Source organism: Halomonas sp. S3-1-1, assembly GCF_023757625.1.
Taxonomy (GTDB): Bacteria; Pseudomonadota; Gammaproteobacteria; order Pseudomonadales; family Halomonadaceae; genus Vreelandella.
Genome location: NZ_JALGBZ010000001.1, coordinates 55,317 through 279,321 on the forward strand (window position 1 = coordinate 55,317; position 224,005 = coordinate 279,321).

Sequence of the window (224,005 nt, forward strand, 5' to 3'; positions counted from 1 at the left end):
GGCGATGATCCGCCCGCCGCCCGAGCCGCCTTCCGGGCCCAAATCGACGATCCAGTCCGCGGTCTTGATTACGTCGAGGTTGTGCTCGATCACCACGATCGTGTTGCCGTGATCGCGCAGGCGGTGGAGCACCGTCAGAAGCTGGCGGATATCCTCGAAATGCAGGCCCGTGGTCGGCTCGTCCAGAATGTAGAGCGTCTGGCCGGTGTCGCGCTTGGCAAGCTCCCGGGCGAGTTTGACCCGCTGCGCCTCGCCGCCGGAGAGCGTGGTCGCGCTCTGGCCCAGGCGAATGTAGGAAAGCCCGACGTCCAAAAGCGTCTGCAGGCGCCGCGCGATGGCCGGCACCGGGCTGAAGAACTCGAGGCCCTCTTCGACGGTCATTTCCAGCACGTCGTGGATGTTCTTGCCCTTGTAGTGGATGTCCAGGGTTTCGCGGTTGTAGCGCTTGCCCTTGCAGACGTCGCAGGGCACGTAGATGTCCGGCAGAAAGTGCATCTCCACCTTGATCATGCCCTCGCCCTGGCACGCCTCGCAGCGCCCGCCCTTGACGTTGAAGCTGAATCGGCCGGGCTTATAGCCGCGCGAGCGCGCCTCCTGGGTGCCGGCGAACAGCTCGCGAATTGGGGTGAAAATGCCGGTGTAGGTCGCCGGGTTCGAGCGCGGCGTACGCCCGATCGGGCTCTGGTCGATATCGATGACCTTGTCGAGCTGGTCGAGCCCTTCGATGGCGGCGTAAGGCGCCGGCGTCAGCGTCGAGGCGCGGTTCAGGTCGCGGGCGGCAATCGGCATCAGGGTGCCGTTGATCAGCGTCGACTTGCCTGAGCCGGACACGCCAGTGATGGCGATGAACAGCCCCAGCGGCAGTTTGAGCGTGACGTTTTGCAGGTTATTGCCCGTCGCTCCGCGCACCACCAGTTCCTTCTCCGGGTTGCCGGGAATGCGGTACGGCGGCACGGCGATTTCGCGGGTGCCGCACAGGTACTGCCCAGTCAGGGAGTCCGGGTTGTCCATGATGTCCTGGGGCGTGCCCTGGGCGACGATTTCGCCGCCGTGAACACCGGCGCCGGGGCCGATATCGAGCACGTGGTCGGCGGCGCGGATCGCATCCTCGTCGTGCTCGACGACGATCACGGTATTGCCCAGGTCGCGCAGCCGCTCCAGCGTTTTCAAAAGCCGATCGTTGTCGCGCTGGTGCAGGCCGATCGAGGGCTCGTCGAGAATGTACATCACCCCGACCAGCCCGGCACCGATCTGGCTCGCCAAACGGATACGCTGGGCCTCGCCGCCGGAGAGCGTATCGGCGCTGCGCTCCAGATTGAGGTAGTCGAGCCCGACATTGACTAGAAACTCCAGGCGCGAGTGGATTTCGTTGACGATCTTGTCGGCGATCTCGCCCTTGCGCCCGGGCAGCGCCAGCTTGGCAAAGTAGTCCCAGGCCTCGCCGATTGGCGTGCGCACGATATCGGCGATATTGCGATCGTCGACGAACACGTGGCGCGACTCCTTACGCAGGCGCGTGCCGTTACACGAGGTGCAGGGCTTCATGGCGATGTACTTGGCCAAGTCGTCGCGCACCATGTTCGATTCGGTTTCGCGGTAGCGGCGCTGCATGTTGGGCAACACGCCTTCGAACGCGTGCTCGCGGGTCACCTTGCGGCCGCGGTCGCTGACGTAGCTAAACGGCACCGGTTCGCTTCCGCTGCCGTTGAGAATGACGTCGCGCTGGTGTTTGGAGAGTTCATTCCAGGGCGTTTCGAGGGCGAAATCGAAGTGGCTAGCCAGCGCCTGAAGCTGGGTGAAATAGTAGATATTGCGCCGGTCCCAGCCCTTGATCACGCCTTCGGCCAAGGAGAGCTCGTCGTGGCTGATCAGCTTCTCCGGGTCGAAGTACTGCTGAATGCCGAGACCGTCGCAGGTGGGGCAGGCGCCGGCGGGGTTGTTGAAGGAGAACATGCGTGGCTCGAGCTCGGAGAGCGAGTAGCCGCACACCGGGCAGGCGAAGCGCGAGGAGAACGCCAGGTCTTCCCGGTCGCCGTCCATAAAGTGGATCATCGCCGTGCCGTCGGCCAGGTTCAGCGCGGTCTCGAAGGACTCTGCCAGACGCTGGGCGATATCATCGCGCACCTTGAAGCGGTCCACGACCACGCTGATGTCGTGCTTTTTACGCTTGTCGAGCGGGGCGATGTCGTCGAGCTCGAGAATCTGGCCGTCGATCTGCACGCGCACGAAACCCTGGGCGCGAAGCTCGGCCAGAAGCTGCAGATGCTCGCCCTTGCGGCCCTTCACCACCGGGGCGAGCAGCATCAGTTTGGTGCCTTCCTCCAGGTTCATCACCTGGTCGACCATCTGCGAGATGGTCTGCGCTTCCAGGTCTTCGCCGTGCTCCGGGCAGCGCGGCGTGCCGGCGCGGGCGAACAGCAGGCGCAGATAGTCGTAGATCTCGGTGATCGTGCCGACGGTGGAGCGCGGGTTGTGAGAGGTCGACTTCTGCTCGATGGAAATGGCCGGGGAGAGCCCCTCAATGTGGTCGACATCGGGCTTTTCCATCATGGAAAGAAACTGGCGCGCGTAGGTAGAGAGCGACTCCACGTAGCGGCGCTGCCCTTCGGCGTACAGCGTATCGAATGCAAGCGAGGATTTTCCCGAACCGGAAAGGCCGGTAATCACGATCAGCTTGTCGCGCGGCAGCTCCACATCGATCTGCTTGAGGTTGTGAGTGCGTGCACCTCTGACCAGAATGCTGTCCATCAACACCTCGAATCGCGTGGCAAAAGCGTAATTATACGTTTGCCTGGCCCATTACGGCAAAGCGGGGGAGGTGGTTTGTCGCAAGGCGAGCGTTTCCAGCGCCGACGCGAAGCGCTAGAATGGAGGGCTTTTCCAAACCGGCATTTCGCCGCCGGTCGTCTCGAAGGCGCGCGTTTTCAAGGCGCCTCGCCGGGCACGCCTCGTTCACCTGGTACTACTTCAAAGGGCACTATGCGCAACCTCTCCACACTGCTGCTGGCTTCCGAGCGCCGCGCAATCAGTGGGCTGGCCGGGCTCTATGCGTCCCGCATGCTCGGGCTTTTCATGGTGCTGCCGGTGCTGGCGCTCTATGCCGACACGCTGTCCGGCGCCACGCCGTTTCTGGTCGGCGTGGCGCTGGGGGTCTACGGGCTCACCCAGGCCACGCTGCAAATCCCTTTCGGGCTGCTGTCGGACCGCTTCGGGCGCAAGCGCATCATCGCCCTCGGGCTTTTGATCTTTGCGCTCGGCAGTATGGTGGCGGCCAGCGCCGACTCCATCGGTGGCATCATCGCCGGCCGGGCGCTGCAGGGTGCCGGCGCCGTGGCGGCGGCGATCATGGCGCTGTTGGCGGATCAAACCCGCGAGCAGGTGCGCACCGCCGCCATGGCCACGATCGGGCTATCGATCGGGGTGTCGTTTGCCATCGCCATGGTGCTCGGCCCCTGGCTTGCAAGCCAGGCCGGGCTTGCCGGGGTATTCTGGGTCACGGCGGCGCTGACGCTGCTCGGGCTATTCGTGCTATGGCGCTGGGTGCCGCCGGCGCCGCGCCGACTGCGCCACAAGGACGTGGGCATGGACCGCGCCCAGTTCAAGAGCGTGGCGACCCGGTGGGATTTGTGGCGCTTGAACGCGTCGATCTTCTCGCTGCACCTGATCCTGATGGCGATATTCGTCGCGATCCCGTTTCGCCTCGTCGAGGCGGGTGTGGCCATCGAGTACCACGGGCTGGCGTACCTGTCGATCATGGCGCTATCGTTCGTGGCCATGGTGCCGCTGATGATCCTGGCCGAGAAGCGCCAGCAGATCAAAGCGGTGTGCCTGGTGGCGATCGGCGCGATCGGGCTGAGCCTGGTGGCGCTTGCGCTGCCGGTCTCCCACGGCCATGCGCTGTTCGCCGGGCTCTTCGTCTATTTCACCGGCTTCAATTTGCTCGAGGCAACGCTGCCGTCGATGCTAAGCAAGCTCGCCCCGGCCGGCGCCAAGGGCACCGCCATGGGCGTGTACTCCACCAGCCAGTTTCTCGGCGCCTTTCTGGGCGGCACCCTGGGCGGGGCGCTCTCCAGCGCCTTTGGTCTGGACGCGGTGTTCGTGGGCTGCGCGGTGCTGGCGCTTGGCTGGTGGCTGTTCATGTGGCGCCTGCCCTCGCCGCCGCCGCTTTCAAGCGAAGTGGTGGCGCTGGGCGACACCCATCCGGACACGCTGGAGCTTTTGATGCAGCGCCTCGCCGATGTGGTCGGCGTAGAGGACGTGATGGTGGTGCCGGAGGAGCGATTGATGTATCTCAAGGTCAACCGCAAGGCGCTCGATCGCGGGGCGCTGGACAAGCTGATTCCCACGGACAAACCCTGATCGGCACGCACAAACAGTGACATCGTCGCGGCGGGATTGGTGATACCCTTAACGCCTGCGAGTACAACGCGCGATCGCCGACGGGCGGTCGACGGATACGAGAAGCGATTTACCAGTACGGACTTACCAGCACAGACTTATCAGATAGGAGCGAGCCATGGCGCGCGGGATTAACAAAGTCATTTTGATCGGTAACCTGGGCCAAGACCCGGAAGTACGTTTTACGCCGTCAGGCACGGCGGTGGCGAACCTGAATCTGGCGACCTCGGACACCTGGACCGACCGTCAAAGCGGCCAGCGCCAGGAGCGCACCGAATGGCACCGCATCGTGCTGTTCAATAAGACCGCCGAGATCGCTCAGCAGTACCTGAAAAAAGGCTCCAAGGTGTACGTCGAAGGGCGTCTGCAAACTCGCAAGTGGCAGGACCAGAACGGCCAGGACCGCTACAGCACCGAGATCGTGGCCAACGACATGCAGATGCTCGATAGCCGCGGCGGCGATTTCCAAGGCGGCGGTGCGCCGCAGCAGAACTATCAAAATAGCGCCCCGCAGGGTGGCCAGAGCTATCCCGGCAATCAGCCCAACAACCAGCCCAGCCATCAGAGCGCGCCGCCCCAAGGCAATCAGTATGGCGGCGGTCAGCAGAGTGCTCCCCAGCAGGGCGGGCAGGGCGCCCCCAACCGCGGTCAAAGCGCGCCGAACGATCAAAATGGCCGTTTCGGCGCGCCGGACCCGGGTAACTTCGACGATTTCGACGACGAAATCCCGTTCTGAACCCCGGCGATCGGATGATCCGCGTTTGGCGCAGTGAGAGAGGAGAGCGTCTGCCTTGAAGCTTTTGATACTGGATGCCGGGCACTGCTTGAGCCTGGCGCTGGCCCGTGAGGCCAGCCGCCGGGCGGATACCGAGCTGGTCATCGAGCAGGGCATGGGCGTGGACGCCCAGGAGCTGGGGGCGATTGCGCCCCATGCGGTGATCATTCCGCCGCTGGCCGAGCCTCACACCATGCCACCGGCCGATGTGAAGGCCTACGCCGATGCGGTCGATGCGTGTATGGAGGCGTGCAAGGCGCACGGCGTGGCGCTGGTCTGGTGCGTCTCGGATCAGCTCTACGACGAGGGCTTCGAGATTCCGATCGACGAGCACGTGGTGCCCGCGCCGCGGGACGAAAGCCTGCGGCGGCTGGTCGCTACCGGCAATCGGATTCGCGCCGAGTATCACCGTCATTTGATCGTGCGGCTGGGGCCGCTGTTCGCGCTCGACGGCAGCCACGCCTGGCTTGGCGACATCATCGATAGACTGGTGGCGGGCCAAAGCGTGCGCGCCGCCGAAGACGTGATTTGCTGCCCGACCTCGGCGGACTCCGTCGCCATGGCGCTAATCGGCATGCTCGCTCAGCAGGGCTGCGGCGCCGAGGCCTGGGGGGCGTACCACCTAGCGGGGATCGAGCCGGTCAGCGCGTTCACCTTTACCTCGATGGTGCGCACGCAGCTCGTCACGCACCTGGAAGGGCGCGGCGAGGCGGTGGCGCTGGGCGAGGTCACGGCGCTGAATCATCACCACGACGCCAAGCTTAGACGTGTGCTCAACTGCCGCCGGGTGCTGGACGTGTTCGGCGTTCATCAAAAGCCCTGGCGGCTGGAAGTCGGTCGAATGCTGGACGCCTGGTGTCTGACCCGCGACCAGAGCCGCCCGGAGCAGGGCGCTGAACAAGGCCCCGAACAAGGAGAGTCGGCTTGACCAACGTGTTGCGCAGCCTGGTCTTTTATCTGGGCTACTTTACGGTGATGCTCGCCTGCGGCGTGCTGTTTTTACCGCTCACCCCGTTTCTGCCGCTTTCCTGGCGCTACCGGCTGCTCAATCTGTACAACTACTTCGTCATCTTCTGGTTTCAGTTTGTGTGCGATGTGCGCTATGACATCCAAGGGCGCGAACATATTCCCGACGGGCCCTGCGTCATTCAGGCCAACCACCAGAGCGAATGGGAAACCGTGTTTCTGCAGGTGATGAAGCCGCCGGTCTGCACCGTGCTCAAGCAGGAGCTTTTGCGTATCCCGATATTTGGCTGGGCGCTGCGCCTGTTACGCCCGATCGGGCTCGACCGCTCCAAACCCGCGCGGGCGATGAAGCAGGTGCTGACCCAAGGCGTGGCGCGGCTGCAGGGCGGGCTGTCGGTATTGATCTTCCCCGAGGGTACCCGGGTCGACCCGGGGCGGCGCAAGCGCTACAACAAAAGCGGCACGGTGGTGGCGTGCCGGGCCGGCGTGCCGGTGCTGCCGGTGGCGCACAACGCCGGCGAGCGCTGGCCCGGGCGCCACTGGGTCAAACAGCCCGGCGAGCTGCGGGTACGCATCGGCGAGCCGATCGAAACCGCTGGCCGCACCCCGGACGAGGTGCTCGTCGAGGTGGAGCGCTGGATCGAGTCCACCCTCGAGGAAATTTCTGACGTGCCCCGCGGCGAACCCGTGGCCATGAGCGTCGCGCCTCGGGCTCGGTAAACGCCGGCGATGGGGGCGCGTCGGATAGCCCGTCGCGAGGGCGCTGTGAATACTTCTCTGTACGCTACTTTCGCCTTCCCTGGCGAAAGACCCTCGCGACGGGCTACCCGCCGCCTTACTCGCAAGCTATCCCAATAAAAAAAACGGCGCCCGAGGGCGCCGTTTTTCATTACTGCGTATCACTACTAGTCGGCGTAGCGCTGGAACACCAGACAGGCGTTGGTGCCGCCAAAGCCGAAGCTGTTGGAGAGCGCCCGCTCGATGGTGACGTTATCGCGCCGCTGGGTGACGATGTCGAAGCCGTCGGCCTGCTCGTCGAGCTTGGTGACGTTGGCGGAGGCGGCGACGAAGCCGTGCTGCATCATCAAAAGCGAGTAGATCGCTTCCTGCACGCCGGTCGCGCCCAGCGAGTGGCCGGTCAGCGACTTGGTCGAGCTCATCGCCGGCGTCGAGTCGCCGAAAACTTCGCGAATCGCTTTCAGCTCGGCGACATCGCCGACCGGCGTCGAGGTGCCGTGGGTATTGATGTAGTCGATATCGCCATCCACCGTGGCCATCGCTTGGCGCATGCAGCGCGTGGCGCCTTCACCGGAAGGGGCGACCATATCGACGCCGTCGGACGTGGCGCCGTAGCCCACGACTTCACCGTAGATCTTCGCGCCGCGCGCCTTGGCGTGCTCGAGCTCCTCGAGCACCACCATGCCGCCGCCGCCGGCGATGACGAAGCCGTCGCGGGTCTGGTCATAGGGCCGCGAGGCGGTTTCCGGGGTGTCGTTGTAGTGGGTCGAGAGTGCCCCCATGGCGTCGAACAGGCACGACAGCGTCCAGTGCTCCTCTTCACCGCCGCCGGCGAACACGACATCCTGCTTGCCCAGCTGGATCTGCTCCATGGCGCTGCCGATGCAGTGCGCCGAAGTCGCACAGGCCGAGGAGATCGAGTAGTTCACGCCCTTGATCTGAAAGGGCGTGGCCAGGCACGCGGAGACGGTGCTGCCCATGGTGCGGGTGACACGGTACGGCCCGACGCGGCGCAGCCCCTTGTCGCGCAGCACATCGGCGGCTTCGACCTGGTTGGCGCTGGAGGCGCCGCCGGAGCCGGCGATCAGCCCGGTACGCTCGTTGGAGACCTGCTCCGGCGTGAGCCCCGCGTCCTCGATGGCCTGCGCCATCGACACGTAGGCGTAGGCCGCGGCATCGCCCATGAAGCGCAGAAGCTTACGGTCGATCAGCGCTTCGAGATCGATATGTACGCTTCCGGCCACGTGGCTACGAAAACCGCGCTCGGCATACTCCTCTTTAAAGCGAATGCCGCTGCGCCCGTTTTTTAGCGCGTCCAGAACCTGGTGCTGGTCATTGCCCAAACAAGATACGATGCCCAGGCCGGTGACTACCACTCGTCGCATGGGAGCCTCCTGTTAAAAATTCGCAGTGGAGGTGAATAGGCCAACGCGCAAGTCGTTCGCCTGGTAGATGTCGCGTCCGTCCACGGACACCGTGCCATCGGCGATGCCGAGAATCAGCCTGCGCGTGATGACCCGCTTGATATTGATACGGTACGTGACCAGTTTCGCATCGGGCAGGATCTGCCCACTAAACTTCACTTCGCCGCAGCCCAGCGCCCGACCGCGCCCGGGATGACCCAGCCAGCCCAGATGAAAGCCGACCAGCTGCCACATGGCGTCGAGCCCCAGACAGCCCGGCATGACCGGATCACCCGGGAAGTGGCAGTCGAAAAACCAGAGATCCGGGGTGATGTCGAGCTCGGCGATCAGCTCGCCCTTGCCATGCTCACCGCCTTCTTCGTGAATGTGCGTGATGCGGTCGAGCATCAGCATGTTGGGTGCCGGCAACTGCGCATTGCCGGGGCCGAACAGCTCGCCGCGCGAGCACGCCAGCAGTTCTTCGCGATCAAAGGAATGTTGCTTGGTCACTGAATCGTTCCGAGGTTCAAGGTGGACGTTGGCCGTCCGTCGCACCGGCGTTACGCGCCGGGGTCGCCACGAACGGCTGGCAAGGCCACGCCTAGTCTACTTCCGGAAACCGCTGAATGCACGCCATCGTCGATCTATCGTTGAGTTGGCGCGGGGTTAGCGCGCGCTCAAAGCGCCTTGAACGCCTCCAGTGCCCGCTGGCGCGCCGCCTTGTGATCGACGATCGGCTCGGGGTAGTCGAGCTTCGTCAGCATGTCGTTTGGCGGGGCGTGACGCGCCTTGGCGGGCAGCTCGGAAAGTTCCGGTAGCCACTCGGCGATGAACTCGCCGTCCGGGTCGAAGCGTGTGGATTGGGTGGTGGGGTTGAAGATACGAAAGTAGGGCGCGGCGTCGGTGCCGGTGGAGGCCGCCCACTGCCAGCCGCCGTTGTTGGAGCAGAACTCGCCATCCACCAGGTGTTCGAGGAAAAACCGCTCGCCCCGGCGCCAGTCAATCAATAGATGCTTGCTCAGAAACATCGCGGTGACCATGCGCAGGCGGTTGTGCATCCAGCCGGTATTGACCAGTTGGCGCATGGCGGCATCGACGATCGGGTAGCCGGTGCGCCCTTCACACCAGGCCTTGAAGCCCTCGTCATCGTCACGCCACTCAAGCGCTTTGGTGTGTTCCTGAAACGGCTCGTGGCGCGACACCCGGGGGAAGCCGAAGGCCACGTGCTGGTAGAACTCGCGCCACACCAGCTCGTTGACCCAAGTGGTCAGGCCCTTGTCGCCGTCGGCGAGGTGGCCGCTGTTGTGGCTCATGACCGCCTGCATGCACTGACGGTACGACAGCACGCCGAGGGCGAGGTAGGGCGAGAGCTCGCTGGTGCCGGCGACGGCGGGGAAGTCGCGCTGCTCGTTGTAGCGCTTGGCGCGCTTTTGCAAAAAGCGCGCGAGCGCGTCGCTCGCCGCGTCTTCGCCGGCAGGCCATGCCTTCTGGTTCACCGGCGTTTGGTCGAGCTCGGGCAGCGCCGCAATGGCGTTGTTGCCAATCGAAAGTTCGGCCTGCTTTTTCGGCGCGTCCAGCACGTGCAGCTGCGAATCCTTTAAATGCTTGTGCCAAGCCTTCGAGAACGGTGTGAACACGCTGTAGTACTCGTTCTTGCCGGTCAACAGCGTGCCCGGCGCAAACGCGACGGCGTCGTGATAGCCGTGGGCGGGAATGCCTTCGTGCTTGAACGCCTCGAGCACCTGGGCGTCGCGGCGATGCTCGTTGAGCGGGTACTGGCGATTGAAGTGCAGCCGCTCGATACCGTGCTCGCGCGCGATCTCCAAAAGCGCCTCGGCCGCTTGGTCGTAGCGGCCGATATCGCGGTGCAGAAGCGGAATGTTGAGTGCGTTCAGGCTCTCTTTCAGCGCGCGAACGCTTCTGTGCCAAAAGTCGATCTTGTTGGCGCCGTGGCCGTGTTCGCGCCACTGCTCGACGCTGCGCAAAAACACGGCCACCACCGGGCCCTTTTCGGCGGCGGCCGCTAGTGCCGAGTGATCGAAGGTGCGAAGGTCGGTTCGAAACCAGACAAGCTGAAGCGCCATGACTCCCTCCCTGGAGTGTCAAAAACGCCGGCGATAAGAAGCCGGCGTCGATAGAGTAGTGAACCCCTTAAATGAGTGAACCCGGCGCCGGCGCGTTACAGGATGCCGGATTCGCGCAGCAACGGGCGCAGCCGGGCGATCGCCTGGGGCAGGTCGTCGCCGAGCATGTGGACATCGCTGTCGCGCAGATCGGCATCGCGCTGGCGGGCGACTTCGCCGCACACGCCAATCGGTACGCCAAGCGCCGTCGCGGCGCGCGGCAGTGCCTGGCGAATGAAGTCATCGCTTTCGCGCTGGCCGCTGGTCAGAAGCACCATCGAACAGTGCAACCGTGCCACTGCCTGGGGCAGGTCCTCGAGCGCAAGCGAGTGGTCGAGAAGCTGGACACGGTAGCCCTGTTCGCTCGCCATCAGGGCCGTCATCAACACCCACAGCGGGCCCGGGTCGTCGGGCATGGCATTGAGCAGAATCAGCGGGCCGCGGGTGGCCTGGTTGGCGTAGTGCAGGCGAATGCCAACCTGGCTGCGCAAAAACGCCTCCAGCGAGCGGCGCACCAGATCATCGGGTTCGATTGCCCACTTCGCTTCCAGCGTCGAGATTACCGGCTGCCACAGCTCGTTGACCGCAGTGCTCAGCGGATAGAGCGCCAGGCTCTGCTGATAGAGCGACTCGAGCTTGGTCAGGTCGATCGCCTCAATGGTGGCCAGAAGCTGCTGGCGTTGACTCGCCCAGTCGCCGGCGTCCGGCGCCGGGGCCTCGACGGTTTCCGGCTGGTCGAGCAGATCCGCCACCTGGCTGACCGGCACCCCGCGATTGAGCCACTGCAAGATCCGCTCGATGCGGATGATGTCATCCTGGGCGTAAAGCCTGTGGCCCTTGGGCGTGCGCTGCGGGCAGATCAGTCCGTAGCGGCGCTCCCAGGCGCGCAGGGTGACCGAGTTCACCCCCGTCAATCGGGAAACTTCCCGAATCGGGTAAAGTGGCGTATCGGGTGGGTGGGTCGCCTTCTTGCTCATGGGCGCCATTGCCTCTTGGTTGCCTCGGGCCAGTGCCCCAGGGATCTTTCATGAATGGCGGCGGCGCGCAGCCATCATTACGCTGCTCGCCGTCTGGTATAACGTTCAAAGCTTTTTTTGGTAGCGTACTTTGTACAACTTTTTGACGTTGGGTACAACCTTGCGCAGGCTAACGTTATACGGCCGTTTGATTTTGGTAACTCTCTGGTAGCTCTAACAATGCATTTCCAAGCTCCCGCCCGGAGAGCCAGGCATCCTCGACGCGGCTGCCGCGAAAGCTTTCGCCACACAGGGCAAGGCCCTGTTCGCTGTACAAGTATGACTCGCTGCCGGGTGCGTTTGCCTGGGCGTAGCGCCAGCGGTGGGCGCCCAGCTCGACGATGTCTGGCAGCAGGAGGTTACGCGGCAGCAGCGAACGAAAGGCGGCGTAAAGCGCACAGGCGACTTCGTCCGCCGGGCGCTCGAGCATTTGCTCGCTCCAGTCGAGCTGGGCGAGCAGGCTAAGGCTTTCCGGCTGGTGCCCGCGGCCGGGCTTGGTGTGATTGCGCGATACCAGCCGAAGCGCCGGGTGACGCGCGTGCAGCGTGTCCCAGCGAGTAACGTTTTCGATTGGCGGCAGCGGCGTTTCAAATACCACGTAGCCGGCCCAGCAGCTTCGCTGGGCGCGCGCGCTGCACGCCCTGGCAAGCGTCAAATCCCACTCGCCCATCAGCGCCTCGGCCTGGGGCGGCGGGGCAGTGATCACGACCGTATCGAAGGCGCCAAGCGGCTGATGTTGATCGCCGCAAAGCGCCCAGTCGCGCTCGCCGCCGGTTAGCTTTGTCAGCGTCTGAACGCGGGTGTCGAAGCGGGTCTTTACGTGTTCAAAGCGAGTAAGGCGGTTGGTGAGTTCGCGGGTAATCGCGCTCATGCGTGGGGCGCCGGCGTAGCGGCGCTGGTCGTCGTCGAGCTTCGCCCAGCCGGCGTCGCTGACCTCGAAACTGGCGCCGGGCCAGCGGGCGACCACGCCCTGGTTTTCGAGTGATTCGATCAACTGCGAAAACCGCGAGTCGCGCACGGTGAAACTCTGAGCGCCGAGATCCAGCGTGGCGGTGGGGCGGCGTTTGCTTGCCATGCGCCCGCCCGGGCCGCGTGCCTTATCGAATAGGGTCACGTGAATACCCTGTTCGGCCAGCGTTTGAGCGCAGGCGAGACCTGACATGCCGGCGCCGATTACGGCAACGCGTTCAGGGCGAGCAGCTCGGCGCGCTTTTTCGGGCATAAGTCCTCGCGTGAATGGATGACACTCAATATACTTATCGTACCATTTTAGTACAGCATTTGTGCAACTAATCGCCTGCGGGCTGAAGGAGGTTCTCGATGCGAATACTCGTAACCGGCGGCACGGGCTTTGTCGGCAAGCGTCTGTGTGAAAAGCTGATCGACGGTGGCCACCAGGTCGACGTCGTTTCACGCTCGCCCTCCCAAGCGGCTCGCGGGCTGCCCCGGGCGTGCAACACTGGAAAGAGCGCCATGGCGTTCATCGACACCCCGCCGGACGCCATCGTCAATCTGGCCGGCGAGCCGATTGCCGGTAAGCGCTGGAGCGATGCGCAGAAAAAACGTCTGATCAGCTCGCGGGTCGAGGCCACTACGGCGCTGGTCGAGTTCTGCAAGGCGCTGAAAAAAGCCGGCAAGCCGCTGCCTGCGGTGATGGTCAGCGGCTCGGCCATGGGGTATTACGGCGATCAGGGCCAGAAAAAGGTAGACGAAGAGACTCCGCCTCACCCCGAGTTCGCCCATCGACTGTGCGCCCAGTGGGAGGCCGCCGCCGAGCCCATCAAGGCGCTCGGCGTGCGGCTGGCGATTGTGCGCATCGGTTTGGTGCTCGGTGAAGGCGGCGGTACGCTCGCTAAAATGCTGCCGCCGTTCAAGCTGGGTCTGGGCGGGCGCTTTGGCGACGGGCGTCAGTTCATGCCCTGGGTGCACCGGGAAGACCTCGTCGAGGCGATCCTGTACCTGATCAACAAGTCCGGGCTAGAAGGGCCGTTCAACGCCGGCGCTCCGCACCCGGTCACCAATAGGGAGTTCACCCAAACCCTGGCGCGGCACCTCCACCGCCCGGCGATTTTCCCGGTGCCCGCCTTCGTGCTGAAAGCGGGGCTCGGAGAGATGTCGCGGCTCTTGCTCACCGGGGCCGATATGCGCCCGGAGCGCCTGCACGCGGCGGGCTTCAACTTCGGCTATCCGACCCTCGACAAGGCGCTTGACGACATTCTTGGCGACGACTGATCGACCTCACCTTCACTTTTCACTCCTTGCCTGTGGCGCCTGGCATCAACGTTAAGCGTTGGGGTCGACGGTGATCACCACCCGCACCGCGTCCAGGCGCAGGCGGGTGGCGTCGATCGCCTCCATTAGCGCGCCGCGCTCGCGCTCGAGCGCCGCTAGCTCCTCGTCACGCACCGCCGGGTTGTGCTTTGCAAGCGAGCGCAGTCGGTCGAGCTCACCGTCGAGCTGAGCGCGCATCTTTTCGCGCGCCTGCTCTAGTAGCCCCGGCAACGCTTTTTCCGCTTCCTCCTCGCCTTGACTCAACAGCGTGCGCAGCTCGCTCACCCGGCTCTTGATCAGGTCGCGGGCCATCGACTTGTTGACCTTCTGGACGTTTTTTGAGAGCCCGGTGAAGGAGATGTTGGCGGTCAGATTGGCGCCGGATTCGTCCATCAGCACGCGCACCGCCGTGGGCGGCAAAAAGCGGTTGAGGTGCAGCGCTTTCGGCGCCGGGCAGTGGGTGCAGAACACCAGCTCCGCCATCAGCCGCCCGCTCGGAATAGACGGGTGGCGCAGCAGCGCAAGCGCGGTGTTGCCCATGGTGCCGTCGATCACCCGGCCCATCATTTCGCGCACCAGGGGGTGCTCCCAGCCAAGCCGGTGCACGTCGTCGCGGGCCAGCGCCACGTCGCGGCGGTAGGTGGCGGAAAAGCCCTCCTCGCCTTTCACCAGCCCCGGCAGGCCGTCGAGCATGTGTGAACCCGGCGCGAGATAGATCAGGTCGTTACCGATCTCCTGGCTGTCGACACCGAACACGTCCAGCGCCCGCTCGACATAGCGCGGCAGGGCGGTATCCTCGTCGAGCTCGCGCACCGCCTCGACCACCTGCTCGGCGCGCTCACTCCGGCAGGCGTTGAGCTCCAGTAAGCGATTACGCCCGGCTTCGCGCTCGGCCATTTTCTCGGTGAAGAAGGCGCGCGTGTCAGCGATGATCTCGTCGAGCGCTTCGTCGTCCAAAAGCGCGTCGGCCAGCGCGTCGCCGAAGGTCTCGAACAGCTCGCTTCCGACGCCGTGGGGGGCAGCGAAGGCGCTCATGCCTTCGTGGTACCAGCGCAAAAGCCGCTCGCCGGGCGAGGCGCTAAAGGCGGGTACGTGCAGCTCGATGGCGTGGCGCTGGCCGATCCGGTCGAGGCGCCCGATACGCTGTTCGAGCTGGTCCGGGTGCTGGGGCATGTCGAACATCACCAGATGCCGGCAGAACTGGAAGTTGCGCCCCTCGGAGCCGATCTCCGAGCACACCAGCACTTGGCAGCCCTCTTCTTCATCGGCGAAGGCCGCTGCGGCGCGGTCGCGCTCGATCAGCGAGAGATCCTCGTGGAACACCGGTGCCTGGTAGCCGCCAAGCACGCGCAGCGCCTCGGAAAGGCCTTCGGCAGTTTCGCGGTGGTGCGCGATCACCAGCACCTTGTCGCCGGCAAGGCCGTCATCATTGGTATCGGCGAGCTTCTCGAGTAGCCAGTTCACCCGCGGGTCGATCTGCCACCAGGGCTCGCCGTTGAGCGGATCATCCGAGAGCGCGCGGTAGGTGGCGTCCGGGTAGATCAGCACGTCCGGGTGATCCATTCCGGTTTCGATCAAAAGCTCGTCGAAGTAGTCCTCGTCGCGCTCGACCCGGCGCAGCACGCGTCGATAGGCCGAGGGCAGCTCCAGCGTGCTCTGGTGCAGGCGCCGCTCGGGAAAGCCGCCCACGTGGCGGCGGCTGTTGCGAAACATCACCCGGCCGGTGCCGTGACGATCGAGTAGCGCGTCGCGAAGCCGGGTTTTGGCCTTCGCCTTATCGTCGTCGCTGGCGCTTTCGCTGCACAGCGTGTCCAGCAGCGCTTGGCCGTCGGCGTCATCGACCACCGCCGCCACCCGCTCGCGCTCAGACGGCAGCGCGTCGAGCGCTTCGATGGCACCGGCCACCTCGACGTAGTGCTCCTCCTCCTGCTTGAAGCGCGCGATATCGTGATAGCGCTCCGGGTCCAACAGGCGCAGGCGGGCGAAGTGGCTCTCCAGACCCATCTGCTCGGGCGTTGCGGTCAACAGTAGAAGGCCGGGGATTTGGCCAGCGAGCTGCTCGACGCAGCGATAACCCGGGCCGCTTTCGCCGTCGGCGTGCCAATCCAGGTGGTGCGCTTCATCGACGATCAACAGATCGAAGTCGCTCTCGAGCGCCTGGGCCTGGCGCGCTTCGTTGGCGAATAGCCACCCCTGGCTTGCCAGAATCAGCTGGGCGCTCTCGAACGGGTTGGCGCCGGCCTGGGCCTGGCTTTGGGTTTCATCGAGCAGCGTGACGCTTAACGAGAAGCGGCGCAGAAGCTCCACCAGCCACTGGTGGGTGAGGCTATCGGGCACCAGCACCAGTGCGCGGGAAACGCGCCCGGCCAATAGTAGCCGGTGCAGAATCAACCCGGCCTCGATGGTCTTGCCAAGGCCCACCTCGTCGGCGAGCAGTACCCGCGGGGCGTGGCGGCGCGCGACTTCGTCGGCGATATAGAGCTGGTGAGGGATCAGGTCGATGCGCGGACCGCTAAAGCCGAGCGCTTCGTGCTGCTCGATGCGCTGGTGGTGGTGCAGCGTGCGAAAGCGCAGGTCGAACCAGTCGTTGCGATCCACCTGGCCGGTCAAAAGACGGTCGCGGGCCTGGTTGAACTGCATGGTGTCGGCCAGGCGCGTTTCGGGAAGCTCGCGGGCGACGCCGTCGTCGTCCAGGCCCTGGTAGATGATCAACCCCTGACGCTCGCTGCTTTCGCTGACGGTGATCTGCCAGCCGTCGGCGGCGATCACCCGGTCACCGCTGCCGAACACCACGCGGGTCAGCGGTGCCTGACGGGTGTTGTAGGTGCGGGTTTCCTGACTGGCACTGAACAAGATGGTCACGCTGCGGGCGTCGCAGTTGAGTACGGTGCCCAGCCCAAGCTCGGCCTCACCGTCGCTGATAAAGCGCTGGCCGGGGGTAAAATCGCTCATGATGCCTCAAGGAAGTTCAAAACGGGGCGAGCCGCCTGCGTTCAGGCGGCGATAGGGCGGGGGATTCTAACGCAAAGGCGGGGCGGTATTAAGCGCCGAGTCGCTTAATTATCGAGCCAGCGTTCGAGCTGCGAGCGGGTCAGCTCGCCGACGTGGACTTCCTGAGTGCGGCCATCGGCGTCGAACAGCACGGTGGTGGGTAGGCCCGGGGCGTCAAAACGCGCCATCAGGGTCTGGCTCGGGTCGCGCAGCGCCACCTCGAAGGAGAGCGCCTGATCATCGAGATAGCGCACCACCGGCAGCAGGTCCTCGCCCTGATTGACGATGACGACGCTCACTCCCTCCAGGCCGTCGGCCTGCTCGAGAAGCGGCATTTCGCGCCGGCACGGCGGGCACCAGGTCGCCCACAGGTTGACGATCAGTCGGTCGCCGCGCGCGGCCAGGTCCGGCAGGTAAACCGGTTCGCCGTCGAGGTTTTCAAGCGTCACCTCCGGCAGCGCGCTCACCGCAAAGCGCTGCTCGTCCACGCTCACCATGACCGCGACCAGCCAAAGCGCCGAGCTGAGAATCAGCAGGATAACGGCGATGCCTAGCGCCTTCAGGTTTTTACGCAGCGACCAGGCGCACCACAAAAGCCCGACCATCAAACCGCCCAGCGGATGATAGCCCGGCTGCCAGAGCTTGAGCGCTTCGAATGGGGTATCGGCGAAGCTTCCCATATTGAGCAGCACGTAGCCCACCCGCGCGCCCACCAGCCAGCAAAGGATTAGCCCGCTGAACCAGCGGCTTTTTTGCCGCGCATTAAGCGGCAGGCAGTAGTGGCTCGTCAGCAGCAGCAGAAGCGCGGCGCCCAGGGCGAACAGGCGAGGCAGCGAAAGAAGGAGCGGGCCGAGGGCAATCGCGTTCATGGTTTTTCCGTTGAGCAGTTACACTGGGGCACCATATCATGCACGCCACTGTTTACGGAGAACTCCATGACCTCGTCCGGCATCGACGTACTGCGAGCGCTGGCGATCGGCTCCCAGGCGCTGGGGCTTGCGCTGATCATCGCGCTGGAAACTGTGATGGGCAATGCCGCCCGTCCTTGGCAGGGCGTGGTGCTCGCCATCATGCTCGTCACCGCGCTGCTGATTGCGCTGGCCAGGCTCTACCGGCGCAACCGCCAGCGCAAGGAGGCGGATGCGCGCCGCGCGCGCCTTGAGGCGGGCACCGACGATGGCTAGCCGCCGGCCGTGGCTGGCCGCGCTGTTGGTGGCGACGCTGGCGCTTGCCGGCTGCGTCGACGAGGACGTTCCCCGCGAGGCGCAGGTAGCGATCGACCGCGCCCAGGTTGAGGATACCTGGCTTGGCGAGCGGGTCGCCCGCGCGCTGGAGGGGCAGAGCGCGCCGGACGGCTTTGCGCTTCTGGCCAACGGCCAGCAGGCGTTCGAGACCCGGATGGAACTCATCCACCGCGCCGAGCGCTCGCTGGATATCCAGACCTACCTGTTCGGCGACGGCCAGACCACGCGGCTGGTCATGGAGGAGTTGATCGAGGCCGCCGAGCGCGGCGTGCGGGTGCGCCTGCTGCTCGACGACATGGGCGCCATCGGCCAGGGCGAGCGGCTGGCGGCGCTGTCGAGCCACCCTGGTATCGAGGTGCGGGTATTCAACCCGGTGGCCTTTGGCCGCGGCCATCTCGCCACCCGCGTGCTGGCCTCGTTCACCGCGCCCAAAACCCAGCACCGGCGCATGCACAACAAGCTCTGGCTCGCCGACAACACCGTTGGCATCGTCGGCGGGCGCAATCTGGGCGATGAATACTTCGATGCCAACGAGTCGCTCAATTTCGCCGACCTGGACCTGGTCACGATCGGTGAGGTCGTGCCCGAGCTTTCGCAAAGCTTCGACGACTACTGGAATCACGATCTCGCCCAGCCGATCGCCCGCTACCATTCGGTCGAGGCGAACGCCTGGCAGCCCTTCGCTGATGAGCTCGACCGCTGGCTCGACGATAACGCCGAGGCCGACTACCTCGTTCGGCTGCGCGAGTCGCCTTCCGAGGCGCCGCCCTGGCGTACGCTTTTCTGGGGCAGCGCCCAGGCGTTTTGGGACAGTCCGGACAAGATCCACTCCGACGGCGCACCCCACTGGCAGGCCACGCTTCTAGGCGAGCTTTTACGCAACGCCGAGAGCCGAGAGCGGCTGGTGATGATCTCGGCCTACTTCGTCCCCACTCAAGCCGGCGTCGAGCGGCTGGAGGCGCTGGCAGCCCAGGGCGTGGCCATCGACATCATCACCAACTCGCTCGAATCCACCGACGCGGCGGTGGTGCACGGCGCCTATATGCCTTGGCGGGCGCGGCTCATCGAGAGTGGCGTGCGCCTTTATGAGCTGCGCCCGGAGCAGGAGGCGAGCGATGACGACGCCATCGAGGAGATGCGCGTACCCGGCGCCTCCACCTCGGCGCTGCACATCAAGGCGCTGGGCTTCGATGATCAGGTGTTCATCGGCTCGTTCAACGTCGACCCGCGCTCGGTGTTCTGGAATACCGAGGTGGGCGTGCTGGTCGAAAGCGACGGGCTACGCGAGGCGTTTGAGGCGCTGGTCGAAGTCGGCCAGCGGCCAACGATCAGCTACCACGTTACCCTCGAAGACGGCGTGCTGGGGTGGGAGTATGAGCACGAAAGCGAACGCCGGCGCGTGGTCGAGGAGCCCGGCAGCTGGTGGCGTCATGTCAACGCCTGGTTTAGCCAAACCGTTCATCTGGAACCCTTGCTGTAGCGCGCGCTGCGTTAAGAAGCGTTAGAAAAGAGGCTTGTATTTTCGTCCCGGCAGTTTCAAATTGATACCAGCGCTAGCGACAGCCTGCGCGACTCAAATACCGGGAGCGACGAATAACATGATCAAAAAACGCACACTCGTGGCCGCCATCGCGGCTTCCTCTCTTGCCTTGACCGCCACCGCCCAGGCCGAAGTTAAAATCGGCTTTCTGGGGGGCTTTACCGGCGGTATCGAAAGCCTGACGCCGCCGATCTTCGAAGGCGCACAGCTGGCCGTGGCCCAGATCAACGAGCAGGGCGGCATTCTGGACGGTGAAACGCTCTCCATGCCGTCTGGCGACACCACCTGTTCTGACGCCTCGGCGGCCTCCAACGCCGCCGACCGCATGGTCAACTCCGAAAACGTCACGGCGATCGTCGGCGCGCTTTGCACCGGCGCGACCATTGCCGCGGCCAACAACGCCGCGATTCCCGGCGGCGTGGTGATGGTGTCACCGGCCTCCACCGCGCCGGCGGTCACCGAGCTCGACGACAACGACCTGGTCTTCCGTACCGTGCCTTCGGACGCCTTCCAGGGCGAAATGCTCGCCAAGCTGCTGCTCGAAAAGGGCATCGACGTCGTGGCGGTCACCTTCGTCAATAACGACTACGGCCAAGGGCTGTCCGACGCTTTCAGCGCGGCGTTCGAAGCCGGCGGCGGCGAGATCACCGACAACCTCGCCCACGAGGACAACCGCGCCGACTACCGTTCGGAACTCGGTTCACTCTCCGCCGGTGGTGCCGAGACGCTGGTCGTGCTGGCCTACGCCGACACCTCTGGTCAGACCGTACTGCGCCAGGCTTATGAAAGCGGCATGTTCACCCAGTACGTGGGCGCCGACGGCATGGTCGGCGATAGCCTGGTCGAGGCGATCGGCGCCGACGTGCTCGACGGCATGATCGCCACGCGCCCGGGCAGCCCGGACCTCCCCGGCACCGACATCTTCGAAAGCGCCGCGAATGATGCCGGCTTCGACCCCAGCGCCGTGTTTGCCGCTCAAGCCTATGACGCCGCCTTCCTGCTGGCGCTGGCCATCGAGCAAAACGGCAGTGCCGAGCGCGAAGGCCTGGCTGAGGCGCTGCGCAGCGTGTCGAGCGAGCCCGGCGAGGTGATTCTGCCCGGCGAGTGGGAGAAGGCCGTGGCGCTGATTGCCGAGGGCACCGAGATCAACTACGAAGGCGCCTCCGGCTCGCATGAGTTCGACGACAACGGCGACGTGCCCGGCGTGGTCGTCGAGATGGCGGTAGAAGACGGCAGCTTCGTAACCAAGGGCCAGCTCGATTTGTAAGCCGTAAAGCGTAGAACCCGCGTAAAAAAACGCCCCGGGCCGAAAGCCCGGGGCGTTTTTCGTAGTGACCGGCGTTTAGCCGTGGATCTTGATGTTCTCCGGTAACAGCCCCTTGGGCGCGAAGCGCAGCACGATCGTAATCAGCATGCCGATCACCAGTACACGGGCCTGCAGCGCGCGGCTGTCCAGGTTGTTGGGCATCTCCCAGCCGGCGCCTTCGCCGATGCTCGTCACCAGATCCATGACGTAAAGCGCCAGTGGCTCGGACATGATCCAGATAATGTACACCGCCACGGCGCCGAAGATCGTGCCCAGGTTGTTGCCGGGCCCGCCGAGAATCACCATCACCAGCACCAGAAAGGTGTGATTGAGCGGCAGATACCCCTGGGGGTCGAAGAGGCTGTTGAAGGTGCCCAGCACGCCGCCGCCCAGGCCCATCAAAATGCACCCCAGCACGAAGATCTCGAGGCGTCGCCGATTGATATCCTTGCCCATGGCCGCCGCCGAGACTTCGTTGTCGCGAATGGCACGGATCATCCGCCCCCAGGGGGCGTGGTAGGCGCGGTGCAGCAAAAAGAAGATGGCCGCGATGATTACCGCGGTTAGCGACAGGTAGATCGCCCGCGACAGCGTAAAGCCGAGCTCGGCAGGCCCGGGCGTCGGCCAGGGCAGCGGCGACACCGTGGCGGTGCCGCGGGTCAGCCAGTCGGAGTTTTTCAGAAACGCCTTGATGATCTCGGCGATACCGAGGGTGGCGATCGCCAGGTAGTCGCTTCGAAGCCCCAAACAAATATGGCCAATGAAGTAGCCCACGCCGCCGGCCAGCGCCCCGCCGACGATCCAGCCGACCCAGGGCGGCAGCCCAAAGCCGCCGACGAAGCCCGCGCGGCTTTGAATCTCGCCGGTCACCTCGCGAAGCAGGCTGATCACGGTGAGATAGAGCACCACCGCCAGCACCACGGTGACCACGGTGCGCAGCCGTTTGGGCATGCCGAAGCGGTCGAGCCGGCTCACGCCGACCACCACCAGCACCGCGGCGATGCCATAAAGCAGCACGCGGCCGAGCTCCAAGGGAAGCTCCGTGCCCCAGAAGGCGTCGTTGACCGGCACGCTAAAGAGCATGGCGCTAAAGCCGCCAAGGGCCACGAAGCCCATGACGCCGGCGTTGAACTGCCCGGCGTAGCCCCACTGAATGGTCAGGCCGAGGGCCAGAATGGCGTAGCAGGCCGCCTCGACCAGCATGCGCGTGCTGTAGGCCGCGCCCATCAGCGCGTAGACGCCGAGCACCGCAACCAAAAGCGCGGCGAACAGCACCACCTCGCGCAGCGGGAAGCGCCGCGTGACGGTGGCATCGCGGGGCGTATAGGAAGAGGTTTTATCGTTCATTAGATCACCTTGCCCTTGAAGAGCCCCGTGGGGCGCCAGATCAGAATCGCCACGAGAATGAAAAACGGCACCACGATCTTGTACTCGGTACCCACGAAGGCCAGATTCGACGGAAGCTCGAGCCACTCGGGCAAGTGCTCCTGGAACGGGCGCAGCAGCACGTTCCAGTTGAACACTGCCAGGGTCTCGGCGAAGCCCACCACGAAGCCGCCGGCGATCGCCCCGTAGGGGTGGCCGACGCCGCCGACGATGGCGGCGGCAAAGATCGGCAGCAGCAGAAAGAAGCTCAGATCCGGCTTGAAGGTGACGTCAAGCGACAACAGCGTGCCGGCAATGGCGGCGAGCCCGCCGGCGATCACCCAGGTGACGGCGACGATGGTGTTGGTGTTGATGCCCGAGGCCTGGGCGAGCTCCGGGTTGTCCGACATGGCGCGCATCGCCTTGCCCAGCCGCGAGCGGTTCAAGAACACCGCCAGCGCCACGACCGCCACCACCGTAATCACGAACAGATAGAGCTGCGGCTCGGTCACCACGATCGGCGCTCGGGCGCCCTCGAAAGGTAGCCCCAGGCGGAAGATCTCCTTGCGGTCATCGACGTAGAGGCTCTGGCCGCCGGTGCCGGCGAACAGGCGAATCAACCCCTGCAGCATCAGCGTCACCCCGAGTGAGCCGATGACCATGACGATGGGCTTGACCCCGTGAGCGCGCAGCGGCTTGTAGAACGCCTTGTCGATGCCGACGGCGAGCAGGGCGGTCAGCGCCATGGCCAGCGGCAGCATGATCAGCGCGGTAGGCACGCCGATGCTGGCGCCCGCGGCGGGAAAGGCCGACGCGAGCAGCAGCACCATGAAGGCGCCGAAGGTCATCATGTCGGCGTGGGCGAAATGGGCGAAGCGCATGATGCTGAAAATCAGCGTCACGCCGATCGCCCCGATGGCGTAGATCGAGCCGGTAACGCTGCCGGCGATCAGGACGTTATTGATGAAAAAGACCAGTTCGTTCACGAGTATCTCCCCCGGGCTAGCCGCCCAAAAAGCTCTTGGCGACATCCGGGTCGGCGAGCAGCGCCGCTCCCGTATCGGTAAAGCGGTTCTGGCCGGCGGCCAGCACGAAGCCCTTGTCGGCGATGGCGAGCGCCTGCTTGGCGTTCTGCTCGACCATCAAAATGCCGACGCCGGCGGCGTTGATCTTCTTCACCCGGTCGAAGATCTCGTTCATGTAGAGCGGCGAGAGCCCGGCGGTGGGTTCATCGAGCAGCAAAAGCGTCGGCTCGGCCATCAGCGCGCGGCCCATGGCGACCATCTGGCGCTGACCGCCGGAGAGCTCGCCGGCACTCTGGCGGCGCTTCTCCTTGAGCGGCGGAAAGAACTCATACACCTGCTCGAGCATGCGCTTGACGTTGTGCGGCTTCAAATACGCGCCCATCTCCAGGTTCTCCTGCACCGAGAGGCTCGGGAAGACGTTCTTCTCCTGGGGGACGAAACCCATGCCGCGCTTGACCAACTGGTTCGGTGCCAGGTTCTGAATCGGCTCGCCGCCCAGCAGGATCTCGCCCTGATTGACGTTCAAAAGGCCGAACACCGCCTTCAGCATGGTGGACTTGCCGGCACCGTTGGGGCCGACGATCACGCCGACCTCATCGGCGTAGAGGGTCATGTCGACCCCGTTCAAAATGTTCATGCTGCCGTAGCCGCCGTGCACGTCGCGCGCGTCCAGAAGCGGCGCGGCGCTGACAGCCGGCGAGGGGGGTGACGCATCGTTGGACATGATCGAAAAGTCTCGAAAGAGTGTGTTGTTGTTGGCACCGCGCTAAGCGGCATCGCTGCCGAAATAGGCCTCGATCACCTCGGGGTTTTGCTGGATCTCCTCGATCGAACCCTCGACCATGACGCTGCCCTGGGCCAGCACGATGACCGGGTCGCACAGGCGGCTGATCATTTCCATGTCGTGCTCGATGACCAAAAAGGTGTAGCCCATTTCGCGATTCAGCCGCTCGATATTGCCCATCAGATCGCCCAGCAGCGTGCGGTTGACCCCGGCGGCGATTTCGTCGAGCAGCACCACTTTCGCGTCGGTCATCATGGTGCGACCAAGCTCCAGAAGCTTCTTCTGCCCGCCGGAAAGATTGCCCGCCAGCTCGTTTCGCACGTGGTGCAGGCCCACGAACTCGATCACCTCCAGCGCGCGGCGGCGCACCTCGTCCTCCTCGCGGCGTACGAGCCCCGGCTTGAACCAGGTATTGAACAGGCGCTCGCCGGCCTGGCGCGGCGGCACCATCATCAGGTTCTCGAGCGCGCTCATCTGGCTGAACTCGTGGGCGATCTGGAAGGTGCGCAGTAATCCCTTGTGAAAGCGGGCATCGGCGGGAAGCCGGGTGATCTCTTCGCCGTCGAGCAGGATATGGCCGCTGTCCGGGACGAGAGAGCCGGCGATCAGGTTGAAAAGCGTCGATTTGCCTGCCCCGTTGGGGCCGATCATGCCGGTGATGGAGCCTTTCTCGACCTTGATCGAGCAGTCGTTAATGACGTGTAGCCCGCCGAAGGCCTTGTTGACGTGTTGTACTTCGATAATCGGGGTCATGGTGTCCTCTTGCCAGGGAAGGCAGCTGCCCGGCCATCGCCCGGCCCTCAAAAGGGCGGCGCCGGCGCGGCGACACGGCTCATGTGCGGGAGCGTCCCTGTGGGTGTCGGCTCGGATCACGATCCAAACACCTGTATGAATTGTAGGATAGCCGCGTTCTTGGGCGCGGTTCGAGATCTACTTTGCGACAGAACGGAGCCGCTTTCCAGCCCCCTTGCGTTTAGGCTGCGTTAACCAGCGCGTTAAATGCGCGCGAGCATAAGCGCCGGGCACAAAAAAGCCCGCGCGGTGGCGGGCTTTCGGGGCGAGCGGCGGGCTTATTTCTTGCCGGCGCGCTTACGCTCGTTTTCGGTCAGGTGCTTCTTGCGTAGACGAATGTGCGACGGGGTCACTTCCACCAGCTCGTCGGAGTCGAGGAATTCGATCGCCTGCTCCAGAGTGAACTTGATCGGCGGCGTCAGCACGATGTTTTCATCGTTACCGGTGGAGCGCATGTTGTCGAGCTTCTTACCCTTGGTCGGGTTCACGACCATGTCGTTGGCACGGTTGTTGATACCGATCAGCATGCCTTCGTACACTTCGGTGGCGTGATCGATGATCAGCTTGCCGCGCTCCTGCAGGGTGTAAAGCGCATAGGAAAGCGCCTTACCGCCGACCATGGAAACCAGCACGCCGTTGCGACGCTCGATAGAGGCGTCGGGCTTGAGCGGGCCATAGTGATCGAAGCGGCTGGTCAGGATGCCGGTGCCGGAAGTCAGCGTGAGGAACTGGCCACGGAAACCGATCAAGCCGCGCGCTGGGATGATGAAGTCCAGGCGCACGCGGCCCTTGCCATCCGGGTTCATGTTGGAGAGCTCGCCCTTGCGGTAGCCGAGCTCTTCCATGATCGCGCCCTGGTGCTGCTCTTCGCAGTCGATGATGACTTCTTCGTAGGGCTCCTGCTTCTCGCCGTCGATCTCCTTGATGATGACCTCGGGGCGGCCAACGGCCAGCTCGAAGCCTTCACGGCGCATGGACTCGATCAGTACCGACAGGTGCAGCTCACCACGACCGGAGACCTTGAACTTCTCCGGGGTTTCGCCCTGCTCGACACGCAGCGCCACGTTGTGGATCAGCTCCTGCTCGAGGCGGTCACGAATGTTACGGCTGGTGACGTACTTGCCATCTTTACCCGCAAACGGCGAGTCGTTGACCTGGAAGGTCATGGAGACGGTCGGCTCGTCGACGGTCAGCGGCGGCAGCGCTTCGACGGTGTTGACGTCGCACAGCGTATCGGAGATCGCCAGATTTTCGATACCGGTGACACAAACGATGTCGCCGGCGGTGGCTTCGTCGGTCTGCACGCGCTCGAGACCCATGTGGGTCATCACCTGGCCGATCTTGCCCTTACGGGTATTGCCTTCCTTGGTGATCACGCTGATCTGCTGGCCTGGCTTGACGCTACCACGCTTGATGCGGCCAAGACCGATGACGCCGACGTAGCTGTTGTAGTCGAGTGCGGAGATCTGCATCTGGAACGGGCCGTCGATTTCGACTTTGGGCGGCTCGACGATGTTGACGATCGACTTGAACATCGGGTCCATGCTCTCTTCGAGCGCGTCCGGTTCCATGCCAGCGATGCCGTTGAGCGCTGAGCAGTAGATGATCGGGAAGTCGAGCTGCTCGTCAGAAGCGCCGAGGTTGTCGAACAGATCGAAGATCTGGTCGATGACCCAGTCCGGGCGCGCGCCGGGGCGGTCGATCTTGTTGACCACGACGATCGGCTTCAGGCCCTGGGCGAAGGCCTTCTGAGTCACGAAGCGGGTTTGCGGCATTGGGCCGTCGACGGCGTCGACCAGCAGCAAGACCGAGTCCACCATCGACATGACGCGCTCGACTTCGCCACCGAAGTCGGCGTGCCCGGGGGTGTCGACGATGTTGATGTGGTAGTCCGTACCCTTGTCATCCTGCCACTTGATAGCGGTGTTCTTGGCCAGGATGGTGATACCGCGCTCCTTCTCCTGGTCGTTCGAATCCATGATACGCTCCTGGCCTTCGGCCTTACGATCAAGCGTACCGGATTGACTCAACAGCTTGTCGACCAGGGTAGTCTTACCGTGGTCAACGTGGGCGATAATGGCAATGTTACGAAGATTCTCGATCACGACGCGATCCTGCTGGAAAAATAGGGCGGCATTATAGGGTCTGGGGTGGGGCGACTACCAGCGCTGTCTTAAATAAAGAAGCAAGTCAATAACCCAATGGCGGCAGTTTTCGCCGCTTGGGCGCATCCGGTAAGATAGGCGTTTTCCCAACTGGGGCAAGGACATGACCATCGGCAACCTGATGCGTTTGTTAAGCGATGGCGACGTCCATTCCGGCGAGGCGCTCGGCCAGGCGCTGGGCGTTTCCCGCGCCGCGGTGTGGAAACAGCTCAAAAAGCTCGATGCCATGGGTGTGGAGCTGGTCGCGGTGAAAGGCCGCGGGTACCGCCTGGCCCAGCCGCTTGAGCCGCTGGACGGCAAGCGGGTCGTATCGGAGCTTCCCGCCGAGGCGCGCCATCTGCTGACGCGGCTGTTCGTGGAGGACCAACTCCCCTCGAGCAACGAGTATCTGCGCGCGCGCTTCGATCAGGGCGCCGGCCACGGCGAGGTGTGCCTGGTCGAGCTGCAAACCGCCGGGCGCGGGCGGCGTGGGCGGGTGTGGTCCACGCCCTGGGGGCAGAGCCTGATGCTCTCGCTCGGCTGGCGCTTCGAGGCCGGCGTGGCCTCTCTCGAAGGGCTGAGCCTGGCGGTGGGCGTGGTGGTGGCCCAGGTGCTCGAGCGCCATGGGGTGGCGCCAAAGCTCAAGTGGCCCAACGACGTGTTGCTTTCTGACAAGAACGGCGAGCTCGGTAAGCTCGCCGGTATCCTGATCGAGGTGACCGGCGACGCCGCCGGCCCCTGCGAGGCAGTAATCGGTATGGGCATGAATCTCTTTTTGCCCCAGAGCCTGCGTGAGTCGATCGACCAGCCGGTGGCCGCCCTTTTCGATGAGGTGGCCGCGCTTTCGCGCAATCAGCTCGCCGCCGAGGTGATCGCAGAGCTTCTGGCCATGCTCGCCGGCTTCGAGGAGCGCGGCTTTGGCGTCTGGCGCGACGAGTGGAACGCGCGCCACGCCTACAAGGGGCTCAATGTGCGCGTCATTCAGGGCGCCCGGGAAAGCGAAGCGGTCGCCGGCGACGTCGACGGCAGCGGCAATCTCTGGGTGAGCGAAAACGGCCAGACGCGACGTTTGTCCGGCGGTGAGATCAGCGTACGCAGGCGCTTATGATTCTGGATCTTGATATCGGTAATACGCTCTCCAAGTGGCGCCTGAAAGATGCCGCGAGCAGCGAGATACGCTCGCGCGGGGCGGTATGGACGCGGGAAGAGTGGCGCCCTGGCGCTGACATCCCGGATCTCGACGTGGTCGAGGCGGTGCGTATTTCAAGCGTCGCCCGCGCCGCGGTACTCGACGACACGGTCAAGCTGTTGCGCCGCCAGGTGCGCCACGTCTTCGTCGCCAAATCGCTGCCCGAATCGCTTGGGGTGATCAACGGCTACGACGAGCCGGGCAAGCTCGGGGTGGACCGCTGGATGGGGGCGCTGGCGGGCTACCAGCTCGCCGGCGGCTGCTGCGCGGTGGACTGCGGTAGCGCCATTACCGTCGACTTCGTGCTTCCCGGCGGCACGCACTTGGGCGGCTTCATCATTCCCGGACTCAGGCTGATGAAGGAGAGTCTGCAGCTTGGCACGCGCAACGTGGCGATCGACCCGGACAGCGAAGCCGAGGCGCTGCTGGAGCCTGGCCGGCGCACGGTGGACGCGGTTAATCACGGCATCTATATGGCGGCGGTCAGCGCGATCAACCGGGTGTACAGCGAGGTGTGCGACCAGCAGGGCGTCACGCTGCCGATGCTATTGACCGGCGGCGACGCGCGGGTGATCTCCCGCGGAGTGCGTGTACCCCACGCGGTGTGGCCGGATATGGTATATGGCGGGCTGGAGGCGAGTTTTCCGCTCACCTTTGCCGAGCGCGCGGGGCGCATGGCAGGCGCCCCGCGAGTGCCCGAGCCGGTGGCGCTGGAAAAAATTCGCGCAGCGCTTGCTTTTTCCATGCTGCTTTGACAGAATGCAGCGCGTTCCAAGGCAGTGCGGCCCGTGAAAGCGGTGTGCGCTGAGTCAAAAGCTTTGATAAATTAAGTAACTATCTGGCTTGACACTGTTTTGGAGGCTGGCATAATGTGCCGCCACAGCTGGAGAGGTTCCCGAGTGGCCAAAGGGAGCAGACTGTAAATCTGCCGCGAAAGCTTCGAAGGTTCGAATCCTTCCCTCTCCACCAGTTTTACGGCAGCGTTGGTTTTTGCTGCTGGAGTTGAAAGCCGCAAGGCGTGTTTTTCGGTTGAGCTTGCCGGTTTTTGATTCATGTTTGATCAAGCGGGCGTAGTTCAATGGTAGAACCTCAGCCTTCCAAGCTGATGGTGCGGGTTCGATTCCCGCCGCCCGCTCCAGTCAAGCGTTTGTGGATTTGTAGCGTAAGTTAAGCTCATGTAGCTCAGGGGTAGAGCACACCCTTGGTAAGGGTGAGGTCGACGGTTCAATTCCGTCCATGAGCTCCATATTTCGAAAAAAGCGGGCATTGCTCGCTTTTTTTGTCTTGTCGCCGCGCGATGCGGTAGACGATGTGTAAGGGTTGTCAAGATGGCGGTTCTTCGCTATCATGTCGCCCGCTGTAGCGCAGGTGTGCAAACGCACACGATGATACAGGCCAGTGGCTCAATTGGCAGAGCAGCGGTCTCCAAAACCGCAGGTTGGGGGTTCGAGTCCCTCCTGGCCTGCCAACCTTCCCCAGGTTGGTATGTCTTTTTCAAGAATTCCAAGTCGCTTGCTGCACCCTGAGGAGTCTCGTTTTCATGAAGCCTAGTTCCGTAAAACCTGGCGCCGAGGTGCAACAATCACGTCACGATGGCCTCAAGTGGGTAGCCGTCGCGGCGCTGCTTGTCGTTGCCGTTGTGGGTAACACGTATTTTGCCGATGTCGCCTTGCTCTACCGGGTGTTAGGCGTTGTGCTTTTGTGTGTCGGTGCCGGTCTCATCGCGCTGACCACGACCAAGGGTCGCGCTCTGGTCGAGCTTGCGGTTAGCGCCAAGAAAGAGATTCAACGGGTCGTTTGGCCCACGCGCGCCGAAACCATTCAGACCACCGCCATCGTGCTGGTGGCCGTCATGGTGGTCGGCCTGATGCTCTGGTTGATCGACACGCTTCTTGGCTGGGCAATGTCCGGCGTCATTGGTTAGGAGTTTTCATGTCCAAACGTTGGTATGTCGTCCACGCCTATTCCGGCTTTGAAAAGCACGTGATGCGCTCGCTCATCGAGCGAGTGAAGATGTATGGCATGGAAGACCGCTTCGGCGAAATTTTAGTGCCAACGGAAGAAGTGGTCGAAATGCGCGACGGCAAGCGCCGCAAGAGTGAGCGTAAATTCTATCCGGGCTACGTGCTGGTCGAGATGGAAATGGTCGACGAAACCTGGCACCTGGTCAACGAGACGCCCCGCGTAATGGGCTTCATCGGTGGCACCAAGGAGAAACCGGCGCCGATCACCACCCGCGAAGCGGACGCTATTCTTCATCGCGTCAAGGATGGCACCGACAAACCGCGGCCTAAGACCATGTTCGAGCCGGGCCAGTCAGTGCGTGTCACCGACGGGCCGTTCGCCGACTTCAACGGTGTCGTCGAAGAAGTAAACTACGAAAAGAGCCGCTTGCAGGTCAGCGTGCTGATCTTTGGCCGTGCCACGCCGGTAGAGCTTGAGTTCTCCCAGGTCGAGAAGGACTGAGTCAAGAAAGACCCGGTCGAGAGCGAGCGAGCCGGAAAAGAGCAGGGCAGGATAGGCCGTTCGAACGAAACCGCGCAGTAAAACGATTTTCATGTAAAGCGGCATTGGCCGTTTTACGTACACCGGGGAGCCGTCAGGCGTTATCACCCAACTGGAGTAATCACCATGGCCAAGAAAGTACAGGCTTATATCAAACTGCAGGTCGCTGCAGGTAAAGCCAATCCGAGTCCGCCCGTCGGCCCCGCGCTGGGTCAGCACGGCGTCAATATCATGGAATTCTGCAAGGCGTTCAACGCTGCAACCCAGGATATTGAAGCCGGTCTGCCGACGCCTGTCGTGATCACCGTTTATTCCGACCGTAGCTTCACGTTCGTCACCAAAACCGCGCCTGCTGCCGTGCTGCTGAAAAAAGCCGCTGGCATCAAGTCCGGTTCTGGCGTACCGAACAAGCAAAAAGTCGGTACCGTGACCCGCGAGCAGCTCGAAGAGATCGCCCGCACTAAAGAGCCGGACATGACGGCCGCCGATCTTGACGCCGCCGTACGCACGATCGCTGGTAGCGCTCGTAGCATGGGCCTAAACGTGGAGGGTCTCTGATCATGGCTAAACTGTCCAAGCGCGCGCAGAACATTCGCGCCAAAGTAGACACCAAGAAAGCGTACTCTCTGGAAGAAGCGGTCAACCTGCTCTCCGAGCTCTCCACCGTGAAGTTCAAGGAGTCCGTGGACGTGGCGATCAACCTGGGCGTTGATCCGCGTAAATCCGACCAGGTCGTTCGTGGCGCTACCGTCATGCCTAACGGTACTGGCAAGGACGTACGCGTTGCTGTCTTCACCCAGGGTGCCAACGCCGACGCCGCTAAAGAAGCCGGCGCCGACATCGTGGGCATGGACGAGCTGGCTGAGCAGGTCAAAAAGGGCGTGATGGACTTTGACGTCGTCATCGCCTCGCCGGACGCCATGCGCGTTGTGGGCCAGCTGGGTCAGATCCTCGGCCCGCGCGGCCTGATGCCGAACCCGAAAGTCGGTACCGTGACGCCGGACGTCGCTACCGCGGTGAAAAACGCCAAGGCCGGTCAGGTACGTTTCCGTACCGACAAAAACGGTATTATCCACACCACGCTGGGTAAAATCGATTTTGAAGCGAGCGCCGTTGCCGGCAACCTGGAAGCGCTAGTCGCTGACCTGAAGCGTCTCAAGCCGAGCACGTCCAAGGGTATCTACTTTAAGAAAATGACACTGTCCACTACCATGGGCCCGGGTATCACCATCGACCACTCCGCCTACGTCTAAACGTCGTCGGAACTCGATGGAGGCGCGCCGGGCACTGCCCGGCGCGCCTGACAGAAGTAAGGCAAGAACTTTGCGGTCCTCCACGCATGCGTGGAGCGCCGTCAAAGACCGCAGGTGCCAGCCGAGGCAACGTCTCGATGGCTTAATCGCTCAAAGCGCCTGCGCAGATGGTGTGGCCGCCAGTTGGTTGATGCTTTTAAGCAGCGCTTGTCTGGTGAGCACCATCCCTACGGCTTTCGGGGAGCGGTTGGCTCCGAAAGAGATGGTAACCACCGGGCCTTGAAGGTCCGGCACGAAGGAGTGATCACTGTGCCACTAGCACTTGAAGGCAAGAAAGCGATTGTTGCCGAGGTGAGTGAAGCGGCCAAGGACGCACTCTCCGTCGTAGTTGCCGATTCTCGCGGCGTGACGGTTGGCAAAATGACCGACCTGCGCAAGCAAGCGCGCGAGAATGGCGTCCAGATTCGTGTTGTCCGCAACACCCTGGCACGCCGCGCCCTCGAGGGCACTCAGTGGGAGTGTCTGACCGAGAGCTTCGTTGGCCCGACTCTGTTGGCTTTCTCCACCGATCATCCGGGCGCTGCCGCTCGTTTGTTCAAGGAGTTTGCCAAGGCCGAGCAGAACTTCGAAGTAAAAGCGCTGGCCTACGAAGGTGAGCTGATTCCGGCTGCCGACATCGACCGTCTGGCAACCCTGCCGACTTACGACGAGGCTATCGCCAAGTTGATGTCGGTCATGAAAGAAGCCTCCGCTGGCAAGCTGGTTCGTACCCTGGCCGCCCTGCGCGACCAGAAGCAGGAAGCCGAAGCGGCGTAAACCGCTTCCCCTGCTGGCAGCGTGAAAGCGCTGTTAGAGCCGAGCAACGAATCCCGAGTCGCAAGACTCCCGCAAAGTTAGGAATGAAACAATGGCACTGTCCAAAGACGATATCATCAATGCTGTAGCCGACATGTCCGTAATGGAAGTTGTCGAGCTGATCGAAGCAATGGAAGAGAAATTCGGCGTATCTGCAGCCGCTGCTGTTGTCGCTGGCCCGGGCGCTGGTGGCGACGCCGCTGCCGCTGAAGAGCAGACCGAGTTCGACCTAGTTCTGACTTCTGCTGGCGACAAGAAAGTCAACGTCATCAAGGCCGTTCGCGAAATCACCGGTCTTGGCCTGAAAGAAGCCAAGGGTGCCGTCGACGGCGCGCCGGCTACGCTGAAAGAAGGCATGTCCAAGGACGACGCAGAAGCTGCGAAGACCAAGCTGGAAGAAGCAGGCGCATCCGTCGAGCTCAAGTAATTCTTGTGCCGGTGGCTTTACGCGCGGCGTAAGCTTCCACGGCTGGCGGCGGGCCCTCCCGCTGCCGGCCTTTTTCTGTTGTAACTGGCATCAAACGCGTTGCCGTGTTATGCAGAAAGGCTGCCAATAGGGCAGCCACACAGTAAGACCGGTGTTTGGTATCGTCGTTAAAGGGTTTTATACCCGAATGAGCGTCGGATAACACTGTTATCTATCAAGATTTTTGACGGCGAGCTACCGATTTAGGAGCTTGCTGTCTGCGTCTGAAACGCCCGCGGGGCAGATGACCACGCATCGGCCACCCATGGTGAACAAGCTGGGGAATACAGATGGCTTACTCATATACTGAGAAAAAACGCATCCGCAAGGATTTCGGCAAACTGCCCCAAGTGATGGATGTGCCTTACTTGCTGGCGATCCAGCTTGATTCCTACTACGACTTTCTCCAGCAGGACCGTTCGCCTGACGAGCGTCACGAGGTCGGTCTGCATGCGGCGTTTAAGTCCGTCTTTCCGATCGAGAGCTTTTCCGGCAACGCCGCGCTCGAGTATGTCAGCTACCGCTTCGGCACGCCGGCGTTCGACGTAAAAGAGTGCCAGCTGCGCGGTGTCACCTACTCGGCACCGCTGCGCGTGAAGGTTCGCTTGATCATTTATGATCGCGACTCTTCCAATAAAGCCATTAAAGATATCAAAGAGCAAGAAGTCTACATGGGGGAAATTCCCCTGATGACTGAGAACGGTACCTTCGTCATCAACGGTACCGAGCGGGTAATCGTTTCCCAGCTCCACCGCTCACCCGGTGTGTTCTTCGATCACGACAAGGGCAAGAGCCACTCGTCCGGCAAGCTTTTGTACTCTGCTCGCGTGATTCCTTACCGCGGCTCTTGGCTCGACTTCGAATTCGACCCGAAAGACAACGTGTTCGTGCGTATCGACCGTCGCCGCAAACTGCCGGCCTCGGTGCTGATGCGTGCGCTGGGTATGAGCACCGAAGAGATCCTCGACGAATTCTTCGAGACCAGCAAGTTCCACATCGAGAAGTCCGGCTTCTCTGTGGAGCTCGTGCCGTCGCGCCTGCGCGGTGACACCGCCACCTTCGACATCAAGGATGGCAACGGCGAGCTGATCGTCGAGGAAGGCCGTCGTATCACCCAGAAGCACATCCGCCAGCTGGAAAAGGCCGGACTCGAGCGTCTGGAAGTGCCGATGGAGTACCTGTTCGGCAAGACTCTGGCCAAGGATCAGATCGACGCCAAGACCGGCGAGTTGATCGTCAACTGCAACACCGAGATCACCCCGGAAGTGCTCGAGCGCATGGCCCAAGGCGGCATCACGCAAATCGAGACGCTTTACACCAACGATCTCGACTGCGGTTCGTTCATCTCCGACACCCTGAAGCTCGACACCACCGGGTCGCAGCTCGAGGCGCTCGTCGAGATCTATCGTATGATGCGCCCCGGCGAGCCGCCCACCAAGGAAGCCGCCGAGACGCTGTTCCACAACCTGTTCTTCACCGAAGATCGCTACGATCTCTCCGGTGTGGGCCGGATGAAGTTCAACCGTCGCCTGCGTCGTGAATCCGACACTGGCTCCGGCGTGCTGGATCGCACCGACATCCTCGACGTGCTGCGCGAGCTGATCAACATACGTAACGGCTTCGGCGACGTCGATGACATCGACCACTTGGGTAACCGCCGTATTCGCTGCGTCGGCGAAATGGCCGAGAACCAGTTCCGTGTAGGCCTGGTGCGCGTTGAGCGCGCGGTGAAAGAGCGTCTGTCCATGGCCGAAAGCGAAGGCCTGATGCCGCAGGATCTTATCAACGCCAAGCCGGTCGCGGCGGCGGTGAAAGAGTTCTTCGGTTCCAGCCAGCTTTCCCAGTTCATGGACCAGAACAACCCGCTGTCCGAGGTCACGCACAAGCGTCGTGTCTCCGCGCTAGGCCCGGGCGGTCTGACCCGCGAGCGCGCCGGCTTCGAGGTGCGCGACGTACACGCCACGCACTACGGCCGTCTGTGCCCGATCGAAACGCCGGAAGGCCCGAACATCGGTCTGATCAACTCGCTGGCGACCTACAGCCACACCAACAGCTACGGTTTCCTCGAGACGCCGTACCGCAAGGTGAACGCGGGTCAGGTCACCGACGATATCGTTCACCTCTCGGCGATCGAAGAGGGTGACTTCGTCATCGCTCAGGCCTCGGCGGCGGTCAACGAAGCCGGCCAGCTCTCTGATGATCTGGTGCAGGTGCGTCACCGTGGCGAGACCACGTTCATGCGTCCCGAGCAGGTCACGCTGATGGACGTGTCGCCGCGTCAGGTCGTCTCCGTGGCTGCGGCGCTGATTCCGTTCCTCGAGCACGATGACGCCAACCGCGCATTGATGGGCGCGAACATGCAGCGTCAGGCGGTGCCGACGCTGCGCGCCGACAAGCCGCTCGTGGGTACCGGTATGGAGCGTTTCGTGGCGCGCGACTCCGGCGTGTGCGCCGTGGCGCGCCGCGGCGGCGTAATCGACTCCGTCGACGCGCGTCGCGTGGTAGTACGGGTCAACGAAGATGAGATCATCGGCGGTGAAGCCGGGGTCGACATCTACAACCTGACCAAGTACACCCGTTCGAACCAGAACACCTGCATGAACCAGCGCCCGATCGTGCGCCCCGGCGACAACGTCGCCCGCGGCGACATCCTCGCCGACGGCCCGTCCGTCGACATGGGTGATCTGGCACTCGGTCAGAACATGCGCATCGCGTTCATGCCCTGGAACGGTTACAACTTCGAGGACTCCATCCTGCTCTCCGAGCGGGCGGTTCAGGAAGACCGTTTCACTACGATCCACATCCAGGAGCTGACCTGCGTGTCCCGCGACACCAAGCTCGGCCCGGAAGAGATCACCTCGGACATTCCCAACGTCGGCGAGTCGGCGCTGGGCAAACTGGACGAGGCGGGTGTCGTCTACATCGGTGCCGAAGTCGGCCCCGGCGACATTCTGGTCGGTAAGGTCACGCCGAAGGGCGAAACCCAGCTGACGCCGGAAGAGAAGCTCTTGCGTGCCATCTTCGGTGAGAAGGCAAGCGACGTTAAAGATACGTCGCTGCGTGCGCCGACCGGCATGAAGGGTACGGTCATCGACGTGCAGGTCTTCACCCGCGACGGTGTCGAGAAGGACTCCCGCGCGCTCTCCATCGAGCAGATGCAGCTCGACGAAGTCCGCAAGGATCTTCAGGAGACCTACCGGATCGCCGAAGACGCCACGTTCGAGCGTCTCAAGCGCACCCTGGACGGTCAGGCGGTCAACGGCGGCCCGCAGCTCAAGAAGGGCGACGTGCTCGACGAAGCCTACCTGGAAGAGCTTCCGCGTCAGCAGTGGTTCAAGCTGCGCATGCAGGACGAGTCGTTCAACGAACTGCTCGCCCAAGCTGACGAACAGCTCGAAAACCGTCGTAAAGAGATGGACGAGCGTTTCGAAGACAAGAAGCGCAAGCTCACTCAGGGCGACGACCTCGCACCGGGCGTGCTTAAAATCGTCAAGGTCTACATGGCGGTCAAGCGTCGCATCCAGCCGGGCGACAAGATGGCCGGCCGTCACGGTAACAAGGGTGTCATCTCGGCGATCATGCCGATCGAGGACATGCCGTTCGACGATAAGGGCGAGCCGGTCGACGTGGTGCTCAACCCCTTGGGTGTTCCGTCGCGTATGAACGTGGGTCAGATCCTCGAAACCCACTTGGGCATGGCCGCTCGTGGTTTGGGTGTGAAGATCGACGCCATGCTGCGCGACGCCCGTGGCCAGCAGCTGGCGGAAATCCGCGACTTCCTCGGTCAGGTGTACAACACCCCGGGTACGCGCCTTGAAGACATCGATTCGCTCAGCGACGACGAAGTCATTGCGCTGGCGAAGAACCTCAAGGGCGGTGTGCCGATGGCCACGCCGGTGTTCGACGGTGCCAAGGAGCACGAGATCAAGCACCTGCTGAAGCTTGCGGACATTCCCGAGTCCGGCCAGATGAAGCTGTACGACGGGCGTACCGGCGACATGTTCGATCGCCCGGTAACCGTGGGCTACATGTACATGCTGAAGCTCAACCACCTGGTCGACGACAAGATGCACGCCCGTTCTACCGGCTCGTACTCGCTGGTGACCCAGCAGCCGCTGGGCGGTAAGGCGCAGTTCGGTGGCCAGCGCTTCGGTGAAATGGAAGTGTGGGCGCTGGAAGCCTACGGCGCGGCGTACACGCTACAAGAGATGCTCACCGTCAAGTCGGACGACGTCGAAGGCCGCACCAAGATGTACAAGAACATCGTGGATGGCGACCACACCATGCAGGCAGGCATGCCGGAGTCCTTCAACGTACTGGTGAAGGAAATCCGCTCGCTGGGCATCGATATCGAGTTAGAGAGCTAGGAGCTGTCCAATGAAAGATTTGGTGAAAGTACTCAAATCGCAGTCTCAGTCCGAAGAGTTTGATGCGATCAAGATTACCCTTGCGTCGCCGGACATGATTCGCTCCTGGTCGTTTGGCGAGGTGAAAAAGCCCGAGACCATCAACTACCGGACGTTCAAGCCCGAGCGTGATGGTCTGTTCTGCGCCAAGATCTTTGGCCCAGTGAAGGACTACGAGTGCCTGTGCGGCAAGTACAAGCGCATGAAGCACCGCGGCATCATCTGCGAGAAGTGCGGTGTCGAAGTGACCAAGGCCGCCGTGCGCCGTGAGCGCATGGGCCACATCGAGCTTGCGAGCCCGGTGGCCCACATCTGGTTCTTGAAATCGCTGCCTTCACGCATCGGCATGTTCCTGGACATGACGCTGCGTGACATCGAGCGCGTGCTCTACTTCGAATCGTTTGTGGTGATCGACCCGGGCATGACTACGCTCGAGCGTGGTCAGCTCTTGAACGACGAGCAGTATTTTGAGGCCCTTGAAGAGTTCGGCGACGACTTCGATGCCCGCATGGGCGCCGAAGCAGTGCAGGAGCTTCTGAAAGACATCGATCTGGAAGAAGAGATCAACACGCTGCGCGAAGAGATTCCGCAGACCAACTCCGAAACCAAGATCAAGAAGCTCTCCAAGCGCTTGAAGCTTCTGGAAGCGTTCTACCACTCCGGCAACGCGCCGGCGTGGATGGTCATGGAAGTGCTGCCAGTGCTGCCGCCGGATTTGCGCCCGCTCGTCCCGCTGGACGGCGGCCGCTTCGCGACGTCGGATTTGAACGACCTGTATCGCCGCGTGATCAACCGCAACAACCGCCTGAAGCGTCTGCTCGATCTGAACGCGCCGGACATCATCGTGCGCAACGAAAAGCGTATGCTTCAGGAGGCGGTCGACGCGCTGCTGGATAACGGCCGCCGCGGCCGTGCGATCACCGGCTCCAACAAGCGCCCGCTGAAATCCCTGGCTGACATGATCAAGGGTAAGCAGGGCCGTTTCCGTCAGAACTTGCTGGGCAAACGCGTCGACTACTCCGGTCGTTCGGTCATCACCGTCGGCCCGACCCTGCGTCTGCACCAGTGCGGTCTGCCGAAGAAAATGGCGCTCGAACTGTTCAAGCCGTTCATCTACTCGAAGCTTCAGTCGCTGGGGCACGCCTCCACGATCAAGGCCGCGAAGAAGATGGTCGAGCGCGAGCTACCGGAAGTGTGGGATATCCTTGCCGACGTCATCCGCGAGCACCCGGTACTCTTGAACCGCGCACCGACCCTGCACCGCCTCGGTATCCAGGCGTTCGAGCCGCTGTTGATCGAAGGTAAAGCGATCCAGCTGCACCCGCTGGTGTGTGCGGCCTACAACGCCGACTTCGACGGCGACCAGATGGCGGTCCACGTACCGCTGACCCTGGAAGCCCAGCTCGAAGCCCGTGCGCTGATGATGGCCACCAACAACGTGCTGTCACCGGCCAACGGCGAGCCGATCATCGTACCGTCTCAGGACGTGGTACTGGGTCTTTACTACATGACCCGCGAGAAGATCAACGCCAAGGGCGAGGGCATGGTGTTCTCTGGCCTGAACGAGGTCGAGCGCGCCTTCGGTACGCAAACCGTTTCCTTGCATGCCCGCATCAAGGTGCGACTCGATGAAGTCGTGATCGACGAAGAGACCGGCGAGCGCAGCGACAAGCGCTCCATTTACGACACCACCGTCGGTCGTGCGCTGCTGTTCCGCATTCTGCCGGAAGGCGTGCCGTTTGAGCTCATCGACAAGCCGATGAAGAAGAAGGCGATCTCCGGGCTGATCAACGAGGTGTATCGCCGCTCCGGGCTCAAGCCCACGGTGATCTTCGCTGACCAGCTGATGTACACCGGTTTCCGCCTGGCGACCTGGTCCGGCGCCTCCATCGGCGTCAACGACTTCGTCATTCCGGACGCCAAGACCGAGATCGTCGACGCGGCGGAAGCCGAAGTCAAAGAGATCGAAGACCAGTTCTCCTCCGGTCTTGTGACCGCGGGTGAAAAGTACAACAAGGTCATCGACATCTGGTCCAAGGCCAACGATAAAGTGGCCAAGGCGATGATGACCGGTATCTCGAAAGAGACCGTGATCGACCGTGATGGCAACGAAGTCGAGCAGGACTCGTTCAACAGCGTCTTCATCATGGCCGACTCCGGCGCCCGAGGTAGTGCGGCCCAGATCCGTCAGCTCGCCGGTATGCGCGGACTGATGGCCAAGCCGGACGGCTCGATCATCGAAACGCCGATCGTCGCCAACTTCCGTGAAGGTCTGAACGTACTTCAGTACTTCATCTCGACCCACGGTGCACGTAAAGGTCTGGCGGATACGGCCCTGAAAACGGCCAACTCCGGTTACCTGACGCGTCGTCTGGTCGACGTGGCCCAGGATCTGGTCATCACCGAGACCGATTGCGGCACCGAGAACGGCCTGACGCTGCACCCGATCATCGAGGGTGGCGACATCATCGTACCGCTGTCTCAGCGTGTACTCGGCCGCGTCGTGGCGCTGGACGTCATCGACCCGAGCACCGAGGAAGTGTTGATCGCGCGTAACACGCTGCTCGACGAGAAGTGGTGCGCGGCGCTTGACACCATGGGCGTCGACGAAATCGTGGTGCGCTCGACCATTACCTGTGACACGCCGCACGGTGTTTGCTCGTCCTGCTACGGGCGCGATCTGGCCCGCGGTCACCAGGTCAACATCGGTGAGTCCGTGGGCGTCATCGCCGCGCAGTCCATCGGTGAGCCGGGTACCCAGCTGACCATGCGTACGTTCCACATCGGCGGCGCGGCCTCGCGCTCCTCGGCGGTGGACAGCGTTCAGGTCAAGCACGGCGGTAAGGTACGTCTGCACAACATCAAGCACGTCGAGCGCGCCGACGGCAAACTGGTCGTGGTGTCACGCTCCAGCGCCCTGGCCGTCGCCGACGACCACGGCCGTGAGCGCGAGTACTACAAGCTGCCCTACGGTGCCGAACTGTCGGTACGCGACGGCGACGTCGTCGATGCCGGTGCGACCGTGGCCAAGTGGGACCCGCACACGCATCCGATCGTGGCCGAGGTGGAAGGTAAAGCGCAGTTCATCGACCTTGACGAGGGTGTCACCATGCACCGCTCCGTCGATGAGATGACCGGCCTCTCTTCCATCGAGGTAATCGAGTCCGCGGCGCGCCCGATGGCTGGCCGCGACAAGCGCCCAATGGTCATGCTGCAGGACGCCGCCGGTGAGTACGTGTCGGTCTCCGGTTCCAACACGCCGGTACAGTACCTGCTGCCGGGTAACTCGATCATCTCCGTCGACGATGGTACCGCCATCGGCGTGGGTGAGGTCGTCGCCCGTATTCCGGTCGAGGCGTCCGGTAACAAGGACATCACCGGTGGTCTGCCGCGCGTGGCGGATCTGTTCGAGGCGCGCAAACCCAAGGAATCGTCGATTCTTGCCGAGATCAGCGGCGTGGTGAGCTTCGGTAAGGAGACCAAGGGCAAGCGTCGTCTGACGATCACCCCGGAATCTGGCGATCCCTTCGAGGCGCTGATTCCCAAGTGGCGCCAGATCGCTGTGTTCGAAGGCGAGACCGTCGAGAAGGGCGAGGTCATCTCCGATGGCCCGAGCAACCCGCACGACATTCTGCGTCTTCTGGGCGTGGCGGAGCTGGCCAAGTACATCACCGCCGAGGTGCAGGACGTTTACCGTCTGCAAGGCGTTGGCATCAACGACAAGCACATTGAAGTCATCGTGCGTCAGATGCTGCGCAAGGTCGAAATCACCGATTCCGGTGACTCCGACTTCATCACCGGTGACCAGGCAGAGCTTGTGCGCGTACTCGAGCAGAACGAGCGTCTCGAGAAAGAAGGCAAGTTCCCGGCCAAGTACACGCGTCTGCTGTTGGGTATCACCAAGGCGAGCCTGGCGACCGAGTCGTTCATTTCGGCGGCCTCGTTCCAGGAGACCACGCGGGTACTGACCGAAGCGGCAGTCACCGGCAAGCGTGACTACTTGCGCGGTTTGAAAGAAAACGTCGTGGTGGGACGTCTGATTCCGGCTGGTACCGGTTTGACTCACCACGCCGAGCGTCGTCGCAAGCGCGAAGACGTCGAGCGTCTGTTCAACCCCTCGGCGACCGAGGTCGAACAGGAGCTGGGTGCTCAGCTCACCGCTCTCGACACCGACGACGAGCTGTAATCAGCTCGAAGGTTTCGAGTCACGCGGTTGAGTGATTCACCAGGCGGCTGGTCCCAGGGGCGCGGTTCCGCCGGCAAAACGCCGGCGGGGCTTGACGAAACCCGGGGTGAGCCATTAGAATGCGCAGCCTTTAACAGTGGGGTGGGTGCGCCCGCACCGCTAAAAAGGCCAAGGCAACCATTGGAGTCAGCTAAACACCATGGCAACGATTAATCAGCTAGTGCGCAAGCCGCGCAAGCGCCCCGTCACGAAAAGTGACGTGCCCGCGCTTCAGGCCTGCCCGCAAAAGCGCGGCGTTTGTACCCGCGTTTACACCACCACCCCGAAGAAGCCGAACTCGGCCCTGCGTAAGGTTTGCCGTGTGCGCCTGACCAACGGGTTCGAAGTCTCTTCCTACATCGGTGGTGAAGGTCACAACCTGCAGGAACACTCCGTTGTTCTGATCCGTGGCGGTCGTGTAAAAGACTTGCCCGGTGTGCGTTATCACACCGTTCGCGGCGCGCTCGACACCTCCGGCGTACAGAACCGTCGTCAGGGTCGTTCCAAATACGGTACCAAGAAGCCGAAGTCCTAAGACTCACGGTCTCTTTAATACGAATTTGCTGGTCTGATAAGAGTAAGGTCGGGCAACGCCATAAGGCGACCGTAAGCCCCGGGTTTACCTGAAGGATCCTTAATTGAGGGCTTATCATGCCTAGAAGAAGAGTTGTAGCCAAACGCGAAATCCTGCCGGATCCGAAGTTCGGAAGTGACCGCTTGGCGAAGTTCATGAACCACCTGATGGTCAGCGGCAAAAAGTCCGTAGCTGAGCGCATCGTATACGGTGCGTTGGACAGGGTTGCCGAGCGTAGTAATGAAGAGCCGCTGGAAATCTTCGACAAAGCGCTGGAAACCATTCAGCCGATGGTCGAAGTGAAATCGCGCCGCGTTGGCGGTGCGACCTATCAGGTGCCGGTTGAAGTTCGTCCGTCTCGCCGCCAGGCGCTGGCTATGCGCTGGCTGGTAGACGCTGCGCGTCGCCGCGGTGAAAAAACGATGGTTCAGCGCCTTGCAGGCGAAATGCTGGACGCCGCCGAAGGCAAGGGCTCCGCTGTCAAGAAGCGTGAAGACGTGCATCGTATGGCTGAAGCCAACAAGGCCTTCTCTCACTATCGTTTCTAAGCTCGGCGTTGCTGAGTGGGTTTCTTTTAACCCGTTGCGTGCGTCGCGCTCGAGCCTCGCCGCAACCCACCGCCGCTATCCGCTGATGGCGGCGGTGGCATAAAAGAAGTCGCAGGATCCAATAGCATCGCCAACTAACGGGAGTTTCACCGTGGCACGCAAGACTCCACTAAAGCGTTATCGCAATATCGGTATCGTCGCTCACGTTGACGCGGGTAAAACCACGACAACTGAGCGCGTACTGTTTTACACCGGCCTTTCCCACAAAGTGGGCGAAGTGCACGACGGTGCGGCGACCATGGACTGGATGGAGCAGGAGCAGGAGCGTGGTATCACTATCACCTCAGCTGCGACCACCTGTTTCTGGCAGGGCATGAACAAGCAGTTCGACGAGCACCGCATTAACATCATCGACACCCCCGGACACGTTGACTTCACCATCGAAGTCGAGCGTTCTCTGCGTGTTCTCGATGGTGCGGTCGTCGTTCTGTGTGGCTCCTCCGGTGTTCAGCCGCAGACCGAAACCGTATGGCGTCAGGCCAATAAGTACGAAGTTCCGCGCATGGTGTTCGTCAACAAGATGGACCGTACCGGCGCTGACTTCTTCATGGTCGTCGACCAGTTGAAAGATCGTCTGGGCGCCAACGCCGTGCCGATCCAGATCAACTGGGGCACCGAGGAAGACTTCAAGGGCGTTATCGACCTGCTGCAGATGAAAGCGATTCTGTGGGACGAGGCGAGCCTTGGCATGAACTACGACCTCGTGGACATTCCGGACGAGCTCAAGGAGACCGCCGAGAAGTACCGCGAAGAGATGGTCGAGTGTGCTGCGGAAGCGTCTGAAGAGCTGATGGATAAGTACCTCGAAGAGGGTGACTTGACCATCGAAGAGATCAAGGCCGGCCTTCGTGCGCGTACCCTCGCCAACGAAGTCGTCCTGGTCACCTGTGGCTCTGCGTTCAAGAACAAGGGCGTACAGGCGGTTCTCGACGGCGTTATCGAATACATGCCGTCTCCGACCGAAGTTAAAGCGATCGAAGGTGAGCTGGACGATAAAGACGGTACCATCGCCACTCGCGAAGCCGACGACAACCAGCCCTTCGCGGCGCTGGCGTTCAAGATCGCGACCGACCCCTTCGTCGGTACCCTGACCTTCATCCGCGTCTACTCGGGCGTTCTGAAGTCTGGCGATGGTGTGTACAACTCCGTCAAGGGCAAGAAAGAGCGTGTGGGTCGTATCGTTCAGATGCACTCCAACTCGCGTGAAGAGATCAAGGAAATCCTGGCTGGCGATATCGCCGCCTGTATCGGTCTGAAGGACGTCACCACCGGTGACACCCTGTGCGACATCGATAACAAGATTATCCTTGAGCGCATGGAGTTCCCGGATCCGGTTATCTCGGTCGCGGTCGAGCCGAAGTCGAAAGCCGACCAGGAAAAAATGGGCGTGGCACTGGGCAAACTGGCCCAGGAAGATCCCTCTTTCCAGGTGAAAACCGACGAAGAGACCGGCCAGACCATCATTTCCGGTATGGGTGAGCTTCACCTGGACATCATCGTTGACCGCATGCGTCGCGAGTTCAAGGTTGATGCCAATATCGGTAAGCCGCAGGTCGCCTACCGCGAAACCATTCGCGGCAGCGTCGAGCAGGAAGGCAAGTTCGTACGTCAGTCCGGTGGTCGTGGTCAGTTCGGTCACGTTTACCTGCGTATCGAGCCGCTGACCGCTGAAGAGAAGGGTGAAGGCGAAGACGAAATCTTCTTCAAGTTCAACTCTGAAATCGTGGGCGGCGTGGTTCCGAAGGAATACGTGCCGGCGGTAGAAAAGGGTGCTTACGAGCAGCTGAAAAACGGTGTCATCGCGGGTTACCCGATGATCGACGTTAAAGTAACGCTGTACGATGGTTCCTACCACGACGTGGACTCGAACGAGACCGCGTTCAAGATTGCTTCTTCCATGGCCGTGAAAGAAGGTGCCAGGAAGGCCAAGGCCGTGCTGCTGGAGCCGGTGATGAAGGTCGAGGTCGTGACTCCCGAAGACTTTATGGGTGACGTCATGGGCGACCTGAACCGTCGTCGCGGCTTGGTGCAGGGCATGGATGACTCCTCTGCAGGTAAGGTCATCCGTGCAACGGTGCCGCTGGGTGAGATGTTCGGTTATGCAACCGATCTACGCTCTCAGACCCAGGGCCGTGCGAGCTACTCCATGGAGTTCGCGAAGTACGATGAGGCGCCCTCCAGCGTCGTTGAAGCCGTCATCAACCAAAACGGTTAACCGTTAGCTAACGTAAAGAGGTTATAGCAGTGGCTAAGGAAAAATTCGAACGTTCCAAACCGCATATCAACGTCGGCACCATCGGTCACGTCGACCACGGTAAAACGACTCTGACCGCGGCCCTGACTCGCGTGTCTGCCGAAGTATTCGGTGGCGACTGGCGTGAATTCGATACCATCGATAACGCTCCGGAAGAGCGCGAGCGCGGTATCACCATCGCAACGTCTCACGTTGAGTACCAGTCTGAAGTGCGTCACTACGCACACGTTGACTGCCCGGGACACGCTGACTACGTCAAGAACATGATCACCGGTGCTGCGCAGATGGACGGCGCGATCCTGGTATGTTCTGCCGCTGACGGCCCGATGCCGCAAACCCGCGAGCACATCCTGCTGTCTCGTCAGGTTGGCGTTCCGTTCATCGTTGTCTTCCTGAACAAGGCAGACATGGTCGATGACGAAGAGCTCCTCGAGCTGGTCGAAATGGAAGTTCGTGAACTTCTGTCTCAGTACGACTTCCCGGGCGACGACACGCCGATCATCACTGGCTCCGCTCTGATGGCGCTGGAAGGCAAGGACGACAACGGCATGGGTACTACCGCCGTTGCCAACCTGATCAAGGCGCTGGATGACTACATCCCTGAGCCGGAGCGTGCGATCGACCAGCCGTTCCTGATGCCGATCGAAGACGTATTCTCTATCTCTGGCCGCGGTACTGTTGTTACCGGTCGTGTAGAGCGCGGTATCGTTAAAGCTGGCGAAGAAGTTGAAATCGTCGGTATGAAGGACACCACCAAGACCACCGTTACCGGTGTCGAAATGTTCCGTAAGCTGCTCGACGAAGGTCGTGCAGGTGAGAACGTTGGTGCCCTTCTGCGTGGTACCAAGCGTGATGACGTCGAGCGTGGTCAGGTTCTGGCCAAGCCGGGCACCATCAAGCCGCACACCGTCTTCGAAGCCGAAGTCTACGTTCTGTCCAAGGAAGAGGGTGGTCGTCACACGCCGTTCTTCAAGGGCTACCGTCCGCAGTTCTACTTCCGTACCACCGACGTAACCGGTACTTGTGAACTGCCGGAAGGCGTTGAAATGGTTATGCCGGGCGACAACATCCAAATGGTTGTTACCCTGATCGCGCCGATCGCCATGGAAGACGGCCTGCGCTTCGCGATTCGCGAAGGCGGCCGTACCGTTGGTGCTGGCGTTGTAGCCAAAATCGTTCAGTAAGTTAGTCGCTGAATGACGAAGGGGGCTCCAAGGAGCCCCCTTTTCTGCGCATCATGAGCAAATGTTTGACACGTGCTTTTGACGTGCATATAATGCGCATCCTTTGAATGCGTGGGTAGACGGCTCGCGCCGTCGACATCCATTGGAGTTTAGGGCAAATGCAGAACCAAAAGATTCGCATTCGGTTGAAAGCGTTCGACCATCGCCTGATCGATCAGTCCACAGCGGAAATCGTTGAAACCGCTAAGCGTACTGGTGCTCAGGTTCGTGGACCGATCCCGCTGCCGACCAACCGCGAGCGCTACACCATCCTGATTTCTCCGCACGTCAATAAGGACGCGCGCGATCAGTATGAGATTCGTACGCACAAGCGTGTGCTCGATATCGTCGAGCCGACCGAGAAAACCGTTGATGCGCTGATGAAGCTCGACCTCGCCGCTGGCGTAGACGTGCAAATCAAGCTCGACTAATCACACTAGACACTTGCGGCCCAGCGTTCATTAACGTTTTTTGATCAGCAGCCGCCGCGTCGTGAGACGCCACACAATGTGCTAGTGGAATGCTCTGGAAAGGGCAGCCATAGCGGGTGATAGCCCCGTACACTATAGGAGACTGAGTATGACTATCGGTTTAGTCGGTAAAAAGGCCGGGATGACCCGTGTCTTTACCGAAGACGGCTCGTCCGTTCCCGTAACCGTTATTGAAGTGGATCCTAACCGTGTCACGCGCGTTAAAACCGTCGAATCCGACGGCTACGCAGCGGTACAGGTCACCACAGGCTCTCGCAAAGCCAAGCACCTAACCAAAGCGCAAGCTGGACAGTTTGCCAAGGCGGGTGTTGAGGCTGGTCGTTCACTGATGGAATTCCGTCTTGCAGAAGGCGAAGAAGCTCCTGAAGTGGGTGGCGAACTCACCGTATCCCTCTTCGAAGCTGGTCAAATGATCGACGTGACCGGCACCTCCAAGGGTAAAGGCTTCCAGGGTGCTGTTAAGCGCTGGAACTTCCGTACCCAAGACAACAGCCATGGTAACTCCCTGTCGCACCGCGCGCCGGGTTCTATCGGCATGTGTCAGACCCCGGGTCGCGTATTCAAAGGCAAGAAAATGGCCGGTCAGATGGGCAACGTCCGCTGCACCGTGCAAAGCCTTGAAATCGTCCGTGTCGATGCCGAGCGTAACCTGCTGCTAATCAAGGGTGCTGTTCCGGGTGCAACCGGTAGCGACGTCATCGTTCGCAGCGCCGTGAAAGCTGGCTGAAGGGGATAATTACCAATGAATCTGAATCTTGCTGCAGGCACGGGTACCGTTGAAGTAGCCGACGCCACTTTTGGCAAAGAATTCAACGAAGCGCTCGTTCACCAGGTCGTCACCGCCTATTTGGCCGGTGCGCGCCAGGGTACTCGCGCTCAAAAGAACCGTTCTGAAGTTCGCGGTGGTGGTAAGAAGCCGTGGCGTCAGAAGGGCACTGGTCGCGCACGTGCCGGAACCATCCGCTCGCCGCTATGGCGCAGCGGCGGCGTAACCTTCGCGGCTCGCCCGCAGGATCACTCCCAGAAGGTTAACCGCAAGATGTACCGTGCGGCGATGCGCTCCATTCTGTCCGAGCTCGTTCGTCAGGAACGTCTGGTGGCGGTTGAAGAGTTCACCGTGGACGCGCCCAAGACCAAGCAGGTCGCTGCCAAGCTGAAAGAGCTCAACCTTGAGAAAGTGTTGATCGTCACCGAAGAGATCGACGAGACGCTCTATCTGGCCGCTCGCAACCTTCCCCACGTCAACGTGGTGGATGTCGCGGCAGCCGATCCGGTGAGCCTGGTGGCCTTCGATAAGGTCCTGATCACCGTCTCCGCCCTGCGTAAATTCGAGGAGAAGCTGGCATGAACCAGGAACGCGTATTCAAGGTTCTGCTTGGACCGCACGTGACCGAAAAGGCCGCGATGGCCGCCGAGCGCAACCAGTACGTCTTCAAGGTAGCGAGTGACGCTACCAAGCCCGAGATCAAGAAAGCCGTCGAAGCACTGTTCGGCAAGAAGGTCGGCAGCGTTCAGACACTGAACGTCAAGGGCAAGACCAAGCGTACTGCTCATGGCGTTGGCCTGCGTAAGGGTTACCGCAAAGCGTATGTGACCCTGGCTGCGGGTGAAACGCTCGAAGACTTCTCTGGCGCCGAATAAGGGCAGGAGTACGGATAATGGCAATCGTCAAGACCAAACCCACATCCGCCGGTCGTCGCCACGTCGTCAAGATCGTTGGTGAGGAACTGTACAAGGGCCGTGCTTACGCGCCGCTTTTGGAAAAACAGTCCAAGTCCGGTGGCCGTAACAACTACGGTCGCATCACCACCCGCCACGTGGGCGGTGGTCACCGTCAGCACTACCGTCTGATCGACTTCAAGCGCACCAAGGATGGCATTCCGGCCACCGTTGAGCGCCTCGAGCACGATCCGAACCGCAGCGCGCACATTGCGCTGCTGAAGTACGCCGATGGCGAACGTCGTTACATCATCGCACCGAAAGGTGTCAGCGCGGGTGACGTGCTGGAATCCGGTGTCAACGCCGCCATCAAGAAAGGCAATGCCTTGCCGCTGCGCAACATCCCGCTGGGTTCGACCGTTCACGCGATCGAGCTGAAGCCGGGTAAAGGCGCGCAGATTGCTCGCAGTGCCGGTACTAGCGCACAGCTGGTTGCGCGTGAAGGCAACTACGCCACCTTGCGTCTTCGCTCTGGCGAAATGCGCAAGATCCTGGCCGAGTGCCGCGCGACTCTGGGCGAAGTGAGCAACTCCGAGCACAGCCTGCGTCAACTTGGCAAGGCCGGTGCGAAGCGCTGGAGAGGCGTGCGCCCGACTGTTCGCGGTGTCGCGATGAACCCGGTGGATCACCCGCACGGTGGTGGTGAAGGCCGCACCAGCGGTGGCCGTCATCCGGTATCCCCGTGGGGTATGCCGACCAAGGGTCATAAGACGCGTAAGAACAAGCGCACCGACAAGCTGATCATCCGTCGTCGTAACAAGACGCGTTGATCGAAATTGCCAAGACATTAAGAGGTAACGGCTGTGCCACGTTCACTAAAGAAAGGTCCCTTCATTGACCTTCATCTTTTGAAGAAGGTTGAGGCTGCAGTGGAAAAGAACGACCGCAAACCGATCAAGACCTGGTCGCGTCGTTCGATGATTCTGCCCAACATGGTAGGTCTCACCATCGCAGTCCATAACGGACGCCAGCATGTCCCGGTGCACGTCTCCGAGGAAATGGTGGGTCATAAACTGGGCGAATTCGCTGCCACTCGCACGTATCGCGGGCATGTGGCGGACAAGAAAGCCAAACGGTAAGCCAGAGAGGATTGAGAGATGGAAGTCACAGCTAAGCTGCGTGGCGCTCGTTTATCCGCCCAGAAGGCCCGTTTGGTGGCTGACCAGGTGCGCGGTAAACCGGTCGCCGAAGCTATTGACCTGCTGACCTTCTCACCGAAGAAGGCTGCCAAACTGGTCAAGAAAACGCTTCAGTCCGCCATCGCGAATGCGGAAGAAAATAACGGCATGGACATCGACGAGCTGCGTGTCTCGACCATCTGCGTCGATGAGGGCATGACGCTCAAGCGTATCAAGCCGCGCGCCAAAGGCCGCGCAGATCGTATCTTGAAGCGCACCTGCCACATCACCGTCAAGGTAGCCGAGAAGTAGGAGTCGACCAGATGGGTCAGAAAGTCAATCCAATAGGCATTCGACTGGGCATTGTCAAAGACCATGCTTCTGTCTGGTATGCCGAGCGCGGCGCTTACGCCGATAAGCTCAACAACGATCTCGCAGTGCGCAGCTTCCTGGAAGAGCGCCTGAAAAACGCCTCCGTGAGCCATATTCACATCGAGCGCCCTGCGAACAATGCCCGCATTACCATTCACACTGCCCGTCCGGGTATCGTGATTGGCAAGAAAGGTGAAGACGTCGACCGCCTGCGTCGCGACCTCACCGAGATGATGGGCGTTCCGGTTCACGTGAACATCGAAGAAGTTCGCAAGCCGGAACTCGACGCCAAGCTCGTCGCCGCGAACGTTGCGGGTCAGCTGGAGCGTCGCGTGATGTTCCGTCGTGCGATGAAGCGCGCGGTACAAAACGCAATGCGTTTGGGCGCTGGCGGTATCAAGATCCAGCTGTCCGGTCGTCTGGGTGGCGCCGAAATCGCCCGTACCGAATGGTACCGTGAAGGTCGCGTTCCGCTGCATACCCTGCGTGCGGACATTGACTACGCCACCTTCGAAGCTCACACCACCTACGGCGTCATCGGCGTCAAAGTGTGGATCTTCAAGGGCGAAATCCTCGGCGGTATCGAGGAAGTACGTGCCAAGGCTAAGCAGCAACAGCCTTCCGGCAACGCGCCCAAGAAGAAAGGTTCCAGGTAAGGGGAGAGCGAGTCGATGTTACAGCCCAAGCGTATGAAATTCCGCAAGATGCAGAAAGGCCGCAACCGTGGTCTGGCGCATCGCGGAAGCAAGATCAGCTTCGGGGAGTACGGCCTGAAAGCTACCGGTCGCGGCCGCATCACGGCCCGTCAGATCGAAGCTGGCCGTCGTGCGATCACACGTCACGTCAAGCGTGGCGGTAAGATCTGGATCCGCGTATTCCCGGACAAGCCGATCTCCAAGAAACCACTCGAAGTTCGTATGGGTAAAGGTAAGGGTTCCGTTGAGTACTGGGTAGCCCAGATCCAGCCGGGTCGGGTCCTGTATGAAATTGAAGGCGTATCTGAAGAGCTGGCCCGTGAAGCGTTTGACCTGGCCGCACAGAAGATGCCCTTGTCCACCACCTTTGCAAAACGGACGGTGATGTGATGAAAGCCCAAGAAATTCGTGAAAAGTCCGCAGGAGAGCTCCAAGAGCAGCTCCTCGAGCTCCTCCGCGAGCAGTTTAACCTGCGCATGCAGAAGGCCTCCGGCCAACTGAGCCAGACTCATCTGCTCAAGCAGGTCCGTCGGGATATCGCCCGCGTGAAGACTTTGCTCAACGAGAAGGCAGGTGATTGAGATGGCCGAAGAGAAAAAAGCCCGTACGCTCACCGGTAAGGTGGTGAGCGACAAGATGGAGAAATCCATCGTCGTCATGATCGAGCGTCGTGAGCGTCACCCGATCTACGGAAAATACGTTAAGCGCTCCACCAAGCTGCACGCCCATGATGAGGCGAACCAGGCGAAGGCAGGCGACACGGTTTCCATTCAGGAGTGCCGTCCGCTTTCCAAGAAGAAAGCCTGGACGCTGGTCGAGGTGGTCGAGCAGGCCAAGGGTTAATTCCCTCGGTCTTCCAACCAGTGCAGTCAGATTAGGTTTGGAGAAAACCGATGATTCAGACTCAGACAATGCTGGATGTCGCCGACAACAGCGGAGCGCGCCGGGTGCAGTGCATCAAGGTGCTAGGCGGTTCACACCGTCGCTACGCTCGCGTAGGTGATGTCATCAAGGTAACGGTGAAAGAAGCCATTCCGCGGGGCAAGGTCAAAAAAGGCCAGGTCCTGAAAGCGGTGGTCGTTCGCACCCGTAGCGGTGTCCGTCGTAACGACGGGTCGCTTATTCGTTTCGATGGAAATGCGGCGGTTTTGTTGAACAACACCAACGAACAGCCGATCGGCACCCGTATTTTCGGTCCGGTCACTCGTGAGCTGCGTAATGAGCGGTTCATGAAGATCATTTCCTTAGCGCCTGAAGTGCTGTAAGGAGCGAGGCGAATATGCAAAAGATCAAACGTGACGATGAAGTCATCGTCATCGCCGGGAAGGATAAAGGCAAGCGCGGCACTGTTAAGCGGGTAATGGAAAACCGCTTCGTGGTGTCCGGTGTGAACATGATTAAGCGTCACACCAAAGCCAATCCCATGGCGGGAAATCAGGGCGGTATCGTCGAGCGTGAGGCTCCGATTCACGCGTCCAACGTAGCCATCTTCAATTCGGAGACCGGTAAGGCGGATCGCGTCGGCTTCCAGGTGAAGGAAGACGGTACCAAGGTACGTATCTACAAGTCGACGCAGACGCAGATCGACGCCTAACGCGAGTCGGGTAGCACAATGGCGAACTTGAAAGAACGTTATCAAAACGAGGTGGTGGCTCAACTCAAAGAGCAGTTTAGCTACGCCAACGTAATGCAGGTACCCCGGATCACGAAAGTGACTCTGAACATGGGTATCGGCGAAGCGGTCAGCGATAAAAAGCTGATCGACAATGCCGTCGGCGATCTGGAGAAGCTTTCCGGTCAAAAGCCGCTGGTGACCAAGGCACGTAAGTCCATCGCGGGCTTCAAGGTGCGCGAAGGCTGGCCAATCGGTATCAAGGTAACGCTGCGCGCTGAGCGCATGTGGGACTTTTTGGACCGTCTGGTGAACATCGCGATTCCTCGCGTGCGTGACTTCCGTGGTCTCAACCCGAAGTCCTTCGACGGTCGTGGCAACTACTCCATGGGTGTGCGTGAGCAGATCATCTTCCCGGAGATCGAGTATGATAAAATCGATCGTATCCGCGGGTTGGACGTCACCATCACCACTACCGCCAACACCGACGAGGAAGGTCGTGCGCTGCTAGCTGCACTGAACTTCCCGTTCAAGAAATAAGGGTTGGATCATGGCTAAGAAAAGCATGGTAGAGCGTGAACAAAAGCGTGCAGAGCTGGTCGAGAAGTACGCGGCCAAGCGCGCTGAGCTCAAGAAGATCATCTCGGACGTGAACACGACCGATGAAGACCGCTTCGAGGCGACGCTGAAACTGCAGCAACTGCCGCGTGACTCGAGCCCGGTGCGTCGGACAAACCGCTGCCGCATCACTGGCCGTCCGCACGGTTTTTACAACAAGTTCGGCCTTGGCCGTAACAAGCTGCGTGAAGCCGCCATGCGTGGCGACGTCCCTGGACTCAAAAAGTCCAGCTGGTAACGCCACGTAGATTCATCAGGAGCGCACATTAAATGAGCATGCAAGATACTCTGGCGGATATGTTTACCCGTATCCGTAATGCGCAGATGGCCACCAAGGAGACGGCAGTCATGCCGTCTTCCAAGTTGAAAGTGGAAGTGGCCCGCGTGCTAAAAGAAGAAGGCTACATCGCCGACTTCACGGTTGCTGAAGGCGTCAAGCCCGAGCTCACCGTTACCCTGAAATACTTCGAGGGTAAGCCGGTCATCGAGCACATTCAGCGGGTTTCCAAGCCGTCTCTGCGTCAATACAAGGGTAAGAGCAATCTGCCCAAGGTCGCCGATGGTCTGGGTATCGCGATTGTCACCACCTCTAATGGTGTCATGACCGATCGTGCCGCGCGCCAGGCTGGCGTCGGTGGCGAAGTCATCTGCACCGTATTCTAGGAGGCTGGAATGTCCCGCATAGCGAAATATCCGGTTAAAGTGCCTGCCGGCGTTGACGTTAAAATCAACGACGATCAGCTGACCGCCAAAGGTGGTTTGGGCACGCTGTCCATGCCGATTCACCAGGACGTGGTGGTCGGTCAGGAAGACGGCCAGCTGACCTTCGCCCCGAGCGAATCTGCCAAGAGCTGGGCAATGGCCGGTACTACCCGCGCCTTGGTTCAGAACCTGGTCACGGGCGTATCCGAGGGTTTTACACGAACTCTCGAAATTGTTGGCGTCGGTTATCGCGCGCAAGCGAAAGGCCAGACGCTCAATCTTTCACTGGGCTTCTCGCACCCGGTCGACTACGAACTGCCTGAAGGTGTTACAGCGGAAACGCCGAAAAACACCACTATCGTGCTGAAAAGCGCGGACAAGCAGAAGCTCGGTCAGTGCGCCGCGGAAATCCGCGCCTTCCGTCCGCCCGAGCCGTACAAAGGCAAGGGTGTTCGTTATGGCGACGAGCAGGTCCGCCGTAAAGAAGCCAAGAAGAAGTAAGGCAGGGTTATGAACGCGAAGAAAGAATCTCGTCTCCGTCGTGCCCGCCGCGCTCGCGCCAAGATCCGCGAGCTGGGCGTGTATCGCCTGTGCGTCAACCGTACCCCGCGTCACATCTATGCGCAGATTATCTCGCCGGATGGTGGCAAAGTGTTGGCCAGCGCTTCCACGCTGGACAAGGCTCTGCGCGAGGGTGCGACCGGTAACTCGGACGCCGCCTCCAAGGTGGGCGCTCTGATCGCCGAACGCGCTAAAGAAGCAGGCATCACCCAGGTGGCCTTCGATCGTGCTGGCTTTAAATATCACGGTCGCGTCAAGGCTCTGGCCGACGCCGCTCGTGAAGGCGGCCTGGAATTCTAAAGGGTTTTTACGATGGCGAAGAACGAACAGCAAAGCGGTGATCTGCAAGAGAAATTGGTGCAGGTCAACCGCGTCGCCAAGGTGGTCAAGGGTGGTCGTATTTTCGGCTTCACCGCGCTGACCGTCGTTGGTGATGGTAAAGGTCGTGTCGGTTTCGGTCGTGGCAAGGCGCGTGAAGTGCCGGTCGCGATTCAGAAGGCGATGGATCAGGCGCGTCGCAACATGGTCAAGGTCAACCTGGCAGGCCAAACGCTGCAGTACCCGGTCAAGGCCCGTCACGGTGCCTCCAAGGTGTACATGCAGCCGGCTTCCGAAGGTACCGGCATCATCGCCGGTGGCGCCATGCGCTCCGTACTGGAGCTTGCCGGTGTCCACGACGTACTGGCCAAGTGCTACGGTTCCACCAACCCGGTAAACGTGGTGCGTGCGACCGTTAACGGTCTCGCCTCCATGCAATCACCGGACGACGTGGCCGCCAAGCGCGGTCTGTCTGTCGAAGCGATTACGGGGTAAGACACCATGGCAGCTTTGATCAAGGTTACCCAGGTCCGCAGCACCATCGGCGTTTTGCCCAAGCATAAGGCGACCATGAAAGGTCTGGGCCTGCGTCGCATCGGTCATACGGTTGAACTGGAAGACACCCCGGCCGTACGCGGCATGATCCACAAGGTGACCTACCTTGTGCGCGTTGAGGGAGAGTAATCCATGAAACTTAATACCTTAAGCCCGGCTCCGGGCTCAAAACACGCTGAAAAGCGCGTGGGTCGTGGTATCGGTTCCGGTCTGGGTAAGACCGGTGGCCGTGGCCACAAAGGTCAGAAATCGCGCAGTGGCGGCAGCGTCAAGCCCGGTTTCGAAGGCGGTCAGATGCCGCTGCAGCGCCGTCTGCCGAAGTTCGGCTTCACGTCGGCGAAGTCGCTGGTCTCTGAAGAAGTACGCCTGGCCGAGCTTGCCAAGGTCGCGGGTGACGAAGTCACTCTCGAGACTTTGAAGCAGGCCAACGTGCTGAAGGACTCGACGCAGTTTGCGAAGATCATCCTTTCCGGCGATTTGAACAAGGCGGTTACCGTTCGCGGTCTCAAGGTCACCAAGGGTGCCCGTGACGCGATCGCAGCCGCTGGCGGCAAGGTAGAGGACTAAATGGCCAAGTCAGGAAACATGCCGGCGACGGGCAGCGGTCTGAGTGAACTGTGGGCGCGTTTGCGCTTCGTGCTCCTCGCCATCGTGGTGTACCGTATCGGTGCCCATATCCCCGTTCCCGGTATCAATCCTGACCAGCTTGCTGCCTTGTTTAGGGAGCAGCAGGGCACCATCCTGGGCATGTTCAACATGTTCTCGGGTGGTGCGCTGGAGCGCATGAGTGTTCTCGCCTTGGGCATCATGCCCTACATCTCGGCGTCGATCATCATGCAGCTCATGACCGCGGTCTCCCCTCAGCTTGAGCAGCTCAAGAAAGAGGGCGAGTCCGGCCGCCGAAAGATCAGTCAGTACACCCGCTACGGCACGGTGATACTGGCGTTTGTCCAGGCCACCGGTATGTCCGTGGGCCTGGCTAGCCAAGGCATCGCTTACAGCGCTGACTTTAGCTTCTACTTCACCGCCGTGGTGACCTTCGTCTCCGGTGCGGTGTTTATGATGTGGCTAGGTGAGCAGATCACCGAGAAGGGGATCGGCAACGGTATTTCGCTGCTGATCTTCGCCGGGATCGTCGCCGGGCTACCCAGCGCCGTGGGTCAGGCTTTCGAGCTTGCCCGCAACGAAGGGGCCTGGAATGTTCTTCCGCTGTTAGCGCTGTCAGTGCTAGGGATCGCCACCGTGGCGTTCGTGGTGTTCATTGAGCGCGGTCAACGCCGCCTCAAGGTGAACTACCCGCGGCGTCAGGTTGGTAACAAGATGTATGCGGGTCAAAGCAGCTATCTGCCCCTGAAGGTGAACATGGCCGGGGTCATCCCGGCGATCTTCGCCTCCAGTATCCTCCTCTTTCCGGCGTCGATCGGTCAGTGGGTGGGTGCTGGAGAAGGGATGGAGTGGCTGCAGCGAGCCTCGCAGGCGCTCGGCCCCGGCCAGCCGCTCTACATCTTGCTTTTTGCGGCGGCAGTGGTATTCTTCTGCTTCTTTTACACAGCGCTGGTCTTCAACCCCAAGGATGTGGCTGACAATCTGAAAAAGTCAGGCGCGTTTTTGCCGGGTATTCGCCCCGGCGAGCAGACCGCTCGCTATATCGACAAGGTGATGACACGTCTCACGTTGTTCGGTGCCCTGTATATCACTGCAGTTTCCCTGATGCCCCAGTTCCTGATCGTTGCATGGAACGTTCCGTTCTTCTTTGGCGGTACGTCTCTTCTGATCGTGGTAGTGGTCATCATGGACTTCATGGCCCAGGTGCAGTCGCATCTCATGTCGCATCAATATGACTCGGTGATGAAGAAGTCCAACCTGAAAGGCTACGGTAGCGGCGGTATAGCGCGTTAAGCGCTGCCTCCCAAATGTCTGGCCAACACGTGTGTGGGCCAGGCGCCGGGCGTGCCGCGAGCCGTTTTTGGAGAAAGAACGATGAAAGTTCGAGCTTCCGTAAAGAAGATGTGCCGTAACTGCAAAATCATTCGTCGCAATGGCGCCGTGCGCGTTATTTGCACCGAACCGCGGCACAAGCAGCGTCAGGGCTAATACCCCCGCGCTGTATTAAAGCGGGCGCCGGCATACCCCTTGCCTTCGGGCAATGAAAGGGGTATGCTGTTGCGCCTTTTAAAGATGAACAAACGAGCAAGCCGCTCAAATTTCGGAGTAAGCTGATGGCCCGTATTGCAGGCGTCAATATCCCGGACAACAAGCATGCGGCGATCTCGCTGACCTATATCTTCGGGATTGGCCGTACCCGCGCCGCTCACATCTGTGACGCTGCCGGCATCGCCCATAATGCCAAGATCCAGGACCTGTCTGCTGAAGAAGTCGACACCCTGCGTTCTGAAGTTGGCAAATACACCGTAGAAGGCGACCTTCGTCGTGATGTCACGCTTAACATTAAGCGTCTCATGGACTTGGGTTGCTACCGTGGTCTGCGTCATCGTCGTAGTCTTCCGCTGCGTGGTCAGCGGACCAAGACTAATGCGCGTACCCGTAAGGGCCCGCGTAAGCCGATCCGCAAATAACACGCAGGCTCTCTTATAGATAGAGAGTCAGCGTTAAGACAGGAATAGACATCAACATGGCTAACCCGCGTAGTAACCGTAAAAAGGTTAAAAAGCAGGTAGTGGATGCGGTTGCGCATATCCACGCTTCTTTTAACAACACGATCGTGACGATCACAGACCGCCAGGGCAATGCTCTTTCCTGGGCAACTGCCGGTGGTTCGGGTTTTCGTGGTTCTCGCAAGAGCACCCCGTTCGCTGCTCAAGTGGCAAGTGAACGTGCAGCAACTGCTGCAGCCGAGTATGGTGTGAAAAACGTAGACGTGCTGGTCAAGGGCCCCGGTCCCGGCCGTGAATCCGCCGTGCGTGCACTCAACGCCGCCGGCTTCCGCGTGCAAAGCATCGTAGACGCGACGCCCATTCCCCATAATGGCTGCCGTCCGCCTAAGAAACGCCGCGTTTAAGGAGAAAGATTCATGGCTCGTTATATTGGACCGAAGTGCAAACTTTCTCGTCGTGAAGGTACCGACCTCTTTCTGAAGAGCGGCGTTACCCCCTTCGAGAAAAAGTGTAAATCCGAGCAGATCCCGGGTGTACACGGCCAGCGTCGTCAGCGTCTTTCCGACTACGGCTTGCAGCTTCGCGAGAAGCAGAAAGTACGCCGTATGTATGGCGTACTCGAAAAGCAGTTCCGCAACTACTACAAGGAAGCCGCTCGCCTGAAAGGCGCGACCGGTGAAGTCCTTCTGCAGTTGCTCGAATCCCGACTGGACAACGTCGTCTACCGCATGGGCTTTGGCTCGACTCGCTCTGAAGCGCGTCAGCTGGTGAGCCACAAGGCGATCGCCGTTAACGGTCGTAGCGTCAACGTGGCTTCCTACAAAGTGAAGCCGGGTGACGTCATCACCGTCCGTGAAAAGGCGAAGAACCAGGCCCGTATTCAAAACGCGTTGACCATTGCGGCCAACCGTGGCGACATCGCCTGGATCGATATCGACGCCAAGAAGATGGAAGGCACTTTCAAGGCTCTGCCTGAACGCGGTGACCTGACTGCCGACATCAACGAAAACCTGATCGTCGAGCTGTACTCCAAGTAAGCCGTTTGCTTGGCAAATCTGCTTCTTGAAGCCCGGGCGGGCGGTTATCCGCTTCGCCCGGATGCTCTTGAGTACACGCTCTAGAGTACTCAGTATCCGTTTGGCAGCCTGAAAGGTGTTCATATGCAGCGTTCAGTGACAGAGTTTCTTCGCCCGCGCGATATCAAGGTCGAAGAAATCAGCGCACATCATGCCAGAATCGTTCTCGAACCGTTCGAGCGCGGCTTTGGCCACACCCTGGGGAATGCACTGCGTCGCATTCTGCTTTCGTCCATGCCCGGCGCCGCCGTGGTAGAGGCAGAGATCGCAGGTGTCGAGCACGAATACAGTGCCCTCGAAGGGGTGCAGGAAGATGTCATTGAGATCCTCCTGAACTTGAAAGATGTTGCGATCAAGATGCACAGCCGCGATGAGGCGGTGCTCTCGCTGAACAAGCAGGGCCCGGCCGTCGTCACCGCTGGCGACATTGCGCTTGATCATAGCGTCGAAATCGTCAACCCGGATCACGTCATTGCTCACGTCAATGAAGGTGCCGAGCTGAAAATTCAGCTCAAGGTGGCGCTGGGTCGTGGTTACGAACCGGCTGACGCTCGTGGCTCCGATGAAGAGACCCGCGCGATCGGTCGCCTGCAGCTGGATGCCACCTTCAGCCCTGTCCGCCGCGTTTCCTACTCGGTCGAAGCCGCTCGTGTCGAGCAGCGCACCGACCTCGATAAGCTGATTATCGATCTGGAAACCGACGGTACTCTGGATCCGGAAGAGGCTATCCGCCGCAGTGCGACCATCCTGCAAGAGCAGCTGGCCGCCTTCGTCGACCTGGAAGCCGATAAGGAACAGGAAGTCGAAGAGGAAGAGGATCATATTGATCCAATCCTGTTGCGCCCCGTAGACGATCTTGAGTTGACCGTTCGCAGCGCGAACTGCCTGAAAGCCGAGAATATTTACTACATCGGTGATCTGATTCAGCGCACGGAAGTGGAGCTGTTGAAGACCCCGAACCTCGGTAAGAAGTCCTTGAATGAAATCAAGGATGTTTTGGCAGCGCGCGGTCTTTCCCTTGGCATGCGGCTGGAGAACTGGCCACCCGCGAGCCTGAAGGACGACAAGGCCTCCGCGTAAGCGTCGACTTGAGTCCCAGTTTGGTAAGGAATCACAACCATGCGTCATCGTAAGAGTGGTCGTCAATTAAACCGCAATAGCTCGCACCGCCATGCCATGTTCAAGAACATGTCCGTGTCGCTGGTCGAGCACGAAGTAATCAAGACAACCCTGCCCAAGGCCAAAGAGCTGCGTCGCGTCATCGAGCCGCTGATCACTCTGGCCAAGCAGGATAGCGTCGCGAACCGTCGTCTGGCGTTTGCCCGCACCCGTTCCAAGGACGCGGTCGGCAAACTGTTCAACGAACTGGGCCCGCGTTACGCCGAGCGTCCGGGTGGCTACATCCGTATTCTCAAGTGTGGCTTCCGTCCCGGTGACAACGCGCCCATGGCGTACGTTGAGCTGGTCGACCGCCCGGCGATCGAAGACGCCGCCGCGGAAGAGTAAGACGCCCATACAGGCAACGCCGCGTTTGAGAGCCGGACGTCAAGGCAATCCTTGACGCACTGGCTTTCAAGACACAGCGAAAACCGACCCTCCGGGGTCGGTTTTTTTATGTCTGCACGTGGGAAAACGTGTTTTTCCGGCTTTAGAAGGCGTTTACTGCGGCCCCCGACGTGCTAACCTGAGCGCCTGGGGCGAAGGCCGCGTAAGGTGGTTTCTGGACAACTCAAGGCGATTGAAAGGGGCAAGTATGGCAGCGAGGGACGTGACTTCACACACCGCCCTGCGGTGGTGGCTTGTGTGCGCCGTGACCATCATGGTGCTGGTACTGGGAAGCAGTGCACAGGCCGACGGCAATCCCCGCTACGCGGGCATCGTGGTCGATCTGGAAAACGGCGAAGTGCTTTACTCGGAAAATGCCGATGCCCCGCGCTATCCCGCCTCACTCACCAAGATGATGACCATTTACCTGGCGCTGGAAGCGGTCGAACGCGGTGAGCTGAGCTTCAGCCAGCCGCTGGCGGTTTCCGCCCAGGCCTCCGCCATGCCCGCCACCAAGCTTTGGCTCTCGGCCGGCAGCACCATCGACCTGGACACGGCCATTCGTGCTCTGACCGTGCGCTCGGCCAATGACGTGGCCGTAGTGGTGGCCGAGGCGCTCGGCGGCAGCGAGCAGCGCTTTGCCAGCCTGATGACGGCCAAGGCGCGCGAGCTTGGCATGAATAACACCACCTTTCGTAACGCCTCGGGCCTGCCGGACAGCGGCCAGATCACGACCGCCCGCGATATGTTGATCCTTTCGACCCGCGTGATGCAGGACTTTCCCCAGTACTACCACTATTTCGGCCTGCAGGAGTTCAGCTACAAGGGGACACGCCATACCAGCCATAACCGGCTGGTGCGCGACTACCCCGGCGCCGACGGGCTGAAAACCGGCTTCATTCGCGCTTCCGGCTTTAACGTGGCGACCACCGCCGTGCACGATGGCCGCCGGATGATCGCCGTGGTGATGGGCGGTTTCAGCTCCTCGTCTCGCGATGAGCACATGGCGGATCTGCTCGATCGCAGCTTCGCCCGCGCCCGGCTGCGCGACAATACCAGCTGGATGGCCGATACCAATTTCTCGCGCGAGTTCATGACCTTTGGCCAGGCGCCGGTGCCCTTGAGTTCCCCGCCGCCGAGCACGCCGCCTTCGCCGATTCTGGCCAACATCGATACCACCACGATGTCACCTTCGGCTACCGCTGGGGCCAACAGGGCGCCTACCGCGGCACCGGTTGCCCAACCCGCCCGTCCCTCGCCGGAAGCCGCACCGCGCGACCCGCTACGCGCGCTGATCAACGAGCAGCAGGGCATCAGCGCCCCGGCACTGGCCGTGGCGGGAAGCGGCGGCTGGGGTATCCAGGTCGGCGCGTTCAGCCAGGCAAGCCATGCCGAGCAGCTCGCTCGTCAGGCCGCCCAACATCTGCCTAATAACGTCGGCGGGCGCGTCGCGGTGGATACCATCGACGGCCAAACGCCGGTGTTTCGCGCTCGCGTGGTCGCGCTCGACGAAGCGCGCGCCATCGCTGCTTGCCAGACGCTCCACGCCCGCGGCATGGACTGCATGGTGGTCAACGCGAGCCTTTAGAACGGTTAGAAAAGTGGCCCCGCTGACGTTGGTCGGCGGGGCCTTTTTTGTTGGCGCGGCCAGAACCGCGTGGGAGGGGAAATCGCCGTGTCGACGTCGCTGAAAGGGATATTGAGCATGTGTCTCGGGGTGCTATTTCTGGCACTCGGCGACGCCGTCTCCAAATGGCTGGGCGAGACCCACTCACCGTTTCAGATCATCTTTTTTCGCACGCTGGTATCACTGCCGCTCATCGCGCTGCTCGCCCATTTCGCCGGCGGGCTAAGAAAGCTCGCCACGCGCCGCCCGGGGGTGCATCTGCTGCGCGGGCTGTTCCACACCGCCACCATGACCTGTTTCATCATCGGCCTGATTCTCATGCCGCTGGCGGAAGCCACGGCGATTGCTTTTGTCGCGCCGCTGTTCGTCACGCTCTTGTCGGTGCCACTGTTGGGCGAGCGCATCGACCTCCCGGTGCTCGCCGCATCGCTACTGGGCTTTGCCGGCGTGCTGGTCGTGGTGCGTCCTGGCGGCGACGCCTTCCACCTCGGCGCGTTGGTATTGATCGGTGCCGCGCTGTTCTACGCTCTGACGATGATCACCGCGCGGCGCTATGGCTCGCGGGAGTCCTTTTGGGCGCTGGTGTTCTACATGACGCTGGTACCGATGGTGCTCACCGGCGCCACGGTGCCCTTTGTATGGACGACGCCGGAGCCGCTTCACTGGCTGGGCTTTTTGGCCTCCGGCGTGTTGGGGGTCGCGGCGACCGCGTTCATTACGCTGGCGTTTCGGAGTGCCCCGGCGGCGATTGCCGCCCCCTTCGACTATACGGCGCTTTTGTGGGCGGTGCTGCTGGGGTGGTGGTTCTGGGGCGAGCTTCCGGATCGCTGGGTATGGATCGGCAGCGCGCTGATCATGGCGAGCGGGCTCTGGATCGCTTATCACGACCGTCGGACGACGCTTAAGCGCCGTCCGACGGCGTGAGCCCTATCATGAAATGGGACGAAGAAGGTTTGCTCAAAACCTGACGGCGATTGGGGCGAGCGTTTAGTCGAAGGCGTAAACGTCCATCGCTAGCACGCCGTGCTCCACGCTGTGGTGAAGCTGCTTGGCATCGCCGCCGGCCCCCATGGCCACCAGCAGGGGAAGGAAATGTTCCGGTGTGGGGTGATTGCGCTGCGCTTGCGGGGCGCTTTGCCACGCCAGCAGCGCGTCGCGATTGTTCGCTTCGAACTGGGTGTTCACCCAGTCGGAAAACTCGCCCACCCAAGGCGGCATCTTGCTGCCCATCGGCAGAGTTTCGTACAGATTGTGAGTCAGACTGCCCGAGCCCACGATCAATACGCCCTCGTCGCGCAGCGGGGCGAGCTGTTCACCCAGCGATGTCAGCTTTTCGCTCGACCAGCGAAGCGGCAGCGACATCGAGACGACCGGAACGTCGGCGTTGGGGAACATCAGTGACAGCGGCACCCAGGCGCCGTGATCCAAGCCCCGATCGACGATATCCGCACCCAGTAGGTCACCCAGCCGCCTGGCCAGTGCCGGCTCGCCCGGGGCAGGATACTGGCAATCGAACAGCTCGCGAGGAAAGCCGCCGAAGTCGTGAATGGTTTCCGGCCAGGCACTCTGGCTGACCTTGAGCGTTAGACTTTCCCAGTGGGCGGAGATGACGATGACCGCTTTGGGCGTCAGGGTTTGCCCTAGCCCGCGCAGAAAGCGGTGCGCGGGCGTGGCGTTAAGCGCAAGCATCGGAGAGCCGTGGGAAATAAACAGGCTAGGTAGCATGGTCGATCTCCTTTAAAAGGCCCCATCAACGTTGGGGCCTAACACATGGACGTCGTGAAATGACATGGACGTCGTGAAGTGATTAGCGAGTGCTTTCGGTCAGGCTGAAGCGTCCGCCCCCCAGCCCTGCCTGTACCAGCAGCGCGACGGCCCAGAAGACCGGGAATTCCCAGCCGCCGCTGGCGTTGGAGAACATCCAGCCGTTACCCAGGTGAACCGAGGCCGCCCCCAGCAGCAGCGGAATCATTGCCAGGCTCACCCAGCGGGTATAAACGCCGAGGATCAGCGCCAGGCCGCCGCCGATTTCACCAGCGATGGTGAGGTAGGCCAGAAAGCCGGGCAGCCCCAGCGATTCGAAGTAGGCCACCGTGCCGGGAAGGGTGAATACCAGCACTTTCAAAAGGCCGTGGGCCAGCGCCATGACGCCGAGCGATACGCGCAGCAGCGTCGTGGCGTAGGGTTGGAAGGTATTGGTGGCTGTCGGTTGAGCGGTGTTCATGAGTGTCTCTCCAAAGGGGCAGGAAGTTGCCGATGGAGATACTTTAGCGCGGTCGAAATAGAAGATAATCTGCGCGTTTTTCACTTCACTGTTGCGTCATTCGCGATAATCCCATGGCCTCTTCCCAGCAGGGCGGGTCGCCCCAGGCCTGCTGCAGCCGGGCGACGAAGCGCTCGACCTTGGCCGGCAGATAGCGCCTTGCCATATAAAGGGCGTGAATATCGAGCGTGACCGGCGGTTGGTCGGTCAGAAGCGGTACCAGCCGGCCCGCCAGAATGCTCTCGGTGACCAGAAAGCTTGGCTGCTGGGCGATACCGAGCCCGGCCTCTGCCATGTGGGTCAGGACGTCGCCGTTGTTGCTTTCAAGCGGGCCCTGCGGGGTCAGCGTGGTCGCGTTACCCAGTACCCAGTCGGCGCTGGCCTGGCCGCTTCGATAGCGAAGGCAGTGGTGATTTGCCAGATCTGCTAGGCTTTCAGGCGTGCCCCAGCGCTCGATATAGTCCGGCGAGGCGCAAAACAGCATCCGACACCGGGTGAGGCGCCGCGCGATCAGGTTCGAATCCGCCAGCTGGCCGATGCGGATCGCCACGTCGTACCCCTCTTCGATGAGATCCACCCGGCGGTCGTTGAGATCCAGACGCACCTCGAGCTCGGGATGTTCGGTCATGAAGTTCGCCACCAGCGGCGCCAGATAGCGCACGCCGAAGCTCATCGGCGCGTTGATGCGCATTTCACCGCGCACTGCTTGGGTGGTGCTGCCCACGTCGCTTGCCGCGTCATCCAGCGCGCGCAGTATCGATTGGGCGTGGGCCAGGTAGCGCTCGCCTTCCGGCGTCAGGTGAATGCGGCGGGTGGTGCGCTGCAGAAGCCGTACGCCGAGCGTCTCTTCCAGCGCCATCACCTGACGCGAGAGCCGGGTACGGGAGAGATCCAGCGCCTCGGCGGCGCGGGTGTAGCTGCCAAGCTCCGCCACCTTCACAAAGGCGCTGATATGCTCGAGCTGATGCTTCACCGCTTGAACGCCGTCGCGGCAAGGCAAGGGTCCTGCGTGCCGCAAATCGCGGAGATCACCGCCAATCCGTTGGCGCCGGCGGCGAGCACGTCGTCAACGTGTTCCGCCTTGAGCCCGCCGATCGCCACCGTCGGCAGGCGGCTGGCGCGGGCAAGTTCTGCCAGCCCATTCCAGCCCAGCGGCGCGGCGTGATCGCTCTTGCTGGCGGTGGCAAACACTGGGCCGAGGCCGAAGTAGCTTAGCGCTTCGAGCGGCGCGCGCTCGAGCTCCGCGAGGGTGTTGATCGAAAGCCCGATGATCGCCTCAGGGCCCAGCATCTGGCGGGCCTCTAGCGCGGCGGCGTCGCTTTGGCCCACGTGCAGGCCGTCGGCGCCGCTTTCGAGCGCTACGGTAAGTCGGTCGTTGATGATCAGCGGCACGCCGGTGCCGGCCAGCAGCGCCTTCAGGCGCTTGGCCTCATCGATCATGGCGGCGTCACTGGCGTGCTTGTCGCGAAGCTGCACCACGCTCACCCCGCCACGCACCGCGGCCTCGACGGTACGCTCGAGCCCGTAGTCACGACAAAGCACGGCGTCGGTCACCAGATAAAGCGAAAGATCGAGCGTCACGGTTGGCCTCCTCCGCTGTCCTTGAGCGTCACGCACATCGATGTCGCTTGGGAGAGCGCCTCTGGCGTGAGCCGGTAGAGCGCGTCGATCAGCTCGACCTGAAAGCTGCCCGGACCTCGAGCCCGCTCGCCGGCCTCTCGCCCGGCCTCGGCGAAGGCGGCAAGGGCTGCCGTGCTCGCCTCGAACGCGGCGTTTGGGCTGGCCGCGAGGAAACCTGCCACGATGGCGCTCAGCCCGCAGCCCAGGGTGGTAACGCGCGGCATCAGGGCGTGGCCGCCATCGACATGGAGCAGGCGCGACCCGTCGGTGACCACATCACGCTCGCCGGTCATCGCCACCACGCAGCGCTGGCGTTTGGCGAGCGCCACGGCGGCCGCCTCAGTGTCGTGAGCAGTGGGGGCGGCGTCCACGCCGCGCCCCTGGCTTTCGAGCCCGGCAAGCGCCAGTACTTCCGAGGCGTTGGCGCGAATCACCGTGGGCTCGAGTGCCAGCAACTGCTCGCAAAGCGCGCGGCGGTAGGCGGTCGCGCCCACCGCGACCGGGTCCAGCACCCAAGGGATGGAACGGCGTCTCGCCACGTCGGCGCAGGCCAGCATCGCCTCGGCCCAGCTCGGTGAAATGGTGCCGATGTTGATCGACAGCGCCCCGGCAAGTTCGGTGAACGCTGGCGCCTCTTCGATCGCGTGTAGCATCGCCGGCGACGCGCCAACGGCCAGCACCAGGTTCGCGCTGGAGTTCATGGCGACAAAGTTGGTCATGCAGTGAACGAGCGGGGTACTTTCGCGCAGCGCGCCAAGGTAGTTACCAAGAGGGGGTAGGGTCATCACATCCTCCCGGCGAGAGAGGTGGTGCGGGCACCACGACTCCCTACGCCGGTACTATCCGGTTCAGGTTCAAAGGGTGCATCTCAGCCCAAACGGGCGCCCCTGTCGTGAGTGCTACTATCCGGATACGGCGGCGGCTTGTAAAGCCACCGAGTTTGGTTAGAGCGGTTAGTGTACCGCGTCCATGGCGTGCTGCTGGAGTGTGACCAGCGGAATGATATCGAGCGTCTTCTGGTTGGTGCCGGAAAGAATCACCGGCGGCGCCAGGCCCACTTCCGATGCCTCCAGCCAGCGCTTAGCGCACAGGCACCAGCGATCACCGGGTGCGAGTCCTGGAAAGCCGAACTCCGGGCGCGGCGTCACCAGGTCGTTACCCTGGGCCTGGGAAAAAGCGAGAAACTCTTCGGTGACGATGGCGCACACGGAGTGCACGCCGGCATCGTCAGGGCCGACACGGCAAAAACCGTCGCGATAGAAACCGGTTTTAGGGCTGTGGCAGCAGGGCGTCAAAGGCTCACCTAAAACGTTACGGTCACGAGACATGATGCCTCCGGAAGCCGGGGCTGGAATTATCGAGCCACCGACCTCATTGTTAAGTATGGATGTGGTTGATAGGGGTGAATGCGCGTCATACCTGTATCAAGTAGAGTACATACTTGTACACGGCATCGGTTTCGTCAAAGTTTATCGGCCCTCAAGGAGCATTTCATGAGTTTTAAAGGTGAGCAGCATCCCGGCGTGGTCGCCGCCCCGGCCAACACCCAGGGGTTTCGTTTGAACCACACCATGCTGCGCGTCAAGGACCCGGAAACGGCGCTGGCGTTCTACTCACGCGTGTTCGGCATGCGCGTGCTGCGCCGGCTCGATTTCGAGGAGATGCAGTTTTCGCTCTACTTTCTCGCCAACGTTGAGCAGGGCGAGCAGATCCCGGAGGATACCCGCGAGCGCACCGCCTGGACCTTCGCGCAAAAAGGGTTGCTGGAGCTGACCCACAACTGGGGCACAGAAGAGCAGGCGGATTTCGCCTACCACGACGGCAACGCCGAGCCCCAAGGGTTCGGGCATATCTGCTTTAGCGTGCCGGATCTCAACGCCGCCCAGGCCTGGTTCGATGTGTGCGAGGTCACCTTCGTCAAGCGCGCCGATCAGGGCAAAATGAAGGACGTAATCTTCGTCAAGGACCCGGACGGCTACTGGATCGAGGTGGTACAGGCCGATCTGATGGCCGGTATGGGCGACTAAGGTGGCGCACCTGCTGTTTCGCCTGCGCCACGTCACCGATGAAGAGGCGCTGGAGGTGCGAGAGCTGCTACAAAAGCACGGCTTCGACGTTTACGAGACCAATGCCGGCTTTTTCCGCCTCGGGGTCGATGCGATCTGGCTGCGCGATGCGAGCCAGCGCAAGGCCGCCGAGGCGACACTGGCCGAGTATCAGCAACAGTGCCAGCAGCGCGAGCGCGAGGCATTCGAGCGTGCCAAAGCCCGAGGCGAGGCGCCCACGCTCTGGCGGCGCTTTCTGGCCCACCCGATTCAGGTGGTGCTGACTATCGTCGCAGTGCTGCTGATTGCGCTGCTGACCCTGCTGCCGTTTGTAGGGCTTGGTGCGCCTTGAGCACTACGCCGCGGAGAGATGCCCGCGCTTGAGATAGAGCCGAACGCCGCTGGCGCCGGCTTCGAGCGTGGGCAGGGCGCCATAAGGGTAGCGACACCAGCTCCCCGTCGGGTACTCGGTGTCGCCTTCCCACAGCGAGCCTTCCAGCACGAAAATCTCGAGCCCCTTGCTGAGCTGCGGGTAGCGGGACACGACGCCCGCGTCCCACTTCTCCAGGCTCACCCGCTCCTGGCCGTGGGTGTGCAGCATCTTGTAGGCCACGCCTTCGCGCTGGTCCGGCTGCCAGGGCAGGCGGTGAGCGGGCACCGCGATCTTGAGCGTATCGGTATGCTCGAACTGGTGGAGCTTGACCAGAATCAGCGCGCCCTCTTCGCCGATTTTCGGCGCGTGGTCGGTACCGATCGGGTTGCGCAGGTAGCTGCCCGCCGGGTAGCGGCCATGTTCGTCGCCAAACACGCCTTCCAGCACCAGAATTTCCTCACCGCCGCCGTGCACGTGGCGCTCGAACTGGCTATGAGGTGCGTAGCGCACCAGGCTCGTGGCCCGGGCGACCTCATCACCGATACGATCCAGCATCATGCGCTGTACCCCGGCGCTGGGGGAGTCGACCCAGGCATACGCCGTAGGTGTCACACAGGCAAATTGAGAGAAATCGGCGTTCAGACGCATGGAAAAACTCTTTACAGGGGCAGGAGGCGTCAGTCTCCTCATACCCCGGCCAAAATGCAACGCCCCAGCGCATGGACGAGCGTGCAGGGGGCGACAATCCGGCTGCTGGGAGGGGATCACGAAAAGACCGCCATAAGGCGGTCGAAAGGGGGCAACTGGCGCGAGAGATTAAGCGATGGCTTTTTCTTCATGGTTTTGCAAACGGTAGGTGCATGCATTGAAGTGCACCATCGGCTCTTTTTCCTTCACGGTCGATTTGCGAATCTTGCCAACGAATAGGCGATGGGTGCCCAAAATAGTTGTGTTGACGATGTCGCACTCGATACTGGCCAAGGCGTCGGTCAGCACCGGCGGGCGTTCGCTTCCCAACTGCCAGTCGCCGTGTTTAAAGCGCGCCGGACCCTGCTGTTCGGACAGGAAGGAGGCCATCAATGAGGTGTGACAAGACCCCAATACATTAGCAACGAAGGTGCCGTTGGCCAGCAGGTGCTCCATCATCGAGGAGTTCTCGTGGACGAAGAAGCCGATCAGCGGGGGCTCGGCAGAGATCGACGTCAGACTCGAGACGATCATGCCTGCTACGTCATCACCACGGCCGGTCGAGATGGCGCTAACGCCGGCCGGAAGTGCACGCATGGCCGCCTTGAACTCGTCCTGGGTCACGACCTCGTCAGAATCGCTGTAAACCAGGTGGGCGCGGACGTTGCCTTCCGCGTTGACCCAGTCGTGCTCGTCGGCGTAGGCCAGCATTTTAGCAAAGCCGGCTTCCCAAGCGGGTTCGCCCCCGTGGTCGGACATAAACCGCATGACGGAAGGGGAGAGCCAGATGTGATCGTCTTCCCCCCAAGTGCCGATTCGAGCCACCGCCTGATGGAGCTGCTCTTCTGGCTGCGGGTCGATGAGCACGTCGAGCTGGCGAAAATTATTAGGCTCCAGCAGGGTAACGGCACCGAGATTGGTAAGGTGAATACGCATGATCTAGCCCTCCGCAAGGATGCTTAAGCGACGGTTGTCTGTTCGTTTCGTTCCAGCTCTTTGCGCACTGCGGGAATGATGTGCTCGCCCCACACCTCGATCTGCTTGAGCATGGTCTTCTGATCGCAGTCACCCAGCTGGGTTTGCAGCGCGAAGTGCTTGGGCTTGAGAATGGTCACTTCCTCGAGCAGTTTGTCGATGACCTGATTGACCGAGCCGACGGGCAGGTTTTTGCGCATCTGGTCGAAGCTCAGATCGGTTTCCGACGGTACTTCCTTGATCATGTAGCCGTCATCGGATTGGGCGCGGCGGTATTTCAGGCTCTCGGAAATACGGCGCTGGAAACGCGCGTTGCTCAGGTAGGCTTCGATGTCGGCGTTGTTGTCGGAGGCGAAGCCGCAGCGCAGAAAGCCGAACTTGACGTCGTCGTCCAGATCCTTGTTCTCTTTTTCGGCGATGCCCTCGAGCTTGCTGCGCAATCCCTGGATGGCGTCGGTGCCGTTGAGCAGCGACGTCGTGAACAGGTTATGACCTTCTCGTACCGCGCGGCCCAGGGTGTTGGGGTTGCCCGAGGTGATCCACAGCGGCGGCATCGGATCCTGCTTACAGCGTACTGCAATCGAGCTCGGCGGAATCTTCAAAAATTCGCCTTCGTACTCGAAGATATCCTGCGTCAGACCCTTGGGAATGATGTCCAGGAATTCGTTGTAGATCTTGCCGGCATCCTCGAGCTCGACATCGAAACGCTCGAACTCGAACTGCTGATACCCGGAGCCGATGCCCAGTTCCAGCCGGCCGTTGGAAACCGAGTCAACGAAGCCTACCTCGGCCAGAAAGCGCGACGGATGATAAAGCGGGAGGATGCAGACGGCAGAGCCCAACCGAATCCGCTCGGTCTTCGCCGCGCAGTGGGCGATAGTCATCAGCGGCGAGGGTGAAAGTGAGTAGTTGTTGAAATGGTGCTCTGCATACCAGGCCGTGTTGAAGCCGGCCTGTTCCGCGGCGACCGTCTGCTCAACGGAGTTCTGAATCACCTCATGGGAGGTCTGGTGATAGCCACGCTGTTGTGCGAGTAGAAAAACGCCAAATTCCATGGTGTGTTAACCTATTTGTTATATGCATGAACCTGGAATCGTAAGGGCTCTCGCCGGTACTTTAGAATATCGATAAAGATTGTTTCTGTTTTGCGTTTTTTGGAGTAATCATGGATCGTTTGCGAGCGATGGAGCTTTTCCTTTCAATTTCTCGAACGCACAGCTTCACAGAAACTGCCCGTCTTTTCGGGGTGTCGGCCACCTCGGTCTCGCGCATGATCACCAATTTCGAGAGCAGTCTGGGCGTGACGCTTCTGCAGCGCTCTACTCGGCAAGTCGTGCTGACGGAAGCCGGCAAGGAGTACGCTCAGCAGCTCGACGGGCTGCTCTGGATGCTGGAGGAGGCGCAAAACAGTATCACCGCCATCAGCTCGTCACCTCGCGGGGTACTGAAGGTGCATTCCCGCACGATGTTCGGCATCGGCGTACTGACGCCATTGATCGCCAGGTTTCGAAGTGAATACCCGGACATCACGGTCGAGCTGACGTTGGGCGAGGCTAAAATCGATCTTCGCGAGCAGCAGATCGATATCGATTTTCGGGTCTCGCCGCCAGCGGAGGCCAGCGTCAAGCGGCGAATCCTGTTCATCAGTCAGCAGCATCTGGTGGCCTCACCCGCCTATCTCGAAAGTCGCCATCTCGACCACAAGGCGCCTCTGGAAAGGCCCGAGCAGATAACGGACCATCAGTGTCTGGTCTATCGTTTGCCTGGGCATCGCCACACCTGGCACTTCAAAAAAGGCGATTACAACGAAGAGATCGAGATATCGCCGCGCTACCTGATCAACAACGGTATCGCCCTGCGCGAGCTGGCGGTGAGAGGAGAGGGGGTGGCGCTACTCGAGGACTATACGGTCTATAACGATATCGAGAGCGGCAGGCTCGTGCGCCTGCTGCCCGATTATCAGGTCACGAACACGGATTTCGACAAGGGCATCTACGCCACGATTCTGGATACGCCGGTCATTCCCAAGAAAACACGCTTGTTTCTCGATTTCGTCGCTTCGAAGGTTTCCACCAAGGATGGCCGCTTTTCGCTGATTCGCCGCGAAAAGCAGTAGCGCGTCAAAGATCGATGCGACACCTCGGGCGCGGAAGGCCGGTAAAACCTACTCCTTTTATCTGCAGTACCTTGCCATCCAGCGGGCCATCGGCCGTTATACGTTCGCTGTTGCGGATGGAGGTCACGAACAGATCATCGCCATCGGGCCCGCCGAAACAGAGTGAAGAGGGGTGTGACACGGGCAGGTCGATTCGGTGGCTGACGTCGCCTCGGTGATCGAAGCGCACGACCGACCCGGCACGTACCAGGGCGCTCCAGAGCCCGCCTTGGCTATCGAAGCAGCAGCCGTCGGGCGCTGAGCCCAGCGTATCGGTGTCAACGAACAGGCGCTGATCAGTCAATTCAAACCGGTCGCTGACGGCAAAGCTATCGATGCGTCGACAGGCGCTGTCAGCGATGTAAAGACGCTGATCGAACGGGCCAAGGTTCGGGCCGTTGGCAACGCCACAGGCGTGACCGACCTTCGAGAACGTGCCATCGCAGTCAAGACGGAAGATCCCGCCTTTGGGAGGTTCGTGTTCTTTACGATGAATGTGCATCGTGCCCACCAGAAAACCGCCGTCGTCCAAGGCAACGCCATCGTTGAACCGCAGGTGTTCATGGCTTTCGGGTAGCTTTGCCAACGTTTTCAAACCACCCGACGCTCGTTCGAGAAGCACAAGCTGCTCCTTCAGCGCCACCAGAAGCTTGCCGTCTTCATTGATCGCGAAGGCGCCCGCGGGTGCGGGAACCGACCAGGACGTGCACGTGTCCGCGCATGTGTCGATTTCGAAGATGCGCCCCTTTCGGCAGTCCATCATCCACAGATGCTGCGATCGGGCGTCCCAGATCGGGCACTCGCCCAGATCCGCCGATACACATTCGAAAGCTTTAATCTCAAGCGTGTGGGTCATGTTGTTCATCTGGCAATAAAGTGGCGCCCCTCTGAGTCGTGGCGCCACACCCCCGATCGCTTGGCTTAATTGAGAACGATGTTGTTCGTTTCGATGATGCTGCCCCAGGTCTGACGATCCGTTTCCAGCTGATTCGCCATGCCTTCCGAGCCCTCTGCGCTAAGGTTATTGCCCTGGTTTTCGATGAGCGTTGCGAACTCTTCGGAATGGGCCGCCTCGACGGCCGCCTCGGCCAGCTCGTCGACGACATCCTGCGGCGTGCCGCTGGGTGCTAAAAAGCCGCCCCAGTAAGAGAGCACTAGCTCAGGATAGCCAAGCTCCACAACGCTTGGCGTATCCGGAAAACGCTCGTCGCGCTCGCTGGTGCTCAACGCCAACATTTTCACCTCACCGCTCTTTTCGTACTCCTGAATACCTTGAGGCGCCGAGAACGTCAGCTCGGCCTGGCCTGCGATCAGATCGATGATCGAAGCAGGCATACCGTTATAGGCCACTCCTACTCCTTCGATACCGAGTTCTTCCATCAGCAGGCGCCCGTACAGGTCGGTCGCACTACCCGGCCCCATCGTGCCGTAGCGAATGGGCGAATTTGACGCGTTGGCGTACTCCACTAGCTCATCAATGCTCTCGATACCCGCAACGGTCGGCACCGTTATACTCATGGGGCCACTGAAGAGCAGCGATACGGGTTCGAAACTATCGAAGCTGTAGGGCAGCGCAGGGCGCAGCATGATGTTGAGCGATATCGGGCCCGTGCCGCCCATCAGTAGGGTGGTGCCGTCAGGGTCGGCGTTGGCGACGTAAGTGGCGGCAATGATGCCGTTGCCACCGGGCTTGTTCTCGACGAGCACTTGGCGATCAAGGCTTTCGGACATCCCGGTGGCCAGTGTGCGGGCGTACGCATCATAAGATCCGCCGGCTGTGTAGGGCACGATGATGCGAATGGAGTCGTCGTCGGCGTGAGCGGTAGATACGAATAGGGCTGGCAGTGTGGCGATCGTCATCGTGGCGGCGATGCTACCCAAAAACGTTTTGCCGATGGTTTTTATCATGAAAATTCTCCTGGCATTGGCGTCTTGTTTTTTTTGGAAAAGGGGGCCTCCGCGCCCGGTCGAGGCGGTGACGTTTGCAGTGTAACGTACTGAATCGAGCTGGATTGCTGGCGCCGCATGCAGAACTGTATTAACCAAATCGTTCACTATCAGGCGCTTAGTGCACTATTTTGATGCCCAGCCAATATTTAAAAAATAATTTTAATATCAATATCTTGATATTTGTAACTTAATTTTAACTCGCGCAATTTTCGAAAAATCGATCACTTCCACGACGGTCGTGCACGCTGCTGGTGCGGTTGTACCGGTACCAAAGAAACGTACTAGTATCCGGAGCTATTAGAGACGGGTAAGCAGCCTCTATCCGACAAATATAAAAAGCTGGCCTCTGTCAAAGCTGTGTAGCCCTTACCGTCACGATGCGATATCTGACCCGCGGTTTATCCAGCGCTTTGACCTCAGGTGGCCAGTGTCATCAGGAGGAAATGCCATGGTGGAAGAAGTAGTTAAATTAGAGGTGGTTGATCGCGTCGCAGTGGTGACGATGGACCGTCAACCGGTCAATGCCCTCAGCCGCGAAATGCGCCGACAGATCGTTGCCACCTTTGATGAAATATCGGCTCGTGACGACATTCGGTGTGCGGTTCTCACCGGCGCCGGCCGCGTATTCTGTGCCGGCGCCGACCTCAAGGAGCGTCCGGACCAGGACATTCCCGGCGACTTTCTCGAGCACAACCGCATCACTCGCGAAACGACCAATGCCATCCGCGAATGCTCAAAGCCCGTCGTTGCTGCCGTCAACGGCACCGCCCTGGGTGCTGGCATGGGGTTGATGGCGGCCTGCGATATCCTTTACGCCTCCGATAACGCCACCTTCGGTATGCCCGAGATCAACGTTGGGCTTGCCGGCGGCGCGGCCATGCTGCGCACGCTGTTCGGACGCTCGACCATGCGACGTATGTTCTTTACCGGCCAGCGACTGACCGCTCAAGAGCTGATGCGTAAGGGTGTCATCGAAGACGCTCTGCCCGCTGACGAGCTGTTACCAGTGGTCATGGAACTTGCCAAAGAGATCGCCTCCAAGGCGCCGCTGGCCACTATCTACGCCAAGCGCGCCGCCAATATGGTGGAGCTCATGCCGCAACGGGATGCGTATCGCTTCGAGCAGGACTTCACCATGGCGCTGGCCAGGACCGACGATGCCCGTGAAGCGCGCATGGCCTTTCTGGAAAAGCGTGAACCCGTCTTCAAAGGACGCTGATCGCCATGTCGAATACTTCCCTGCAAACGCCCGGCATGGGCATCGAATCGTTTTTCAACGCGCGCGGCATCGCCATCGTCGGTGCCAGTAACGATATCAACAAGATCGGCGGGCGCCCCGTCCATCTGCTCAGCAAGTACGGCTATGACGGGGCCATTTACCCGGTCAACCCCGGGCGCAGCCAGGTTCAGGGGCTGCCCGCCTATCCCTCTTTAAAAGAACTGCCCGGTGTGCCGGAGCTTGCCGTTCTCGCCGTTTCCTCGGAGCACACGCTGGCGGCGCTCGAGGAGTGTGCCGCTGTCGGCGTGCGCGCCGTCGTGGTGCTGTCCGCGGGGTTCGCGGAAAAGGACGACGCAGGGGCGGCGCTGCAGGAAAGGCTCACTACCCTTGCTCGTGAAAACGGCATCCGTTTGCTGGGGCCTAACTGTCTGGGGGTGGTCAACGTGGTCGACCGGGTCATCGGCTCGTTCACCATCGTACTGGAAGAGAACATGCCGCTGCCGGGCAATGTGGGCATCGTTTCCCAATCCGGAAACGTCGGCAGCTTTCTCATGCAGAACGTGTCGCGCCGGGGGTTGGGCGTCAGCCGTTTCATGGCCACCGGCAACGAGGCGGACGTCGACGTGGCCGACGGCATCGCGGCGCTTGCCCAGGACGACGTCACTCAGATCATCCTCTGCTGCATGGAGACCTGCCGCGATGCCGGCCGGCTAACCGAGGCGCTGGACATGGCTCGCCGTCAAGGCAAGCCCGTCATCGTCTTGAAGATCGGCTCGACCGATGTCGGCCAAGCCGCCGCCGCCTCGCATACCGGAGCGCTGGCCGGCTCGGACAGCGTCATCGACGCCGTTTTTCGCCGTCACGGCGTCGTCAGGGTGCACTCGATCGAGGCGCTGCTCGACATGGGCCAATCGGCGTCGCTGCTGGGTACCGCGCGCTTGCCCAAGGGGCCGCGAGTAACGCTGGTCGCTGCCTCGGGCGGCTTTGGCATCATGATGGCGGATGCGGCGACGAAGGCGGGCTTGGCCTTGCCGGCGCTGAGCGAGACCACTCGGGCGCGCATCCAGGAGGCCGTACCCATGGCCGGCACCCATAACCCCGTGGATGCTTCGGCCCAGATGTCGAGCGACCCCGCCATTCTCTTCAAGATGCTCTCGGCGCTGCTTGAAGAACCCAATACCGACGCCACGCTGCTGTTTTTATCGCTGTCGCTCTACAACCGCCGGCTACGTGGCATCTACATGGACGCGCTCAAGCAGATCCGCGAGGCCCACCCCGACAAGCTGCTGATGGTGGTAAGTGAAGGTCCGAGCGACGCGGTGGCCGAGGTCAACGCGCTGGGCATTCCGGTCTTTGGCACGATCGATGCGGCGGCAAGCGGCATCGACGGCCTGGTGCGCTTGTCTCGGGTGGCCGAACTGTCGGCGCCGCCGGTCTATGACGGCCCCATCGAGCCTGTCGATCCGGCCGTGTTCAGAAACGAGGCAGAAGCGAAGAAAGCGCTGAGCCAGCTGGGTATCCCGGTGCTCGAGGAGAAGATAGCGACTTCCTGTGAGCAAGCAGTGGAGCTTGCCCGTGGTATGGGCCTGCCCGTAGTGCTCAAGATCATATCGCCGGACATTACCCACAAGACCGAGGCCGGCGGCGTGGCGCTCGATCTTGCCTCCGAGCAGGCGGTACGCGATGCGTATGCCCAGATGCTCGAGAGCGCGCGCGCTTACGCCCCTTCCGCGCAGATCGACGGCGTGCTGGTGACACCCATGGCCAAACCGGGCATGGAGTTGATCATGGGTGTGTCGAAAGACCCCGTTTTCGGCCCGGTGGTGATGGTCGGAACCGGCGGCGTGTTCGCTGAAATCCTCCAGGATGTCGCGGTTCAGGTGGCCCCGGTCTCGTTCGATGAGGCCCGGAGTATGATTCGCTCTCTCAAGCTCTATCCCATCCTGGATGGAGCGCGCGGCAAGCCCAAGGCCGATGTCGATGCTGTCGCCCAAGCGCTTGTGGTGTTGTCGGAGTTTGCCTGCCGGCACGAAGAAACGGTTGCCGAAATCGATATCAATCCTGTCCTCGTGTATCCCCAAGGCGCCGGCATCATCGCGCTGGATACGCTGATGGTACCGGCACAATCACAACGTTAGCCATCTGGAGTCAGTGATGAGTTTCAATACGGATGTGGTCATTCCCGACCCCGCTACCGGGCAGGGAGTCTATCGCCAGCACGCCCGCGAATGGTTGCAGGCGAACCTGCCCGATCACATGCGCAGCGATAGCCTGAACTATCGCACGCCGACCCTTCAGGAAAGTGTCGATTGGGAAACCGCGCTCTACAAGGCAGGGCTTGCGGGGATGACCTGGCCCAAGGAGTACGGTGGCTACGGCTTGAGCCTGCGCGAGCATCTAGCCGTCAACAAGGAGATCGGGGCGCTGCCCATGCCCGAAAGCGTGGGATCGATCGGCAAGGAACTGGCCGGCCCGATCATCATGGCGGTAGGCACCGAAGAGCAGAAGCGCGAGTTTTTGCCGGCAATACTCTCCATGCGCGAACACTGGTGCCAAGGGTTCTCGGAGCCTGAAGCGGGATCGGACCTTGCCAGCCTTCGTACCCGCGCGGTTCAGGAGGGTGATCGCTGGGTCATCAACGGTCAGAAGATATGGACCAGCGGCGCCGCCAAGGCACGCTACTGCCTGCTGCTGACGCGCACCGGCACCGTCGCCGATCGGCATCGCGGCCTGTTGATGTTTGCCGTACCGATGGATACGCCGGGAATCCGGGTCGTGCCGATCAAGTCGATCGACGGTAAGGAATCCTTTGCCGAAGTGTTTTTCGACAACGTCACCGTGCCCGACACCGCCCGGCTCGGAGCGCCGAATGAAGGCTGGAACGCGGCGATCCGCGTGCTCTCCATCGAGCGGGCCACCAACCGCATGTACCGGCCCTGGCGTTTCGAAGGCGAGCTCAAGCAACTGGTTCGCGCCTGCAAGTCCGATCCCGAACTCTCGAAGCTTCTTCAGGAGAGCTACTACCAAAGGCGGATTGGCCAAATCGCCTGCGAAGTTGATGGTTTAAAAGGACTTATTGAAAAAGTCGTCGATCAACTGATGGCGGGCGAAACCATCGGGGCGCAAGGGTCGCTTAATAAACTGTACTGGTCGGAATGCCACCAGGCATTCGCCGGCCTGGCGATGGAGATGGTCTCCCTCGTGCACGAAGGATCCAGCGAGCTTGCAAAAAGAGCCAAGGCGCATTTCACCAACGCTTATCTTTTCGCCCGGGCGGAAACACTCTACGCCGGCGTTACCGAAGTGCAGCTGGACATCATCGCGCAGCGAATCATGAACTTGCCCAAGGAGTCCCAGTCATGAGCATGGACGAGGATCTACGCCCGGAAGAGTTTGCTGAAGCGGCTTCTGCCGCCGTGGGCGATGTCATCGGCCGCGAGTTTGCCGAGGTGGCCAGCACGCTTGGTGGGGCGGGTTTGTTGGGCGTTTGCGCCGCTGAAGAGGATGGCGGCATGGGGCTGCCCATCGCCTTCGCTGTGCCCATCTGCCAGGTCGCGGGCCGTTTGCGCCTGCGCTTTCCCGTCGTCGAGCAGGCGCTGGTGGCCAAGGCACTGGCCGGCACCCCGCAGGCGGCAGAGCTGATCAATGGCGAGCGCACGGCCACCATCGCGTGGCACGCGGAGCACCAGGGCATGGCTGGTCACGCGCCTTACGCGGCAGACTGTGATTGGATCCTGGTGCCGGATGGCGACGGCGCGGCCCTGGTGGCGCGTGACGCGGTAACGCTGACACCGCACGCCGAACTCGACCCGGAATCGCCCTATTACAGCGTGTCGCTCGAGAGCGCACCGATTCTCCAGCGCATCTCGGTACAGCGCTATCAGGCGCTTCGCGAAGAGGCCTATCTGCTGACCGGCGCTTATCTCAACGGCGCCGCCCAAGGGGCGCTCGAGTATACCGCCGACTACCTGGCCGGGCGGGTCCAGTTCGGCCGACCGCTGACCGCGAAACAGGCGGTACGCCACCATCTGGCGCGGATGAAGCTGCTCAACGAAGTCTCGTTGTGCGCCATTGCCCGAGCGGTCGAGACCGATGAGTTCGACGCGACTCGCAGCTACAAGACGGCCTGGGCCGGGGCGCTTACCAATGCCCTGTTCGTCATCGAAAAGGCGATTCATCTCAACGGCGGCATGGGCTTCACCTGGGAGGTGCCGTTGCATTATGCCCTGCGTGACGCGCGGCGCATCGAGGCGGCGCTGCAAGGTAGCGCCACCATTAATGCGATCGGCCAGAATTTCATCGACGCCGCTTGAAGGAGAACAACATGGACATGAACATGGATAACCGCGCAGTGCTGGTAACCGGCGCCGGCAACGGTATCGGTCGCGAAACCGCGCTGCAGATGGCGGCGCTGGGGGCGGTCGTGGGTGTTAACGACCTGAAGGAAGAGTTTGTCGAAGCCACCGTCAAAGCGATCACCGAGGCCGGCGGTCGCGCCTTTGGCGTTGTCGAGAACGTTTCGACCCAGGAGGGTATCCAGGCCGCCGTGCAGCGAGTCAAGGCGCATTGCGGGCGCTTCGACGTGCTGGTCAATAACGCCGCGTGGGTGCGCTATCAGGCCATTCCCGACATTCGCCCGGACACCGTCGATCGCATGGTCGATGTGGGTTTCAAGGGGGTGATTTGGGGCATCCAGGCTGCCTCCGAGGCCATGGACACCGAACGAGGCGGTGCCATCATCAACGTCGCCTCCACTGCGGCGCTGCGCTCGACCCTCAACTCGGTAGTTTACTCGGGCATCAAATCGGGGGTGCTCGGTATCACGCGGGCGGCCGCAGCGGAGCTCGGCAGTCAGAACATTCGCGTTAATGCCGTCTGCCCCTCGGCGGTGCCCACGGAAGGCACTCAGCGCAACCGCAACGCCGAGCGCGATGCCGCGCGTGCCGCCAAAACCCCTCTCGGCCGGCTAGGGACGGTGACCGACATCGCCAACACGATCTGCTTTCTGGCCAGCGACAGGGCGGGCTTCATGTCCGCACAGGCGCTGGTTGTGGACGGCGGCGTGACCTTCACAAACCTTTGACGTCTACGGGGACTTCGATGACGACTGTCTTGATCACAGGCGCCGCGGCGGGTATCGGTGAAGCGACTGCCCGCCTTTTCGCGGCGAAGGGCTGGCGCTGCTTGCTGGTCGATCGGGCGGGTGATCGGCTTGAGCAACTAATCCGTGAACTGCCTGCAGGCAGCACGGGTGCGCACCAGGCCCTCGTCATCGATCTTACCGACAAGGCCGACATCGGGCGTCTGGCCGACCTCGATCTTACTCTCGACGTGGTCATCAACAACGCTGGGATATCAAGCGACCGACCGGATGCCCTGGTCCACCAGCCGTGGGAGGCGCTGCGCCCAGTCGAGGAGTTGAACCTGCTCGCTCCGATGAGCGTCGTCGAGGCGCTGGATGCCTCGCTGGCCGCCGATGCCCGCGTTATTCACATCGCCTCGGGGGCCGGGCTTCGGGCGCTGCCCCAGCGTGGCCTCTACAGCGCCAGCAAGGCGGGCGTCATTGCGCTAGCCAACGCCCAGGCACACGAGGCGCCAAGGCGGTCAACCTACGCGCTGTGCCCCGGCTTCGTGCGTACGGCACTGGTAGAGGGGCTGCTCGAGCAGGGACGTCTCAAGCTTGAGGACGCCATCGGCAAGATCCCTATGGCTTACATGGGGCGCCCCGAAGATATCGCACAGGGGCTGTTTTTTCTGGCCACGCTGACGAAAGCTCGTCTGGAAGCTCCGGCGCTGGTGATCGACGGAGGCTCGTCGGTGTTTGGTGGCGGCCAACGCCTCAACGACACGGCGGCCACGCCGGTGGACATGGATGCCGAGTGCGATTTTCGGCTCGTCGGCGAGAGCGAAGCGACGGGGGCGCTCGGGCCCACCCCGTCGGCGCCGGTGGGCTACACCGCGGTGATCGACTTCACCGCCCGGCACGTTGCTGCAGAGCACCTGCTGGAAAGCCTTCACCGCATTGCGCGGGCGTTCACCGCCGCGCACACGGCGCCTGCCAGCCTCACGGTGGTCCTGCCGTTCGTCGACGCCGAGCGCTCCGCCCCCGAGCAGGCCTTCGCGGCGGCGGCATCGATGCTCGTTGCCACGCTCGCCTGCGAGCTGGGGCCTGTCGGCTATCGGGTCAATGCCGTGACATGTGCACCGGATATGGATCCGGACGCTCTTTGTCAGATCTTGCGCTATGTCTCGGGCCCCACGGGACGGTTTCTCGCCGGCCAGACCCTGCGCTTCACGAACCGACACTAGATCCAAAATGACTTCATACAACGACAATAAGGCCCCCGCTGACATCAAGGCGATGTTTATCCAGCGACGTGGCTACTGGCGCCCCTGGACCCAGACCCTGCTGGAAGAGCATCCAGCGTTTCTGGAGGCCTATGCACGCTATGCAAGCTATCCCGCCAGTGCTGGCCCGCTCGACGCGCGCATGGTCGAGCTGATCTACGTCGCGCTGGACGCCTCGGCGACCCATCTGTTCGAAGCTGGCGTCCAGACGCACCTCGAACTGGCTCGCCAAGCTGGTGCCACTACCGGCGACGTTCTGGATGTGCTGCATCTGGTGGCACTTCAAGGCGTGAACCGCGTCTATGAAGCCATCGCGATTCTGGAAAGCGAGCTCGGTCAAGGGGCATCGTTTGAGCGCGGCGCGACGAGCCGTAATGCCGAATTGCCCGAAGCGTTGAGGCTTGAAGTGGAACGGCATTTTCCCGGCAGTGCCGAGGAGCTTGGCGCGCTGGCGCGCTTCGATGCCGACTACTTGCGCCAGGTAATAGCGTTCATGGATGTTAGCGCGCCAGGCAGCCGGCTGGTTGAAAAAGACAAGCGTCTTGTCGAGGCCGCCTTGCACTCGAGTTTCACGGGCTTCGACGAAAAGGCATTGCGGCGCTCCATCCGCGCGGCAGTGAGGGCTGACGCCACGGCCGATGAAATCGCCCAGGCTATTCAGCTCGGGTCTCACCTGTCCGTCCATGGAACAGCACTAGGGGTGAAGTGCCTCGGTGCCGACAAGAACAATCGAACGCACGCCACTTGATGAGGTGTAAAATGCTATCAAGAGCTTTAACCAAAAACGTCCCCGACATGATAGGCGCCTTGTTCACGATCGCCGTGGGTGTCTTTGTGCTGTCCGAATCATCGAACTATCGATTTGGCAGTCTCAGCAGCATGGGGCCTGGCTACTTTCCCCAGATTCTCGCGTGGCTACTGGTGGCGATGGGTGTCTTCCTGTTCGTCATCACCTTTATAAGTAAACCTTCGGATTCCAGGCTTCATCTTCCTGATGTCATCCCCGTTTTGGTCATCGGCGCCTCGATTCTATCCTTCGGGCTTTTGATCGAAGCGGCAGGCATGGGGCCGGCCATTTTTGCATCGGTCTTCATCTCGACCTTCGCCTCGACGAACATCAATATTCTTCGTTCGCTGCTGCTGGCGTTACTGACCACGCTCGCCTGTGTCGTGGTCTTTGTTTATCTGCTGGGGCTGCCCGTTGAGGTGTTAGCACTATGAATACGTCACAACTGGATAACATTCTGCTGGGGTTTTCTGTTGCCCTTTCCGTAGAAGGAATTTTCTACTGTGCAGCCGGTGTGCTGCTTGGCACGATCGTAGGCGTGCTTCCGGGCTTGGGTACCATGGCGACGCTGGCCGTGCTGATGCCGATCACGTTTCATATCGAGCCCTCCTACTCTATCATCATGCTCGCGGGCATTTACTACGGCGCCGCCTATGGCGGCTCGACCGCGTCGATTCTCATGAATCTGCCGGGTACCGTCACGAGCGTGGTGACCGGGCTCGACGGCTTCCCCATGGCGCAGAACGGCAAGGCGGGGCTGGCGCTGTTCATCACCGCGATCGCCTCCTTCATGGGCTCCATGATCGGCGCCTTGCTGCTGGCGCTGTTTACCATTCCTCTGGCGGCGGTGGCGAAGAGTTTCGGCCCGCAAGAGTATTTCATGCTCATGGTATTCGGTCTGATCGCCGCGTCCCTGTTCTCGACCGGGCGTCCCGTCAAGTCGTTGATCACCGTAACGCTCGGCGTGGCGTTTGGTCTGGTCGGGTTGGATTTGAATAGTGGGGCGGCCAGGTTCACGTTTGGTATGCCGGAGCTTTACGACGGCCTTTCTCTAGTGGCCGTAGCGCTGGGGCTCTTTGGTTTGCCGGAGATCATCGCTACCGCAAAACGCGGGCCACTGGGCAACATGCGTGACAACGATGTCTCGTTCAAGGCGATGATGCCGACGCGTTCGGAGCTCAAGGAAGCGACCTTCCCCTCGCTTAGGGGGACCGGGGTCGGCGCCTTTTTCGGCGCGCTTCCCGGCACTGGCGGCACCATTGCCACCTTCCTCTCCTACGCGCTCGAAAAGCGCCTTTCCAAAACGCCGGAGAAGTTCGGAAAAGGGGCGATCGCGGGCGTTGCCGCGCCGGAAAGCGCTAACAACGCGGCGATCCAGACCGCCTTCATTCCCACCATGAGCTTAGGCATTCCTGGGGATGCGGTGATGGCACTGATGCTGGGGGTGCTGATGGTGCACGGCGTCATTCCAGGGCCTGGCGTGATCAACGATCACCCCGACATCTTTTGGGGGCTGGTGGCCTCGTTCATCGTGGGCAATATCCTGCTGGTGATCCTCAATATCCCGCTGGTCGGGCTGTGGGTTCGGCTGCTGCGTATACCGTATCACCTCCTCTTTCCCGTCATGGTGGCCTGCGTTTGCATCGGCGTGTACTCGGTCCAGAACTCGGTGCTCGATATTTATGTCCTGATGGGCTTCGGTGCGCTGGGCATCATCCTGAAGTCGCTGAAGTTCGACAGTGCACCGCTGCTACTGGGTTTCATTCTGGGGCCGATGATGGAAGAGCACTTCCGGCGCGCGATGGTGATAACCCAGGGCGATTTCTCGACGTTCATCAACCGTCCAGTATCAGCCTCCTTAATGGCCATTTTGATGCTACTGCTGGTCGGGGCAGCCCTGAAGCTTGCCTATCTCAGCGCAAAGAGAAAAGGGTTCTTCAAAGCGGCAACAGGCAAGGTACGTAGTTGATACGTATGCGGTGCTGTAGACGCTATGTTTGAACAATCGCGGCCTTCTTTGGTCCGCCATAAAGCATCTGGATTTTGGCCGCCGTGTTATGGGTTTTAACCGTGAGCTGGACAGGATCATCCTCCAGCTCACCGGGCTCATGCCAACTTTTGCGTTGATGATAAATAACGAGAGGTAGGTGCGCTGTCATTGACAAGTCTCAATGACTCTACCGTGACGCGCACACTGTTTTGAATTTACGTTAAATAAAAAAAAGGCTCATAAGCAACGTATGCTTAATTACATCTCATTAAATAATAGTGTCTTTATAAAGCATATGAAGATCGCTGCGAATGAATATGTAGAACGATTCTTGAATGCCTGGTTTGAGTTTTTAAGATATGAGTTCGTTAAAAGACATCATATTTCTGCACGGTGGCAACCTAAATATCTTGGTTCATAACGTTAAGTATAAAGATATTCCTTGATCAAATATTTTTTTGAACGTTCTGGTTAAAATCAGAGCCTGTTGGCGCCTGCAATAAATTCAACTGCCTAATAACAACGGACCAATGTGTCCTGCAAGTTTCAGCGCACGCTGGAAATGAGTGCCACTCATTAGTGGCGAATGTAGATCTAATGCAAACGGCATGAGTCAAGACGAGCTTTTAACGTCCTGGCTATGGGTCAACCGTGCATTAAACAAGGGTGCTACTTCGGAGCATAAAAACGACAATGAAAAATAGTCTTAAAACTGCAGTGCTGGTTTCAGCGACGGCTCTCTCCTCTTATTCCGCCAGTCAGACTTACGCGTATGAATTCGAAGTGGGTGAAACGACAGCCAGCATATATGGTTATGCCAAGCTGGATATCATCTATGACGTAGACGATGAGTTGGGGCTTACCTCTTTAAGAGGCAAAGCCGCGCGTCTGGATATCGACAAGGATGAAGGCTCGGATGGCCATTTCTCCATGCAGGCTATCGAAAGCCGGATCGGTTTCAAGACGTCGTCTCCGGTACAAGGCAGCGATTTGATTACGGTGGTTGAAGGCGATTTTTATGGGGACAATGGTAATGGAGGGTTCAGGCTCCGGCACGCTTACGGTGAATGGAACGATATTCTGGCAGGCCAAACCTGGACGAACTTTGGTAGTGGATTATCGGCCACTCCTCTTATCGATTTTGCAGGTACCTCCGGCCGTGCGCTTACACACCGCCAGCCTCAGTTGAGATATACGCAGGATAATTTTTCCTTTTCCATCGAAGACCCTGATGACAAGGGGGGAGTGGTAGATGACGCTGGAGCAAAAAGCAGCCTCCCTGACATGATCGTTCGATATACGGATCGCTCGGAGTTCTTCAACTATTCATTGGCGGCCGTTGGACGTTACCTCGAGTACGATAACGCTGGTTTAACAACGCCTGCTTCAAGCGACAGTGCTTTTGGCTGGGGAACCACCTTTGAAACGGCCGTGAATTTTACGCCAGATTTGACGGTCAGGGCGGGTGTCACCTATGGCGATGGTATCGGTGGTTATACCAGTGGAAACACCTCGCCTATCCCCGGATATGTCGACGAAAATGGCTCTCTCCAGACGGTTCGCACGGTAGGCGCAAGCCTTGGGGCGAGTCTGACAGTCGGCCCGGGCGCCATCAATGCGGCCTATTCGCGCGTGGAAAACGACTTCGAAGACAACCCGGACTATGTCGTAACCAACGAAAATACGACCGAGGCTTGGCTCAACTATATTTGGGCGCCGGCTGGGCGTATTCAATACGGTGTCGAAGCCGGTTGGCACCAGCGTGAGCAGGTGGATGGCAATAAGGGAGACGCGTTACGCCTTCAGGGCATGGTCAAATATAGCTTTTGATTCATAGTTACGCCTATTACGACAAGGTCTTAACAGCCTGATAAACATGACCTGATGAAACTCGATCATTGCCTTGTTCATTAACAAGGCTTTTTTTATTTTTAGGCGTGAGAACAACAAGGCTGGGAATGTCGGCGTATCGATCCGGGGGGGTAAACGTTACAAGACGCGGTAGAAAATACATCCGTTTCATGTATCTCACGAGCTCGCAACCATCGACTTTTGTATGAAGCAGCTGTGTAGATGCGTCAGAAAAAAGCGATACCCTCATCACCTGGCGGTAAAGGTCATGAGGGTATTTTCGAATCGGGCTTAAGCCAGTGCCGTTGGTTTAACCGGCGAGCTTAATGGCTCGCCGGTTTGCGTTTTCAAAACACGGGTATGGTCAGCGGCATTCGTTTTTAGTGGCTGTGCTCGTGCTCGTGCTCGTGCTCGTGCTCGTGCTCGTGCTCGTGCTCATGAGCATGGTCGTGGCTGTGATCATGGGCCTGCTCGGCATCACCCGCTTGAGCCAAAGCGTCGTGCAGCAGCTCGGCGTTGTGGCGCATCATGCCAAGGTAGGTGCTGGCCGGGCCCTCGCTTGCCAGCGCGTCGGCGTAGAGCGTGCCCTTGATCTCAAGGCCGGTCTCTTCGGCGAGCTGCTCGATGACCGAGGGGTTGGTCATGTTCTCGTGAAACAGCGCCTGCACGTTTTCGTCGTTGATCACGTCGACCAGTGACGCCATGCTGGCGCCGCTCGGTTCGACTTCCGTCGACAGCCCATAGGGCGACAAAAAGCGTACGCCGTAGGCGTTGGCGAAGTAGCCAAAGGAGTCGTGGCCAGTGATCACGGTGGCGGATCTGGGCACGTTCTCGAGCAGCGTACGAAGCTCACCGTCGAGCTCGGCCATCTCTTCCAGGTAGCGCTCGGCGTTGGCGCGGTAGTCATCGGCGTTCGCTTCGTCGGCGTCGATCAGGCCATCACGAATGTTGGTGACATAGACCTCGGCCTGGGTCATGTCCTGCCACGCGTGCGGGTCCTGATCGCCGTGTACGTGGTCATGCTCGCGGGCCTCGTCGCTGTCGCTATCGTTGGCGTGTTCGTGGCTGTGATCGTGGGCCTCGTCGCTGCCGTGAGCGTGTTCGTGCCTGTGATCGTGAGCCTCGTCGCTGTCGTGAGCATGCTCGTCGCTATGACCGTGGTCATGGCCGTGATCGTGCGGGTGGTAATCCAGCGCTTCGATACCGTCGGTGGCGGTGACCAGTTGGCCCTGGTAGTCGCTGGCGTCCAGCAGGCGATCCATCCAGCCTTCGAGCAGCAGGCCGTTGAACACGACCAGATCCGCCTCGGCCAGCGCCCGGGCATCGCCCGGGCGCGGCGAGTAAACGTGGGTATCACCGTCCGGGCCGACCAGCGAGTTCACCTCGACGTGCTCGCCGCCGACGTTTTCGACCATGTCGGCCAGAATGGAGAAGCTCGTGACCACCTGAACGCGCTCGGCGGCCATGGCGGCGGGCAGTGCCAGCAGCGTGGATACGCCGACCAGCAGCGGGGTGAAACGTAGTGACATGACGACTCCAGATGCGTGATTGATGAAGTGACGAATCCTGGCGCTAAGGCAGCTCGGACGCCGCCTCGAGCGGCGCCGTTTTACGCCGCAGCCTGGCGGCCAGGCTGTGGTAGCGGCCAAACAGTGCCGAGAAGAAGTACGCTGAGCCTGCCAGCAAAATGATGCTCGGTCCCGATGGAATATCCAGGTGATAGGAGAGCAAAAGCCCGCCGGTACTGGCGAGCATGGCCAGCACCACCGCGATGCCCATCAGCCCTTCCAGCCGCTTGCTCCAAAAGCGCGCGGCGGTGGCAGGCAGCATCATTAGGCCCACCGCCATCAGCGTGCCCAGGGTCTGAAAACCGGCGGTGAGGTTGAGCACCAAAAGCCCCAGAAATACGCTGTGCACCCAGCCGTTTCGTCGGCTTTGGCCGCGCAGAAAGAGCGGGTCCAGGCACTCGACCACCAGCGCGCGAAAAATCCAGGCCAGCGTTACAACGATCAGCGTGCTGATACCGGCGATCAGCAGAAGGGCCGTCGAGTTGATCGCCAGAATCGAGCCGAACAGCACGTGGGTAAGATCCACGCTGCTGCCGCCAATCGAGATCAGCATGACCCCGGCGGCCAGCGAAATAATGAAGAAGCTCGCCATGGCGGCGTCCTCGCGCTGGCCGCCCATTTTCGATACCGCCCCGGCCAACAGCGCCACCATTAGCCCAAACAGCACGCCACCGATGCTCATCACCGGCAGCGAAAAACCGGCCAGCAGAAAGCCGAGTGCCACGCCGGGCAGAATGGCGTGGGCCATGGCGTCGCCGATTAGGCTCATGCCGCGCAGCACCAGAAACACGCCTAGCGGCGGCGCGGCGATCGAAAGTGCCAGCCCGCCCACGACCGCGCGGCGCATGAAGCCGTAGTCGAATGGGGCGATCAGCCAGGCATTAAGCAGTTCCAGCATGCTGACCTCCTGCAACGAAGGGCACGATATGAGCGGGCAGGGGCGGCTCGCCAAGCGCTTCCGGCGCCACCCAGCGGCCGTGCCCTTGGCTGATGATCAGCACTTCGTCGGCCAAGCGCTTGAGGTGATCCATATCGTGCAGTACGACGATCAGCGTGACGCCGCTTTCTGCCATTTGACGGAAAATCGTGATCAGAATATCGACCGTCTCGCGGTCCACGTTGGCAAACGGTTCGTCGAGCAGCAAAAGCTCCGCTTCCTGCATTAGCGTGCGGCCAATCAACGCGCGCTGGCGCTGGCCGCCGGAAAGCTCCCCCAGCGGCCGGTGAGCCAGGTGTGAAATACCGAGCCGCCCCATGATGTCGCGCCCCTTGCGGTAGTGGGCCGCGCAGTAGCCCTTGAGCGCACCGTGACTCGGCCAGGTGCCGGTCATCACCAGCTCCTCGACGCTCATCGGAAAGGTCAGATCGAGCGCCAGCTGCTGAGGGAGCCAGGCGCGCCGCTCGGGAGCGATATCGCACTGCACGTGGCCGGACACCGGGCGCAGCTCGCCCATGATGGCCTGAATCAGCGTGCTCTTGCCCGCCCCGTTAGCGCCGACCAGCGCGGTGATCGCGCCGGGCAGAAAATCGCCGTGTAAATTCTCGAGCACCATGCGCCGGCCCTGGGCCAGGTGCAGGTCGTCAAGCTTTAACCGCGTGTGATCGCGATGGCTCATTGCGCCCACCCGCCGGCCCAGAAAACCAGCAGCCACAGCGCCAACAGCGGTACGGCGACCAGCAACAGGCGTTTAGTGGCGGATAACGACATCAGTGAGAAGTGGCAGGGCCCTTCGCGATTGTGGCGGTGCGGGTGGTGGCTCAACGTCTCTCTCCTCGGCGACAAATTAGGTTATAACATAACATTAAGAAATGCCAAAAAATTGCCGAGTATTTTACTCGCTTGCCGGGGCGTGGCAATCACTGCGTGCTTCAAACGATAGTCGAGCGACGGTGCGTTATAGACCGCACAGATGGGGGCTAGCGGGGGCGCGTCAGACGAACGAGATAATAGCGCTTTAGGACCCTCACCATCGAAAAGCCGATCGGCACTGCGCCACAGACGCTTTACAGGCAGTGGCGCTGCGCTAATAGCAACAAGTGCAGATCCTGGGCGTCCCCTTTCAGCGAGGCGACAGTGGATGAGGTGGGCCGACGCCGTTTATCCAGGCGCTCGAAAATCTAGTAGCGCCAGGTCGCGCCGACCTGATTCGGCGCCAGCGTAATGGCGTACTCGCCTTCCAACGTGATCGGGCCCATCGACACCCGCGCCGGCTGAAAGCGATTGATTGCGGAAGACGCCTGGTTCGGCTGGGTCCAGATCTGCAGCTCGTTGACCAGCATGCCGGTGGCAAAGTTGAGTGCGGCATCGTCACCGCGCCCATCGGCGGCAATGACCCCGGCCGCTATCCCGTTGACCACCAGCGACCCCGTCCGCGCATGCCAGCCGCGTCGCTCACGTTCGGCCTGGGCAAGCTCCAGCCCCAGCGCCTGCACGCCGCTCAAGTCACCGCTCGCCTTCAAGCGCTCGTAGCGCTCAAGCGCCGCCGGGTGCGGCTGGCGATCGGTGAACATGCCGCCCAGCGCCAGCGCAGATTTCACCGCCCCCACCCGCGCATCGAACCGGTCGTCGGAATCGCTCGCCTCGCTCGACTGGTAAACGTTCACCGCCAGGCTCGTGGCGTAGATGCCGCTCCACCCCCACTGCCACAGGTTGGCTTGACGCGCACCGTTTTCGAACACGTCGTCATAGGCCGACCAATCACCGGAAGACTGCGCAAAAGCGGGAAGAGTGAACGCGCACGCAAACGCGCAGAGCCAGAGACGTAGCCGCATGATCGAAAACCTTTAGGAAGGAAAAGTCACGCTAAGCGTAGCACGCCCTACCCAATGCGAAGGTTGAAACGCCTCTTTTCCAGGTTCGATCTCAGGTCGATTAGAAAAGTGTGCCGATGTTTACATCGTTGGGAGAGCATTCGCGGTTCGTCAGGGTTACTCAAGAGATCGAAGCGAAGCAGATGGGGAGACTCGAAGTTACACAACGAATGTGGAAGAGGAGGGAAGGTCGGTGGGCAATCGCTCCATCGCTTGGCGCATCGGGCCAAGGCGATGGAGCGTATCAATCGTTTAGTGACGCAGTGATCTTATTTCTCGTCTTCGTCCCAGTGCTCCATCGCGCGCTTGTCATCCGGCAGGCGGACGATGTCGTCGATGTTGAGTTTGCCGTGGGCTTTGGTGCGGTGGCCGTGGGCGTCGAGGATGGCGGCGACGCTGCCAACGCTGACCCCTTCGTCCTCCCGGTAGGTTTCCACTTTCACCCGCACTATGCGGTTTTGGTAGCGGGCAGAGAGGATGTCGCCGCGGCGGGGGGCGTCATGGTCCGGGTCGTTCTTGAAGTACTCCGATACGCTGGCGCGGCCGGGATCGTCCCATTCGATGTGTTGATGCATTCTGCGTGTCCTTTTGCCGAGTGAATGATGAGCTTAGTGTAGTTTGTAATGTCGGCAATCGGCCACCTGCGGCCTTTTTCATGAGAGGCCGGGTGGAATCGCGGTATCCAAAGATGGCGGAACGCATCATTTTTAAGCGTCAAAGCTTTTGATGGTTCCAATCTGGCTATTGCTGCAATGCTAGCGCACCATTTTGGTTCAGTTTTTAGCCGATTGATCGTTTGTGGTGCGTTTTTCAGCGTGTGGGCGTAGGTTGGAAACGATACAAACACATTATGAATGGCAGGTGCACGGCGAATAAATTGAAAATACTTTTCAAAACAGTGTCTTGTTAAAGGGCATGCCATATTGGTGCAAAGTTGGCACGCTACATGCTTATTAAATGGCAACGGCTGGCGTCGTAGGCAAACGCTTTAGGGCGTGCTACAACGAGAGCCGGTTTACCTTGAATCGCTGGTGACAGGGCGGGAGTCAACGCCGCCCTCATGCGAACAAACAACGAAGGCGTGGCTTACGCACGTTGCGTACGACGGCTTTGTTCAACAATACGTTTAATCGATCGCTTACAGTACACGCTTTAAGCCACGCTCATACCGGAGACGGAGAACAGTATGTCAGCCAAGACGCTCGCGCTAATCGAAGAAAATGAAGTCAAGTGGGTAGACCTGCGTTTCACCGATACGCGCGGTAAAGAGCAGCACGTCACCGTACCGGCACGGGACGTCGACGAAGAGTTTTTCGAAAACGGCCAAATGTTCGATGGCTCCTCCATCGAAGGCTGGAAGGGCATCAACGAATCCGACATGATTCTGCGTCCCGAAGACGGCACTGCCTTCCTCGACCCCTTCACCGAAGACGCGACCATCATCCTGCGTTGCGACATCATCGAGCCGGCCACCATGCAGGGCTACGATCGCGACCCGCGCTCCATCGCCAAGCGCGCTGAAGCCTACCTCGAGTCCACTGGCCTGGGCGACACTGCCTTCTTCGGCCCGGAACCCGAGTTCTTCATCTTCGATCAGGTGCACTGGAAAACCGATATCCAGGGCTCCATGTTCAAGATCAGCTCTGAAGAGGGCGCCTGGGCGACCGATAGCGACGTCGAAGGCGGCAACCTTGGCCACCGTCCGCGCGTTAAAGGCGGCTATTTCCCGGTGCCCCCGGTCGACAGCTTCCACGACATTCGTGGCGCGATGTGTAACACCCTGGAAGCGATCGGCCAGTCCGTCGAAGTGCATCACCACGAAGTAGCGAACGCCGGCCAGAACGAAATCGGCGTGAAGTTCAACACGCTGGTGAAGAAGGCCGACGAAGTTCAGGAAATGAAGTACGTGATCCACAACGTGGCGCACGCCTACGGCAAGACCGCCACCTTCATGCCGAAGCCGCTGGTTGGCGATAACGGTTCGGGCATGCACGTGCACCAGTCGTTCTGGAAAGATGGTGAAAACCAGTTCGCCGGCGACGAGTACGCGGGTCTTTCTGAAATGGCGCTTTACTACATCGGCGGTGTGATCAAGCACGCTCGCGCCCTGAACGCCTTCACCAACGCCTCGACCAACTCCTACAAGCGTCTGGTGCCGGGTTTCGAAGCGCCGGTCATGCTCGCCTACAGCGCGCGTAACCGCTCCGCCTCTATCCGCATTCCGTACACCGCGAGCCCGAAAGGCAAGCGTGTCGAAACCCGCTTCCCCGACCCGACCGCCAACCCGTACCTGGCGTTCGCGGCGATGCTGATGGCGGGTATCGACGGCATCAAGAACAAGATCCACCCGGGCGATGCGATGGACAAGAACCTGTACGACCTGCCGCCGGAAGAAGGTAAGGCCGTACCGACCGTCGCCTCCAGCCTGGATCAGGCGCTGGAAGCGCTCGACGCCGACCGCGCGTTCCTGACCGAAGGTGGCGTGTTCACCGACGATATGATCGATGCCTACATCGAGCTCAAGATGGAAGAAGTCACGCGCATGCGCATGGCGACCCACCCGATCGAGTTCGACATGTACTACAGCTGCTAAGCAGCGGCCTACCTCACCTTCGAGGTGTATTGGCTCCAAACCCCGCCTCGGCGGGGTTTTTTTATGGGGAATCGCCATGCAAGCGATAATCAATCGGTATGGACGTCGGGCCAAAGCGCCGCTGCTCTGCGCCTTGGCAGGGAGCCTGGCGCTGTGGCTGGCGCACAGCCCCGCCCAAGCGCAAACGGTGTATCGCGTGGTCGACGAGAGCGGCCGGGTGACCTACACCGACAACCCGGACAGCGGCGGCGAAGCCGTGACGCTGGCGCCGCTGCCGAGCGTGCAAGCCGCGCCGCCGCCCACAGCGCCACGCAGTCAGGCGCGGCCCGGCCAGCCCTTCATGCCTTACGATCGGTTCGCGATCGAAAGCCCGGCGCCCGGTACACGCCTCGATGACACGATGACGCCGGTAGACGTGCGCGTTCAGCCGCCGCTGCGCGAGGATCACCAGATCCGGCTGCTGGTGAACGGCGAGATCAGCCAGTCGGCGCTGCACAGCGATGCCTTCTGGCTGACTGGGCTCACTCAGGGCTCGCATCGGCTGGAAGCCGAGCTGCTCGACAGCCAGGGGCGGGTACAGCACCGCACCGAAGCGGTGAGTATCCTGGTTGCTCCGCGATAATATGAACTAAAATAGTGCATCGTCGGCGTACGCATTTCGCACCGCGTTGCAATGGCGCATGGTTTTGCGCCGCCTTGATGCGATAAACCCGTTAGGGGCGCGCTCAATGTGCGATTGGCGCGCTTTTTGCAGTTTCTCTGCATGCGCTTGCGACCCAACGATCGAACCTCGCAGCGTCACGCGACTTACCCAAGGCCCTTCAGGACACGCCATGTATCAGCGTTTACTCGAACATCTCACCACCGCCGTGCTGCTGCTGGATGGTGAACTGCGCGTTGGCTGGATGAATCCCGCCGCCGAAGCGCTTCTGGCCGTGAGTATCAGCCGCGTGAAGGGCATGAGTCTGGATACCCTTTTAGGCTGCGGTGAAAGCGTCGATAGCGTGCTGGCCAAGGCGCGCGATGCCTTTCATCCCTATACCCAGCGCGAGGCGCGCATTACGCCGCTCAACGGCGAGCCGCTCACGGTGGACTATACGGTCACGCCGCTTTCGGCGGATGAGCTACTGCTGGAAGTCGAACCCCGCGATCGCCTGATGCAGATTTCCCGCGAGGAGGCGCTGACCACCCGCCAAGAGACCATCAAGGTGCTGGCACGCGGCCTGGCCCACGAGGTGAAAAACCCGCTGGGCGGGATTCGCGGCGCCGCCCAGTTGCTGGAGCGCGACCTGGATGATCCGGCGCTTCGTGAGTACACCCGTATCATCGTCGAAGAGGTCGACCGCCTAAAAGACCTGGTGGATTCGATGCTCGGCCCGAACCGTATGCCTCGCCACGAGCCGGTCAATATCCACAAGATTCTGGAGCGCGTGCGGGCGTTGCTGCTGGCCGAACACCCCACGATTACCATTACCCGCGACTACGACCCGAGCCTGCCTGAGCTTTCCGGCGACGAGTCGCAGATGATTCAGGCGGTGCTGAACGTGGCGCGCAACGCCGTGCAGGCGATGACCGAAGCCCAGGTCGAGGCGCCGGAGCTGGTGCTGCGCACCCGCGCCAAGCGCCAGTTCACTCTGGGCGCTGAGCGCCACCGGCTGGTCAGCGAGGTCGGCCTGATCGACAACGGCCCCGGCATCCCCGACGCCCTGCGCGCCACGCTGTTCTACCCCATGGTCTCCGGGCGCGCCGAAGGCAGCGGCCTGGGCCTCTCGATCGCTCAGTCGATTCTGCATCAGCATCACGGATTGATCGAATGCGACTCACACCCGGGACGGACTGAATTTCGTCTTTTAATTCCGCTGGTTAATCATCTTACCGGAGACGCGTCATGACTGAGACGACACACGCCGATGTTTCACGGGTCATCATCGTCGACGACGACCGCGCCATTCGCTGGGTGCTGGAGCGCGCCCTAGCGCAGCCGGACCTGGACGTTGAGTGTATCGAACGCGCCGACACCGCCCTTGAGCGGCTTTTAAGCGACCCGCCGGACGTGCTGGTCACCGATATCCGCATGCCGGGCATCGACGGGCTGGATTTGATGTCGCGCGTACGTGAGGCCCATCCGGATTTGCCGGTCATCGTCATGACCGCCCACTCGGATCTCGATAGCGCCGTGGCCTCCTACCAGGGCGGGGCGTTCGAGTACCTGCCCAAGCCTTTCGATGTGGACGAGGCGCTGGCGCTGGTGCGCCGCGCCGTGGCCCACGCTCGTGAGCGCCAGCGCCCGGTGAGCGTGCCGGAGGGCCTCAACGCCGAGATCATCGGCGAAGCGCCCGCCATGCAGGAGGTGTTTCGCGCCATCGGCCGGCTATCGCACTCGCATATTACCGTGCTTATCAACGGCGAATCCGGCACCGGCAAGGAGCGGGTCGCCCAGGCGCTTCACCAGCACAGCCCGCGCGCCGGCAAGCCGTTCATCGCGCTGAACATGGCGGCGATTCCCAAGGACCTGATCGAATCCGAGCTGTTCGGTCACGAAAAGGGCGCCTTTACTGGCGCCGGCGCCCAGCGTCAGGGGCGCTTCGAGCAGGCCAACGGCGGCACGCTGTTTCTCGACGAGATCGGCGACATGCCGGCGGAGACCCAGACGCGGCTTCTGCGCGTGCTGGCCGACGGTGAGTTCTACCGCGTGGGCGGCCACACCTCGGTGAAGGTGGATGTGCGCATCATCGCCGCGACGCACCAGAACCTGGAGTCGCTGGTCGACGAAGGGCGCTTTCGCGAGGATCTGTTTCACCGCCTGAACGTCATCCGCGTGCACCTGCCAAGGCTCGCCGAGCGCCGCGAAGACATCCCCAGGCTTACGCGGCACTTTCTCGCCGAGGCTGCCAAGGAACTCTCCACGGATATCAAGGTGCTGACCACGGACGCCGAAACGCACCTGACCAAACTGGATTGGCCGGGTAACGTGCGCCAGCTCGAGAATATCTGCCGGTGGCTAACGGTCATGGCCTCGGGCCGCGAAATCCTGATCGAGGATTTACCGCCGGAACTTCGCACCGTGGGCGCGTCATCGGCCGGTGCGCAGGGCGACTGGCGCAGCGCGTTTCGCGGCTGGGCGGATCACGCGCTGGCCGAAGGTCATACGCACCTGCTGGAGGAGGCGGTGCCGGATTTCGAGCGGATCCTGATCGAAACCGCGCTCAAGCATACCGGCGGGCGCAAGGGCGAAGCCGCCGAGCTTTTGGGGTGGGGGCGCAATACGCTTACTCGCAAGCTGAAAACGCTGCTGCCGGCGCTGGCCGACGAGGCCTGAAGCGAGCCATTGGGCACGCCGTCAGGCTAGGCAACGAGTGCGATGGGGCGGGCTTACGCTGTTTGGCAAAGCGCCAAAAACTGCTCGAAATCGCGCAGAATCAGCGGAAGGCTCGCGTGCAGGCGGTGGTCGTCGTCCACCATGCGCAGCGACAGCCGCTGGCGGCGTGCGTGCTCGATGACCGGCTCGCAAGGCACCACGTCATCACGCCAGCCGTGAATGATGTGGGTGTGGCGGGCGCCAAGCGTTAGCGTGGTTTCTGGGTAGTCCGGCATGCCGAGCGCCGGCGCCAGTAAAAAGCACCCAAGCACCGGATGGCGCTGGCTGACGGCAGCGCTCAAAAAACCGCCCAAACTCGACCCGGCCATGATGCAGTGAGCCGGATCGTCGCCGCGGGTTTCAAGTGTTGCCAGCAGGTGGGCGAAGCGCGCCTGATGGCTTGGCTGGTCGCGGTAGTCCATCACGACCGCCTCGCAATCCTCACAGGCTTCTACCACGCGCTTGAGCGCCTGCACCTTCAGTGCCTCGGGCCCGCTTTCGAGCCCGTGGGACAGATAGACATGAGTCAGCATCACTCTTCCGCCGCGTCCTGAACGACCTTGCCTCCCTGCTCGATATCGCGGCCCATTCCCTGGAACGTATTGCAGCCGCTTACCATCAGAAGCGTCATCAATAGCGCAAGACCCGAAGCGATAGAGCGTTTCATTGGCGTATACCCGTGGTGAGAGATCATCGTTGAGTGAGAAACCGTCGTTGAGTAAGAAGCCCTTGTTGGCAGGCGCGAAACCCAGGGCGATGACAGCCGCATGTGTTGGCTGCCTTGGCTAACTTTAACCAGCAATGTGTCCTTTGGTAAGCAAAATTTGCCGCGTCAATGCCTCGAAAAGCGCCGTTAAAAGTGGTGCTTTTCGGGTCTCGCCAGTGAAGCCAAGGGATGACTCGTGAGCGTACTGGCGACGTTAAGATCACGTCAGAACCCGAATAAATTGTGCTGACCCCGAATAAAGTGAAAAGCGCCGCGCGGCACTGAGCCAACTTGTCGTATCAAATCGTCGTTATTGTCGCATGTGTCACATCGACACAGATTAAAAGCCGTAATAGACACTATCGAATCGGAAAATGAAGTGTCGTTATATATTTCAATTATTTGATATATAGGGATTTTAGTGTCTGCCAAGCATTGTTGGCCCGCTCCCTGCAGTATTAGGGCAAGAGCCACCGCAATGAGTTCGTGAAGCTTAATCGGTTTGAGCAGGCTACAGAAGAGACAGGATGGCATGGAGCCAAAGGGAAATGGATTTTTACGGACACTAGCCTGCTCACTCTTATCGGCGCAAGGTGGCGCCGACATCACGGCCAGGGAGCGGCGGCGATGCAAACTGGCCATTTCGTTTTTACGAGATGGCTTTTTTGCGTCTTTAGGAAAGTGCTAATGACCTGATACTTAAGCGTATTTGTTCATCGAGTGGCGGTAGTGAAGCCTCTGTATAAAATTTTATACGGATGCATATCCCGTTTTGGTCTATCCTCAGGGATAAACCAACCTAGCGGCTAGAAAACGTCAACGTTCAGCTGCCTACTCAGGGACAAGCGTCATGGCAATGGCTCTCATGTTCGTCATGTTTATATTGTTTTTAGGGTTTTCCGGAGTGGGTGTTTACGTCATGGTCAAGACCTCTTCCAGAACTGCCCAGGAAAAGCTCGACGACCTTCCGCCAGATCTCAAGTAAGCCTGCATTCTCTTTTATTCTTAACTACCCGCTTTCAACGACCGGCGCCCGCTATTGCGGGCGCCGGTCGTTTCGTTGGGCGCGTTTCAGCGCTGATCGCCTTGCCAGCGGCCCTTGCCGCGATCGGGCACCATGCGCCCGAAGTACAAGAGCCCAAACGCCAGCCAGCCAAGCGTTAGCACGGTAGTGAGAATCAAAACGGCGAGCGCGCCAAACTCGGCGATCAACGGCAGGGCGGCGGCGGTGAAAAGCCCGCCACCGACGATTGGCTCGAACATCAGCTGCTTGTAGCCAAAGCTTTCGAAGGCGCCGGACTCGTTTTTCGGATCGGCCATGCGCATGAGCAGAAGCCCCGTCACCGTGACCCCCATGGACTGGCCGAAGTCGCCGATGCCACGCTCGAACCAGTGATGGGGAATGATGCGCGGCGCCAGCACGATCAGTACGAAAAGCCCCCAGGCGATGCCGGCAAAGGCCAGCAGCAAAAAGGGAATCAGGTACTCGCTGAGCGTGGTCAGCGAAAGCGTGGCGAGCGCGGCCACGATGGTGAAATCAAGCGCGGTACCCGCGATGCGCGACATGGTGCGGGTAGAAACATGGCGCTCCAGATTAAAGCGCATGACGATCAGCTGTACGATCACCCCGCCGATCATGGCGATGGGAAACAGCGGTACGTGGGCGAGAATTTCGAGTCCGCCGTTTCGCGCCCAGGTCACCTGCTCGATCCATTGAAGCCCGGACAGCAGCAGCCAGCCGATCACGATCGCTACACCGACCAGCCCGATATGCAGGCTCAGTGGGTCAGTGGTGCCGGCTTCCTGAGTCAGGTCCTTTTTGAATTCGCTGAACTCACCGGCCGACGGGCGCTCCTCGTCGCGCAGGGTTTCGTCCGGCGCTCCCTCTTCTTGCTGCTTTTCCGGCGTCACGACCCCGCGGCGCGCGGCGATGTTGATCATGAGCGTGCCGATCAGCACGCCGGAGACGATCCCGACCGTGGCAAGTCCGAGCGCGAGATCCGCGCCCTCTTCGAAACCCAGCTCCGCGAAGGTGTCGCCCATGCCGGCGGCGGTGCCGTGGCCGCCCTCGAAGCCGATTTCGATCAGCGCTCCGGCCATGGGGTTCATGCCAAACACCGGCGCCAGTACCAAAAGCGCAAGCGACAGCCCCACCACGTACTGCCCCCAGGCCATGGTCTGGCCCACCACGACCTGCGGGCCGGCGCGCATCCAGATCGTTTTAATGCCGGGAATGGTCTTGCCGATGAACAGCGCCGCGAACACCACGTTGATCAAAAGCCCGGGCAGCGATGCCCAACTCTCCTGCACGTAGGCGGGAAAAAGCCCCGCGCTCTCGTCGAACACCTCGGGCATGAAACGGCCGAGCACGTCCGGGCCCATCAGCAGTAGCAGCAGGCCAGCGATCACGGAGCTTGGCAGGAAAAGGCGTCTGAGCCAGCCGATTTTCAGACGAAGGGCATTGCTGAGTAGAAGGGCCAGGCCAATGAGGACCAGCGCAACGAAGAGGTCACCGACGGTCATGGTCATGTCATCACTCCCTGATGAGCAGGATAGGCGCCGACGTCGCTAAAGAATACGTAGGCACCCCGAGTGAGTTAACCGTAGTGGTTTTTTAATCAAAGCGCTATCAAGGCACCAGATAAAGGCTGAGCAGCGCAAAGCCGTAGCCGATCAGCGCCCCCGCCAGCACATCGCTTGCGTAGTGAAGCCCAAGCCCTACCCGCGAAATCGCGATCAGCGCGCTTAGCGGCAGCACGATGACCAAAAGCCAAGGCGTATGGGCGGCGACCATCACGCTGAACATCACCGCGTGCATGGTGTGCCCGCTTGGAAAACTGTAGCGGTCGCGGGCAGGCTCGCCGCAGTGAACGCCGCCCAGATAGGTAATGAACGGGCGCTCGCGGCAAAGCCGAGTCTTGATCAGCCGGTAGACCGTCAGCGCCAGCAGCGCGATGGCGCTGTACTGCAGCATCCGCCGGCTGCCGTTCGGAGTGAGCCATGGCTGGGCGGCAATGAGCGCCACCCATACCGGCCAGTCACCCAGCCGGCTAGCGGTTTGCAGTACGCGCCGCCACACCGGATTCAGCGAAAGCCGGGTGACGCGCTGGCAAAAGCGCCACTCCCACGTATCAAGACGATCGAATGCGACAAGCGGGCGAGAGCGCATGATGGGCCTCCTGGGCGGTATGCAGATAACGCTTGAACTGTTCGGCGATGCCGCTCCAGCCGTGCTCCAGTACGCTGAGCCGGGCCGCTCGGCCAAGGCGCGCGTAGTCCGCCGGATGCTGGCAGAGTTCGGCGGCGGCCTGATGAAACCCCTTGGGGTCGTCGGGGGCAATGCTCAGGCCGTTATGGCCGTGCTGAATCAGCTCGGCGCTGGCGGCGTGGTCGAAGGCCACCACCGCCAGGCCGCTGGCCATTGCCTCGGTGATGACGTTGCCCCAGGTTTCGGAAAGCGAGGGAAACACGAAGATATCGGCGCTGGCGTAGTGGCGGGCAAGACTCGGCTGATCAAGAAAACCGGTGAAGTGGGCCTGGGGCAGCGCTTTTTGCAATTGCGCTCTGGCCGGGCCGTCGCCAACGATCACCTGCGCCATGTCCGGGCGCACCTCGCGCATGGCCTGGAAGGTCTCGACCAGCTGCGTCAGGTTTTTCTCCGCCGCCAGCCGCCCGGCGTAGAGCGCCACGCTCTGGTGCTCGGTTACGCCCCACTGATCGCGCAGGGCGTCGTCGCGGTGGGACGGCGAGAAGTGCTCACCGTCGATCCCGCGGGAGAGCACGCTGACATCGCGAATGCCCGCCCCGCGCAGGGTGCGGGCCTGGGCGTGAGTAGGCACCAGCGTCAGCGCGCAGCCGTTGTGGAAGTGGCGCAAATAGCGAAGGGTCGCCGCACTCAGCCAGCCGATGCCGTAGTCGTGGCAGTAGTGGTCGAAGTTGGTGTGCCAGCCCGCCACGCAAACGATACCGAGCTTGCGCGCCGCCCGGCGTGCGGCCAGCCCTAGCGGGCCTTGGGTTGCAAGGTAAACGGCATCCGGCGGATTCGTTTGCCAAAAGCGCGTGAGCATCCCAGGCGTTGCCAGGCCCACCTGAACCTCGGCGTAACCGGGTAGCGGCAGCCGGTAGACCTGAAGCTCTTCCCCGGGTGTCGAGCGCGGCTTATGGGAGCGCGGGGCGGGTCGCACTACATCGACCTGAACGTCCAAGCGGTCGAGCTCGCAGGCCAGGCGGTTGAGCGTATGGGCCACGCCGTTGATATCCGGTGCCCAGGTTTCACTCACTATACAAAGCCGCATCGCCATCGTCCCTTGCCCAAGGTGTGAGCCAAGTGTGGCAAGAGACGATGACAGCGGCAGGACAATCGAGTGAACAACTCGTGACAGACAGGCGCTGCGTGCCTAAAGCGCCATTAAAGCGCGGGTGTTGGTGCGGCGCCGAAGACGGTCATGAAGTGCAGAACGGTGATGACAACGCCGAAGACCCCGACCAGCCAGACCCCGGCGACTCCCCCCGGGGCGATAAATCCTGCCTTGGCGTCAGGGCGCTGGCGCGATTTCCAGATCAGCAGGGCCGGGATGATGCACGTCCAGAAGGCGGCGGCGGCGCCGGCATAGCCGATCGCCAGTACGAAGCCGAAGGGCACGAAAAGCGAGGCGAGCAGTGGCGGCACAAAGGTCACGATCGAGGTTTTGGCGCGCCCGGATCGATCATCGGAGAAGCCGAGCAGGTCGGCCATGAAATCGAAAAGCCCCAGCCCGACCCCGATGAAGGAGGAGAAGATGGCCGCCGCCGAGAAGACGCTGAGCATCTTCAGCGCCAGAGGCGTCGTGCCGATGTCGGCAAGGGTGGCGAGCAGCACATCCACATTGCCGCCTTCGGCCAGCACCGGGGCGAACGCCGGGCGGGGAACGTTGCCGAAGACGCTGGCCATCCAGATCAGATAGAAGACCAGCGCGACCAGCGTGCCGCCGAGAATTGCCTTCTGGGCCTGGGTCTCGCCGCCGTAGTATTTGCGCAGTGAGAAGACCGACATGTGGTAGCCGAAGGAGGTCAGCGCCACCGGCAGTAGGGCGAGGGCGTAGGGAAACCAGCCGAGCTGGCGGTCGATATCCACGAAGGCTAGCGACAGGTCGATATGCGAGAAGAGGCTGAAAATGCCGCCTGCGAAGCTTGCGATCATAAAGACGACCAGCACGACCGAGACCCGGTCGACGGCCCGCGTGGAGTGGAAGACGGCGTAGGCGAAAATCGCCACGAACGCGATCGAGGCCGAGTGACGGCCAAGGGGCGTGATCCCGGCAAGGATCAGCCCGGCACTGGTGATGTAGGCGTAAAGAAGGATCGCGCCCACGAAGTAAACGGCCAGGTTATTGATGCCATTGACGTGTTTTCCCAGAAGGTCCCGGGTGATGGTGCTGAAGGAGGCCTCTATATCGTAGTGCTTGAGCACTTCCAACAGCAGCCAGCCGGACATCGTCATGACCAGCATGGTCAGCAGCAAGGCCAGCGTGGACCAGAGCAGCCAACCGCCGGCGCCCGCGGTTGGAAGCCCCAGTATGCCCGCGCCAACACAGACACCGGCGATGATGCTAATGCCGCCCAGCAGGGTAGGCTTTTTTGTCATTGGAGTCGTCCTTAAGAGGGCCGACGAGCCCCCGGTGCGTCGGGGGCATGGCCAGTCCGTTGTATTGCCGCCCTGGTGTCATCGAGTACTAATGTCATCGAGTACAAGCGTCATCGAACGCCAGGGCGTTGTCTATGGCGATGAAAGTGGTTAGAGATCGGCTCTCACCGACCACAGCTCCGGGAAGAACTGCAGCTCCAGCGCTTTCTTGAGATAACCCACGCCCGAGGTGCCGCCGGTGCCGGTGCGCTGGCCGATGATGCGCTCCACCGTTTTCATGTGGCTGAAGCGCCACTTGTGGAAATTGTATTCGGTATCGATCAGCTTCTCGGCGAGTTCGTAGAGATCCCAGTGCCGCTCCGAGTGGCGGTAGATGGTCGACCAGGCGGCCTCGACTTCGGGCGAGGCGACATAAGGCGTCGACCAGTCGCGCGCAAGCGTTGACGCCGGCAGCTCGAAGCCGCGCCGCGCCAGCAACTGCAGGCAGACATCATAGAGGCTGGGAGCCGCCAGCACGTCTTGCAGGCGCTGGTAGTGGGTAGGGTGGCGGCGGTGCGCCTCGGCCAAACGGGGGTGCTTGTTGCCGAGCAGAAACTCAAGCTCGCGGTACTGGTACGACTGAAATCCCGAACTCTGACCGAGGCTATCGCGAAAGGCGAGATAGTCCGAAGGCGTCATGGTGGCGAGCACTTCCCAGGCGTTGATCATCTGCGCCTGGATACGCGCTACCCGGGTGAGCATCTTGAATGCCGGGCGCAGCTCATCGGTCTCGATCGCCCGGGCCGCCGCGTGGGCCTCGTGCAGGCACTGCTTCAGCCACAGCTCCGAGACCTGGTGAATGATCACGAACAGCATCTCGTCGTGCTGATCGCTGATCGGGTTCTGACAGGTGAGCAGCGGCGCCAGATCCAGGTATTCGCCGTAGCTCATGGGCTGATCCCAATGCACCTGCTGCTCGTTGTCCAGATCGACGGCGCCGCGATCAGAAGGGGTCGGAGTGTCGTCATGCATGGGGGGTATCTCCCGTGTCTTGATCGAGCGTCGCCTCGGCGTGCTCGAGAATGTCGAAATGATCGCGCTGCGCCAACAGGGTGACCGTGGCCGGTACGCCATCGTGGCGGGCCTTCGTCGCCAGCGCCTCGCCCTGCTGCTGAAACACCGGCGGGTCCTGCTCGCCGTGGATCAGCTCCAGCGCCGGTAGCCCGGTCAGCGGCTGGCACAAGGGGCTCAGTTGAGCCGCGCGGGCGTCGTCCAGGTCGAGCGGCTGGGCGATCGAGGTGCCGAGCAGCGGGCGCAGGTCGTAGACGCCGCTGATCAGCCACAAGCCTTTGATCGCCTGGCGGCACGCTGGCGCAAGGCAGCTCATTAGCGCCAGGTGCGCACCGGCGCTGTGGCCGCCCAGGCGTACCCGGTCGCCCAGATCGAGCGTCTCGCGCTGATCGAGCAGGTAGCGCACCCCGTTGATGCACTCTTCGATCTGCGTCTCCAGGGAGGCGTTTGGGGCCAGCGGGTAGTTCAGCGAGGCAAAGGCCCAGCCGCGCGCCAGCCAGCGCTCTGCCATGAAGTCGGTGGCGGTGGCGTCGAGCGCCTGCCAGTAGCCGCCGTGGAGAAAGATCATCAGCGGCCAGGGGCCGTCGCCCGTTGGCCGATGCAGGTGCAGCCAGGCGTGGTCAGCGTCGCCATAGGTCAGGCGCAGCGGCGGGCGCATCTCGCGAAGCGCTCGGCCCTGTTCCGCCTGGTGCGCCAAGCTCGCATCGGCATCGCGCGCCCACTGGCTGGGCGAGTGGGCATGTTCGCGCGCGTCGAGATCCTGCCCTTCAAGAGCCTGTCCTTCAAGGCCCTGCCCGTCGAAACCCTGCCCGTCCGGCATCAGGTCACCTCCGTGCGGGTCTGAAAGCGCGGGTCGCGATACTCGCCGCCCTCGACGACCTCGCGGAACTGCTCGGCCGCGTGCCAGACATCGGCATGGCTGAGATAGAGCGGCGTGAAACCGAAACGCATCAACCCAGGCTCGCGGTAGTCGCCGATCACACCGCGTTTGATCAAGGCCTGCACGATGGCGTAGCCGTGCTCACGCTGCACCAGGCCCACCTGGCTGCCGCGCTGTTCCGGGGCGGGCGTGATGTCCTCGATGCCGTTGGCATCAAAAAGGTCGGCGAGGCAGGCGCGGAAGAGGTCGGTCAGCGCCAGACTCTTGGCGCGCAGCGCCGTCATGTCCACGCCTTGCCATAGCGTCAGCGAGGCTTCGAGCGGGGCGTAGGCCAGTGCCGAATGAGTACCGGTACGAAAACGCGTCATCCCCGAGGCGGGCGCGTAGTCGGCCTCAAACGCGAAGGGCTTGGCATGGCCGTGCCAGCCCGACAGCGGCTGCCATCCGGCCTGCTGGCAATCGCTGCGCACATAGAGAAACCCCGGCGCGCCCGGGCCGCCGTTGAGGTACTTGTAGGTGCAGCCGACGGCGTAACGAGCGCCGCTGCCGGCGAGATCGACCGCTAAAGCGCCCGCCGAGTGGGCCAGGTCCCAGATCACTTCGGCACCCTTTGCGTGAACGCGACGAGTGACATCCGCCATGTCGCGCAGCTGGCCGGTGCGGTAGTTGACCTGGCTCAGCACCACCACTGCCACCTGATCGTTCAGGTGCTCCTCAAGCGGCGCGCCTTCGGGCAGCACGCCATGCTCGAAGCCGGCGCTGCGGCAGAATCCCTCGGCGATGTAGCCATCGGCGGGAAAGTTGCCGCCTTCGCTGAGGATGACCGGCCGAGCGCGCCCCTGGCGTTCGGTGATGTAGCCAAGCAGCTTGAACAGGTTGAGGGTGATGGTGTCGCTGACCAGCACCTCACCCTTGCCGGCGCCGATCAGCGGTGCCAGCAGATCGCCCAGGCGCTCGGGGGCATCGAACCAGCCCTCGTTCCAGCCACCGACCAGCGAGTCGCGCCACTGGTCCCGCGCCTTGTCGAGTGCCTGGCGGGCAGCTTGCGGCTGCGCTCCCAGCGAGTTGCCGTCGAGATAGAGCATGCCCTCGGGCAAAGCGAAGTGGGCCTTGAAATCGGCGAGCGTGTCCTGGTCGTCCAGCTTTTGAGCGTCGGTGAGCGTCGGGCGCATCGGCTTATCCTGTCGTGTCGAAAATTCACCCCTAGTGTAAGACGACCGGAGCGCTGCCGATTTGCGTTGTTTTGCGTAATATTGGCAAATAGTGAAAGGCAGACGAGTTTTAACGTGGAGATATGCAAAATGTATGCACTGGACGCCTTCGATCGCCGTTTGCTGCACACTCTGCAGCGTGCGCCCCGCCAGACGCTGACGGAGCTGGCCGAGCGCGTCAACCTCTCCCCCAGCCAGTGCTCGCGACGCATTGCCCGGCTGGAGGCGAACGGGATCATTCAGGGCCACGCCTTGCGGCTGGCGCCACAGGCGCTGGGGCTCATGGTGACGGCGTTCATCACGGTATCGATGGAGAAGTCACGGCTGGAAGCACCGCGTGAGACGATCGCCTCGCTGCTGGCCTGCGACGAAGTGATCGATTGCCACTCGACCACCGGTAGCCATGATTTCATCCTCAAGGTGAAGGTGGCGGATCTCGCCGAGCTTTCCCACTTTCTGTCGTCGGTGGTGAGCCCGATTCCGGGGGTGCGCGACGTGGCCACTCAGGTGGCGCTGGAGTGCTTCAAGGAAGCCGGCCCGCTCAAGGTCATGTACTGAACATGGCCGACACGCAACAGCGTGCAAGACACGCCTTACGCGTTAAATATTTAATTCGTATTAAAAAAATAACATATTAGATAATTTTGATTTTTATTCTCTCATCCATGAAACGTTAAGATTTATGTCATAAAACCTGGTTAGGGTTTCCATCGCCAAGGGACAGGCCGTTGATCGAGTGGCGGATTCACTGCGCTGGCCACGCGCTTATTTTTAAAAGATCAGGCAGCACGACGGCTGCTCACTGCAATGGGAACCTTCATGTTTAAGAAAACGCTACTGGCCCTGACGCTGGGTGGTTTGTTCGCAGGCGCCACCGCCCAGGCCGCCACGGTTTACGACGAAGACGGAACGAAGGTCGATCTGTACGGCCGCATCGCCATGGGGTTCGAAGGCGGTGGTGTAGGTGACGGCGTGGACAACGGCGCGGAGTTTCGTGATTACAGCTCGCGCCTTGGCTTCAAGCTGAGCCAGCAAATCACCCGCGACTTGACCGCCTTTGGCCGCCTGGAGTGGCGCTTCAACGGTGACGAGCGCAGCCGCCCCGGCTTCAAGGAAGTACGCAAGAGCTACATCGGTATCGAGAGCGACACCTTCGGTACGTTTACCGCGGGTAACTTCGACAGCTTCTACGACAACTTCGTCATGGGCGTCTTCGATGTTTACGTCGCCGAAGGCTATGAGTTCGCTGGCGGCGGCCTGCAAGCCCGCGGCGACTCCATCGGCTACCAGTCGCCGGATATCAACGGCTTCCAGGCCGTACTCGCGGTCAAGCACTTTTCTGAGCGCGGCCTGACCGTCGACGAGCAAACCGATGTAGGCAGCGGCTTCTCGTCTCAAGGCGGCATCGGCTATCAGGCAGGCCCCCTGGGCCTAGCGTTGGGCTTCGTGGATGACGACGTTCGCGGTGGCGGCAACAACCAGATGCGTTTCGGCGCCACGGCGGCGTTCGATGCGACTGAAGAGTTCCAACTGCGCGCAGGCTTCGAAACCCGCGACGATAGCGATGTTTACGGCGGTGGGTTCGACCGCTACGGCCTCGGGGCCACCTACGCCGTCGGTGCGACCGCCTTCTACGGCGATGTCTACCATATCGATTCCGACGATGTCGACGACACGCGCAATGCCTGGGCGCTGGGCACGCTGCACAACCTGACCGACAATTTCGACCTCTTCGCCGAGCTCTACGACGGCGACCGCGATTCGCTCGGCAATGTCGACGACGAGGACCTCTACTACGCCCTGGGCGCCCGCTACTACTTCTAACCTGCGTTTAAACCAGAGACGGCTCTTTTAACGACGGCGCCATCCAGCGCCGTCTCCGAGCCGTACTGCGTCGCCCGCCGGGCGTTTTCACGCGAGGTAGCGTGCCGGTCTTGCTGGCACTGCGCTGATCGATCCTTTTGGCCGGTACGAGACGTTCGTACCGGCCTTTTTGGCTCAGCGCTCGTCGTCGCGCTGATCGATGGTCTTTCGATAGCCGTCGATAAACGGCTGCTCGGCCTTGTCGATTCTATCCATGTTGGCGACCACGCGGTGCCAGTAGGGGTACTGCGGCGCCGGGCGGGTCGCCGCCTCAATGCGCTCGATCTCCTCCTGCGTCAGCGTCATTTCGGCGGCGGCCAGGTCGTCCTTCAGGTGCTCTTCGCTGCGCGCGCCGACGATCAAGGAGGTCACGCCGGGGCGGTCCTTCAGCCAGGCCAGGCACGTGCGCGGAATCGAGGCGTTATGCGATTGGCTGATCTCGGCGAGCAGCTCGATGATGTCGTAGGCGCGCTCCATGTCGTGGACGTAGGGCTCCGGCCAGCCGTTGCCCTGGCGGGTACCTTCCGGTGCCTTCTGGCCGCGGCGCACCTTGCCGTTGAACAGCCCCTCGCCCAGCGGCCCCCACACCAGCGTGCCGACGTTCTGGTCGATGGCCAGCGGCATCAGCTCATACTCCGCCTCGCGGGATTCCGGCGTGTAGTAGATCTGCTGGCTGATTGGGCCGGGCACGCGGTTGAGCTCGGCCTTACCGAGGGTCTTCATCATCTGCCAGCCGGTGAAGTTCGAGGTGCCGTGGTAGCGGATCTTGCCGCTCTGAATCAGATGATCCAGCGCGTAGAGCATCTCCTCGACCGGCGTTACGCCGTCCCAGTTGTGGATCTGGTAAAGGTCGATGTGGTCAGTCCCCAGGCGCTTCAAACTCGCCTCGCAGGCCTGAATCAGGTGATAGCGCGAAAAGCCGCTGTGATTGGGGTTATCCCCTAGCGGGCTTCGCGCCTTGGAGGCGAGGATAACGTCCTGGCGCTTGTCGCCCAGCGCCTTGCCGACGATCTCCTCGGTCTCGCCCATTGAGTAGAGATCGGCGGTATCGATCATGTTCACACCGGCATCGAGGGCCAGGTCGATCTGACGTTTGGCGCCGGCGACATCGACGCTCGCCGCCTTCTCGAAGCCGCCGCTGCCGCCAAAGGGCACGGTACCAAGCACGATTTCCGACACCAGCAGGCCGGAGTTTCCCAACGGGCGATATTTCATTTCGCAGCATCCTTGTTGAACGAAAGTGTGAGCCTCTACCGTGAGGCCAAGCCGTAAGCCTGGGAGATGCGCGGGCGTTGTCAAGGTGATGCCTGGTTCGATGACCGCGTTGGCGGCCAGAGCATCGCTCGATAAACGCTCGACAGCGTGTCGACAAGAGGGCTCATAAAAGTGTTATTACTGGTCAAGGCGACTTCAAGACAACATCGATAAACGCTTCCAATGAAAACACCTACAACCTTACAAGGAGTTGGCATGCTCGTTTCCCGCACTGCGTTACCCGCTGGCGTCGTCCTGCTTGCGCTGGCGCCCGCTGCCCTGGCCGCCCCCTTTACGCTGACGATCTACCACACCAACGACCTGCACGGGCGCACCGACCAGTACCCGCAGCTGGTCAGCGCCCTGGAGCAGGCGCGCAGCGAGTACGGCGAAGGGCTGTTGCTCGACGCCGGCGATATTTTCTCCGGCACGCTCTACTTCAACGCGTTCAAGGGGCTGGACGCCGTCGAGTTCATGAATGCGATGGGAGTGGACGCCTTCGTTCCCGGCAACCACGAGTTCGACCTGAACGACCCGGAAAACGGCCACCAGGCGCTGGCGGCGCTGTTCGAGGCCGCGGAGTTTCCCATTCTGGGTGCCAACCTTAACTTCACCGGCGCGCCGGAGTTTAGCGAGCTGCTGGGTGAATCGATCAGCGCCGAGCCGCAGCCGGGGCATCTTTATGACGGCGTGATCCTCGAGCAGGGCGGTGAGCGCATTGGCGTGTTCGGGCTGAGCACTCAGTCGAGCGAGAGCGTCTCGAGCCCGGGTAACGTCACTATTGGCGACTACCGCGCGGCGGCCGAGGCGATGGTCGAGGCGTTCGAAACCCAGGGCGTGAACAAGGTCGTCGCGCTAACGCATCTGGGGTATGACAGCGACCCGGCGGTGGGCAACGACCGGCTGCTCGCCCAGCACGTCGAGGGGATCGACGTGATCATCGGCGGGCACAGTCACACCCGGCTCGAGTCGCCCGTGACCGTGGCCGAGAACGACCGGGGCGAGGTGAAAGCGCCTACGGTCATCGGTCAGGCGAACGAGTACGGCCAGTACCTGGGCGTGATGCAGGTCACCTTCGATGATGACGGCGTGGTGACGGAGGCCAGCGGCGAGCTGCTGGCGGCAGAGGACTTCGAGCCGGACCCGGATGCCGACGCGATGCTCGCGCCTTATACCGCTCAAATCGAGGAGCTGCGCGACGCCGAGGTGGGCGTCACGCTCGACGAGACCTTGCCCAACCCACGCCACGGAAACGGCGACGAACAGAGCGTGCGTGCCAATGAAACCGCGCTGGGTAACCTAATCGCGGATGGCCAGCTTGCCGCCGCGCGCCGGGTGAACCCGGAGACCGTGCTGGCGTTGCAAAACGGCGGCGGCGTGCGCGAGCCGATTCCACAAGGCCCCGTGACCGTGGGTGAGCTGATCGCCGTGCAGCCCTTCGGCAATCGCCTGACGCTGATGGACCTGACCGGCGCCGAGCTTTTGGACACTTTCGAGATCGCTCTGGCCGGCGCTCCGGAGGAGAGCGGTGCGTTTTTGCAAATCTCCCAGGGCACCGAGGTGGTGTATGACAGCTCCGAGCCTGCCGGCGAGCGCGTGGTGAGCCTGAAGGTGACCGAGAACGGCGCGCTCACCGATATCGACCCGGCGCGCACCTACGTGGTCGCCACCAACAACTTCACCGCCGCCGGTGGCGATAGCCACACCGCGCTTGAAGGCGCGCATGAGGATGATCGTAGCCACATCGTCGGCAATACCGACTGGGAAATGCTGCGCGACTACCTGGTGGAGCAGGGTGAGATCGCGCCCCGAGTGGAAGGGCGCATCGTCGATGTGGCAGGGGAGTGAGAGTGAGTGAGCGAGTAAGCGCTTACTTGCTCGTCAGCCGGTGCGCTGACCGCTTTCACGGTTGAACGGGTGTAGAGCGCTGCGGGCGATATAAAAGCGCAGCGTCTCGCCCTCGTTTACCGGTGGCTCTCCGCCGCCGGTGCGGATCACCGTGGGCTGCTCGCTGCCCGCCAAGCGCACGTACAGGTGGCTTTCGGCACCGGCGGCCTCGAAAAGCTCCAGGGTGGAATCGACCACCAGGTGCGGGGCGCTGGGCGCACTCAGGTGCATGTCGTCCGGGCGGATGCCGACGATATCGGTGCCGGCGGGCAGGTCGTCGAGCAGGTTGTCGGCGCTTCGCGTGGCCAGATACTCGACGGGCAGCATGTTCATCGCCGGCGAGCCGATGAAGCCGGCCACGAACATGCTCGCCGGGCGATTGAAGATCTCCATCGGCGTGCCCACCTGTTCGATCTTTCCGGCGTTCAAAACGACCAGCCGGTCGCCCAGGGTCATGGCTTCCAGCTGGTCGTGGGTGACGTAGAGGCTGGTGGTCTTGAGTCGGCGCTGTAACTGTTTGATCTCGACGCGCATCTGTACGCGTAGCTTGGCGTCCAGATTCGATAGCGGCTCGTCGAACAAAAACGCCGCCGGCTCACGCACCAGTGCCCGGCCCATGGCCACCCGCTGGCGCTGGCCGCCGGAGAGGTTGCGCGGCTTGCGCTGAAGGTACTCCTCTATCTCGAGCATCTTCGCGGCCTTGCGCACCCGCTCCTCGATCGCGGGCTTTTTGAAGCCGCGGTTTTTCAGCCCGTAGGCGAGGTTGTTGTACACCGTCATGTGCGGGTAGAGCGCGTAGTTTTGAAACACCATGGCGATGTCGCGTTCGGCGGGCTCTAGCTTGTTGACCACCCGGTCACCGATCTTGAGTGTGCCTTCAGAAATCGTCTCGAGCCCCGCTACCATGCGTAAAAGCGTGGATTTACCGCAGCCCGACGGACCCACCAGCACCACGAACTCGCCGTCTTCGATGGCAAGGTCGATGCCTTTGACGGCCTGCACGCCGCCGGCGTAGGTCTTCTTGATTCCTTCCAGGGTGATACTGGCCATGCTATTTCTCCGTCTCGGTCAGGCCTTTCACGAACAGTTTCTGCATCAACAGCACCACCATCACCGGCGGCACCATGGCCAGCATCACGGTGGCCATGATCAAATTCCACGCCGGTACCCGATCGGACGAGGCCATCAGGCGTTTGATCCCCAGCACGACGGTATAGAAATCCTCGTCGGTGGTGACCAGCAGCGGCCACAGGTACTGCACCCAGCCGTAGATGAACATGATCACGAACAGCGCGGCGATATTGGTGATCGATACCGGCAGCAGAATGTCCTTGAAGAACTTCATCGGCCCGGCGCCGTCGACACGGCTCGCCTCCATCAGCTCCTCGGGCACGGTCATGAAGAACTGGCGAAACAGAAACGTCGCCGTGGCCGAGGCGATCAGCGGCAGCGTCAGCCCGGCGTAAGAGTTGAGCATGCCAAGATTTGCGACCACCGCGTAGGTGGGGATGATGCGTACCTCCACCGGCAGCATCAGCGTGATGAAGATGATCCAGAACGCCAGCAGGCGAAAGCGAAAGCGAAAGTAGACGATGGCGAACGCCGAGAGAATCGAGATCGCGATCTTGCCGATGGCAATCGTCAGCGCCATGATCGTCGAGTTGCTCAGCATCAGCCAAAGCGGCGGGGCGCCGGCGACCTGCCAGCCGGAGCCGAGCATCTGTGAGTAGGTGTCCCACAGATTGTCGCCGGGCGTGAGCGGCAGCACCCCGCGCACGAAGGCGCCGGGTTCGTGGGTCGAGGCGATGAACGCCACGTACACCGGAAACGCCACGACCAGCACGCCGAGAATCAACACCGCGTGGGTCAGAATATTCAGGAAGGGTCTGTTTTCGACCATTGTTAAGACCTTTGCGCTAGTAGTTGACCCGGCGTTCCACGTAACGGAACTGGATGAAGGTCAGAAGAATCACGATGCCCATCAACAGCACCGACTGGGCCGACGACGAGCCAATGTTGAGCCCCGCCACGCCGTCGGTATAGACCTTGTAGACCAGCGTCATGGTCGCCTGGCCCGGCCCGCCGCCGGTGGTGGCGTCGATCACCCCGAAGGTGTCGAACATCACGTAGTTGATGTTGATGATCAGCAAAAAGAAGGTGGTCGGCGACAGCAGCGGAAAGACGATGCTCCAAAAGCGCTTGAAGGGCGTGGCGCCGTCGATGGCGGCAGCCTCGATCAGCGATTTGGGCACCGACTGAAGCCCGGCCAGAAAGAACAGGAAGTTGTAGGAGATCTGCTTCCAAGCCGCCGCGATGGTGATCAGTATCATCGCCTGGCTGCCGGAGACCCGGTGATTCCAGTTAATGTCGAACCAGTCGAGCACGTGGGGCAGAAGCCCAATGGTCGGGTTGAACAGAAACCACCACAGCACCCCGGCCACCACCGGCGCCACCGCGTAGGGCCAGACCAGCAGCGTGGTGTAGAACTTCGCGCTTCTCAGCACCCGGTTGACACACACCGCCAGCAACAGCGCCAACCCCATGGAGAGCACCGTGACCGAGACGGCAAAGATCGCCGTGCGCCCCAGAGCGTTCAAGTAGCTTGGATCACTCAGAATGCGTGCGTAGTTCGAAAGGCCCACGAAGGTGGTCTTGAAGCCGAAGGCGTCGGTGCGCTCGAAGCTCGACTTCACCGCCTGGCTCGCCGGCCAGATGAAGAACACCAGCGTGATAATGAGCTGCGGCGCCAACAGGCAGTAGGGAAGCCACCGGTTCTGATAGGTGGAGCGTTTGGTCTGCATGATGAATCCTGTATTACGAGCGCCCGGAAAAGCCGTCCCGTGAGCCCCACCTTGAAAGTGAAAGGCAGGCCCAGGGGAAGGCTCTCACGACGAACCCCGGCGTAAGGGCCGGGGTTCGTGAGACGATCAAGCGTTAGTTATTGGCCGACTCGAAATCGCGCAGGATCTGGTTGCCGCGCTCTACCGCGTCATCCAGCGCTTCCTGGCCGGTCTTGTCGCCCGCCAGCACCGCCTGGAACTCTTCGTCGAGCACCATGCGCACCTGCGGGTAGTTGCCAAAGCGCAGGCCTTTGGAGTTCTCGGTGGGCTCGTTCAGGTTGATCTGCTCGATGGCGAGATCCGCACCCGGGTTCTCCTCGTAGTAGCCCTGCTCCTGGCTCAGCTCATAAGCGGCGGTGGTGATCGGCAGATAGCCGGTGCCCTGGTGCCACTCGGCCTGTACTTCAGGAAGCGACAGGTACTCCAAAAACTCCGCGACGCCGGCGTACTCGTCGTCTTCATGACCGGAGAGCACCCACAGCGTCGCGCCGCCGATGATCGAGTTCTGCGGGGCGCCCTCGACGTCATCGTAATAGGGCAGCATGCCGAAACCGACTTCGAAATCGGAGTTGGCCAGCACGTCGGCGCGCGAGGCCGAGGAGTTCATGTACATCGCGCAGTCGCCGGCGTAGAACGAGGGCGCAGCGTCCGGGCCGTTGGCGGGGCCGGCGTAGCTGTAGACGCCGCTGTCGCTCCACTCCTTCAGCTGGTCCCAGAAGCGCGCCTGCACCTCGCCGTTGAAGACGAACTCGGTGTCCATGCCGCCAAAGCCGTTCTCTTTGGTGCCGATCGGCTGGTTGTGCAGCGCCGAGAAGTTCTCGAGGCCGATCCAGTTGGCCGCGTAAGCCATGGTGAAACCACACGATGCCGCGCCTTCGTCGACGATCTGTTGACCCATCTCGCCCATTTCCGCCCAAGTGGTCGGCGGGGTTTCCGGATCGAGTCCGGCGGCCTCGAAGGCGTCCTTGTTGTAGTAGAGGATCGGCGTCGAGGAGTTGAACGGCATCGAGAGCATGTTGCCGTCGGTGTCGGTGTAGTAGCCGGTCACCACGGGCAGATAGTTGTCCGCATCGAAGTCGTTGCCGTGCGCTTCCATCAGCTCGAAGACGGGGTAGATGGCGCCCTGGGCGGCCATCATGGTGCCGGTGCCGACTTCATAGATCTGTACCAGGTGCGGCTGTTCGCCGGCGCGGAAGGCGGCGATGGTGTTGACCATGGTCGCTTCGTACTCGCCCCGGTAGGAGGGCGTGACCTGGTACTCATCCTGTGTGGCGTTGAAGTCCTCGGCCAGCGCGCTTAGGCGCTCGCCGAGCTCGCCGCCCATGGAGTGCCACCATGTGATCTCGGTGGCGGCCTGGGCGGACATGCTCAGGGTGGCCGCGGCGATACCGACGGATAACGCGCGTAACGTGAAACGAGACATACATCACTCCTTGTAGGCCCGGGCAGGGCCGGGCGGCGCAGTACGTTTATTGAGCTTGTGGGGTGCACTGAACAGTAGTGAGTCTATATGACAAATTGATGAACGATAACCGGACAAAGGTTCAAGGCTCATGCCACTTTGGCAGTAGGCGAGCGCGGTGGGCAGTGCTAGGGTGGGGCAACGCGCTTAACCCGAGACACGTCATGACGAATGCAGAATCGCTTCTTTCCCAACTCATCGCCTTTGATACCACCTCCCGCGGCTCCAACCTGGCGCTGATCGAATTCGTCGAAGGTTATCTGGCCGAGTACGGCGTCGCCTCCGAGCGGGTGATGAGCCCCTGTTATACCAAGGCGAATCTGATCGCGCGCATCGGCCCGGACGCGCCGGGTGGGGTGATGCTGTCGGGCCATACCGACGTAGTGCCGGTCGAGGGCCAGCCTTGGTCGACGGATCCGTTCACGCTTCACGACGGCGGCGACGGCCGGCTTTACGGTCGCGGAAGCTGTGACATGAAGGGCTTTATCGCCTGCGCGCTGGCCATGGTGCCCGCGTGGGTAAAAGCACCGCTTGCTCAGCCCATCTACTTTGGCTTCTCTTATGACGAGGAGATCGGCTGCGTCGGCGCGCCGGACCTGATCAAGCGCTTTTACGAGCACTACTCCACCACCGCCCATGTCATCGTCGGTGAGCCGACCCTGATGCAGCCGGTGGTTGCACAAAAAGGCGCGACCAACCTGCGCACCACCGTGACCGGGGTCGAGGCGCACAGCAGTCAGGTCAGTCAGGGCACCTCGGCGATCCACGTGGCCGCGCGGCTGGTGAGTTTCATCGAGGACACCATGGCGGCACTGGTGGAAGAGGGCCGGGTGGACGACGCCTTCAACGTACCCCACACCAGCCTGCACGTGGGCAGAATAAAGGGCGGCACGGCGATCAACATCATGGCTCGCGAATGCACCTTCGAGTGGGAGATCCGCCACCTGCCGACCGAGACTTTCGACGAGGTGTTTGCCCGGTTCACGCAGTACGCCGATTCGCTCAAGGCAGAGCTCGCCGCGCGCGGCAAGCAGGTTGTGATCGACACCGAGGCGCTCAACGTCACCGTGCCGGGACTTGCCGATCGCGACAACGCCGCCGTGCTGCGTTTGGCCAAGGATCACCTGCCCGATGAGTGCTGTAACCACGCGGTGGCCTACGCCACCGAGGCCGGGCAGTTCCAGGGCCAGGGGCTTCAAACGATCATCCTCGGCCCCGGCAGCATCGCCCAGGCCCACCAGCCCGACGAGTACATCGAGAAAAGCGAGCTTGAGGCGTGCGTCGAATTCATGACCAGAATGGGGCAGGCGTTAGAGGCGCCATTCGAGGGGTAGATGAAAGTGGTTTTGATGGGGAGGCAGACAGGCCGGTGCTGTGCCGGGCAGCCCTACACGAGGGCGCTGTGAATACCTCCCTGTACGCTACTTTCGCCATCCTTGGCGAAAGACCCTCGTTACGGGCTGCCCGGCACGGCTGACAAGGTGGATTGGCCATGGGCCACCAACGAAAACACCCGCCATGAGCGGGTGTTTTGGGTATCGCCAAACGTTTCTGTCAGGGCGAGGAGTGCTCTTCGAAAAGCTCTGCCTTGGCGTCGCGCATGACCTCCTCGCAGGCCTGCTGATGGGCAAGCTGGGTAATCAGACCCTGGGTGACTTCGAAGCCTTTCATCAGGCAGGTATCCACCTCGGCGAGGCTAATGGCCGGCGTTACGTGACAGTCGATTCTGACCGTACGGCCTCCGCCCTGAAGGCGGTCGGCGAAGCGCCGCAGTCGCCAGGCAAGTCGTTCTTTCCATCGGGCCGCGTCTACCGCGCCCTCGTTTACGCTAAACGTGCACTGCCATTCCGGTCTGTATACCTTCATGCGAACCTCCGCTGCGTCTGGAAAGATAGTTGGGTCGTGTGTCGTACTCCGTCTTTTTGGCAATGTGACTCTGCTACTATACCCACATTGACCGCGACCGATACAGGAAAAAGGCCCGATGCACCTGCGTTAATGGGGCCACCGTTATGACTTCCAGTTTGATGACACCCTGCCCCTGTGGCAGTGGCGCTGTGTACCAAACGTGCTGCGGCGTCTACCACCAGGGCGTGGCCGCCCCCACGCCCGAAGCGCTGATGCGCTCGCGCTATAGCGCCTTCGCACTCGATCTTGTCGATTATCTGAAAGCCACCTGGCACTCCAGCACCCGGCCTAAAACGCTTGCGCCGGACCCGGCCACGCAGTGGAAGCGCCTTTCTATCGAGTGCGCGCCCACACCTGAAGGCGAGCAGGGCACCGTTCACTTCAAGGCGTTCTTTTGGGAAGGCGGCTGGCACGTGCTGGAGGAGGTCTCGCGCTTCGTATTCGAGGCCGGGCGCTGGTACTACGTCGACGGCGACCCTCGCCTCGAGACACTCAAGCCCGGGCGCAACGAGCGTTGCCCGTGTGGGAGCGGGCGCAAACTCAAGGCGTGCTGCGGTGGCTAACGGCGAAGGCGCACGGGCGCCGTGGTATCTTTACCTGCTGGAGTGCCGGCGCGGCACCTACGCCGGCATCACCAACGACCTAACCAAACGCTACCGGGCCCACTGCCAGGGCAAGGGGGCGCGCTATACCCGCGCCAACCCGCCCCAGGCGCTGCTGGGCGCTCAGCCGTTTGAGAGCCGCGCCGAGGCCAGCCGCGCCGAGTACCGCCTGAAGCAGCAAACGCCCACCGAGAAGCGCCGCTGGGCGGCCCGCTGGCCCTGCTGCGCGCCCGACGACTGCCCATGACTTTCAAGGAGCCACCGCCATGAAGACGTTTTTCTCCGATCAGAGCTTTCGCCGCCAGGCGGCCACCGAGCTTCACGGCAGCACGCTGGTAGCGCCCTATGAGACGCCCCGACGCATGGAGATCGTACTCGAGGCGCTCGCGCGCGCCGGGCTCGAGGTGCAGACGCCCGGCGAGTACGGCCTGGCGCCGGTGGAGGCGGTACACGACGCGGGCTATATCGACTTCATCACCCACTTCTGGCCGCGCTGGCAGGCCGAAGGTCACCCGGGAGAGGCCATCCCCAGCATCTGGCCAGCGCGCACGCTGCGCGCCGACCGTATCCCCCGCTCGCTGGAAGGCCAGCTTGGCTACTACGCCCTGGCCGCGGAAACCTCGCTGTGCGAAGGCACTTTCGAGGCCGCGCTTGCCAGCAAGGACACGGCGCTGGCGGCGCTGGAATACACCCTTGAAACCGGTGAGCCGAGCTTTGGGCTGTGCCGTCCGCCGGGCCACCACGCGGCGACGGATCAGTTCGGCGGCTATTGCTTTTTCAACAACGCCGCCATCGCTGCCCAGCGCGCGCTGGATAACGGCCATCAGCGCGTGGCGGTGCTCGATGTCGACTTCCACCACGGCAACGGCACCCAGCAGATCTTCTATCGCCGCTCGGACGTCTTTTTCGCCTCGCTGCACGGCGACCCGGACGTCACCTTTCCCTACTACTCGGGCTACGCGGACGAAACCGGCGAAGGCGAGGGCGAGGGCTTTACCGCCAACTACCCGATGGCGCCGGGCACGGCGGTCAGCACCTGGATGACGGCGCTCGACGACGCGCTTGCAAGGATCATTCGCGCCGAGTGCGAGCTGTTGGTCGTCTCGCTCGGGGTAGATATCTTCGAGAACGACCCCATCAGCACCTTCACCTTCAAGCGCGACGACTTCGCAGCGCTTGGCAAGCGCTTGGCCCAGGCGGGGCTGCCCTGCGTTTTATTGATGGAAGGGGGCTACGCGGTGGACGACATCGGGGCCAATGTGGTAAGCGTACTGCAGGGTTTCGAGTCATAAGCCTCGAAACGCGGCGCGATGGATGACAGCGCGCGCCAATTCGGGCAGTCTAGCGCCCTTTTCAGCCCGTTTGGTGGCAAGGAGTTAACGCGTGGCAGTGTATGGCGGCATTCAGGCACACGAGGTGGAGCGCTGGCTCAACGCCCTGGTCAATGCTGCCTTCGACCGGCGCTGCCCGCTTTCCAAAGTGCACGGCGGCACGGCGCGGGCTCGTACCGCCCGCCAGGATCTGCTGTGCCTGGCCCAAACCTTTCGCGGTGAACAGGGCTCGAGCGACGCCGTCGCCGATAGCCTCAGCCGCTGGTGCCAGCACTATCTAACCGAAACCGAGTGGTACGTGCTGGTCAGCGGCAAAAAGCCCCGCGCGGCTGCCCCGGCTCCTGCCGTACCGGCTCAAGACGAAAGCGCCTCCGCCGAGGCCATCGAGGCGCTGCTGCAGCACAAGGTCGGCTAAGCGAGCGCTTAACGACGCCGCCGGCGCGCTGCTACAATGGATGAATGAACAGTGCCCTCTCCGTGCCCGCCACGGCCTCCCTGGATGATCCCCTCTACTACCTGACGAACTTTCGTTATGTGCTCGCGTGGGTGAACGATTGCCACCACGATCTGCTGGGCGAACCCGAACGCGTATTTCTGAGCGCTTTCGAGACGCTGCCGCAACCCTCTCAGGCGCTGCTGGCGCGCATGGTGATGCGCAAGGGCGAACTCTTTAGAACCGGCAAGCTCGTCTATGGCGAAATTGGTGACACCCATCAGGCGTTGGCGCCGCTGGTGGAGGCCGGACTGGTCGAGTTCGATCCGGCGCTCACCGCCGCCGAGCTTTGCCATCACCTGCGTTTGGTCGAGCTCAAAAAGGCCCTGGCGTTTGAGATCCGCGCCGCGGGCCTGGGCGCCTCGCCGGCCAAAAAAGCGCTGCTGGAGCACCTCGTGCCAACGCTTTCGGCGGTCAAGCCCTTGAGCGAGTGGTGGCCGGAGGCACCGGATACGCTGGTGCGTCTAAGCGTCATGGAAACCTGCGACCGGCTGCGGCTGATGTTCTTTGGCAACTTGCGCCAGGACTGGGCGGAGTTCGTGCTCACCGAGCTTGGCCGGCAGCGCTTCGAGCCGGTGGCGCTCTCGCCCGACGCCCGCGCGTTTGCCCACCGCGACGAGGTCACCACCTATTTACACCTTCACCGGCTGCGCGAGCGCCTGAGTGACGGCGAGCCGCCGGCCGCGCTTTTCGAAGAGGTGCCGGAGGCCGGCGACAGCCGCTGGCTTGGTGCCCGACGAAGCCGGCTGCTGGTGAGCATGGGCCGCGAGGCCGAGCGCGGCGGCGACGAGGCGCTTTCACTCACGCTTTATCAGGCGGCCACCGGCAGCGACGCCCGCATTCGACAGCTTCGCCTGCTGGAGCGGCGCGGCGAAGACCGCCGCGCGTTGGAGCTCGCCCGCGCCGCGCTCGAAGACGGCCCGCGCGAAAGCGAGCGCCAAGCGCTGGAGCGCCTGATTCCGCGGCTGGAAAGACGCTTGGGCGGCCCGCCGGTCAAGCGCGGGCAGGATGCCTCGGTGGCCATAAAAACCCTGACGCTTTTGGGACCGCGGCCCGTCGAGCGCGCGGTGGCCGAGCACCTGGCCACGCCTAGGGCGCCGGTGTTTTATGTCGAGAACAGCCTGATCACCGGGCTTTTTGGTCTGCTGCTGTGGCCGGCGCTCTTTAAGCCGCTGCCCGGCGCCTTCTTCCACCCGTTTCACAGCGCCCCGGCGGATCTTTACCGCGAGGACTTCGTCGAGGCGCGCCGCGAGGAGATCGACGCCTGCTTGGCGCGCCTGGACGATGGCCGCCACGTTCAAGGCATTCGCGACGTTTTCGCCGACAAGCACGGCACCGCCTCGGCGTTCATCCACTGGCCGGCGCTCGACGAGACGCTGCTGGAAACGGCGCTGGCGTGTATTCCCGGCCACCATCTGCGCGCGCTGTTCGAGCGGCTGCTGGAGGATCTCAAGCACAATCGGGCGGGTTTTCCCGATTTGATCCAGTTCTTCCCCGAGGCCGAAGGCGACGTACGCTATCGCATGATCGAGGTGAAAGGGCCCGGCGACCGGCTGCAGGATAACCAGCGCCGCTGGCTCGCCCATTTCGAGCGCCACGGTATCCCCGTCGAGGTGTGCCACGTGCGCTGGCAGGCCACCTCTTGAGCGAGTACAGGGTCGCGGCGCGCGCGCTTTGTGAATTCACCGCGCGCCGGGGCGATCTCGACTACCGCTTCACCCCGGCGCCCAGCGCCCAGGAGGGCATCGCCGGCCATACGCTGGTCGCAAGCCGCCGCGGCGAGGGCTACATTGCCGAGCTTCCACTTGCCGCCACCGTCGAAGGCCTGCGCGTGTCCGGCCGGGCGGACGGCTATGACCCGAACGCCAACTGCCTGGAAGAGGTGAAGACTCACCGCGGCGATCTTTCGCGCATGGCGGACAACCAGCGCGCGCTGCATTGGGCCCAGGTGAAGGTGTACGGGGCGCTTTTGTGCGCCGAGCGTGAGCTTTCCCGGGTGACACTGGCGCTGGTGTATTTCGAGATCAGTAGCCAGCGTGAGACCCGGCTGAGCCAGGAATTCGACGCCTTTGAGCTCCAGACGTTCTTTCGTGATCAGTGCCGGCGCTTTCTCGCTTGGGCGAAGCAGGAAGCCGCCCACGTCGAGGTTCGAGACGAACGCCTGGGCGCGCTTACCTTTCCCCACGCGAACTTTCGCCCGGGCCAGCGCGCGCTGGCCGAAAATGTGTTCAAGGCAGTGAGCACCGAGCGCTGCCTGCTCGCCCAGGCGCCTACCGGCATCGGTAAGACGCTGGCCACGCTCTTTCCCATGCTCACCGCCATGCCGCGAAAGCGCTTGGACCGGGTGGCGTTTCTGACCATGAAAACCCCCGGCCGGCGGCTGGCGCTGGACGCCCTTCAGACCCTACAGGGCGCAGGCGCAACGCCGCTTCGCGTGGTCGAACTGGTCGCGCGCACCAAGGCCTGCGAGTTCCCGGAGCGCGCTTGCCACGGCGAAGCGTGCCCGCTGGCGGCGGGCTTTTATGATCGCTTACCAGAGGCGCGCGCGGCCTGCGTCGAGCGCGGCTTTCTCGACCGCGAAGGGCTCAGGCAGGTAGCGCTTGCACACGACGTCTGCCCCTATTATCTGGGCCAGGAGATGGCGCGCTGGGCAGATGTGGTGGTGGGCGATGTGAACCACTGGTTCGACACCCACGCGCTGCTCCACGGCCTGGCGGCGGCGGGCGACTGGCGAGTGGGGGTACTGGTTGACGAAGCGCACAATCTGGTCGAGCGCGCCCGGGGCATGTACAGCGCCGAGGTGTCGCAACAGCGCTTCAACCAGGCGAAAAAGGGCGCTCCGGCGGCGCTGAAAAAGCCGCTGGACCAGTTGGGTCGCCAGTGGAAGGCGCTGTCAGACGGCGGTGAGGCCGTGACTGAGCGCTATCGGCTGCTGGAGGAGCTGCCCGGCAAGCTCGTCGGCGCGCTCTACAAGGTGGCAAGCGCCATCACCGAGTATCTGGGCGAGCACCCGGAGGCGGCAAGCCTCGCGCTTCAGGAGCTTCTGTTCGAGGCGCTGGGGTTTTGCCGGTTGGCGGAGTCCTTTGGTAAGCACTCGCTTTGCGACGTCACCCGTCTGGGGCGCGGGCGCGCGGTGCTCGGCATTCGCAACGTCATTCCGGCAGACTTTCTCGCCCCGCGCATCGAGCGCGCCCAGAGCCTGGTGCTCTTTTCCGCGACGCTCACGCCGCCGCGCTACTACCGCGACCTGCTGGGCCTGCCTTTGGACAGCGTCTGGCGCGAGATCGACTCACCTTTCGCCGCGCACCAGCTCAGCGTCAGGCTCGCGCGCCACATCTCGACGCGCTACCGCGACCGGGAAGCCTCTGTTACGCCCATCGTTGCCACCATCGCCGAGCAGTATCGGGAGATGCCCGGCCACTATCTGGCGTTTTTCAGCAGCTTCGCCTATCTCGACGCGGTGTTCGAGCGCTTTACCCGCGACTGGCCGGAAATTCCCGCCTTTGCCCAGACCCGCGGCATGGCGGAAGACGCGCGCGAAGCGTTTCTGGCACGCTTCACTCCCGGCGGGCGCGGCGTGGGCTTTGCGGTGCTGGGCGGCGCCTTCGGCGAAGGCGTGGATTTGCCCGGCGACCGGCTGATCGGCGCATTTATCGCAACGCTTGGCCTACCCCCGTTCAACGCCTACAACGAAGCGCTGAAGGCGCGCCTGCACGAGCGCTTCGGCGAAGGCGAGGCCTACACCTACCGCATTCCCGGCATGATCAAGGTGGTACAGGCCGCCGGCCGAGTGATCCGCGGCCCCGACGATGAAGGCGTGGTGGTGCTGATGGACGACCGCTTCGACCAGAGCGCCGTGCGCGGGCTGCTACCGAGCTGGTGGGCGCTGTAGTCTCGGCACAAAGCTCACGTCGCCAGCGCCGAGAACGCCAGCCCCATCACGCTGACCGCAATCAGCACCACCCCCAGCACGCGAAAGAAGAGCACCGTGTCAGCCTTTTGCAGGTAGCGGTGGGCGCGCTGGCCGAGCAGGTGGCCGGCAAAGGCGCAGGGCAGAAGCCAGAGCTGGTGAATGAGCTGAAGATCGACGCCGGCGACGATGAACGACACCATCTTGATCACCACGAGGATGAACCAGAGCACGAACATGGTATCGCGCAGCTGCTCCTTCGCCACGTGGGCGGCGAATACGGCCACGATCAAGGGCGCCCCGATCAGCGAGGTGCCGCTGACGTAGCCGCCCAGGCCCAGCAGCACGACATCGACGTAGCGGTGCTGGCTCTTGAACGGTTTGTTCAGCACGTAACCGATGGCGTAGATGAGCACGATGGCGAAGATGATATTGGTCATGATCATGGGGGGCAGCGTCAAAAGCCCGACCACGCCGACCAGCTTCGGCACGATCATGATCTTCAGCGCCTTTTTGAGATAGCGCCAGTCGATGTTGCTTTGAACGGCGCTCTTTGTGTCCGCCTTGATCTGGCGATTGCCTTGCCAGGCGATCCAGCTCGAGAAGATCAAAAGATGAATGGCGATGATCGGCAGAAACACCAGCGGGTCGTTATGCACCAGCAGCAGAAACGGCAGGGCGAGCACCGCGCCGCCAAAGCCCAGGCTCGTACGCACGAAGCCGCTCCAGGCAAAAATCAGCCCGATGAGCGCGTACTGGTACCACAAAAGATCCGCCATTCGTCGGCTTCCCTGATCGAACAAACGTTAAAGAGCGCCGCCGCCGGGTCCTTTTTCCCCGGCGGCGGCTATGCTGAATTCAAGCCTACCAGGAAATGGCCCCCAAGCGGCACTCCCAAGCACTCTTTCAACACAACGGAACGTGTTTCCCCATGCCAACATCGAAAAAACCGATCAGCTTTTTCGTGCACCATCAGGGGCGCGGTCACGCCCGCCGCGCCATGGCGATCATCCGCCACTTCGCGCTTGATCGCCCGGTCAGCGTCCTGACCGCCGACCCCAGCCTGTTCGACGGCTTCGAGCGCGACATCGACGTGGTGGCGCTGCCGGACATGATCGGCGCCGCGGTGCCGACCCAAGCGCTTTACGAGCAGCCGACGCCGTCGGTGATGCACTGCGTGCCGATGGGCGTGGTCGAAATGCGCCAGACCATGCGGGCCGTGCTCGATCATCTCGATGACATCGATGCGGGGCTGTTCGTCATCGACGTCTCCGCCGAGCTGGCGCTTTTATCGCGCATTGCCAGCGTCCCGGCGGTGAGTATTCGTATGCACGGCGACCGTAACGACCCGGGCCATTTGGGCGCTTACGAGGCGAGCGTGGCCATGCTCGCGCCGTTCGATGAGCGCCTGGAACAGGCCGATTACCCCGCGCACCTGCGCGCGAAAACCTTTTACAGCGGCGGCCTGTGTACTACCACGGCCCGCGTACCCAGCCGCGAAGAGGCGCGCGCGCGGCTAGGGCTCGACCCGGACCGCGAGATCGTCGTTGCGTTGACCGGCGGCGGCGGGGCGGGCACGCCCTACGCGCCGCTCACCGTGGCCGCCCGCGCCGCGCCGGAAACACTCTTTATCACCATCGGCCCGCTGCACCTGGAAGGGCATGAAACCGACTTCGCCAATTTGATCAACGTCGGCTGGGTCGAGAACGTGGTGGAGTATCTCGCCGCCAGCGACATCGTGCTCGCCTCCGCCGGCGACAACACGGTGCATGAAATCGCGATGCTCAGGCGGCCTTACATAGTGGCCCCAGAGTGGCGCTACTTCGGCGAGCAGGTGCGCAAGGCCGAGCGGCTGGCGGCGCTGGGCGCGGCGGTGAACATGCCGGTATGGCCCGGCGATTTCGCTGGCTGGCAGGCGGTGCTCGCAAAGGCGAGGGGCCTAGACGTCGAGCGCCTTGCTCCGCTGTTTGACGAAACCGCCGCCCGCCGCGCCGCCGAGTGGCTGGAGGCGTGCGTTGACCGGCTCTGGGAAGGCGCACCGACGGTGCCGACGCTCGAACGGGTTCGCGCCTGACGCGCGTTTAGCCCGCGCTAGCCAAAGCGCGCACTTTCGGGCAGGCGCGCGCGCTCGATATCATCGACGCTTGGGTAGCGCACCACGTCGATGTCAGACGCATCGGGCGACCAGCGAATCGCGCCGGCCTCACGAAACTGGTTCAGCCAGTACTCCATGCACCAGCGCCCCCAGCGGGCGTGAAAGCGCCGGGCGTTGTCGATGATCGCCTCGAAATGCGGCCAGGGCGGCGCGTATACGGCGTGGTGCTGGTGCCAGGCCATCGCCCCGCCGACCCAGTAAAGCGCCACGCCGGCGCTTTCGAGCCGCCAGGCGTAGTCGGTCTCCTCGCCGCCGTAGCCCACATACCCTTCGTCCATGCCGCCGGCGCGCAGGTGATCCGCCTTCATCAGTGCAAACGAGAGCCCCCATAAATGGCCGTGATCCGGCTCCGGGCGTATCTCGTGCTCGTCGATAGTTGGCCGCGCCGGGTGGCGCTCGCCCCGGGCGGCAAGCGCCGTAAAATCGAGCGCGCCGTTTGGGCGGCGCACCACCGCGCCGGCGGCCAGGTAGTGCACCTCGCCGATATAGAGCGCGGCGCGCTCCACCAACGCCTGGCGATAGCGCGCGACGAGCGTGGGCGAGGCGATGCAGTCCACGTCGAGAAACACCAGGGCCTCATTGGAGGCCGCCTCGACCGCGGCGTTGCGGGCGCGGGCAAGCGGCAGCGCCTCGCCCTCGACGAACACGTGGCGCACGGGAAAGCCGACCTCGGGCAGGAGCGCGTGCGCCTCTGGCTGCATCCAGGCGATGATCAGCTCGTCCGGCGGGCGGGTCTGGGCGTCGAGACTTAGCATCAGGTTGATCAGATGCTCGCGGCGCCCGCGCACCAGCGTCAGGGCGCTAATGTTCAAGATGCTAACGTTCATGAAGCGATACCGCTGAGCGGCCTGAACCGCGGGCGGCTTTGAAAGTGCTTTACGCCTTCGATCACGCCCTGGGCATGGGGCGCGCGGGCGATGTAGACGTGGCCCATGCCCGGCGCTTGGGCGAGGCCGTCGCTGTAGTTGGCCACCAGGATCGAACAGGGGGAGGCGCGCAGCATGTCCAGGTCGTTGCCGGAGTCGCCGGCGACATAAAGCGCCGCCTCGTCGACGCCCAGGTGCGCGCGCACGTGGGCGACCGCCCGCCCCTTGGAGGCGGCCTCGGGCAGGATATCGACGTAGCGGCCGTGGCTGTGGATCACGGTGCAGCGAAGCCCTTGCTGCTGCAGATGTTGGGTCAGGCGCTGGGCGATATCGGCGCTGTCGTCGCTTAAAAAGCTCAGCTTGTGGCGGCGCTGCTCGAGCGGGCCTTGGGGCATGAGGTCTTTGACGTCCTCGAGTGCTTTGATCAGCGCCTCGCGCTGCCAGTGGCGGTCGATCGCCTCGCGCCAGGTCGTGTCTTCGCGGTAGGTGACGCCATTGGCTTCCAGGTAGTGGATCTCGGTGCCCACCGAGGAGATGATCAACTGCGGGTAAGGGATGCCCGCCTGGGCGAGGATCATGAGCGCGCTGTGAAAGCTTCGCCCGGTGGCAACGCCAAAGCCGAGCGTTGGCTGGCCCGCGAACCAGCGGTTGAAGGCGCTCACGCCGGCGATCGAGCCGGTCAGGGTGTTGTCGATATCGCAGATCAAAAGCGCGTCGATGGCGTCGAGCGCCGGGCGCGCGGCCGGTGCGGTCAGGCGCGTTAACAGGTCGTGGTAGCGCTCGGTGTGGCGCTGCCAGTCGAAGGCCTTGACCGCCTGGCGGCCGTTGTCCGCCATTTGGCGCCAGCGCGCCGGGTCGTTGAACAGCGCCAGCGCCTCGCGGCCGATATCCTCGGCCCGGCGCGGGTTGACCAGCACGCCGTTGCCGCACTGCTCGATGATATCGTTTGGCCCGCCGCTGTCGGTGGCGATCAGCGGAAGTCCCGCGGCGGCGGCTTCCAGCAGGGTAAGCCCGAAGGGCTCGTTGAGCGCCGGGTTGACGAAAATGCCGCCGCGCTCGCGGGCCCAGGCGTAGAGTGCTTTGATGTCGTCCGGGGCGTGGTGCTTGGGGTAGGCGACGTGGCCGTACAGGTCGAAATCGTCGATCAGCGTCAACAGGTCGTGCAGGTTGCCGGCGATCTCCGGCTCCAGGGTGTCGATGTGATCGCGCACGCCGGCGACGATCACCAAATTCGCCTTTTCCCTGAGCGCGGCGTTGTCGCCGAAGGCGCGCACCAGGGTGGCAAGATTCTTGCGCGTGACCGGCCGGGCGATGGCGATCAGCGCCGGCTTGTCCGGGTCGATCAGAAAGGGCGCGAGCATCGCCTCCACCGCCGGGGTCGAACGGGCGCTTTCGAAATCGCCCAGGTGGCTGCCCGGGGCGATCACGCGGATGTTGCCCGGCGCGTAGCCGTCGTAGTCGGCGTACTGGTTTTCGGCCTCGTCGCGGGAGCTTGCAACAATCAGCGTCGCCTCTCGAATCGCGCGCTCCTCAAAAGCGATACGCCGCGAAAGCGCTTGCAGGGTCTCATCGTCAAGCGTCTCGCCTTCGTACTCCAAGCACTTTCGCTTGCTGCGCCCAAGCGAGTGAGCGGTGAATACAAACGCAATGCCGCGACGCGCCTGCACTTCGGCGGCGACCTCGCCGGCGTCGGCGTAGTGGGCGTGAAGGATCGCGGGCTTTTGGGGCAGCGCATCGAGCCAGGTAACGAAGGCGTCGGTAAAGGAGGGCAGCTCCTGCCAGAGCGCCTCCTTGGAAAGATAGTCGGGGCATGCACTTGGCAGGCGAATCAGCTCGATGTTAGGGCCGACCTGCTCCGCGCCGGGGCCGTAGTCGATGTCGCTAAACTGGCATTGAAAGGCGCGGGTGACTAACGTTAGTCGCGTAACGGCTGGATCCAGCGCCGAGGCTTCGACCAGTTCCAGCAGGTAGCGAATGTGCCCACCGGTGTCTGCGGTAATGCCGTATTCGACATCGTGACCGCGAAGGCAGCCCTGCAAGGCAATATGTACGATATGCATGTCGTGAATTCCCTTTCACTCAAGGCCTCACCGCGCCATGACCATTGAAAAGCGTATACGCATTGCCCAAGTCGCTCCAGTGATCTTTCCCTCGCCGCCCCCAGGCAGCGGCGGGACTGAACGCATTGTGGCGGACTTGACCGAGGCGCTCTTTAACCTTGGTTACGATGTCGCCTTAATTGGCCCGTCGGACTGCCAAACCCCGGCGCGCTCGAGGCGCGGGTGTTGGAAGCGCTGCGCGTGCATCTCGACGAGTTCGACGTGATCCACTGCCACGGCGAGTTTGCCCACGCCGCGCTTTTGGGCCGCCGCCGCGCCCACAGCGTGACCACCGTGCACTGGCGGGTGGACGAGCTCGACCGGCAGCTGTTCTTCGATGGTTTTCCGGATCTGCCGGTAGCGGCGATCTCCCACGCTCAGGCGCGTGCCGTCCCTCGGTCGAACCTGGCCGGCGTCGTTCACCACGGCTTGAACGCCGAGCGCTTCACGCTGGGGGCGGGCGACGGCGGGTATCTGGCGTTCATCGGCCGCATGACCGACCAGAAACGCCCGGACCGCGCCATCGAAGTGGCACGCAAAACCGGCTACCCCTTGAAACTTGCCGGCGGCGTGGACGTGGGCAACCCGGGCTGGTTCGACGCCCACGTGGCTGGCCACCTCGATGAATCCATCGTTCATGTGGGCACGGTCGACGATACGCAAAAGCAGGCGCTTTTGGGCGGTGCGGCGGCGCTACTATTTCCCATCGACTGGCCAGAGCCCTTTGGGCTGGTGATGATCGAGGCGATGGCCTGCGGCACCCCGGTCATCGCTTGGCGCAACGGCAGTGTGGAGGAGGTGGTCGAGCATGGCGTGACCGGTTTTATCGTGGAGACGATCGGTGAGGCGGCGGCCGCAGTGGCGCGGCTGGCCGAGCTCGATCGTGCCCGCATCCGCGAGCGCTTTCTGGCGCGCTTCACCGCCGAGCGCATGGCGCGCGACTACGTCGCGCTCTATGAGCGGCTGCTGGCGCTAGAGGGAGGCGTCGGCTTTCAGAAGCGTTCTGCCCAGCACCGCCACAATGAGGGCCAGGCTCAGACATAAAAGCCCCATCGCGATATACACGTCGCGCAGCGACTCGAGCCCCTGCAGCACCCAGGAAACCACGATGGGCGAGATGAACTGGCCAAAGAAGAACGCCGAGGTGAACCCGCCGAACACGCGAGCGCGCGCCCGCTCCGGCGCAATGCGCATCAGCCAGGTCGTGGTGTTGGGCATGAACAAGCCAAGGCCGAGCCCCGCCACCGCCGCGCCCACCACCGCCATGGCGTACCCTTGGGCGGCGCCGGTGATGAATAGCCCGAGCGCGGCGATGAAAAAGCCCAGCACGTAGATCGTCATCACCGAGAAAAACATCTTCACGCGGCCGTAGTAAAAGCTCACCAGGCTTGCGCTCAGCGCCGCCATGGAGAGCGCCGCGCCGATGGCCAGGCCGCTGTCGATGCCCTGGCTTGTGAGCAGAAACGGCAGCTGCGCGGGGAACATGTAGAACATCATCATGCTGATCATGGCGATCAGATAGGCAAGCCCGGTACGCCAAAGATCCAGCCGTACCGCCGGCGCCTGAGACGCGGCGCTGTCGCTCGTCGTCCGGTGCGGCTCGCGCAGCACCATCAGCGCGTAGGGCAGCAGCAGCACGCCGGTGAGATACAACAAAAACGGCCCCCGCCAGCTCCAGTCCGACAATAGCCCGCCCAGGTTGATGAAGATCACCCCGCCCAGCGCCATGGAGCTACTTTGAAGCCCGAGAAAGCGCACCCGCTCGGCGCCGCTGAAGTAATCGCCCACCAGCGTCGTGCTGATGCTCAAGATACCCGCCACCGCCACGCCCATTAGTGCTCTAGATGCCAGCAGCAGGTTCACGCTATCGATTAAAAAGCCCGAGGCGCCGGCCAGCCCGTAAATCGAGAGCATCAGTATGAGCAGCGGCTTACGCCCGAAGCGGTCGGCCAGATAGCCCATCAGCGGGCTGAACAGCGTGATCATCAGTGCCGGCAGCGTCAAAATCAGCTGGATCAGTACCTGGGGGGCGTCGGCGTAGAAGCGGCCGATGCCGGGTAGCGCCGGTGAGATGATCGCGCCGGACATCACGGTCATGGTGCTGGCGAACAGTAGTACCGCCTTGGTATGTGTCGCGTGGTGAATGATGGCTCTCCGTTTTCGATCGATAGCGATCGACTAGAGTAGCACATCTGTTAGCAGGCTATTTTTACAGCGTGGCTCTTTTAAAACCTCGCCTCTTTCAAAACCCAGCCCCGAGGATCAGTTGGAGGGCGACCGTGATCATCATCAGCGCCACCCCTACATCGATCAGCCGCCATACGACGGGGCGGGTGAGCCAGGGCGCGAGTTTTGCGCCCGCCAGCGCCAAGGCGGCGAACCAGAGCGTCGAGGCGCACATCGCCCCCAGCGTAAAGGCGCCGGGCACGCTTTGCTGCGCGCCGAGCGAGCCCAGCAGTACGACGGTATCGAGATAGACGTGTGGGTTGAGCAGCGTGATCGCAAGCGTCATCGCCAGCACCTGGGCCCGGGAGCGGCGGGCGCCGCGCTCGAGTCGCAGCGCGTCGTTACCGGCGGCGCGTTTGAGCGCAAGCAGGGCGTAGCCAAGTAAAAACGCCGCCCCGCCCCAGCGCGCGACCGCCAATAGCAGCGGGCTTTGGGACAGCAGCGCGCTCAGGCCGAACACCCCCGCCGCGATCAACAGCGCATCGCACAGAATGCACACCAGCGCCACGCTCAGGTGGTGTTCGCGGCGCAGGCTTTGCGACAGCACGAACGCGTTTTGCGAGCCGATGGCCACGATCAGCCCCAGCCCGATCAATACACCGTTGGCATAGCTCTGCCCCATGATGACTATCCTCGTAAGCTATTGAAGTTACCGCGCCATGTGCAGGCGAGCGAAAGGTGAAAGCAGTGTGCGGCGACTTCGGGTATAAATAAAACGCATAATAGTAATGACGCATTAGGAGAACTGATTGCTCGACTACAAGCTGTTAGCCGCGCTCGCCGCGGTGGTGGAGCAGGGCGGCTTCGAGCGCGGCGCCCGGGCACTTGGGTTGACCCAGTCGGCGGTTTCACAGCGCATCAAGCTGATGGAGGCGCGCCTGGGCCAACCGGTATTGATGCGCGTAACGCCGCCGATGCCGACGGCAACGGGCCGGCGGCTTCTCAACCACATGCAGCAGGTGCGCCTGCTCGAGCGCGACCTGCAGGCCCGCGTACCCGCCGTTCATGACGGCGCGCCCCAGCGGCTTCGCATCGCGCTCAACGCCGACAGCCTAGCGACCTGGTGGGCCGAGGCGGCCGGTGACTTCTTCATCCGCCGCGAGGTGCTGATGGAGCTGATCATCGAGGACCAGGACGTGGGCCTCAAGCGCATGCGTGATGGCGAGGTGGCGGGCTGCGTGTGCGCCGCCGAGCGCCCGGTCGCCGGCGCGAAAAGTATCGCCCTCGGGGCGATGCGCTACTGCGGCGTGGCAGCACCCTCGTTTATCGAGCGCCACTTCGCCGATGGTTTCGACGGTAAGCGGCTAAGCCAAACCCCGGCCATCGTGTTCGGCACCGACGACCGCCTGCAGCACCGCTTCGCTCAGCAGTTGGGCGCTCGCGACCCGCTCATCCATCATCTTTGCCCTTCGGCGGAGGGCTTCGTGAAACTGCTCGAAAGCGGGCTTGGTTGGGGGCTCGTGCCGCGCCTTCAGGTCGAGGCCGCGCTCGAGCAGGGCACGCTTTTGGAGCTTGCCCCCGCGCACCCGGTCGACGTAGCGCTTTACTGGCACTACTGGCGCCAGGGCGGTGAGCTTCTTGGTGATCTGACACGTCATCTTCGCCAGCGTGCGGGCGGCTGGCTGGTGGCGCCGGCGGGCGCGTGACGGGGTTGGTCCAGGCGTTGACTGGCCGAGCCGGGCCGCGGGTCTTATCATAAGCGTTTGAACGCTGACCGATCCTTTGACTGCGAGTACCCATGACCCCCTCCAAAACGCCCTTTATCGTGGTACTGAGCCTGGCCATGACGATCATGCTGGCCCCGTTCTCCATGGATACCTACCTGCCGGCGTTTCCGGCGATCGGCGAGTCGCTCGGCGTATCCCAGCAGGCGGTGTCGCTGAGCGTTTCGGTGTACGTGTTCATGATGGCGGTAGGCCAACTGATCGGCGGGGCGCTGTCGGATCGTTTCGGGCGTCAGCGGGTGCTGATGAGCGGGCTGGCGATCTTTGCCGTGGCGAGCGTGGTCATCGGCACCGCTGAATCGCTCGACGTGCTGCTGGGCGGGCGGGCCGTGCAGGCTTTTGGTGCCGGCTGGACGCTGGTCTCGGTGCCGGCGCTGGTGCGCGACCGGGTGGCCGGGCGCGACGCCGCCAAGCTTTTCTCGATGATGGGCTTCATCATCGTGCTGGCGCCGGGCATCGCGCCGAGCGTGGGCAGCGCGATCCTGGCGCTCGGCTCCTGGCACTACATCTTTTTCGCCTTGGCGCTCTATGCGGTGGCGCTGGTGCCGCTGTTGATCAAGGTGCTGTTCACCGGCACCGGCAAGGTGTCGCGAATGAAAGGCGCCGAAATGAGCTTGCTGGCGCGCTACAAGCTGGTGCTGTCGACCAAGCCGGCGCTGCCGTTCATCGCCTGGCAGGCCGGCTCGTTCTCGGTGATGATGATGTTCATCACCTACGCCTCCTACATCTATCAGGGCTATTTCGAGCTCGATGCCTCGACGTTCTCGCTGCTGTTCGGTGCCAATATCGTCGCCATGTTCGTGTTCAACGTGCTCAACCGGGTGCTCTTGTCGCGCCTTCCGTCGCTGCGCATTCTGCAGCTGGCCACCACCTGTCAGGCGGTGGGCATGGTGGCGCTGCTGGTGGTGACGTTTATGGGTGCGCCGATTTACGCCTTCGTGCCGGCGATGATGCTGACTATCGGCGCCGTGGGCGCGATCTCGCCGAACATTCAGGCCTGCTATCTGGAGTTTTTCCCCACCAGCGGCGGCACCGCCGCCGCGCTTTTGGGCGCGGCCCAGTTCGGCATCGCCGGTATTTTGAGCGGGCTGTCGACGGTGCTGCCCCACACACTGGGGGCGGTAGTGCTCGCCATGGCCGGCTGCGGCGCGGTGGCCTACGCGATGCTCGCACGCTCGCTGATCAAGGGGCGCGCGGCGGTCGAAGCGAGGTGAGGGAGCGGCACGATTAACGCAATAAAAAAGCGCCGTGGCGATCGCCACGGCGCTTTGTTTTGCAGCCGTTACCGGCTGGATCAGAACAGCGCGCGTACGCAGAAGTACAAAAGCGACGGGGCGAGCAGGGCGCCAAGGCCGGTGTAGAAGGTCGCGGTCATCGCCCCATAAGGCACCAGTTTCGGGTCGGTGGCGGCCAGGCCCGCGGCCACGCCGCTGGTGGTGCCCATCAGCCCGCCGAAAATCATCGCCGAGCGCGGGTTATCAAGGCCGATATGGCGCGCGGCGATCGGCGTGAGCACCATCACCAGAATCGACTTGAACAGGCCCGCGGCGATGGAGAGCGCGATGACTTCCGACGAAGCGCCAATGGAAGCTCCGGCGATCGGGCCGACGATGTAGGTCACCGTGCCGGCGCCGATGGTGGTCAGGTTGGCCGGGTCGCGGTAGCCAAAGGCGTAGGCGATGGCCACCCCGGCGATGAACGACACGATCACGCCGAGAAAGAGCGCCAGAATGCCGCTGATGCCGGCCTGGCGAATCTCCTGAAAGCGCACGCCGTAAGCGGTGGCGATGATCGCCAGATCGCGCAGCATGCCGCCGCCCATCAGGCCAAGACCGGCGAACAGGCTGATATCCGCTAGGCCCTTGCTGCCGCCGGTGTAAATGCCGCCGACGTAGGCGAGTGCCAGGCCCACCATGATCGCGATGGCGGAGCCGTGAACCCGGCCTTTGGTCAGCTTGTCGCTAACCAGGTACGACACGTACATGGCCGCGCCTACCAGGGCAAAGGCGGCGATCAGGTGCTGCTTTTCGAGCTGCGTGAGTAGTGAATCGAGCATGAGGGCAACTCCTTAGCGGGCGTGGTGGGAGCGCGAGGTGGTTTTCGAGCGCGTGTCGTCAGTGGCGCGCGAGGCGACCTGATTGACCGGCGTCTCGTCGACCGGGGCCTCGGGGCTCGGTTTTGGCTGGCCCAGACGCGTCAGCGCCGGGACCAGCGCAAAGCTTGCGCCTACCGCCACAAGGGCTGCCAGCAGGGCGATCAGGCCGCCATCGATGGCCGCGGCCACGTTTTGGCTAGCCGCCATCGCGACCACGATGGGGATGTACATCCCGTTCCAGAAGGTGATGCCGCTTTCGGTGCTGGGAGGCATCTTCTTCTTGTCGATCAGATAGCCGCCCAGAAAGATCAGCAGCAGCATGGCGATACCCACGCCGCCCACGTTGGATTCCACGCCGAGCAGCATGCCCAGCACGTCACCCGCCCACAGGCCGAACAGCATGCAGCCGGCCAGTAGCGCGACTCCGTAAATGACCATGGCGATGTCCTTTTAATTGTCGTTGTTGTTTGAGGGGCGCGTTGAGTAGGTGGTGGGCGCCCCGTCGATGGATTTAGTCAGGGAATGAATGGAATCAGGCGCTGGTGGCGGTGCGTCCGGCGCTGAAGGTGTTGGCGTGGGCGTCGCGCAGCTGGTTTTTCTGCACCTTGCCCATTACGTTGCGCGGGAGTGCCTCCGCGAAAAATACCCGCTTGGGCTGCTTGTAGCGGGCGAGCTCGCCCTTGAGCGCCTCGAGCACCTGCTCCTCGCTCACCGCACCGGGTGCTTTCGGTACCACCACGGCCACCACGCCTTCGCCTAGATCCGCATGGTGCACGCCGATCACGGCGGACTCCTCGACGCCTTCCATATCGTCGATGATCTGTTCTATCTCCTTGGGGTAGACGTTGTAGCCGCCGGAGATCACCAGATCCTTGTCGCGGCCGACGATATTGAGATAGCCCTTGTCGTCGATCAGGCCCAGATCGCCGGTGATGAAGTAGCCGTCTTCACGAAACTCTGCCTTGGTCTTCTCCGGCATGCGCCAGTAGCCCTGGAACACGTTGGGCCCGGTCAGTTCGACCAGACCGGTCTCGCCCTGGGCCAGCTCGGCGCCGGTTTCGCGGTCGGTGATGCGCACGGTGACGCCGGGCAGCGGCATACCCACCGTACCCGGACGGCGCTCGCCGTCGTACGGGTTGGAGGTGTTCATGTTGGTTTCGGTCATGCCGTAGCGCTCGAGAATGGCGTGGCCGGTGCGCGCGCTGAAATCCTCATGGGTTTCGGCCAAAAGCGGCGCCGAGCCCGAGATGAACAGGCGCATGTTGGCGACCACGTCGCGATTCAAACGCGGGCTCGCCAGTAGGCGCGTGTAGAAGGTCGGCACGCCCATCAGGACCGTCGAGTCCGGCATCAAATCGAGCAGTTCGTCGACATCGAGCTTGGGCAAAAATGTCATCGAGGCGCCGTTGATCAGCGTCACGTTGCAGGCCACGAACAGCCCGTGGGTGTGAAAGATCGGCAGCGCGTGGATCAGGTGATCGTTTTCGCTGTAGTGCCAGGCCTTCGTCAGCGCCTGGCTGTTGGAGGCCAGGTTCTGGTGGCTCAGCATCGCGCCCTTGGAGCGCCCGGTGGTGCCGGAGGTGTAGAGAATCGCCGCCAGATCATCGGCGCCGACTTCGCTGACCGTGGTGGTTTCTCCCGCATTGGCGGCCTGGTCCATCAGCGTGCCATCGGCTTTGGTACCCAAGCTCTCGACGCGGCCCACGCCGGCTTTTTCGGCGATCTCGCGGGCGTTTTCCAGCACCTCGGGGCGGCAGACGAACAGGCGCGGCTCGGCGTCACCCAAAAAGTAGTCGATCTCGCTGTCGGTGTAGGCCACGTTGAGCGGCAGATAGACCGCGCCGACCTGCAGGCAGGCGAGATAGAGCATGACGATTTCCGGGCTCTTGTCGACCTGAACGGCGACCCGGTCGCCGGGCTCGACGCCGAGCTCCAGCAGCACGCTCGCCAAGCGCCGGCTCAGGCTCAGAACGTCCTTGTAGTGGTAGCGCTGGCCGTCGAGCGTGTCCATCAGCACCTTGTCCGGGGCGCGCTCGAAGTGCGGGTAAAAGTGCAGATAAAGATTGTGATTCATAAAGGACTCCATGTTTTTGTCGTCAGCCGTGATCGGGGGCGTTACGCCTTGGCCGGTGTTTTCGTCTCGAAATACTGGCTCGCCTGATTGGCCTGACGGCGAATGTCGCTGGCGCACACCACCGTGTGGTTGACGCTGTACGCCTCGTGGTTCTGTTCGATACGGTTGAGTTGGTAGAGATAGTTCACCATTAAACCGTGGGCCTGCTTGAGGCCTTTTGATGACGTATCCGCCCGCCAGTTCAGCCGATGCAGGCTTGCGCCATTGCCCAGGTGAAAGCGCGCCACCGGGTTCAGGGGCTGGCCGCTTTTGTGCTTCACGTCGACCAGGTAGTGCGAGGCCAGACGCATGAACTCCTTGTGGGCGGCGGAGGAGAGCTCCTCGCTTTCGTGGGTGTCGAGGTAGGCGGTGAGCTCCTCGGACAGCGCCGCTTCCTTGCGCGCCTCGTCGAGCCAGTCGGCGAAACCCGGCACCGGCGAGAGGGTGACGAAGTTCTTGATCTGCGGAAGCTCGCGGCTCAGCTCCTGAACCACCTGCTTGATCAGGAAGTTGCCGAAGGACACGCCCTTGAGGCCGGCCTGGCAGTTGCTGATGCTGTAGAACACCGCGGTGTCGGCGTCTTCCAGCGGTAGCTCCTCGCCGTGCTCGAGAATGCGCTGGACGTTGCCGGGAATGCCGTCGCAAAGTGCCACTTCCACGAAGATCAGCGGCTCGTCGCCGGTGGCCGGGTGGAAAAAGGCGTAGCAGCGGCGATCGTCCGGGTCGAGCCGGCGGCGCAGGTCGTGCCAATCGCCGATTTCGTGCACCGCTTCGTAGCGGATGATCTTCTCCAGCACCGCCGCCGGGGTATTCCAGTCGATGCTTTCGAGCATCAAAAAGCCGCGGTTGAACCAGGAGTTGAACAGGTGCGCGAAGTCGCTATCGAGTGCCGAGAGTTCCGGCGATTGGCGCAGGAACTTGAGCAGATCCGCGCGCATGTTGACCAGATCGAACGTGCCACCGGGGCACAGATTCAAGCGGCGCAACAGCGTTTGGCGGCGGGGTTCGCAGGCGTTGAACAGCTTCTCGAGCGAGGCGTTATCTTCGCGCTCGCGGTACACCGCGTAAGCCGTATGAATATCGGCGGGCTCGGCGGCGTAGTCGTCGGCCAGAAGCTGGAAAAATGCCAGCTTCTCCTCGTCGTCGAGCGCGCGATAGTGGGCCAGCGCCTGCTGGGCCATCAGAATTTGCGAGGCTTCACCGGTGCGACCCATTAGGCCCTTGCAGGCCGCTTTCAGGGCAGTAAAGTGATTTTCACTGTCCTTGTCGGTGCCCAGAGCGCTACTGAGCTGCCGGGTACGCGAGCTGATATTGGTGAGCAGCCCCTGAAGAAACGTCATATTCATGTTCATGCGCATCAGCCTTTGAGTTTGTCGGGTGGGCAGTCTGCCGGTGACGATGCCAACGCTTTATCATTGTCTCTTAGCGTGGTAAGTATTAAACAGCGCGTCATGTTGTATATAACAAATATAGGTAAAGAATTTATGAGTCAAGGAAGCGGGGGGTAGACTTATGGCGAAGGTATCCCAGGCGCAGCGGCTGCGTGATCTTCTCGAGGACGCGATCATCGCCGGGCGATTTACTCCGGGTGAGCGGCTCGACCCGGACGCGTTGGCGCTGGAGTACGCGTGTTCGCGCACGCCAATCCGCGAGGCGATCCAGCAGCTTGCGATGTCCGGCATGGTGCAGGTAGTGCCCAAGCGCGGCACCTTCGTGACGCGGTTGGGCATTTCCGATCTGGTCGAGCGCTTCGAGGTGATGGCGGAGCTGGAGGGGCTTTGCGGGCGCCTGGCCGCCCGGCGCATTAACGACGACGAACGCGCCGCGCTGATTGATGCGCTAAAGGCGTGCCGTGCCCGCGCCGAGGAGCACGATGCCAACGGCTACTACTACGACAACAGCGTCTTTCACCACTGCATTTACGCGGCGAGCCATAACCACTTCCTCGCCCAGGAAGCCGCTCGCCTGCACGCGCTGCTGCAGCCCTACCGGCGGCTGCAGCTTCAGGTGCGAATGCGCGTCGAAAGCTCGCTGGCCGAGCACGAAGCGATCGTTGCCGCCATCGAGGCCGGGGATGGCCCCCGCGCCGAGCAGCTTCTGCGCGAGCACGTCATGGTGCAGGGCGAGCGCTTCAACGACCTGGTGGCGTCGATGCACGCGCTGGAAGGTGGTTGATCGCCAAACGCCGCCCATCAAAAAGGGCCACCCGCCTTGATGCCGGGTGGCCCTTGTCGGTGAGCGCTGCTTCTTAGCTGCTCACGCCCTGCTCGCTGGCATCGTCGGCGCCTTCCTCGATCAGTTCGTCGGCGTCCTCTTGAGCCTCTTGTGGGGCATCCGGCGGTGCCTGATCCTTGGCGGCGGCAGTCAATGTCGTCGTGATGGCGAAGTGATCCGACCCTTCGATGGTGACGCGGTCGAGCTCGACGAGCTCAAAGCCGTCGGAGACGAACATGTGGTCGATCGGGTAGCGCCACAACGGGTACTCGGTGTGGTACGTGCTCAAAAGCCCTCTTCCCCGGCGCGGATCCTCGAGTTCACTCAGGCTCTTGAACAGCTTCGTCGTATTGGACCAGGCGGCATCGTTGAAGTCTCCGGTAACGATCCAGCGGTTGTCCGCGTCCTCGGCCACGCGTTCGGCCACCAGCATCAGCTCGGCATCGCGCTCCCGGCTGTCCCGGCGCTCCGTTTCACCGCCGTCGTTGGGTGTGCGCTCTTTAAGCCCCGGCGGCACCGGGTGAATGCCCGCGTAGCGCACGGGCCCGATGCCCGGCACCGCGAGCGTTGCAAAGATCGACGCACGGCGCTCGGACACCAAATGCTCGACCCGGGCGTCCTGGAGAGGGATGCGCGACCAGACCACGATGCCGAGCCCCTCGCCGCGCACGTCTCCCTCACGGTATTCGTAAATCTCATCCAGCGGTGCCAGGCCCGCCTCCCAGCCGCTATCGACTTCGATGAGCAGCACGACGTCCGGGTCCTCGCGCTTTATCACCTCCAGCGCCTCGGCGTAACGGTCATTGGTGAAGTCGAGGTTGGCGGTCATGATTTTGAGCGTGGACTGATTCGCCAGCGTTTGCGCATCGGCCTCGGCCACCTCATCAGGCCACACCGGCGTAAAGGGCAGAATATGGGAGCCCTGCCATGCCCCCGTTGCCAATAGCGCCACCAGCAGTAGTGCGTGCTCTTTTCGCGCTCGGCCGATCCAGGCGTGCAGCGTCAACAGCAAAAGCGTGACTGCAATGACCAGGCTCAACTGCAGCCGGGGAAACTCCCACAGTCGGATGGCCCAGTGGCCGCTGGGAATTTCGGGAAGCAGGCTGACTACGATCAAGGCGAGGGTCAGTAGACGAACGGTCCAGAGAAGAAGTTTTGATAACATCGCGTGCTCGAACAGGGCGTGGCGGCGTATGGGGTGTCCCCGGCGAAGAGCAATCGTACAGTATTTGAAAGTCAGTCGCGTGACAGGCAGGCAAAAAAAAGGCCACATGCTTTTAAAGCTATGTGGCCATTTTTTTAACAATTTCTGGTCGGAATAGCAGGATTCGAACCTACGACCTCTGCCTCCCGAAGGCAGCGCTCTACCAAGCTGAGCTATATTCCGGCGCTCAATAACGGGGATGAATCTTACGCCTGCGCCCCGGGTTTTTCAAGAGGTAATTCAAAAATAGTCGTCACTGTCCGGCGCGAATCAGGACTGGCGCTCGATCGCCATGCGGGCGAGCTTGGCCATGCTGTCGCGATACGCGCTTTCGGGCAGTTTTTCGAGCTCGGCGAGCGCGCGCTCGACCATCTCCACCGCGCGCTCACGGGTGTACTCGAGCGCGCCGGTGCGGTGCACGATCGCCAGCACGTCGTCGAGCTGCTCGAGCCCGCCCTTGCGGATCGCCTGGCGAATCAGCTTGGCCTCTTCGGGCGTGCCGCGCTCCATGGCGTTGATCAGCGGCAGCGTCGGCTTGCCTTCGGCCAGGTCGTCGCCGACGTTTTTGCCCATTTCATCGGCATCGCCCTGGTAGTCGAGCAGGTCGTCGATCAGCTGGAAGGCGAGCCCCAGGTAGCGGCCGTAGTGCTGAAGCGCGCGCTCCTGCTCCGGGGTGGCCTCGGCGAGCACCGCGCCGCTGTGGGAGGCCGCCTCGAACAGCATCGCGGTCTTGCCCTGGATGGTTTCGAAGTAGGCTTCTTCGGACAGGCTCGGGTTGCCGATGTTGGTGAGCTGCAATACTTCGCCTTCGGCGATGATGCAGGTTGCGCTCGACAGGATCGCCATGATGCGCATCGAGCCGACGCTAACCATCATCTGAAACGAGCGCGAGTAGAGAAAGTCTCCCACCAATACCGACGGCGCGTTGCCCCAAGCGTCGTTGGCGGTTTTCTTGCCGCGGCGCAGGTGCGAGTCGTCGACCACATCGTCGTGCAGCAGGGTCGAGGTGTGCATGAACTCGATCAGGGTGGCGAGCGTTACGTGCTTGTCGCCTTCATAGCCCAGCGCGCGGGCGGCCAGCAGCACCAGTAATGGGCGCATGCGCTTGCCGCCGCTTTCGATGATGTACTGGCCGATGGTTTCGACCAACGGGACGTTGGAGTTGAGCTGCTCGACAATGGTTCGGTTAACGGCCTCGAAATCGCCCGCCACCACGGCGTGCAGCGGTGAAGGCGTGGGGCTGACAGGCGTTTGGGGAGAGACGTTAGTCATGAAATTAGGGTCATCGCGGCAGGTGAAAAGCGGCTATTACCGCCCTGAGTGGGGATTATGCTATGGGGCCGCCTGTAAGGCGTCAAGGCGAAGCCGCCGGCGAGCCGCTGGCGAGCCGCGCCGCGCCAATTGACACGCCCCTGGGGGCTTGTGGTAAAGCTCGATCATCGCTATAATCCGCGACCCACTCATCATGCTCCCTGTCAGATGGCTGCCGAAAGGGGCGCCACTCGCCGCAGGTCTTAAGAGCACGACGCGAAAGCGCGTAGGTGATGAGCGCTGGCTTAAAGGTGCCAGCTTCAACGACGAGTCCGGAGAGCGACATGTACGCAATTATCAAAAGCGGTGGCAAACAGTACCGCGTTCAGGAAGGCCAGACCCTCAAGCTCGAGAAAATCGAAGTCGCTACCGGCGAATCGATCGATTTCGAAGAAGTGCTGATGGTCGCAGACGGCGACGATTTCAACATCGGTGCACCGATGATCAGCGGCGCGAAAGTCTCCGCTGAAATCGTTTCCCACGGCCGTGGTGAAAAAGTGAACATCATCAAGTTCCGTCGCCGTAAGCACAGCATGAAGCGTCAGGGCCACCGTCAGTGGTTCACCGAAGTTAAAATTACCGGAATTTCCGTTTAACACGGTCTATTCCCCTAATTAGGAGGCTATTTCGATGGCACATAAAAAGGCAGCCGGCTCCACGCGTAACGGTCGTGATTCCGAATCCAAACGCCTTGGTGTAAAACTCTTCGGTGGCCAAGCGGCGACCGCGGGTAACATCATCGTTCGTCAGCGCGGCACCCGCTTTCACGCCGGCACCGGCGTTGGCATCGGTCGTGACCACACGCTGTTCGCTCTGAACGACGGTAAAGTGCAGTTCCAGACCAAGGGCCCGCACAACCGTAAATTCGTGAGCATCGTTTCCGAGTAAGCGCTTAGCCGCTTGGACGAGTGAACGAAAGAAAAGCCCCGCATTGGCGGGGCTTTTTTGTCTGTTAACCCCCAGGCCTGCGGGCGGGGGAGAAAAGGGCGGCGAAAGCGGCCGGGAGAATTCAATGCAGTTCGTCGATGAGGCCTCGATCATTGTCGAGGCAGGCAAGGGCGGCAACGGCTGTCTGAGCTTTCGCCGCGAAAAATACGTGCCCAAGGGCGGCCCCGACGGCGGCGACGGCGGCCACGGCGGCAGCGTCTACCTGATCGGTGACGATGCCCTGAACACCTTGATCGACTTCAAATACCAGCGCTTTTACAAGGCCGAAAACGGCCAGGGCGGCATGGGCCGCCAGATGAGCGGCAAGGCCGGTGAAGATCTGCACGTCAAGGTGCCGGTCGGCACCACGGTGATCGACGAGGACACCCTCGAGGTGATCGCCGACGTCACCGAGATTGGCGAAGTCGTGCTGGTCGCCGAGGGCGGGCGCCGGGGGCTGGGTAATATCCACTTCAAATCCTCGACCAACCGCGCGCCGCGGCGCACCACCCCGGGCACCGAAGGCGACCGGCGCAACCTGCGCCTGGAAATGAAGGTGATGGCGGACGTAGGTCTGCTCGGCATGCCCAACGCGGGTAAATCCACGCTGATCCGTTCGGTGTCGGCGGCCAAGCCGAAGGTGGCGAACTACCCCTTCACTACCCTGGTGCCGAACCTGGGCGTGGTGAAGCTCGGCATGCACGAGCACTTCGTGATGGCGGACGTGCCCGGGCTGATTGAAGGCGCCTCCGACGGCGCTGGACTTGGGCTGCGCTTTTTGAAGCACCTGACCCGGACCCGGCTCTTGTTCCACGTCGTGGATATCGCGCCGTTTGATGAGTCCGACCCGGTCGATGCGGCGAAGGCGATCGTGCGCGAGCTTGGCGAGTTTTCGCCGGCGCTCTCCGAGCGCCCGCGCTGGCTGGTGCTCAACAAGTTCGATCTGCTGCCCGAAGAGGAGCGCGAAGCGCGCGCCCAGGCCGTGATCGAGGCGCTCGATTGGGACGGCCCGGTGTTTCAGATCTCGGCGATTTCGAGTGAAGGCACCGAGAAGCTGGTGCAGGCGGCGCATCGCTGGCTTACTGACCAGCAGCGCTTGGAGAACGAGGACGAAGAGGCCTTCGAGCGCGAGCAAGAGATGCGCCGGCGCATGGAGGAAGAGTCCGTCGCCCGCACCGAGGCGCGCCTGAGCCATAACCGCAAGAAGCGCGACGCCGACGATGACGACGACTTCGACGACGATGATTACGATGTCGACGTCGAGTACGCGCCCTGAACCGGTGAGGCGAGTAGCGCCCGCGGGCTCGGAGCAGCCCGCGGTGTTGGCATCGGCGTTGAACGCGTTATCGGCATTGAGATTATTGAGCTTATAAAGTGGCGGGCAGGAGAGAGGCGGCATGGAACATCGTGAGCAGTGGCCGGGCCGGGAGGTACTGACGGGCGCGCGCCGCGTGGTGGTGAAAATCGGCAGCGCTCTGATCACCGACGACGGGCGGGGCCTCGATGACGTGGCCATCGGCGCTTGGGTCGATCAGATCGCCGCGCTCCACGCTCGCGGCATCGAGGTCGTGCTGGTCTCTTCCGGCGCGGTGGCGGCGGGCATGGTGCGCCTTGGCTGGCAGGCTCGGCCGAGCGCGGTGCACGAACTCCAGGCCGCCGCCGCCGTGGGCCAGAACGGCCTGACCCAGTGCTACGAGCAGCACTTCGCCCGCCACGCCATGCTCACCGCCCAGATTCTACTGACCCACGACGATCTCTCCGATCGCAAGCGCTATCTTAATGCGCTGTCGGCGCTGCGCACGCTGGTCGAAATGCGCGTGGTGCCGGTGGTCAACGAAAACGACACCGTGGTCACCGACGAGATCCGCTTTGGCGACAACGACACCTTGGGCGCTTTAGTGGCAAACCTGCTGGAGGCCGACGCGCTAGTGCTGCTCACCGACCAGGAAGGGCTGTTCGACGCGGATCCGCGCCACGACCCTAGCGCCACCCTGATCAGCGAAGGCCGGGCCGACGATCCGAAGCTTGCCGCCGTGGCGGGCAGCGGCGGGGCGCTTGGGCGGGGCGGCATGAGCACCAAGGTACGCGCTGCCAAGCTCGCCGCGCGCTCCGGGGCGCTGACGATCATCGCCAGCGGCCGCCAGCCCGAGGTGATTACGCGCATCATGGCCGGCGAAGCGCTGGGCACGCTGCTCAAACCCGACCAGGCGCCGATGGCGGCGCGCAAGCGCTGGCTCGCTGGCCAGCTCCAGGTGCGCGGCACGCTCACCCTCGATGCCGGCGCGGTGAACGTGCTGCGCGAAAAGGGCTCGAGCCTTCTGCCGGTAGGCGTGCGTCAGGTGCAGGGCAGCTTCAAGCGCGGCGATATGGTGCTCTGCGTGGACGAGCAGGGTGAGCGCGTCGCCAAGGGCCTGATCAACTACGGCGCCGACGAAGCGCGCCGGCTGGCCGGCAAGCCAAGCCACCAGATCGAGGCGATCCTCGGCTTCGTCGAAGCTCACGAGCTGATACACCGCGATAACCTGGTCATCGTCTAGCCTCAAGCGCGCGTTTCGATCGGCAGCGGCACCTCCCGCGGCCAGGCGTCGGGCACGATGAACACGCGCTCGCTCGCGCCGTCGTTGGCTTTTAACATCACCTGCTGGGGGCCGAAGCGCTCGATACACGCCTCGATCTGCGGCCACAGCGCCGCCGGCGGGTGAAACGCCGTCTCGACCGGCGGCGCCATCCAGAACGGCTTGGAAAGCCAAGCCAGCCGCACTTCTCCCGCGCTCTCCAAAAGCGCCGCCCACTCCTTTCGATGACACCACCGCCCACGCTCGTGCTGCGCGGTGGCGCCTCGTGGCGGGGGAAGCGCCCCGTGAAACGGGTAGAACAGCACCCCGGGCATGGCCACCTGATGAGTGATCTCGCCGATCTCGCCCGGGCAGTCGCGCGGGGTGAGCCAATGGCGCAGCGTATTGCGCGCAAGCGGGGTGACGGAAAGCGGCAGCTGGTGGGCGTGCAGGTGCGCGCACTTGCGCGCCAGGCTGTCGAGCCCGCCGGTGCCGATCCAGCGGTTGGGGCTTTCCGGCGCGTCCGGGCCTTCATCAAGCCCTAGATAGAACTTGATCGCCACTTCCAAGTGTATGGGGGCGGGGTTGGCTTGCGTGCGGTAGAGCATGTCCAGCTCGCCCAGGGTCTGGCGGCGCTCGCGAATGGCAACGTTGTGCGCCAAAAGCCGGGTATTAGGGCTTTGGCCGAGCAGCAGATGCCAAAGCGCCTCGTGGTAGTGGCCCATCCGCCTCACCCGCTTTTTCGACAGCGCCTGAATCGCCGGCCGCTGGCGCAAAAGCCAGCCCTGCTCGCCGTGCGCAAGCCCCAGCGCCGCGCGGCTCGGCCGGCCCGGGTAGCCCTTGAGCTCGACGATGTCCTGGGCGTCCAGAAGCCACGCCAGATCGCGCGCAATGGCGTCTTCGAGCGGGGCACTGAGCGCATCGAGAGGGCTTTGTGGCGGCATGTCGGCGTTCCGGCGGCGTCTGCACGTTAGCGGTGAAATCGAAAAACGGCTGCTACGCTTAAGGGCGGTTAGCGATCTCAACGGTCCATCGATGCAAAGGAGTGTATTTATGGCTCATTCGAAAAATAGCGGTAAAAGCAGCGCCAAGCGTAGCCGCAAGGGTAAAAAGCAGGCGCCGTCCAAAAGTGCCGAGTCCAAAAACGCGGCCTCTGCCCACTCTGATGTTGAAGCCCAGGCACTGACGCCGCAAACCGGCGCGGCGCTTTTCGACGACGCCCGCTCGCGCCTGGAAGAGGTGTTCGAGGCGCTGGATATTCACCACGACGCCCGCGCACGGCTGATGCAGCCGGCGATGTCGCTGCAGGTCAGTATTCCGGTGCGCATGGACGACGGCCGCCTGCAAGCGTTTCCCGCCTGGAGGGTGCAGTACGATATCTCCCTGGGGCCGGCCAAGGGCGGGGTGCGCTTTCACCCAAAGGCCAACCAGCACGAGGTCACCACGCTCAGCTTCTGGATGGCGGTGAAGTGCGCGGTGGCCGGGCTTCCGTTTGGTGGCGGCAAGGGCGGCGTTCAGGTCGATGCCAAGGCGCTTTCGTCGCTTGAGCGCGAGCGCCTGGCGCGGGGCTACATTCGCGCGATCGCCGATGTGGTGGGTCCGGATCGCGACATTCCCGCGCCGGACATGAACACCGACGCCGAAGTGATGGGCTGGATGATCGACGAGTACGAGAACATCGTGCGCCGCCGGGCGCCGTCGGCGATCACGGGCAAGCCGCTGTCGCTTGGTGGCTCGCCGGGCCGGGTCGAGGCCACCGGCCGCGGCGCGCTGAAGGTGCTGGATCTCTGGGCGCAGCAAGCATCGCGCAAGCCCGAGGACACCACCGTGGCGGTGCAAGGCTTTGGCAACGCGGCGTACCACTTCGCCCGCTTGGCCAGCGAGCGCGGCTATCAGGTGGTGGCGGTCTCCGACTCCAGCGGCGGCATCTACAAACAAAAAGGGCTCGATATCGACGCGGCCAAAAAGGCCAAGGAGAAGCATGGCGAGCTCGCCAAGTGCCGCCAGGGTGAGAGCCTCAAGGGTGAGGAGCTGTTGGCGCTCGAGGTCGACGTGCTGGCGCTGGCCGCCATGGAAAACCAGGTCACTGGCGATAACGTCGGCGACATTCGCGCCGGGATGATTCTCGAGATCGCCAACGGCCCGGTCACCAGCGACGCCGACCGCGCGCTGGAAAGCCGCGGAGTAGACGTGCTGCCGGACGTGCTGGCCAACACCGGGGGGGTGATCGTGAGCTACTTCGAGTGGCTACAAAACCGCGCGGGCCAGGCTTGGAGCGAAGAGGAGGTCAACCAGCGGTTGGACGAGATCCTCGACGATCAGGCCAATCGGGTACTCAAGCGCGCCCGCGACGAAAAGATCACCTACCGTCAGGCCGCGTATCGTCAGGGCGTCGAGCGCATCGCCGAGGCGATCATGGCGCGCGGCAACTGCCAGGACTGCCGCTAACCTGCGTCAGGGGCGGGCTTTTGCTTGCCCCTGGCAGGCGTTAGTTATTAGTCGCGGTCGATCTCGACCACATCAAAAGAGCCCTGACGCACGCTGATCTCGATGTCGCGGCCGTCGTCGGACTCGCCTTCGATATCGATGATGCCGCTGCGGCTGATATCGATTTCCTCGAACGCGGTCATGCCTTCCTGGCGGGCCATCTCGAACGCCTGGCGGATATCGTCCTCGCTCATGCCCCAGGCGCCGCTGACCAGCCGCTCGCGCTCTTCACTCAGGCTTTCGCCGCTATCGAGCGAGAACTCGACGTCGGCGAACCACTCCTCGTCGAGCCAGCCTTCGGCTTCGATACGGCGGCCGTCATCGACGCTAAGCTCTTCGAGATGGGTGAAGCCGTAGTTGGCGGTATAGTTCAGCACCTCATCCAGCCGCTCGAGTGGCAGGCGGTCGGCTTGGGCGGCGGTGGTGGCAACGAGCAGCAGGGCAGAGGCTGGCAATAGCACTGCTTTTTTCATCGGTGTCATGTCACACTCCCTTTCCAGTATAAAAACCTCGCAGGCTAGAAACCTCGCGGGACGAGCATTCAGCGTTCTCGCCAAGCCTTGCGAGGTGAGACAGGCCCTTTATAGCAGCGGCGCTCTTTCGCTAACCTGAAGGCGGCGTTCATGAAGCGTTCATCTCGAGTTTGGCATCCTGAGCCCATGAAACGATGTTCGTGGTTCTATCCAGCCTCCTTTTGCGCCGCGCTGCTGGTCGTGGCGACGTTTGCGTGGGCGAGCGCGGCCGACGCCGAGCCGCAATGGCGAGCGCTTCACGGCCAAGTACAGCGCGGCGAAACGGTGGGGCTGGAGTCGCTTCTGGACTGGCTGGAGGCGCGCTTCGAGGGTGAGGTGATCGAAATCGAAATGGAGCGCGACGACGGCGAGATCGAGTACGAAATCAAGATGCTCGGCCCCCAAGGCCAGGTGGTTGAGTTCGAGTTCGACGGCAGAAGCGGCCAGCTAATGAAAATCGAAGGCGTGCGGATCAACGAGATGCGCCGCGACGACGTCAAGGATGACCTGCGATGAAGTGTTTATTGGTGGAAGACGACCAGGCGCTGGCCAGTGAGTTGGCCCAGGCGCTCAAGGATGGCGATTGGCTGGTGGAAGTCGCCGATACCGGTCAACAGGCGGATTTCCTGGTGCGCACCGAAGCTTATGACGCGCTGATTCTCGATGTCGGCCTGCCCGACGGCGACGGCACGCGCTGGCTAGGCGCTTGGCGCGACGACGGCATCGACCTGCCGGTGCTGATCCTCACCGCCCGCGAGCGCTGGGCGGACAAGGCCGCGGGCTTCTCCGCCGGCGCCGACGATTACGTCACCAAGCCTTTTGAGTCCGCCGAGGTGCTCTTTCGCCTGCGCGCGATCTTGCGCCGCACCCACGGCCATGCCCACCCGGTGATTCGCTTGGGCGAGCTGAGTCTGGACACCCACACCCAGCACGTGAGCCTCGCCGGGCGCCCGGTCAGTCTCACCGCTCAGGAGACGCGGCTTCTAAGCTATTTGATGCACGCCGCCCCGCGCGTGGTCAGCCGCGCCGAGCTCGCCGAGCACGTGTACGATCGCGACCAGGAGCCGGACTCCAACGTGATCGACGTGCAGATCAGCCGGCTGCGCCGCAAGCTCGGCGCCTGGCGCTTCGTTACCCTGAGAGGCCAAGGGTATCGCCTGCTGGCCGAGGCGCCGGATGCCTAACCGCCGCGCGCGCCTTCAAGCCAGGCTAAGCCAGCGCTGGGCGCGCCGCTCGATCGCCACCCGGCTGCTGCTCGCCGCACTCTTGCTCGTGGGCCTGGCGCTGCCGCTGGCCGGGGCCTGGCTTGCGCACTACTACAAACGCGCCGCGGTCGACGCCTTTGACGAGCGGCTGGAGGCAACGCTGAACGTGGTGATCGCCGGCGTCACCTTCGACGCCGTCGCCAATACGCTTGATTACCCCAGCGCGCTGGGCGATGCGCGCTTCGATCAGGTCTTTTCCGGCTGGTACTGGCAGATCACCGACCAGAGCGAGCACCGCCTCGCCTCGCGCTCGCTGTGGGATCAGCGCCTGCCGGTCACCGATAGTCGGCGGGCCAGCGCGCGCAGCCTGAAAGGCCCGCGTGGCCAGCCGCTTCGCGTGGTCGAGCGCGACATCTACCTCGCACCGCTCGAGGCGCCGCTGCACGTCAGCGTCGCCGCCGATGAAAGCGCTCTTCAGGCGGAGATTCTCGGTTTTCAGCGGCTTCTGTGGCTGGGCGTGCTGGCGCTGTCGGTGCTGCTGCTGGGCGTGCTGGCGCTGCAGGTGCGTTTCGGACTGGCGCCACTTCGGCGTATGAACGCCAACCTGCGCGAGGTCGAAAAGGGCGCGGCGAGCCGCATGAATACCCGACTGCCCGAGGAGCTTGCCACGCTGGCCACGTCGATGAACGCGGTGCTCGCCCGCGACCAGCGTCTGATCGAGCGCGGCCGCCACACCGCCGGCAATCTCGCCCACGCGCTGAAAACGCCGCTGAGCGTCATGCGCCTTCAGCTTAGCCAGCTGCCCGAGGCGCAGCGCGAGCGCTTCGACGTCGAGCTTTCCCGCATCGACAGCGCCGTGCGCCACCACCTGGCCCGGGCGAGCGCCGCCGGCGACGGCCTGCACCTGGCGCCGATCGCGCTGGAAGAGGCGCTGGCCGGGCTGATCGAGGGGCTTGGCCGGCTGGCGGGGCGGCGCCAGGTCGTGCTGGAAACCCGCTGGCAGGCGCGCCCTCATGTGCGTATGGACCGGCAGGACGTGCAGGAAGTGGTGGGCAATCTATTGGATAACGCCCTGCGCTGGGCCGAAAGCCGCGTGACGCTGCGTGTTCAGAGCCAGGGCGAGACCCTTCATCTGAGCGTGGACGACGACGGCCCGGGCATGGACGAAGCGCAGTGCCGAGCGGCGCTCGAGCGCGGCAAGCGCCTCGACGAGCAGCGTTCGAACAGCGGCCTCGGGCTCTCCATCGTGGCGGATCTGGTGGCGCTCTATCAGGGCACGCTGGCGCTCACCCGCGCCCAGGCCGGCGGGCTGCAGGTGGCCGTGACGCTGCCGGTGGTGGCCCGTGGCTGAGCGTACCGAGCACGATATTTCTGACGTGCTGGTCGGCCCGCTGCTGCGCCGGCTGAGCCCCACGCGGCTGACGCTGTGGCTGGTGAGCTCGCGCCCGCTCGAGATGACCCTGATGCTTTTCCCTGACCAGCCGCGCGAGCGCGCTTTGGATGTGAGCGCGGCGCACACGCGCCTGCCCATCGGCCGCCACGCGCACATCTGCCTGATCGATGTAACGCTCGAGTCGCCGCTGCCGTGTGACGAGCGCATCGACTACGACCTTCGCGTAAAAACGCCGAATGGTACGGAGCGCGGCATTGCCGAGTGGGCGCCCTGGCTTTGCCATGACGGCCAGGCGTTTCCCGCCTTCGTGCTCGCCTCGCGCCACCACCGCTTGATGCATGGCTCGTGCCGCAAGCCCCACCACGAAAGCCCGGATGGGCTGGTGCGCGGCGACGCTTGGCTTGCCAAGCGCCAGGGCGAGGCCGAAGAGTGGCCGGCGTGGCTTTTGATGACCGGCGACCAGGTATACGTCGACGACGTGGCGGGGCCGACGCTGCGCGCTATTCACGCGCTGATCGACCGGCTCGGGCTTTTCGACGAGCGCCTCGAGGGCGCCACGGTCGAGGATAGCCAAGCACTCTACGCCGCACCGCAAACCTACTACCAGCGCGATCAGTTGCTGCCGGACGTGACCAGCAACGCCGCGCTTCGCGAGCGCTTTTTCGGCGGGGTGAAAAAGCCGGTGTTCACCTCGGCGAACGCCTCGAACCACCTGATGACGCTGGCCGAAATGCTCGCCATGTACTGCTTGGCGTGGTCGCCGACCCCCTGGACGCTGATCGACCCGACCGAGCCCGCCCTCGAGCCGAAGGATCAGGCCACCTACCGTCAGGAGCAGGCGACGATGAGGGACTTCGTCGAAGGCCTACCGCAGTGTGCGCGGCTGTTGGCGCATCTGCCGAGCCTGATGATCTTCGACGATCATGACGTGACCGACGACTGGAATCTAACGGCGGACTGGGAGCGCTGCGCCTACGGGCACCCGTTCTCGAAGCGCATCATCGGCAACGCCCTGATCGCCTACCTGCTCTGCCAAGGGTGGGGGAACGACCCGGACAAGCTCGCCCCGCTGATCAGTGAGGCCGGCGCGCTGCTGGCATCCGCCGATGACACGCTCGAGGCGCCGCGTCAGGATCGCTTCATTGCCACGCTTTTGCGCTTTCAGGGCTGGGAGTTTAACGTGCCCGGTAAGCCTGCGCTGCTCGTGCTCGATACCCGCACTCGGCGCTGGCGCAGCGAGCGAAGCCCCAGGCGCCCCTCCGGGCTGATGGACTGGGAGGCGCTGATGGAGATGCAGCAGCAGCTTCTCGAGTGCCAAAGCGCAGTGATCGTCTCGCCCGCGCCGATGTTCGGGGTCAAGCTGATCGAAGGCGTGCAGAAGCTTTTCACCTTGGCAGGCAAGCCGCTGGTGGTTGACGCCGAAAACTGGATGGCCCACCGCGGGGCGGCCAACGTGCTGCTGCAGATCTGGCGCCACTCGAAAACGCCGGGCAACTACGTGATTTTGTCCGGCGACGTGCACTATTCTTTCGCCTATGACGTTTTCGTGCGCCGCCGCGAGCGCCCTCCGCACCTGTGGCAAATCACTTCCAGCGGCATCAAGAACACCTTCCCCAAACAGCTTTTGAACGTGTTCGATCGGCTCAATCGCTGGCTCTACGCGCCCTGGTCGCCGCTGAACTGGTTCACCAAACGGCGCAAGTTCGACGTCGTTCCGCGTGACCCGGTCGGCGCCAGTGCCGGCGAGCGTCTCTACAACGCTAGCGGGCTGGGGCTGGTGACGCTGGACCGCCAAGGCCGGCCGATGGATATTCGCCAGCTCGACGCCCGCGGTGGGGAAGTGCGCTTTCCGCCGCCCAAAAAGCCGACCTGACCACCGAGCTGTCATAAAAATGTCACCGCCATGACGCAGGATTTTGCGGATCGAATCTCATCCAAAAGGACCAGGGCTCAATGAGGTTTATCCGTACATCCCGTTCATAAGGCCTTTGGCATGACCGCGCAAGACGCTCAGTGGCTACATCTCATTCTCGAACGCGAAGACCTGAGCGTTCTTTTTCAACCCATCATGGACGCGAGCCAGCAGGCGATCTTTGGCTATGAGGCGCTGGTGCGCGGGCCAGAAGCGTCGCCGTTGCACTCGCCGCTGCGCCTGTTCGACGTGGCGACCCAGGCCGGGCTTCTGGTCGAACTCGATCTCTTGTGCCGACGTTTGGCGATTACCCGCTTTGCCGAGCTCGAACTTCCAGGCTTTCTGTTTCTCAACGTCATGCCGCTGACCATCGTCGAGCGTGACTTCCAGGAGGGGCTGACCCTTGGGTTCGTGCGCGAAAGCGCGCTGCCGCCGGAGCGGGTGGTGATCGAGCTCACCGAGCACGTGCCGATCCACGACTACGAGCTGATGCGCCAGGCGGTGGATCACTACCGCGACATGGGCTTTCAGGTGGCCCTCGACGACCTGGGCGCCGGGCACTCGAGCCTTCGCCACTGGGCGGAGCTGCGCCCGGATTTCGTCAAGCTTGACCGCCACTTCATCGCCGGAATCGACCAGGAGCCGGCCAAGCGCGAGTTTCTGCGCTCGATTCTGGACGTGGCGCGAAGCCTCGACTGCAAGTTGATCGCCGAGGGTATCGAAACCGCCGCCGAGCATCTGTGTCTTTGGGAGCTCGACCGCGGGCTCTCGCTCTTGCAGGGATTTTACTTTGCACGACCCAGCGCCACGCCGCCGCTTTCCCTTCATATGCAGCTACCCGCTGCCGGGCAGGCCAGTAGCGCCGGGCGTACCGCTCGCGCCATTTCGCGCCCGATCGATACCGTCGCGCCGCAGGATTCGGTGCTGGCGCTGGCCGAGCGTTTTCGTAACGTTCCCACGCTTCGCTGCGTGGCGGTGATCGACGGTGACCGACCGGTGGCGGTGGTGCGGCGAAGCGCCTTTTTGACCCTGTTTACCAACCCGTACAGCCACGCGCTCTACGCCAAGCGCCGGGTGATGGACGTGGCCGATACCCGTGCGCTGATCAGCGAGGCGGATACGCCGCTCGAGACGCTGAGCCAGGCGCTGACCGACCGTCACGACATCGACCAGGAAGATTTCGTGATCGTCGACCAGGGACGCTATCTGGGGATGGGCAGCATCGTCGATCTGCTGCGCGAGATCACCGCTATCCAGGTGCGCCAGGCGCGCCACGCCAACCCGCTCACCGGGCTCCCCGGCAACATTCTGATCAACGAGACGTTGAGTCAGGCGCTCGAGGCGCAAACGCCCTTCGCCGCCGCCTACGTCGATCTGGACAACTTCAAGGCATTCAACGACGCCTACGGCTATGCCCGGGGCGATCAGGTGATCATTGCGCTGTCCCGGCTTTTGCAGGCGCAGGTGGACAGCGCTGGCGGCTTCATCGGCCATATCGGCGGCGATGACTTCATGATGCTGCTGCCCATCGAGCACTGGGAGAGCGTGTGCCGCCAGATTCTCGACTCCTTTGGCGTGATGGCGCCGCAGTTCTATACCGAGAGCGATCGACAGCAGGGCGGGGTGCGGGTCGAAAACCGGCGGGGGGAGGCGGATTTTTTTCCCTGCGTGAGCGTGTCGATCGCCGTTCAGCCGGTGCTGGAGTCGACGCGCTATAAGGCGCTCGAAATCGCAGCCAGGCTTTCCGAGCTCAAGCACCAGGCGAAGAAGATTCCCGGTAACAGCCTGTTCGTCGAACGCCGTGAGACCCACGGCTAAGTGTCATTTTGGTGTCATGTCAGTGTCGCGGGGCTGTCATCCGGCGCTGCCATGATAACGGCACTTCGAATAACGCTTAGGGGTTCACGATGACGCTCTCTTTTACCCGCACGCTTCTCAGCGCCGCTATCACGGGTGCTTTCGCGCTGACCACGCTTGGCGCCGCCGCCGATCTCTCCTCGCGCTACACTGATGACGATGGCGACATGGTCGCTGACGTGCCAAGCGACGAGTCCCAGTGGGTGGATCCGGACACGCTGGTCTTCGCCTATACGCCGGTGGAAGACCCGGCGGTGTACGCCGAGGTGTGGGCGGACTTTCTCGAGCACTTGAGCGAGGCCACTGGTAAGCAGGTGCAGTTCTTCCCGGTGCAGTCCAACGCCGCCCAGCAGGAGGCGCTGCGCGCCGGGCGTTTGCATATCGCCGGCTTCAACACCGGCGGCGTGCCGGTGGCGGTGAACTGCGGCGGGTTCCGTCCGTTCGCCATGATGGCCGCCGACGACGGCAGCTTCGGCTACGAGATGGAGATCATCACCTACCCGGGCAGCGGCATCGACTCCGTCGAGGATTTGGAAGGGCGCCAGCTGGCGTTCACTTCGGAAACCTCCAACTCCGGTTTCCGCGCACCCTCGGCGCTTCTGCGCTCCGAGTACGGGATGGAGGCGGGCGAGGACTTCGAAACCGCCTTCTCCGGCTCCCACGACAACTCGATTCTGGGCGTGGTCAACCAGGATTACGACGCCGCGGCGATCGCCAACTCGGTGGCTACGCGCATGATCGCCCGGGGCGTGGTCAACGAAGGCGATTTCGACGTCATCTATACCTCGCAAACCTTCCCGACCACCGGCTATGGCCTGGCGCACAACCTCAAACCCGAGCTTGCCCAGCAGATTCAGGACGCCTTTTTCAGCTATGACTGGGAAGGCACGCCGCTTGCGGCGGAGTTCGAAAACTCCGGCGAGGCGCAGTTCATCCCCATCACCTACGCCGATCACTGGTCGGTGATTCGCACCATCGCTGACGCCAACGACGTCACCTACGACTGCGACTGACCCCCGCGTTTTTCGAGACTTTTCGGCCGGAAGCAGCGCTTCCGGCCGACCGCCGTATTGACGAGGTACTTCCATGCTCACACTCGCAGGCGTTGGCAAACGCTACCCCACCGGCGATCGCGCGCTAAGCGATATCGAGCTGACCCTTCCCAAAGGGCAGGTGCTGGCGCTGATCGGCCCGTCGGGCGCGGGCAAGAGCACGTTGATTCGCTGCGTGAACCGGCTAGTGGAGCCGACTCAGGGCAGTATCCGATTGGGGGATCACGAACTGACCACGCTTTCCGGCGCCGGGCTCAGGCGGGCGCGGCGCTCGATGGGCATGATCTTTCAGGAGTACGCGCTGGTCGACCGGCTCACGGTAATGGAGAACGTGCTCTCCGGGCGGCTGGGTTACGTCGGCTTCTGGCGAAGCTTTCTGCGCCGCTACCCTACGGATGCGGTACGTGAAGCGTTTCGCCTGCTCGAGCGGGTGGGACTCGCGCATGCCATCGACAAGCGCGCCGATGCGCTTTCCGGTGGCCAGCGCCAGCGGGTGGGCATCGCCCGGGCGCTGCTGCAGAGCCCAAGGCTTTTACTGGTCGACGAGCCCACGGCGAGCCTCGACCCGAAAACTTCGCGCCAGATCATGCGCCTGATTCGCGAGCTCTGCGCCGAGCGCGAGCTGGCCGCGATCATCAATATTCACGATGTGGCACTGGCTCAGCAGTTCGCCGACCGCATCGTTGGGCTCAACGCCGGGCGCATCGTCTTCGATGGCGCCCCGGGGGAGCTCACCGCCGAGACGCTCACCACCATCTACGGCGAGGAGGAGTGGGATACCCGTGACGGTGAACCGGAGGAGCATGAAGCGCCAGGCGCCGCGCCGCGGGCTGAGTCACCGACCCTGCGCGTGGCTACCTCATGAGGGCGGATAACCAGGCGCGGCTGAGCGCGGCGCGGCGCGGGCAGTGGCGAAAACCCGTCTTCATCGAGCGTCAATGGCTTCGCGTGGCGCTTGGCGTCGGCGCGCTAGCGTATCTCGCGCTGGCGCTCGGCTCCGTAGAGGTGAACTGGGCGCGGGTCGCCGAAGGGGCCGGGCGCGGGCTCAACTTTTTGGCGGCCTTTACTCACCCGGATTTTGTAAGCCGCCAGGGCGACATCCTCGCCGGTCTTTTGGAAAGTTTGACCATGACGCTCACCTCCACGGTGATCGGCGTGCTGCTCGCCATTCCCGTAGGGCTCGGGGCGGCGCGCAACGTGGCGCCGCTGCCGGTCTACGCGCTGTGCCGAGCGATCATCGCGGTGTCGCGTACCTTTCAGGAAATCATCATCGCGATTTTGTTCGTGGTGATGTTTGGCTTCGGGCCGCTGGCCGGCATGCTCACCCTGGCCTTCGCCACCGTCGGCTTCATGGCCAAGCTTTTGGCCGAGGACATCGAGGATCTGGACGCGCGCCAAGTCGAGGCGGTGCGCGCCACTGGCGCCGGCTGGTGGCAGGTGATGAACCACGCCGTCCAGCCCCAAGTGATGCCGCGGCTGATCGGGCTCTCCATGTACCGCCTCGACATCAACTTTCGTGAGTCGTCGGTGATTGGCATCGTCGGCGCCGGCGGCATCGGCGCTACGCTGAACACCTCGCTCAGCCGCTACGAGTACAGCACCTCGGCGGCGATTTTGTTGATCATCATCGCGATCGTGCTGGCCAGCGAATACGCCTCCAGCCACGTACGCCGCTTCACCCAATAGGCAGGAATCCCTGATGCCCGTTTCGACCTCGATTGATGGTTTGCCGCTGTGGCAGCGGCGCACCAGCCGCGCCCAGTGGCTGCGCTTTGGCGGCTGGCTCGCGGGCACGTGCCTGTTTCTGCTGTGCTGGAAAGTGATCTCGGACAACACCATGTGGGTGTTCGCCCTGGACGCCGGGCGCCAGGGAAGTGACCTCATAAGCCGGATGCTGCCGCCGCGCTGGGAATACGCGTCCAACCTGTGGCAGCCGATGTGGGACACGCTCAACATTGCGACCCTGGGCACGGCGCTGGGAATCCTGATGGCCTTTCCCGTGGCGTTTCTTGCCGCGCGCAACACCACGCCTCACCCGCTGGTGCGAAGCCTGGCGCTGACCGTCATCGTCTCGTCGCGCTCGATCAATTCGCTGATCTGGGCGATGCTGCTGGTCACCATCGTCGGCCCCGGCGTGCTCGCCGGTATCATCGCCATCGCGCTGCGCTCGATCGGCTTCGTCGGCAAGCTTTTGTATGAAGCGATTGAGGAGATTCACCCAACGCCGGTCGAGGCGATCAGCGCCACCGGCGCGAGCCGCCTGCAGGTAATGAACTACGGCGTGCTGCCGCAAATCCTGCCGGCGTTTGCCGGGATCAGCGTCTACCGCTGGGACATCAATATCCGCGAGTCGACGGTGCTGGGGCTGGTCGGCGCCGGCGGCATCGGGCTTGCGCTCAACGCCTCGATCAACAGCCTCGCCTGGAGTCAGGTCAGCGTCATCTTCGCGATGATTTTCGCAACCGTATTGATCTCCGAGTGGATCTCGGCGCGTGTGCGCCACGCCATGATCTGAGGCTCACCAGGTAGATGTGGCAACCGGGCGAGCCTTGAGCCATGATAAAACCTCATTGACGCCACCGGCTGAGCGCACCATGTCGACACCGTTTTTTTGTCCCGCTTCTCGTTCGTCTTTTGATTTTGTTTTGCCTCGCGCCTGCCGGCGACTGGGAGCGCTGCTGGCGCTTTTTCTGCTCGCGGGCTGTGCCAGCAAGGAGATTGCCACCGCCCCGACGCCGACCATGGCGGGCATATCGATGGAGCGCGCGCTGATTCTCTCCCACGCCCAGCAGGCGATCGGTACGCCGTATCGCTTCGGCGGCAATACGCCCAAGGGGCTCGACTGCTCGGGGCTGGTCGAGATGACTTACCGCGCCGCCGGCTTCAAAGTGCCGCGCACCGCCGATCAGCAGTACCGGGCGCTGCCCGGCACCCCTGAGCCGCGCCCGGGGGACCTGCTCTTTTTCGGCAGCGGCGCCAAGGCCACCCACGTGGGCATCTACCGCGGCAACCGCCAGATGATCCATGCCCCGGGCAGCGGCCGCCAGGTGGTCAGCGTACCGCTGGATATCGACTACTGGGAGCAGCGCTACTTGGGCGCGGCGTCGTTGGCGCCATGAGCGCGTATGAAAAAAGATGAGAAGTTTCGTTTAAGTACGCCCATTAAGTGTTAATAATGGTAGCCTGTTAAGCGTGATGAATGTAGTCATCCGCGAGCGTCTTATCCTTCCGCGTGACGAGTGCCTCGCTGGTTAAACCGCTGAATTGGCAGGCTTGCCCGCGATGCATGGCTCACTCCCCGATCTGCTTAAGGAGCAGTCATTGGCTCAGCAACAATTTGATGCCGCGCTGTCGTTGCGAGGTAACGCGCCGCTCTCGGTCGTGCCCTCCAGCGCCTCGTATTCGCTCTGCGAAGCGGCGTTCTATTGTGCCAATGAAGCGATTATTGTCACCGATGCTGAGAACCTCGTCGTCGACGTCAACCCGGCCTTTTGCGAGCTGACCGGGCTTGGCCTGGACCAAGTGGCCGGTAAATCCCCCCAGTCGTTCAGCATTCTGGCGCTGGAGGACAGCCGGGCCTCGCGGTTGCTGCACGACGAAGTGCTGTTTCGTGACCGCGGCAAGAGCCAGGTGAGCTACCGGGGCCACGACGGCAAGCCTTATCCGGCGATGATGTCGACCAACCGGGTACGCAATGAGCAGGGTGGGGTGGCCTATCACGTCATCGTGCTGTCGGATCTGTCGGCCATTCCCGCCCACGCGCGCCATCTCGACCGCGAAATCAGCTTCGACTCGCTCACCGGCTTACCCAATCTACACCTTTTGACACAGCTCATTCAGGAGTCCATACAGCACGCTGACGCCAGGGGCCTACCGCTGGCGGTGTGCTCGCTCGATATCGACTATTTTCAGACCCTCAACGAGCGGCTGGGCCCCAAACGCGGTGATACCATTCTGGCGGCGTTTTCCCAGCGCGTGAGCCACCTGCTGGTCGGGGATGACGTGCTCGCCCGGGTCGGCGGCGACGAATTCGTGCTGCTCTTACACCATGGGGTGGACGAGGCGTACTTTGAAGCGCTGCTGGACTCGATTCGCCAACCGCTGATGCTCGACGGCCAGAGTATCTATCTCACGGTGAGTCTGGGCGTGACGCTCTATCCCAAAGATTATGCTCAGGGGGACATGCTGCTGCGCCACGCCAACCAGGCGATGTATCGCGCAAAGCAGCGCGGCCGAGATACTTATCATTTCTTCGACTCGGATCAGGACCGTCAACTGCGCCTGCGCCAGGAAAAACGACAGCGCTTTTCCGATGCACTCAGCGATGACGAGTTGCGCCTTTTCTATCAGCCACAAATCGACATGCGCACCGGCGAGGTCGTCGGGCTCGAGGCACTGATTCGCTGGCAGCATCCGGAGGAAGGGCTGCTGGCTCCGGCGGCGTTTTTACCGGTCATCGAAGGAACTCCGCTCGAGGTCGAGCTTGGCGAGTGGGTGATCAACGAAGCGCTGCGCCAGCTCACGGACTGGCAAGCTCAGGACGCTGCGCTTACGGTCAGTGTAAACATCAGCCCCGCCCACCTTCTGGTCAAGGATTTCAGTCATCGCCTTGGCGAGCATTTAGCACGCTACTCAAGCGTAAGCCCCTCGCTTTTGAAACTCGAAGTGCTCGAAAGTGCCGCCATTCACGATATCCAGTCGGCGCTGGTCAATATGGCGTGCTGTCAAACCCTGGGCGTGGGCTTTGCCATCGACGATTTCGGCACCGGCTTTTCATCGCTGACCCACCTGCGCCAGCTACCGGTGAATTTGATCAAGATCGATCAGAGCTTCGTGCGCGACATGCTGGTCGACCACGACGATATGGCGATCGTCGAGAGCGTGATCTACATGGCCAACCGGTTCAAAAAGCCGATGCTGGCCGAAGGTGTGGAAACGTTGGCCCACGCGAGCGCACTAGTGGCGCTTGGCTGCTATCTGGCTCAAGGCTATGGCATTGCGCGCCCCATGCCCGCCGAACAGGTGCTCGACTGGATCGAGCGCTGGCCCGAGCGGCTCGAGTGGCAATCCATTAAGCCGCTTTCGAAAGGGCTTTTGTAAGTTCAGCGCTTGTTCATCTTAATCCATTCATCCTCTTGGCCCCTTGAATGTTTTTCGTACTGCTATCATGCCTTCCATCGACGTCGTTTTGAGTTTGACCTCGCGCGAGTGCCTGGCGTACTACGAAGGGCGCTATCGCAACGTGCGCGCCCGGAGCGTCGACGGCCGCTGGGTCGTCTTTCCCGCCGAGGCGCTTCGCCGGGTGGTTGATCAGGACGGCGTTCACGGCGTGTTTCGACTCACGTTTACCGGTGAGGGCCGCTTTAGCCGCATCGATTTCCTCCAAGGATAATCCGCCATGTCCGCCTCCAACCCCGCACCGAGCCTGAGCGAGCTGGTGCTACGCATTATTCCTAACCTCAACCAGGCCGAAACCCTGGTGCTCAATACGCTCGAGAGCCTGATCGAAAGCGCCAGCGACCCGCTCGAGGTGCTTCGGCGCAAGGAGCAAAAACAGCAGTTCACTCTCGAAATATACCGGCTGCGCTTGGGGCTGGAGGGGGTGCTGGAGCGTTATCGCGACGAGGTCAACGCGCTGATCGACAATGAAAACCACCGCTCGCCGCCGCTTTCGCTCAAACCCGGCGAGGAGGCCGTCATCCAGGGCGCTATCGCCATTTACGATCACGTGCGCGCCTTCCAGCGTGGCGAGCGCGCCACGCCCACGCCTCGTTAATTTCCCCTGAATGGCCGTTTCTGGCACCGATATTGCGTCTATAATGCAGGGCTCGCCCAGGGCTTACCCGCCCCGGCGAGCGACAGCGGCCTACCCGGTTTCGCTGTGACTCACTTTGGAGATGACCCATGTCGACCTTACCCGTGACGATGATGGTGGCCCGCCGCGTGGCCAACGGCCGCTATCAGGACTTTCAGCGCTGGCTCAACGAAGGCCGCGACCTGGCGGCGGATTTTCCCGGCTACCTGGGCTCCGGCGTGCTGGCACCGCCCCACGGAGACGACGAGTATCAGATCGTGTTTCGCTTCAATGATCAGCAGATGCTCAATGTCTGGCAGCACTCCGCGTCCCGCGAAGGCTGGCTCAAGCGTGGCCAAGGGCTTTTCGACTCCCCGATCGAGCAGCGTGCCACGGGCCTGGGCGCCTGGTTTCACATGGACGGCGTCGAGCCGACCCCGCGCTGGAAGCAGGCGGTGGCGGTGTGGCTGGCATTTTTTCCCATTTCCCTCATGTTTCAGTGGCTGTTTGGCGCGCTGTTAGCCGACTGGGCGCTCGTGCCGCGCGTGCTGGTGAGCACGCTGGCGCTCACGCCGATCATGGTGTTCATCTTCATTCCGCTGTCGACCCGGCTACTGGCGCCTTGGCTTCAGGGCCGGTGGTCGCCACGTGAACAGCTCGGGCGCTGGTGGCAAAGCCACCGCTCCCAGGCCAGGCTGTAAGAGCGTTACATCCACTACTACCAGGGAAGGGCCATGATTCACGTACACCATCTCGAGAAATCGCGCTCGCACCGGGTTATCTGGCTTTTGGAGCTTCTGGAGCTCGAGTACGAGATCCACGTTTACAAACGTAACGACAAGACCATGCAGGCGCCGAAAGCGCTCAAGGAAGTGCATCCGCTGGGCAAGTCGCCGGTGATCGTCGACGGTGAGCTGACCATCGCCGAGTCCGGCGCGATCATCGATTACCTCGTCGAGCGCTACGGGCAGGGGCGCTTCAAGCCCGAGCCCGAGAACGTCGAGGCGTGGGTGGACTACCGCTACTGGCTACACTACGCCGAAGGCTCACTGATGCCGCTTCTGCTCATGAGCCTGGTATTTAGCCACATTCCCAAGCAGTCGCCGGCGCTGGTGCGCCCCGTGGCCAAGGGGATTAGCTCGACGATCCGCGAGCGCTTTCTCGACCCGCAGCTCGATCAACACATGGCGTTCATCGAAGCGCACCTGCGAGCGAAGGAGAACTTTGGCGGCGCCTGGCCAAGCGGGGCGGATGTGCAGATGAGCTTTCCGATGCTGGCGCTCAAGGGCACACGCTCGCTTGGCAATTATCCAGCCATCGCGGGGTTCACCCAGCGTTTGGAGAGCGACCCCGCCTGGCAGCGGGTGATCGAGCGCGCCGGGCCGCTGGATATCCTCGAGCGCTAAAGAAGATGCCCGGCGCGCCCCGCGCCGGGCAAACCGCTAGCCAAAGCTTGCCGCGTTGAGCCACAGATGCACCAGGATGCTGGCCACGTATCCAAGCAGGATCACCGGGGTCCAGCGAAGGTGACCCATGAAGGTATAAGAGCCACGCGCTTGACCCATGACGGCTACCCCCGCCGCCGAGCCGATCGATAGAAGACTCCCACCGACGCCCGCGGTAAGCGTGATCAAAAGCCACTGCCCGTCGGACATCGCCGGATGCATGGTCAGTACGGCGAACATCACTGGAATGTTGTCCACCACCGCGGACACCACGCCGAGCACTACATTGGCCCAGGTCGGGTTCCAGCCGCTATAGAGCGCCTCGGATAGCAGCCCCAGGTACCCCATGAACCCAAGCCCGCCGACGCACATCACCACCCCATAGAAAAACAGCAGCGTGTCCCACTCGGCGCGCGCTACGCGGTTGAAAACATCGAAGGGCACCACGCTACCCAGCTGCGCGAGCTTTTTATTGTCGCCCTCGCGGCTATAGATTTCGCGCTTGCGCGCAAGCGAGCGCGGCAGGCTCTTGCGCAGGTAGAAGCCGAAAAACTGCAGGTAGCCAAGCCCGGTCATCATGCCCAGCACAGGCGGCAGATCCAGCAGCGTATGGCACAACACTGCGGTGGTGATCGTCAGCAGAAACAGCGCGATGATGCGCCGCGCGCCGCGCTTCATGATGACCTCTTCGTAGACGCTGGCGGGCTTTTGATCCTTGATGACAAGACTCATGATCGTCGCCGGCAGTAAGAAGTTGACCAGCGCCGGCACGAACAGGATGAAGAACTCCTGAAACGGTATGATGCCCGCCTGCCACACCATGAGCGTGGTGATGTCGCCAAAGGGGCTGAACGCCCCGCCGGCGTTGGCGGCGATCACGATATTGATACACGCCAGATTGATGAAGCGCTTATCGCCTTCGGCGACCTTGGTGATCACCGCGCACATCAAAAGCGCCGTGGTCAGGTTGTCGGCGATCGGCGAGAGGATGAAGGCGAGCCCGCCGGTCAGCCAAAATAGCGTGCGATAGTTGAAGCCCTTGCGCAGCATCCAGCTTCGCAGCGCATCGAACACTCGGCGCTCTTCCATGGCGTTGATATAGGTCATCGCCACAAGCAAAAACAGCATCAGTTCGGTGAACTCCAAAAGCGTCATCCGAAACGCGTATTCGGAAGTCTCCGAGAGCCCGTTTTGAACGTACACCCAGCCGATGAGTCCCCAGATGATGCCCGCCGCTACCAGCACCGGTTTGGACTTGCGCATGTGAATTTTTTCTTCGGCCATGACCAGCGCGTAGGCCAGCACGAACACGCCAAGCGCCAACAAGCCGACCCCGGTAGTGGTCAAATCGAGCTCGCCGGTGACGGCCAGCGCCGGCGTAGCAAAGCAGGCAGCAATGGCTACCCACAAAAAAAGCCAGCGGCGCGAGGTTCGCGGCTGGCAGTCGTGCCGAGTCAGCGTAAGCATAGGCGTTTCCCTTACTGTTATTGGAATGGGGTTTATTGGAATAGGCGTTATTGGAACAGGAAGAATCTCATCGAGTTTAGCAATTCGGGTTTTTCCCCAATACGGAATAAAACCGAACGAAGCGATGGCCTGTTTGATTCGATACGTCTTTTTTTCGCAAATTAACCGTTTCGCTAATAGCCATAAAGCAATGCTCATGGCATATCGACTGGATGAGCCAATTCCGAGATCGAGCCGTCGATCACCGCGCTGCGGCGCCTTGAGCGGCGCCATGACGCGGCTGGCTGCCGTAAGGCCTAGGACGTGCTATGTTGATGGCGCCACGGCCACGGATTGGCCGATAACGCATTTGACCGAGTGCCGACGCCATGAAGGATTCCGCTTTACACCCCGTTCGCCGTAAGCTGAACCGCTTTGCTGCGTTGCTGGTAGCGAGTGCTCTATCGTCTGGCGCCTACGCGCAAACGCTCATCACTTTTAAGTCCTCGTCAGTGGGCACCGCTTATTATCAGATGGGGATCGAGCTTTCCGAGGTGATTAGCGCCGCCACCGAAGAGGATTTCGTGTTAAGCCTCGAGGAGAGCCGCGGGTCGGTCGAAAACGTCATGGAAGTCGCGGCGCGCCAGGGGAACTACGTTCTCACTACGCCTCCGGGCGTCATCGAGCAGGCGCTTGCCGGTGAAGGCCCTTTCGCCCAGCAGCAAAGCCCGCGCTTTGACGACATTCGCGGGCTATTCCCGATTCCGCCGATGACCATGCACTTCGTGCTGGCGGGAGATCATGCTCCCACGGCCATCGAGTCGCTCGCCGGCAAGTACGTGCTGGTTGGAAGCGGCACCTTTAGCGCCCGAGAGGCGCAGCGCTATTTCGAGCTGTTCGGGCTCACCGGCGATATTCGCCTGGCGGACGCCGCGCTGGACAACGGCCCGCAGGCATTGATGGACGGCAAGATCGACGCCTTCGTCACCGCCAGCACCTTTCCAACACCGAACGTGACCGAAGTGGCCACCAGCGTGCCGATCACGCTGTTGTCGTTGACCGAGGAGCAGATCGCGCAAACCGGCGAGCTTGCCCAGGTGATTCCCGGCGGCACTTATCCGGGCGTCGATGAGGACGTTCATACCACGTCGCTTCCGGTGCTGGCCTACACCACGACACAGATGGACGACGATACCGCCTATCGCCTCACCAGGGCGTTCTGGGAAAGTCGCGAAGCCCTGATCCAGCGGGCCGTCTGGTGGGGTGCCGTCACCCCGGATCAGCTGCAGGGCCTGGCCGCGCCGCTACACCCCGGCGCGCTGCGCTACTACGACGAGGCCGGTATCGAAATCGACGATACGCTGCGCTAACGTGCCGGGCCAGATCCTTTTCTAGGCAAACAGGGTGAAGCTTGCCGCAATGAACGCCGCGTACCCCGTAAGCAGCAGGGCGCCTTCACCGCGCGAAAGGCGAAGACCGGTATAAAGAAAGCCGAGCAGCACGATGGCCGAGGCAAGCATTACCCATTGATCGAAAAGCGCCATGCGCTCGACCAGCACCAGCGGCTGAAGAAAGGCGGAGACGCCGAGAATGCCAAGCAGGTTGAAGATATTGCTGCCCAGAATGTTGCCGACCGCTACATCGGCGTGGCGGCGAAGGGCGGCCACCAGCGATACCGCAAGCTCCGGTAGCGACGTACCGACCGCCACGATGGTCAGCCCGATCACCGCCTCGGAAAGCCCCATTGCCTGGGCGATCCCGACCGCACCATAGAGCAGCAGCTGCGAGCCACCAATCAACAGCGCCAGCCCACCCAGAAGCCCAACCACAATCCAAAGGGTGGTGGTCGGACGCCTGGCCGGTGCCTCCACCAGCACGTTGGCGGGCTCTGGCGCCTCGACCGCCCGGCGCTCGCTCAGGTATGCCCAAGTGAGATAGCCCAAAAGCCCCGCCAATAAAAGCCCCGCGTCGGCTCGGCCGAGTTCGCCGCTAGCGCCCAGCACAATGAAAAGCGCCGTTGCCGCCAGCATGACCAGCCCGTCGCGCTTGAGCGCCTCTCGCCGGGTAGTCAGCGGGTAGATCAGCGCGCAGAGCCCGAGGATCAGCAGGATATTACCGATATTGCTGCCCACCACGTTGCCGATGGCGATATCCGGCTTTTGATCGAGAGCGGCGTTGATCGACACCACCAGCTCCGGCGCCGAGGTGCCAAAGCCAACAATGACAAGCCCGGTGAACAGCGCCGATACCCCCAAGCGCTCGGCACCTGCCACCGCGCTTCGCACCAACGCTTCGCCGCCCAACGTTAACAGCGCGATGCCTCCCAGGAGGCTCAACAAGTACAGCATGCTCACTCCCTTTTCGGGCTTCAGGGCCCGTCGTTATGCTTAACCTAGTCTGCAAGGCGCTGTCGTTCCACGATTAAAAGGGGAGCTTTAGTACGACGGCTAAAAAAACGCCCGGTCATGGCTGGCGAGCTTTTCAATTAATTGATATGTTATATCGTATTATTTATGGAAAGCCGCTTCAACCCGCTGTATAAACCCGTTCAAACAAGGAGAGTACATGACTCTTTCAACCCGCAAGGCGCTCGGCGCCTTGGCCGTTGGTTCGCTGATGATCAGCGGCCTGCAAAGCGTTTACGCCCAGCAGGACGACCACGATCATGAGCACGGACACTCGCACGATCATTCTCATGAGCATGAGCACGACAATGGACACGAGCACGCTCATGATCACGGTCACGACGATTCCCACGACCACTCTCATGATCATTCCCATAACCATGACAGCGATATTTACGCCGGCTACTTCGACGACGACCAGATCGAAGATCGCCGGTTAAGCGATTGGGAAGGCGATTGGCAGTCCGTTTATCCCTATCTGCAGGATGGCTCGCTTGAGCCGGTCTTCGAGAAGAAAGCGGAAAACGGTGACAAGAGTGCCGAGGAGTATGCCGAGTACTACGAGGTGGGCTACGAAACCGACGTCGATCGCATCGTGATCGATGGCAACCGCGTCACGTTTTACGAGGACGGAGAAGAGCGTAGCGCCGAGTATGAGTACGATGGCTACGAAATCCTCGATTACGAAGCCGGCAACCGCGGCGTTCGTTTCATCTTCGAAACCGAAGAGAGCGATACCGACATGCCGCACTACATCCAGTTCTCGGATCACGACATCTACCCGACCGACGCGCACCATTTTCACCTGTACTGGGGCGACGATCGCGAAGCGCTGCTGGAAGAGGTCACCAACTGGCCGACTTACTATCCGAGCGAACTCGATAGCGACGGTATCGTGGAAGAGATGCTGGCGCACTGATCACACCGCACTCCATTCGTTTTATCACCACGCCCCCGGTCCTTGGACCGGGGGCGTTTTTTATGGCGATTGGGCAACCCTTAAGCGTTAGGGGTGTCTGATTCGTGCGTTTAGCCAGTATGCGACAAAAAATACTTAATTTATCAAATGTTTGTCTTGAATGCCGAGTTCAATAAGCTTTTTTGCATGTAATGGAATGCGTTTGTTAATGCAGGATATCCATGTTATTGGTAAAAAAGTGTATCATAATGTAAACGAAACGGGCTGTGATGATGGCCTGAAACCACGACCCCTTGTTCAAAACGAGCAAGCGAGCGTAAAGGGCGCTGCCTAACCTGATCGATGATCGACCGGACGAGAACACGATGTCGGAACCTCTGGTAATGCCAGTGCCTCCTGTAAAAGAGTGCAGCCTTCAAGCCGTTGCGGTACTTGGATTCAGTGCTGATGGTTCAGCGCTTACCGTTTTGAACGCCAGCGACGAATACTTACACTTTTGGGGAGGCGAGCGCGACCAGTGGCTGGGGGCGTCGCCCAAACTCGTGGGCTGCGATATCGAGAATCGAAGGCTTCTGCGCAAACTCTGCCGAGCGCTGGTCAAGGGCGAGATGAGCGACGGTTACTCGCTTTCCGGGCTCGATAAAAGCAGTTGGCCGCTCAGTGCACATCAAGCGCCCATGCTCATCGAATGGCGTGTAACGGCGATGACCATGCCCGGCTACGCCCAACGCGTACTGGTGCTGGTGCAGCGCGACATCTCCAAACGGGTCGAGAAAGAAGCCGAACTCGAGCGCTTGGCCACCACCGATATGCTGACCGGGCTCTATAACCGCGCTCGCTTCGATCGACTTCTCAGAACCGAGCTTCGCCGGCGCCACCGCTATGTGCGGCCCTTTTCGCTGATCATGCTGGATATCGATTTCTTCAAGAAGATCAACGACAACCACGGCCACGACGTGGGTGATCAGGTGCTGGCAAAGCTTGGTCAGCTGCTGATACAGAACCTGCGTAAGGTCGATTACTGCGCCCGCTGGGGCGGCGAGGAGTTCATGATTCTGGCGCCGGAGACTTCTCTCGAGCAGGCGGTCCAGCTGGCCGAGAAAATACGCTGCTGCGTGCGCCAGACGCGCTTCCCCGAGGCGGGGCAGGTGACCGTTAGCCTCGGCGTGGTCGAAGCGCGGCTGAACGAAACGCAAAAGAGTGTAATGAAGCGCGTCGATGACGCCCTCTACACTGCCAAGGAGCAGGGGCGCGATCGCGTCAGCTACTAAGCAACGGCTTCAGGCCGGGTCGCGGTCCACGTTGAAGGGCGACCAGGCCTGACGCACCGGCATGATCTCCAGGCGGTTGATATTGATATGCGCCGGGAGCGTGGCCAGATAAAAGAGCTGCTCGGCGATGTCTTCGGCCTGCAGCGGCGTGGTGCCGCGGTAAAGGGCATCGGAGGCGGCTTGGTCGCCCTTGGTACGCACCAGCGTGAACTCGGTTTCCGCCATGCCCGGCGCAAGATCGGTTACGCGCACGCCAGTGCCCTGCAGGTCGCAGCGCAGGTTATAGCCGAACTGCTGCACGAACGCCTTTGACGCCCCGTAAACGTGCCCACCCGGATACGGCCACTGGCCGGCCACCGATCCCAGGTTCAAAATGCTCGCGCCCGCGCCATGCTTGATCAAAAGCGGCAGAGCAGCGTGGGTGACGTTCACAAGCCCGGTGATGTTGGTATCGATCATGGTGTGCCAATCCTTGAGATCGACTTTCTGCGCCGGCTCCGGCGCCAGCGCTAAACCGGCATTGTTGATCAGGCAGGTCAGCGGTAAAAACGCCTGTGGCAGCTCACTCAGCGCCCTGGTCACCGCGTCGCTATCGCGCACGTCCAGCGTTAGCGTCAGCACCTCGACCTGATCGGAAAGCTCGCGCTCGAGCGCTTTCAGGCGCTCTTCGCGACGCCCGGTCAAAATCAACGACCAGCCGGCTTTGGCAAAACGGTAGGCGGCAGCGCGGCCGAATCCGGACGTGGCGCCGGTGATTAATACGCTAGGCATCAAAGACTCTCCTTCAGGATATGAACGTGATAGCGCTTTAATGTAGCCGGTTTCGCGCGCGCTTGTGAAGGTTTAACCCAACTGACGCCGCCATCGGTTCTCGATGGTATCCAGCGCTGCGGGGCCGTACGGCACTGTGCGTTGGCCGCTGTAATGCCCCCAGAGCTGGTCGCCCAAGTCGAAGTGCCACCACTCGCTCGGCAGGTTGGTGAAGCCTTGGGCGCGCATGGCGTGGTAGAGCAGCCGGCGGTTGTCCCGAGCACGGCGCTCGCGCTCGTTGAGCTCATTGCGCTCGAAATACGCGGTGTTCGAGGCAGGCACGGCCTCATCGAACAGCGTACCCATATCCAGCGGAGCACCGATGTTATCGCACAATGTAACATCCACGGCACCGCCGGTAAGATGAGGGCTAGGGGCGGCCTGTTCGATACTGGGCACCGAGACGAATTCGCGGGTACGCTCCAACAGCGCGTCGCCATCGAGTTCCGGGTAGCGGTGAGCGATCGCCTCCTGCAGCGTTTCGAACAGATACTGCTGTACCCGCCAAGGGCGCCAACCGTCAAGCACGATCATTCCAGTCCCTTTTGGCAGGCTTCGAGCCGCCGTCACCAGCGCGCGGTAGACTCCTTCGCGTACGAAACAGTCGTCCACCGCGCCGGGGATGCCTAAGCGTGAATAGGCCGGAAATACGCGAATGGGCGCTGGGGCGAGGCTCAGCGGTAGCAGGCGTTCGCCGTTATCCACGATGGCCAAGTCGTTGACCCGAGGCCAGTCCGGTGCTGGGTCACTCGGTACGACAGGGAGAGTCGCATGAGAAAGAGGCATCAATTCATCCAAGAGCATTAGGTAACCAGAGAGTCAGACCAGGGAACACGATCAGCAGTACCAGTACGAAGACGGCCAGCAGTACGAACGGCCAGATGGTTTTAAACAAGGACACGATTTCCAGCCGACTGACCGCGGCAGCGACAAACACGCACGCACCCAGCGGCGGGGTGATCAGCGCAATGGTGATGTTGAGCGTGATGATCACGCCCAGATGCACCGAGTCGATGCCTGCCATCATGGCGACCGGAGCAAAGATCGGCGTGAGTAGCATCAGCGCCGACACCTCTTCCATGAACATGCCAGTTACGAAGGTGATGGCGCTGAGTAGCAGCAAAATGATGATCGGGTTGTCCACGTAGGGCGAGAGTAGTTCGACGAATTGAGTCGGCACTTGGGCGTAGGAGAGCAGCCAACTGATAATGGATGAGGCCGCCATTATTAGAAAGATCGCTGAGGTGAGCCGAGCGGTATCTTTGATGGCCTGCCAGCAGTGGCGCAATCTGAGCCCTCCCAGCACCACACCGCAAAGCGCCACATAGAGTGCAGTAAGGGCGCCGGACTCGGTCGGCGTGACAAAGCCCAGTACGATGCCGGCGACGATGATGAATGGCGCGACGAGCGCGGGCGTGGCGGCCATGAAGGCGCTGCCAACTTCCTGGGCCGACGGCAAGCGCCCGCTTTTGGGTAGCCGATGGCGCCAGGCGTACCAGGCGTTCATGCCCATGAAAGCCAGGCCCAAAATGATGCCGGGAACGACGCCGGCCAGAAACAGATCGCCCACCGAGGTGTTGGTCAGCGAGGCGTAGAGAATCATGAAAATACTGGGCGGAATGATCGGTCCGATCAGCGAACTTCCCGCGGTAAGGCCGGCAGCGAAGGCGCGCGAGTAGCCCTCTTTCTCCATTGCGGGCACCAGCAGTGACCCTAGCGCCGAGGTATCCGCCACTGCCGAGCCATTTACGCCGGCAAAGAAAACGCTCGATACCACGTTGACGTGCCCCATGCCACCGCGTAGGTGGCCGACGATCAGCCGTGCGAACCCCATCAGCCGCTCGGTCAGTCCGCTCGCGTTCATCAGGTTACCGGCCAGGATGAAAAGCGGAATCGCCATCAGCGAAAAAACATCGATGCCACCGAAAAACTGCTGGGGCATCATGCGCATGATCATGGACGGATCGACGAAGAGAAACCCCATCAGCGCCGTAACCAGCAGTGAAAGGAACAGAGGCAGCCCCAGCAGAACGTGGATCAAAAAGACCGCCAGCATGGTCAGAATCATTTTTCGTCCTCCACCGTCTTGAGCGGGGCGGGCCCATAAAGTAGTACGTGCCAAGCCAGTAGCGCGAAACCAATGGCCAGCGAAAAAAGCGGAATCGAGCGGCTGATGCCCAGCCCCGACGTCTTGAACAGCCCGATCGAGGGTGACACAGCGTAGCGATAGCTGATCCAAGCCCCGCCAAGAGCGATGGCCAGTGTGATCAACCACTGATAGACATTCAAAAGTCGCGCTAGCGACGCCGGTAAGCGGCGCTCCAAAAGGGCAACGCGCATGTGGCCGCCTTCCGACCACACCGCGCCTGCGGCGAGCATCACCGTGGCGATAATCAAAAAGCGCGCCAGCTCATCGGTCCAGATTGGTGCGCCACCCAGCGCGTAGCGGGTGAGCACGCCGTAGAGAATCACCAACACGTTGATTGCAAGAAGCCCGCCCGACAGTACGAGTGAAACCGAGCGGCTTACGTCGAGCAGGCGAGGGCGAAACGAAGTAGCCATATAATCGCTCCAGCGTACAAGCAGCAAAGGGGCTAGCTGTAGCTAGCCCCGTTATCAGGAAGGAGGGACAGTTTACTGGGTGAGCGCGCTTTCGCCTGCATCGTCGAGTGCCATGTTGATCCAGCGCTGGTCGATGCCACGTTCTTCGAGCCACTCGAGGTAAGCTGGCTGGCCGATGGCTCTAAAGGCTTCCAGCTCTTCGCTGCTCGGGCGAATGATTTCCATGCCCTCGTCTTCGAGATAGGTAATACGCGACTCGACCTGCGCTTCGTTAGCTTCGCGGGCGAGTTGGTTGGCTTCGGTCACGGCTTCCATGAAGGCTTCACGCAGATCGTCGTCCCAGCCGGCGATCATTTCACTGTTGCCTACCAAAAACTGATCCGAATACTGGATGTTGGCCAAGGTCAGGTAATTCTGTACTTCATAAAGACTCGCCAGAATGATGTACATCGGCGGATTCATTTGACCGTTGGCGATACCGGTACGCAGCGCCATATAAGTCTCGGTCCAAGGAATCGGAGTGCCAGAGGCGCCAAAGGATTCGTAAAGAGCTACCTGGCTTGGGTCCATGGCGCGAAAGCGCAAGCCCTCGAAGTCGCTTGGCTGGCGGATTGGACGCTCGTTGTTGGTAAACGCCAAAAAGCCGCCTTCCTCAACTACGGCTAGCATGTCCACACCGGCGCGCTCGCTCAGTTCATCGCTGAAGGCCTGCCAGTAGCTGCCTTCATCGAAGAAGTTGCGCGCGGCGTCGAAGTCCTCAAATAAAAACGGAATGGCGCTGACGAAGAGTTCGTCAGCCAGCGGTGAGACGCCAGCGAAGGACGCGATGTTGAGCATGGGCGTATTCATGGTCTGCTCCATACGCTCTTCTTCACTGCCCAGCATGCTGTTGGCGAACAAGCGCAGCTCAATCTCGTGATCGGTACGCTCTTCCACGAGCTCTTTCAGGTTGGTAGCGAATACGTGAACCGCGTTCTTTTCCGGGTCCGGTGCGCCGTTGTAGCTCAGGTTGATGGTGGTAGCAGCCAGCGCGGTGTTGGTCATGGCTATTGAGCCTAGCAGGCACGCAGCTCCAAGACGTGAAAGATTAAAACGTAACATCAAGAGTCTCCTTGTTTCCTGTAAGAGAACAGGTATGAACACCTGCTTATCGTTATTGAAGGCTTTACTCGATGAGACTATGCATTGAAGTGTTGACTATGCAATACCCAAAGCGTTGCTTTTATATCAACAGGCGGGGCGCATTAGCGGAAAAGAACCGCATGCCCTGATGAAGATGATGCAAGCAGGTACTAGCGGCTACAGTTAGGTCATGACTACGGAGGCTTACGATCTGAGCTCGGGCGTCATTCATCAACGCGTACTGCATGGGAAGGGTGGTGATTTCGCCACGTCGAATTTCGTCCTCCACGGTCAATTCCGGCATGAAAGTGACACCAATGCCTGAGCGCACGAAATTTTTCAGTACTGCCACCGAGTTGGTGTAAAGACGCGCCTCGAGATGAATGCGCTCGTGGTGTTCGACCATGTTGACCATTTGGCGCATTCCAAAGGGGTTGTCCATTAAGCCCAGCGGCCAGCAGCGCAGGTCATCTAGTCCAATGGCCCGCTCCAGTTGGCAAAGCGGATGGTTCGGCGGCACGATCAGGTCGAGAGGTTGGCGCGTTTCCACATGGCAGTAAAGCGCTGGATCCACGGGCGGGGCGTATAAAAGCGCCAAGTCTACTTCATAATCTTTCAATAGAGACATGGCCTCGTTCACCCCAGCCATACGGATATTTACGTTGATACCCTCGAAGGCGGTCATGAACTCCCCCAGCGGCCGGGCGATCAAATCCGCGATGAACCCCTCGCCTACAGCGATGCGCACGTTGCCCCGTGAAAGCCCTTGCAACGCGTTGATTTCGGAGAGCACAGCCTCCTCTTGAGCACGCTGTGTATTGAAATGCTGCGCTAACAAAATGCCCGCTTGAGTGGCGCGCATACCGCTGCCCACTCGTTCGCAGAGCTTACTGCCCAGCGACTCTTCCAGCATTTTGATTTGGCGGCTCAGCGCCGAGGGGTCGACGTCCAGATGCGCCGCCGCTCGACGTAAAGAACCTCTACGAATGACTTCATTGAGATAAACGAGTGCGCGCTGATTGAGCATCGAGAGCCGTTGTAAGCGTGGTGGAAATGAGCTGAGCGGAAAGCCGTTTCAGAAGTGCCAAAGGCTACCACACTTCCTCATTCGAGGCCTTTGAGCGCGCCTTATCGCCGGCGATCTCAGGACGATGAGGTTACGTGTGGTGGTATGGCATCGCCTTGTAGCTGTTCTTGCAGGCACTCCAGCAGCAAATCGCGGCTCTGATGTGGGGTATCGCCTCTCCAAATGCAGTGGGATTGATGGCGTCGCGGGGAGTCGACCAGAGGAACGAAACGAACGTTGGAAAAGCCCGCCTTGGCCAGCGAGGTGGGCACCAGGGAAACGCCCATTTCGTTGGCCACCAGCGCCAGTACCGTCAGCCAGTGAGCCGCCTCGTGGCAGATATCCGGCTCGACATCCTCGTGGTGAAACAGGCTGATGATGCGGTCGTAATAGTGCGGCGCCAGCGACCGGCCAAACAGCACCACTTCCTCATTGGCCAGCTCCTTGATGGAAATGAAACTGCGCACCGCCAGCGGATGATTGGCTGGCAGGCAGCAGATGAACGACTCGCCGGAGAGCCCCATAGAGTCGATTCCCTCGGGTAGGGGCATCGAATGGATGAAGCCCAGGTCGAGCTTCTCCTGAGCGACGGCCTCGACCTGCTCGGCCGAATTGCGCTCGATCAGTTGAATGTCGATGCCTGGATATCGGGCCTTGAGCGCTCTGGTGAGTTCGGGAACGCCGCGAAACAACATGGTCGGGGTGAAGCCTACTCGCACCAGCCCCGAGGCGCTTGCCGCAATACGCTGGACGAGCGTCTGGGACTCCTTGAGCTGGCTCAGGATACGCCGTGCCTGATGTTGAAACGCCTCGCCCGCCGGCGTGAGCGACACCCGCTTGCTGTTGCGCTCAAGAAGCCGTGCATCGAGCTCGGCTTCGAGCTGACGCAGGCTGGCACTCAACGGCGGCTGAGAAATGTGCAGACGCTGTGCCGCCCGGCCGAAGTGCAGCTCTTCCGAGAGCACGAGAAAGTAGCGCAGTTGGCGAAAGGTGAGTGCCATCGTGAAGGCTCCAAAAGGTTTTTTCGGATGTGATCATACATAAAAGTGTATCGATGAATCCTAAAACTGTATTGGAAAAGGGTAATTGGCCCGCTTAGTGTGACGATAAATTATATAATAAGTCCAAGAGGTATATGGTTTGAGTACGCTGATTCATCGCAATATCCCCGATGCTTGGGGACAGAATCTCTACCGCAATGATCCCGCGCTTACTTGGCTTTTAAACATCTATCTGCCTTCCAACCGTTGGCGCACCACTCCGAAACCTCTGATGCTTCGGTGGTGCTTTTGGAAGCGTTGCGATAAGCAACGAACAGGTAATCAACCGCGCGACATTAAACGAGCCAATACGGCAGAGGGAGGTAACCCATGGCCGAGCTGATGGGCGCCCTCGGCGACATCAAGGTGATCGACCTGAGCCGCGTGCTCGGCGGTCCTTACTGCACCCAGGTACTGGGAGATTACGGTGCCGACGTAATCAAGATCGAACCTCCCAGCGGCGACGAGACGCGCGGTTGGGGCCCTCCTTTCGAAGGAGATGCAGCGTCCTACTTTCATGGCCTCAATCGCAGCAAGCGCGGTATGGCGCTGGATCTTCGCCAGCCCGAGGGCCAGACCTTACTACTGCAATTGCTGGAAAATGCCGATGTGCTGGTCGAGAATTTCAAGCCTGGCACGCTCGAGAAGTGGGGGCTGGATTACGCAACGTTGAGCGAGCGCTTCCCCCGGCTGATCCATTGCCGCATCAGTGGTTTCGGCGCGGATGGTCCGATGGGCAGTCTGCCGGGATACGACGCTATCATCCAGGCCATGGCCGGACTGATGAGCGTCAATGGTGAAAAAGTAGGCGAGCCGCTGCGTGTGGGACTGCCGGTGGTGGATATCGTTACCGGGCTCAATGCCGTGATCGGTATTGCGCTGGCGCTGCATGAGCGAACGCGCAGCGGCAAAGGGCAGTTCGTTGAAGCGGCGCTTTATGACTCCGGCCTCTCCTTGATGCACCCCCACTTCCCGAACGTGTTCTACGGCGGGCCTCAGCCGCGGCGCACCGGCAACGAGCATCCCAATATCGCGCCTTACGAGGTCTACCGTACCGCTACGCAGTCCGTCTTTCTCGCGGTGGGCAACAACGCGCAGTTTGCGCGCCTGTGTCATAAGCTCGGCTGCTCTCAACTGCTGGAAGACGAGCGCTTCGCCAGCAATGGCGCGCGTCTTGGCCATCGTGAAGCGCTTCGCGAGGCGCTGGAAGCCGCCATGGCCAACCGAGACGGAACGGAACTCGCCGAGCAACTGATGCACGAGGGCGTGCCCTGCGGGCCAGTACTAACTACTTCCGAGGCGCTCGCGCATCCGCATACTCGCCACCGTGACATGGTGATCGAGATTGGCGCCTACAAGGGCACCGGCTCGCCCATCAAACTGGCGCGCACCCCTTCGCGCTACGATACACCGCCGCCGAGATTCGGCGAGCATACCGATGCCATTCTCAAGGAGGTCGGCCTGACCCAGAATCAGATTAAAGCGCTAAGAGACAAGGGCGTTCTGCCTTAATGGATTAGGCAAACAAATCACTTTCATTTTTTAATAAGTACGCATGGTCATCATTAATGATTTGAAACTGGAGGGGCGAGGACCACAAAGTTTTATCTTGTAAGCGTAGGGTGTCTGTCCAGTTGACTAACGCTCGCCGAGCCACATCTGGAGCAAGCGAATTGGCACCCATGAACGCTTTGCCCCCTGGCGCCTTTTCATCGACAATGCGTTACTTCCTTTGATAATGGACAGGACGCATGCAAGCAAACGGATTTTTCGATGAGGTAGGGGAAACCATCGGCGAGGCGATTCGCGTGGTGGTGGAGTTTTTGCTGAGTATTTTTGGCAACTTCTTTGGCGCGTTCGGCGATTTCATCGACGGTCTGACGCGCTCGCTGGGCATCAACGACTCCTTTTTCAGCATTGCCGTGCTGATCATTGGGCTGTTGATTCTGTGGGGCGGCATCAAGTCGTTTTTGCGCGGGTCGATCATCGGCGGGATTATTCAGACCTTCATCGCGCTGTTCATTCTTTCCTGGTTGATGATGTAACGCCCAGCGGTTGAATGAAATTCATCGTCGTATGACGCATTAACATTTGCTTATTTGGTGCGTTTTGAGATCATTTGCACTCATTTGGTGCCTGAGTGAGTGCGATGAAAACCTATCTTGGCAAAATGCGCGGTGAGCCCTTCAAGCGCGCGCGGGTTGGCTGGCAGGATGCGCTCTGGTCCTGGGTCGGCGCGTTTTCCGGTATGGCGCTGATCTGCTGGCTTAGCGCCCACTGGCTTGGCCAACAGTTGCTCATCGTCGGCTCCTTCGGCGCCACCTCGGTCCTGATCTACGCCGCCCCGGAAAGCCCGTTCGCCCAGCCCAGCCACGTGCTGTTCGGAAGTGTGCTGTCCGCTGCGGTGGGCGTGGCCTGCTATCAGCTCTTGGGCGCCACGCCGTTTTCCATGGCACTGGCGGTGTCGCTCTCCATTCTAGTGATGCAATTGACCCACACAGTCCATCCGCCGGGCGCGGCGGCGGCGCTGATCGCCGTCGGCGGCGGGTCGAGCGTTCACGCGCTTGGCTGGTGGTATCCGCTCGCGCCGATCGGCATGGGCTGTGTGGTCATGCTGGTAGTGGCGGTGCTGGTCAACAACCTGGCGCGCCACCGCCGCTACCCGCGTTACTGGTAAGGTCAGAGGCGCTCGAGCTCTGCTTGTAGCGCGAAAATGTGCGCATCGTCCACCTCTAACTCGCGAAGCGCTTGGGCCAGGTTCATCAGGTAGTCACGGTTGGGCCCGCTCGGGCCCACGGCTTCGTGAATATGGCGCGCCATGGTCTCGAGCGGTGCGGGGCCTAAAAATACCGGATTATCCTCGGTCGCCATGTAGACCAGACCCTGTACCTGACGGCCATCGCTGAGATGGAGCGGGGTGATCTCGCGCAGGTAGCCGTTTTTCTCGCGATGATCCAGCGGGGCGAGCGTTTCCTCGCTGATGCGATACGCCATGCCGTGACACACCGCGCCTTTTACGGGGATCAGCGTGGCGACCCGCCCTGGCGCCTCCGGGGTGCCACGGTGGTCGTGAGAGCCTTGCCAGAAGCGCCGCTCCCAGCCGGTGATATAAGCGCTTTGCCGCTCCAGAAAGGGAAAGTCCGCCTTCCAGATCAGCGAGCCGTAGCCGAACAGCCAGATATCGCCGTTATCATCGAACGGTCGGCGGCTTTGATTGACGGCGGTGGTATCGATCAACATGCAGTCGCCAATAAGTGGTTAAAAGGCCATGGTAACATGGCGACAAACGCTCTTTGGGAGGCTTTCATGCGCGCGATTTTTCTGGTCGATAACGGCTCGCTCAAACCCGCCGCCGTGTTCAATCTTCGCCGCGTCGCGGCGGCGCTGAGCGACGCGCTGGGCGAGCCGGTCGCGCCGGCATCGCTATTGCACTCGAACAAGATTCCCGCCGAGCAGCTTGGCGGCGAGCCCGCCCGCACCCTGGGCCCCGCCGCCGAACACCGCGCCGGTGAAGGCGCGCGCGAGATCATCGTCATCCCGTTTTTCTTCGGCGAAAGCCGCGCGCTAACCGACTACCTGCCCAAGCGCATGCGTGAGCTTCAGGAGCGCTTTCCCGAGGTACGCGTGCGTGTGGCGATGCCGCTGGTCGACGAGTACGGCGACAACGACCTGCGCCTGGCTCGCCTTCTGGCCGATAACGTCATGGAGGTGATGCCGGAAGGCGCGCCGCCGCGGGTGGCGCTGGTGGATCACGGCAGTCCGATCTTCGAGGTTACCGCGGTGCGCAACCGTTTGGCGGGGCAGCTAAGCGCGCTTCTGGATGAGCGCGCCGCCTGTGTCGCGCCCGCCTCCATGGAGCGCCGCGACGGCGACGAGTATCGCTTCAACGAGCCGCTTTTAGAGCGGCTGCTGGATCGCCCGGACTTCAGCGACGGCCCGTTAGTGGTGGCGCTACTGTTTCTGTCGCCGGGGCGTCACGCCGGTGAAGGCGGCGATATCGCCGAGATCTGCCGCGAGGCCCAAACACGCCACCCCGGTCTTCAAGTAACGTGCACCCGGCTTGTCGGCGAGCACGAAGGCATCGTCGATATTCTGCGCACGCGGGTTCAGCAAGTGGTCAACAACGAAAGACTTCTCCTGGCTATGCCGGAGCCTGACATCAGGCGTTGACGCACCACGTATCGCGTAACGCCTTGGCTCGGTCGAGGCGCCTAGCGGTCACGTGCGCATCAGCCACTCGTGGTCAGGGTCATTATGAAACTTCCAGGCGCGCTTGGGGCCTGCCATCACGTTCAAGTAGTAAAGCGAATAACCGTGGGGAGCGCCGACTGGGTGATAGCCCTTGGGCACCAGGACGCAGTTGCCATTTTCCACCGCCATGGTTTCATCAAGAGAGCGGTCATCGGTATAGACGCGCTGAAAGGCGAATCCCTGTGGGGGATCGATGCGGTGGTAGTAGGTCTCCTCGAGCAGTGACTCGTGAGGCAAGTTATCCACATCGTGTTTGTGAGGAGGGTAACTCGACCAGTTGCCCGCAGGGGTAAATACCTCGACCACCAGCAGGCTGTCGGCGGGCTCGCTCTCTGGAAGAATATCGTGTACGTGGCGAATGTTGCTGCCCTGACCACGTGTGCTTTGCTTGATGTCGCCCGGCGCGATGTGACGCGGTGAGTGATTGCCATGGCCGGGAGCCGCGCATACCGCGAACTCCAGATCGGTCGTGGCTTCGATGGAGTAGCTCACTTCGTTGGGCAGATAGACGGCGTGAGGCGGAATCTGCTCAAAAATGTCCATCCGCTCGCCGATATCGTCGAAGCGCTGTTCGCCGCAGGTGACATTGGCGCGCCCGGTGAGTAGCACGAGGCAGACTTCCTGATCGGCCGTGCTCGCCTCGATCCGTGCGCCTTGCGTCAGCTGATGGACGCGAAAACCGATATATTTCCAGCCGGCCGAGGCGGGGGTAACGTTGATGATCGTGCCCTGTTCGTCAGGGGTGCCAGGGCGTACCAACAGTGAAGCCATATGACATTGCTCCTTTTTAATAGTGTCTCTTTGCTCGATCATGAGCCGTTTTGACGTACTGGTGGGCCGATCAATCAAGCATCGAGAAGGATCTTGCGTCCTTCACGCATCGAGCGTTCCGCCGCTTCGGCCAAGCGTAGCGCCTCCAGCCCGTCCTGAGCACCGGCCAGAGGTGCGCGCCGCGCTTTCCACGCAGTAACGAAATCATCGATTTCCAACCGGTAGGCCTGCGCGTAACGCTCCAGGAAAAACCATTTCGGTTTTTCTTCGGTTTGACCTGACGTGCCGGTAAAACGTAGTCGCGTATCGCTCTCGTTCTGGGCCTGCACCATACCGTCGCTTCCAAAGGCTTCGATACGTTGATCGTAACCGTAGCAGGCGCGTCGCGAGTTACTGATCTGACAGAGCTTTCCACTGGCGGTCGTCAGTGTGACCATCGCGGTATCGACATCACCTGCCTCACCGATGGCCGGGTCGATCACGCAGCTCCCCACGGCAAAAATGCTTTCGATCGGCTCATCGAGCAGCCAGCGTGCCATATCCAGATCATGAATCATCATGTCGCGGAAAAGCCCGCCGGATGCACCGACGTACTCGGCAGGCGGCGGAGAGGGATCGCGACTGATAATGGTCAAAGTCTCGAGCGCGCCGATACGGCCTTCGGTAATGGCTTCTTTCAGGGCGGTAAACTGAGGGTCGTGGCGTCGATTGAAGCCCAGAGCGCACGTTACCGGATGTTCGCTAAGCACTTGCAGCGCATCTCGGGTGCGCGCTAAATCCAGCGCGATGGGCTTCTCGCAGAGAATCGCCTTACCCGCACGTGCTGCTCTTTCCAGGTAATCCGCGTGGGTCGGTGTACTGGAGGCGATCAAAACGGCATCGATGGTATCGTCTGCAAAAATGTCGTCGGCGTCGACCGCGCGGCTGTCGTACTGCTTGGCTAGCGCCTGCGCGGCAGACGGATCAAAATCTGCCACCGCCGCAAGCGTTACCTCGGGGTGTGAATGGATGGCTTGGGCATGCACCTTGCCGATGCGGCCAGCGCCAATCAGTGCGATTCTCATAATCTCTCCTGTGTTGTTCTTGGCTTTCAGGTATGGCTTGGGCGTCAGCGACTGTTTTATTCATCGTCTTTAGGATCGTTGGCCTTCTCGGCTTCACGCGCTTTGTCCTGGCGCACTCCCAGCGAAATCGCAAGGGCCTGGGTGAGACAAAGCGATGCGGTTAGGCCGCGAAAGCTTTTCACTTCCGCTTCTTGTACGACAAACACTACGTTTGCCAATCGCGCGAGGGGGCTAAGGCTTGAGTCGGTAATCACCACGATGGGCAGGCCACGTTGTTTGGCGTCTTCGCAGGCTTTCTGCGCTTCTTCGGCATAGGGCGAGAAGCTAATAGCGAGAAGGGCATCGTGCTTGCTCATCGCACGTAACTGCTCGCTATACATTCCCCCCAAGCCGCTTACCAGTAAGGCCGGCTTGTCCACATGGGCCAGGGCGTAGGTCATGTAACTTGCGACAACAAAGCTACGCCGGGCGCCCATTACGTGAATGGCATAGGCTTTTTCAAAAATATCCAGCGCTTCTTCCAGTGTGACCGGGTCGATACGGCCCGGCAACTGCTCTAGAACATCGCGATTGGCATCCGCAAATTCCCATAAAAGCTGAGTGCTGTCCGGCGTTTCCCCGGTGGCACTACGTGCTGCTCGGATGCGCTCGGTGTAATTAGGCAGCTCGTTGACAAGTCGATTGCGAAACAGCTGCTGCATCTCGGAAAAACCCTTGAACCCCAAGCTGTTAGCCAAGCGAATTAGCGTGGATGGCGTAACGTCAGCCTGTTCAGCAATTTTAGCCACCGTGGCCAGTGCCACTTCCTGAGGATTGTCGAGCATGAAGCGAGCGGTCTGCTGAAGACGTTTGCTCAACGAACGGTACTCGGTGGCAAGCAGTGCTTCCAGTTCACGGTAATTCTGCGGCGGCTGCGGCATGCATATTCCTCAGCGTTAAATCGTTAATCACTCACTAATCACCGACAAGCAGCGAGTTCTTGTGAAGTCTAATCGAATGAAACAAATATTCCATTTATACCAAAGTTTAGAATAAATAATTTGCAATATCTTCTTTTCAAAATCTATAGTTCATGGCGCCAAGGCAGTTATTGCTACTTTCCCAACCAATAATGATAAGAGGAATTTCTCATGGCACGTCTATCCCAATGGCTTTTGGCCTCAGCGGCCACCACGGCTCTTTTGGCAGGCATCAGTCAGGCTCAAGCTGAGGAGCAGGCTCAAACAGAAAATCGCTTTGTCATGGTGACCCATGGTGTTCCCTCAGACCCTTTCTGGTCGGTGGTAAAAAACGGTGCTGAGGCCGCTGCGCAAACGGTCGGCGCCAGCCTTGAGTACCGTGCACCTTCCACGTTCGATATGGCTCAAATGCAGCAGCTGGTAGAAGCCGCCGTCGCATCAAGCCCAGACGGGTTGATCTTGTCGTTTACCGATGAGGATGCGCTGGGCAGCACTGTTCAAAGCGCGGTCGATAACGGCATTCCGGTCATTACGATCAACTCCGGTGGCGATGTGGCGCGTAACTATGGCGCACGCTTGCACGTCGGCCAAAGTGAATACGAGGCGGGCAAACAGGCCGCCGAGCGCATGCAGGAAATGGGCGTTGAAAAAGGGGTGTGCGTCAACCACGAGCAGGGTAATCAGGGGCTGGATCAGCGCTGCGATGGCTTTGTCGATGGTTTTGAAGGCAACGCTGAGCAGTTAGCGACAACGTACGATCCGACGAATATCCGCAATGCTATTGTTGCTTATCTGAATCAAAACGATGATGTTCGCGGCGTTCTCACGCTGGGTGCGCTTGCGGCTGAGCCCATGATTAGTGCCATGCGCGAACAAGGGGCAACCGATATGTTCACCCTGGGCACGTTTGATCTTTCGCCAGGCATTCTTGAAGCGCTTGACGCCGGTGATCTGGACTTTGCAATCGACCAGCAGCAGTACATGCAAGGTTATCTGCCCGTCATGTTCCTTGATCAGTTCGTCAAAAACGGCCTCCTGCCCGCAGGCGATGTGGCCACAGGCCCAGGCTTTGTGACGCAAGAAAACGCCGCGCAGGTCATTGAGCTGAGCAGCCAAGGCATTCGCTGAGTCTTACCTGTACATAAGGCTCGGCGGTGCCGAGCCTTGGGAGTCGATCGCCATGAATTCCAACGAAATTAAACAGCCCACTGAACCAGCACCCGCCCCCCAGGACGAGCGTATCCAAAGAGTGTCATTTTGGAAGAAAGCGCTAAATAGACCTGAGCTCGGTGCCTTGGCAGGAGCTGTCCTCGTTCTCGCTTTCTTTATAGTGGCTTCGAGTGGTACCGGCATGTTCACGCCAGCGGGGATCATCAATTTTCTCGAGGTAGCCGCACAGCTCGGCATCATTGCCACCGCTGCAGCGCTTTTGATGATTGGCGGTGAATTCGATCTGTCGATTGGCTCGATGATTGGCCTGGCGGGCATCTTGATCGCCATTCCGGCGGTGGAGTATGGCTGGCCACTGTGGGCCGCCATCCTGCTGGCGTTCACCTGTGCAGGCATCGTTGGGTGGATCAACGGCAACTTGGTGAATCGTACGGGCCTGCCCTCTTTCATCGTAACGCTGGGGTTTTTGTTCATCCTGCGTGGGCTGGCGATTGGCGTTAGCCGCTTGCTCACCGGGCGTACTCAGGTGGGCGGTATCCATGATCATATTCCGGGTGACTGGTTCGCCGCGCTTTTCTCTGGTGAGGTCGCGACGGGGGTGTTCAGTTGGATGGCCACCAATGGCTGGATTGCGACCAACTTTGCGGGCAACCCTGTCGTCTCGGGAATCCCCGTTTCCATTGTCTGGTGGCTGGGTTTAACCGCCTTGGCCACTTGGGTGCTGCTATGTACCCCTTATGGTAACTGGATCTTCGCCAGTGGCGGTGATGCCAACGCGGCGCGCAACTCGGGTGTGCCTGTCCACAGGGTCAAGATTTCACTTTTCATGTTTACCGCGTTCTCCGCCACCATTTTCGCCTGCATTCAAGTCATGGATACCGGCTCGGCAGACACTATTCGCGGATTGCTCAAAGAGCTCGAAGCGATTATCGCCGTGGTGATCGGTGGGGCCCTGTTGACCGGTGGCTACGGCTCTGCGGTCGGGGCGGCGCTGGGGGCACTGATCTTTGGCATGGTGCAGATGGGCATCTTCTATACCGGGGTCAACACCGACTGGTTCCAAGTGTTTCTGGGCGTCATGCTGCTGGTCGCCGTGCTGTTCAATAACTACATGCGCAAGAAAGCAATGGAGGCCAAGTAACATGACAACCCGTACTCCAATGATTGAAATGCGCAGTGTCAGCAAACATTTCGGCAGCGTCATCGCCTTGAGCGATATTTCGATGCAGGTCTATTCCGGCGAGGTGATGTGCCTGCTGGGAGACAATGGGGCCGGTAAGTCCACGCTGATTAAAACCCTTTCAGGCGTTCACCAGCCCACACACGGTGACATGTTGCTGGGCGGTGAATCCGTGAGATTCAAATCGCCCGCCTACGCGCTGGATGCGGGGATTGCCACCGTCTTTCAGGATTTGGCGATGGTCCCGCTGATGTCGATTACCCGCAACTTTTTCATGGGGCGTGAACCCACCGTGGGCTGGGGACCCTTGAAGCGTATCGACTGGAAGTATGCCGATCGAATCGCCAAAGAGGAAATGGCGAAAATCGGTATCGATGTACGCGACCCAAGCCAGCCTGTCGGCACGCTCTCCGGTGGCGAACGCCAGTGTGTTGCGATTGCGCGTGCGGTTTACTTTGGTGCCAAGGTGCTGATTCTGGATGAGCCCACGTCAGCGCTTGGAGTTAAACAGGCCTCGGTGGTCTTGCGTTATATCGCTAAAGCCCGTGCCGATGGTTTGGCCGTCATTTTTATTACTCACAACGTTCATCACGCTTATCCGGTGGCCGATGCGTTCACGCTTTTATCGCGTGGCGGAAGCCTGGGCTCTTTCCGTAAAGAGGATATCACCCGCGAAGAAGTGCTCAACATGATGGCCGGCGGCGCTGAGTTGGAGAACCTGGATGCGGAGCTTGCCGAGTTTCAAAGAGATGATCGTGAAAAAAAAGCCAAAGCGAGAAGTACGGATGACCCCGTCGAAGAGCACCTGGTCAACGGCCATTAAGGAGCTTTGATGAACATATCCGCCTCTTCGTCTCCGTTTACCCTCGCCGTCTGTGCCGAAATGGTGTTTTGCGACCTGCCCATGAGCGAACGCATCAAGCGCATCGATGCGCTGGGTTTTCAGGTGGAAATATGGGATTGGACCAAACACGACATAGACGCGCTGGTCGAGAGCGGTGCCACGTTCTCCTCCATGACCGGCTATGTCACCGGTACTCTGGCGGATTCTCATGGTGCTGACGAGCTGCTGAACACGGCCCTTCAGTCAATCGAGGTCGCGAAGCGTCTCGGCATTCCCCGTCTTAACCTCCATGGCACAGGGCTTGATGGCCAGGGCCTTCCGATGACACCTTGCCAATCGCCGACTGGCGCTATGTGGCTCAAAGCGCGGGATACGCTGAATCGGCTGGCGGAGTTGGGCGAACACCACGGCGTCACGTTCGTGCTGGAGAATCTTAATACCGAGGTGGACCATCCTGGCGTGCCGTTTGCCCGGTTGGCCGATGTATTGGCGCTCGTCGAAAGTGTGAATCGCCCAGGTCTTCGCATCATGCTGGATGTGTATCACGCCCAAATTGGTGAAGGCAATCTCATTGAGTTGATACGTCGCTGCGCTCCTTTCATTGGCGAAGTGCAGGTAGCCGATGTGCCTGGGCGGTGTGAACCCGGCACCGGCGAAATCAACTATCCGGCCATTGCCCGAGCACTTCACGACATAGGCTACCGCGGCACGGTGGGGCTGGAGGGCTGGGCATCGATGGACGATGAGCGTGCGCTCAACCGGTTCCGTACAGCCTTTTCACTGTAAATGTCAGTGTATGCCTGACAGGTCAGTCGCTGTTTTCGCCGTCCAAGGCCTTTTTTAAATACCCGATACCCAATATTCAGTACGACTGCGTGTGACGTAGGGAGACTTTTATGCCGAATAATAATAGACAACACCCACCGCTTGATCTGATTTGCCTGGGACGCGTGGCCGTTGACCTTTACGCTGAACAAATTGGTAGCCGTCTTGAGGATGTGGCGAGTTTTGCCAAGTACCTGGGTGGCAGCTCCGGCAATGTCGCTTACGGCACGGCACGGCTGGGATTGAAGTCCGCCATGCTGTCACGGGTAGGCAACGAACAGATGGGCCACTTTGTACGCGAGGAGCTGTCTCGCGTTGGGGTAGACACCACCGCGTTACAAACGGACAACGAACGACATACGGGGCTTGTGTTGCTTGCCTTGAAGGATCGCGAAAGCTTTCCGCTGCTGTTCTATCGGCGAGACTGTGCCGACATGGCGATCGATGCTGATGCCATTGACCCTGATTTCATTGCGCGAGCCAAGGCGCTTGCGATTACCGGCACCCATCTTTCAACCGACACCACCCGCAAGGCCTGCCGTAAAGCGCTGGATGCCGCGGCCAGCGCACAGGTCAAGCGTGTACTGGATATCGACTATCGCCCTGTACTCTGGGGGCTGACCAATCCCGGCGACGGTGAAACCCGCTTTATCGCCGATGAAACAGTGACCCACGACCTGCAGCAGTGGCTGCCGGATTTCGACTTGATCGTGGGTACCGAAGAGGAGTTTCACATCGCAGGCGGCAGCACGGACACGCTGGAGGCGCTTCGCAACGTTCGTCACATCAGTGCCGCCACGCTGGTGTGCAAACTGGGGCCGCTGGGCTGCGTGGTGTTTGAGAGTGACATACCCGCACGCATTGAAGACGGCATTCTTATCGAGGGCGTTCAGGTAGAGGTGCTTAACGTTTTGGGCGCGGGCGATGCCTTCATGAGCGGCCTGCTGCGTGGCTGGCTGCGCGATGAGCCCTGGCGGACCAGCGCTCAGTATGCCAATGCGTGTGGTGCGCTGGTGGTTTCACGCCATGGCTGCGCGCCGGCCATGCCGACCGAGGTCGAATTGCTGGATTACCTGGCACGCCGCCATGATGTTCCTCGGCCGGACAGGGATAAACAGCTGAATCATTTGCACCGTGTCACAACGCGTGTACCCGCGCAGTGGCCAGAAGTGCTGGGGTTGGCGTTTGACCATCGCCGTCAGCTCACCGACATGGCGCGCGATGAACGGGCGGATCCACGCCAATTACCCACACTCAAAAAGCTGCTCGTAACGGCCGCCGAAAAGGGCGCAACCCGGGAGGGGCTGAGGACGCCAGCCATTCTGGTTGACGATGTGCTGGGCCAGGATGCTCTTAACCAGGCAAGTGGGCAGGGCTGGTGGATTGGACGCCCGGTGGAATTACCCGGATCGCGCCCACTTCGCTTTCAGCACGGCGACGATTTGGGGTCCTGCCTTCGCCACTGGCCGCGCGAGCAGATCATCAAGTGCCTCGTTTTCTATCATCCGGACGATGAGATAGCGCTGCGCCTGGAGCAGGAGGAGCGGCTGCGCCAGCTTTACCAATCCGCCTGTTCTCAGGGGCTGGAGCTATTGATCGAGGTGATTCCGCCTGCCGATATGGCGCGCGACGACACGACACTGTCGCGTAGCTTGCAGCGACTTTATAACCTGGGCATCAAACCCGATTGGTGGAAACTGCCCATGATGTCCGATGCCGCCTGGCAGGCCGTCGGCGACATCATCGAGCGTGAAGACGCCTACTGTCGGGGTATCGTTTTGCTGGGCCTGGATGCCCCCATGGCCGACATGAAACATGGCTTCGAAGAAGCGGCCAAGCACCCATGCTGCAAGGGCTTTACGGTGGGTCGCACGCTGTTTGCCAGTGCAAGCCGTGAGTGGTTGGCAGGTCGCATCGATGATGCTCATCTCGTGGAGCAGGTGGCCAGCAACTATGCCGAATTGATTCGAGCGTGGCGGCAATTGAGAAACAGCCAGTCGCAAACCGCGTCACATGCGCAGGAGGCGTGACATGAGCACTATCCGACTCACTATGGCCCAAGCGCTGGTCAAGTATCTAGCGGCCCAGCGTATCGAAATCGACGGCATTGATGTGCCACTGTTTGAAGGGGTATTCGCGATTTTTGGCCATGGCAACGTGGCCGGCCTGGGCGAGGCGCTTTACCAGGTCAAGGAAACGCTACCTACCTATCGTGGCCATAATGAGCAAACCATGACCCATGCGGCGATTGCCTTTGCCAAAGCCAACGGGCGAAAACGGCTGATGGCCGCTACCAGCTCCATTGGCCCTGGGGCCACCAATATGGTGACAGCGGCCGCCCTCGCGCATGCCAACCGGCTACCTGTCTTGTTGTTACCGGGCGATACGTTTGCCACGCGCGCACCGGACCCGGTACTACAGCAGGTCGAGCATTTTGGCGATCCTACGATCAGCGTCAACGACTGCTTCCGCCCCGTATCACGCTATTTTGATCGCATCAGCCGCCCTGAGCAGCTGCTCACCAGCCTGCCTCAAGCGATGGCCACACTGCTTGATCCAGAGCACTGCGGTCCGGCAACCCTTGCTCTCCCTCAGGACGTGCAGACATTCGCTTATGATTACCCGGAGGCTTTTTTTACGCCCAGGGTGCACCGTATTCGCCGCCCGCTACCCACGCCGGACGAATTACACCAAGCCGTTGCCGCCCTCAAACAGGCAAAACGACCGTTGATCGTTGCCGGAGGCGGGGTGCACTACGCGGATGCCTGCCAAACGCTGGCAAATTTTGCACGCGCGCACGGCATACCCGTTGCCGAGTCCCAGGCGGGAAAAGGCGCGTTGGCCGATAGCCACCCCTGTGCCGTAGGCGCCATCGGCGTTACAGGTAGCGCCGCCGCCAACCGCCTGGCGGAGCAGGCGGACGTCATCCTCGCGATCGGAACGCGCCTGCAGGATTTCACGACGGGCTCGCGGGCGCTGTTCGAAAGTAGCGAGAAAACGCTGATAGCCCTGAACGTTGGCCGTTTCGATAGCCTCAAGCATCACGCCATACCCTTGATCTGCGATGCACGCGTTGGCCTGCAACAGTTAAGCGATGCGTTGACCGACTGGAGTGCCTCACAGAACTGGCAGGCCGAGACACAAACACTGAAGCAGGAGTGGGAGCACGTCGTTAAACGCGTCACGGCCGACCAAGGCCTTCTGTTGCCTACCGATGCCCAGGTCATCGGTGCCGTCAATCGCCAGGCGGGAAGTGACGCCACCGTCGTGTGTGCCGCCGGTGGCTTGCCGGGCGAGCTGCACAAGCTGTGGCAGTGTTCAGGCCCGGATAGCTATCACGTAGAGTACGGTTTCTCCTGCATGGGGTATGAGATTGCCGGTGGCCTGGGCGTCAAGATGGCCAAGCCCGAGCGCGAAGTGATCGTCATGGTCGGTGACGGCAGCTATCTGATGCATAACTCGGAGCTCGCTACGTCAATCATGCTGGGCCATAAGCTGATCGTCGTTGTGCTGGATAATCGCGGCTATGGCTGTATCAATCGCCTTCAGCACGCAACGGGCGGTGCCGGTTTCAACAACCTGCTTGAGGATTGTCACAGTATCGAGACGGGTGCGCCCAAAACCGATTTTGCCGCACATGCTCAGTCGCTTGGGTGTCAGGCGGAATCGGTCACCGGTATTGCTGAGCTTGAGCAGGCGCTTGTGCGCGCCCGTCGGGCGAGCGCTACCTACGTGATTGCTTTGGACACGGACCCGCTCCCCAGCACCGAAGAAGGGGGCGCCTGGTGGGAAGTGGCCGTACCCGAGGTGTCTTCCCGGGAGCAGGTCACCAAGGCTTATCAAGGCTACCGCGATGCCAAGCGTCGTCAAGCGCGCTGAGTCGCCTGTTTAACCATCCAATAATCATAAGGAGCACGCCATGCCAACCGTTACGCTGGGCATCAATCCGCTTACCTGGACCAACGACGATTTACCCAGCCTGGGTGCCTTGACGCCGCTGGAAACGTGTTTGCAGGAGGGTCGTGAAGCGGGCTTTACCGGGTTTGAGTTAGGCAACAAGTTCCCGCGCACACCGGATGCCTTGAATAAGGTGTTGAGCGATCATGGACTTACGCTGGTATCAGGCTGGTACTCCGCCCATCTACTGGAGAGAAGCCCCGAAGAGGAGATCGCGGCCATACAGGATCATTTGAACCTGCTCAAACAGTGTGGGGCCAGCGTAATGGTCTTTTGCGAGGTGTCTCGGTGTGTGCACGGCGACCAGCAGCGGCCTCTTTCTCAGCGGCCCCATCTCTCTGAAGCGGATTGGCAACGCTTAACTAGCGGGCTGGAGGTGGTGGGCGATTATCTCAAGTCGCAAGGCATTCAACTGGTGTATCACCACCATTTAGGCACGGTGATTGAAAGCCAGGCGGACGTCGAGCGACTGATGGATAGCACACGCGACAGCGTGGGGTTACTGCTCGATTTTGGGCATTTGCGCGGCGCAGGCGGTGACCCGCTCACCATCGCCAAGCGTTACAGCACGCGAATTCACCATGTGCATTGCAAGGATCTGCGCTTCCCGGTGCTTGAGAGTGTACGCAACCGCGATAAAAGCTTTTTAAACGGCGTGCTGGACGGCCTCTTTACCGTGCCAGGCGATGGCGATGTGGATTTCTTACCGGCGCTAACGCATCTCTGCGAGCAGGGGTATCAAGGCTGGCTCGTTGTCGAGGCCGAACAGGACCCCGAAGTCGCCCATCCACTCACCTATGCCCGTTTGGGGTATCGCAATCTGCGCCGCCTTGCCGAGCAGGCAGGCTTCGATGTTGCCCAGACCCCCCATTAGGCAGCGCCAGCACTATTCGTTAATCAGGAGTTTGCATGAAAACGTTACCCCATTATCTTAACGGCCAGCTTACGTCTGACATCAGCGAGCGCTACGCGCCGGTGTACAACCCGGCGACCGGCGAACAAAGCGCTCAGGTGATGCTGGCGAGCGCTGATGAGACCCGTGAAGCTGTACGCATTGCAGATGAAGCCTTTATCGGCTGGGCAAAAACCTCACCGCTCAAACGCGCGCGTATTCTCTTCAAATTCAAGGCCCTGGTTGAAGAGCATGCCGATGAACTGGCACGGCTGATTTCCAGCGAACACGGAAAGGTATTTTCTGATGCCAAGGGGGAAGTGACGCGTGGGCTGGAAGTCGTTGAGTTCGCCTGCGGTATTCCGCATCTGCAAAAAGGTGAGCACTCCATGAATGTGGGCACCGGGGTGGATAGCTACTCGATGATGCAGCCGCTGGGCGTCTGTGCGGGTATCTCGCCGTTCAACTTTCCCGCCATGGTGCCCATGTGGATGTTTCCCATTGCGTTGGCCTGCGGCAACACTTTTGTCATGAAACCGTCGGAGAAAGATCCTTCCACGCCGCTGCGTTTGGCCGAGCTGTTGAGCGAGGCGGGGCTGCCAGCGGGCGTGTTTAACGTCGTCAATGGCGATAAGGAAGCCGTCGATGTCCTGCTCACGGATGAGCGTGTTCAGGCGGTGAGTTTTGTCGGTTCAACGCCGATTGCCGAATACATCTACGCGACGGCATCGGCCCATGGCAAGCGTGTTCAGGCGCTGGGCGGGGCTAAAAACCATATGGTGATCATGCCCGATGCGGATCTTGATCAGGCCGTCAGCGCGCTCATGGGCGCCGCCTACGGGTCAGCGGGCGAGCGCTGCATGGCTATTTCCGTCGCGGTTCCGGTGGGCGAGAACACGGCTAACCGGCTGAGAGAAAAGCTGGTTGCCGAACTGGCGAATCTGACCGTAGGACCCGGTTTGGTCGACGGCCCCGACAACGATATGGGGCCGCTCATCACTGGCGAGCATCGCGACAAGGTTGCGGGGTATATCCAGGCCGGCGTTGATGAAGGCGCGGAGCTCGTCGTCGATGGTCGCCAGGCCGCGATCGAAGGAGCAGGAGAGGGCTACTTCATTGGGGGAACACTCTTTGACCATGTAACGCCCGCCATGCGCATCCATTCAGAAGAGATATTTGGGCCCGTTTTATCCATTGCGCGCGCCGCCAGTTTTGACGATGCGGTGACGATGATCAATTCCCATGAATACGGCAATGGAACGGCCATTTTCACCCGTGATGGCGATGCCGCGCGCCAATTCTGCGAACAGATCCAGGTCGGGATGGTCGGCGTCAATGTACCGATTCCCGTTCCCATGGCGTTTCATAGTTTTGGGGGCTGGAAGCGTTCGCTGTTTGGCCCCTTGCACATGCACGGTCCCGACGGCGTGCGCTTCAATACGCGTATGAAAACGATCACTCAGCGCTGGCCCGATGGTATTCGTGAAGAGTCCAACCACTTTTCGATGCCCACCATGTAAGGCCTGGTGAAGGGCGAGGCAAACGCCGGGCGCTGCCCGGCGTTTGCTTATGGCATGCCTTGTTTCAAGGCTTCGTTGACAGGAATCATTACAATGAAAACGCTTACGATTGGTTTGATTGGAACGGGGTTCATGGGTAAAGCGCATTCCATTGCGTTCAATGCAGCCCCCAGCGTTTTTGATCTTCCGGCACAACCTGTGTGTGAGCTGCTGGCGGATGTAAACCTCGAGGTGGCAAAAAGCCGAGCGAAGGCCTGGGGGTTTACTCGTGCCACGGACGACTGGCGCGCCCTGGTGTCAGACAGTGAGTTAGATGTGGTGGATATTTGCGCGCCCAACTTTCTGCACAAGGAGATGGCGCTAGCCGCCATTGCAGCGGGTAAGCATGTGTATGCTGAAAAGCCGTTGGCGCTCAGCACCGCCGACGCGCAAGAGATGGCCACGGCTGCCCAGCAGGCCGGGGTAAAAACGCTGGTCGGCTTCAACTACATTCGTAACTCCGCCACACAGCTAGCGCGTGACATGGTGGCCAGTGGCGAGATTGGCGAGTTGATCCATTTTCGCGGACGGCACAATGAAGATTACCTGCTTGATCCCCAAAAACCTCACGATTGGCATACAAAGCGGGCCACGGCAGGTGCTGGTGCTTTAGGGGATGTGGGGTCGCACATTCTCAATATGGCCGAATTCTTGACCGGGCAGCGCATTACCTCGGTGTGCGGTCAGCTGCAGACGGTGATTGCCACGCGGGCCACGGCGGATGGTAGCGGCAGGGCAGCGGTAGAAAACGATGACCAGGCCCAGGCAATGCTGCGCTTTGGCAATGGTTTGATCGGCAATATCGAGACATCGCGCGTGGCGGCGGGTAGAAAGATGGGGCTGGCTTATACGCTAACGGGGACTAAAGGCGCGATCATCTTCGACCAGGAGCGCATGAGCGAGCTGCAGCTATATCGCCACGAAGCCGATAGCGGCCGGCGTGGGTTTACGACGCTGCTAACCGGCCCCGAACACCCTGACTATGCGGCCTTCAGCCCCGCTCCTGGCCATGGCCTGGGTTATAACGATCAAAAGATCATCGAAGTGCGCGATCTGGTAGAGGGAATTATTAACCATCGTCCGCTGTATCCTGACTTTCAAGAGGCCGTGCGTGTTAATCGATTGATTGATGCCATCGAGGCTTCGCACAGAGCGGGGCAGTGGGTTGAGGTCTAATGATGGGTGAATGCTTGCCCAAGAGCGCGTAGAATCGCGGGCCTTTAAGCGCTATCTCTACGCCAACCAGGGTCCTCATCTTGATCGCCACCGCCAATATCACCATGCAGTTTGGGGCCAAGCCCCTGTTCGAGAACGTCTCGGTCAAATTCAACAACGGCAACCGCTACGGCTTGATCGGCGCTAACGGCTGCGGCAAGTCGACCTTCATGAAGATTCTTGGCGGTGAGCTGGAGCCCTCGGCCGGCCAGGTGATGCTCGATAGCAGCACCCGGCTAGGTAAGCTGCGCCAGGACCAGTTCGCGTTTGAAAATGAGCGCGTGATCGACACCGTCGTCATGGGCAACGCCGAGCTTTGGAAAGTCGCCGCCGAGCGTGAGCGCATCTACTCGATGGCCGAGATGAGCGAAGAGGACGGCATGGCCGTAGCGGATCTCGAGGTGCGCTTCGCCGAGCTCGACGGCTACACCGCCGAAGCGCGCGCCGGCGAGCTGCTGCTGGGCCTGGGGATTCCGCTGGAGCAGCATTTTGGCCCGATGAGTGAGGTCGCGCCGGGCTGGAAACTGCGCGTGCTGCTCGCCCAGGCGCTGTTTTCCGACCCGGACGTGCTCTTGCTCGACGAGCCGACCAACCACCTGGACATCAACACCATTCGCTGGCTCGAGGACATTCTGAAAGCGCGCAGCAGCACCATGGTGATCATCTCTCACGACCGCCACTTTTTGAACAGCGTCTGCACCCACATGGCGGATCTGGACTACGGCGAGATCACGCTGTTCCCGGGTAACTACGACGACTACATGACCGCCGCCACCGCGGCGCGTGAGCGCCAGCACGCGGACAACGCCAAGAAGAAGGCGCAGATCGCCGAGCTTCAGCAGTTCGTCAGCCGCTTCTCCGCGAACGCCTCCAAGGCGAAGCAGGCGACGTCCCGTGCGCGCCAGATCGACAAGATCAAGCTCGAGGATATCAAGCCCTCGAGCCGGGTCAGCCCGTTCATCCGCTTCGATCAGAACAAGAAGATTCACCGTAATGCGCTTGCCGTCGAGGCGATCACCAAGGGCTATGAAGGCAACAAGCCGCTGTTCGAGCGCTTCTCGATGGGTGTGGAGGCCGGTGAGCGGATCGCGATCATCGGCCCCAACGGCATCGGCAAAACGACGCTGTTGAGGACGCTGGCCGGCGATTTCGCGCCAGACAGCGGCGAAGTGAAGTGGACCGATGCCGCCGAGCTTGGCGTGTTCGCTCAGGATCATGCGGCGGACTTCGCCGAAGATGCCACGCTGTTCGAATGGATGGGGCAGTGGACGCAAGGCGGGGAGCAGGTCGTACGCGGCGCGCTCGGGCGGATGCTGTTTTCAAGCGATGATATCAATAAATCGGTGAAGGTGATCTCCGGTGGCGAGCAGGGCCGGATGCTGTTTGGTAAGTTAACGCTAACCAACCCCAACGTGCTGCTGATGGACGAGCCCACCAACCACCTCGATATGGAATCGATCGAGGCGCTCAACCTGGCGCTCGAGAACTACCCGGGCACGCTCGTATTCGTCAGCCACGACCGCGAGTTCGTCTCAAGCCTTGCCACCCGTATCATCGACATGCAGCCGGACGGCATCGTCGATTTCAGCGGCAGCTACGACGACTACCTGCGAAGCCAAGGCCTGGTGGCTTAACGATCGACCGGTGTGGTAATTGGGCGGTTCAGCCGAGAATGGTCTGGTAGGTGACCTCGGACACCGGGTTCTGCTCGCTATCGAGAATCTGGCCGCGGAAGGTGTCGTTCATCTCCTTGGCCAGCGCCACGTAGACGTGCATCTGCTGGTTGCGGCGCCGATGCAGCGGCGGCTTGACCAGCAGGCTTACGCCGCGCACGGTACCGTTGCTTTCACCGCTGAGCAGGTCCGCCATTTCCCCCGGCGGGTAGGCGTTGGCAATGACGATCGGGTTGGAGCGTTTGTGCCCGTCGATCAAAAACACCTTTTTTAGACTATCGAAGCGTGCGTTCTTGCCCCGTAACCACTCGGTGAGGCGCTCGTCGGTGGTGGCATCCGGGTGGGCGAAGATCACGAATAGCGAGTGCTGGCGGGTGCGCGGGGTGGCGGCTTTGGGTACGCTCGGCATTGTTTCCGAAATCTCGGATGATCGCGCGGGCTTGGGGGGCGGCGCTACGCGGCGCGCCTTGAAGGGGCGCTTCGTTGAGTTCTTTAGATACCAGAAGATCGCAATTGCCAGCACGCCCAGCAGCAGCGAAAAACCCGCCAATAAAAAGGGAAGGGAACTACTGTCCATTTTGTCACCCCGAGCCTGATCAGAACATTAGGGACGTCGTCACCCGATCCGTGTCGGGACGTCTTACCCAATAGTACCGATAAAGTAGGTGAAAATGACCGTTTTGACATGTGCTAGCGTACAAAAAAAGCACCACGAGCGTGGTGCTTTTGATCAATCAAACGTGGATTAAAAAGGTTAATAACCTGTTTTAAAACAGCGCTTATTGCTGGTGGTCGTAACCGTTGTCCAAAAACGGATAGTCGGTATAGCCTTTTTCATCGCCGCCGTAGAAAGTGTCGTGATCCGGCTCGTTGAGCGCGGCGTTCTGACGGAAGCGCTCAACCAGATCCGGGTTGGCGATATAGGGGCGGCCGTACGCGATGAAGTCGCTGTTACCGCTTTTAACCATCGCCTCGCCTTTCTCGGCGTCGTAGTGGCCGCAGTAGATGATGCTGCCGTTGAAGCGCTCGCGCATCCGCTCGCGGAAACCGTCCGGGAAGGTGTTGTCGCCGCCGGCCCAGTTCGGCTCGTTGAGGTGGATATAGGCGATCTCGCGCTTGGCAAGCTCGTCGGCGAGATACAGCGCCATCTCTTCGGGCTCATCATCGGTCAAGCCGAAAATCTCGATGAAGGGCGTCAGGCGAATGCCCACACGGTCGGCGCCGTACACCTCGATCACCGCATCAACCACTTCGAGCGGGAAGCGCGCGCGGTTCTCGATCGAGCCGCCGTAGCGATCAGAACGCTTATTGGTGCCGGTGGCCAAAAACTGGTTGAGCAGGTAGGCGTTGGCCGCGTGGACTTCCACCATATCGAAACCAGCGTTTTTGGCGCGCTGGGCTGCCTGGCGGTAATCCTCGACGATGCCCGGGATCTCGTCGGTTTCCAGCGCCCGCGGCGTGCTGGCCGGGTGCTGACCGGCGCTACCGTCTTCGAATTCGACAAAGGCCTGGGCGCCTTCACCCTTGAGGGCGCTCGGGGCGACCGGCTTCTGGCCGTCCGGCTGAACCATTTCGTGGGAAACGCGCCCAACGTGCCAGAGCTGCAGCGCGATGCGCCCGCCCTTGGCATGCACGGCGTCGACCACGCCTTTCCAGCCGGCCTGCTGCTCGTCGGTCCAGATGCCCGGGGTATAAACGTAGCCGCGAGCGGTCGGCGAGATGTTGGTCGCCTCTGAGATGATCAGCCCGGCACCGGCGCGCTGGCCATAGTAGGCGCGCTGCAATTCGCCGGGCACGCTGTCCGGGGTGCGTGCGCGGGTCAGCGGCGCCATGATCACGCGGTTGGGAAGCGTCAGGCTGCCAAGCTGGGTCGGGGCGAGAAGCGTTTCGAACGCCATGAGCAAACTCCTTCTTGCGGATAAATAAGTCAGACCACCAACAATAGACCAGTTTACTATTATTCGCCAGCGGACCGAGAAATCGGCCCGCCGACATCACTCAATAGCCTACAACGTGGCCCAGCACCAACCCCGCGAAGCTTAAAAGATAGACCATCGCCATGAAGGGGAGGATGGCCTTGAGCCACTGCTCGTAGCTAACACGCCCCAGCGCGATCATCGCCAGCATTCCGCCGGAGGTGGGAATGATTAGGTTGGTCAGCCCGTCGCCGACCTGAAAGGCGGTGATCATGAGCTGGCGGCTGATGCCGACCAGATCCGCCAGCGGAATCAGAATCGGCATGGTCACCAGCGCCTGGCCGGAGCCCGAGGGCACGAACAGGTTGATCACGCCCTGGAGGACGCTTGCAAGGATGGCCGTGAGTGCGGCGGGTACGCCGCTCAAAAGCCCGCTCAGCCCATAGACGATGGTGTCGATGATCGACGCCTCGTTGAGGATGACCTGAATCGACGCCGCGAGGCCAATGACCATCGCCCCAGCGGTGACGCTCGAGGCGCCTTCGATCAAGCGCGCAACGATGCCGTTGGGCGAGAGCCCGTTCAGCGCACCGATCACGATCGCCATTAACAAAAACATGGCGGCGATTTCATTGATGTACCAGCCGCGGGTGAACACGCCGTAAAGCATGACCGCAAGCCCGCCGACGAAAGCCGCAAGCGTCGCCAGGTTACGCTGGCTCAGCGTGTACTCGTTCAAGGGGCGGCTCATGCCCGCGGCGTCCGGCGACTCCTTGAACGGCATGGGCACCACGCGTTTGCAGATGTAGAGTGCCAATAGGCTGAGCGAGCACAGCAGCAAAAGCGTGCGAAGCCAGGCGCCGGAAAAGGTGGGAAGCTCGGCGATGCCCTGAGCCACGCCCACGGTATAGGGGTTGATCGGTGACAGCGCAAACCCTACGCCGATACCGCCTACCGCCATGGTGGTGCCGACCAGGCTCGAACAGCCGATGGCGCTGGCGATCAGCACTGCAATCGGCACCAGGGCAATATTGTTTTCATAGCCCACGGCGACGCCGAAAAAGCCGTAGATGAAGGTGCCCACGGTAATGATCAGGTTGCGCCGTTGAACGCCGACCTTGTTCACCGCCACGCCGATAGCGTTTTCCAGCGCCCCGGTCTTTTGCAGGATATGAAAGAGCCCGCCGGCGATGAACACGATGAACAGGTACTGCGAGGCGTTGATCAGCCCTTGAGGAATCGCCACGAAGATATCGAAAGGGGCGATCGCGGCGACATCCTCCAAATAGCGAAACGATTCCGGCACCACCAGGGTACGCCCGGCCTCGGTTACGCGTTCGAACTCCCCGGCGGGAATGATGAAGGTCAGCAGGTAGGTCGCGACCAGAATCATGAAGATCAGGACCATGGGATCCGGCACCGTGCGGTACCAGCGGGTTGGCGTATCAGGAGTGGGAGCGGGCGTCATGAGGGGCCTTTTCGCGGGTGTCGTGTAAGGCGGCCGATCGACTCGGGCGCCGGGCGAAGAAGGCGTATCTTACCAGTGGCCGCTAGCGTGGAATCAAGACGACCAGAACCAGCGCTTTTTAGGCGCCGGCGCCGCCGCGCTCAAAAGCGCCGCGTTAAGGGTGAGGACGATGGCGCCGAGCTGGCGATGACAAAACGCGCTGCTCAAGACGCCGGGGCACTGTTTGAGCAGCAGCTCGCACTGGTTGGAGGCAAGGCAGAGTTTCGCGTGAGCATCAAAAGGCAAAACGGAGGTGGCCTCTTCGCTCACGCGGGCAAGCTCACCGGCGAGCATCGAAAGCGTGCCGGTATCGAGCCAGCAGGGCAGCGGGTCCTCCAGGCGCGGGGCGATCGAGTGCTGCATCGCTTCAAAAGAAGTGCGCAGAAACAAAACGCTCTGGCGAAGCTGGCGCTGATCCTTGGGTACACTCCACCGTTTCATGCGGGATCTCCTAAGAGAGGTTTGTTTAATTAAAAATGTTTCTCATTTGTATTTGTTCGCGAAGATAGCGTGCACCCGCCGCCGTGTCAATCACGGGGCGGGCGCGTCATGCGCCGCTTCAAGCCGTCAGCAGATAGATGCCCTGAATTAAATAGAACGCGCCGATGGCGGTCACGATCCAGCGCGTCCAGGCGCGGAAGTTGGCGTCAGTCAAGCGGTGCAGAATGCGTGTGCCGGTTTGGGTGCCTAAAAGCGCAAAGGGGGCGGCCAGCGCCACCATGGCCCAGTCGCCGGCGCCGAGGGCGAGCGCCGAGCCGAGGTAAAACAGAATCTTGATGCTGTGCGCGACGACCTGAATCATCGCCTTGGTGGCGACCACCTGGCGGCGGTCCATGTTCGAGCGCACGAAGAAAATGTCGATCAAGGGCCCGGAAACGCCGGCGGCGATGGTGAGCCCGCCGGAGGCCAGCCCGCACGCGAGCGCGTGGCTTGCGCGGTTGGCGTTGAGCGCGAACCAGCGCTTGGGTAGCCAGACCAGAACCGGTAAAAGCCCGATTAAAATCGACACCGTGGCGGCGTCGGGGCTGTAGTCGAATAAAAGCAGCAGCCCCGCCGCGCCGGCCACGCCGCCGGCCATCAGCGCCACTACTCGCCAGCTAATGAAGCGCCGGGAAAGCCACGCGCGCGAGGCGTTGGCGGTGAGCTGAATCACCCCGTGCACCGCCATGGCGGAGGCCGCGGGAAAGATCAGTAGCAAAAACCAGAGCAGTACCAGCCCGCCGGCCATGCCGAAGATGCCGGACAGCAGCGAGGTAAAAAAGACCACGCCGACGAAGAGGGCGCCGATCAAAACGGCCATGCAGACTCCTTAGCGGCAAAAAGGCCATACCTGGTAGAACTTGCGGCACTGAAACTCCGCCTCGCAGGCGTTGAGCTGGGATTGATAGCGCCCCGCGCGGCTCGCGACCTGGCGCCCGGCGCGCAGCACGTGGGGTTTGTTGCGATAGGTGCCGCGCTGATAGCCGCCGGCGCCTTCGTGGTAGGCGTAGTAAAGATGCTCCGGGTTTTGCAGCGAGATGCCGGTCTGCGCGCGAGTGCGCGCGTTGTACCAGCCGATGAAATCGGTGGCATGCTTCATGTGGGTACGCCGGGCAAAGAGGCTGCCCGCCTGATCGCGGTACTCGCCCCACACCGGGTCCTGGGCCTGGGCGTAGCCTTTGGCCGACGAGGGTCGGGGGCCGGGAATGAAGCCGAGATAGTACTTGCGGTCCGGGCGCACGTGGCTTCGAAACGAGGACTCCTGCTGAATGAAGGACATTTGCGTGGCGATTGGCGTGCCCCACTGATTTTCCGAGTCGCGGGCGTAGTCGTACCAGCTTGGCTGCTCGCGGAAAATCTCGCATACGTTGCTTTGATCCTGCGGGGGGCTTGGGGCGAACGCCGCACAGCCTGACAGCGTAAGCAGCGCACACAGCGCCCAAAGGTGGCGTGCGTAAGCAGCGGTCGATCCGCGTAAATGACGCATGGCGTCTCCTGTTCGATCCCTGGTGTTATCGTTTCTCTGGCGCGTTGGCCTGGCGCAGCAGCGCGGCCAGGTGGTGGCGCAGGCGCTGCACTTCGCGGCTCAGCGTATCGCCGGAGAGCATGCCCACCCCCATCACCAGCCCCGAGCGGTCATCTTGTGGCGCACACACCGGGCTAAGCGGGCGCACGATGAGGTGCTCTTTCAAAAGCGCCTGGGCGATGGCTACGTCGTCCACCCCAGGCTCGAACTCTACGCACAGGCTGATGGTGCTGCTTGGCGGTGAAACGCGCTTGACCCGCGGTAGCCGCTTAAGCTGGTCGTGCAGCACCTGTTGGCGGCCCAGGTAGTCGCGCTGAATGCGCCGGCACCAGCTGTCCAAATCGCCGTCGAACATGAACTGGGCGAGCACCGCCTGGTCGAGCATGCGGCCTTCGCGAAAAAGCTCGCTTCTCAGCCGGTTCATTGGCTCTGCCAAGTGATGCGGCACCACCAGATAGCCCAAGCGCAGGCCGGGAAACATCATCTTGGAAAACGAGCCTACCAGCAAATGGCGCGACGAGCCGGGTTCGAACAGAAGCTCGGTGTGATCATCTTTGGTGAACTCGTAGTCGTCCTCCACCACGTAGGCGGGCTTAAGCGCTTGGCAAAACGCGCGCTTGTGCCGGGCGCTGGCGGGCATGCTCAGCGGGTAGTGGTGCGAGCCGGTCAGGTACGCCAGCGCCACCGGCTCGCCCGGCGGCTGTAAACGATAGCCGTCGTTTGGGTGCCAGGCGCGCATGTCGACGGTAAGCCCGGCGGCGGTGAAAATATTGCGCGCGCCCCAGTAGCAGGGTGACTCCATCGCGACGGTGTCGCCCACGTCGGTCAGCGCCATGGCGCAAAGCTCGATGCCGTTGTGGGTGCCGTCGGTGATGATGATCTGGTCCACGTCGCAGTCGATGTTGCGCCAGCGCGCGAGAAAATCGCGAATGGCGCGTTTGAGCGGCCCATACCCGCCGGTGGAGTAGGAGAGCAGCAGCGCGTTTTGCGCCACCGTGACGCTGGTATAGAGCTGGCGCCAGCGGCGCATGGGAAAGCGGGCGATGTCGGGAATGCCGGGCATGAAGGCGCCGCTTTGAATGCGGCTCGACCCCGGCGCGCCGAGCACCTGGCGGGCGCGTCGGGAGAGCGGCGCGGACAGCGGGTTTAAGGCCGGCGCCGATGGCGGCTTGCGCACCCAGGTGCCCTGGCCGTGGGCGGTCTTCAATAACGCTTCGCCGCGCAGCGTCTCCATCGCTTGGGCCATGGTTTGGCGCGCGCAGCCGGCGGCCTCAGCCAGCGCTCGGTGCGAGGGCAAGCGGCTGCCCTGGCTCCAGCGCTGGGTAATGGCCAAACGCAGCGCCTGCTCGATACGCACCTGCTTGTTGAGCCGCCCGGGCTGGGCCTGATAGAGCTCGGAAAACTGTTCGAGCATCTCGCTTACGCTCATTGACGTTCCTTCAACGCTTTTATCCAGCGCGTTATCTCACTCATAAATCAGAACGTTACCATACGTTCGCTAAAAGTGGTCTAGTCAAACCACACAATGGTCCATTCGCTTGGGTGGTTTTGCCTGCTAGCGTGTACTAAAGAGCGCTCTATCGCCGAAGGGGCGAGCGCCCTGCCATAACAATGCGCCACGCTTACACAACAACCAATCACTCTTGGGAAGATACCATCATGACGACATCGACTCCTGAACAGGCAAAGCTTGTTCGCGTGTTGGCACGTGGGGACGTGCTGGCGCTGGCCTTCGGGGCCATGATCGGGTGGGGCTGGATCGTACTGACCGGCACCGCCATTCAATCCGCCGGTAGTCTCGGCGCCATTCTGGCTTTCATCGTGGGCGGCATTGCGATTCTGCTGGTGGGGCTAACCTATGCCGAGCTCGCCTCGGCGATGCCGAAAGTCGGCGGCGAACACGTTTACAGCTACCGGGCACTGGGCCACGGCGCCTCGTTTCTATGTACCTGGGCGATCATTCTGGGCTATTTGAGCGTGGTGGCGTTCGAAGCCGTGGCGCTGCCGACGGTGGTCGAGTATATCGCGCCCAATTACGCGGTAGGGCATCTTTGGACCATTGCCGGTTGGGAAGTGAAGGCGACCTGGGTGGCGGTCGGCGTGGGCGGCTCGCTGATCATGATGATGGTCAACTACTTCGGCGTGACTACCGCTGCACTTTTGCAGAAAGTCGTCACCGGGCTGATTCTGGTGGTGGGCGTGATGTTCATCACAGGGGCCTTGTTCGAGGGTAACACCGCGAACATGACGCCGCTTTTCGCCTCCGGCGAGGCGGGCATGGCCGCGGGCATGATGGCCGTGCTGGTCATGGTGCCGTTTCTGTTCGTCGGCTTCGACGTCATTCCTCAGGCCGCCGAAGAGATCAACCTGCCCTACAAGGCGATCGGCAAGGTGCTGATGCTCTCGGTCATCCTGGCGGTAGCCTGGTACTCGCTGATCATTCTAGGCACCAGCCTGATGCTCGATAGCGCTGCACTTGAAGCGGCGAGTTTGACCGTGCCAGAAGCCATGGGCGTGCTGTTCAACGCTGACTGGGCGAGCAACCTGATGGTGCTGGCCGGTATCGCGGGCATCATCACCAGCTGGAACGCCTTTTATATCGGCGGCTCGCGGGCGATCTACGCGTTGGCCTCCGCCGGCATGCTGCCGCAAACCTTTGCCAAGCTGCACCCGCGCTACAAGACGCCGACCAACGCCGTGTTTCTGATGGGCTTTCTCTCCTGCATCGCGCCGTTTTTCGGCCGCCCGGCGCTGGTGTGGATCGTCGACGCCGGTGGCCTGGGCATCGTCATCGCTTACTTGTTCGTCGCGGTCTCCTTCATCGTGCTGCGCGTGCGCGAGCCGGACATGCCGCGCCCGTTTCGCGTGAGCTTTGGCATGCCCTGCGGCGTGGCGGCGGTGCTGATGTCGCTCGGCATGGCGTTTCTCTACCTGCCGGGCAGCCCCGCCGCGCTCACCGGCGCCGAGTGGATCATTTTCGCTGGCTGGTCGCTGATAGGACTGGTTCTTTACGTCTATTCGCTGCGCACCTATGGGCGCGCCTACAGCGACCGCCACATGCTGGACGACTTGTAACGTTTCATTCATTCAGGAGCACTTTATGAGCTTTATCGATCAATGGCTGAACGACAGCGTACCGGCGCTCATCGGCGGGCAGTGGCGCAAGGGTCAAACGACGTTCGCCGTCGACAACCCGGCCACCGGTGAGACCATCGCCCATGTCGCCGAGCTTGGCGGTAGCGACACCGAAGAGGCCGTCGCGGCAGCGTATGAGGCCGGCCCCGCCTGGCGCACAACCCCGGTCAAGGAGCGCGCGAAAATCCTGCGTCGCTGGTTCGAGCTGATCATCGAACACACCGACGACCTGGCCCGGCTGATGACCCTGGAACAGGGCAAGCCGCTGGCCGAGGCGAAAGGCGAAGTGGGTTACGGCGCCTCGTTCATCGAGTTCTTCGCCGAGGAAGCCAAGCGCATGGCCGGCGAAACCCTGCCCAGCCACGGTGCCGACAAGCGCCTGATGGTGCTGCGCGAGCCGGTCGGCGTGGTGGCCGCCATCACGCCCTGGAACTTCCCGCTGGCGATGATTACCCGCAAGTGCGCCCCGGCGCTGGCCTCCGGCTGCACCGTGGTGATCAAGCCCGCCGAAGCCACGCCGCTGACGGCACTGGCGGCGGCGTATCTCGGCCGCGAGGCGGGCCTGCCGGAAGGCACCATCAACGTGGTCACTGCCTCCAAACCCGCCGAGGTAGGCGAAGTACTGACCACCGATTCCCGCGTGCGCAAGGTGTCGTTCACCGGCTCCACGCCGGTCGGCAAGCGTTTGCTTGCCCAGTGTGCCAGCACGGTGAAGAAAACCGCCATGGAGCTGGGTGGCAACGCGCCGTTCATCGTCTTCGATGACGCGGATCTCGACGCTGCGGTCGACGGCGCAATCGCCTCGAAATTCCGCAACGCCGGCCAGACCTGTGTGTGCACCAACCGCTTTCTGGTCCAGGACGGCGTCTACGATGCCTTCGTCGAAAAGCTCGCCGCGCGCGTTCAGGAGCTGAAGGTCGGTGACGGCCTGAAGGAGGGAAGCACCATCGGCCCGCTGATCAACCAGGCGGCGGTCGACAAGGTGCAGCGCCACGTCAGCGACGCCCAGCAAAAAGGTGCCCGCGTGGTATGCGGCGGAAGCGTCAGTGACGCCGGCGAGCGTTTCTACACGCCCACGGTGCTGGCGGACGTGACCACCGAGATGGCCGTGGCGTTTGAGGAGACCTTCGGCCCGGTCGCGCCGGTATTCCGCTTTAAGCGCGATGAAGAGGCGATTCAGATGGCCAACGACACGCCGTTTGGCTTGGCTGCCTACTTCTACGCCACCGATTACCGCCGCGTCTGGCACGTCACCGAGGCGCTCGAATACGGCATGGTCGGCGTCAACGAAGGCCTCATTTCCACCGAGCTTGCGCCCTTTGGCGGCGTGAAAGAGTCGGGGCTGGGGCGTGAAGGCTCGCACCACGGGCTCGATGAATTTACCGAACTGAAATACGTCTGTGTCGGCGGTCTATAAGAGGAGTTGAAATGACGAACCACGAGTTGAACGAGCTGAAAAACCGTTTTGTCGCCAAGGGCGCCGCGACCCCGACCGCTCAGTTCGCCGAGCGCGCCGAAAACGCGGAAATCTGGGACGCCGACGGCCAGCGCTGGATCGACTTCGCTGGCGGCATCGGCGTGCTGAACCTGGGCCACCGCCACCCGAAAATCGTCGCCGCAGTGGAAGCGCAGCTCAAGAAGGTGATGCACACCAGCGCCGCGGTGATCTCCTACGCGCCCTACGTACAGCTGTGCCAGAAGCTTTGCGAGCTGACCCCGGTACGCGGCCCTGAGCGCAAGGCGATGCTGGTCAACACCGGCGCCGAGGCGCTGGAAAACGCGGTGAAGATCGCTCGCGCCGCCACCGGCCGCACCGGCATCATCACCTTTGACGGCGCCTTTCACGGGCGCACCATGATGACGCTGGCCATGACCGGCAAGGTGCTGCCCTACAAGAACGACTTCGGCCCGATGCCGGGCGATGTCTTCCGCGCGCCGTTCCCGAACCCGATCCACGGCATCAGCGAAGAGGCCTCCCTGGAAGCGCTTCGCACGCTGTTCAAGACCGATATTGCACCGCACCGCACCGCGGCTATCGTGATCGAGCCGGTGCAGGGCGAAGGTGGTTTCTACATCGCCTCCCCTGAGTACCTGCAAGCGCTTCGCGCGCTGTGCGACGAGCACGGCATTTTGTTGATCGCCGACGAAGTGCAGTCCGGCTTTGCGCGTACCGGCAAACTGTTTGCACTCGAACATAGCGGTGTCGAGGCGGACCTTCTGACCACCGCCAAGAGCCTAGCCAACGGCATGCCGCTCTCTGCGGTCGTGGGCTCGGCGGACGTCATGGACGCCTCTGGTCCCAATTCGCTCGGCGGTACCTACAGCGGAAACCCCTTGGCCTGCGCGGCGGCGCTGGCGGTGATCGAGACGATCGAGGAAGAGAACATCCTCGCGCGCAGCGAGCAGATGGGCCGCATGCTCGCCGAGCGCTTTGCGGTGTGGGAAGCGCGCTTCGAGCACGTGGCCCACGGCCGCCAGCTCGGCGCGATGGCCGCGTTCGAGCTGGTGGGCGCCGACGGCAAGCCCGACCCGGCCGCCACCGCCACGCTCTGCGCCAAGGCGCGTGAGCAGGGTCTGATCCTGCTCTCCTGCGGTTTCTACGGCAACAGCATCCGCATTTTGGTGCCGCTGACGGTATCGAGTGAGGTGCTGGAAGAGGGGCTCTCCATTATCGAGGCCTCGCTGGAGACGCTGGGCTAAGCCACGAGCGTTTTAACTGAGCCCGCCCTCGCGACAGGCACTCGCCTGTCGCGAGGGCGGGCTTTTTTATTGCGTTGAAATCGATGACGTCAGCTGAGCGAAGAACGGCATTAACAGCGCGAACAGCTCTGCCTGGGAGGAAATGCGGCACTTGGCATAGAGCTGACGGCGAAACACCTTGACCGTTTGCAGGCTGACATCGAGATGCAGGCTGATGGAAAGTGAAGAGTGGCCGCGCAGGATGAAAAGTGCCACTTCCGCTTGGCGAGGGCTCAGTTGGATGCCGCGCTGCCGGTCAAGCGCTTCTCGCAGGCGTTTTTCGAGCGGCAAGGGGCGGGCGTTTTGGGCGCTTTCCGGTCGATAGTGCTGCCAATGGCGGCTGAGAAGCCCGGCCAGAGTGAGTTCGTGGCGGCCGAGAGCGGTTAGTTCTGCCTGGCTAAACGGCTGATTGCTCGAGCGATCCTTTCCAAAGCAGGCGTTTAGCGTCACGCCATTTTCAAGCTGCGCGAAAATCGCAATTTCATCGAGTAGCGTCGTTTGACGGTAGTAGTGCTCGTAATAATGCGTGCGCCAGAAACGATCCGGCGCCACGTCGGCCAGGCGGCGAATACCCTGTACGCCGCCTTTGAGATGCTCACGGTAGAACGGATCCAGCAGGTAAGCGCCTTCCAGATAGTGACTGTCCATCTGTTGATAGACCACCGGATCGACGCACTCCCGGTACAGCACCTCGGGGCGCCGCTCTCCCTGGTAGGCGATGATGATCAGGTTATCGAACGCCACCAGCTGCTTGACCCAGCCAGAAAAGTGGCTCGGAAAATCCGGGGCGGACAGCGCCATGATCGTATCGGCCAGTTGCTTGTCGCGTTTGCTCTGCGTCACTCGCTCCCCATCACTGTTTCCATGCCTCTGTTCCCATACCACCCTGGGGTTATATACGTGGCGGTGCGCTGTCCCTACCTTCTTTATCGGGTGCGGTACGAGGCCGTTTCATCTGGCAGGGGAGCCAGGCAGACGGCCATTGCGTGCCAAGCCCTAATGATACCAAGTCAGGCAAGCCAAAGCGGATGACCTGGCAACAACGTCGTGACGACCGGTCGCAAGACGCGCCGGTGCGGTGAACGATGCCTTTAGGAGACACATCATGATAGATAATAATATCAAGCTGGAAAGAACGTTATCGCTCAAGGCGGTGGTGCTATTTGGGCTTGCTTACATGACACCCTTGATCGTGCTGGGTACGTTCGGTGTCATTGCCAGTACCAGCCAAGGGGCGGTGCCCACCGCTTATTTAATCACCACCGTTGCCATGCTGTTCACTGCCTACAGTTACGGCATCATGGCGCGCGCCTATCCAATATCCGGGTCGGCCTATACCTATACACGCAAGGCCATCGATTCCCGCGTCGGTTTCATGGTGGGCTGGAGCGTACTGCTGGATTATTTCTTTTTGCCCATGGTGATCTGGCTGATCGGTGCGGCCTATCTCAATGCGCGCTTTCCCGAGATCCCCAGCTGGCTCTTTTTGCTGGGCTTCATTGGAATCACCACGAGCCTGAACGTTTACGGGATCAAAATGGCGTCCAGGGTGAACTCGCTGTTGATGGTCTTTCAAATATTGGTGATCGTCTTCTTCGTGCTGCTGTCGGTGCGCCACGTCGTCTCTTCCGGCGGTACGAGTTCGCTGTTCAGTATGGGGCCTTTTGTGGGCGACAACGCCGGCTTTACGGCGATCGCCGCCGGCGCTGCCGTGGCGGCCTACTCCTTTTTAGGCTTCGATGCCGTCACGACGCTCACCGAGGAGACCATCGAGCCCAAGCGCAACATTCCACTCGCCATCATGCTAACGGCGCTGATCGGCGGCGGTATCTACGTGCTGGTGGGCTATACCACCCAGCTCGTGCACCCCGGTAGTGAGTTCATCAATGCCGATTCCGCTGCTTTCGAGATCGCCACGATGATCGGGGCAGATCTGTTCGGGGCCGCGTTTTTGGCCGGGCTGGTCGTGGCCCAGTTCACCTCGGGCCTTGCCGCTCAGGCCAGCGCTTCGCGGCTTTTGTATGCCATGGGCCGCGATGCCGTTTTGCCTCGGCGACTGTTCGGTGCGCTCCATGCCCACTTTCGTACGCCGGTGTTCAATATCGCGCTGACGGGCGCCATCGGTGTCGTTGCGCTGTTTCTCGACGTACTCTCGGCCGCTTCCTTCATCAATTTCGGCGCGTTCATCGCCTTCATCATGGTCAATCTGTCGGTGATCTTCATGGTGAACCGGGACGCTGACGCCAAGCGCCGCTACGGTGTCGTCAAGGGCATGCTGATCCCTCTGGTGGGTGCCGGGGTCAACCTGTGGCTGATGAGCCAGCTGGACAGCAATGCCTTCGTGTTGGGCGCCATCTGGTTGGCCATCGGGTTGGTTCAGTTGATCTATCTGACCCGAGGCTTTCGACAGCCGCCTCCCGAGGTAGACTTCGATGATTCGGATGACTTGTCACACACCGAGACATCAAACGCTCGCTAAGGAGGCACCCCATGGCCCGATACTTGCCGATACTGATGATGCAGGAGGTCGCTCGCCTGCACGACAGTGACGCCGAGCTACAGGCGTTCGAAGCCGAAATCGCCGCGCAGCTCAGCGATTTCGGCGCGGACTTCGAACAGCCCAGAATGGTCGTTTATCCCGAAATGCACCTATGCAGCGCCTCGGGCACGCCCGAGCAGCGCAAGAGGCAGCTGGAAGCCGCGGCGGAGCCGATCGATGGCCCCCGCGATCGGCATCTGTCTCGCATCGCGCGCCATCTGGGTATCTGGCTGTTGCCCGGCACGGTGTGTGAGTGCGGCAGCGACGGTTACCTCTACAACACGGCGCCGGTCTACTCGCCCGAAGGCGAGCGCGTTGCCGCCTATCGCAAGTGCTTTCCCTGGCGCCCTTACGAGCCCTACCGGCCCGGGGATCGCCTGGAGGTGTTCGACGTGCCGGGCATCGGCCGTGTGGGGCTGGCCATCTGTTACGATATCTGGTTTCCCGAAACGGTACGCCAGCTTGCATGGCAGGGGGCCGATGTCATCATCAACCAGGTCGCCACGACCACCTGCGACCGGGCTCAGGAACAGATCCTCGTGCAGGCCAACGCCATCTTCAACCAGGTTTACATGGTGAGCGTCAATGCGGCGACGCCTTCCGGTGAAGGGCAAAGCCTGGTCGTGGATCCGGAAGGCCGTATTCGAGCACGTATGCCCGGCGCCACGGCGGGAACGTTGACCGATGTGCTCAATCTAGACGAGGTCGACCGAGTGCGAACCTTCGGAACAGCGGGCTTGAACCGTATGTGGTCTCAATTCCGAGGCGATGATCCGGTGCTCGAACTGCCAATGTACGAAGGCCGTTTGGACCCCTACAAGTGGGCACATCGCTCGTAACGTCTTTGTGAAAGGTGGGCTTGAGCCCATCGTGGCGGTATCGATAGCCCGCCCTCATCGTAAGCGTTTGCTTGCGGTGGGGGGCGGGCCTCGCTTTTTAAGGTTATATTAGTGCTCCTGAAAATGACGCCCAGCCGGGCGTCATTTTATGGGATCGTCACCGTTTTAAATCCCCTGGAGCCCCGATGAGCCTGTTTTCTCTGGTGAGCATTCTGATCACGCTCGCCGCCGTGTCGAGCTACTTCAACTATCGCTATATCAAGCTGCCGACGACGATTGGCGTCATGCTGGTCGCGCTACTTGGCTCGCTCGCGCTGATTCTGATCAGCCCTTATAACGACGGCCTGCGCGATGAGGCCACCGCCCTGGTGGCGCGCATCGACTTCGACCAGGTGGTGCTGCACGGGCTGCTCGCGTTTTTGCTGTTCGCCGCCGCTATTCACGTCAAGTTCGACCACCTGGGCCGGGAGTGGCTGCCGATCGGACTGCTCGCGGTCGTGGGCACCTTGATGTCCACGTTCATCGTGGGAACGCTTGCCTGGTGGATACTCGGCTGGATGGGGCTCGGTATTCCCTTCATGCACGCGCTGCTGTTCGGCGCGCTGATCTCGCCAACCGACCCCATCGCGGTAGTCGCGATCATGAAATCCGTCGGTGTCTCGCAGCAGCTCGAAAGCCAGATCAGCGGAGAGTCGCTGTTCAACGACGGCCTGGGCGTGGTGGTGTTCATGGTGCTGCTACAGCTCGCGGGGCTCGACGGGGCTGAGCACGGCTCGAACTTAGGCGCCTCCATCGACGCGGCGGCCGTCGGCCTGCTGCTGCTCAAGGAGGTCGGCGGGGCGCTGCTGCTGGCGTGCGCCGTGGGCTATACCACTCACCAGATGCTCAAGCGCGTCGATAACTATCAGGTCGAGGTGCTGATGACCCTGGCCATCGCCATGGGGCTTTACGCCCTGGCGGATGCGCTGCACCTGTCCGCGCCCATTGCCGTCGTGATCGCGGGGCTGTTCGTGGGCAACCACGGGCGGCAGTTCGCGATGTCGGACAAAACCCGCGAAAACGTCGATACCTTCTGGGAGCTCATCGACGAGATTCTCAACGTGGTGCTGTTCTTTTTGATTGGCCTGGAGCTTTTGATTCTGCCCATCGAGCGCGCCTGGCTTTTGGCCGGCGCACTGATGATTCCTGTCGTGGTCGGCGCGCGCGGGTTCTGCGTCTCCTTGATCATGGGCTTACTCAAGCGGGTCAGAGAGCAGTCGCCGGGGACTATCCGGATTCTCACCTGGGGCGGGCTGCGCGGCGGCATCTCGGTGGCCATGGCGCTGTCGCTACCCGAAGGCGATCTGAGAAACCTGGTGCTGACGCTCACCTACTGCGTGGTGGTGTTCTCGATCGTGGTGCAGGGGCTGACCATGGGCAAAGTGATCCGCTGGAGCAGCGGTAGCAGCAAGGACGCTTGATGCAGGGGCTGGCATCGCCTGGGCGGACTTCTATACTGAGCGCACACCCCCATTGAAAGGATGCGCGCCATGACGTCCGAGAAACTTCCCTCCGGTGCCGGTGACGTGGCCGGCGAATACCCCGAGGTGTGGAGCGCCTACGCCGCACTCGGCAAGGCGTGTTCGGAAGCGGGGCCTTTGGAGGCCCGCCAGCGCCGGCTGGTCAAGCTGGCGCTGGCCATCGATAACCGCTCCGAAGGCGCGGTGCACTCCCACGTGCGCCGTGGGCTCGAGGAGGGCATCAGCGCCGAGGAACTCAAGCAGGTGGCGATGCTGGCGGTGCCGACCATCGGCTTTCCCGCCGCCGTCGCGGCGCTGACCTGGATCACCGATATCACCGACGCGGACTGATTCGCCGCTAGCCCAGCATGTTCAGGTACTGGCGAACCACCACGGCGTTGTTGGTGCGCGTCTCTTTCGAGGCGAACACCAGCGTCACCGTTTCCCCTTTTGCGCGTTGGGCCAGCGGCCTGAGCGTTTCCCGATGCTCGGTCAGCTCGTTGAGGTAGCGCTTTCGAAACTCCCCCCAACCGAGCGAGCCGTCGTGAAACGCCTCGCGCAGCTCACGGCTGGGGGCGATCTCCTTGGGCCATTCGTCGATGTGGGCGTGCTCCTTTTTGACGCCGCGTGGCCAGAGGCCGTCCACCAGCACGCGGTAGCCATCCTCTTTCGCCGGCGCGTCGAACGCGCGTTTCAATGCGATCCTTGCCATGTTGCCTCCCTTTATGGATAAAGGCTGATTACCCGCCCGCCCTAGGCGGCCACCAGCGGCCTGGCCGGGCCGAAGTGCTCGAAGTGGCGGTGGCTATCATCAATGCCCAGCCCCGCCAGCGCGGTGTCCACGGCGGCCATGAAGCCTTGCGGGCCGACGAAGTAGCAGCGCGCCTTGGGCCCCGGCAGGTAGCGGGCCAGCAGGTCATGATCGATTCGGCCGATGTGCTCAACCCCTTCACCGTGTTCGTGCACGTTGACCACCGTCAGCTGCTCCGGGTAGTCGCGCTTGAGCGCTTTGACGTCATCGCTAAACGCGTGGTGGTCGCGGTCGATCGCGGCGTGCAGATACACCACCCGGCGGCCCTGGCTCAGCGCCTGGCGGGCGATGGGGAGGAGCGGCGTCTGGCCGACGCCGCCGCTGGCCAGCAGCAGCGGCTCGTTTCCTTCGACGAGCGTCAGGTCGCCGGCCGGCGGCAAAAGCTCCAGCGTGTCGCCCACCTCTAACACGTCGTGGAAGTGGCGGCTGACGCGGCCCTGCTCCTCACGTTTGATGGAGATCCGGTAGCTACGGCCGTTGGGCAGGTCGGACAGGCTGTAATGGCGATAAACCGGCTCGCCGTCGATCATCACGCGCACGCCAATGTACTGGCCGGGCTCATGAGCAGCCACGGGGCCGCCATCCTCGGGCTCGAAAACGAACGACCGGATGACCGAACTCTCCTGATGGGTGCGGGCGATTTTGAAGCGCCGCGCACCGCGCCAGCCGCCGGGGCGGCTTTCGAACTCGCGGTAGCGCTGATCTTCCAGGTCGATCAGCAGTGCGGCCAGCTCGCCGTAGAGCGCGCCCCAGGCATCGGCGATCTCCGGGGTCAGCGCGTCTCCCAGCACTTCGCCGATCGCTGCCATCAGGCACTCGCCGACGATCGGGTAGTGCTCGGGCAAAATGTTCAGCGAGACGTGCTTGCTAACCACGATATCCAGCGCGGCCCGCGCCTTGGCCGGGTTGCCTCGAAGCTGAACGTAGGCGAGCACCGCGACGGCCAGCGCCCGCGGCTGGCTGCCGTTTTGCTGGTGCACCTCGTTGAATAGCACCTTGACCTCGGGATAGCGCTCGAACATCAGCGGGTAGAACCGGCTGGTGATGGCGTTGAGATGTTCGGCAACGACGGGGGCGGTGGCTTCGATCAGCGCTTCCTGCTCGTGGCTCAACATGGCGTGCTCCTTATAAGATGTATTTAAAATATATCTTATAAGGCGTGCCAAAAAAGCTCAACGCAAGACGCCCGCCGTCTCTTGATCCAGATCAAAAGAGGGCGCATTAGTGAAAGTGTGGGTTCAAACGTGGGTGGCGGGGATGCGTAAGAGCCCGGCGAGCTCCGGTACGTGGCCGTCCAGCACATCGGCCAAGGTGTAGCGGTCGAGCACGGCGAGAAAGGCGGCGAGCGCCTCGCCCAGAATCGGCCTAAGCCGGCACGCCGGGGTGATCGTACAGCCGTTGCCCTGTTGAAAGCACTCGACCAGCCCCATGTCCTGCTCGGTGTCGCGAACAAGCGCGCCAAGCCCAATGGTGGCCGGGTCCTGGGCCAGCAACAGGCCGCCGTTTTTACCGCGAATCGCGGTGACGTAGCCTTTCTGGGCCAGTTCGTGAACTACCTTCATCAGGTGATTTCGCGAGATGTCGAAGGCCTCGGCGATTTCACCGATCGTCGCGCGCGCCTCACCCTTGACGGCCAGATAGATCAACACGCGAATCGAGTAGTCGGTGAACCGGGTTAGCTGCATGGTGGGTGCCTGGCGTTCGAGCCTCGAAAAGCGCTTTGAAGGAGCGCGGCTCGGGGTAGGGGATAAAAGATAGGGAAATGCGGCTAGCGTAATGAGTTGCCCCCGCCGTCGTCAAACGGCGGGGGCGTTACCCTTACGGCCTCTTGCCGGCGTTTAATCCAGCATCTCGGGCTCGCTGGCATCGGCCGGGGTCAGCAGATAGTAGAGAGCGGGCACGACGAACAGCGCCAGCAAGGTGGCCGAGATCAGCCCGAAGATGATCACCAGCGTCAGCGGCCGGTAGCTTTCGCTGCTGATGGCCAGCGGCACCAGTCCGACAATGGTGGTCACGGCGGTGGTCAAGAGCGGGCGTAGCCGCCGTGCTGCGCCGGCGGAGGCCGCCTCGCCAACACTCATGCCCTCCTTCAAGAAGCCGTTCATGGTGTCCACCATGATGATGCCGTTATTGATCGCGATCCCGATCAGCGATACCAGCCCGATCATGGCGAAAAACGAAAACGCGATCCCGAATGCCCAGAAACCCAGCGCCGTGCCGATGATCGCCAGCGGCATGGTGGCGAAAATGATCAGCGCCTGGCGGAAGCTGCTGAACACGATGACCAGCACGCCGACCACCAGCACGATGGCGACCAGCATGGCGATGCCTACCGAGCCTAGCGTATCGGCCGTTTCGGCGGATTCGCCGCCTACCGCGATGCGATAGCCGGCGGGCCAGTCCTGCTGCAGTTCGTCAAGGCGCGGTGAAATCTCGTTCATGATCTCGGTGACCGTGCGCCCCTGGTTCTTGGCCAGCACGGTCAGCGCGCGCTCGCCATCGACGTGGGAAATGGCCATCGCGCCTTCCGACTGTGTCGGGCTCAACAGCTGGAACATGGTGATGGAGCCGCCGTCCGGCAGGTAAGCGCGCACCCGCGAGAACTCCTCGACCGTGTTCGGCCCGCCGGCTTCGCCGGGCTGGCTTGGCCACTCCATGCCCAAGCGAATATCGAGATCGTCGGTGTCACCTGAGCTTGCGAAGTTGCCAATGATATCGGAGCTATAGGCGATGCGTATCTGGGAGGCGAGCTCGTCGTAGGACATGCCGAAAAAGCTCAAGGCGTCACGATTGGGCCGCAGCGCGAGCTGAGGCAGCGGAGCGCCCAGGTTGTCGCGCACGTCCACCACGTTCGGGGTCGAGGCAAGCACTTGCTGCACCTGCTGCGACAGCTCCTTCAGGGTGTCCATGTTGCCGCCCAATAGCTGAATCTCGATGGGATCCCCGGGCGAAGGCCCGCTGCTTTCCGGCACCACCAGAAGGTCGGCACCGGCGACGTTTTGCGCAAGATACGCGGACAGCTCCTCGCGCAGCGACTCCGCGATCACGTAGGAGTCCTCATCGCGGGCATCGCGCGAGGTGAACATCGCCGAGAAGCCGATAAAGTTCTCGGCATCGCTTGGCTGTAGCGAGCCGCTGCCGGCGAACGGACTTTTGAGCCCCACCAGCTTGCTGATGCTCGCAAAATAAGGCTTGTCGCGCAGGATCTCGCCGACCTGGTCGGCAACCTGTTGGGAGGTCTCCAGCGGCGCGGTGGGGGGAAGCTCGATATTGATCCCGAGGCGCTCGCCGTCCGCTGGCGGAAAGAGCTCGAGGCGCGTTTGGGTAAACGCGAACAGCGAGATCACGAACAGTACGACCGCGCCCAACACCCAAAGCCAGGCGCGGCCGCGGCTCGCCACGATATAGCGGCCGTTAAAGCGCTCCACGCCGTCGACCGAGCGCTGGGTCACCCGATCCGCCAAGCCGGGCTTTTCCTCGCCTTCGGCCCGGCGCTGCTTGCCTAAGAGCACCCGCGAGAGCGGCACCGCACAAAGCATCGCCACGACGAAAGAGAGCACCAGGCAGATGATGATCGTCGCCGGCAAAATGCGGACAAACGCGCCCATGGTGCCGCCAATCGACATCAAGGGCGCCATGGCCAGAAGCGTGGTTACCTGCGCGGCAAAGACCGGAATCGCATAGCGTTTGACGGTCGCCAGCACGGCCTGGCCGAAGGTATGGCCGTTGCGGTAAATCTCGTCGTGCAGGCCCTCCATCAAAATGATGAAGACATCGATGATCATGACCAGCGCGATCACCATGCCGATGATCACCAGTTCGTTGAGCGAGTACCCCAATGCCCAGATGACCAGCAGCACACCGGCAAAGGTGACGGGCACGGCAAGCCCCGAGACGATCGCCTCGCGCCAGGAGATGGTAATGAACAAAATGGCAAAGACGACCAGCATGGTCTGCAGGGCGCTGACAAAGACTTCGGTCAGCGAATCCCAAATCTGCACGGCGTCGTCCTGAAGCACCGAGTAGTCCACCTGGGCAGGCCAGGTGCTGGCCGCTTGCTGCTCGGCCAGGGCTTGGCGAATGCGCTCCACCACTTGCACCGTATCGGCGCCGGGCGTTTTGGTGATCGAGATCTCGAGTGACGACTCATAGTCGCCGCCGCGCTCGCTGAAAAACGCCCGCGACTGCTCGGTTTCCTGCATGCGCTTGACGGTAGCGACTTCGCCCAGGGTCAGCGCGCGCGAGCTCTGGTTGTTTTCCAGGCGCGATACGGGCAGCGCGCGCAGGTCGTCGATATCGGAAAAGCGCCCCTCGAGGCGCACTACCGCGCCCATGTTCTGGCTACGCACCTCGCCAAACGGCTGCTCGATATTGGCCTGCTGCACGGCGTCGCGAATGGTGGTGGGCGAGAGCCCCAGCGCCAACAGTCGCTGCGGGTCGATGAGAATCTGCACGATCTCCTCGCGCTCGCCACCGATATTGACCTCGTTGATGCCCTGCACGCGCTCCAGTGCGTCGCGAATCTGGCGGGCGGTCTGGTTGAGCGTGGCGGAGCCGGCGCTACCGTGCAGCGCCAGGGTCAGGATCGGGCGGTCGTCCACCGAACTCTGGCTGATGTTGGGGCTTTCGACCTCGGAGGGAAAACCGGACTCCGCATCGGCCACGGCGGCACGCAGCCGCGTCATGGCGTCCGTCGTGTCGGTGGACGCATCGAACTCGACCGAAATGACCGACAGCGAATCGAACGAGGCGCTATTGACCGTGTTCACGCCGCTGAGCGTGGTGATTTCGTCCTCGATCAGGTCGGTAATCTGCTCTTCCACCGAGCGCGGGTCGGCCCCGGACCAGACCGTGGTGATACTCGCCTGAGGAATGTCGAGGGCGGGCAAGGCCTCCTTGACCAGCGTAGAGTAGGCAAACAGCCCACCCAGCAGCATCGTGATGGTGAGCAGAATGCCAAAGATCGGCTTGAGAAAGAAAAAGCGCATCAGCCGGTGGGCGTTGCGTACCTCGTCGGTTTCGCGGCGCGCTGGCGGCGTTTGCCTTGTTGTGACGTCCGCACTCATGACTGGCCCCCGATGAGCGTGACGCGGTCACCATCGTTTAACCGGGTGCGCCCCTCGGTGACCACCTGCTCGCCGGCAGTGAGCCCTTCCAGCACTTCGCGGCGCTCGCCGGCCTGCTGGCCGAGCTGGACGCTGCGCTCTTCCACCCGACCACTCGTTTCGTCGTACACGAACACGAAGGCCTGATCGTTTAAGAAGCGCAGCGCATTGAACGGCACGCTCAGCGCCTCGGTTTTCTCGGGCTCGGCCATCCACACCGCCACGAAGGCGCCGTCCTGCAGGCGCGGGTGCTCGCTGGTAGTACGAATGATGACCTCGAAGGTGCGCGACTGCGGGTCGACGGACGGGCTGATCGCATGGATTTCGCCTATCTCGCTCTCGCCGAGCGTTTCAGGGTCGAGGCTATCGGCCTTCTGCGGTGGCCGCCCGCCAATAACGGCGCGCGCGCCGACCTCGACACGATTGAAGTTGTACGACGGCAGGTCCACCCGTACCTCAAAACGCGACGGGTCGATGACCAGCGCCGGCACCGTTTGAAGCGCTCCCTGCTCGGTCGAGGAGTCCACGGTGTTGGGCATGAAATAGCGGCCCTGCTCAATGTTGAGGCGCGCCAGCACGCCGTCGATGGGCGACACCAGCCGTGATTCCTCGAGCATGACCTCGGCCTGGGCGATCTCGGCCCGGGCGCTGTCGCGGGTGGCCAGCGCCTGCTGCACTTCGACGCGCGCCTCGTCCAGCTCCTGGGCGGAGGCGGAGCGCTGATTGACCAGCGTCTGGTAACGATCCTGAGTGACCCGCGCCAGCGAAAGACTGGCCTCGGCTTCCTCCAGCGAGGCGCGCGCGGAGGCCAGTTCCGCCTCCAAACGTCCGGGGGCCTGGTGGGCAATCAGCTGACCCTCGCTCACCGGCACGCCCACCCGCAGGTCCTGATCGACGAAGGTCACCTTGCCTTGCTCGGTGAAGGTCAGGTATTCCCGGCGCAGGGAGCGGGCCGTGCCCTGGCTGTAGGTCCAGCCTTGCAGCGCGAGGACCTCGGCGGGTTCGACGCGGACACTGACCGCGGGCGCCTGCTGGATCGCCTCCTCGTCGGCGGGCGGTGTGCTCTCGTCGTCGCTACCGCACGCACTGAGTAGCAGGCACGCCAGCGCCCAGGCGATGGTTTTCATATTCATAACGCAGAGGTTCCTGTTACGGAGGGGGTTAACGCCGAGACGGCATCGAAGCCGCCTCCCAGGGCAAGGTGCAGGGCGATACGGTTTTCCAGACGGTCGTAGCGCGCGGTGATCGTGGCGCTGCGGCTATCCAGCGCCCGCTGATAGCTCTCCAGCACATTCAAAAAGGGCTCGATGCCTTGAAAGTAGCGGTTGAAGGAGACGCGCACCGACTCTTCGGCGGCCTCGGCCGCGGCCTCGCTTTCGGCCACGCGCTGGGCGAGCAGGCCATCGACCGCCAGCGCTGTCTCGACTTCCGACAGCGCGGTGAGGGCGGTGTCGACGTAGGCGTAGAACGCATCGTCGCGTTGGCCGCCGGCGACATCCGCCTGGGCGCGCAGCCGCCCGCCCTGAAACACCGGCTGCACCAGGTTACCGGCGATCGTCCAGAGCAGCGAGCCGCTGCTGAAAAGCTCCGACAGCTCGCTTGCCGTGGAGCCGGCGCTGCCGGTCAGGGAAATCGACGGCAGAAACGAGCGCTCCGCCGCGGTCAGCCGGTAATCCGCCGCTCGCAGCGCCCACTCGGCGCTGCGCACGTCCGGGCGGCGTTCGAGCAGTTCCGCAGGCACGCCCGCCGAGGGCAGCGGCGAAAGCGCGGGCAGCTCGCTTTTGGTGATCAGCGCCCCGGCCGGGTACTGGCCCATCAGCGTTTCCAACTGGCGGGTGGTACGCTCCAGGTTCTCCCGGCGCTGCTCGAGCCCGGCTCTGGCCGAGGCCAGGTTGGCGGTGGCGAGCGTCAAGTCGGTGGGCGAGACGACCCCGGCGTTGGCGCGGTTCTCGACCTGGCGGGCGAACTCCTCCAGCGCCTCGACGGTATCCTCGGAAAGCTCGACCTGGGCGCGAGCCTGCACCACGCCGAGATAGAGCGACACGACGTCGGCGGCCAGCGATTGATGCATGGCGCGCAGCTGCTCGCTGGCGGCAAGATAATCCGCCTGCCCGGCGGCGGAGAGCGACGACAGCCGCCCCCACAGATCGACTTCCCAGCTTACGTCGAGCGTAGCGTTATGGCTGTTGGTGATGCTGTCCCCACCGCCCTGCGCGCCCGGGCGGCGCTGGCGGGAGCTGTTGAGCCCGGTGCTGACCTGTGGAAAAAGATCCGCCCGGTCGCCGCGCGACTGCGCCTCGGCAATGCGCGCCTGCGCAATGGCCTGGGCGAGGCCCGGGTTGTCGTCCAAGGCGTTTCTAACGAAGGCGTTGAGCTCCTCGTCCTGAAACGTTTGCCACCAGCGGTCGTCGATAAACACCTGCTGACCGGTCGAGGCCAGAAAGGCGCCGGGCAGCTCGACCGGTGGCGGCGGCGAGGGCGGCGTTGGCGTGGTCGCGCAGGCACTCAAAAGCGCCCCCAGCGCGGCGAGAGGTAACAGGTGGCCAAATCCGTTCAAGAGTCGTGGCATGATCTCAATCCGTTGAAAAGGGTCTTAATCCGCTGAAAGAAGTCGCAGCATCACGTCGCGGTGGCTTGCCTTGATGGCCGCGATGCGCTCGGCGGCGATGTCGCCGCCAATGATCATTTGCCAGAACAGGGCCAGCACCGACGGCGAAAACGCCAGCGTGATCTGATCCGGCGTCAGGGCGGCCTTCGGGGCGTAGCGGTTCAGGTGGTCGGCCAGCGCCTGCTGACGCTTTTCGAGATAGGGCCGGTAGCACTGCTCGTACCACTGCCGGATACGCTGCGGGTCACGGCCGCTTTCGATGATCAAAAGCCGCACGATGGTGAGCCGGCGCGTCGACGAGCCGTCGCCGTAGAGCATATCCAGAAAGCCATCGACCGCGTCTTCCAGACTCTCTGCATGGCGCAAAAAGCCGCTCTCGCCGCTCTCCACGGGCAGCATGATCGCCTCCAGCAGCGCCTCGAACAGCGCCTCCTTACTGGCAAAGTGGGCGTAAAACCCCGCCTTGGTAAGCCCCGCTTTAAGCGCGATGGCCTCGACCGTGGCGCCTTCGAAGCCCACTTTTGCGAACGCGTCGAGCGCGGCATCCAGAATATACTGGCGACGAATGTCGGGGGGCAGGCGCGTGCGCTTGCGTGGTGACGCCAGCGGCGTCTTGGCGGAGTGCTTCATGGGTCGAACCCCATAGTGAGCGGCAAAAGGAAGCGATTATACCTTAACGACCATTTGGTCGTTAAACGATTGCTCGATCATGGATTTGGGCCTAGAGTTCGTTCTGACTTCGAACCGCTCAGGATCTGGAACATGCTGCATTCAAACGATTATCGCCGCCCGCTGATGCTGTCGCTTGCCATCGCAAGCGCTTCGCTGTGCTCCACGGCATGGGCGCAATGGGAGGGCACGCTGGGGGCCGGTGCGATCTATACCCCGGACTACCTGGGCAGTGACGACTACGAATGGAATCCCTTACCGGTGGTGGAAGCGACCTACAACGACACGCTGTTCGTAAGCGTTCGCGACGGGATCGGCTGGAACGTCATCAATCAGGACAACGTCAAGGTGGCGCCCTTCATCGGCTACACCTTCGGCCGCGATGATAGCGGCGATTTGAGCCGCTTCGACGAGGTCGACGGCGGCGCGACGGCGGGGCTTCGTATCAGCTACCGCGACGCGGGCTGGCGCTATACCGGCTCGGCGGAAACCCCCTTTACCGGTGATATCGACGGCTACCGCCTTGCTTTCAAAGCCCAGCATGTCACGCGCCTTGGCGAACGCATGGTCATGACGCTCGGCCCTGAAGTGGCGTATACCAGCGATAAGTGGACCGACGCCATGTTTGGCGTCTCGCCCGGCGACAGCGTGCGCTCAGGTCTTGCGGCCTACGAGCCCGACGACGGCGCTTTCGCACTAGGCGCCAATGCGTCGCTGAGTTACTACCTGACAGAGCAGTGGTCGGTTACTGGCCTTCTTGGGGTGGCCAAGCTCACCGGCGACGCCAGCGACAGCCCGATCGTCGACGATGCGGGCAGCGACGTGCAGTGGCGTACCGGTGCCTTTATCAACTATCACTTCTAAAAACCTTTGACGCCCTGTTAGCGGCAATTCAATCGCTTTCAACTTCCGACTCGCCACCGTCAAACAGCGAAAGCTGCTGACGGTGGGCGGGTTTTATCGTTTTACGCCGGGCGTTTGGGCGGCGGTGACTGGCCAGACGCGCCATCAATTCTTGGCTGATGGCTTTGGCCTCTGGCGTGCGGCTCGCCTCGAAAATCAGCGTTTTCCAGTGGCGGGCCTCGGCCTCGAAATCATGAGGTAGCGGGTAGTGCTCGCCGGGAATGAACGCGTAGCGCGTTTGCAGGCTTTCCGGCAGCGCCCAGGGTTTGGCCCGCCACTCGACGGGCAGCGCGGTTAACTCCGGCACCCAGCGGGCGACGAATTCACCGCTCGGGTCGTTGTCCTCGGCCTGCTTGATCGGGTTGTAGATGCGAAGCGTATTGAAGCCGGTGGCGCCCGACTGCATCTGAATCTGCGGGTAGTGGATGCCGGGCTCGAAATCGGTAAACAGCCGCGCCAGGTGAAGCCCGGGCTCACGCCAGTGAAGGCCGAGGCCAAAGGTAGCAAACGAGATCAGCATCGCGCGCATGCGAAAGTTGATCCAGCCGGTATGAATCAGGCAGCGCATACAGGCATCCACCAGCGGCACGCCGGTCTGGCCGCGCTTCCAGGCCAGCAGCCGCGGGTGCTCCGGGTCGCGTTCGCGCAGCCCCTTGAGCGCCGGGTGCAGGGTTTTATCTTCGATGCTCGGTTCGCTTTCGAGCTTTTGAATGAAGTGGCAGTGCCAGTGCAGCCGCGAGGCGAGCGCTCGTAACGAATGCGCCCAGCGGGTTTTCTCGGCGTGCTTTTCGCGCTGGTGGCGAAGCGAGCGCACCACCTCACGCATCGAAAGCGTACCCCAAACCAGGTGGGGCGAAAGCCTCGAGCCGTGTACCTCGGCCCGCAAGGGCTTTGAGATCGAACCCCGGTAGCGCTCGCCGCGTTGGGTAAGAAAACCGTACCAGAGCGCGCGCCCGGCGCGACGCCCGCCGCGCTGGCGCTCGGGGCAGGGCGTGGTGTCGACACCCAGCGTGAGCCCATGCAGTTCGTCCACCGGCCGATGATGAAACGCCTCCCAGCCGGGGGCCGGGCGGGCATTGGCAGGCGTCTTGAAGGGCGCGGCCTGCATTAGCGCTTCCCACTGTTCCTCCCAGGCGCTTTGATCGACGCGGCTTTTCAGCCTGCGCACCACGCCCACCTGGCGGTGTTCGTGCCACGTCACGCCTTCGGCGCGGCACCACGCGAGCACCGCCACGTCGCGCGCGTAGCTCCAGGCGTTACCGGTTTCTTCATGAGAGTAGAGCGTCAGCGCCCCGTAGTGCGCCTTCAGCGCGGCGAGCAGCGCGAGCACGTCGCCTTCCCAAATACACAGCGGCAGTCCTCGCTCGCTTAGCGCTGCCTGTAAATCGACCAGCGAGTCGGCGGCGAACTGCCAGTGGCGGAGCGCACTGTCCGGCGCCTGCCACTGGCCAGGCTCGATGGCGAACACCGGCAGCACCAGGCCCGCCTCGGCGGCAAGGGTCAGCGGCGCGTGGTCGTGAACGCGCAGATCACGCTTGAACCACACCACGTGAATACCGGCAGTGGCCATGGGTCTCCTTGGGCTATCCGTGCCCGGGTCGTAGCGTTACCATCAAGCGTTGGTCACAATCCCCCAAGGAGCAAGCCCATGTACATCGCCATGAACCGTTTTCGTATCGCCCCGGGCCGGGAAGAGGATTTTCTCGAGGTATGGCGCAACCGCGACTCGCACCTCGACGAGGTACCCGGCTTCAAGGAATTCAGGATGCTCCAGGGCGACAAGCAGGAGGACCACACCGTGTTTATCTCGCACAGCATCTGGGAATCTGAGGACGCCTTCCGTGCCTGGACGCAGTCCGACGCGTTTCGCAAGGCGCATGCCAATGCCAAGTCGCCGGAGGGGATTT

218 protein-coding genes, 5 tRNA genes and 1 riboswitch (2 of these 224 only partly in view) are annotated in these 224,005 nt (G+C 61.8%); of the genes, 135 read left to right on the top strand and 88 right to left on the bottom strand.

Going from position 1 to position 224,005, the window contains the following annotated elements:
- Positions 1-2,748: the 5' portion of an excinuclease ABC subunit UvrA gene (uvrA, locus tag MQW23_RS00305; protein ID WP_252105825.1), read on the bottom strand. It extends 84 nt beyond the left edge of the window; 2,748 of the gene's 2,832 nt are visible here — the first part of the coding sequence; it begins with the start codon at positions 2,746-2,748; its stop codon lies off the left edge, out of view.
- A gap of 231 nt (positions 2,749-2,979) precedes the next feature.
- Here uvrA and MQW23_RS00310 point away from each other — a divergent pair, with 231 nt between their 5' ends.
- The 4 genes from MQW23_RS00310 to MQW23_RS00325 all read left to right on the top strand — a co-directional run bounded on the left by MQW23_RS00310 (position 2,980) and on the right by MQW23_RS00325 (position 6,859).
- Positions 2,980-4,359 carry an MFS transporter gene (locus tag MQW23_RS00310; RefSeq protein WP_252105826.1) on the top strand — a complete coding sequence of 460 codons (1,380 nt, stop codon included), beginning with the start codon at positions 2,980-2,982 and terminating at the stop codon, positions 4,357-4,359.
- A 157-nt stretch (positions 4,360-4,516) separates the two neighbouring features.
- On the top strand, positions 4,517-5,134 hold the full coding sequence (locus MQW23_RS00315; protein ID WP_252105827.1) for a single-stranded DNA-binding protein: 618 nt from the start codon (positions 4,517-4,519) through the stop codon (positions 5,132-5,134).
- A gap of 55 nt (positions 5,135-5,189) precedes the next feature.
- Positions 5,190-6,101 (top strand): sugar nucleotide-binding protein, encoded by a 912-nt coding sequence (locus MQW23_RS00320; RefSeq protein ID WP_252105828.1) that lies wholly within the window; start codon positions 5,190-5,192, stop codon positions 6,099-6,101.
- Positions 6,098-6,859 (top strand): lysophospholipid acyltransferase family protein, encoded by a 762-nt coding sequence (locus tag MQW23_RS00325; protein ID WP_252105829.1) that lies wholly within the window; start codon positions 6,098-6,100, stop codon positions 6,857-6,859. The genes MQW23_RS00320 and MQW23_RS00325 overlap by 4 nt, the downstream gene beginning before the upstream one ends.
- A 185-nt stretch (positions 6,860-7,044) precedes the next feature.
- Here MQW23_RS00325 and fabB read toward each other — a convergent pair whose 3' ends face one another.
- The 5 genes from fabB to MQW23_RS00350 form a co-directional block, all read right to left on the bottom strand.
- The gene (fabB, locus tag MQW23_RS00330) at positions 7,045-8,262 is read right to left on the bottom strand and encodes a beta-ketoacyl-ACP synthase I (RefSeq protein ID WP_252105830.1); all 1,218 of its coding nucleotides are present in this window, start codon (positions 8,260-8,262) and stop codon (positions 7,045-7,047) included.
- A 12-nt stretch (positions 8,263-8,274) separates the two neighbouring features.
- The gene (gene fabA, locus MQW23_RS00335; RefSeq protein ID WP_252105831.1) at positions 8,275-8,790 is read right to left on the bottom strand and encodes a 3-hydroxyacyl-[acyl-carrier-protein] dehydratase FabA; all 516 of its coding nucleotides are present in this window, start codon (positions 8,788-8,790) and stop codon (positions 8,275-8,277) included.
- 167 nt (positions 8,791-8,957) lie between these two features.
- Positions 8,958-10,364 (bottom strand): deoxyribodipyrimidine photo-lyase, encoded by a 1,407-nt coding sequence (gene phrB, locus MQW23_RS00340; protein ID WP_252105832.1) that lies wholly within the window; start codon positions 10,362-10,364, stop codon positions 8,958-8,960.
- Between the two features lie 95 nt (positions 10,365-10,459).
- The gene (locus MQW23_RS00345; RefSeq protein WP_252105833.1) at positions 10,460-11,380 is read right to left on the bottom strand and encodes a MerR family transcriptional regulator; all 921 of its coding nucleotides are present in this window, start codon (positions 11,378-11,380) and stop codon (positions 10,460-10,462) included.
- Positions 11,381-11,555: 175 nt separating this feature from the next.
- Positions 11,556-12,641, bottom strand: a complete 1,086-nt coding sequence (locus MQW23_RS00350) for an NAD(P)/FAD-dependent oxidoreductase (protein ID WP_252105834.1) — start codon at positions 12,639-12,641, stop codon at positions 11,556-11,558.
- Positions 12,642-12,739: 98 nt separating this feature from the next.
- Here MQW23_RS00350 and MQW23_RS00355 point away from each other — a divergent pair, with 98 nt between their 5' ends.
- Positions 12,740-13,651, top strand: a complete 912-nt coding sequence (locus tag MQW23_RS00355; RefSeq protein WP_252105835.1) for a TIGR01777 family oxidoreductase — start codon at positions 12,740-12,742, stop codon at positions 13,649-13,651.
- A 51-nt stretch (positions 13,652-13,702) separates the two neighbouring features.
- Here the strand turns inward: MQW23_RS00355 and rapA are convergent, their stop codons facing one another.
- Together rapA and MQW23_RS00365 are read right to left on the bottom strand one after the other, a co-directional pair.
- Positions 13,703-16,642 (bottom strand): RNA polymerase-associated protein RapA, encoded by a 2,940-nt coding sequence (rapA, locus tag MQW23_RS00360; RefSeq protein ID WP_252105836.1) that lies wholly within the window; start codon positions 16,640-16,642, stop codon positions 13,703-13,705.
- A 104-nt stretch (positions 16,643-16,746) separates the two neighbouring features.
- On the bottom strand, positions 16,747-17,550 hold the full coding sequence (locus MQW23_RS00365) for a prolipoprotein diacylglyceryl transferase family protein (protein WP_252105837.1): 804 nt from the start codon (positions 17,548-17,550) through the stop codon (positions 16,747-16,749).
- Positions 17,551-17,616: 66 nt separating this feature from the next.
- Here MQW23_RS00365 and MQW23_RS00370 point away from each other — a divergent pair, with 66 nt between their 5' ends.
- The 3 genes from MQW23_RS00370 to MQW23_RS00380 all read left to right on the top strand — a co-directional run bounded on the left by MQW23_RS00370 (position 17,617) and on the right by MQW23_RS00380 (position 20,732).
- Positions 17,617-17,865 carry a hypothetical protein gene (locus MQW23_RS00370; RefSeq protein WP_252105838.1) on the top strand — a complete coding sequence of 83 codons (249 nt, stop codon included), beginning with the start codon at positions 17,617-17,619 and terminating at the stop codon, positions 17,863-17,865.
- The gene (locus MQW23_RS00375; protein WP_252105839.1) at positions 17,858-19,405 is read left to right on the top strand and encodes a phospholipase D family protein; all 1,548 of its coding nucleotides are present in this window, start codon (positions 17,858-17,860) and stop codon (positions 19,403-19,405) included. The genes MQW23_RS00370 and MQW23_RS00375 overlap by 8 nt, the downstream gene beginning before the upstream one ends.
- A gap of 118 nt (positions 19,406-19,523) precedes the next feature.
- Positions 19,524-20,732: an ABC transporter substrate-binding protein gene (locus MQW23_RS00380; protein ID WP_252105840.1), complete on the top strand. Its 1,209-nt coding sequence runs from the start codon at positions 19,524-19,526 to the stop codon at positions 20,730-20,732.
- A gap of 75 nt (positions 20,733-20,807) precedes the next feature.
- On the opposite strand, the gene MQW23_RS00385 is transcribed toward MQW23_RS00380, so the two are convergent.
- From MQW23_RS00385 to typA, 5 genes are all read right to left on the bottom strand, one after another.
- Positions 20,808-22,118, bottom strand: a complete 1,311-nt coding sequence (locus MQW23_RS00385) for a branched-chain amino acid ABC transporter permease (RefSeq protein ID WP_252105841.1) — start codon at positions 22,116-22,118, stop codon at positions 20,808-20,810.
- Positions 22,118-23,122, bottom strand: coding sequence for a branched-chain amino acid ABC transporter permease (locus MQW23_RS00390; RefSeq protein WP_252105842.1), 1,005 nt, complete (start codon positions 23,120-23,122; stop codon positions 22,118-22,120). Before MQW23_RS00390 ends, MQW23_RS00385 begins: the two co-directional genes overlap by 1 nt.
- Before the next feature lie 16 nt (positions 23,123-23,138).
- On the bottom strand, positions 23,139-23,885 hold the full coding sequence (locus MQW23_RS00395; protein WP_252105843.1) for an ABC transporter ATP-binding protein: 747 nt from the start codon (positions 23,883-23,885) through the stop codon (positions 23,139-23,141).
- Positions 23,886-23,927: 42 nt separating this feature from the next.
- Entirely contained in the window at positions 23,928-24,698 is a 771-nt protein-coding gene (locus MQW23_RS00400; RefSeq protein ID WP_252105844.1) for an ABC transporter ATP-binding protein, read from the bottom strand.
- A gap of 317 nt (positions 24,699-25,015) precedes the next feature.
- Positions 25,016-26,842, bottom strand: coding sequence for a translational GTPase TypA (typA, locus tag MQW23_RS00405; RefSeq protein ID WP_252105845.1), 1,827 nt, complete (start codon positions 26,840-26,842; stop codon positions 25,016-25,018).
- Positions 26,843-27,005: 163 nt separating this feature from the next.
- On the opposite strand from typA, the gene MQW23_RS00410 reads away from it, so the two are divergent.
- The 48 genes from MQW23_RS00410 (at position 27,006) to MQW23_RS00645 (ending at position 62,987) form a co-directional block, all read left to right on the top strand.
- Positions 27,006-27,989, top strand: a complete 984-nt coding sequence (locus MQW23_RS00410; RefSeq protein ID WP_252105846.1) for a biotin--[acetyl-CoA-carboxylase] ligase — start codon at positions 27,006-27,008, stop codon at positions 27,987-27,989.
- Positions 27,986-28,825: a type III pantothenate kinase gene (locus tag MQW23_RS00415; RefSeq protein ID WP_252105847.1), complete on the top strand. Its 840-nt coding sequence runs from the start codon at positions 27,986-27,988 to the stop codon at positions 28,823-28,825. The genes MQW23_RS00410 and MQW23_RS00415 overlap by 4 nt, the downstream gene beginning before the upstream one ends.
- A 130-nt stretch (positions 28,826-28,955) precedes the next feature.
- Positions 28,956-29,039: transfer RNA gene (locus MQW23_RS00420), tRNA-Tyr, on the top strand.
- A gap of 95 nt (positions 29,040-29,134) precedes the next feature.
- Positions 29,135-29,208, top strand: a tRNA-Gly gene (locus tag MQW23_RS00425).
- 33 nt (positions 29,209-29,241) lie between these two features.
- Positions 29,242-29,316: transfer RNA gene (locus tag MQW23_RS00430), tRNA-Thr, on the top strand.
- Between the two features lie 146 nt (positions 29,317-29,462).
- Positions 29,463-29,538: transfer RNA gene (locus MQW23_RS00435), tRNA-Trp, on the top strand.
- A 72-nt stretch (positions 29,539-29,610) separates the two neighbouring features.
- Positions 29,611-29,994: a preprotein translocase subunit SecE gene (gene secE, locus MQW23_RS00440; protein WP_252105848.1), complete on the top strand. Its 384-nt coding sequence runs from the start codon at positions 29,611-29,613 to the stop codon at positions 29,992-29,994.
- Positions 29,995-30,002: 8 nt separating this feature from the next.
- The gene (nusG, locus tag MQW23_RS00445) at positions 30,003-30,536 is read left to right on the top strand and encodes a transcription termination/antitermination protein NusG (RefSeq protein ID WP_252105849.1); all 534 of its coding nucleotides are present in this window, start codon (positions 30,003-30,005) and stop codon (positions 30,534-30,536) included.
- Positions 30,537-30,701: 165 nt separating this feature from the next.
- Entirely contained in the window at positions 30,702-31,133 is a 432-nt protein-coding gene (gene rplK / locus MQW23_RS00450) for a 50S ribosomal protein L11 (protein WP_252105850.1), read from the top strand.
- A 2-nt stretch (positions 31,134-31,135) separates the two neighbouring features.
- Entirely contained in the window at positions 31,136-31,828 is a 693-nt protein-coding gene (gene rplA, locus MQW23_RS00455) for a 50S ribosomal protein L1 (RefSeq protein WP_252105851.1), read from the top strand.
- Between the two features lie 309 nt (positions 31,829-32,137).
- Complete coding sequence (gene rplJ / locus MQW23_RS00460; protein WP_252105852.1) at positions 32,138-32,644, top strand: 50S ribosomal protein L10; 507 nt, start codon at positions 32,138-32,140, stop codon at positions 32,642-32,644.
- A 91-nt stretch (positions 32,645-32,735) separates the two neighbouring features.
- A complete protein-coding gene (gene rplL, locus MQW23_RS00465; protein WP_252105853.1) occupies positions 32,736-33,110 on the top strand; it encodes a 50S ribosomal protein L7/L12 in 375 nt (124 codons plus the stop codon).
- A 329-nt stretch (positions 33,111-33,439) separates the two neighbouring features.
- Entirely contained in the window at positions 33,440-37,516 is a 4,077-nt protein-coding gene (gene rpoB, locus MQW23_RS00470) for a DNA-directed RNA polymerase subunit beta (protein ID WP_252105854.1), read from the top strand.
- A gap of 10 nt (positions 37,517-37,526) precedes the next feature.
- Positions 37,527-41,741 (top strand): DNA-directed RNA polymerase subunit beta', encoded by a 4,215-nt coding sequence (gene rpoC, locus MQW23_RS00475; RefSeq protein ID WP_252105855.1) that lies wholly within the window; start codon positions 37,527-37,529, stop codon positions 41,739-41,741.
- 199 nt (positions 41,742-41,940) lie between these two features.
- On the top strand, positions 41,941-42,315 hold the full coding sequence (gene rpsL / locus MQW23_RS00480) for a 30S ribosomal protein S12 (RefSeq protein WP_252105856.1): 375 nt from the start codon (positions 41,941-41,943) through the stop codon (positions 42,313-42,315).
- A gap of 116 nt (positions 42,316-42,431) precedes the next feature.
- A complete protein-coding gene (gene rpsG, locus MQW23_RS00485; protein ID WP_252105857.1) occupies positions 42,432-42,902 on the top strand; it encodes a 30S ribosomal protein S7 in 471 nt (156 codons plus the stop codon).
- A 151-nt stretch (positions 42,903-43,053) separates the two neighbouring features.
- Positions 43,054-45,177, top strand: coding sequence for an elongation factor G (gene fusA / locus MQW23_RS00490; RefSeq protein ID WP_252105858.1), 2,124 nt, complete (start codon positions 43,054-43,056; stop codon positions 45,175-45,177).
- Between the two features lie 29 nt (positions 45,178-45,206).
- On the top strand, positions 45,207-46,400 hold the full coding sequence (tuf, locus tag MQW23_RS00495) for an elongation factor Tu (RefSeq protein ID WP_252105859.1): 1,194 nt from the start codon (positions 45,207-45,209) through the stop codon (positions 46,398-46,400).
- Positions 46,401-46,558: 158 nt separating this feature from the next.
- Entirely contained in the window at positions 46,559-46,870 is a 312-nt protein-coding gene (rpsJ, locus tag MQW23_RS00500) for a 30S ribosomal protein S10 (protein ID WP_009098983.1), read from the top strand.
- A gap of 148 nt (positions 46,871-47,018) precedes the next feature.
- Positions 47,019-47,657 carry a 50S ribosomal protein L3 gene (gene rplC / locus MQW23_RS00505; RefSeq protein ID WP_252105860.1) on the top strand — a complete coding sequence of 213 codons (639 nt, stop codon included), beginning with the start codon at positions 47,019-47,021 and terminating at the stop codon, positions 47,655-47,657.
- A gap of 15 nt (positions 47,658-47,672) precedes the next feature.
- A complete protein-coding gene (gene rplD / locus MQW23_RS00510) occupies positions 47,673-48,278 on the top strand; it encodes a 50S ribosomal protein L4 (RefSeq protein WP_252105861.1) in 606 nt (201 codons plus the stop codon).
- On the top strand, positions 48,275-48,571 hold the full coding sequence (gene rplW / locus MQW23_RS00515) for a 50S ribosomal protein L23 (protein ID WP_252105862.1): 297 nt from the start codon (positions 48,275-48,277) through the stop codon (positions 48,569-48,571). Before rplD ends, rplW begins: the two co-directional genes overlap by 4 nt.
- A 17-nt stretch (positions 48,572-48,588) precedes the next feature.
- Positions 48,589-49,419, top strand: coding sequence for a 50S ribosomal protein L2 (rplB, locus tag MQW23_RS00520; RefSeq protein ID WP_252105863.1), 831 nt, complete (start codon positions 48,589-48,591; stop codon positions 49,417-49,419).
- 33 nt (positions 49,420-49,452) lie between these two features.
- Complete coding sequence (gene rpsS / locus MQW23_RS00525) at positions 49,453-49,728, top strand: 30S ribosomal protein S19 (protein WP_027337511.1); 276 nt, start codon at positions 49,453-49,455, stop codon at positions 49,726-49,728.
- Positions 49,729-49,746: 18 nt separating this feature from the next.
- On the top strand, positions 49,747-50,079 hold the full coding sequence (gene rplV, locus MQW23_RS00530; protein ID WP_252105864.1) for a 50S ribosomal protein L22: 333 nt from the start codon (positions 49,747-49,749) through the stop codon (positions 50,077-50,079).
- Between the two features lie 11 nt (positions 50,080-50,090).
- Entirely contained in the window at positions 50,091-50,795 is a 705-nt protein-coding gene (rpsC, locus tag MQW23_RS00535) for a 30S ribosomal protein S3 (protein ID WP_252105865.1), read from the top strand.
- Positions 50,796-50,810: 15 nt separating this feature from the next.
- Complete coding sequence (gene rplP / locus MQW23_RS00540) at positions 50,811-51,224, top strand: 50S ribosomal protein L16 (RefSeq protein WP_252105866.1); 414 nt, start codon at positions 50,811-50,813, stop codon at positions 51,222-51,224.
- Positions 51,224-51,415: a 50S ribosomal protein L29 gene (gene rpmC / locus MQW23_RS00545; RefSeq protein WP_252105867.1), complete on the top strand. Its 192-nt coding sequence runs from the start codon at positions 51,224-51,226 to the stop codon at positions 51,413-51,415. Before rplP ends, rpmC begins: the two co-directional genes overlap by 1 nt.
- 1 nt (position 51,416) lies before the next feature.
- A complete protein-coding gene (gene rpsQ / locus MQW23_RS00550; protein ID WP_027337515.1) occupies positions 51,417-51,677 on the top strand; it encodes a 30S ribosomal protein S17 in 261 nt (86 codons plus the stop codon).
- A gap of 50 nt (positions 51,678-51,727) precedes the next feature.
- A complete protein-coding gene (gene rplN, locus MQW23_RS00555; protein ID WP_252105868.1) occupies positions 51,728-52,099 on the top strand; it encodes a 50S ribosomal protein L14 in 372 nt (123 codons plus the stop codon).
- Between the two features lie 14 nt (positions 52,100-52,113).
- Complete coding sequence (rplX, locus tag MQW23_RS00560) at positions 52,114-52,428, top strand: 50S ribosomal protein L24 (protein WP_252105869.1); 315 nt, start codon at positions 52,114-52,116, stop codon at positions 52,426-52,428.
- Positions 52,429-52,446: 18 nt separating this feature from the next.
- Positions 52,447-52,986, top strand: coding sequence for a 50S ribosomal protein L5 (rplE, locus tag MQW23_RS00565; protein WP_252105870.1), 540 nt, complete (start codon positions 52,447-52,449; stop codon positions 52,984-52,986).
- Positions 52,987-52,996: 10 nt separating this feature from the next.
- Positions 52,997-53,302: a 30S ribosomal protein S14 gene (gene rpsN, locus MQW23_RS00570; RefSeq protein ID WP_252105871.1), complete on the top strand. Its 306-nt coding sequence runs from the start codon at positions 52,997-52,999 to the stop codon at positions 53,300-53,302.
- 32 nt (positions 53,303-53,334) lie between these two features.
- A complete protein-coding gene (rpsH, locus tag MQW23_RS00575) occupies positions 53,335-53,727 on the top strand; it encodes a 30S ribosomal protein S8 (protein ID WP_252105872.1) in 393 nt (130 codons plus the stop codon).
- Positions 53,728-53,736: 9 nt separating this feature from the next.
- The gene (gene rplF, locus MQW23_RS00580) at positions 53,737-54,267 is read left to right on the top strand and encodes a 50S ribosomal protein L6 (protein WP_252105873.1); all 531 of its coding nucleotides are present in this window, start codon (positions 53,737-53,739) and stop codon (positions 54,265-54,267) included.
- A gap of 9 nt (positions 54,268-54,276) precedes the next feature.
- Positions 54,277-54,627: a 50S ribosomal protein L18 gene (gene rplR / locus MQW23_RS00585; RefSeq protein WP_008959159.1), complete on the top strand. Its 351-nt coding sequence runs from the start codon at positions 54,277-54,279 to the stop codon at positions 54,625-54,627.
- A 12-nt stretch (positions 54,628-54,639) separates the two neighbouring features.
- Positions 54,640-55,140, top strand: a complete 501-nt coding sequence (gene rpsE, locus MQW23_RS00590) for a 30S ribosomal protein S5 (protein ID WP_252105874.1) — start codon at positions 54,640-54,642, stop codon at positions 55,138-55,140.
- 6 nt (positions 55,141-55,146) lie between these two features.
- Positions 55,147-55,329 (top strand): 50S ribosomal protein L30, encoded by a 183-nt coding sequence (gene rpmD, locus MQW23_RS00595; RefSeq protein ID WP_252105875.1) that lies wholly within the window; start codon positions 55,147-55,149, stop codon positions 55,327-55,329.
- A gap of 3 nt (positions 55,330-55,332) precedes the next feature.
- The gene (gene rplO / locus MQW23_RS00600) at positions 55,333-55,767 is read left to right on the top strand and encodes a 50S ribosomal protein L15 (RefSeq protein WP_252105876.1); all 435 of its coding nucleotides are present in this window, start codon (positions 55,333-55,335) and stop codon (positions 55,765-55,767) included.
- Positions 55,768-57,099 carry a preprotein translocase subunit SecY gene (secY, locus tag MQW23_RS00605; RefSeq protein WP_252105877.1) on the top strand — a complete coding sequence of 444 codons (1,332 nt, stop codon included), beginning with the start codon at positions 55,768-55,770 and terminating at the stop codon, positions 57,097-57,099.
- 81 nt (positions 57,100-57,180) lie between these two features.
- Complete coding sequence (rpmJ, locus tag MQW23_RS00610) at positions 57,181-57,294, top strand: 50S ribosomal protein L36 (protein ID WP_031384759.1); 114 nt, start codon at positions 57,181-57,183, stop codon at positions 57,292-57,294.
- 125 nt (positions 57,295-57,419) lie between these two features.
- On the top strand, positions 57,420-57,776 hold the full coding sequence (gene rpsM / locus MQW23_RS00615) for a 30S ribosomal protein S13 (protein WP_252105878.1): 357 nt from the start codon (positions 57,420-57,422) through the stop codon (positions 57,774-57,776).
- A gap of 56 nt (positions 57,777-57,832) precedes the next feature.
- Complete coding sequence (gene rpsK, locus MQW23_RS00620) at positions 57,833-58,219, top strand: 30S ribosomal protein S11 (protein WP_009099028.1); 387 nt, start codon at positions 57,833-57,835, stop codon at positions 58,217-58,219.
- 12 nt (positions 58,220-58,231) lie between these two features.
- Positions 58,232-58,852 (top strand): 30S ribosomal protein S4, encoded by a 621-nt coding sequence (rpsD, locus tag MQW23_RS00625; protein WP_252105879.1) that lies wholly within the window; start codon positions 58,232-58,234, stop codon positions 58,850-58,852.
- Positions 58,853-58,975: 123 nt separating this feature from the next.
- A complete protein-coding gene (locus MQW23_RS00630; protein WP_252105880.1) occupies positions 58,976-59,971 on the top strand; it encodes a DNA-directed RNA polymerase subunit alpha in 996 nt (331 codons plus the stop codon).
- 39 nt (positions 59,972-60,010) lie between these two features.
- Positions 60,011-60,397: a 50S ribosomal protein L17 gene (gene rplQ / locus MQW23_RS00635; RefSeq protein ID WP_252105881.1), complete on the top strand. Its 387-nt coding sequence runs from the start codon at positions 60,011-60,013 to the stop codon at positions 60,395-60,397.
- 247 nt (positions 60,398-60,644) lie between these two features.
- Positions 60,645-62,024, top strand: a complete 1,380-nt coding sequence (locus tag MQW23_RS00640) for a serine hydrolase (protein ID WP_252105882.1) — start codon at positions 60,645-60,647, stop codon at positions 62,022-62,024.
- Positions 62,025-62,111: 87 nt separating this feature from the next.
- Positions 62,112-62,987, top strand: coding sequence for a DMT family transporter (locus MQW23_RS00645; RefSeq protein WP_252105883.1), 876 nt, complete (start codon positions 62,112-62,114; stop codon positions 62,985-62,987).
- 63 nt (positions 62,988-63,050) lie between these two features.
- Here the strand turns inward: MQW23_RS00645 and MQW23_RS00650 are convergent, their stop codons facing one another.
- The 6 genes from MQW23_RS00650 to MQW23_RS00675 form a co-directional block, all read right to left on the bottom strand.
- Positions 63,051-63,788 (bottom strand): DODA-type extradiol aromatic ring-opening family dioxygenase, encoded by a 738-nt coding sequence (locus MQW23_RS00650; RefSeq protein ID WP_252105884.1) that lies wholly within the window; start codon positions 63,786-63,788, stop codon positions 63,051-63,053.
- An 82-nt stretch (positions 63,789-63,870) separates the two neighbouring features.
- Entirely contained in the window at positions 63,871-64,287 is a 417-nt protein-coding gene (locus MQW23_RS00655; protein ID WP_252105885.1) for a DoxX family protein, read from the bottom strand.
- An 85-nt stretch (positions 64,288-64,372) separates the two neighbouring features.
- The gene (locus tag MQW23_RS00660) at positions 64,373-65,299 is read right to left on the bottom strand and encodes a LysR family transcriptional regulator (protein WP_252105886.1); all 927 of its coding nucleotides are present in this window, start codon (positions 65,297-65,299) and stop codon (positions 64,373-64,375) included.
- Entirely contained in the window at positions 65,296-65,907 is a 612-nt protein-coding gene (thiE, locus tag MQW23_RS00665) for a thiamine phosphate synthase (RefSeq protein ID WP_252105887.1), read from the bottom strand. The genes MQW23_RS00660 and thiE overlap by 4 nt, the downstream gene beginning before the upstream one ends.
- Positions 65,904-66,731: a hydroxyethylthiazole kinase gene (gene thiM / locus MQW23_RS00670; RefSeq protein WP_252105888.1), complete on the bottom strand. Its 828-nt coding sequence runs from the start codon at positions 66,729-66,731 to the stop codon at positions 65,904-65,906. Before thiM ends, thiE begins: the two co-directional genes overlap by 4 nt.
- A 23-nt stretch (positions 66,732-66,754) precedes the next feature.
- Positions 66,755-66,845, bottom strand: a riboswitch (TPP riboswitch).
- A 54-nt stretch (positions 66,846-66,899) separates the two neighbouring features.
- Entirely contained in the window at positions 66,900-67,274 is a 375-nt protein-coding gene (locus MQW23_RS00675; RefSeq protein WP_252105889.1) for a DUF2237 family protein, read from the bottom strand.
- 165 nt (positions 67,275-67,439) lie between these two features.
- Between MQW23_RS00675 and gloA the strand changes: the two genes are divergently transcribed.
- Both gloA and MQW23_RS00685 read left to right on the top strand, forming a co-directional pair.
- The gene (gene gloA / locus MQW23_RS00680; protein ID WP_252105890.1) at positions 67,440-67,973 is read left to right on the top strand and encodes a lactoylglutathione lyase; all 534 of its coding nucleotides are present in this window, start codon (positions 67,440-67,442) and stop codon (positions 67,971-67,973) included.
- A gap of 1 nt (position 67,974) precedes the next feature.
- Positions 67,975-68,343: a DUF6164 family protein gene (locus MQW23_RS00685; RefSeq protein WP_252105891.1), complete on the top strand. Its 369-nt coding sequence runs from the start codon at positions 67,975-67,977 to the stop codon at positions 68,341-68,343.
- A gap of 3 nt (positions 68,344-68,346) precedes the next feature.
- Here the strand turns inward: MQW23_RS00685 and MQW23_RS00690 are convergent, their stop codons facing one another.
- From MQW23_RS00690 to MQW23_RS00700, 3 genes are all read right to left on the bottom strand, one after another.
- On the bottom strand, positions 68,347-69,012 hold the full coding sequence (locus MQW23_RS00690; protein ID WP_252105892.1) for a cupin domain-containing protein: 666 nt from the start codon (positions 69,010-69,012) through the stop codon (positions 68,347-68,349).
- A gap of 168 nt (positions 69,013-69,180) precedes the next feature.
- Complete coding sequence (locus MQW23_RS00695; protein ID WP_252105893.1) at positions 69,181-69,987, bottom strand: flavin reductase family protein; 807 nt, start codon at positions 69,985-69,987, stop codon at positions 69,181-69,183.
- 23 nt (positions 69,988-70,010) lie between these two features.
- Positions 70,011-71,081, bottom strand: coding sequence for an LLM class flavin-dependent oxidoreductase (locus MQW23_RS00700; RefSeq protein WP_252105894.1), 1,071 nt, complete (start codon positions 71,079-71,081; stop codon positions 70,011-70,013).
- Between the two features lie 110 nt (positions 71,082-71,191).
- On the opposite strand from MQW23_RS00700, the gene MQW23_RS00705 reads away from it, so the two are divergent.
- Positions 71,192-72,142, top strand: coding sequence for a LysR family transcriptional regulator (locus MQW23_RS00705; protein WP_252105895.1), 951 nt, complete (start codon positions 71,192-71,194; stop codon positions 72,140-72,142).
- Positions 72,143-72,146: 4 nt separating this feature from the next.
- Here MQW23_RS00705 and MQW23_RS00710 read toward each other — a convergent pair whose 3' ends face one another.
- Complete coding sequence (locus tag MQW23_RS00710; RefSeq protein ID WP_252105896.1) at positions 72,147-73,037, bottom strand: SMP-30/gluconolactonase/LRE family protein; 891 nt, start codon at positions 73,035-73,037, stop codon at positions 72,147-72,149.
- Between the two features lie 65 nt (positions 73,038-73,102).
- A complete protein-coding gene (locus tag MQW23_RS00715) occupies positions 73,103-74,089 on the bottom strand; it encodes a tripartite tricarboxylate transporter substrate binding protein (RefSeq protein ID WP_252105897.1) in 987 nt (328 codons plus the stop codon).
- A 490-nt stretch (positions 74,090-74,579) separates the two neighbouring features.
- Between MQW23_RS00715 and MQW23_RS00720 the strand changes: the two genes are divergently transcribed.
- From MQW23_RS00720 to MQW23_RS00765, 10 genes are all read left to right on the top strand, one after another.
- Positions 74,580-75,350 carry an enoyl-CoA hydratase/isomerase family protein gene (locus MQW23_RS00720; protein ID WP_252105898.1) on the top strand — a complete coding sequence of 257 codons (771 nt, stop codon included), beginning with the start codon at positions 74,580-74,582 and terminating at the stop codon, positions 75,348-75,350.
- Between the two features lie 5 nt (positions 75,351-75,355).
- Positions 75,356-77,488 carry an acetate--CoA ligase family protein gene (locus tag MQW23_RS00725; protein ID WP_252105899.1) on the top strand — a complete coding sequence of 711 codons (2,133 nt, stop codon included), beginning with the start codon at positions 75,356-75,358 and terminating at the stop codon, positions 77,486-77,488.
- Between the two features lie 16 nt (positions 77,489-77,504).
- A complete protein-coding gene (locus MQW23_RS00730; RefSeq protein ID WP_252105900.1) occupies positions 77,505-78,713 on the top strand; it encodes an acyl-CoA dehydrogenase family protein in 1,209 nt (402 codons plus the stop codon).
- On the top strand, positions 78,710-79,663 hold the full coding sequence (locus MQW23_RS00735; RefSeq protein ID WP_252105901.1) for an acyl-CoA dehydrogenase family protein: 954 nt from the start codon (positions 78,710-78,712) through the stop codon (positions 79,661-79,663). Before MQW23_RS00730 ends, MQW23_RS00735 begins: the two co-directional genes overlap by 4 nt.
- An 11-nt stretch (positions 79,664-79,674) precedes the next feature.
- Positions 79,675-80,433: an SDR family NAD(P)-dependent oxidoreductase gene (locus MQW23_RS00740; RefSeq protein ID WP_252105902.1), complete on the top strand. Its 759-nt coding sequence runs from the start codon at positions 79,675-79,677 to the stop codon at positions 80,431-80,433.
- A 17-nt stretch (positions 80,434-80,450) separates the two neighbouring features.
- The gene (locus MQW23_RS00745; protein WP_252105903.1) at positions 80,451-81,659 is read left to right on the top strand and encodes an SDR family NAD(P)-dependent oxidoreductase; all 1,209 of its coding nucleotides are present in this window, start codon (positions 80,451-80,453) and stop codon (positions 81,657-81,659) included.
- A 7-nt stretch (positions 81,660-81,666) separates the two neighbouring features.
- Positions 81,667-82,446 (top strand): carboxymuconolactone decarboxylase family protein, encoded by a 780-nt coding sequence (locus MQW23_RS00750; RefSeq protein WP_252105904.1) that lies wholly within the window; start codon positions 81,667-81,669, stop codon positions 82,444-82,446.
- Positions 82,447-82,457: 11 nt separating this feature from the next.
- Positions 82,458-82,919 carry a tripartite tricarboxylate transporter TctB family protein gene (locus tag MQW23_RS00755; RefSeq protein WP_252105905.1) on the top strand — a complete coding sequence of 154 codons (462 nt, stop codon included), beginning with the start codon at positions 82,458-82,460 and terminating at the stop codon, positions 82,917-82,919.
- Positions 82,916-84,454, top strand: coding sequence for a tripartite tricarboxylate transporter permease (locus MQW23_RS00760; protein ID WP_252105906.1), 1,539 nt, complete (start codon positions 82,916-82,918; stop codon positions 84,452-84,454). The genes MQW23_RS00755 and MQW23_RS00760 overlap by 4 nt, the downstream gene beginning before the upstream one ends.
- A 714-nt stretch (positions 84,455-85,168) precedes the next feature.
- Positions 85,169-86,305, top strand: a complete 1,137-nt coding sequence (locus MQW23_RS00765) for a DcaP family trimeric outer membrane transporter (RefSeq protein ID WP_252105907.1) — start codon at positions 85,169-85,171, stop codon at positions 86,303-86,305.
- 401 nt (positions 86,306-86,706) lie between these two features.
- Here MQW23_RS00765 and MQW23_RS00770 read toward each other — a convergent pair whose 3' ends face one another.
- From MQW23_RS00770 to MQW23_RS00795, 6 genes are all read right to left on the bottom strand, one after another.
- The gene (locus tag MQW23_RS00770) at positions 86,707-87,855 is read right to left on the bottom strand and encodes a metal ABC transporter solute-binding protein, Zn/Mn family (RefSeq protein ID WP_252105908.1); all 1,149 of its coding nucleotides are present in this window, start codon (positions 87,853-87,855) and stop codon (positions 86,707-86,709) included.
- Between the two features lie 43 nt (positions 87,856-87,898).
- Positions 87,899-88,792 carry a metal ABC transporter permease gene (locus tag MQW23_RS00775; RefSeq protein WP_252105909.1) on the bottom strand — a complete coding sequence of 298 codons (894 nt, stop codon included), beginning with the start codon at positions 88,790-88,792 and terminating at the stop codon, positions 87,899-87,901.
- Positions 88,776-89,510, bottom strand: coding sequence for a metal ABC transporter ATP-binding protein (locus tag MQW23_RS00780; RefSeq protein ID WP_252105910.1), 735 nt, complete (start codon positions 89,508-89,510; stop codon positions 88,776-88,778). Before MQW23_RS00780 ends, MQW23_RS00775 begins: the two co-directional genes overlap by 17 nt.
- On the bottom strand, positions 89,507-89,656 hold the full coding sequence (locus MQW23_RS00785) for a hypothetical protein (protein ID WP_252105911.1): 150 nt from the start codon (positions 89,654-89,656) through the stop codon (positions 89,507-89,509). The genes MQW23_RS00780 and MQW23_RS00785 overlap by 4 nt, the downstream gene beginning before the upstream one ends.
- 356 nt (positions 89,657-90,012) lie before the next feature.
- A complete protein-coding gene (locus tag MQW23_RS00790) occupies positions 90,013-90,666 on the bottom strand; it encodes a hypothetical protein (RefSeq protein ID WP_252105912.1) in 654 nt (217 codons plus the stop codon).
- Positions 90,667-90,974: 308 nt separating this feature from the next.
- Complete coding sequence (locus tag MQW23_RS00795) at positions 90,975-91,280, bottom strand: hypothetical protein (protein ID WP_252105913.1); 306 nt, start codon at positions 91,278-91,280, stop codon at positions 90,975-90,977.
- 611 nt (positions 91,281-91,891) lie between these two features.
- Between MQW23_RS00795 and glnA the strand changes: the two genes are divergently transcribed.
- From glnA to ntrC, 4 genes are all read left to right on the top strand, one after another.
- Positions 91,892-93,298, top strand: a complete 1,407-nt coding sequence (glnA, locus tag MQW23_RS00800; RefSeq protein ID WP_252105914.1) for a glutamate--ammonia ligase — start codon at positions 91,892-91,894, stop codon at positions 93,296-93,298.
- A gap of 76 nt (positions 93,299-93,374) precedes the next feature.
- The gene (locus MQW23_RS00805) at positions 93,375-93,920 is read left to right on the top strand and encodes a DUF4124 domain-containing protein (RefSeq protein WP_252105915.1); all 546 of its coding nucleotides are present in this window, start codon (positions 93,375-93,377) and stop codon (positions 93,918-93,920) included.
- 211 nt (positions 93,921-94,131) lie between these two features.
- The gene (gene glnL / locus MQW23_RS00810; protein WP_252105916.1) at positions 94,132-95,190 is read left to right on the top strand and encodes a nitrogen regulation protein NR(II); all 1,059 of its coding nucleotides are present in this window, start codon (positions 94,132-94,134) and stop codon (positions 95,188-95,190) included.
- Positions 95,187-96,617 carry a nitrogen regulation protein NR(I) gene (ntrC, locus tag MQW23_RS00815; RefSeq protein WP_252105917.1) on the top strand — a complete coding sequence of 477 codons (1,431 nt, stop codon included), beginning with the start codon at positions 95,187-95,189 and terminating at the stop codon, positions 96,615-96,617. Before glnL ends, ntrC begins: the two co-directional genes overlap by 4 nt.
- A gap of 53 nt (positions 96,618-96,670) precedes the next feature.
- Here the strand turns inward: ntrC and MQW23_RS00820 are convergent, their stop codons facing one another.
- Positions 96,671-97,186 (bottom strand): YqiA/YcfP family alpha/beta fold hydrolase, encoded by a 516-nt coding sequence (locus MQW23_RS00820; protein ID WP_442908577.1) that lies wholly within the window; start codon positions 97,184-97,186, stop codon positions 96,671-96,673.
- A 2-nt stretch (positions 97,187-97,188) separates the two neighbouring features.
- The gene (locus MQW23_RS00825) at positions 97,189-97,323 is read right to left on the bottom strand and encodes an entericidin A/B family lipoprotein (protein WP_252105919.1); all 135 of its coding nucleotides are present in this window, start codon (positions 97,321-97,323) and stop codon (positions 97,189-97,191) included.
- Between the two features lie 889 nt (positions 97,324-98,212).
- On the opposite strand from MQW23_RS00825, the gene MQW23_RS19385 reads away from it, so the two are divergent.
- Complete coding sequence (locus MQW23_RS19385; protein ID WP_263585869.1) at positions 98,213-98,347, top strand: hypothetical protein; 135 nt, start codon at positions 98,213-98,215, stop codon at positions 98,345-98,347.
- A gap of 86 nt (positions 98,348-98,433) precedes the next feature.
- Here the strand turns inward: MQW23_RS19385 and MQW23_RS00830 are convergent, their stop codons facing one another.
- From MQW23_RS00830 to kynU, 7 genes are all read right to left on the bottom strand, one after another.
- Positions 98,434-99,891 carry a sodium/glutamate symporter gene (locus tag MQW23_RS00830; RefSeq protein ID WP_252105920.1) on the bottom strand — a complete coding sequence of 486 codons (1,458 nt, stop codon included), beginning with the start codon at positions 99,889-99,891 and terminating at the stop codon, positions 98,434-98,436.
- 100 nt (positions 99,892-99,991) lie between these two features.
- On the bottom strand, positions 99,992-100,531 hold the full coding sequence (locus tag MQW23_RS00835; protein WP_252105921.1) for a phosphatase PAP2 family protein: 540 nt from the start codon (positions 100,529-100,531) through the stop codon (positions 99,992-99,994).
- Entirely contained in the window at positions 100,494-101,657 is a 1,164-nt protein-coding gene (locus MQW23_RS00840; RefSeq protein WP_252105922.1) for a glycosyltransferase family 4 protein, read from the bottom strand. Before MQW23_RS00840 ends, MQW23_RS00835 begins: the two co-directional genes overlap by 38 nt.
- Positions 101,658-101,770: 113 nt before the next feature.
- A complete protein-coding gene (locus tag MQW23_RS00845) occupies positions 101,771-102,985 on the bottom strand; it encodes an aromatic amino acid transport family protein (protein ID WP_252105923.1) in 1,215 nt (404 codons plus the stop codon).
- Between the two features lie 150 nt (positions 102,986-103,135).
- On the bottom strand, positions 103,136-103,996 hold the full coding sequence (gene kynA, locus MQW23_RS00850; RefSeq protein WP_252105924.1) for a tryptophan 2,3-dioxygenase: 861 nt from the start codon (positions 103,994-103,996) through the stop codon (positions 103,136-103,138).
- Positions 103,989-104,855: an alpha/beta hydrolase gene (locus MQW23_RS00855; protein ID WP_252105925.1), complete on the bottom strand. Its 867-nt coding sequence runs from the start codon at positions 104,853-104,855 to the stop codon at positions 103,989-103,991. Before MQW23_RS00855 ends, kynA begins: the two co-directional genes overlap by 8 nt.
- Positions 104,855-106,087, bottom strand: a complete 1,233-nt coding sequence (kynU, locus tag MQW23_RS00860) for a kynureninase (RefSeq protein WP_252105926.1) — start codon at positions 106,085-106,087, stop codon at positions 104,855-104,857. The genes MQW23_RS00855 and kynU overlap by 1 nt, the downstream gene beginning before the upstream one ends.
- A 129-nt stretch (positions 106,088-106,216) precedes the next feature.
- Between kynU and MQW23_RS00865 the strand changes: the two genes are divergently transcribed.
- Together MQW23_RS00865 and MQW23_RS00870 are read left to right on the top strand one after the other, a co-directional pair.
- Entirely contained in the window at positions 106,217-106,684 is a 468-nt protein-coding gene (locus MQW23_RS00865) for an Lrp/AsnC family transcriptional regulator (protein ID WP_252105927.1), read from the top strand.
- A gap of 261 nt (positions 106,685-106,945) precedes the next feature.
- Positions 106,946-107,950: a porin gene (locus MQW23_RS00870; protein WP_252105928.1), complete on the top strand. Its 1,005-nt coding sequence runs from the start codon at positions 106,946-106,948 to the stop codon at positions 107,948-107,950.
- Positions 107,951-108,124: 174 nt separating this feature from the next.
- Here MQW23_RS00870 and MQW23_RS00875 read toward each other — a convergent pair whose 3' ends face one another.
- The gene (locus tag MQW23_RS00875) at positions 108,125-109,204 is read right to left on the bottom strand and encodes an aldo/keto reductase (RefSeq protein WP_252105929.1); all 1,080 of its coding nucleotides are present in this window, start codon (positions 109,202-109,204) and stop codon (positions 108,125-108,127) included.
- Between the two features lie 255 nt (positions 109,205-109,459).
- Here MQW23_RS00875 and MQW23_RS00880 point away from each other — a divergent pair, with 255 nt between their 5' ends.
- On the top strand, positions 109,460-111,091 hold the full coding sequence (locus tag MQW23_RS00880) for a bifunctional metallophosphatase/5'-nucleotidase (protein WP_252105930.1): 1,632 nt from the start codon (positions 109,460-109,462) through the stop codon (positions 111,089-111,091).
- A 33-nt stretch (positions 111,092-111,124) separates the two neighbouring features.
- On the opposite strand, the gene MQW23_RS00885 is transcribed toward MQW23_RS00880, so the two are convergent.
- The 4 genes from MQW23_RS00885 to ugpB all read right to left on the bottom strand — a co-directional run bounded on the left by MQW23_RS00885 (position 111,125) and on the right by ugpB (position 115,393).
- Positions 111,125-112,180, bottom strand: coding sequence for a sn-glycerol-3-phosphate import ATP-binding protein UgpC (locus MQW23_RS00885; RefSeq protein ID WP_252105931.1), 1,056 nt, complete (start codon positions 112,178-112,180; stop codon positions 111,125-111,127).
- A 1-nt stretch (position 112,181) separates the two neighbouring features.
- On the bottom strand, positions 112,182-113,030 hold the full coding sequence (ugpE, locus tag MQW23_RS00890; protein ID WP_252105932.1) for a sn-glycerol-3-phosphate ABC transporter permease UgpE: 849 nt from the start codon (positions 113,028-113,030) through the stop codon (positions 112,182-112,184).
- A gap of 16 nt (positions 113,031-113,046) precedes the next feature.
- Positions 113,047-113,931: a sn-glycerol-3-phosphate ABC transporter permease UgpA gene (gene ugpA, locus MQW23_RS00895; protein ID WP_252105933.1), complete on the bottom strand. Its 885-nt coding sequence runs from the start codon at positions 113,929-113,931 to the stop codon at positions 113,047-113,049.
- A gap of 133 nt (positions 113,932-114,064) precedes the next feature.
- Positions 114,065-115,393: a sn-glycerol-3-phosphate ABC transporter substrate-binding protein UgpB gene (gene ugpB / locus MQW23_RS00900; protein WP_252105934.1), complete on the bottom strand. Its 1,329-nt coding sequence runs from the start codon at positions 115,391-115,393 to the stop codon at positions 114,065-114,067.
- Positions 115,394-115,596: 203 nt separating this feature from the next.
- Here ugpB and argE point away from each other — a divergent pair, with 203 nt between their 5' ends.
- On the top strand, positions 115,597-116,766 hold the full coding sequence (gene argE / locus MQW23_RS00905) for an acetylornithine deacetylase (RefSeq protein WP_252105935.1): 1,170 nt from the start codon (positions 115,597-115,599) through the stop codon (positions 116,764-116,766).
- Positions 116,767-116,986: 220 nt separating this feature from the next.
- On the opposite strand, the gene MQW23_RS00910 is transcribed toward argE, so the two are convergent.
- Positions 116,987-117,298, bottom strand: a complete 312-nt coding sequence (locus tag MQW23_RS00910) for a hypothetical protein (RefSeq protein WP_252105936.1) — start codon at positions 117,296-117,298, stop codon at positions 116,987-116,989.
- A 146-nt stretch (positions 117,299-117,444) separates the two neighbouring features.
- Between MQW23_RS00910 and MQW23_RS00915 the strand changes: the two genes are divergently transcribed.
- The 6 genes from MQW23_RS00915 to MQW23_RS00940 all read left to right on the top strand — a co-directional run bounded on the left by MQW23_RS00915 (position 117,445) and on the right by MQW23_RS00940 (position 123,658).
- Positions 117,445-117,903: a YchJ family protein gene (locus MQW23_RS00915; protein WP_252105937.1), complete on the top strand. Its 459-nt coding sequence runs from the start codon at positions 117,445-117,447 to the stop codon at positions 117,901-117,903.
- Positions 117,896-118,189: a GIY-YIG nuclease family protein gene (locus tag MQW23_RS00920; RefSeq protein WP_252105938.1), complete on the top strand. Its 294-nt coding sequence runs from the start codon at positions 117,896-117,898 to the stop codon at positions 118,187-118,189. The genes MQW23_RS00915 and MQW23_RS00920 overlap by 8 nt, the downstream gene beginning before the upstream one ends.
- A 19-nt stretch (positions 118,190-118,208) precedes the next feature.
- On the top strand, positions 118,209-119,234 hold the full coding sequence (locus MQW23_RS00925) for a histone deacetylase family protein (RefSeq protein WP_252105939.1): 1,026 nt from the start codon (positions 118,209-118,211) through the stop codon (positions 119,232-119,234).
- 91 nt (positions 119,235-119,325) lie between these two features.
- Positions 119,326-119,688: a hypothetical protein gene (locus MQW23_RS00930; protein ID WP_252105940.1), complete on the top strand. Its 363-nt coding sequence runs from the start codon at positions 119,326-119,328 to the stop codon at positions 119,686-119,688.
- 44 nt (positions 119,689-119,732) lie between these two features.
- Positions 119,733-121,412, top strand: a complete 1,680-nt coding sequence (locus MQW23_RS00935; RefSeq protein WP_252105941.1) for a VRR-NUC domain-containing protein — start codon at positions 119,733-119,735, stop codon at positions 121,410-121,412.
- The gene (locus MQW23_RS00940) at positions 121,409-123,658 is read left to right on the top strand and encodes an ATP-dependent DNA helicase (RefSeq protein WP_252105942.1); all 2,250 of its coding nucleotides are present in this window, start codon (positions 121,409-121,411) and stop codon (positions 123,656-123,658) included. The genes MQW23_RS00935 and MQW23_RS00940 overlap by 4 nt, the downstream gene beginning before the upstream one ends.
- Before the next feature lie 14 nt (positions 123,659-123,672).
- Here MQW23_RS00940 and MQW23_RS00945 read toward each other — a convergent pair whose 3' ends face one another.
- Complete coding sequence (locus MQW23_RS00945; RefSeq protein WP_252105943.1) at positions 123,673-124,455, bottom strand: sulfite exporter TauE/SafE family protein; 783 nt, start codon at positions 124,453-124,455, stop codon at positions 123,673-123,675.
- A 152-nt stretch (positions 124,456-124,607) separates the two neighbouring features.
- Here MQW23_RS00945 and MQW23_RS00950 point away from each other — a divergent pair, with 152 nt between their 5' ends.
- Positions 124,608-125,750 carry a glycosyltransferase gene (locus MQW23_RS00950; RefSeq protein WP_252105944.1) on the top strand — a complete coding sequence of 381 codons (1,143 nt, stop codon included), beginning with the start codon at positions 124,608-124,610 and terminating at the stop codon, positions 125,748-125,750.
- Between the two features lie 17 nt (positions 125,751-125,767).
- Here the strand turns inward: MQW23_RS00950 and MQW23_RS00955 are convergent, their stop codons facing one another.
- Together MQW23_RS00955 and MQW23_RS00960 are read right to left on the bottom strand one after the other, a co-directional pair.
- The gene (locus tag MQW23_RS00955) at positions 125,768-126,658 is read right to left on the bottom strand and encodes a glycosyltransferase family 2 protein (RefSeq protein WP_252105945.1); all 891 of its coding nucleotides are present in this window, start codon (positions 126,656-126,658) and stop codon (positions 125,768-125,770) included.
- The gene (locus MQW23_RS00960; protein WP_252105946.1) at positions 126,655-128,757 is read right to left on the bottom strand and encodes an HAD-IIB family hydrolase; all 2,103 of its coding nucleotides are present in this window, start codon (positions 128,755-128,757) and stop codon (positions 126,655-126,657) included. The genes MQW23_RS00955 and MQW23_RS00960 overlap by 4 nt, the downstream gene beginning before the upstream one ends.
- Before the next feature lie 225 nt (positions 128,758-128,982).
- Here MQW23_RS00960 and MQW23_RS00965 point away from each other — a divergent pair, with 225 nt between their 5' ends.
- Complete coding sequence (locus tag MQW23_RS00965) at positions 128,983-129,840, top strand: glycosyltransferase (RefSeq protein ID WP_252105947.1); 858 nt, start codon at positions 128,983-128,985, stop codon at positions 129,838-129,840.
- Here the strand turns inward: MQW23_RS00965 and MQW23_RS00970 are convergent.
- Entirely contained in the window at positions 129,769-130,971 is a 1,203-nt protein-coding gene (locus MQW23_RS00970; RefSeq protein WP_319022796.1) for an MFS transporter, read from the bottom strand. The genes MQW23_RS00965 and MQW23_RS00970 overlap by 72 nt on opposite strands.
- A gap of 67 nt (positions 130,972-131,038) precedes the next feature.
- Positions 131,039-131,644 carry a LysE/ArgO family amino acid transporter gene (locus tag MQW23_RS00975; protein WP_252105949.1) on the bottom strand — a complete coding sequence of 202 codons (606 nt, stop codon included), beginning with the start codon at positions 131,642-131,644 and terminating at the stop codon, positions 131,039-131,041.
- A 127-nt stretch (positions 131,645-131,771) separates the two neighbouring features.
- Between MQW23_RS00975 and MQW23_RS00980 the strand changes: the two genes are divergently transcribed.
- Together MQW23_RS00980 and MQW23_RS00985 are read left to right on the top strand one after the other, a co-directional pair.
- Complete coding sequence (locus tag MQW23_RS00980) at positions 131,772-132,668, top strand: LysR family transcriptional regulator ArgP (protein WP_252105950.1); 897 nt, start codon at positions 131,772-131,774, stop codon at positions 132,666-132,668.
- A gap of 92 nt (positions 132,669-132,760) precedes the next feature.
- A complete protein-coding gene (locus tag MQW23_RS00985) occupies positions 132,761-133,960 on the top strand; it encodes a Bcr/CflA family efflux MFS transporter (protein ID WP_252105951.1) in 1,200 nt (399 codons plus the stop codon).
- A gap of 80 nt (positions 133,961-134,040) precedes the next feature.
- Here MQW23_RS00985 and madM read toward each other — a convergent pair whose 3' ends face one another.
- The 4 genes from madM to MQW23_RS01005 all read right to left on the bottom strand — a co-directional run bounded on the left by madM (position 134,041) and on the right by MQW23_RS01005 (position 138,300).
- A complete protein-coding gene (gene madM / locus MQW23_RS00990; RefSeq protein WP_252105952.1) occupies positions 134,041-134,802 on the bottom strand; it encodes a malonate transporter subunit MadM in 762 nt (253 codons plus the stop codon).
- Between the two features lie 12 nt (positions 134,803-134,814).
- Positions 134,815-135,279 (bottom strand): malonate transporter subunit MadL, encoded by a 465-nt coding sequence (gene madL, locus MQW23_RS00995; RefSeq protein ID WP_252105953.1) that lies wholly within the window; start codon positions 135,277-135,279, stop codon positions 134,815-134,817.
- A 94-nt stretch (positions 135,280-135,373) separates the two neighbouring features.
- On the bottom strand, positions 135,374-136,915 hold the full coding sequence (locus tag MQW23_RS01000) for a malonate--CoA ligase (RefSeq protein WP_252105954.1): 1,542 nt from the start codon (positions 136,913-136,915) through the stop codon (positions 135,374-135,376).
- A gap of 41 nt (positions 136,916-136,956) precedes the next feature.
- Positions 136,957-138,300: a malonyl-CoA decarboxylase gene (locus MQW23_RS01005; RefSeq protein WP_252106724.1), complete on the bottom strand. Its 1,344-nt coding sequence runs from the start codon at positions 138,298-138,300 to the stop codon at positions 136,957-136,959.
- 166 nt (positions 138,301-138,466) lie between these two features.
- On the opposite strand from MQW23_RS01005, the gene MQW23_RS01010 reads away from it, so the two are divergent.
- Positions 138,467-139,129: a GntR family transcriptional regulator gene (locus tag MQW23_RS01010; RefSeq protein WP_252105955.1), complete on the top strand. Its 663-nt coding sequence runs from the start codon at positions 138,467-138,469 to the stop codon at positions 139,127-139,129.
- A 73-nt stretch (positions 139,130-139,202) separates the two neighbouring features.
- On the opposite strand, the gene MQW23_RS01015 is transcribed toward MQW23_RS01010, so the two are convergent.
- From MQW23_RS01015 to ispB, 3 genes are all read right to left on the bottom strand, one after another.
- A complete protein-coding gene (locus tag MQW23_RS01015; RefSeq protein WP_252105956.1) occupies positions 139,203-140,333 on the bottom strand; it encodes an endonuclease/exonuclease/phosphatase family protein in 1,131 nt (376 codons plus the stop codon).
- Between the two features lie 145 nt (positions 140,334-140,478).
- Positions 140,479-140,555 (bottom strand) — tRNA-Pro (locus tag MQW23_RS01020).
- A gap of 87 nt (positions 140,556-140,642) precedes the next feature.
- Positions 140,643-141,644 carry an octaprenyl diphosphate synthase gene (ispB, locus tag MQW23_RS01025; RefSeq protein WP_252105957.1) on the bottom strand — a complete coding sequence of 334 codons (1,002 nt, stop codon included), beginning with the start codon at positions 141,642-141,644 and terminating at the stop codon, positions 140,643-140,645.
- 323 nt (positions 141,645-141,967) lie between these two features.
- Here ispB and rplU point away from each other — a divergent pair, with 323 nt between their 5' ends.
- From rplU to proB, 4 genes are all read left to right on the top strand, one after another.
- Positions 141,968-142,279 carry a 50S ribosomal protein L21 gene (gene rplU, locus MQW23_RS01030; protein ID WP_252105958.1) on the top strand — a complete coding sequence of 104 codons (312 nt, stop codon included), beginning with the start codon at positions 141,968-141,970 and terminating at the stop codon, positions 142,277-142,279.
- A 34-nt stretch (positions 142,280-142,313) separates the two neighbouring features.
- A complete protein-coding gene (gene rpmA, locus MQW23_RS01035; protein WP_252105959.1) occupies positions 142,314-142,571 on the top strand; it encodes a 50S ribosomal protein L27 in 258 nt (85 codons plus the stop codon).
- A 124-nt stretch (positions 142,572-142,695) separates the two neighbouring features.
- Positions 142,696-143,886, top strand: a complete 1,191-nt coding sequence (gene cgtA / locus MQW23_RS01040) for an Obg family GTPase CgtA (RefSeq protein ID WP_252105960.1) — start codon at positions 142,696-142,698, stop codon at positions 143,884-143,886.
- A 121-nt stretch (positions 143,887-144,007) separates the two neighbouring features.
- Complete coding sequence (gene proB, locus MQW23_RS01045; protein WP_252105961.1) at positions 144,008-145,147, top strand: glutamate 5-kinase; 1,140 nt, start codon at positions 144,008-144,010, stop codon at positions 145,145-145,147.
- 2 nt (positions 145,148-145,149) lie between these two features.
- Here proB and MQW23_RS01050 read toward each other — a convergent pair whose 3' ends face one another.
- Positions 145,150-146,109 (bottom strand): DUF1853 family protein, encoded by a 960-nt coding sequence (locus MQW23_RS01050; protein WP_252105962.1) that lies wholly within the window; start codon positions 146,107-146,109, stop codon positions 145,150-145,152.
- 109 nt (positions 146,110-146,218) lie between these two features.
- Here MQW23_RS01050 and MQW23_RS01055 point away from each other — a divergent pair, with 109 nt between their 5' ends.
- The gene (locus tag MQW23_RS01055; protein WP_252105963.1) at positions 146,219-147,613 is read left to right on the top strand and encodes a Glu/Leu/Phe/Val family dehydrogenase; all 1,395 of its coding nucleotides are present in this window, start codon (positions 146,219-146,221) and stop codon (positions 147,611-147,613) included.
- A gap of 47 nt (positions 147,614-147,660) precedes the next feature.
- Here the strand turns inward: MQW23_RS01055 and MQW23_RS01060 are convergent, their stop codons facing one another.
- Positions 147,661-148,134: a PepSY domain-containing protein gene (locus MQW23_RS01060; RefSeq protein WP_252105964.1), complete on the bottom strand. Its 474-nt coding sequence runs from the start codon at positions 148,132-148,134 to the stop codon at positions 147,661-147,663.
- A 177-nt stretch (positions 148,135-148,311) separates the two neighbouring features.
- Between MQW23_RS01060 and MQW23_RS01065 the strand changes: the two genes are divergently transcribed.
- From MQW23_RS01065 to MQW23_RS01135, 15 genes are all read left to right on the top strand, one after another.
- A complete protein-coding gene (locus MQW23_RS01065; protein ID WP_252105965.1) occupies positions 148,312-148,680 on the top strand; it encodes a PepSY domain-containing protein in 369 nt (122 codons plus the stop codon).
- Positions 148,677-149,348, top strand: coding sequence for a response regulator transcription factor (locus tag MQW23_RS01070; protein ID WP_252105966.1), 672 nt, complete (start codon positions 148,677-148,679; stop codon positions 149,346-149,348). Before MQW23_RS01065 ends, MQW23_RS01070 begins: the two co-directional genes overlap by 4 nt.
- Positions 149,341-150,720, top strand: coding sequence for a sensor histidine kinase (locus MQW23_RS01075; RefSeq protein WP_252105967.1), 1,380 nt, complete (start codon positions 149,341-149,343; stop codon positions 150,718-150,720). The genes MQW23_RS01070 and MQW23_RS01075 overlap by 8 nt, the downstream gene beginning before the upstream one ends.
- Positions 150,713-152,635, top strand: a complete 1,923-nt coding sequence (locus MQW23_RS01080; RefSeq protein ID WP_252105968.1) for an alkaline phosphatase D family protein — start codon at positions 150,713-150,715, stop codon at positions 152,633-152,635. The genes MQW23_RS01075 and MQW23_RS01080 overlap by 8 nt, the downstream gene beginning before the upstream one ends.
- 120 nt (positions 152,636-152,755) lie before the next feature.
- Entirely contained in the window at positions 152,756-154,492 is a 1,737-nt protein-coding gene (locus tag MQW23_RS01085) for a bifunctional diguanylate cyclase/phosphodiesterase (protein WP_252105969.1), read from the top strand.
- Positions 154,493-154,581: 89 nt separating this feature from the next.
- The gene (gene phnD, locus MQW23_RS01090; RefSeq protein WP_252105970.1) at positions 154,582-155,544 is read left to right on the top strand and encodes a phosphate/phosphite/phosphonate ABC transporter substrate-binding protein; all 963 of its coding nucleotides are present in this window, start codon (positions 154,582-154,584) and stop codon (positions 155,542-155,544) included.
- A gap of 73 nt (positions 155,545-155,617) precedes the next feature.
- Entirely contained in the window at positions 155,618-156,448 is an 831-nt protein-coding gene (phnC, locus tag MQW23_RS01095; protein WP_252105971.1) for a phosphonate ABC transporter ATP-binding protein, read from the top strand.
- The gene (gene phnE / locus MQW23_RS01100) at positions 156,445-157,269 is read left to right on the top strand and encodes a phosphonate ABC transporter, permease protein PhnE (RefSeq protein ID WP_252105972.1); all 825 of its coding nucleotides are present in this window, start codon (positions 156,445-156,447) and stop codon (positions 157,267-157,269) included. Before phnC ends, phnE (MQW23_RS01100) begins: the two co-directional genes overlap by 4 nt.
- Before the next feature lie 13 nt (positions 157,270-157,282).
- Positions 157,283-158,098: a phosphonate ABC transporter, permease protein PhnE gene (gene phnE / locus MQW23_RS01105; protein WP_252105973.1), complete on the top strand. Its 816-nt coding sequence runs from the start codon at positions 157,283-157,285 to the stop codon at positions 158,096-158,098.
- A 130-nt stretch (positions 158,099-158,228) separates the two neighbouring features.
- Entirely contained in the window at positions 158,229-158,702 is a 474-nt protein-coding gene (locus tag MQW23_RS01110; protein WP_252105974.1) for a C40 family peptidase, read from the top strand.
- A gap of 202 nt (positions 158,703-158,904) precedes the next feature.
- Complete coding sequence (locus MQW23_RS01115; RefSeq protein ID WP_319022790.1) at positions 158,905-160,683, top strand: putative bifunctional diguanylate cyclase/phosphodiesterase; 1,779 nt, start codon at positions 158,905-158,907, stop codon at positions 160,681-160,683.
- 67 nt (positions 160,684-160,750) lie between these two features.
- On the top strand, positions 160,751-160,975 hold the full coding sequence (locus MQW23_RS01120; protein ID WP_252105976.1) for a DUF2835 family protein: 225 nt from the start codon (positions 160,751-160,753) through the stop codon (positions 160,973-160,975).
- Positions 160,976-160,981: 6 nt separating this feature from the next.
- Positions 160,982-161,359 (top strand): hypothetical protein, encoded by a 378-nt coding sequence (locus tag MQW23_RS01125; protein ID WP_252105977.1) that lies wholly within the window; start codon positions 160,982-160,984, stop codon positions 161,357-161,359.
- A gap of 128 nt (positions 161,360-161,487) precedes the next feature.
- Positions 161,488-162,078, top strand: a complete 591-nt coding sequence (locus MQW23_RS01130) for an antibiotic biosynthesis monooxygenase (RefSeq protein WP_252105978.1) — start codon at positions 161,488-161,490, stop codon at positions 162,076-162,078.
- A gap of 33 nt (positions 162,079-162,111) precedes the next feature.
- Positions 162,112-162,783, top strand: coding sequence for a glutathione S-transferase (locus tag MQW23_RS01135; protein ID WP_252105979.1), 672 nt, complete (start codon positions 162,112-162,114; stop codon positions 162,781-162,783).
- A gap of 36 nt (positions 162,784-162,819) precedes the next feature.
- Here the strand turns inward: MQW23_RS01135 and nhaD are convergent, their stop codons facing one another.
- Positions 162,820-164,289: a sodium:proton antiporter NhaD gene (nhaD, locus tag MQW23_RS01140; protein ID WP_252105980.1), complete on the bottom strand. Its 1,470-nt coding sequence runs from the start codon at positions 164,287-164,289 to the stop codon at positions 162,820-162,822.
- 368 nt (positions 164,290-164,657) lie between these two features.
- Here nhaD and MQW23_RS01145 point away from each other — a divergent pair, with 368 nt between their 5' ends.
- Complete coding sequence (locus MQW23_RS01145) at positions 164,658-165,638, top strand: TAXI family TRAP transporter solute-binding subunit (protein WP_252105981.1); 981 nt, start codon at positions 164,658-164,660, stop codon at positions 165,636-165,638.
- A 21-nt stretch (positions 165,639-165,659) separates the two neighbouring features.
- Here MQW23_RS01145 and MQW23_RS01150 read toward each other — a convergent pair whose 3' ends face one another.
- A complete protein-coding gene (locus MQW23_RS01150) occupies positions 165,660-166,616 on the bottom strand; it encodes a calcium/sodium antiporter (protein ID WP_252105982.1) in 957 nt (318 codons plus the stop codon).
- A 217-nt stretch (positions 166,617-166,833) separates the two neighbouring features.
- On the opposite strand from MQW23_RS01150, the gene MQW23_RS01155 reads away from it, so the two are divergent.
- Both MQW23_RS01155 and MQW23_RS01160 read left to right on the top strand, forming a co-directional pair.
- Positions 166,834-167,592: a metal-binding protein ZinT gene (locus MQW23_RS01155; protein ID WP_252105983.1), complete on the top strand. Its 759-nt coding sequence runs from the start codon at positions 166,834-166,836 to the stop codon at positions 167,590-167,592.
- 365 nt (positions 167,593-167,957) lie between these two features.
- Positions 167,958-168,863: a GGDEF domain-containing protein gene (locus tag MQW23_RS01160; protein WP_252105984.1), complete on the top strand. Its 906-nt coding sequence runs from the start codon at positions 167,958-167,960 to the stop codon at positions 168,861-168,863.
- A gap of 9 nt (positions 168,864-168,872) precedes the next feature.
- Here the strand turns inward: MQW23_RS01160 and MQW23_RS01165 are convergent, their stop codons facing one another.
- The 7 genes from MQW23_RS01165 to MQW23_RS01195 form a co-directional block, all read right to left on the bottom strand.
- Complete coding sequence (locus MQW23_RS01165; RefSeq protein ID WP_252105985.1) at positions 168,873-169,634, bottom strand: SDR family NAD(P)-dependent oxidoreductase; 762 nt, start codon at positions 169,632-169,634, stop codon at positions 168,873-168,875.
- A gap of 72 nt (positions 169,635-169,706) precedes the next feature.
- Positions 169,707-170,459, bottom strand: a complete 753-nt coding sequence (locus MQW23_RS01170) for a M15 family metallopeptidase (RefSeq protein WP_252105986.1) — start codon at positions 170,457-170,459, stop codon at positions 169,707-169,709.
- Positions 170,460-170,463: 4 nt separating this feature from the next.
- Positions 170,464-171,741, bottom strand: coding sequence for a TRAP transporter large permease (locus MQW23_RS01175; RefSeq protein ID WP_252105987.1), 1,278 nt, complete (start codon positions 171,739-171,741; stop codon positions 170,464-170,466).
- Positions 171,738-172,235 (bottom strand): TRAP transporter small permease, encoded by a 498-nt coding sequence (locus tag MQW23_RS01180; protein WP_252105988.1) that lies wholly within the window; start codon positions 172,233-172,235, stop codon positions 171,738-171,740. Before MQW23_RS01180 ends, MQW23_RS01175 begins: the two co-directional genes overlap by 4 nt.
- Before the next feature lie 72 nt (positions 172,236-172,307).
- Positions 172,308-173,336: a TRAP transporter substrate-binding protein DctP gene (dctP, locus tag MQW23_RS01185; protein WP_252105989.1), complete on the bottom strand. Its 1,029-nt coding sequence runs from the start codon at positions 173,334-173,336 to the stop codon at positions 172,308-172,310.
- Between the two features lie 121 nt (positions 173,337-173,457).
- Positions 173,458-174,384 (bottom strand): LysR family transcriptional regulator, encoded by a 927-nt coding sequence (locus tag MQW23_RS01190; protein ID WP_252105990.1) that lies wholly within the window; start codon positions 174,382-174,384, stop codon positions 173,458-173,460.
- 116 nt (positions 174,385-174,500) lie between these two features.
- The gene (locus MQW23_RS01195) at positions 174,501-175,424 is read right to left on the bottom strand and encodes a LysR family transcriptional regulator (RefSeq protein WP_252105991.1); all 924 of its coding nucleotides are present in this window, start codon (positions 175,422-175,424) and stop codon (positions 174,501-174,503) included.
- A 369-nt stretch (positions 175,425-175,793) separates the two neighbouring features.
- Here MQW23_RS01195 and MQW23_RS01200 point away from each other — a divergent pair, with 369 nt between their 5' ends.
- The 3 genes from MQW23_RS01200 (at position 175,794) to MQW23_RS01210 (ending at position 178,140) form a co-directional block, all read left to right on the top strand.
- A complete protein-coding gene (locus MQW23_RS01200; protein ID WP_252105992.1) occupies positions 175,794-176,975 on the top strand; it encodes a CaiB/BaiF CoA transferase family protein in 1,182 nt (393 codons plus the stop codon).
- 239 nt (positions 176,976-177,214) lie between these two features.
- On the top strand, positions 177,215-177,508 hold the full coding sequence (locus MQW23_RS01205) for a hypothetical protein (RefSeq protein ID WP_252105993.1): 294 nt from the start codon (positions 177,215-177,217) through the stop codon (positions 177,506-177,508).
- Positions 177,509-177,612: 104 nt separating this feature from the next.
- Entirely contained in the window at positions 177,613-178,140 is a 528-nt protein-coding gene (locus tag MQW23_RS01210; RefSeq protein ID WP_252105994.1) for an HPP family protein, read from the top strand.
- A gap of 2 nt (positions 178,141-178,142) precedes the next feature.
- Here the strand turns inward: MQW23_RS01210 and MQW23_RS01215 are convergent, their stop codons facing one another.
- Entirely contained in the window at positions 178,143-178,703 is a 561-nt protein-coding gene (locus MQW23_RS01215; RefSeq protein ID WP_252105995.1) for a gamma-glutamylcyclotransferase, read from the bottom strand.
- A gap of 66 nt (positions 178,704-178,769) precedes the next feature.
- Here MQW23_RS01215 and MQW23_RS01220 point away from each other — a divergent pair, with 66 nt between their 5' ends.
- The gene (locus MQW23_RS01220; RefSeq protein WP_252105996.1) at positions 178,770-179,633 is read left to right on the top strand and encodes a sirohydrochlorin chelatase; all 864 of its coding nucleotides are present in this window, start codon (positions 178,770-178,772) and stop codon (positions 179,631-179,633) included.
- A 48-nt stretch (positions 179,634-179,681) separates the two neighbouring features.
- Here the strand turns inward: MQW23_RS01220 and iolB are convergent, their stop codons facing one another.
- From iolB to MQW23_RS01235, 3 genes are all read right to left on the bottom strand, one after another.
- A complete protein-coding gene (gene iolB / locus MQW23_RS01225; protein WP_252105997.1) occupies positions 179,682-180,485 on the bottom strand; it encodes a 5-deoxy-glucuronate isomerase in 804 nt (267 codons plus the stop codon).
- Between the two features lie 74 nt (positions 180,486-180,559).
- Positions 180,560-181,549, bottom strand: a complete 990-nt coding sequence (gene iolG, locus MQW23_RS01230; RefSeq protein ID WP_252105998.1) for an inositol 2-dehydrogenase — start codon at positions 181,547-181,549, stop codon at positions 180,560-180,562.
- 56 nt (positions 181,550-181,605) lie between these two features.
- Positions 181,606-182,469 (bottom strand): MurR/RpiR family transcriptional regulator, encoded by an 864-nt coding sequence (locus MQW23_RS01235; protein WP_252105999.1) that lies wholly within the window; start codon positions 182,467-182,469, stop codon positions 181,606-181,608.
- A 210-nt stretch (positions 182,470-182,679) separates the two neighbouring features.
- Between MQW23_RS01235 and MQW23_RS01240 the strand changes: the two genes are divergently transcribed.
- The 10 genes from MQW23_RS01240 (at position 182,680) to MQW23_RS01285 (ending at position 195,784) form a co-directional block, all read left to right on the top strand.
- Positions 182,680-183,636: a sugar ABC transporter substrate-binding protein gene (locus MQW23_RS01240; protein ID WP_252106000.1), complete on the top strand. Its 957-nt coding sequence runs from the start codon at positions 182,680-182,682 to the stop codon at positions 183,634-183,636.
- A 52-nt stretch (positions 183,637-183,688) separates the two neighbouring features.
- A complete protein-coding gene (locus tag MQW23_RS01245; RefSeq protein ID WP_252106001.1) occupies positions 183,689-184,819 on the top strand; it encodes an ABC transporter permease in 1,131 nt (376 codons plus the stop codon).
- Between the two features lies 1 nt (position 184,820).
- Complete coding sequence (locus MQW23_RS01250; protein ID WP_252106002.1) at positions 184,821-185,681, top strand: ATP-binding cassette domain-containing protein; 861 nt, start codon at positions 184,821-184,823, stop codon at positions 185,679-185,681.
- Between the two features lie 9 nt (positions 185,682-185,690).
- Positions 185,691-186,488, top strand: a complete 798-nt coding sequence (locus tag MQW23_RS01255; protein WP_252106003.1) for a TIM barrel protein — start codon at positions 185,691-185,693, stop codon at positions 186,486-186,488.
- Positions 186,489-186,598: 110 nt separating this feature from the next.
- On the top strand, positions 186,599-188,557 hold the full coding sequence (locus MQW23_RS01260; RefSeq protein WP_252106004.1) for a bifunctional 5-dehydro-2-deoxygluconokinase/5-dehydro-2-deoxyphosphogluconate aldolase: 1,959 nt from the start codon (positions 186,599-186,601) through the stop codon (positions 188,555-188,557).
- Between the two features lies 1 nt (position 188,558).
- Entirely contained in the window at positions 188,559-190,406 is a 1,848-nt protein-coding gene (gene iolD / locus MQW23_RS01265) for a 3D-(3,5/4)-trihydroxycyclohexane-1,2-dione acylhydrolase (decyclizing) (protein WP_252106005.1), read from the top strand.
- 40 nt (positions 190,407-190,446) lie between these two features.
- Positions 190,447-191,358 carry a myo-inosose-2 dehydratase gene (gene iolE / locus MQW23_RS01270; protein ID WP_252106006.1) on the top strand — a complete coding sequence of 304 codons (912 nt, stop codon included), beginning with the start codon at positions 190,447-190,449 and terminating at the stop codon, positions 191,356-191,358.
- A gap of 35 nt (positions 191,359-191,393) precedes the next feature.
- Positions 191,394-192,896: a CoA-acylating methylmalonate-semialdehyde dehydrogenase gene (locus MQW23_RS01275; protein WP_252106007.1), complete on the top strand. Its 1,503-nt coding sequence runs from the start codon at positions 191,394-191,396 to the stop codon at positions 192,894-192,896.
- Positions 192,897-192,989: 93 nt separating this feature from the next.
- Positions 192,990-194,111, top strand: a complete 1,122-nt coding sequence (locus MQW23_RS01280; RefSeq protein ID WP_252106008.1) for a Gfo/Idh/MocA family protein — start codon at positions 192,990-192,992, stop codon at positions 194,109-194,111.
- An 80-nt stretch (positions 194,112-194,191) separates the two neighbouring features.
- Entirely contained in the window at positions 194,192-195,784 is a 1,593-nt protein-coding gene (locus MQW23_RS01285; RefSeq protein ID WP_252106009.1) for an ABC-F family ATPase, read from the top strand.
- Positions 195,785-195,812: 28 nt separating this feature from the next.
- Here the strand turns inward: MQW23_RS01285 and MQW23_RS01290 are convergent, their stop codons facing one another.
- The 7 genes from MQW23_RS01290 to MQW23_RS01320 all read right to left on the bottom strand — a co-directional run bounded on the left by MQW23_RS01290 (position 195,813) and on the right by MQW23_RS01320 (position 202,680).
- The gene (locus MQW23_RS01290; RefSeq protein ID WP_252106010.1) at positions 195,813-196,400 is read right to left on the bottom strand and encodes a cell division protein ZipA C-terminal FtsZ-binding domain-containing protein; all 588 of its coding nucleotides are present in this window, start codon (positions 196,398-196,400) and stop codon (positions 195,813-195,815) included.
- Positions 196,401-196,602: 202 nt separating this feature from the next.
- A complete protein-coding gene (locus tag MQW23_RS01295) occupies positions 196,603-197,721 on the bottom strand; it encodes an alkene reductase (protein WP_252106011.1) in 1,119 nt (372 codons plus the stop codon).
- Between the two features lie 100 nt (positions 197,722-197,821).
- Positions 197,822-199,207: a YfcC family protein gene (locus tag MQW23_RS01300; protein ID WP_252106012.1), complete on the bottom strand. Its 1,386-nt coding sequence runs from the start codon at positions 199,205-199,207 to the stop codon at positions 197,822-197,824.
- A 93-nt stretch (positions 199,208-199,300) separates the two neighbouring features.
- Positions 199,301-199,687 carry a hypothetical protein gene (locus MQW23_RS01305; protein WP_252106013.1) on the bottom strand — a complete coding sequence of 129 codons (387 nt, stop codon included), beginning with the start codon at positions 199,685-199,687 and terminating at the stop codon, positions 199,301-199,303.
- Positions 199,688-199,805: 118 nt separating this feature from the next.
- A complete protein-coding gene (locus tag MQW23_RS01310) occupies positions 199,806-200,546 on the bottom strand; it encodes a sulfite exporter TauE/SafE family protein (protein ID WP_252106014.1) in 741 nt (246 codons plus the stop codon).
- Between the two features lie 9 nt (positions 200,547-200,555).
- Positions 200,556-201,212, bottom strand: a complete 657-nt coding sequence (locus tag MQW23_RS01315; RefSeq protein ID WP_252106015.1) for a transglycosylase SLT domain-containing protein — start codon at positions 201,210-201,212, stop codon at positions 200,556-200,558.
- Positions 201,213-201,237: 25 nt separating this feature from the next.
- On the bottom strand, positions 201,238-202,680 hold the full coding sequence (locus tag MQW23_RS01320) for an aminotransferase-like domain-containing protein (RefSeq protein WP_252106016.1): 1,443 nt from the start codon (positions 202,678-202,680) through the stop codon (positions 201,238-201,240).
- 230 nt (positions 202,681-202,910) lie between these two features.
- Between MQW23_RS01320 and MQW23_RS01325 the strand changes: the two genes are divergently transcribed.
- From MQW23_RS01325 to gabT, 3 genes are read left to right on the top strand one after another with little or no spacing between them, the layout of a single operon-like run.
- Positions 202,911-204,326, top strand: a complete 1,416-nt coding sequence (locus MQW23_RS01325) for an APC family permease (protein ID WP_252106017.1) — start codon at positions 202,911-202,913, stop codon at positions 204,324-204,326.
- A gap of 25 nt (positions 204,327-204,351) precedes the next feature.
- Positions 204,352-205,803 (top strand): NAD-dependent succinate-semialdehyde dehydrogenase, encoded by a 1,452-nt coding sequence (locus MQW23_RS01330; RefSeq protein WP_252106018.1) that lies wholly within the window; start codon positions 204,352-204,354, stop codon positions 205,801-205,803.
- An 11-nt stretch (positions 205,804-205,814) separates the two neighbouring features.
- Positions 205,815-207,086, top strand: a complete 1,272-nt coding sequence (gene gabT / locus MQW23_RS01335) for a 4-aminobutyrate--2-oxoglutarate transaminase (protein ID WP_252106019.1) — start codon at positions 205,815-205,817, stop codon at positions 207,084-207,086.
- Between the two features lie 66 nt (positions 207,087-207,152).
- Here gabT and MQW23_RS01340 read toward each other — a convergent pair whose 3' ends face one another.
- Positions 207,153-207,968, bottom strand: coding sequence for a helix-turn-helix transcriptional regulator (locus MQW23_RS01340; protein ID WP_252106020.1), 816 nt, complete (start codon positions 207,966-207,968; stop codon positions 207,153-207,155).
- Between the two features lie 262 nt (positions 207,969-208,230).
- Here MQW23_RS01340 and MQW23_RS01345 point away from each other — a divergent pair, with 262 nt between their 5' ends.
- The 4 genes from MQW23_RS01345 (at position 208,231) to MQW23_RS01360 (ending at position 212,353) form a co-directional block, all read left to right on the top strand.
- A complete protein-coding gene (locus tag MQW23_RS01345) occupies positions 208,231-209,604 on the top strand; it encodes an APC family permease (protein ID WP_252106021.1) in 1,374 nt (457 codons plus the stop codon).
- Positions 209,605-209,615: 11 nt separating this feature from the next.
- A complete protein-coding gene (locus MQW23_RS01350; RefSeq protein ID WP_252106022.1) occupies positions 209,616-210,503 on the top strand; it encodes a carbon-nitrogen hydrolase family protein in 888 nt (295 codons plus the stop codon).
- A 185-nt stretch (positions 210,504-210,688) separates the two neighbouring features.
- Positions 210,689-211,963: a cation:proton antiporter gene (locus MQW23_RS01355; RefSeq protein ID WP_252106023.1), complete on the top strand. Its 1,275-nt coding sequence runs from the start codon at positions 210,689-210,691 to the stop codon at positions 211,961-211,963.
- A gap of 69 nt (positions 211,964-212,032) precedes the next feature.
- Positions 212,033-212,353: a carboxymuconolactone decarboxylase family protein gene (locus MQW23_RS01360; RefSeq protein WP_252106024.1), complete on the top strand. Its 321-nt coding sequence runs from the start codon at positions 212,033-212,035 to the stop codon at positions 212,351-212,353.
- Positions 212,354-212,360: 7 nt separating this feature from the next.
- Here MQW23_RS01360 and MQW23_RS01365 read toward each other — a convergent pair whose 3' ends face one another.
- The 7 genes from MQW23_RS01365 to MQW23_RS01395 form a co-directional block, all read right to left on the bottom strand.
- On the bottom strand, positions 212,361-212,714 hold the full coding sequence (locus MQW23_RS01365) for a DUF488 domain-containing protein (protein ID WP_252106025.1): 354 nt from the start codon (positions 212,712-212,714) through the stop codon (positions 212,361-212,363).
- A gap of 41 nt (positions 212,715-212,755) precedes the next feature.
- Positions 212,756-213,928: an NO-inducible flavohemoprotein gene (hmpA, locus tag MQW23_RS01370; RefSeq protein ID WP_252106026.1), complete on the bottom strand. Its 1,173-nt coding sequence runs from the start codon at positions 213,926-213,928 to the stop codon at positions 212,756-212,758.
- Positions 213,929-214,051: 123 nt separating this feature from the next.
- On the bottom strand, positions 214,052-214,498 hold the full coding sequence (locus MQW23_RS01375) for an Rrf2 family transcriptional regulator (RefSeq protein WP_252106027.1): 447 nt from the start codon (positions 214,496-214,498) through the stop codon (positions 214,052-214,054).
- A gap of 153 nt (positions 214,499-214,651) precedes the next feature.
- On the bottom strand, positions 214,652-217,879 hold the full coding sequence (locus tag MQW23_RS01380) for an efflux RND transporter permease subunit (protein ID WP_252106028.1): 3,228 nt from the start codon (positions 217,877-217,879) through the stop codon (positions 214,652-214,654).
- Entirely contained in the window at positions 217,876-219,051 is a 1,176-nt protein-coding gene (locus MQW23_RS01385) for an efflux RND transporter periplasmic adaptor subunit (protein WP_252106029.1), read from the bottom strand. Before MQW23_RS01385 ends, MQW23_RS01380 begins: the two co-directional genes overlap by 4 nt.
- Complete coding sequence (locus tag MQW23_RS01390; protein WP_252106030.1) at positions 219,048-220,487, bottom strand: efflux transporter outer membrane subunit; 1,440 nt, start codon at positions 220,485-220,487, stop codon at positions 219,048-219,050. Before MQW23_RS01390 ends, MQW23_RS01385 begins: the two co-directional genes overlap by 4 nt.
- Positions 220,488-220,511: 24 nt before the next feature.
- Positions 220,512-221,156, bottom strand: coding sequence for a TetR/AcrR family transcriptional regulator (locus tag MQW23_RS01395; protein WP_252106031.1), 645 nt, complete (start codon positions 221,154-221,156; stop codon positions 220,512-220,514).
- Between the two features lie 132 nt (positions 221,157-221,288).
- On the opposite strand from MQW23_RS01395, the gene MQW23_RS01400 reads away from it, so the two are divergent.
- Entirely contained in the window at positions 221,289-222,059 is a 771-nt protein-coding gene (locus MQW23_RS01400; RefSeq protein WP_252106032.1) for a MipA/OmpV family protein, read from the top strand.
- A 28-nt stretch (positions 222,060-222,087) separates the two neighbouring features.
- Here MQW23_RS01400 and MQW23_RS01405 read toward each other — a convergent pair whose 3' ends face one another.
- Positions 222,088-223,668 (bottom strand): cryptochrome/deoxyribodipyrimidine photo-lyase family protein, encoded by a 1,581-nt coding sequence (locus MQW23_RS01405; RefSeq protein ID WP_252106033.1) that lies wholly within the window; start codon positions 223,666-223,668, stop codon positions 222,088-222,090.
- 78 nt (positions 223,669-223,746) lie between these two features.
- Between MQW23_RS01405 and hmuQ the strand changes: the two genes are divergently transcribed.
- On the top strand, positions 223,747-224,005 hold the 5' portion of the coding sequence (gene hmuQ / locus MQW23_RS01410) for a heme-degrading protein HmuQ (protein WP_252106034.1). It continues 44 nt past the right edge of the window; the window shows 259 of its 303 coding nt (coding positions 1-259); its start codon is at positions 223,747-223,749; its stop codon lies off the right edge, out of view.

What these genes read in the sequence shown, in the direction of transcription:
- MQW23_RS00310 (WP_252105826.1), top strand. Translation starts at nt 2,980, where the DNA reads ATGCGCAACCTCTCCACACTGCTGCTGGCTTCCGAGCGCCGCGCAATC.
- MQW23_RS00315 (WP_252105827.1), top strand. Translation starts at nt 4,517, where the DNA reads ATGGCGCGCGGGATTAACAAAGTCATTTTGATCGGTAACCTGGGCCAA.
- fabB (WP_252105830.1), bottom strand. Translation starts at nt 8,262, where the DNA reads ATGCGACGAGTGGTAGTCACCGGCCTGGGCATCGTATCTTGTTTGGGC.
- phrB (WP_252105832.1), bottom strand. Translation starts at nt 10,364, where the DNA reads ATGGCGCTTCAGCTTGTCTGGTTTCGAACCGACCTTCGCACCTTCGAT.
- MQW23_RS00345 (WP_252105833.1), bottom strand. Translation starts at nt 11,380, where the DNA reads ATGAGCAAGAAGGCGACCCACCCACCCGATACGCCACTTTACCCGATT.
- MQW23_RS00350 (WP_252105834.1), bottom strand. Translation starts at nt 12,641, where the DNA reads ATGCCCGAAAAAGCGCGCCGAGCTGCTCGCCCTGAACGCGTTGCCGTA.
- MQW23_RS00355 (WP_252105835.1), top strand. Translation starts at nt 12,740, where the DNA reads ATGCGAATACTCGTAACCGGCGGCACGGGCTTTGTCGGCAAGCGTCTG.
- rapA (WP_252105836.1), bottom strand. Translation starts at nt 16,642, where the DNA reads ATGAGCGATTTTACCCCCGGCCAGCGCTTTATCAGCGACGGTGAGGCC.
- MQW23_RS00365 (WP_252105837.1), bottom strand. Translation starts at nt 17,550, where the DNA reads ATGAACGCGATTGCCCTCGGCCCGCTCCTTCTTTCGCTGCCTCGCCTG.
- MQW23_RS00370 (WP_252105838.1), top strand. Translation starts at nt 17,617, where the DNA reads ATGACCTCGTCCGGCATCGACGTACTGCGAGCGCTGGCGATCGGCTCC.
- MQW23_RS00375 (WP_252105839.1), top strand. Translation starts at nt 17,858, where the DNA reads ATGGCTAGCCGCCGGCCGTGGCTGGCCGCGCTGTTGGTGGCGACGCTG.
- MQW23_RS00380 (WP_252105840.1), top strand. Translation starts at nt 19,524, where the DNA reads ATGATCAAAAAACGCACACTCGTGGCCGCCATCGCGGCTTCCTCTCTT.
- MQW23_RS00385 (WP_252105841.1), bottom strand. Translation starts at nt 22,118, where the DNA reads ATGAACGATAAAACCTCTTCCTATACGCCCCGCGATGCCACCGTCACG.
- MQW23_RS00395 (WP_252105843.1), bottom strand. Translation starts at nt 23,885, where the DNA reads ATGTCCAACGATGCGTCACCCCCCTCGCCGGCTGTCAGCGCCGCGCCG.
- MQW23_RS00400 (WP_252105844.1), bottom strand. Translation starts at nt 24,698, where the DNA reads ATGACCCCGATTATCGAAGTACAACACGTCAACAAGGCCTTCGGCGGG.
- MQW23_RS00410 (WP_252105846.1), top strand. Translation starts at nt 27,006, where the DNA reads ATGACCATCGGCAACCTGATGCGTTTGTTAAGCGATGGCGACGTCCAT.
- MQW23_RS00415 (WP_252105847.1), top strand. Translation starts at nt 27,986, where the DNA reads ATGATTCTGGATCTTGATATCGGTAATACGCTCTCCAAGTGGCGCCTG.
- secE (WP_252105848.1), top strand. Translation starts at nt 29,611, where the DNA reads ATGAAGCCTAGTTCCGTAAAACCTGGCGCCGAGGTGCAACAATCACGT.
- nusG (WP_252105849.1), top strand. Translation starts at nt 30,003, where the DNA reads ATGTCCAAACGTTGGTATGTCGTCCACGCCTATTCCGGCTTTGAAAAG.
- rplK (WP_252105850.1), top strand. Translation starts at nt 30,702, where the DNA reads ATGGCCAAGAAAGTACAGGCTTATATCAAACTGCAGGTCGCTGCAGGT.
- rplA (WP_252105851.1), top strand. Translation starts at nt 31,136, where the DNA reads ATGGCTAAACTGTCCAAGCGCGCGCAGAACATTCGCGCCAAAGTAGAC.
- rplL (WP_252105853.1), top strand. Translation starts at nt 32,736, where the DNA reads ATGGCACTGTCCAAAGACGATATCATCAATGCTGTAGCCGACATGTCC.
- rpoB (WP_252105854.1), top strand. Translation starts at nt 33,440, where the DNA reads ATGGCTTACTCATATACTGAGAAAAAACGCATCCGCAAGGATTTCGGC.
- rpoC (WP_252105855.1), top strand. Translation starts at nt 37,527, where the DNA reads ATGAAAGATTTGGTGAAAGTACTCAAATCGCAGTCTCAGTCCGAAGAG.
- rpsL (WP_252105856.1), top strand. Translation starts at nt 41,941, where the DNA reads ATGGCAACGATTAATCAGCTAGTGCGCAAGCCGCGCAAGCGCCCCGTC.
- rpsG (WP_252105857.1), top strand. Translation starts at nt 42,432, where the DNA reads ATGCCTAGAAGAAGAGTTGTAGCCAAACGCGAAATCCTGCCGGATCCG.
- rpsJ (WP_009098983.1), top strand. Translation starts at nt 46,559, where the DNA reads ATGCAGAACCAAAAGATTCGCATTCGGTTGAAAGCGTTCGACCATCGC.
- rplC (WP_252105860.1), top strand. Translation starts at nt 47,019, where the DNA reads ATGACTATCGGTTTAGTCGGTAAAAAGGCCGGGATGACCCGTGTCTTT.
- rplD (WP_252105861.1), top strand. Translation starts at nt 47,673, where the DNA reads ATGAATCTGAATCTTGCTGCAGGCACGGGTACCGTTGAAGTAGCCGAC.
- rplW (WP_252105862.1), top strand. Translation starts at nt 48,275, where the DNA reads ATGAACCAGGAACGCGTATTCAAGGTTCTGCTTGGACCGCACGTGACC.
- rplB (WP_252105863.1), top strand. Translation starts at nt 48,589, where the DNA reads ATGGCAATCGTCAAGACCAAACCCACATCCGCCGGTCGTCGCCACGTC.
- rplV (WP_252105864.1), top strand. Translation starts at nt 49,747, where the DNA reads ATGGAAGTCACAGCTAAGCTGCGTGGCGCTCGTTTATCCGCCCAGAAG.
- rpsC (WP_252105865.1), top strand. Translation starts at nt 50,091, where the DNA reads ATGGGTCAGAAAGTCAATCCAATAGGCATTCGACTGGGCATTGTCAAA.
- rplP (WP_252105866.1), top strand. Translation starts at nt 50,811, where the DNA reads ATGTTACAGCCCAAGCGTATGAAATTCCGCAAGATGCAGAAAGGCCGC.
- rpmC (WP_252105867.1), top strand. Translation starts at nt 51,224, where the DNA reads ATGAAAGCCCAAGAAATTCGTGAAAAGTCCGCAGGAGAGCTCCAAGAG.
- rpsQ (WP_027337515.1), top strand. Translation starts at nt 51,417, where the DNA reads ATGGCCGAAGAGAAAAAAGCCCGTACGCTCACCGGTAAGGTGGTGAGC.
- rplN (WP_252105868.1), top strand. Translation starts at nt 51,728, where the DNA reads ATGATTCAGACTCAGACAATGCTGGATGTCGCCGACAACAGCGGAGCG.
- rplX (WP_252105869.1), top strand. Translation starts at nt 52,114, where the DNA reads ATGCAAAAGATCAAACGTGACGATGAAGTCATCGTCATCGCCGGGAAG.
- rplE (WP_252105870.1), top strand. Translation starts at nt 52,447, where the DNA reads ATGGCGAACTTGAAAGAACGTTATCAAAACGAGGTGGTGGCTCAACTC.
- rpsN (WP_252105871.1), top strand. Translation starts at nt 52,997, where the DNA reads ATGGCTAAGAAAAGCATGGTAGAGCGTGAACAAAAGCGTGCAGAGCTG.
- rpsH (WP_252105872.1), top strand. Translation starts at nt 53,335, where the DNA reads ATGAGCATGCAAGATACTCTGGCGGATATGTTTACCCGTATCCGTAAT.
- rplF (WP_252105873.1), top strand. Translation starts at nt 53,737, where the DNA reads ATGTCCCGCATAGCGAAATATCCGGTTAAAGTGCCTGCCGGCGTTGAC.
- rplR (WP_008959159.1), top strand. Translation starts at nt 54,277, where the DNA reads ATGAACGCGAAGAAAGAATCTCGTCTCCGTCGTGCCCGCCGCGCTCGC.
- rpsE (WP_252105874.1), top strand. Translation starts at nt 54,640, where the DNA reads ATGGCGAAGAACGAACAGCAAAGCGGTGATCTGCAAGAGAAATTGGTG.
- rpmD (WP_252105875.1), top strand. Translation starts at nt 55,147, where the DNA reads ATGGCAGCTTTGATCAAGGTTACCCAGGTCCGCAGCACCATCGGCGTT.
- rplO (WP_252105876.1), top strand. Translation starts at nt 55,333, where the DNA reads ATGAAACTTAATACCTTAAGCCCGGCTCCGGGCTCAAAACACGCTGAA.
- secY (WP_252105877.1), top strand. Translation starts at nt 55,768, where the DNA reads ATGGCCAAGTCAGGAAACATGCCGGCGACGGGCAGCGGTCTGAGTGAA.
- rpmJ (WP_031384759.1), top strand. Translation starts at nt 57,181, where the DNA reads ATGAAAGTTCGAGCTTCCGTAAAGAAGATGTGCCGTAACTGCAAAATC.
- rpsM (WP_252105878.1), top strand. Translation starts at nt 57,420, where the DNA reads ATGGCCCGTATTGCAGGCGTCAATATCCCGGACAACAAGCATGCGGCG.
- rpsK (WP_009099028.1), top strand. Translation starts at nt 57,833, where the DNA reads ATGGCTAACCCGCGTAGTAACCGTAAAAAGGTTAAAAAGCAGGTAGTG.
- rpsD (WP_252105879.1), top strand. Translation starts at nt 58,232, where the DNA reads ATGGCTCGTTATATTGGACCGAAGTGCAAACTTTCTCGTCGTGAAGGT.
- MQW23_RS00630 (WP_252105880.1), top strand. Translation starts at nt 58,976, where the DNA reads ATGCAGCGTTCAGTGACAGAGTTTCTTCGCCCGCGCGATATCAAGGTC.
- rplQ (WP_252105881.1), top strand. Translation starts at nt 60,011, where the DNA reads ATGCGTCATCGTAAGAGTGGTCGTCAATTAAACCGCAATAGCTCGCAC.
- MQW23_RS00640 (WP_252105882.1), top strand. Translation starts at nt 60,645, where the DNA reads ATGGCAGCGAGGGACGTGACTTCACACACCGCCCTGCGGTGGTGGCTT.
- MQW23_RS00650 (WP_252105884.1), bottom strand. Translation starts at nt 63,788, where the DNA reads ATGCTACCTAGCCTGTTTATTTCCCACGGCTCTCCGATGCTTGCGCTT.
- MQW23_RS00655 (WP_252105885.1), bottom strand. Translation starts at nt 64,287, where the DNA reads ATGAACACCGCTCAACCGACAGCCACCAATACCTTCCAACCCTACGCC.
- thiM (WP_252105888.1), bottom strand. Translation starts at nt 66,731, where the DNA reads ATGACCCTACCCCCTCTTGGTAACTACCTTGGCGCGCTGCGCGAAAGT.
- MQW23_RS00675 (WP_252105889.1), bottom strand. Translation starts at nt 67,274, where the DNA reads ATGTCTCGTGACCGTAACGTTTTAGGTGAGCCTTTGACGCCCTGCTGC.
- gloA (WP_252105890.1), top strand. Translation starts at nt 67,440, where the DNA reads ATGAGTTTTAAAGGTGAGCAGCATCCCGGCGTGGTCGCCGCCCCGGCC.
- MQW23_RS00690 (WP_252105892.1), bottom strand. Translation starts at nt 69,012, where the DNA reads ATGCGTCTGAACGCCGATTTCTCTCAATTTGCCTGTGTGACACCTACG.
- MQW23_RS00695 (WP_252105893.1), bottom strand. Translation starts at nt 69,987, where the DNA reads ATGCGTATTCACCTTACCAATCTCGGTGCCGTTACCCTGCTGGAGCCT.
- MQW23_RS00700 (WP_252105894.1), bottom strand. Translation starts at nt 71,081, where the DNA reads ATGGAATTTGGCGTTTTTCTACTCGCACAACAGCGTGGCTATCACCAG.
- MQW23_RS00705 (WP_252105895.1), top strand. Translation starts at nt 71,192, where the DNA reads ATGGATCGTTTGCGAGCGATGGAGCTTTTCCTTTCAATTTCTCGAACG.
- MQW23_RS00710 (WP_252105896.1), bottom strand. Translation starts at nt 73,037, where the DNA reads ATGACCCACACGCTTGAGATTAAAGCTTTCGAATGTGTATCGGCGGAT.
- MQW23_RS00715 (WP_252105897.1), bottom strand. Translation starts at nt 74,089, where the DNA reads ATGATAAAAACCATCGGCAAAACGTTTTTGGGTAGCATCGCCGCCACG.
- MQW23_RS00720 (WP_252105898.1), top strand. Translation starts at nt 74,580, where the DNA reads ATGGTGGAAGAAGTAGTTAAATTAGAGGTGGTTGATCGCGTCGCAGTG.
- MQW23_RS00725 (WP_252105899.1), top strand. Translation starts at nt 75,356, where the DNA reads ATGTCGAATACTTCCCTGCAAACGCCCGGCATGGGCATCGAATCGTTT.
- MQW23_RS00730 (WP_252105900.1), top strand. Translation starts at nt 77,505, where the DNA reads ATGAGTTTCAATACGGATGTGGTCATTCCCGACCCCGCTACCGGGCAG.
- MQW23_RS00735 (WP_252105901.1), top strand. Translation starts at nt 78,710, where the DNA reads ATGAGCATGGACGAGGATCTACGCCCGGAAGAGTTTGCTGAAGCGGCT.
- MQW23_RS00740 (WP_252105902.1), top strand. Translation starts at nt 79,675, where the DNA reads ATGGACATGAACATGGATAACCGCGCAGTGCTGGTAACCGGCGCCGGC.
- MQW23_RS00745 (WP_252105903.1), top strand. Translation starts at nt 80,451, where the DNA reads ATGACGACTGTCTTGATCACAGGCGCCGCGGCGGGTATCGGTGAAGCG.
- MQW23_RS00750 (WP_252105904.1), top strand. Translation starts at nt 81,667, where the DNA reads ATGACTTCATACAACGACAATAAGGCCCCCGCTGACATCAAGGCGATG.
- MQW23_RS00755 (WP_252105905.1), top strand. Translation starts at nt 82,458, where the DNA reads ATGCTATCAAGAGCTTTAACCAAAAACGTCCCCGACATGATAGGCGCC.
- MQW23_RS00760 (WP_252105906.1), top strand. Translation starts at nt 82,916, where the DNA reads ATGAATACGTCACAACTGGATAACATTCTGCTGGGGTTTTCTGTTGCC.
- MQW23_RS00765 (WP_252105907.1), top strand. Translation starts at nt 85,169, where the DNA reads ATGAAAAATAGTCTTAAAACTGCAGTGCTGGTTTCAGCGACGGCTCTC.
- MQW23_RS00770 (WP_252105908.1), bottom strand. Translation starts at nt 87,855, where the DNA reads ATGTCACTACGTTTCACCCCGCTGCTGGTCGGCGTATCCACGCTGCTG.
- MQW23_RS00775 (WP_252105909.1), bottom strand. Translation starts at nt 88,792, where the DNA reads ATGCTGGAACTGCTTAATGCCTGGCTGATCGCCCCATTCGACTACGGC.
- MQW23_RS00780 (WP_252105910.1), bottom strand. Translation starts at nt 89,510, where the DNA reads ATGAGCCATCGCGATCACACGCGGTTAAAGCTTGACGACCTGCACCTG.
- MQW23_RS00790 (WP_252105912.1), bottom strand. Translation starts at nt 90,666, where the DNA reads ATGCGGCTACGTCTCTGGCTCTGCGCGTTTGCGTGCGCGTTCACTCTT.
- MQW23_RS00795 (WP_252105913.1), bottom strand. Translation starts at nt 91,280, where the DNA reads ATGCATCAACACATCGAATGGGACGATCCCGGCCGCGCCAGCGTATCG.
- glnA (WP_252105914.1), top strand. Translation starts at nt 91,892, where the DNA reads ATGTCAGCCAAGACGCTCGCGCTAATCGAAGAAAATGAAGTCAAGTGG.
- MQW23_RS00805 (WP_252105915.1), top strand. Translation starts at nt 93,375, where the DNA reads ATGCAAGCGATAATCAATCGGTATGGACGTCGGGCCAAAGCGCCGCTG.
- glnL (WP_252105916.1), top strand. Translation starts at nt 94,132, where the DNA reads ATGTATCAGCGTTTACTCGAACATCTCACCACCGCCGTGCTGCTGCTG.
- ntrC (WP_252105917.1), top strand. Translation starts at nt 95,187, where the DNA reads ATGACTGAGACGACACACGCCGATGTTTCACGGGTCATCATCGTCGAC.
- MQW23_RS00825 (WP_252105919.1), bottom strand. Translation starts at nt 97,323, where the DNA reads ATGAAACGCTCTATCGCTTCGGGTCTTGCGCTATTGATGACGCTTCTG.
- MQW23_RS19385 (WP_263585869.1), top strand. Translation starts at nt 98,213, where the DNA reads ATGGCAATGGCTCTCATGTTCGTCATGTTTATATTGTTTTTAGGGTTT.
- MQW23_RS00830 (WP_252105920.1), bottom strand. Translation starts at nt 99,891, where the DNA reads ATGACCATGACCGTCGGTGACCTCTTCGTTGCGCTGGTCCTCATTGGC.
- MQW23_RS00835 (WP_252105921.1), bottom strand. Translation starts at nt 100,531, where the DNA reads ATGCGCTCTCGCCCGCTTGTCGCATTCGATCGTCTTGATACGTGGGAG.
- MQW23_RS00840 (WP_252105922.1), bottom strand. Translation starts at nt 101,657, where the DNA reads ATGCGGCTTTGTATAGTGAGTGAAACCTGGGCACCGGATATCAACGGC.
- MQW23_RS00845 (WP_252105923.1), bottom strand. Translation starts at nt 102,985, where the DNA reads ATGACAAAAAAGCCTACCCTGCTGGGCGGCATTAGCATCATCGCCGGT.
- kynA (WP_252105924.1), bottom strand. Translation starts at nt 103,996, where the DNA reads ATGCATGACGACACTCCGACCCCTTCTGATCGCGGCGCCGTCGATCTG.
- MQW23_RS00855 (WP_252105925.1), bottom strand. Translation starts at nt 104,855, where the DNA reads ATGCCGGACGGGCAGGGTTTCGACGGGCAGGGCCTTGAAGGACAGGCT.
- kynU (WP_252105926.1), bottom strand. Translation starts at nt 106,087, where the DNA reads ATGCGCCCGACGCTCACCGACGCTCAAAAGCTGGACGACCAGGACACG.
- MQW23_RS00865 (WP_252105927.1), top strand. Translation starts at nt 106,217, where the DNA reads ATGTATGCACTGGACGCCTTCGATCGCCGTTTGCTGCACACTCTGCAG.
- MQW23_RS00870 (WP_252105928.1), top strand. Translation starts at nt 106,946, where the DNA reads ATGTTTAAGAAAACGCTACTGGCCCTGACGCTGGGTGGTTTGTTCGCA.
- MQW23_RS00875 (WP_252105929.1), bottom strand. Translation starts at nt 109,204, where the DNA reads ATGAAATATCGCCCGTTGGGAAACTCCGGCCTGCTGGTGTCGGAAATC.
- MQW23_RS00880 (WP_252105930.1), top strand. Translation starts at nt 109,460, where the DNA reads ATGCTCGTTTCCCGCACTGCGTTACCCGCTGGCGTCGTCCTGCTTGCG.
- MQW23_RS00885 (WP_252105931.1), bottom strand. Translation starts at nt 112,180, where the DNA reads ATGGCCAGTATCACCCTGGAAGGAATCAAGAAGACCTACGCCGGCGGC.
- ugpE (WP_252105932.1), bottom strand. Translation starts at nt 113,030, where the DNA reads ATGGTCGAAAACAGACCCTTCCTGAATATTCTGACCCACGCGGTGTTG.
- ugpA (WP_252105933.1), bottom strand. Translation starts at nt 113,931, where the DNA reads ATGCAGACCAAACGCTCCACCTATCAGAACCGGTGGCTTCCCTACTGC.
- ugpB (WP_252105934.1), bottom strand. Translation starts at nt 115,393, where the DNA reads ATGTCTCGTTTCACGTTACGCGCGTTATCCGTCGGTATCGCCGCGGCC.
- argE (WP_252105935.1), top strand. Translation starts at nt 115,597, where the DNA reads ATGACGAATGCAGAATCGCTTCTTTCCCAACTCATCGCCTTTGATACC.
- MQW23_RS00910 (WP_252105936.1), bottom strand. Translation starts at nt 117,298, where the DNA reads ATGAAGGTATACAGACCGGAATGGCAGTGCACGTTTAGCGTAAACGAG.
- MQW23_RS00915 (WP_252105937.1), top strand. Translation starts at nt 117,445, where the DNA reads ATGACTTCCAGTTTGATGACACCCTGCCCCTGTGGCAGTGGCGCTGTG.
- MQW23_RS00925 (WP_252105939.1), top strand. Translation starts at nt 118,209, where the DNA reads ATGAAGACGTTTTTCTCCGATCAGAGCTTTCGCCGCCAGGCGGCCACC.
- MQW23_RS00935 (WP_252105941.1), top strand. Translation starts at nt 119,733, where the DNA reads ATGAACAGTGCCCTCTCCGTGCCCGCCACGGCCTCCCTGGATGATCCC.
- MQW23_RS00945 (WP_252105943.1), bottom strand. Translation starts at nt 124,455, where the DNA reads ATGGCGGATCTTTTGTGGTACCAGTACGCGCTCATCGGGCTGATTTTT.
- MQW23_RS00950 (WP_252105944.1), top strand. Translation starts at nt 124,608, where the DNA reads ATGCCAACATCGAAAAAACCGATCAGCTTTTTCGTGCACCATCAGGGG.
- MQW23_RS00955 (WP_252105945.1), bottom strand. Translation starts at nt 126,658, where the DNA reads ATGAACGTTAGCATCTTGAACATTAGCGCCCTGACGCTGGTGCGCGGG.
- MQW23_RS00960 (WP_252105946.1), bottom strand. Translation starts at nt 128,757, where the DNA reads ATGCATATCGTACATATTGCCTTGCAGGGCTGCCTTCGCGGTCACGAT.
- MQW23_RS00975 (WP_252105949.1), bottom strand. Translation starts at nt 131,644, where the DNA reads ATGGGGCAGAGCTATGCCAACGGTGTATTGATCGGGCTGGGGCTGATC.
- MQW23_RS00985 (WP_252105951.1), top strand. Translation starts at nt 132,761, where the DNA reads ATGACCCCCTCCAAAACGCCCTTTATCGTGGTACTGAGCCTGGCCATG.
- madM (WP_252105952.1), bottom strand. Translation starts at nt 134,802, where the DNA reads ATGCTCGATTCACTACTCACGCAGCTCGAAAAGCAGCACCTGATCGCC.
- madL (WP_252105953.1), bottom strand. Translation starts at nt 135,279, where the DNA reads ATGGTCATTTACGGAGTCGCGCTACTGGCCGGCTGCATGCTGTTCGGC.
- MQW23_RS01000 (WP_252105954.1), bottom strand. Translation starts at nt 136,915, where the DNA reads ATGAATCACAATCTTTATCTGCACTTTTACCCGCACTTCGAGCGCGCC.
- MQW23_RS01005 (WP_252106724.1), bottom strand. Translation starts at nt 138,300, where the DNA reads ATGAATATGACGTTTCTTCAGGGGCTGCTCACCAATATCAGCTCGCGT.
- MQW23_RS01010 (WP_252105955.1), top strand. Translation starts at nt 138,467, where the DNA reads ATGGCGAAGGTATCCCAGGCGCAGCGGCTGCGTGATCTTCTCGAGGAC.
- MQW23_RS01015 (WP_252105956.1), bottom strand. Translation starts at nt 140,333, where the DNA reads ATGTTATCAAAACTTCTTCTCTGGACCGTTCGTCTACTGACCCTCGCC.
- ispB (WP_252105957.1), bottom strand. Translation starts at nt 141,644, where the DNA reads ATGACTAACGTCTCTCCCCAAACGCCTGTCAGCCCCACGCCTTCACCG.
- rplU (WP_252105958.1), top strand. Translation starts at nt 141,968, where the DNA reads ATGTACGCAATTATCAAAAGCGGTGGCAAACAGTACCGCGTTCAGGAA.
- rpmA (WP_252105959.1), top strand. Translation starts at nt 142,314, where the DNA reads ATGGCACATAAAAAGGCAGCCGGCTCCACGCGTAACGGTCGTGATTCC.
- cgtA (WP_252105960.1), top strand. Translation starts at nt 142,696, where the DNA reads ATGCAGTTCGTCGATGAGGCCTCGATCATTGTCGAGGCAGGCAAGGGC.
- proB (WP_252105961.1), top strand. Translation starts at nt 144,008, where the DNA reads ATGGAACATCGTGAGCAGTGGCCGGGCCGGGAGGTACTGACGGGCGCG.
- MQW23_RS01050 (WP_252105962.1), bottom strand. Translation starts at nt 146,109, where the DNA reads ATGCCGCCACAAAGCCCTCTCGATGCGCTCAGTGCCCCGCTCGAAGAC.
- MQW23_RS01055 (WP_252105963.1), top strand. Translation starts at nt 146,219, where the DNA reads ATGGCTCATTCGAAAAATAGCGGTAAAAGCAGCGCCAAGCGTAGCCGC.
- MQW23_RS01060 (WP_252105964.1), bottom strand. Translation starts at nt 148,134, where the DNA reads ATGACACCGATGAAAAAAGCAGTGCTATTGCCAGCCTCTGCCCTGCTG.
- MQW23_RS01065 (WP_252105965.1), top strand. Translation starts at nt 148,312, where the DNA reads ATGAAACGATGTTCGTGGTTCTATCCAGCCTCCTTTTGCGCCGCGCTG.
- MQW23_RS01070 (WP_252105966.1), top strand. Translation starts at nt 148,677, where the DNA reads ATGAAGTGTTTATTGGTGGAAGACGACCAGGCGCTGGCCAGTGAGTTG.
- MQW23_RS01075 (WP_252105967.1), top strand. Translation starts at nt 149,341, where the DNA reads ATGCCTAACCGCCGCGCGCGCCTTCAAGCCAGGCTAAGCCAGCGCTGG.
- MQW23_RS01085 (WP_252105969.1), top strand. Translation starts at nt 152,756, where the DNA reads ATGACCGCGCAAGACGCTCAGTGGCTACATCTCATTCTCGAACGCGAA.
- phnD (WP_252105970.1), top strand. Translation starts at nt 154,582, where the DNA reads ATGACGCTCTCTTTTACCCGCACGCTTCTCAGCGCCGCTATCACGGGT.
- phnC (WP_252105971.1), top strand. Translation starts at nt 155,618, where the DNA reads ATGCTCACACTCGCAGGCGTTGGCAAACGCTACCCCACCGGCGATCGC.
- phnE (WP_252105972.1), top strand. Translation starts at nt 156,445, where the DNA reads ATGAGGGCGGATAACCAGGCGCGGCTGAGCGCGGCGCGGCGCGGGCAG.
- phnE (WP_252105973.1), top strand. Translation starts at nt 157,283, where the DNA reads ATGCCCGTTTCGACCTCGATTGATGGTTTGCCGCTGTGGCAGCGGCGC.
- MQW23_RS01120 (WP_252105976.1), top strand. Translation starts at nt 160,751, where the DNA reads ATGCCTTCCATCGACGTCGTTTTGAGTTTGACCTCGCGCGAGTGCCTG.
- MQW23_RS01125 (WP_252105977.1), top strand. Translation starts at nt 160,982, where the DNA reads ATGTCCGCCTCCAACCCCGCACCGAGCCTGAGCGAGCTGGTGCTACGC.
- MQW23_RS01130 (WP_252105978.1), top strand. Translation starts at nt 161,488, where the DNA reads ATGTCGACCTTACCCGTGACGATGATGGTGGCCCGCCGCGTGGCCAAC.
- MQW23_RS01135 (WP_252105979.1), top strand. Translation starts at nt 162,112, where the DNA reads ATGATTCACGTACACCATCTCGAGAAATCGCGCTCGCACCGGGTTATC.
- nhaD (WP_252105980.1), bottom strand. Translation starts at nt 164,289, where the DNA reads ATGCTTACGCTGACTCGGCACGACTGCCAGCCGCGAACCTCGCGCCGC.
- MQW23_RS01145 (WP_252105981.1), top strand. Translation starts at nt 164,658, where the DNA reads ATGAAGGATTCCGCTTTACACCCCGTTCGCCGTAAGCTGAACCGCTTT.
- MQW23_RS01150 (WP_252105982.1), bottom strand. Translation starts at nt 166,616, where the DNA reads ATGCTGTACTTGTTGAGCCTCCTGGGAGGCATCGCGCTGTTAACGTTG.
- MQW23_RS01155 (WP_252105983.1), top strand. Translation starts at nt 166,834, where the DNA reads ATGACTCTTTCAACCCGCAAGGCGCTCGGCGCCTTGGCCGTTGGTTCG.
- MQW23_RS01160 (WP_252105984.1), top strand. Translation starts at nt 167,958, where the DNA reads ATGTCGGAACCTCTGGTAATGCCAGTGCCTCCTGTAAAAGAGTGCAGC.
- MQW23_RS01165 (WP_252105985.1), bottom strand. Translation starts at nt 169,634, where the DNA reads ATGCCTAGCGTATTAATCACCGGCGCCACGTCCGGATTCGGCCGCGCT.
- MQW23_RS01170 (WP_252105986.1), bottom strand. Translation starts at nt 170,459, where the DNA reads ATGCCTCTTTCTCATGCGACTCTCCCTGTCGTACCGAGTGACCCAGCA.
- MQW23_RS01175 (WP_252105987.1), bottom strand. Translation starts at nt 171,741, where the DNA reads ATGATTCTGACCATGCTGGCGGTCTTTTTGATCCACGTTCTGCTGGGG.
- MQW23_RS01180 (WP_252105988.1), bottom strand. Translation starts at nt 172,235, where the DNA reads ATGGCTACTTCGTTTCGCCCTCGCCTGCTCGACGTAAGCCGCTCGGTT.
- dctP (WP_252105989.1), bottom strand. Translation starts at nt 173,336, where the DNA reads ATGTTACGTTTTAATCTTTCACGTCTTGGAGCTGCGTGCCTGCTAGGC.
- MQW23_RS01190 (WP_252105990.1), bottom strand. Translation starts at nt 174,384, where the DNA reads ATGCTCAATCAGCGCGCACTCGTTTATCTCAATGAAGTCATTCGTAGA.
- MQW23_RS01195 (WP_252105991.1), bottom strand. Translation starts at nt 175,424, where the DNA reads ATGGCACTCACCTTTCGCCAACTGCGCTACTTTCTCGTGCTCTCGGAA.
- MQW23_RS01200 (WP_252105992.1), top strand. Translation starts at nt 175,794, where the DNA reads ATGGCCGAGCTGATGGGCGCCCTCGGCGACATCAAGGTGATCGACCTG.
- MQW23_RS01205 (WP_252105993.1), top strand. Translation starts at nt 177,215, where the DNA reads ATGCAAGCAAACGGATTTTTCGATGAGGTAGGGGAAACCATCGGCGAG.
- MQW23_RS01210 (WP_252105994.1), top strand. Translation starts at nt 177,613, where the DNA reads ATGAAAACCTATCTTGGCAAAATGCGCGGTGAGCCCTTCAAGCGCGCG.
- MQW23_RS01215 (WP_252105995.1), bottom strand. Translation starts at nt 178,703, where the DNA reads ATGTTGATCGATACCACCGCCGTCAATCAAAGCCGCCGACCGTTCGAT.
- MQW23_RS01220 (WP_252105996.1), top strand. Translation starts at nt 178,770, where the DNA reads ATGCGCGCGATTTTTCTGGTCGATAACGGCTCGCTCAAACCCGCCGCC.
- iolB (WP_252105997.1), bottom strand. Translation starts at nt 180,485, where the DNA reads ATGGCTTCACTGTTGGTACGCCCTGGCACCCCTGACGAACAGGGCACG.
- iolG (WP_252105998.1), bottom strand. Translation starts at nt 181,549, where the DNA reads ATGAGAATCGCACTGATTGGCGCTGGCCGCATCGGCAAGGTGCATGCC.
- MQW23_RS01235 (WP_252105999.1), bottom strand. Translation starts at nt 182,469, where the DNA reads ATGCCGCAGCCGCCGCAGAATTACCGTGAACTGGAAGCACTGCTTGCC.
- MQW23_RS01240 (WP_252106000.1), top strand. Translation starts at nt 182,680, where the DNA reads ATGGCACGTCTATCCCAATGGCTTTTGGCCTCAGCGGCCACCACGGCT.
- MQW23_RS01245 (WP_252106001.1), top strand. Translation starts at nt 183,689, where the DNA reads ATGAATTCCAACGAAATTAAACAGCCCACTGAACCAGCACCCGCCCCC.
- MQW23_RS01250 (WP_252106002.1), top strand. Translation starts at nt 184,821, where the DNA reads ATGACAACCCGTACTCCAATGATTGAAATGCGCAGTGTCAGCAAACAT.
- MQW23_RS01255 (WP_252106003.1), top strand. Translation starts at nt 185,691, where the DNA reads ATGAACATATCCGCCTCTTCGTCTCCGTTTACCCTCGCCGTCTGTGCC.
- MQW23_RS01260 (WP_252106004.1), top strand. Translation starts at nt 186,599, where the DNA reads ATGCCGAATAATAATAGACAACACCCACCGCTTGATCTGATTTGCCTG.
- iolD (WP_252106005.1), top strand. Translation starts at nt 188,559, where the DNA reads ATGAGCACTATCCGACTCACTATGGCCCAAGCGCTGGTCAAGTATCTA.
- iolE (WP_252106006.1), top strand. Translation starts at nt 190,447, where the DNA reads ATGCCAACCGTTACGCTGGGCATCAATCCGCTTACCTGGACCAACGAC.
- MQW23_RS01275 (WP_252106007.1), top strand. Translation starts at nt 191,394, where the DNA reads ATGAAAACGTTACCCCATTATCTTAACGGCCAGCTTACGTCTGACATC.
- MQW23_RS01280 (WP_252106008.1), top strand. Translation starts at nt 192,990, where the DNA reads ATGAAAACGCTTACGATTGGTTTGATTGGAACGGGGTTCATGGGTAAA.
- MQW23_RS01290 (WP_252106010.1), bottom strand. Translation starts at nt 196,400, where the DNA reads ATGGACAGTAGTTCCCTTCCCTTTTTATTGGCGGGTTTTTCGCTGCTG.
- MQW23_RS01295 (WP_252106011.1), bottom strand. Translation starts at nt 197,721, where the DNA reads ATGGCGTTCGAAACGCTTCTCGCCCCGACCCAGCTTGGCAGCCTGACG.
- MQW23_RS01300 (WP_252106012.1), bottom strand. Translation starts at nt 199,207, where the DNA reads ATGACGCCCGCTCCCACTCCTGATACGCCAACCCGCTGGTACCGCACG.
- MQW23_RS01305 (WP_252106013.1), bottom strand. Translation starts at nt 199,687, where the DNA reads ATGAAACGGTGGAGTGTACCCAAGGATCAGCGCCAGCTTCGCCAGAGC.
- MQW23_RS01310 (WP_252106014.1), bottom strand. Translation starts at nt 200,546, where the DNA reads ATGGCCGTTTTGATCGGCGCCCTCTTCGTCGGCGTGGTCTTTTTTACC.
- MQW23_RS01315 (WP_252106015.1), bottom strand. Translation starts at nt 201,212, where the DNA reads ATGCGTCATTTACGCGGATCGACCGCTGCTTACGCACGCCACCTTTGG.
- MQW23_RS01320 (WP_252106016.1), bottom strand. Translation starts at nt 202,680, where the DNA reads ATGAGCGTAAGCGAGATGCTCGAACAGTTTTCCGAGCTCTATCAGGCC.
- MQW23_RS01325 (WP_252106017.1), top strand. Translation starts at nt 202,911, where the DNA reads ATGACGACATCGACTCCTGAACAGGCAAAGCTTGTTCGCGTGTTGGCA.
- MQW23_RS01330 (WP_252106018.1), top strand. Translation starts at nt 204,352, where the DNA reads ATGAGCTTTATCGATCAATGGCTGAACGACAGCGTACCGGCGCTCATC.
- gabT (WP_252106019.1), top strand. Translation starts at nt 205,815, where the DNA reads ATGACGAACCACGAGTTGAACGAGCTGAAAAACCGTTTTGTCGCCAAG.
- MQW23_RS01345 (WP_252106021.1), top strand. Translation starts at nt 208,231, where the DNA reads ATGATAGATAATAATATCAAGCTGGAAAGAACGTTATCGCTCAAGGCG.
- MQW23_RS01350 (WP_252106022.1), top strand. Translation starts at nt 209,616, where the DNA reads ATGGCCCGATACTTGCCGATACTGATGATGCAGGAGGTCGCTCGCCTG.
- MQW23_RS01355 (WP_252106023.1), top strand. Translation starts at nt 210,689, where the DNA reads ATGAGCCTGTTTTCTCTGGTGAGCATTCTGATCACGCTCGCCGCCGTG.
- MQW23_RS01360 (WP_252106024.1), top strand. Translation starts at nt 212,033, where the DNA reads ATGACGTCCGAGAAACTTCCCTCCGGTGCCGGTGACGTGGCCGGCGAA.
- MQW23_RS01365 (WP_252106025.1), bottom strand. Translation starts at nt 212,714, where the DNA reads ATGGCAAGGATCGCATTGAAACGCGCGTTCGACGCGCCGGCGAAAGAG.
- hmpA (WP_252106026.1), bottom strand. Translation starts at nt 213,928, where the DNA reads ATGTTGAGCCACGAGCAGGAAGCGCTGATCGAAGCCACCGCCCCCGTC.
- MQW23_RS01375 (WP_252106027.1), bottom strand. Translation starts at nt 214,498, where the DNA reads ATGCAGCTAACCCGGTTCACCGACTACTCGATTCGCGTGTTGATCTAT.
- MQW23_RS01380 (WP_252106028.1), bottom strand. Translation starts at nt 217,879, where the DNA reads ATGAGTGCGGACGTCACAACAAGGCAAACGCCGCCAGCGCGCCGCGAA.
- MQW23_RS01385 (WP_252106029.1), bottom strand. Translation starts at nt 219,051, where the DNA reads ATGAATATGAAAACCATCGCCTGGGCGCTGGCGTGCCTGCTACTCAGT.
- MQW23_RS01390 (WP_252106030.1), bottom strand. Translation starts at nt 220,487, where the DNA reads ATGCCACGACTCTTGAACGGATTTGGCCACCTGTTACCTCTCGCCGCG.
- MQW23_RS01395 (WP_252106031.1), bottom strand. Translation starts at nt 221,156, where the DNA reads ATGAAGCACTCCGCCAAGACGCCGCTGGCGTCACCACGCAAGCGCACG.
- MQW23_RS01400 (WP_252106032.1), top strand. Translation starts at nt 221,289, where the DNA reads ATGCTGCATTCAAACGATTATCGCCGCCCGCTGATGCTGTCGCTTGCC.
- MQW23_RS01405 (WP_252106033.1), bottom strand. Translation starts at nt 223,668, where the DNA reads ATGGCCACTGCCGGTATTCACGTGGTGTGGTTCAAGCGTGATCTGCGC.